A 229355-nucleotide genomic window follows, 5' to 3' on the forward strand; every position below is an offset into this window, starting at 1 on the left:
CACACGTCAGTACCAGCGCACCCGATGCGGCGGGCCAGGCGGTCGCCAGCCAGAAACAGGCCACCGCCAGGAATGCCAGGGCGCTACGCGCGCCGAAGACCATGGCCAGGGACAAGTCGCGATGGGGCGTCAAGGTGCGGGGTGGATCCGCCGCCTCCCTGCCCTCCTGCACCGCCGTCAAGGCGGCGCAGGCGGCCAGGGCGGTATCGAGCAACAAGGCGAACCGCGCCAGGCAGTAACTCTGCGCCGCGCTGATCTGCGGGTCGTGGGATGCATCCCATACCCGAGGGCGCAAGGCTTGCAGGGTCGCACTGTCGGCATCGAGGGCTTGCTGCACCTCGTTCATCCACGGCTGGAGCGCCACAGCTTCCTCAGGGTCAAGCTGCTTCCACTGCCGGCGCACCGAGCGCGAGATGCGCAGCAGCATCAGCAATTTCTGGCTCAAGCCGCTGATGGCCCGGGCTCGCTGTCGACCACGGCTGCCTTCGAACCAGGCATGTTCGCGCTGGGCGTCCACCGCGACGATCCTGCCCAGAATCTCCAGCAACCCTTTACGGGCCTGGGCATCGCCCGCCAGGGTCGCACGGGCTGCATGCATGCCACTCTGCCAGGCAGCCAGGGCCTGACCGGCCAGTTGCCGCTCGACCCGCAACGGCCAGAGCAAGGCACTGGCCGCCGTGGCACAGACAATGCCCAGGCTGATCTCGGTGCAGCGCGCCACCGCTTGGTCGAACACCCCCAGCGGATGGGAAATGGCCGGCAGGGCAATGATCGCCACCGTGTAGCCGGCCAATACGAATGAATACGACCAGGCACTGCGCAGCAGCGTCGAACAGGCCGTGCACAGGCCCAGCCAGAGCGCCAAGGCCAGCAGAAACAACCAGGGTGCCTGGGCAAACAGGCCCATGAACACCACCGACATGACGGTGCCCACCAACGTGCCGACCAATCGCGCCAACCCTTTCTGCACCACCATCCCGGACAGTGGCTGGGCGACGATGATCGCCGTCATCAGCGCCCACGACGGCTGCTCCAATCCCCAGCGCAACGCCAGCCATAACGCCAGCCCGGCGCCAAGCACGGTCTTGATGGCGAACTGCACAGCGAGGCGGTCGGGGGCGAACAAGGCCTGGAAGGTAATGGGCACGCGAAAAACTCTTTGGGGGACGCAATAACGATAGATGCAATAAAGGGTGATGGGCGGCGCAATTATTAGCTAGCTAACTATTCGAGTCCAGAGCTGTTTGGCAGGAAATAAAACAAAAACGCCTTGTGGCGAGGGAGCTTGCTCCCGCTGGGTTGCGCAGCGACCCGCGTTTTGGGGCTGCTGCGCAGCCCAGCGGGAGCAAGCTCCCTCGCCACGGGTAAATCTTCGCCCAAAAAAAAACGCCAGGCAGGCTGGCGTTTTTTTGTGTTGGCTGCGTGTTTAACTCTGGGCACGCGCCTGGTTACGCAGAGCCTTGACCTGGTCATGGTTGCGTTGCACGCCATGGTACTGACGCTCAACCAGGTCACGAATGCCCACCAGGTTGTGCTTGTTGATCTTCTCGATGGCCTCTTTGTAGGCCTTGAGGGCGTGATCTTCACCCCGCTCGGCTTCGTTGAGCACCGCTTCTTCGTCCTTGCCGGTGAACATGGATTTCACGTCTACCCAACGACGGTGCAGGTCACCGGCGACACTGGTGGACGTTTCCGGATCACCGCCCAACGAACGAACGGCGGCTTGCAACTCGGCTGCCGCGGTGGCGCAATCGGCGGAGCGCTGGACGAACAGCGTCTTGAGTTCTGGATGCTTGATGTCTTCAGCGCAGGTCTTGAACCCTTCCTGGCCATCCTTGCTGGTCTCGATCAGGTCGTTCAAGACGGAGATGGATTCTTTGTTGATGTCAGTCATTTTTCAGTTCCTTTGCTGGTGAATAAAAAACCTGCAAGGGATATTGCATCAGCCATGCCAGCCATCAATCTCAATAAAATAACTTAAAAATCAACCAGTTAATAAACAACCTGAAATCTGTATCCGCGCTATTTGCATGATCTGTCATTTGGCCTGCATGCAGAATGCCTGTATTTTCAAGGCAGGTTTGAATCAAGACGAATGCCATGAATCCGGAAAAGCTCGAGTTGCTCGTCACGCGTCAAATGCCCTTTGGTAAGTACAAGGGCCGAATCCTTGCCGACCTGCCGGGTCAATACCTGAACTGGTTCGCGCGCGAGGGTTTCCCCCACGGTGAACTCGGCGGTTTGCTGGCATTGATGCAGGAAATCGATCATAACGGTTTGTCCGACCTGCTGGACCCGCTGCGCGCCAAACATGGCCTGCCCAAACCTCGCCATTGACTGACTGAGACCCGCCATGCCCGAGAACACGCTGCGCGCCCATGATGAAGCCTTCTGGCGAACCTTTGTCGACCGCTACGACATCGATCCCAACGGGCCACTCAACCTGGAAAACGGCTACTTCGGACGCATGTCCCGCACCGTGGTGGAGGAATACCAGCGCAACATCGAGTTCATCAACCGCGGCAACTCGGTGTATGTGCGCCAGCAGTTCGACCAGGAACACGGCGAAGCCATTCGGCGACAGGTGGCCCGGCTGATCCACGCCTCTCCCCAGAGCGTGACGCTGGCCAACAGCGCGGTGGACGCCCTGCAAACCTTGATTCGCAACTACAACGGCCTCAAGCCGGGCGATCAAGTGCTGATCTGTGACGTGGAATATGCCTCGGTCAAAAGCGCCATGCGCTGGCTGGCTCGCCAACGTGGCGTGGAGGTGATCGAAATCGTCCACCAGCACCCCGCCAGTTTCGACAGCCTGGTGAGCACTTACCGCGAAGCGTTCATTCGCTACCCTCGCCTCAAGCTGATGGCGCTGACCTACGTCAACCACCTGACCGGGCTGGTGATGCCGGTCCAGGCCATTGCCGAGAACGCTCGGGAGTTTGCCGTCGATATCATCCTCGACGGTGCCCACGCCCTGGGCCAGATCGATTTCGACCTGAAGAAGCTCGGGATCGAATTTGCCGGGTTCAACCTGCAGAAGTGGATCGGCGGCCCCCTCTCCCAGGGTTTCCTGTACATCGCCCCGCAGCGGTTGGCCGACATCGACCCGGACATGGACGAAGACAACTACCCCGCCACCGACATCCGCTCGCGCACACCCCACAGCACGCCCAATATCCCGGCCTTGCTCACCCTGCCCCTGGTCTTCGAAGAACACCGCAGCCTGGGCGGCGCCTTGGCCAAAGGCCCACGCCTCTGCTACCTGCGCGACCTGTGGGTGAATGCCGTGCGCGATGTGCCGGGCATCGAGGTGATGACCCCGGATGACCGACGGCTCTATTGCGGTATCACGGCGATGCGCTTCACCAACCAGGCCGATCAACAGGCGATGGCCGCTCGATTGCTCGATGAGCATGGAATTTTCACCGTGGTGCGCCCTACCAGTGTCGGGCCATGCATCCGCATTACCCCAGGGTTGATTACCTTGGCGAGTGATATCGAGCGGTTGACCGAGGCACTGATCCATCTGAGCCGTACCTAGATCCCTGGCCAAAGGAAATCTGTGCCAGCATAAAAACCCAGGCAAAAAAAAACGGCGCGCCGACCAAGCGCACCGTAAAACCGTAGAACACCCAACGAGGTTCGGTAAAACAATCAGTCCAGCAGCGCCAAGGCCTCGGCGGTGCATTCCTGAATGCGGGCCCAGTCGCCGTTCTTGATCCACTCCGGATCAAGCATCCAGCTTCCGCCCACGCACATCACGTTTTTCAACGCCATGTAGCTCTTGATGTTGGCAGGGCTCACGCCGCCGGTCGGGCAGAACTTCACTTCGCCGAACGGGCCGCCCAAGGCCTTGATGGCCGCGACGCCACCGCTGACTTCGGCCGGGAACAGTTTGAAGCGGCGATAGCCCAGGCTGTAGCCTTCCATGATGCCCGAGGCATTGCTGATGCCCGGCAACAAGGGAATGGAGCTGTAGACGCTGGCTTCGAGCAGGTCACGGGTGATGCCCGGGGTGACGATGAACTGCGAACCGGCCGCCTCGGCGGCGTCCAGCATGTGGCGGTCGAGCACCGTGCCGGCGCCGGTCACCAGTTCCGGACGCTGCTCGCGCAGCACCTGGATGGCCTTGAGACCGTGTTGGGAACGCAACGTCACTTCCAGCGCCGTCAGGCCACCGGCGGCCAGGGCATCGGCCAGCGGCAGGATGTCCTGTTCACGGGCGATGGTGATCACCGGCAGGATCCGCGCCTTGGCGCAGAGGCTGTCGATCAGGGCAACTTTGTCCGCCATGGAAACGGTCGGGGATGGGTTTGTCATAGCGGCTGATCCTTGGTTCATGGGCACCAGTAAATCTCTAACGTAGGTTGCAAAAACGCACGGATCGGCATTTCGGCGACATCGTCACCTGCCACCGCAGCGTTCAGGGTGGTCAATTTCGACTGACCGGAAATCGACAGCACTTTGTGTTGCGCCGAAGCCAGCAAGGCGCGGCTCATGGTCAAGCGCTGGTGCGGCACGGTCGGTGCCAGCATCGGCCAGCAGCGGCGTGCGCCATTGGCGTCCAGGGCTTGGGCCAGGTTCGGACTGTCGGGGAACAGCGAGGCGGTGTGCCCGTCATCACCCATGCCCAATACCAGCACGTCGATGGGCGGCAGCTCGGCCAGCAAACGATCGGCCTGCTCGGCCGCCGCTTCCAGGTTGGCGCTGGCGCTGTAGAGGCTCAGGAACTGGGCCTTGGCCGCCGCACCTTGCAACAGGTAACGCTTGAGCAAGCCAGCGTTGCTGTCGGCGTGTTCAACCGGCACCCAGCGCTCATCGGCGAGGCTGACCACCACCTTGGACCAGTCCAGCGCCTGCTTGGCCAAGTGCTGGAAAAACGCCACCGGGCTGCGGCCACCGGACACCACCAGGGTCGCCGTGCCGCGGGCATCGATCGCATTGCGCAACTGCTCGGCCACGTTCAGCGCCAGGCCTTCGGCCAGCAGCACCGGGTTCTTGAATTCATGGGCGCTGACGCCCTGGGGCAGTTTCACTTCAGATATCGCCATACCATGACCTCCCATCCCGCGTGATCAGTGCAATGGAGCTCATCGGCCCCCAGGACCCCGCCGCATACGGCTTGGGCGCATCGCCGGATTTTTTCCACCCGGCAATCAACTGGTCACACCACGTCCACGCGGCTTCGATTTCATCTTTACGGACAAACAGGTTCTGATTGCCGTTCATGACTTCCAGCAACAACCGTTCGTAGGCATCGGGAATCCGTGCGCTGCGATAAGTGTCGGAGAAGTTGAGTTGCAGCGGACCACTGCGCAATTGCATGCCCTTGTCCAGGCCCTGCTCCTTGGTCATCACCCGCAAGGAAATCCCTTCGTCCGGTTGCAGGCGGATGATCAGCTTGTTGCTGATCTGCAAACGCTGCTCGGGCGCGAAGATGTAGTGGGACGGTTCCTTGAAGTGGATGACGATCTGCGACAGCTTCTGCGGCATGCGCTTGCCGGTACGCAGGTAAAACGGCACCCCGGCCCAACGCCAGTTGCGGATGTCGGCGCGCAGGGCGACGAACGTCTCGGTGTCGCTCTGGGTGTTGGAATTGGGTTCTTCGAGGTAGCCAGGCACCGACTTGCCCTCGCTGTGGCCGGCGATGTACTGGCCGCGCACCACCTGGGTGGTCAAGCCTTCCGGGCTGATCGGCGCGAGGGCCTTGAGTACCTTGACCTTCTCGTCACGGATGCTGTCGGCGGACAAGTCGGCCGGTGGGTCCATGGCGATCAGGCACAGCAGCTGCAGCAGGTGGTTCTGGATCATGTCCCGCAGTTGGCCGGCCTTGTCGAAATAGCCCCAGCGGCCTTCGATACCGACCTTCTCGGCCACGGTGATTTCCACGTGGGAAATGTAGTTCTGGTTCCACTGGGTTTCGAACAGGCTGTTGGCGAACCGCAGGGCGATCAGGTTCTGCACCGTCTCTTTGCCCAGGTAATGGTCGATGCGATAGGTACGGTTTTCCGGGAAAAACTGCGCCACGGCGTCGTTGACCTTGCGCGACGACTCCAGGTCCGAGCCAATGGGTTTCTCCAGCACCACCCGGGTGTTTTCGCTCAAGCCGACCTTCGCCAGGTTCTCGCAGATCGCCCCATACACCGCCGCCGGGGTGGCGAAATAGGCAATGACCTGCTGGGTCGAACCGGCCGCTTCGGCCAGGGCGACATAATCGTCGGCCTTGAGGAAATCCACGTGCAGGTAGGTCAAACGTGCCAAGAAGCGCTCGAGTACGGCTTCGTCCAGGTCTTTTTCGCCAACATAACGGCGCAGCTCGGCGGCGATGAATGCCAGGTGCTGCTGCTCACCGCCGGGCTCACGGGCCAGCGCGATGATCCGCGTGTCCTCGTGCAACAATTGGGCGCCATCGAGCTGGTACAGGGCAGGAAAGAGCTTGCGCAAGGCCAGATCGCCCAACGCGCCGAACAAGGCAAAGGTGCACGGTTCAACCGTAATCGAAGGCATGATGTTTGTTCTTTTATCAAGTTAAACTACAAATACCTTTTTTCAAGGTATCACTCAAGGAAAAATGTAGTAATAACCACAACATTTTTCGAAAATACCGATTCCGAGTGGTGGTCCGTCGGAGCCATCAGTAGGATAGGCCACCGCAAAGGGTCGTATCAAAGACCCGTCTTCCTAGGAATCTTGTATGGACCGCGTGCGAAACTTACTGGAACAGATCCAGAGTCGCCTTGAAGACCTGAACAAGGCCGAACGCAAGGTGGCCGAGATCATCCTGCTCAACCCGCAGCAGGCGACCCGCTTCAGCATCGCCGCCCTCGCCCAGGCGGCTTCGGTCAGCGAACCGACCGTCAACCGTTTCTGCCGCTCGTTCGGCGTCAGCGGTTATCCGGAACTCAAATTGCAATTGGCCCAGAGCCTGGCCAGCGGCGCCGCTTATGTCAGCCGCGCGGTAGAAGCCGATGACAACCCGGAAGCCTATACCCGCAAGATCTTTGGCAGTGCCATTGCCTCATTGGACAGCGCCTGCCAGGCCCTCGATCCCAATTTGATCAGTCGCGCCGTGGACCTGCTGATCCAGGCCCGGCAGATCCACTTCTTCGGCCTCGGCGCCTCCGCCCCGGTGGCCCTGGATGCCCAGCACAAGTTTTTCCGCTTCAACCTGGCAGTGACCGCTCACGCCGACGTCCTGATGCAGCGCATGATTGCGTCGGTGGCCCATACCGGCGAGCTGTTCGTGATCATTTCCTACACCGGTCGCACCCGCGAGCTGGTGGAAGTGGCGCGCATCGCCCGGGAAAACGGCGCGTCGGTGCTGGGCCTGACTGCCGAAGGCTCGCCGCTGGCCAAGGCCAGCACCCTGAGCCTGAACATCCCCCTGCCCGAAGACACTGACATCTATATGCCGATGACCTCGCGGATCATCCAACTCACCGTACTGGACGTGCTCGCCACCGGCATGACCCTGCGCCGGGGCGTGGACTTCCAGCCGCATCTGCGCAAGATCAAGGAAAGCCTGAATGCCAGCCGGTATCCGGTGGGGGATGAGTTCAACTGATTCGATCCAGAATCCTCGCTGCCGGGTAGTCCGTCTTCGCGAGCAAGCTCGCTCCCACATGGGGTTTGTGTGGGAGCGAGCTTGCTCGCGATGGGGCCAGCAGCCTCACCCACCATCCTGCCCCCTGCATCAAGCCCCCACCCACGCCTGCAAACTCAGGTGCGCCCGCTCCCCCGGCGCCAGGCACAGGCTATCGGTGCCGCCACTGGCCGCTTCGACACAGACGAACTCCGACACCTCATCCCAACTCACCCCCAGCAACGGCCGCGTGCCGGGATGCCAGACCACGGTGTCGGCACTGTCGCCGGTGTCGATGCACAATTCGCGCTGCCAGGCGTGATCCTTGAGCTGCAATTCACCCTCATGCTGGAACACCCGCTGGCAGCCGCCCTCGACCCGCAACTCGCCTTCCTGCTGGCAAACCGCACGGCTCAACTGGTCATAACCCTGGGCACCTTCGAGCCCAGACAGCGCTACCTCACCGACGTCACCAATACGCCAATAGGCGTGCAAGGCCTGGCTCAACTGGCACGGCAGGCTGTCCTGGTGCTCGGTGCTCAAGCGCAATTCCATGCGCTCGCCCAGGTCGGCGTGCAAGTCCACTTGCCAGTCGCACAATTGCAGTTGCCAGTGCAGATGCACACCGTCTTCATCACTGCGGCTGTCGAGCAGCTTCCAATCGATCAACCGCGCCCAGCCATGGGACGGCCAGGCGTTTTCGCTGGGATGACGGCCATACCACGGCCAGCACACCGGTACTCCGCCACGGATCGCACCGACGTGTGGCCATTTGGCCGCGCACCACAACCAGGGCTTCTGGCCTCGCGGCTGGAAGTGCAGCAACTGCGCGCCCTGGCGACTGAACACCGCCTGGCACAATGGGTGATCGATCACCAACACATCGCGTTGCCGATAGCGCTCCCACGCGAATACCGGGCGTTCGCGCAAGGATCTGAAAAAGCGTTGTAGCGGATGCTCATGCATGGGCCGCGGTCCTGGAAATCATTCAATACTCAACTGTGTACGACTCTTCTTTTTTGTGGCGAGGGAGCTTGCTGTGGGAGCAAGGCTTGCCCGCGACGAAGCTGACGCGGTTTGCCCTGGAACCGAGGCGCCTGTGTCGCGAGCAAGCTTTGCTCCCACAGCTCCCTCGCCACAGGCTCCCCATGCCCCCCAACGTGCTCCCCAAAAAAAAGCGGACAGCCTTGGCCGTCCGCAAATATGCGCACATAGAGAGGAGCTTATCGCAACAGCGTTAGAACACCGACTGAATTTTCAGGCCGGCCACCAGCGCGTTGTCGACTTCATCAACACCACCTGGGTGAGTGATGTACTGCAGGTTCGGACGCACGGTCAGCCAGTTGGTCACGTGGAAACCGTAGTTGACCTCGTAGTTGTACTCGGTGTCACGCAACGGCGCGAACAGCGGATTATCGTAGTCGCTGACCCCATTGGCGGCGTTGACCAGTTCAGAGTTTTTCTTCACATCTTCGTTGACATGGATCCGGGAGAAACCGATGCCGACATCGTCTTTTGGACGTGCATCGAACGGTCCCTTGTACACGAACATCAGCGACTGGTAGTTGTCGACGACGTTGGTTTCCTTGTCATGGAAGGTGGCGTTGGCCGCGATGTTCAGGCCGCGCGAAGCATCACCGTTGTGGGTAGTGAGTTGTTGTTGCGCGACGAACCAGTAGCCGTCCTTACTGCTGTGGCTGCGATAGGCGTTGCCGGTGGTCGCGGCGTCGTTGCCATTGTCGTCCTCACGGACGTCATCGGCCTTGGCCGTACTTTTGTAGTAACCGACACGGTACTCGCCCGGCAGGCTATTGATGTTGGGTGACCAGACCAGCTCGACGGGAATGAGGGTACCCTTGGTACCGCTGCCGCTGAGCTTGTAGCGGTTCTTGTTTTCCAGTTGCGAAGGGTTCTGGTTGTACGCACCGATTTGCACATAGAGCTCAGGCGTGAGGTTGTATTTGACGCGAATCGCCGCCTGCATGATCGGCCAGTTGTACCAGATGCCGGTCGCCCAGTTACCCGCTTGTGAACCGCAGAACGCCAGGTTCTGGAACTCGCACGGGAAGGTGTTGAAGTCTTCGCCCTCACCGAAGTAACCGGCTTTGACATCCAGTTTGCTGTCGAAGTATTTCTGTTTGATCCACAACTGGGTCAGACGAGTGGTTTGCCCACGACCCCAGACTTCCTGGGAAGAACTGAGGGTACCGGCACGTGGATCACCGATACGGTCGTTGGAGATGTTGCGACCGTCACGCCGGGTGAACTGGATCTTGGCTTCCGTATCGCCCCAGCCCGCCAGCTTCTCCAGATCGAGCGCGACGCCCAGGCCAAACTGCTGGGACCAGCGCGCGGTCTTGTCATCGTTGTAGCCGCCGTGGAGGTTGGCACCCATCTCCCCGACAAAGTCAGCCTTGATATCGATACCTTGCTCGATCAGCTTGGTCCGTTCACCGCCCCAATCGCCCGTCATCCACTCCGAGTCGGCGCTGAACGCGTCGGCTGCGTGTGCGCTACCGGCCAGCATCATCGCCGCAACGGCTGACAACTGGCAGATAAGCTGGGCGTTGTTTTTCTTTTTCATCCCTACATCCTCGTCTTTATTTATTGTTATTAACTGTTTTTATCTAACGCGGTTTACAACGATTGCGGCGAATGTCCCCATCCACCGCATACTCCTTTCCTGTGGGAGCAAACCTGTTCCCACACTTATTCTTCACCGCCCCTTGAACTGCGCTACGTTTGCAGTCCGGGCATCTGTTTGCGGCTGGCCGGCCACGCCCAGGCGTTCGCCGGACTGGGCATCGAACAGCAGCACTTTCGATGGATCGAATTGCAGCGTCAGGGTCTCCCCGACTTGCGGCGCCACGTCGGGTGCCAGGCGGCAGCAAACCTTGGTGTCGTTGAGGCTGACGAACACCAGGGTGTCCGGCCCGGTAGGCTCGGTGACCTGCACTTCGGCGCGAATGGTCGGCAAGCCATTGGGCTCGCTGCCCGCCAGCATGATCTGCTCCGGGCGCATGCCCAGGATCACTTCGCGGTCTTCCAGGCCCGCGTCCTGCATGCCCATCGGCAGTTCGCAACGGGCCTGGCCGCTGTCGAGCAGCGCCAGCAGGCGACCGTCCTTGCGTTGCAGGCGCAGCGGGATGAAGTTCATCGGCGGCGAACCGATGAAGCTCGCCACGAACAGGTTGGCCGGGTTGGTGTAGATGTCTTTCGGGGTGCCGAATTGCTGGATGATCCCGTCCTTCATCACCGCCACTTTGTCGCCCAGGGTCATGGCTTCGATCTGGTCGTGGGTCACGTAGACCGTGGTGGTCTTCAGGCGCTGGTGCATCAGTTTCATTTCAGTGCGCATCTCGACCCGCAGCTTGGCGTCGAGGTTGGACAGCGGTTCGTCGAACAGGTAGATCTTCGGCCGCCGCGCCAGCGCCCGGCCCATGGCCACGCGCTGTTGCTGGCCGCCGGAAAGCTGGCCGGGCTTGCGATTGAGCAGGTGCTCGATCTGCAGCAGCTTGGCCACGCGGTTGACTTCTTCGTCGATGGCCGACTGGTTCATCTTGCGGATTTTCAGGCCGAACTCGATGTTCTCGCGCACGCTCATGGTCGGGTACAGCGCGTAAGACTGGAACACCATGGCGATGTCACGATCCTTCGGGCTCATGCCGCTGACATCCTGGTCACCGATCATGATCGCGCCGCCGGTAATGGTCTCGAGGCCGGCGATGCAGTTCATCAGCGTCGACTTGCCGCAGCCCGAAGGTCCGACGAGGATCAGGAACTCACCGTCCTTGATCGACAACTCGATGTTCTTCAGGGTGTCCGGCAGGCCGGCACCATAGGTCTTGTTTACATTGCGAAGTTCAAGCGTTGCCATGATTACCCCTTGACTGCGCCGGCCGTCAGGCCGCGCACGAAATACTTGCCTGCGACCACATAGACCAGCAGGGTCGGCAGCCCGGCGATCATCGCCGCCGCCATGTCCACGTTGTATTCCTTGGCCCCGGTACTGGTGTTGACCAAGTTGTTCAGCGCCACTGTGATGGGCTGCGAATCACCGCTGGAGAACACCACGCCGAACAGGAAGTCGTTCCAGATCTGCGTGAACTGCCAGATCAGGCACACCATGATGATCGGGGTGGACATCGGCAGGATGATCCGCCGGAAGATGGTGAAGAAACCCGCACCGTCCAGTCGCGCCGCCTTCACCAGTGCATCGGGAATGCTCACGTAGTAGTTACGGAAGAACAGTGTGGTGAACGCCAGGCCGTAGACCACGTGCACGAACACCAGGCCCGTGGTGGTGCTGGCCAGGCCCATCTTGCCGAGGGTGAACGAGGCCGGCAGCAGGACCGTCTGGAACGGCAGGAAGCACCCGAACAGCAACAGGCCGAAGAACAACTGCGAACCGCGAAAGCGCCACATCGACAACACGTAGCCGTTCAAGGCACCGATGGCGGTAGAGATCAGCACCGCCGGGACGGTGATCTTGATCGAGTTCCAGAAGTAGCCGTCCACCGTGGCCCAGGCCTTGACCCAGCCGATGCCGCTGACCACGGTCGGCCAGCTCAGCAGGTTGCCGGTGCTGATGTCTTCCGGCGTCTTGAAGCTGGTCAGCAACATGACCACCAATGGCACCAGGTACAGCAGTACGGCGAGGATCAGCACCGCGTAGATCGCGATGCGACTCAGGCTGATGGAAGGTTTGGCAGCGAGACTAGTCATGACGCTTGGTCCTCAGCTCGGAGTACAGGTAAGGCACGATGATTGCGAGGATCGCACCGAGCATCAGGATTGCGCTGGCCGAACCCATGCCCATCTGGCCGCGACTGAAGGTGAAGGAATACATGAACATCGCTGGCAGGTCGGAGGAATAACCCGGGCCACCAGCCGTCATCGCCGCCACCAGGTCGAAGCTCTTGATCGCGATGTGCGCCAGGATCATCACGGCGCTGAAGAACACCGGGCGCAGGCTCGGCAGCACCACTTTCCAGTAGATGCGCGGCATGCTCGCACCATCGATCTGCGCGGCACGGATGATCGATTGATCGACACCCCGCAGGCCGGCCAGGAACATCGCCATGATGAAGCCCGAGGCCTGCCACACCGCCGCGATCACCAGGCAGTACACCACGCGGTCCGGGTCGATCAGCCAGTCCAGGCGGAAGCCTTCCCAACCCCAGTCACGCAACAATTTGTCCAGGCCCATGCCCGGGTTGAGCAGCCATTTCCAGGCCGTACCGGTGACGATCATCGAGAGCGCCATCGGGTACAGGTAAATGGTGCGGATGAAACCTTCGCGACGAATGCGCTGGTCGAGAAACACCGCCAGCAGCACGCCGATCACCAGGGTGATGCCGATGAACATGCCACCAAAGAGCACCAGGTTCTTGCTCGCCACCCACCAGCGGTCGTTGTCCATCAGCCGGGCGTATTGCGCCAGGCCGGCCCATTTGTAGTTCGGCAAGAACGTCGAGGTGGTGAACGACAGGACGAAGGTCCACAAGATATAGCCATAGAAGCCCACCAGAACGATGAACATGCTCGGCGCCAGCACCAGTTTCGGGAGCCAACGCTGTAATGCATCGAACGGCGAGGCCTTGCTGAACACAGCGACAGAACTCATGGGAAGATCCAAAACAAGGTTACAAGGGCATCCCTTTGTGGGAGCGAGCTTGTGTGGGAGCTGAGCGTGCTCGCGATGAAGGCGCCTCGGTCTTTCTAATGACCGCGTTATCGTTCATCGCGAGCAAGCTTTGCTCCCACAGACTCGCTCCCACAAGGGACCGAGGCGCAAATTACTTGGCAGACTGAACCGCTGCGCCCAGTTTCTTGGCGGCATCGGCCGGGTCGGCTTTCGGGTCGTTGATGTAGTTGGTCACCACATCGAAGAACGCACCCTGTACCGCCAGCGTGGTCGCCATGTTGTGCGCCATGCTCGGTTGCAGGCCGCCGGACTTGGCGTCCGTCAGGAAGTCCTTGGCCGCGGTCTGGGCGCAGGAATCGAAACCGTACTTGGCCATGTCGCCCAGCATGTCGTTGCGCACCGGGATCGAGCCTTTGTTGATGCTGAAGACTTTCTGGAAGTTCTCACCCAGCACGACCTTGGCGATATCCTGCTGGCCGGCCGCGGTGCCCGCGTCCTTCTGCTTGAACACCGCCAGGGAGTCGATGTTGTAGGTGAAGGCCTTGTCGGTGCCCGGGAAGGCCACGCACTCGTAGTCCTTGCCGGCGACTTTCTTCGCCGCGGTCCACTCGCTCTTGGCCCAGTCACCCATGATCTGCATGCCGGCCTTGCCGTTGATGACCTTGGCCGCTTCCAGGTTCCAGTCCTGGCCCTTGCCATCGGCGTCCATGTAGGTCGCGACTTTCTTCAGTTCGGTCAGTGCCTTGACCATTTCCGGACCGGTCAGGGCCTTGTTGTCCAGGTCGACCAGGGCCTTCTTGTAGCCATCTGCACCCATCACCGAGAGCACCACGGCTTCGAACACGGTGCTGTCCTGCCAAGGCTGGCCACCGTGGGCGAGCGGAATGAAGCCCGCAGCCTTGAGCTTGTCGCCGGCCGCGTAGAATTCTTCGAGGGTGGTTGGGTTCTTGGTGATACCGGCTTTCTTGAAGACTTCCGGGTTGATCCACAGCCAGTTGACGCGGTGGATGTTCACCGGCACGGCAACGTAGTCACCGTCGTACTTCACGGTATCGGAGACTTTCTTGTCGAGCAGGCTGTCCCACTTCTCGGCCTTGGCAACGTCCTTGAGGATGTCGGTGTCGAGCAGCCCGGTGGACGCCCATTCCTGGATGTCCGGGCCCTTGATCTGGGCGACACCCGGTGGGTTGCCGGCCACGGCACGGCTCTTGAGCACGGTCATGGCAGTGGAACCGCCACCACCGGCGACAGCGCCGTCCTTCCAGGTAAAGCCGTCTTTCTCTACCTGGGCCTTGAGCACATCGACCGCGGCTTTTTCACCACCCGACGTCCACCAGTGGACGACTTCCACGGAACCTTTGGATTCGGCGGCAAGGGTAGTGACAGGGAAGGCTGCGACGGGAAGCAGGGAAGCAAGAGAAATGACAGTAGCGAGGCGAGAAATCGCATTCATCTAGAATTACCTTTCTTGTTGTTATGCATGCAAGTCTGGTGCTTGCGCTGCATGGATTCTAATCAGAGGGAATCCCTTCGCAGGTAACGAAGGGACGTGCAAATGTCACGACATGGTTACACAGGCGCTGGGCTGGATAACCGCGCCAGGGCTGACGCCATGCTCGGTGCCAGGGGCAGGCGCGGGATCAGGACCGCCTGCCAGGCGTGATACAGGTCCGGCTTGCCCGGCCAGATATCGGCGCTGGGACGGTTTTGCGGATCGAGTTCGTGATGCCAACTGCCGTTGCAGCGATCGATGAAATGTTTGTCGCAGAATTCCCAGAAGCACCGGTACCAGGCTTCGTACTTCGCCTCGTCGGTGCGTTTGAGCAAGGCGCTGGCAGCCGCCGCCGCTTCGGCGTGGACCCAATGCAGGCGGTGACGAACCACGGCGCGGTTGTCCCAGTCCAGGGTGTAGACAATGCCCGGCGCGCCATCGACGTCCCAGCCATGGCGGCAGTTCTGGTCGAAGAGTTTTTGCGCGTCCTGGGCCAGCCACCCTGGGGTCAGCATGCCGATCTGGACCCGTGCGGCTTCAAGGTGCAGCAGCAGCCGCGCCCATTCGAAACCGTGGCCGGGGGTGGTGCCATAGGGGCGGAAACCATCGGCAGGATTGTCCTGGTTGTATTCGTGCAGCGGCTGCCAGTGACGGTCGAAATGCTCCACCACCAGGTAGTCGTTGGCGGCGGCATGGCCGTGGATCACCCGCTCGACGATACGCAGGGCACGAACCAGCCAACGAGGATCGTCGGTGGCATCGGCCAGGGCCAGGAAGGCTTCGGTGGCGTGCATGTTGCTGTTGGCGCCGCGATAGGCCTCTTCCTCGCTCCAGTCGCGGTTGAAGGATTCGCGCAACGCGCCCTCCTCCTCACACCAGAAATGCTCATCGATGATCCGCACCGCTTCGTCCAGCAACGCCGCAGCGCCAGGACGCTGGGCCACCACTGCGGAACTGGCCGCCAGGGCAACGAATGCATGCAGGTAGGCCGCCTTGCCAGCACCGTCTTCATCAGGCCGCGTCGTGGCGAACCAGCCACCGTGCTCGGCGTCGCGCAAACGGCCATTGAGTGCCTGGATGCCGTGGTCCACCAACTCGGCAAAACCCGGTAGGCCCTGGATGTGAGCCATGGCGAAGCTGTGGGTCATGCGCGCGGTGTTCATGGTTTCGGCCCGGGCATCGGCCGGCAGGCGCCCAAGCTCATCCAGGTTGCCAAAGCCGTCCGGCAGCTTCGAGGCCTTGGCGAACGCCAGCAGCCGCAAGCCTTCGGCGGCAAGCCATTGCTGGTGGGCAGGGGCATTCAGCCAACTGCTGAAGGCCGGTTGGAAGGTGTCCATCGGGGTACCTTTTTTGTTGTTTTGACGCAGGGAGTCTAAACAAGGGATGGCGGGTGGCAGGTAACGAAAGGGGCGAGTTATGTCACTGACTTGTGACATTTGATTGGGAGAGATGGGTTGGGACGACTGGCGTCATCGCGAGCTCGCTCCCACAGGGGTTTTGTGAACGCCGAAGATCCAGTGTGGGAGCGAGCTCGCTCGCGATGAACGATGACGCGGTCTGATCAATCCACACTGCGAGGCAACTGCAAGGTCACCCGCAACCCACCCTCACGCAGGTTTTGCAGGCTGACCTCCCCCCCATGGCTGTGGGCGATGTTGCGGGCGATGCCCAGGCCCAGGCCATAGCCCTGCTGTTGCCCGGCGAGGCGGAAGTGCGGTTCGAAGACTTGCTCCAGGCGCTGTTCCGGCACACCCGGTCCTTCGTCGTCGACGTGCAGGATGAACGCGGTTTCATCGTCATCGATGTGCAGGTGGGCGTTCTGTCCGTATTTCAAGGCATTGTCGATCAGGTTGCCGATGCAGCGCTTGAGGGCCAGCGGCTTGCCGGGATACGGCGCCAGCGCCCGACCATCCTGGGTCACCCGGCCGTTGCCGTTGGGCGCCAGGTAGGGTTCGACCAGGCAATCGAGCACATGGTTGAGGTCCACCGGCTCGATGTTTTCGTGGATGTCGGTGTCCTTGACGCATTGCAGCGCACCTTTGACCAGCAGCTCCAGCTCATCCAGGTCACGGCCGAACTTGGCTTGCAGGTTTTCGTCCTCCAGCAGCTCGACCCGCAGCCGCAATCGAGTGATCGGTGTGCGCAAGTCGTGGGAAATCGCGCTGAACAACTGGCTGCGCTCCGTCAGGTAACGGCTGATGCGTTCGCGCATGGCATTGAACGCTCGCCCCACTTCCACCACTTCGCTGCCACCGCCCTCGGCCACCGGTTCCACTTCGGCCCCCAGGGACATGTCGCGCGCGGCCCGGGCCAAACGCTTGAGGGGCCGGCTCTGCCAGTGCACCAGCAAACCGATGAACAGCAACAACAGGCTGCTGGTGAGCACGATGAAACCGACCTGTTGCTTGGGCAGGTCTTGTTCTTCGAGGCTGGTGTAGGGTTCGGGTAGCAACGAGGCGATGTACAGCCATTCCCCCGGCGCCATCTGGATCTGCGTGACCAGCACCGGCGGATTCACCGGTTCCAGCGTCAGGGCGTAGTGGGCCCACGAACGGGGCAGTTCATCGAGCTTGAGCCCGGCGTTGAAAATCCGCAGGTCGTCGGGGCTGACAAACGTCACCGAGATGTCGGCGTTAGTGCCCAAGGAGCGACGCAGCACTTCATCCACGGCTTTGAGCACCGCCTGCTTGCGCGGCGTCACCGGCAGCACGTCCATGCCCAGGGGCTTGTCGTTGAGGGTGACGACGAACCGCGTACCGCCCATGCTGCGCAGTTGGTCCAGCACCAATGGCCGGTACGCCACCGGCAGCGAACGCAAGTAACTGACGCTGGCGGTCATCGAATGGGCCAGGCTACGGGCGCTGGTGATCAGGCCTTCGAGCTGGGTGGCGCGCAGTTGCGAGACCCAGATCAGGCTGGACAGGGTCTGGGCGAACAACACCACCAGCAAGGTCAGCAGTAGCATGCGGCCCAGCAACGAGCGCGGTACCGGTACCCGCCGGGCGATTTTCCTGATCCAGTCAATGCCCATTGCTGGCAACCACACTGGCCGCCAGTTGATAACCGCTGCCACGCACCGTGCGAATCAGCCGCGGTGGTTTGTCGGTGTCACGCAGGCGCTGGCGCAGGCGACTGACCGCCATGTCGACGATCCGGTCCAGGGGCATCAGCTCACGACCACGGGTCGCATTGCCGATGGTGTCGCGGTCGAGGATTTCCTGGGGATGATCGAGAAACAGCTTGAGCAGGGCGAAGTCGGCGCCGGAGAGAATCACTTCTTCACCGTCGGTGTGGAACAGCCGATGGCTGACCATGTCCAGCCGCCATTCATCGAAGGCCAGCACTTCACCGCCGGAGCGCTCCTGGCCGAATTGCGCCCGGCGCAGCAGCGCCTTGATGCGCGCCTGCAACTCACGCGGGCTGAACGGCTTGCCCAGGTAATCATCGGCGCCCAGCTCAAGGCCGATGACCCGATCGGCCTCGTCGGAACTGGCGGTGAGCATGATGATCGGCACATGAGCCTGGCGTGGGTGCTGGCGAACCCAGCGGCAAAGGCTGAAGCCGTCTTCATCGGGCAGCATCACATCGAGGATCACCAGGTCGCTCGGCGCATCGTTAAACGCCTGGCGAAACCCGGCGCCGTCGGGCGTGGTCCGCACCTGGAACCCCGCACGGCTGAGGTAGGTGTCCAGCAGTTCGCGAATCTCCTGGTCGTCGTCGACCAACAAAATCGATTTGTTTACTGAACTCACGGGCCTCGTCCTTGTTGTTTGGATTGGGGCGATTATGCCTGATGGACAAGGCCTACAAACACACCACAAAAACTCTGTGGGAGCGAGCTTGCTCGCGATAGCGGTGCAACAGTCAACCTCAATGGCGACTGCCACTCCATCATCGCGAGCAAGCTCGCTCCCACAGGGGTGGGGTACCTATCGAACCTTAGGCGGCGGATTGCTCCAACGCCACGCCGGCGCCCATCAGGCCGGAGTATGGCGCGGTCACCAGCCAGACCGGAATGCCCTTGAAGTAATCGCTCATGCAACCCTTGTCGGCGAAGCAGCGGGCGAAACCGCTTTCGAGGAAGAAATCGGCAAAACGCGGGACCACGCCACCGACGATGTAGACGCCGCCGCGTCCGCCCAGGGTCAACACGTTGTTGCCGGCCACGCGCCCCAGCCAGCGGCAGAACTGCTCGAGCACTTCCAGGGCGATGGGGTCGCCGGCCAAGCCGGCCGCGGTGATGGATTCGGGGGTGTCGAGTACCGGCACATGGCCGTCCACTGCGCAAATGGCCCGGTACACCCGAGGCAAACCGCTGCCGCTCAAGGCGGTTTCGGCGCTGACGTGGCCGATCTCGTTGTAGATGTGCTGCCACAGCTGGGTTTCCCGCGGGCTGCTCATGGGCAGGTCGACATGGCCGCCCTCCCCCGGCAACGCGGCGAAACGGCCCTCACCCAGGTCCAGCAGCGTGCCGACGCCCAGCCCGGTGCCCGGCCCGATCACCACCGCCGGACGCATCGGCTCCGGGGTGCCTTCGCACACGACCCGGTACTCATCGGGACGCAAGCAGGTCATGCCCAAGGCCATGGCCGAGAAGTCGTTGACCAGCAACAGCTTCTCCACCTGCAGGGTCTTGCAGAACGCCAGATTGCTCAGGCGCCAGTGATTGTTGGTAAAGCGAAACTCATCGCCGCTCACGGGACCGGCCACCGACAGGCACACCGAACCGATGGCGCCCGGTTTCAGGCCCAGACCGCCCAGGTACACCTGGATGGCATCTTCCGGGCAGGCGTAATCCGCCGTTGCCAGCACCTGGATGTTTTCCAGGGTGTGGTCTTTCCACAGCGCGAAGCGTGCGTTGGTCCCACCGATGTCACCGACCAAAGCCAGTTTCAATTAAGCGTCTCCAGGGCAGAAGTGAAGGCGCTGGCGCCCTGCTCCGCCGAGCTGAAGGCCATGCGCATGAAACCGAACAGCTCGCGACCAGTGCCGATGTTGTTGCCCAACAGGCCCTTGGCCGGCGTGCGCGCGGCGAATTCCTCGGCGTCCACCTTCAATTCCAAGGTGCCTTTGACGCCATCGACACGGATGATATCGCCCTCCTGCACCCGGGCCAACGCACCACCGACATAAGCTTCGGGGCTGACATGAATGGCCGCCGGGATTTTCCCCGACGCGCCGGACATGCGCCCGTCGGTCACCAGCGCCACTTTGAAGCCACGGTCCTGCAACACACCCAGGAATGGCGTCATCTTGTGCAGCTCCGGCATGCCGTTGGAGCGCGGGCCCTGGAAGCGCATCACCGCGACAAAATCCTTTTCCAACAGGCCGGCCTTGAACGCGTCCGCCAGGTCCTGCTGGTCCTGGAAGACCATGGCCGGGGCTTCGACAATCTGGTTTTCCAGGGCCACGGCCGAGACCTTCATCACCCCACGACCCAGGTTGCCTTCCATCACGCGCAACCCACCTTCTGGCGAGAAGGCGCGGGCCACCGGACGCAGGATGTTTTCGTCGAGGCTTTCGATCGGGCCGTCGCGCCACACCAACTCGCCATCCTCCAGGAACGGTTCCTGGGTGTAGCGGCTCAGGCCGTGGCCGAGCACGGTGTTGACGTTTTCATGCAGCAAGCCGGCTTCCAGCAACTCACGGATCAGGAACGACATGCCGCCGGCCGCCTGGAAGTGGTTGATGTCGGCCTTGCCGTTCGGGTAGACGTGGCTCAGGGTCGGCACCACCTCGGAGAGGTCGGCCATGTCTTGCCAGGTCAACTGGATACCCGCTGCCATGGCGATGGCCGGCATGTGCAGGGTGTGGTTGGTGGAACCGCCGGTGGCGTGCAGCGCAACGATGGAATTGACCAGCGAGCGCTCGTCGACGATTTCGCCGATAGGCATGAAATTGCCACTTTGCTTGGTCATGCGCGTCACCTGGAACGCTGCTTCACGGGTCAGGGCATCGCGCAGCGGCGTGTTCGGGTTGACGAACGAGGCGCCCGGCAAGTGCAGGCCCATCACTTCCATCAACAACTGGTTGGTGTTGGCGGTGCCGTAGAAGGTACAGGTGCCGGGGCTGTGGTAGGACTTCATCTCCGATTCCAGCAGCTCTTCGCGGGTGGCCTTGCCTTCGGCGTAGCGCTGGCGCACGTCGGCTTTTTCCTTGTTGGAAATGCCCGAGACCATCGGCCCGCCTGGCACGAAGATCGTCGGCAAGTGACCGAAGCGCAGCGCGCCCATCATCAGGCCCGGGACGATCTTGTCGCAGATGCCGAGCATCAGTGCGCCGTCGAACATGTTGTGGGACAGCGCCACAGCCGTGGAGAGCGCGATCACTTCGCGGCTCGGCAGACTCAGTTCCATCCCCGCCTCGCCCTGGGTCACGCCGTCGCACATCGCCGGCGTGCCTCCGGCGAACTGGCCGACCGAGCCAATCTCGCGCAGGGCTTTCTTGATTTGTTCCGGGAAGGTTTCGTAGGGCTGGTGGGCCGAGAGCATGTCGTTATAGGACGACACGATGGCGATGTTGGCGGCGTTCATCATCCGCAGATGGTGTTTGTCTTCGGTGCCGCAACCGGCCACGCCGTGAGCGAAGTTGGCGCACTGCAGCTTGCCGCGCATCGGACCGTCGCTGGCAGCATCACGGATCAATGCAAGGTAAGCCTGACGCGTGGCGCGGCTGCGGGCGATAAGCCGTTCGGTGACCTCAAGAACGCGGGGATGCATGTGTAGAACTCCAGGCTAACGGGTGTGGCGACCTGATTGTCTATGCTGGTCAAAAGCCCGCTGCGCGCTGTGTGGAAGGCGAGGCGACAGACGGTTTTTGACCATTCGGACCAGTTGATTCAGGTCACTCGTTGTAGATAAAACAAAATATTGCCACTAAAAAGGCTTGTTTTCTATTTTTATGCGAATAATCTTGTAATTCCAACAACAAATCGACGGCGGCGCAGTTAATGACTCTTCGAATCGCAATCAATGGTTTTGGCCGCATCGGCCGCAACGTCCTTCGTGCACTGTATACCCAAGGCTATCGTCGCGACCTGCAGATCGTCGCCATCAACGACCTGGGTGACAGTGCAATCAATGCCCATCTGCTCAAGTTCGACACCGTGCATGGCACCTTCGACGCCGACGTCCAGCACGATCACGAAAGCCTGACGGTCAATGGCGACCGCATCTCGGTCAGCGCCATCCGCAACCCGGCCGAACTGCCTTGGGCGGCCGAGAAGATCGACGTCGTGTTCGAATGCACCGGTCTGTTCACCGACCGCGCCAAGGCCGCCGCCCACATCAGCGCCGGCGCCCGCAAGGTGATCATTTCGGCCCCGGCCAAGGGCGCCGATGCCACCGTCGTGTATGGCGTGAACCACGACATCCTGCGCCAGTCCCACCAGATCATCTCCAACGCTTCGTGCACCACCAACTGCCTGGCCCCGGTGGCCCAGGTGCTGCACCGCGAGCTGGGCATCGAAAGCGGCCTGATGACCACCATCCATGCCTACACCAACGACCAGAACCTGACCGACGTCTACCACAGCGACCCGTACCGTGCTCGCTCGGCCACGCAGAACATGATCCCGAGCAAGACCGGCGCCGCCGAAGCGGTGGGCCTGGTGCTGCCGGAACTGGCCGGCAAGCTGACCGGCATGGCGGTGCGCGTACCGGTGATCAACGTCTCGCTGGTGGACCTCACCGTGCAACTCAAGCGCGAAGCGTCGGCCGAGGAAGTCAACGAACTGCTGCGCCAGGCCAGCCAGCATTCGAAGATCCTCGGCTACAACACCCTGCCGCTGGTCTCCAGCGATTTCAACCACAACCCGCTGTCGTCGATCTTCGACGCCAACCACACCAAGGCCAGCGGCAAGCTGCTCAAGGTACTGGCCTGGTATGACAACGAATGGGGTTTCTCCAACCGCATGCTGGATAACTGCCTGGCGTTGTGTAACGCCGAGTAACTCATTGCCGGCCAATGTGGAGCGGGCCTGCAAGAGCAAACCTTGGGAGCAGGCCTGTGGGAGCAAAGCTTGCTCGCGATGACACCGTCGCATGCAGCACCTGTGCAGGCTTTGAGAACGCTATCGCGAGCAAGCTTTGCTCCCACAGGTGCGCTCCCCACATGGCTTGGCGTGATGAAATCAAGGCTTGACCCGCAACGTAGATGATAAGCATTATCATCCACTCGAACCGGATCGGGCCCTACCGTGAGTCAATCGCGCTTTCATCACGTCTTCCTCGCCCAGCGCACGCCGCTGCTGCGCACCCTCGAGCGCATGGTCAGCAACCCCAGTACCGCCGAAGACCTGCTTCAGGAAACCTACCTGCGTGTCACCCGTGCACTGGCCGAACGCACGGTCGAGCACCTCGAACCCTTTGTTTTCCAGACCGCCCGCAACCTGGCGCTGGACCATTTGCGTGCCCGGCGCATCCAGGCCCGGACCCTGCTGGATGACGTGCCGCTGGAAGTCGTCCAAAACGTCGTCGCCCCCCAGAGCAGCGCCGAGGACGCCGCCCATGCCCAGCAACTGCTCGAGCGCCTGAATGTCAGCCTGCAGGCCCTGAGCCCGCGACAACGGCAGATCTTCATCCTCAACCGCCTGCATGGCCACAGTTACCAGGAAATCGCCGAACGGCTGAGCGTGTCCTTGAGCACGGTGCAAAAGGAACTGAAACTGATCATGGCGATCTGTGTGGGTGTGGCTGAACGCAGTCTATAGTTTCACGTTGCGCACAGGCTTGCCTCCTACTGCCTGCGGCTTGTAGCTTGTGCTGGCCGCTAATACGAGAACCCACCGTGACGGACAACTCCCCTTCTCCTGCGCCGACGCCGGAAACCGCCCATGCCATGGAGCAGGCGCTGGACTGGCTGATCCTGCTGGACAGCCCCAGCGAGGAACAGACGCGGCAGTTCCAGGCCTGGCTGGCGGCCGATCCACGTCATGGCGAGGCCTTCGCCCGGGCCCAGGCGATCTGGAATGGCCCACAGGTGATGGCCAGTGCCCGTCGACTTGAAACCGCGCCCAAGGTCACCGCGCTGTCGCGCCTGCGTGCCCACTGGAAACCCCTGGCCACCGCCGCCGTGTTGTTTCTCGGCCTGTTCAACTTCAGCGACCTGCCCCTGCGCTTGCAGGCCGATCACCTGACCGTGGTCGGTGAGCGCCAGCGCCTGCAATTGGAAGACGGCTCCAAGGTCCTGCTCAACACCGACTCGGCGTTCTCCAGCACGTTCAACGAACAACGGTACGTGGCCCGCTTGTACAAGGGCGAGGCCTTCTTCGAAGTCCCGGGCAACCGTACCCTGCCGCTGGAAATCGACGCCGGCCCGGTCACCGCCAGCGTCAGCGATACCACGTTCGCCGTGCGTTACCTCGACGGCGTGGCCCAGGTCCAGGTGCAGCGCGGTGATGTGGATCTGCGGGCCAACCGCAACGACACCCATGTGCGGCTGTCGGCCGGGGAGAGCATCCGCATCGGCCCCAACGGCTTCGACCGTCCGGCCCGGCTCGATGCCAACACGGACCTGGCCTGGGTCCAGGGTCGGCTGGTGTTCGAGAACCGGCCGCTGAGCCAGGTACTGGCTGAGCTGCGCCGCTACTACCCCGGCTGGATCATCAACAGTAACGAACAGCTGGCCAATGTCGCGGTGACCGGCAATTACCGCCTCGATCAGCCGCTGGACGTGGTCCGCTCCCTGGCCCATATCACCTCGGCGCGGCTTCAGGAATTCCCAGCGCTGGTGATCTTGAACTAAATGAGAATTATTTTTACTCGATAGGCTCCGCTGGTTCGTCTCGTTATAGCCAATGCAATTGATTCGCATCCAGCGATGCGATCTGCACCTATAACAGATGCGACACGGAGCGCTATCGATGTCCTCTCGCCTTACTTGCCGGTTTCTTGCCCCCTCTTGCACGCTGTCATTGCTCACCGCCGCCATCCTGATGGCCGGCACCGCGCCGCTCGCCCTGGCTGCCACCGCCGTGCAGCCCCCTGCCCGCAACATGGGCGACTACACCTTCGCCATCGCCCGACAGCCACTGGTCTCGGCCTTGAATGCATTCACCGCGGTCACCGGCTGGCAAGTCGGCATGCCGGCGGAACTGGCCGAAGGCGTCGCCTCGCCAGGGGTGAACGGCTCGCTGCCGCCTGAAAAAGCCCTGGAGCGCCTGTTGGTGGGGACCCAGCTGGGCTATCGCAAGCTGGGCGACAACAGCATCGTGCTGGAAAAGCGCAGCAGCGGCAGCACGATGGAGCTGCAACAGGTGACCATCAGCGCCACCCGCCAGGAACAGGACATCACCAGCGTACCCAGCACGGTCACCGTCCACGACCGCCAGGAACTGGACCGCAACAACGTCAATACTCTCAAGGACCTGGTGCGCTATGAACCGGGCGTGTCGGTGGGCGGTGCGGGCCAGCGCGGCGGCATCAGCGGCTATAACATTCGCGGCATCGACGGCAACCGGATCCTGACCCAGGTCGACGGCGTGGAAGTACCCGGCGGTTTCTTCAACGGCCCCTACGCCAAGACCCAGCGCAATTACGTCGACCCGGAAATCATCAAGCGCGTGGAAATCCTCCGCGGTCCGGCCTCGGTGCTGTACGGCAGCAATGCCATTGGCGGTGCCGTCAGCTACTTCACCCTCGATCCGGACGACATCATCAAGCCCGGCCAGGACGTTGGCGCCCGCCTGAAGACCGGCTACAGCTCCGCCGACGAGAGCTGGCTCAAGTCCGCCACCGTCGCCGGCCGCAGCGGCCCATTCGATGGCCTGCTGCACTACAGCCAGCGCGACGGTCACGAAACCGAATCCTACGGCAGCCACAACGGCACCGGCCTGGACCGCACCGCCGCCAACCCGGAAGACGTGCGCGCCAACAACGTGCTGGCCAAGCTCGGCTGGAACTACAGCGATGACGCACGCCTTGGCCTGGTCTACGAGAAATACAAGGACGACCGCGACAGCGACCTGAAAAGCGCCTACGGCGGCCCCTACGCCAACGGCCAACCGGCGATCCCCGATTTTGTACTGCCTGGCGGCATGTACCAGTGGCGCACCGGCAACGACACCATCACCCGCGAGCGCTTCGGCCTGGAGCACAGCTTCGCCCTCGACAGCTTGCTGGCCGATCACATCAAGTGGAGCCTGAATCACCAGGTCGCCAAGACCGACCAGAGCACCGCCGAGTTCTATTTCCCGATCACCCGCCAGGTCCTGCGCACCCGGGATACCCTCTACGAAGAAAAGCAGTGGGTCTTCGATGCGCAACTGGACAAGGCCTTCAGCATCGCCGACACCGATCACGCGCTGACCTACGGCACCACGATCAAGCAACAGAAAGTCACCGGCTCGCGCAGCGGCAATGGCGTGTGCCTGGCGGTGGGTGTCGGTTGCTCTGCGGTGGGCGCCATCAGCACCCGGGACGTGCTGGCAAAAGCCAGTGACTTCCCGGACCCGACCATCAACAGCTACGCCCTGTTCGTCCAGGACCAGATCAGTTGGGACAAATGGACCTTCACGCCTGGCCTGCGCTACGACTACACCCAGCTCAAGCCGCACCTGACCGAGGAATTCCTCAACACCGTGGACCCCACCAGTGGTGGTGAGGTCAGCGACAAGAACAAGACCTGGCACCGCGTCTCGCCGAAATTCGGCGTGACCTATGCTCTGACCGACCAGTACACCTGGTACGGGCAGTACGCCGAGGGTTTCCGCACCCCGACCGCCAAGGCCCTGTATGGCCGTTTCGACAACCCTGGCGCTGGCTATAGCGTGGAGCCCAACGCCGACCTGGAAGCGGAAAAAAGCCAGGGCTACGAGACCGGCCTGCGCGGCCGCTTCGACTCCGGTTCGTTCGACGTGGCGGTGTTCTACAACAAGTACCGCGACTTCATCAACGAGGACGCCATCACCCCCGGTGCCGACCAGTTGACCTTCCAGAGCAACAACATCAAGCACGCCACCATCAAGGGTGCCGAAATCAAGGGACGCCTGGACCTGGACGTGCTGGGGGCGCCAAAGGGCCTGTACACCCAAGGTTCGGTGGCCTACGCCTACGGTCGCAACAACGACACCGGCGAGCCGCTCAACAGCGTCAACCCGCTCACCGGCGTGTTTGGCCTGGGCTACGACCAGGCGCAGTTCGGCACCTTGCTCAGCTGGACCCTGGTCAAGAAAAAGGACCGCGTCGACGACAGCAACTTCAACTCGCCCGATGGCGTGAGCAGCCAGTTCAAGACGCCAGGCTTCGGCATCCTCGACCTGACGGGTTTCTACAAGGTGACCCGCGACGTGACCGTCAGTGGCGGCCTCTACAACCTCACCGACAAGAAATACTGGCTGTGGGATGACGTGCGCGGCTACGACAGCGTCGGCGAAGCGGCCGTGCTGAGCCCCGCCAACCTCGATCGCCTGACCGCGCCCGGGCGTAACTTCGCGGTGAACCTGATCTGGGATATCTGACCCTATTTCCCAGGCAACACAAACACCTGTGGCGAGGAGAGTCATGTGGGAGCAAGGCTTGCCCGCGATGAAGGCGATGCGGTCTTTCAGAGATCGAGGCGCCTGTTTCGCGAGCAAGCTTTGCTCCCACAGCCCTCGCCACAGCGATCTAATTCAAAGGAATTGTTCATGACCACACAACGTCCCGCTTCACGTTCCCAACGCCTGAACCAGATCACCCACGAGCCTCACAGCAAGCTCGACGCCCTGGTCAAGGCTCACGCCCCGTTCGAAACCCCGGCCAGCTTCGCCCGTTTCGTCGTCGCCCAGTACCTGTTCCAGTCGGAACTGGTGGCGCTGTACAACGACGCCGAGCTGTCCGCCCTGATTCCCGACCTGCCGGCCCGTTGCCGGGCCGACGCAGCCAAGGCGGATCTCGCCGACCTGGACACCGAAGTCCCCGCGCCGTTGGCCGGTGCGGTGAACAAACCGACCCAGGCCGAAGCCCTGGGCTGGTTGTTCGTCTCCGAAGGTTCCAAGCTCGGCGCCGCGTTCCTGATCAAGCGTGCCGTGGGCCTGGGGCTGAGCGAAACCTTCGGCGCCCGGCACCTGGCGGAGCCTGCCGGCGGGCGCGCCGAAGGCTGGAAAACCTTCACCCGCACCCTCGACGGCCTGGCCTTCACCGAACAGCAGGAAGCCGAAGCGGATAAAGGCGCGCTGGATGCTTTCAACCGCTTTACCGTACTGCTGGAACAGGCTTATGCGGCCGAGCCGGCTTGATCTGTGGGAGCGAGCTTGCTCGCGATGGCGGACTTTCAGCCACCTTATTGGCCACCTGATACACCGCTATCGCGAGCAAGCTCGCTCCCACAAGGTAAAGTGCATGTCGGATAGAAGTACATGAGCCGCACGCCCTCCAAACTCACCCAACTGCTCTTCGCCCTGCTCGCCTACACCAGCCTGGCCATCGGCCTGGTCGCCCTCGTCGTGCCCGGCCTGCCGACCACCGAATTCATCCTGCTGGCCGCCTGGGCCGCGACCCGCAGTTCGCCGCGCCTGAGCGCCTGGCTGGAGAGCCATCGGTTGTTCGGGCCGATGCTGCACAACTGGCGCAATGGCAAGGTCATCCCGCGCCGGACCAAGGTGGGTGCCACCGTCAGCATGCTGCTGTGTGCCGGGCTGATGCTGGTGATGCTCGACCACGGCTGGCCGGTTTACCTGGCGCTCGCGGGTATGGGCCTGGGCAACCTGTGGATCTGGTCGCGGCCGGAACAGGCACAGGACACTTGTGGCGAGGGCGCTTGCTCCCGCTGGGCCGCAAAGCGGCCCCCAACGGATTTTTGATCTATGATCGCCCTCTCGTACTGGAGGGCTTTCGATGTCAGATCTGCTCACGTCCATGCAAACCGCACTCGGCTTGCCCACGACCCCAATCACCTTCAGCGGCGAAGGCGCCCTGCCCTCGGCCTTCGCCGTCACGGAGTTGGCCAGCGCCAGCATCGCCGTGGCGGGCCAGGCGACCGCCGCGCTCATCCACCAGCAAACCGGCCGCCTTCGGCCCGTCGAGGTCGACCGGCGCCTGGCGTCGTTCTGGTTCTCCACTTCCCTTCGCCCCATCGGCTGGAGCGTGCCGCCGATGTGGGACCCGGTGGCCGGTGACTACGCCTGCGCCGACGGCTGGATTCGCCTGCACACCAACGCACCGCATCATCGCCTGGCCGCGGAAAAAGTCCTCGGCACCTGCACCGACCGCGCCGACATGACGGCGAGGGTGGCCCGTTGGAACAAGGCCGAGCTGGAACAGGCCGTGGTCGACGCCGGCGGTTGCGCCGCCGAGATGCGCTCGTGGCAGTCCTGGCAGGCCCATCCCCAAGGCATGGCGGTGAATGCCGAACCGCTGGTGCATCTGAGTGAAACGACTGCAGAACAGCGCAAGCCCTGGCTCGGCTCCGTGACCCAGCCACTGGCGGGCCTCAAGGTGTTGGACTTGACCCGCGTGCTGGCCGGCCCCGTCGCCAGCCGCTTCCTCGCAGGCCTGGGGGCCGACGTGCTGCGCATCGACCCACCGACCTGGAACGAACCCGGCGTGGTCCCGGAAGTCACCCTGGGCAAACGCTGCGCCCGCCTCGACTTGCATCGGCCCGATGATCGCGCGGTGTTCGAGGCGCTGCTCAAGGACACCGACATCCTCCTGCATGGCTATCGCGCTGATGCTCTCGAACGCCTGGGTTATGGCGCCGAGCAACGCCAGCAAATCGCCCCGGGGCTGATCGATGTGAGTCTCAACGCCTATGGCTGGAGCGGCCCGTGGCAGCACCGCCGTGGCTTCGACAGCCTGGTGCAGATGAGCAGCGGCATTGCCGAAGCCGGCATGGGTTGGAAACATACTGACAAACCGACACCGCTGCCGGTGCAGGCACTGGACCACGGCACCGGCTACCTGATGGCGGCCAGTGCCCTGGTGTTGTTAACCCGGCGCCTGGAGAGGGGGCACGGCGGCTCGGCTCGCTTGTCACTGGCGCGCACGGCGAAGCTGTTGATCGAGCGTGGCCCAGGGGACCCGACCCCATTGCGCGCCGAGGACAAGGATGATCAGGGCCTGGTGGTCGAACAAACGCCATGGGGGCCAGCCCATCGCTTGCAGGTGCCGTTGAAAATCACCGGGACGCCGTTGCAATGGACCTTGCCAGCGGCAGAACTGGGCGCCCATCGCCCGCAGTGGTAAGGGGATTGATGTGGGAGCAAGGCTTGCCCGCGATGGAAGCGCCGCAGTCTCTCAGAAATCGAGGCGCCTGTTTCGCGAGCAAGCTTTGCTCCCACATAACCCTCTCGCCAAGGCGTCACCTCAACCTCCCGGTAAGCCTCACAACGCCAAAAACCCACTGTACAACCCATACGCCGCCAAGCCCGCCCCGGACATCACGCAGGCAAAGACGCCTTTTTCCACATGGGTGAACAAGGGTTGGCGCTGCTCGCGCTTGGCCTGGGCAAACAGGATCACCCCCGGCGCATACAACAGCGCCGACAGCAGCAGGTACTTCACGCCGCCGGCATACAGCAACCACACCGCATAGCACAGCGCAACGCCACCGATACACAGGTCCTTCATGCGCCGGGCCGAGGCTTGTCCATAGGTTTCGCCCCGTGCGCAAAGCAACACCGCATAGGCTGCCGACCACAGGTACGGCACCAGGATCATCGATGACGCGAGGTAGATCAGGCTGGTATAGGTGCCCGCGGAAAACAGGGTAATCAGCAAAAACAACTGGATCATGCCATTGGTCAGCCACAACGCGTTGACCGGCGCACGGTTGGCGTTTTCCTTGGTCAGGAACGCCGGCATCGTCTTGTCCCTGGCGGTGGCATAGAGAATTTCGGCGCACAACAGCGCCCAGGACAATAGCGCGCCCAACAACGACACCGCCAGGCCGAGGCTGATCAACAACGCGCCCCAAGGCCCGACGATATGCTCCAGGACACCGGCCAGGGAGGGGTTCTGCAGTTGCGCCAGTACAGGCTGGGTCATGATCCCCAGGGACAACACGTTCACCAGTACCAGCAGCGCCAGGACCCCGAGGAAGCCGATCACTGTCGCCCGCCCGACATCCGCGCGTTTTTCCGCCCGCGCCGAATAGACACTGGCGCCTTCGATGCCAATGAACACGAACACCGTGACCAGCATCATGTGGCGCACCTGGTCCATCACGCTGCCCAGGTCCGGGTTCATCTCGCCCCAGATGTCCCGGGTGAACACCTCGGCCTTGAACGCCACCGCGGCGATGACAATGAACATCACCAATGGCACCACTTTGGCGATGGTGGTCACCAGGTTGATGAACGCTGCTTCCTTGATGCCGCGCAGCACCAGGAAATGCACCGCCCACAGCAGCAACGATGCACAGGCGATGGCCACCGGCGTGTTGCCTTGGCCGAACACCGGGAAAAAATACCCCAGGGTGCTGAACAGCAATACGAAGTAGCCGACGTTGCCCATCCAGGCACTGATCCAGTAGCCCCACGCGGAAGAGAAACCCATGTAGTCGCCGAAACCGGCCTTGGCGTAGGCATAGACACCCGAGTCCAGTTCCGGCTTGCGATTGGCCAGGGTCTGGAACACGAAGGCCAGGGTCAGCATGCCGACGGCGGTAATGGCCCAACCGATCAGCACCGCTCCAACGTCGGCCCGGGCCGCCATGTTCTGCGGCAGGGAAAAGATCCCGCCACCGATCATCGACCCCACCACCAGCGCCACCAGCGCACCGAGTCGTAACTTTTCAATCGGCTGCGGCATCTTTCTCGCTCATTAAGTGAATAATGCGACATAACGTTTTTGAATAACGTCACGCGCGCAAAGTCCGAGGGATTATTAATCCGACCACTGTCCAGGACAGCAATAAGAAAGACCACGCCAGACGATTATTTCTGTCATGAAAACAACCTACAAAATAGTTGCGATCCAGAAAAAATCAACTAGCGTGAATAATCCTACGGGATGAAACCCGCCTCGCCACACCTTGCCGAAGCCTCTAAAACGGGCCTCCTGGCAACTTATGGACGTGAAGGAAAGCACTCAACTCCTTCATTAACAATGGAATGTTGTCATGCACTGATCCAGATCAGGTATTCAACTTTCAAACCGACTTATTCTGTCGACTCTCTTCTCCTGCATTGGAGTCTCACAAATGTCTGATACCCCCGGAAAACTTCGATTGGGTGCGTTAGTTGCCCTGGTTGTCGGCTCCATGATCGGCGGCGGGATATTTTCCCTGCCACAAAACATGGCCGCCAGCGCGGATGTCGGTGCGGTACTGATTGGCTGGGCCATTACCGCTGTCGGCATGCTGACCCTCGCTTTTGTCTTTCAGACCCTCGCCAATCGCAAGCCCGACCTGGATGGCGGCGTGTATGTCTACGCCAAGGCCGGGTTCGGCGACTACATGGGTTTCTCTTCCGCGTGGGGCTACTGGATCAGCGCCTGGCTGGGCAACGTCGGCTACTTCGTACTGCTGTTCAGCACCCTGGGCTACTTCTTCCCGATTTTCGGTGAAGGCAACACCGTTGCCGCGGTGATCGGCGCCTCGGTATTGCTGTGGGCGGTGCATTTCCTGGTGCTGCGCGGCATCAAGGAAGCGGCGTTCATCAACCTGGTGACCACCATTGCCAAGGTCGTGCCGTTGCTGCTGTTCGTGTTGATCGCAGTGTTCGCCTTCAGGCTCGACATCTTCACCGCCGACATCTGGGGCGTGAAAAACCCGGACCTGGGCAGCGTGATGAACCAGGTGCGCAAGATGATGCTGGTCACCGTGTGGGTGTTCATCGGCATCGAGGGCGCCAGCATCTTCTCCGCACGGGCCGAGAAACGCTCCGACGTCGGCAAGGCCACGGTCATCGGTTTCATCACCGTGCTGCTGTTCCTGGTGCTGGTCAACGTGCTGTCACTGGGCATCATGACCCAACCTGAACTGGCCAAGCTGCAGAACCCGTCCATGGCCGCCGTGCTGGAGCATGTCGTGGGCCACTGGGGCGCGGTGCTGATCAGCGTCGGCCTGATCATCTCGCTGCTTGGCGCCCTGCTGTCCTGGGTGCTGCTGTGCGCCGAAATCATGTTCGCCGCCGCCAAAGACCACACCATGCCCGAGTTCCTGCGCCGGGAGAACGCCAACCACGTACCGGCCAACGCCCTGTGGCTGACCAACGCGATGGTCCAGCTGTTTTTGGTCATCACGCTGTTCTCGGCCAGCACTTACCTGTCACTGATCTACCTCGCCACCTCGATGATCCTGGTGCCGTACCTGTGGTCGGCGGCCTACGCCGTGCTGCTGGCGGTGCGCGGCGAGACCTACGAAGGCTTCGCGGCCGAACGGCGCAAGGATCTGCTCATCGGCGCCATCGCCCTGATCTACGCGGTGTGGCTGCTGTATGCCGGCGGGATCAAGTACCTGCTGCTCTCCGCCCTGCTCTATGCCCCCGGCGCGATTCTGTTCGCCAAGGCCAAGCACGAGTTGGGCAAACCGGTTTTCACCTCTGTCGAGAAGCTGATTTTCGCCGCAGTGATCGCAGGCGCCCTGGTGGCCGCCTATGGGCTCTACGACGGCTTCCTGACCTTGTAGCTGGCTGATTGTTTTAACGGGAGGATTTGTAATGACCACGGAAAAAGTGAAGTACGGCGTTCATTCCGAAGCCGGTAAATTACGTAAAGTCATGGTGTGTTCCCCAGGCCTGGCCCATCAACGCTTGACCCCGAACAACTGCGACGAGCTGCTGTTCGACGACGTGATCTGGGTCAACCAGGCCAAACGCGACCATTTCGATTTCGTCACCAAGATGCGCGAGCGTGGCATCGACGTGCTGGAAATGCACAACCTGCTGACCGACATCGTCGCCATCCCCGAAGCCCTGGACTGGATCCTGCAGCGCAAGATCACCGCCAACTCGGTGGGCCTGGGCCTGGTGAATGAAGTCGGTTCCTGGTTGCGCAGCCTGGAGCCACGCCATATCGCCGAGTTCCTGATTGGCGGCGTCTCGGCCGACGACCTGCCGGACAGCTTCGGTGGCAAGACCATCCAGATGTTCCGCGACTTCCTCGGGCACTCCAGCTTCATCCTGCCGCCGCTGCCCAATACCCAGTTCACCCGCGACACCACCTGCTGGATCTACGGCGGCGTGACCTTGAACCCGATGTACTGGCCGGCGCGGCGCCAGGAAACCCTGCTCGCCAGCGCCATCTATAAATTCCACCCCGAGTTTACCCAGGCTGACTTCCAGATCTGGTACGGCGACCCGGACCAAGAGCATGGCAACGCCACCCTCGAAGGCGGCGACGTGATGCCCATTGGCAACGGCGTAGTGTTGATTGGCATGGGCGAGCGCTCGTCCCGCCAGGCCATCGGCCAACTGGCACTGAACCTGTTCAAGCACAAGGCCGTGGAGCGGGTCATCGTCGCCGGCCTGCCGAAGTCCCGCGCCGCCATGCACCTGGACACCGTCTTCAGTTTCTGCGACCGCGACCTGGTCACGGTTTTCCCGGAAGTGGTGAGCCAGATCGTCGCCTTCTCCCTGCGCCCTGACGAGAGCAAGCCCGGCGGCATCGATGTGCGCCGCGAAGAAGGCAGCTTCCTCGACACCGTGGCCGCTGCCCTCAAGCTGCCGGCCTTGCGCGTGGTGGAAACCGGCGGCAACAGCTTCGCCGCCGAGCGTGAACAATGGGACGACGGCAACAACGTGGTGGCCGTGGAGCCGGGCGTGGTGATCGGCTACGACCGCAACACCTACACCAATACCCTGCTGCGCAAGGCCGGGGTGGAAGTCATCACCATCAGCGCCAGCGAGCTGGGCCGTGGCCGCGGCGGTGGCCACTGCATGACCTGCCCGATCATCCGCGACCCGATCGACTACTGACCTTCGAGCCTGGGCCAGTGTTTATCGAACGCAGCCCAGGGGATAACCGAAACCCAAGGAGATCCATATCATGGCTTTCAACATGCGCAACCGCAGCCTGCTGAGCTTGATGCACCACACCAACCGCGAGCTGCACTACCTGCTGGACCTGTCCCGCGACCTCAAGCGTGCCAAGTACACCGGCACCGAACAACCGCACCTCAAGGGCAAGAACATCGCGCTGATCTTCGAGAAAACCTCGACCCGCACCCGCTGCGCCTTCGAAGTCGCGGCCCATGACCAGGGCGCCCACGTCACCTACATCGACCCGGTGTCGTCGCAGATCGGCCACAAGGAAAGCATGAAAGACACCGCCCGGGTCCTGGGGCGGATGTTCGACGCCATCGAGTACCGGGGCTTCGAACAGGAGATCGTCGAGGAGCTGGCCAAGTTCGCCGGCGTGCCGGTGTTCAACGGCCTGACCGCCGAATTCCACCCCACCCAGATGATCGCCGACACCCTGACCATGCGCGAGCACAGCGACAAGCCGTTGCATGACATCAGCTACGCCTACCTGGGCGATGCCCGCTACAACATGGGCAATTCGCTGCTGATGATCGGCGCCAAACTGGGCATGGACGTGCGCATCGGCGCACCGAAAGCCCTGTGGCCGCACCAGGACTTCATCGACCAGTGCCAGGCCTTCGCCGCCGAGAGCGGCGGGCGCATCACCATCACCGAGGATCCGAAGGCCGCCGTCAAGGGCGTGGACTTCATCCACACCGATATCTGGGTGTCCATGGGCGAACCGGTGGAAGCCTGGGATGAACGCATCGAGCAGTTGCTGCCTTACCAGGTCAACGCGCAAATGATGAAAGCCTCGGGCAACCCACGGGTGAAATTCATGCATTGCCTGCCGGCGTTCCACAACAGCGAAACCAAGGTCGGCAAGGACATCGCCGCCCGCTATCCGAACCTGGCCAATGGCGTGGAAGTGACCGAGGAGGTGTTCGAGTCCCCGGCCAACATCGCCTTCGAGCAGGCGGAGAATCGCATGCACACCATCAAGGCGATCCTGGTGTCGGCGCTGGCGGATATCTGAAACCAACGCAGTTCCCTTGTGGGAGCGAGCTTGCTCGCGATGGCGCAGGAACAGGCAACATTGATGTCGACTGACACACCGCTATCGCGAGCAAGCTCGCTCCCACCAAGGACCGCGTTGTTCGTCCATTTTTTAGAAGGACAGCACCATGCGCATCGTCGTTGCCCTGGGCGGTAACGCCCTCCTGCGTCGGGGTGAACCCCTGACCGCTGCCAACCAACGTAGCAACATCCGCACCGCGACCGAACAGATCGCCAAGATCCACCCCGGCAACCAACTGGTCATCGCCCACGGCAACGGCCCGCAGGTCGGCCTGCTGTCGTTGCAGGCGGCGGCCTACACCGCGGTCACGCCGTATCCGCTGGACGTGCTCGGCGCCGAAACCGAAGGCATGATCGGCTACATCATCGAACAGGAACTGGGCAATCTGCTGGACTTCGAAGTCCCCTTCGCCACGCTGCTGACCCAGGTCGAAGTGGATGGCAACGACCCGGCCTTCCAGAATCCCACCAAACCCATCGGCCCGGTCTACAGCAAAGCGGACGCGGAACGACTCGCTGCCGAAAAAGACTGGACCATCGCCCCGGACGGCGACAAGTTCCGCCGTGTGGTCGCCAGCCCACGGCCCAAGCGCATCTTTGAGATCCGCCCGATCAAATGGCTGCTGGAAAAAGGCAGCATCGTGATCTGCGCCGGCGGTGGTGGCATTCCGACGATGTACGACGCCGACGGCAAGCTGCAGGGCGTGGAAGCGGTGATCGACAAGGACCTGTGCTCGGCGCTGCTGGCCGAACAGCTGGAAAGCGATCTGCTGGTGATCGCCACCGACGTCAACGCCGCGTTCATCGACTTCGGCAAGCCGACCCAGAAAGCCATCGCCCAGGCCCACCCCGACGAAATGGAAAAGCTCGGCTTCGCCGCCGGCTCCATGGGGCCGAAGGTGCAGGCGGCCTGCGAGTTCGCGCGCAACACGGGCAAGGTCGCGGTGATCGGGTCGCTGTCGGACATCGATGCTATCGTCCAGGGCCAGGCCGGCACTCGCATCAGCACGGCCACAGCGGGTATCACTTATCGATAACAGGAAACTTGCAGGGTGGATCCGGGGTCTGCCCTACACCCACGCCCTTGAGGAGAGTCGTTTATGGCCATGTTCGAACCCGGTCACCTGCACATGGAGCGCCACGCGCTGACCAAGGAAGATTTCAGCTACAACCTGTGCATCGACTATAAGGTCGACCAGGACGGCAAGGAAGGCACGGGCATGTCATTCCGGGTGCATGGCACCGTCGAAGACAAATCACTGGACGAGACATTCTTCCTGGCCAAGGACCAGGCCTTCGATTTCGCCCGCTACGCCACGCGCATTGCGCGGAAATATGGCCTGCCCAAGACCGCCAGCATCGGCTCGATGCACGAGTACTACGACAAAATGTTCGAAGACGTGCGCAAGCAACTGGACGTCAAGCCGGGCGATCCGATGAAGCCGGAACACCTGGCATAACCCGGCTAAAAGACCACCCCAATCCCCTGTGGGAGCGAGCTTGCTCGCGATAGCGGTAGATCAGCCAACACACATAGTGACTGACCCACCCTCATCGCGAGCAAGCTCGCTCCCACAAGGGCTATCAGTGTTCTGAATAGTGGGTTAAACACACTCACTGTCTGGCTGGCAACCCGCGACGGCTGACCTATGCTGAAAGTAGTACCCCCGGGTATTCGTTCAGAGGTCACCGCCATGAACATCAAAACAAGAAGACGCCTCGCCATTTTCGTCACCTGCGCCGCCACGCTTGCGCTGTATGGCACTGCGGCCTACCGGGTCGAGCAGGCCAGGCAACTGCCCCGTGAATACGCCAGCTGCAACTTCGAACGCTGCATCCCCCACAGCGCAACCCTGAACGCCCTGCGCTGAGGCGTGGTCAGTCGTCCTGTTGATCGGTCTTGAGCCGGTCCCGGAACGCCTTGGGCGAGATGCCGACGCGCCGGCGGAACAGCCGGGTGAAGTTGGTCGGGTCGGAAAAACCGAGCAGTTCGGAAATCTCGTAGATGGTCATGCCGGTGTAGGTCAGCAGGCGCTTGGCTTCCAACAACTGGCGCTCGTGCATGATCTGCAACGCCGGTTGCCCCGCCAGTTCCCGGCAGGTGCCGTTGAGGTGCGACACGGAAATGCCCAGGCGATGGGCCAGGTCTTCGACCTTGACGTGCTCGCGATAGGTTTCTTCCACCAACTGAATGAACCCGTTGAGGTATTCCCGGGCCCGTTGCGGGCGCTGGGCCTGGGTGTGTCGCTGCATCACCTGGCGGCTGACCCAGACCATGATCACGCTGACCAGCGCATGCATCAGCATTTCCCGCGCCGGCTGATGCCCCATGTATTCATTCTGCAGGGCGCTGAACAGGCTGTTGAGGTACTCGGCATTCTCGAGGGCGGGGTAGCTTTCGGCCTGGGCCAGCACATTGACCGAATGCCCCAGTTGCGTTTGCAGGTGCGTGACCAGCGGCGCCGCCAGGGTCACCACGTAACCTTCCACATCCTCGGAAAAACGAAAGCCATGGACCGACAGCGGCGGCAGGATCTGCACGGCCGGCTCGGTGAGCTGCGTGCGCCGGCCTTCGATTTCCAGTTCCGCCTGGCCCTTGAAGACAAACAGCAACTGACACAGATCGGCATGCCGATGGGGTTTGATTTCCCAATGATGCTCGCGGCTGCGCTTGGAAATGGTTTCGCAGTGCAGCAGGTCCGGGGTCGGCCATTCCTGGCTCTCACCGTAGAGCTTGAACACCGGGATCGAAGGCAGGTCAGGTTTTTTCATAACGTGGATCCGGGCCTGGGGTTGCGGGCGATAATCGCACCAATTGGCAGAAAGTACAGGTATCGGCTCAGTTTTCCCCTTCAACTGACAGGTCCGCAAGCGAAAAATGTAGGCACTCGATTTCTAATAATCAACACCGACCCTGGTCGCGTGCTTCGTGCGAGTCATAAGAACAATGAAAACCCTCAAGACCCAAGTCGCTATTATCGGCGCCGGCCCCTCTGGCCTGCTGCTCGGCCAGTTGCTGCACAACGCCGGCATCGACACTGTCATCCTCGAACGCCAGACCCCGGACTATGTACTGGGCCGCATCCGCGCCGGGGTGCTGGAGCAAGGCATGGTCGAACTGCTGCGCCAGGCTGGCGTCGGCCAACGCATGGACGCCGAAGGCCTGCCCCATGACGGCTTTGAACTGGTGCTCAACGATCGGCGGGTGCACATCGACCTCAAGGGCCTGACTGGCGGTAAAAACGTCATGGTCTACGGCCAGACCGAAGTGACCCGTGACCTGATGGCCGCCCGCGAAGCCGCCGGCGCCCGCACGTTGTACCTGGCCAGCAACGCCCAGCCCCACGACATGCAAACCGAGCACCCTTTCGTGACCTTCGAGCATGAAGGGCAAACCTTGCGCCTGGACTGCGACTACATTGCCGGTTGCGACGGTTTCCACGGCGTGGCGCGACAGTCCATTCCGGCGGAAAAACTCAAGGTCTTCGAACGCGTCTACCCATTTGGCTGGCTCGGCGTGCTGGCCGACACCCCGCCGGTTCACGAAGAGTTGGTCTACGCTCGGCACGCCCGCGGCTTTGCCCTGTGCAGCATGCGCTCCAAGACCCGCACCCGTTACTACCTGCAAGTCCCTGCCGAGGAACAAGTGGCCGACTGGCCGGACGAGCGTTTCTGGCATGAACTGAAAAACCGCCTGCCCACCGACCTGGCCGAAGCCCTGGTGACCGGCCCGTCCATCGAGAAAAGCATCGCGCCGCTGCGCAGCTTCGTGGTCGAGCCGATGCAGTACGGGCGGATGTTCCTGGTGGGCGACGCGGCCCACATCGTCCCACCGACCGGGGCCAAGGGGCTGAACCTGGCCGCCAGCGATGTCAGTACGTTGTTCAACATCCTGCTCAAGGTCTATCGCGACGGCCGTGTGGACTTGCTGGAGCAGTATTCGGCCATCTGCCTGCGGCGCGTCTGGAAAGCCGAACGGTTCTCGTGGTGGATGACTTCGATGCTGCACCGCTTCGACGACGATGCCTTCAACCAGCGCATCAGCGAAGCCGAGCTCGAGTACTTCCTCGACTCCGAGGCCGGCCGAAAAACCATTGCGGAAAATTACGTCGGACTTCCTTACGAGGCTATCGAATAGCCGCCTACCGACTTAAACTGCGGGCTCCGTCCCATTCGCCTCTTCGGCGCAATGCCCGCAGGTTCTGCCGTGACTCAGCTCAATACACTCCAAGCCCCGAAACCGGCCATCCGCAGCGTGCTGGTGGCCCTGATGCTGGCGATTTTCCTGGGTGCGCTGGACCAGACCATCGTCGCCGTCTCGATGCCGGCCATTTCCGCACAATTTGCCGACGTCAGCCTGCTGGCCTGGGTGATTTCCGGCTACATGGTCGCCATGACCGTGGCGGTGCCCATCTACGGCAAGCTCGGTGACCTCTACGGACGCCGGCCGCTGATGCTGTTCGGCATGGGCCTGTTCACCCTGGCCTCGCTGTTCTGTGGCCTGGCGCAAAACATGGAGCAACTGGTGCTGGCGCGGATCGTCCAGGGCATCGGTGCCGGCGGGATGATTTCGGTGAGCCAGGCGATCATCGGCGACATCATCCCGCCCCGCGAACGGGGGCGCTACCAAGGGTATTTCAGCAGCATGTACGCGGTGGCCAGCGTGGCCGGGCCGGTGCTCGGTGGCTACATGACCGAATACTTGTCGTGGCGCTGGGTGTTCTGGATCAACCTGCCGCTGGGCCTCACGGCCTGGTGGGTGGCCCGACGCACCCTGGTGGGGCTGCCAGTACCGCAACGCACGCCGATCATCGATTACCTGGGCACCGTGTTGCTGATCATTGGCCTGACGGCGTTGCTGCTGGGGATCACCGAGGTCGGCCAGGGCCATGCCTGGCACAGCCGTGAAGTGCTGGGGTTGCTGGGTTGCGCGGGGATAGCCCTGGGGACGTTCGCCTGGTATGAGCGCCGGGCGCGGGAACCGTTGCTGCCGATGCACCTGTTCGCCAACCGCAGCGCGGTGCTGTGCTGGTGCACGGTGTTCTTCACCAGTTTCCAGGCGATTTCCCTGACGGTGCTGGTGCCGTTGCGCTTCCAGAGCGTGACCGGCGCCGGTGCCGACAGTGCGGCGTTGCACTTGTTGCCGCTGGCGATAGGGCTGCCGATCGGTGCGTATTTCGCAGGCCGCCGGACCTCGGTCACGGGGCGCTACAAACCGATGATCCTGAGCGGTGCCCTGCTCTTTCCCTTCGCCATCCTCGGCATGGCCTTCACTGCGCCTGACGCGTTCTGGCTCAGCAGCCTGTTCATGCTGCTCAGCGGCATCGCCTCCGGCATGCAGTTCCCCACCTCATTGGTGGGTTCGCAGAACTCGGTACAACAAGCGGATATCGGCGTCGCCACCAGCACCACCAACCTGTTCCGTTCCCTTGGCGGCGCAGTGGGCGTGGCGTTGATGTCGGCCTTGCTGCTGGCCTTGCTGCAGGATTCAAGCCTGGCCCAACTCGCCGGCGCGTCGCTGATCGGTGAAGGACATGCCGGCAACGTCTTGCTGGACGGCCTCAACGCCGCCCCGGGCGAAGCCCAGAACGCCTTGCGCCAGGCATTGCAGGCGACATTCCGGCATTTGCTGTTGATCAGCGCGGCGGTATCGCTGTTGGGGCTGGCGGCCGCGGTGGCGATGCCCAATCGCTTGCTGCGTGGGCGGGATGAAAAGGCTGGGTAACCTGTATCGGTGAAGAAGGATTGTGGGAGCAAAGCTTGCTCGCGAAACAGGCACCTCGGTTTTTTGAAAGACCGCATCGCCTTCATCGCGGGCAAGCCTTGCTCCCACACAAGCCTTGCTCGCACAAATGCTATCAAGCCGTCGCCGCGACACCCTGCGACATCACCTGCGCGCTCATCCCGTCCTTCATCCGCTTGGCATCGCGCACGAAGCAGCGTGACGCCAGGAACAGGAACACCATGGTCAACAGCAGCGCCACCGGGATCAGGTACATCGCATCGTGCAGGCCGATGGCCTTGAATGCTTCGGTCATCTGGTCGACACCCGCGCTGGCCATGGCCGTACGGGCGAAGTAGTCGGACAAGCCGCCCACCACCACCGGCCCCAGGCCGCCGCCGAGCAAATACAGCCCGGCAAAGTACAACGCCATCGCCGTGGCGCGCAGGCGTGGCTCCACCACGTCCTGGATCGCGGTGTAGACGCAGGTGTAAAAGTTATAGGCAAACAGCCAACCCACGCTGAACACCGCCACGAACACGCCGATTTCAATGCGTCCGGCATGCAGGGCCCACGCCGTGGTGACCGTCGAGATCGCCAGGCTGAACGCGGCAAACAGCAGGCGGCCGTTGGGCACGCGCTGGTGGATCTTGTCCGCGACCCAGCCGCCCAGGGTGAGCCCGAACAACCCCGTCACGCCCACCATGATCCCGGTGGCCACGGCCGCCTCGTGCAGCGGCATCAGGAAATAACGTTGCAGCATTGGCACCAGGAAGGAGTTGCAGGCATAGGTGGCGAAGTTGAAGCACAGCCCCGCCAGCACCAGCCACAGGAAGGTGGGAATCGCCAGCACCCGGCGAACCGGCTTGTCGATTTTTTCCTGGGAGACCTGCACGGTTTCCGCCGCGCCGCGCTTGGGCTCCTTGATGAAAAACATGAACACCGCCAGCACCAGCCCCGGCACCGCCGCGATGAAGAACGGCGCACGCCAGCTGTCGAACGCCTTGACCATCGCGCCAATGGTGAAGAACGCCAACAGCAGGCCCAGGGGCAGGCCGAGCATGAAGATGCCCATCGCCCGAGCCCGACGGTGCGCCGGGAACAGATCGCCGATCAGTGAGTTGGCGGCGGGTGCGTAGCTGGCCTCGCCGATACCGACGCCCATGCGCACCACCAGGAACGCCCAGAAACTGCCCACCAGGCCGTTCACCGCCGTCAGTCCGCTCCAGGCCGCCAGGCCCCAGCCCATCAACTTGCTGCGCGAACCGGTATCGGCCATGCGCCCCAGCGGCAAGCCGGCGATGGCATAAACGATGGTGAAAGCGGTGCCGATGATGCCGATCTGGAAGTCGCTGAGGCTCCACTCCATGCGGATCGGCTCGATGATGATCGCCGGGATGGTGCGGTCGAAGAAATTGAACAGGTTGGCCAGGAACAACAGGAACAGAATGCGCCAGGCATTCGCCGCTTGGGTCGAGTTCTGCATGGGTCCGTCTCTTTTATTGTTATGGGCCAACGGTCCGTGGCCTGGATATGCAATCTAGACAGCGGCACGGGAGCTGTCTCCAATCATTCGCAAGGCTGATACCCGCCCATGGGACGCGGTGTATTTCTTGATGCCGATCAAACTCCTGTAACAATTGCCATCATTTTGCCTTTTGCTGGTTAAAGATCGAAGTCCGGTGGCCGATTCAACGTGATCAGGAAAAGATTATCCCGAGCGCTGCTCAGGCCGTAGCCCTGACCGCTTGGACCGATTTTCGCGTTTACCCAGGCGCGAACTCCCATCCGCGAGCGTTCGATGATCGCATTCGTCGAGCCACCAGTTCAGGCACATGGCGCACAATGACCTCAAAAAAAACAGCCACTGCGGTATCCGATCTGACCTTGAGCCCGGCCGCCAACGGCCCGGAAGTCTCGAAGCCGTCGAGCCCCCCGCGCCCTCTGTCGACCCAGCAGTATCTGTATTTCACCGAAACCAACACCGACCGTATCCTCGATAACCTCGACGGCCTGCGTGACACCGTGTTCCCGCGCCCGCCGCACCTGGTGGACGACGAATACGACCGCGCCCAGCAGGAGTTCCCGTCGGTGTGCCTGATCGGCCTGGGTCGCTGCGGCTCCAACATCGCCCTGGACGTGGCCGAGCTGGTGTACAACGCCCGCAAGTTCTACCTCAACGAATTCAACGCCGAAGACAAAGGCTACAGCGACAAGGGCTACAGCCCCGCACAATGGATCCGCAACAACCTGCGCCTGGGCACCAGCAAGGCCAGCAAGCCGGTGTTCCTGGTAGAGCCGCTGGTGATGCTCGGCGACCTGGACAAGGACATCGCCGGGCGCATCCGTTTCTCGCGCAAGGGCGAAAAAAGCGGCTTCTTGCGCGACTACAGCAAAATGAAAATCATGGACCTGTCGGAAGTCCACGCCGGTGGTGCCGGTAACGCGCCGATCCTGGGCCAGTACCTGGCCAAGATCATCCTGAACAAGGACACCCAGCGCTTCTCCAGCCCCGACTGGAAAATGATCCACTCGTACCTGATCGACAGCTGCGGCATCAAGGCCAACCAGTCGCGCCTGTACTTCTCGATCTTCAGCGCCGGCGGCGGTACCGGCTCGGGCATGGCCTCGGAGTTCGGCCTGGCCCAGCAGTACTCGTACATGAACAAGACGTTCGACACCAAGCCGATGGACGAACACGACAGCAAGAGCGGCCACTCCTTCGTCTTCGAGCCGATCTTCACCAGCGGCATCTGCGTGCTGCCGAACATTTCCGACCACCGCAGCGAAATGTCCGAAGCCTTGCACATCAACGCCGGACGCCTGCTGTGCAAGTACCTGTCGGAAGAATGGGATTTCTCGTACAACTTCGCCAACGAAGACAGCAGCGAAGCCAGCGTGATGGGCCGTATCCGGCCGTGGAACGCGATGATGCTGATCTCCAACGACATCATGCGCTACGCCGAAGAAAGCGATGACGGCAACATCCAGAACATTGATGTCAATGCCATGGAGAAGCATGCCAACCAGTACATCTCCCAGCAGATCTTCAACATCCTGACGGCCCAGGCCGTCACCACCGACTACGACCAGAACTACTTCCGCCGTGCCGGCATCGACATCGGCGAAACCATTCGCCTGGACGCCAACGACCTGTTCATGAGCCTGGCCGGCCCGGTGGCAATCGCCTACGCCGAGTCTGTCGTCCCGGAAACCCCGGTGCCGAGCGGCGACAAGTTCAAGGTGTTCGAGAAAGAGCCGCCGCGCCTGAACATCGACGATCTGTTCTTCCGTTCCATCGACCTGCCGCACTTCAACAAAGTCACCCAGGCCATCGAAGGCATCAGCCTGTTGCCGATCGAATCCAAGCGCTACCGCGCCTCCCTGGAGCAATACAAGAATTCCGGCTACGACGCCGCGGCCCTGCATGACCTGCACTTCTTCAAGAACTGCTCGTCGGTGGTGTCCATCGTCTCCTTGCCCAAGGACTACAAGCTGTCCTACATGGACCTGAACCGGCTCAAGACCCACCTCAACAGCCTGTTCCCCAACACCACGCTCAAGCGTTACGCGCTGGTGATCGGCGCCTCGGCGAACCTGTCGCTGACCACCCTGATCGCCAAGAGCCCGTGCCTGTCGGATGATTTCCTGACCTTGATCGTCGCCTTCATCAAACGCTGCTTCGCCCGCACCCCGTACCGTTTCGACGAAACCCTGGACAACTCGATCCTGGACTTCATCATCAATGAAGACTTCGACGAAGCACGCATCGACGACCTGCTCAACGAATTCGAAAACCCGGCGAAGATCCTCGACACCAACTGGTACGCGATCAAGCCGATGTACGAGAAGAAGTACCGCGAGCTGATCAATGACAAGGACAAGTTCGTCTCGATCAACGACATCCGCCTGTCCCGCGACTGCGTGAAGAAATCCATCAAGTACCTGCGCGAGATCTACCGTCACCGCATTGGCAAGACCAAGGTTATTTCCCTCAATAACCATACTGGCAGGACTTACTGAGGCTGGTGCAGGGACCGCGTCGCCTCGATCGCGAGCAAGCTCGCTGCCACAAGGGTTTGTGTACACAGGCCCACTGTGGGAGCGAGCTTGCTCGCGATAGCGGTCCTGAATCCTGCACCTGAACAACATCCAGAAACAATTGAGCAGCCCAAAGGCTGCTCCATGAACTGTTCCCGTTACGTATACGTCACCCTGCCCTGTGGCGTTTCGCCACGGCAGGGTGCCATCACGCTACTCACCTACACACTTTTTCAAACGCAAAAACACGAACCAACTTGGTGCACCAATCAATTCGACGCCCTTTCCTGGATCATAATCCATGGCGAAACCACCACCGCCCAAAGCTGCGGATCGCGCTCCAGAAAATCCAGCGCCCGCGTTTCAGACAGCTTGGCGAGCTGGTCGGCGGCCAGCCAGGCGGCGACTTTGGTACCTTCGTCCTGGGCGACGGCCTCGGCGGCGGCGATCAAATCCAGTGCCGGATCGACCCACAATAGGGCACCCTTGGCAAAGAACGGCTCCAGCTCTTTCCAGGTGATGGATGCGGTTTCTCCAAGCAGCTTGGCATAGAGGGTGCTAGGTTCTTGATTCATGGGACCTGTCCGGAAAAGAAATCGGCGCGAATGATAACGTCGGTGGTCTGGCAGAAAAACCCGGTAGCAAATTGCGGTACCGATTGAAAAGCGCAGGAAAGCCAAGGATTGCCGAAACGACCGGACAACCCCCGCCGCTATTCTGTCTTTTTCTTTCAATTAAGCGACACCCCCAGGTTTTGCCCCCAAGCGCCAGCTTCCCTTGCCAACAATGGGCGCTCTACACTGTACCGGTACAGTTGCCGGGGGCATTTTCCGCGAGGGTATCCAAGATATCTGACCCGGTTCTGCTGCTACGGCGCCAGGACTATAAAAACTACAACAGCATGAGTGGAGCACTATGACTAAGGCTACTAAGCAGATTTCCAAACTGTTTGCCGCTATGGTTCTGGCCGGGGTTGCCAGCCATTCGTTTGCCGCCGACACCATCAAGATCGGCATCGCCGGCCCCAAGACCGGCCCTGTAGCCCAATACGGCGACATGCAGTTCAGTGGCGCGAAAATGGCCATCGAACAGATCAACGCCAAGGGCGGCGTCGACGGCAAGCAGCTCGTCGCCGTCGAGTACGATGACGCCTGTGATCCAAAACAAGCGGTCGCGGTCGCGAACAAAGTCGTCAACGACGGCGTCAAGTTCGTGGTCGGCCACCTGTGCTCCAGCTCCACCCAGCCAGCTTCCGACATCTACGAAGACGAAGGCGTGATCATGATCACCCCGGCGGCCACCAGCCCGGACATCACCGCTCGCGGCTACAAGATGATCTTCCGCACCATCGGCCTGGACAGCGCCCAAGGCCCTGCGGCCGGCAACTACATCGCCGACCACGTCAAGCCGAAGATCGTTGCGGTCCTGCACGACAAGCAGCAGTACGGTGAAGGCATCGCCAGCGCCGTGAAGAAAACCCTCGAAGGCAAAGGCGTGAAAGTGGCCGTCTTCGAAGGCGTGAACGCCGGCGACAAAGACTTCTCCTCGATGATCGCCAAGCTCAAGCAAGCCAACGTCGACTTCGTCTACTACGGCGGCTACCACCCGGAGCTGGGCCTGATCCTGCGTCAATCCCAGGAAAAAGGCTTGAAGGCCAAGTTCATGGGTCCGGAAGGCGTGGGTAACGACTCCATCTCGCAAATCGCCAAGGAATCCTCCGAAGGCCTGCTGGTGACCCTGCCGAAATCCTTCGACCAGGATCCGGCCAACGTTGCCCTGGCTGACGCGTTCAAGGCCAAGAAAGAAGACCCGAGCGGTCCGTTCGTGTTCCCGTCCTACTCCGCAGTGACCGTGATCGCTGACGCCATCAAGGCTGCCAAGAGTGAAGACGCAGGCAAAGTGGCTGAAGCCATCCACGCCGGCACCTTCAAGACCCCTACCGGTGACCTGAGCTTTGACGCCAAAGGCGACCTGAAGGACTTCAAGTTCGTGGTCTACGAGTGGCATTTCGGCAAACCTAAAACCGAAGCTTCGCCTCAGTAAGGCCTGGCCTGACTGACTGCCAATAAAGCCCACGGCGTGCCGTGGGCTTTGTTTTAAATGTATTGGGCCGCGCTGGCGTGATCCGCCAGCCTCCCCACCTGAAAATCTCAAAACCGTCATCAGCGGTTCGCTGGCAAACCTCGTGTTCGAAGTGGATGCAGATCCACGGGGCCCGGGCGGGAAAATGACTCCACCAGTGAAATGCGTATCAGGTTTTTAGGAGCGCTGTAATGCCTGACATCTATCACTTCTTCCAGCAGCTGGTTAACGGCCTGACCGTTGGCAGCACGTATGCCCTGATCGCCATCGGCTATACGATGGTCTACGGCATCATTGGAATGATCAACTTCGCCCACGGCGAGGTGTACATGATCGGCTCCTACGTGGCGTTCATCGCCATCGCCGGGCTGAGCATGATGGGACTCGACAGTGTCCCGCTGTTGATGACCGCGGCGTTTCTCGCGAGCATCGTCGTCACCAGCTCCTATGGCTACAGCATCGAACGGATCGCCTACCGCCCCCTGCGCGGCAGCAACCGTCTGATCCCGCTGATCTCCGCCATCGGCATGTCGATCTTCCTGCAGAACACGGTACTGCTTTCGCAAGACTCCAAGGACAAATCCATTCCCAACCTGATCCCGGGCAACTTTGCCATCGGGCCAGGCGGGGCACATGAAGTGCTGATTTCCTACATGCAAATCGTGGTGTTCGTGGTGACCCTGGTCGCCATGCTCGGCCTTACGCTGTTCATCTCCCGTTCCCGCCTCGGCCGCGCCTGCCGCGCCTGTGCCGAGGACATCAAGATGGCCAACCTGCTGGGCATCAACACCAACAACATCATCGCCCTGACCTTCGTCATCGGTGCGGCCCTGGCGGCCATCGCCGCGGTGCTGTTGAGCATGCAATACGGCGTGATCAACCCCAACGCCGGCTTCCTCGTGGGCCTGAAGGCCTTCACCGCCGCGGTACTGGGCGGCATCGGCAGCATCCCCGGGGCGATGCTCGGCGGGTTGGTGCTGGGCGTGGCGGAAGCCTTTGGCGCCGATATCTTCGGCGACCAGTACAAGGACGTCGTGGCGTTCGGCTTGTTGGTTCTGGTTCTGTTATTCCGGCCGACCGGCATCCTGGGCCGCCCGGAGGTTGAGAAAGTATGACTAGGCATCTCAAATCGGCGCTTTTCAGCGCCCTGCTGGTCTGGGCCGTGGCCTACCCGGTACTGGGTCTTAAACTGACCATCGTCGGCATCAACCTGGAAGTGCACGGCACCAGCCCGGCGATCCTGGCGACCATCGCCGTGTGCTCGCTGCTGATGTTCGTGCGCGTGCTGTTCAGCACACAGATCAGCGCGGCGTGGAAGTCTTCGCCCGGCCTGCCGGTGATCCCGGCCAAGGCCAGCCACTTCCTGACCCTGCCGAGCACCCAGCGCTGGATCGTGCTGGGCCTGATCGTCGTGGCCCTGGTGTGGCCGTTCTTCGGCTCTCGCGGCGCGGTGGACATCGCCACGCTGATCCTGATCTACGTGATGCTGGGCCTGGGCCTGAACATCGTCGTAGGCCTGGCCGGCCTGCTGGACCTGGGTTACGTCGGTTTCTACGCCGTCGGCGCCTACAGCTACGCGCTGCTGTCCCACTACTTCGGCCTGAGCTTCTGGATCTGCCTGCCCATCGCCGGGATGATGGCCGCCACCTTCGGTTTCCTGCTGGGTTTCCCGGTCCTGCGCTTGCGCGGCGACTACCTGGCGATCGTGACCCTGGGTTTTGGCGAGATCATCCGCCTGTTCCTGCGCAACCTGACCGACATCACCGGTGGCCCGAACGGCATCAGCAACATCGAGAAACCGACGTTCTTCGGCCTGACCTTCGAACGTAAAGCCGCCGAAGGCCTGCAGACCTTCCACGAGTACTTCGGCCTGGAATACAACTCGATCAACAAGGTGATCTTCCTCTACCTGGTTGCCCTGCTGCTGGCCCTGGCCGCGCTGTTCGTCATCAACCGCCTGCTGCGCATGCCGATCGGCCGCGCCTGGGAGGCACTGCGTGAAGACGAAATCGCCTGCCGTGCCCTGGGTCTCAACCCAACCGTGATCAAACTGTCGGCCTTTACCCTCGGCGCTGCGTTCGCCGGTTTTGCCGGCAGCTTCTTCGCCGCTCGCCAAGGCCTGGTGACGCCGGAATCCTTCACCTTCATCGAGTCGGCGATCATCCTCGCCATCGTGGTGCTGGGCGGGATGGGCTCGCAGTTGGGCGTGATCCTGGCGGCGATCGTGATGATCCTGCTGCCGGAAATGATGCGTGAATTCAGCGAATACCGCATGTTGATGTTCGGCGCCTTGATGGTGCTGATGATGATCTGGCGTCCTCAAGGTCTGCTGCCTATGCAACGCCCCCACATGGAGCTGCGCAAATGAGCCGCGAGATCCTGAAAGTCGAAAACTTGAGCATGCGCTTCGGCGGTTTGCTGGCGGTCAACGGCGTGGCCCTGACCGTGAAAGAGAAGCAAGTGGTTGCCCTGATCGGGCCGAACGGCGCGGGCAAGACCACCGTGTTCAACTGCCTGACCGGCTTCTACCAGCCCACCGGCGGCACCATCCTGCTGGACGGCGAGCCGATCCAGGGCCTGCCCGGCCACCACATCGCCCGCAAGGGTGTGGTGCGTACCTTCCAGAACGTGCGGCTGTTCAAGGACATGACGGCGGTCGAGAACCTGTTGATCGCCCAGCATCGTCATTTGAACACCAACTTCTTTGCCGGCCTGTTCAAGACCCCGGCGTTCCGCAAAAGCGAACGCGAGGCCATGGAGTACGCCGAGTACTGGCTGGACAAGGTCAACCTCACCGAGTTTGCCAACCGTACCGCCGGCACCCTGGCCTACGGTCAGCAACGGCGCCTGGAAATCGCCCGTTGCATGATGACCCGTCCGCGGATCCTCATGCTCGACGAACCGGCCGCCGGCCTGAACCCGAAGGAAACCGAAGACCTGAAGGCCCTGATCGGCGTGCTGCGTGAGGAGCACAACGTCACCGTGCTGCTGATCGAGCACGACATGAAGCTGGTCATGAGCATTTCCGACCACATCGTCGTGATCAACCAGGGCACGCCCCTGGCCGACGGTACGCCGGAACAGATCCGCGACAATCCTGAAGTGATCAAAGCCTACCTGGGGGAAGCGTAAATGCTGCAGTTCGAAAACGTTTCCACCTTCTACGGCAAGATCCAGGCCCTGCACAGCGTCAACGTCGAAGTCCGCCAGGGCGAAATCGTCACGCTGATCGGTGCCAACGGTGCCGGCAAATCCACCCTGCTGATGACGCTCTGCGGTTCGCCCCAGGCCCACAGCGGCAGCATCCGCTACATGGGTGAGGAACTGGTGGGCCAGGACTCGGCGAAGATCATGCGCAAGAGCATCGCCGTGGTACCTGAGGGCCGTCGGGTATTTGCCCGACTGACCGTGGAAGAAAACCTCGCCATGGGCGGATTTTTCACCGACAAGGGCGACTATCAGGAACAAATGGACAAGGTCCTGCACCTTTTCCCACGCCTGAAAGAACGCTTTACCCAGCGCGGCGGCACCATGTCCGGCGGTGAACAGCAAATGCTCGCCATCGGCCGTGCGCTGATGAGCAAACCCAAGCTGCTGCTGCTCGACGAGCCTTCCCTGGGCCTGGCACCGATCATCATCCAGCAGATCTTCGACATCATCGAGCAACTGCGCAAGGATGGCGTGACGGTGTTCCTGGTGGAGCAGAACGCCAACCAGGCGCTGAAAATCGCCGACCGGGCGTACGTGCTGGAGAACGGCCGGGTGGTGATGCAAGGCACCGGCGAAGCCCTGCTGACCGACCCGAAAGTGCGCGAGGCGTATCTGGGCGGTTGAGTCTGTCACAGTAAAAGAAACGGCCTTCGGGCCGTTTTTTTTTGCCCGGACCGCCCGCAATCCCCTGTGGCGAGGGAGCTTGCTCCCGCTGGGCTGCGCAGCGGCCCCAAGATTTTGCGGTTGCTGCGCAACCGAGCGGGAGCAAGCTCCCTCGCCACGGGTTTTGCAGTGCATAAAAAAATCGAGAGTCCGCTGTAACGCTTTCCCACCTCCCTTCTCTAGTTCAGCAGACCGGCGCTAACGCCGGTTCATTTCCCTGAAGACTGGAGAATCACCATGACTGCTTCGACCCGTACCCTGTCCGCCGCTGCCTTGGTCCTCGCCCTGGGTTCTGCCCTGAGCATGACAGCCGTCCCGACCGTTCACGCAGCCGACGACACCATGGAAAAATGCTTCGGCGTCGCCCTCAAAGGCAAGAACGACTGCGCTGCCGGCGCCGGCACCACCTGCGCCGGTACCGCAAAAATGGACTATCAGGCCAACGCCTGGAAATCGGTCCCGAAAGGCACTTGCACCACCATGGAAAGCAAAACCTCCCCCACCGGTTTCGGCCAGCTCGAAGCGTTCAAAGCCAAGTCCTGATCGCATCTGCCTGAGGCCTGCCACCATGTTGGATACCCTTTCTCTCGCCACCGATAGCCGGCTGCCGCCAAGGGCAGGGCTGGGGCTCAAGAGTGCGCATTTTCGTGAGGTACTCCAGACCCGACCGGACCTGGGTTTCTTCGAGGTGCACGCGGAAAACTACATGGTGGCCGGCGGGCCGCTTCATCACTTCCTGGGGCTGATACGCGAACAATATCCGCTGTCGTTGCACGGCGTCGGCCTGTCGATCGGTGGGGAGGGGCCGCTGGACGTTGCGCATTTGCAGCGCCTGGCCGCCTTGATCGAGCGCTATCAGCCCCAATCCTTTTCCGAACACCTGGCCTGGTCCAGCCACGGCCCGGTGTTCCTCAATGACTTGCTCCCCCTGGCTTATGACGAAGCAACCCTCGACCGGGTCTGCGAACACGTCGACCAGGTGCAGTCCAGCCTCAAGCGCACGCTGTTACTGGAAAACCCGGCCACCTACCTGGCCTTTGAAACCTCGACCTTCGACGAGCCACAGTTCATGAGCGAAGTGATCCGTCGCACCGGCTGCGGCCTGCTGCTGGATGTGAACAACGTCTACGTTTCGTGCATCAACCATTGCCGCGATCCATTGGCCTACCTCGACGCCCTGCCTCTGCATGCGACCGGCGAAATTCACCTGGCCGGCTTCGCCGAAGACTCCGACAGCCTCGGCGAGCGCCTGTTGATAGACGATCACGGAGCACCCGTCGACCACGCGGTCTGGCAACTGTATCTCCAGGCACTGGAGCGGACCGGGCCAGTCGCCACCTTGATCGAGCGCGACAACCACATCCCCGCATGGGAAGTGCTGCTGGCCGAAGCACGCCAGGCCGATCAACTGTTGAGCGCCGCCGGAGCCCGGCCATGAGCAACCAGCACGCATTTGCCGCCGCCCTGCTCGACCCGCGCAAAGCGTGTCCGCCGGGCCTGGTCAGCGCCAATGGGGCGGCCCCGGAAAGCCGTTTCGCGGTGTACCGCAACAACGTGCTCTGCTCATTGATCAACGCCCTCGCCGACAACTACCCGGTGGTGGTGCAACTGGTGGGCGAGGAATTCTTCCGGGCCATGGCCGGGGTCTATGTCCAATCGACGCCGCCGCGCAGCCCGGTGATGAACGACTACGGGGGCGACTTTGCCGAGTTCATCGAACACTTCGAGCCCGCCGCCAGCGTGCCTTACCTGACGGACGTCGCCCGGCTGGAGCGACTGCATGTGCAAGCCTGGCATGCCGCCGACGCCAAGCCCATGGCGCAAGAACGAATCGTGGCAGCGCTGTCATCCCCAACGCTGACGGGGCACCTGAAGATCGGGCTTCACCCGTCACTGCGGCTGCTGCAATCCCCCTACGCCGTGGTGACGATCTGGGCCGCCCATCAGCACCAGGCGCCCGTACCGTTCGAAACGTTTCCCGCGCAAAACGCCTTGGTGCTGCGCAACGGCCTGGAGGTGGAGGTGTTTGCGATCAGTCGCGCTGCCCATGGGTTCATCGCAGCCCTGCAACAAGGCTTTTCCCTGACGGCTGCCATCGAGGCCTCAATCGATCTTGACCTGGAACACACCCTGGCGGGGCTCATCCGCCACCAGGCCATCACCCATCTCCTAGCCGAACAGGTATCTCCATGAACGCCCTGATTGCCAGTTTCATTCAATGGCTGGAGAAAATCCCCCACAGCCTGATCGCCTTCGTCGCACGCTTCTCGATTGCCGCCGTGTTCTGGAAATCCGGCCAGACCAAAATCGAAGGACTGGCCATCGACCTGTTCGACGGCACCTTCCAGATCGGTCTGCCGCGACTGGCAGACTCGACCATTCCACTGTTCAAAAGCGAATACGCCCTGCCGCTGCTGTCGCCGGAACTGGCCGCGCACCTGGCGGCCACTGCCGAGCATGTCTTCCCGGTGATGATCCTGCTTGGCCTGGCGACACGCTTTTCAGCGCTGGCCTTGCTGGGGATGACCTTGACCATCCAGGTGTTCGTCTACCCGGACGCCTACCCGACCCATGGCACCTGGGCGGCGGTCTTGCTCTACCTGATGGCCCGTGGACCGGGAGTGTTGTCGATCGATCACCTGATAGCCAAGCGTTACGCCCACGGCTGAACACAGATCCCTTGTGGGGGCGAGCTTGCTCGCGATAGCGGTGGGTCAGCTTGCACAAATACCGGATGTACCACCGCCTTCGCGAGCAAGCTCGCTCCCACAAGGGATATCAAATGACCGGGTTATCGCTGTAGCCGATCCAACGCCTCGCCACTGCGCTTGAACCAGTCGATCAAATAGTCGGCCAGCACCTGGGTGCGCTTGGGCAGGCCACCCTGGTACGGGTGCACCAGGTACATCGGCATGCGCCGGGTCTGGTAGTCGCGCAGCAGCCAATGCAGGCGTCCATCCGCCAACGCTTCATGCAGCAGGTACGACGGCAGCCGGGCGATTCCGGCACCGGCCAGGGCGGCTTTTTTCAGCAGGCTGTAGTGATTGCTGGCGAACGGCCCCGACACTCGGACCCGCAACAGTTCGTGTTGTTGGTGGTAAAGCCATTCTTCCCGGCCGCTGTAGTGGCTGTTGAGCAAACAGCGGTGCTCGGCCAGGGCCTGGGGCGTCTCAGGCTCGCCGTAGTGTTCGAGGTAGGCCGGGCTGGCGCAGGTCATTTCGTGCCACGCCAACAATGGCCGGGCCACCAGCCGCTCATCGATGGCGGCGTCGGAGCGGATCGCCAGGTCGAAACCATCGCGGCTCAAGTCACGGTAACCGTTGTTGAGCTCCAGTTCGATCTGCACATTGGGGTACGTGCGAGCGAACTCCATCAGCAAGCCCTCGAAGAAGGTTTCACCCAACGAAACCGGAACCGTCATACGCACCGGTCCGGAAATGTCATCCTTCAACCGAGCCAATGCCTGACGCGCCCTTTCCACCTGCACCAGCAGCGCCTGGGCCTGAGGCAACAGCGCCGCCCCTGCCGCCGTGAGGCTCAAGCGCCGTGTGGTGCGTTGCAGCAACACCACCGAAAACCGGCTCTCCAACAGGCTGATGCGCTTGGACAACTGGCCCTTGCTGCACCCCAATTGCTGGGCCGCCAAGGTAAAACTGCCGGCCTCCATCAACACGGCGAACGCCGCCAGGTCATCCATTTCGCTCATTGGATTGTTTCCAAATGAAAACCAAAGGTTGCCTATTAGCACGATTATCAATGGAAAGAACCCCTCTAGACTGAAAACTCGTTCAACCCATTAAGGAACAGCTCATGAAAATCCTCTTGATCGGCGCCAACGGCACCATCGGTTCGGCCATTGATAAAGAACTGTCGCCCCGCCACGAAATCGTTCGGATCGGCCGCCACAGCGGTGAATTGCAGGTGGATATCAGCGACAGCGCCTCGATTCGCGCCCTGTTCGAGAAGACTGGCCGTTTTGACGCCCTGGTCTGCGCCGCCGGCAACGTCACCTTCGCGCCCCTGGCCGACATGACCGAAGACAGCTTTGCCTTGGGCTTGAAAGACAAGCTGATGGGCCAGGTCAACCTGCTGCTGATCGGTCGCGAATTCGCCAATGACGGCGCATCCTTCACCTTCACCACCGGCGTGCTCAGCCACGACCCGATCAAGAGCGGTGCTTCGGCGGCCCTGGTCAACGGCGCCCTGGACAGTTTCGTGCGCGCCGCGGCAATCGAGTTGCCACGGGGCCTGCGGGTCAACTCGGTGAGCCCGAACGTGCTGCTGGAAGCCATGGGCAAATACGCGCCTTATTTCCGTGGCTTCAAACCCGTCCCCGCAGTGGATGTGGCATTGGCCTACGCCAAGAGCGTCGAAGGCCTACAAACCGGTCAGACCTTTCACGTGGGCTAACACCCCTTGTGATGCAGGATCAGTCTGAGTAACGTGGCGGCACTTGTCTGGAGACCCAATGATGCGTGCCGCCCGCTCCCTGCTGTTTGTCGCCCTCCTGCCGCTGTTCACCGGCTGCCAATTGCTCGACACCCCACGTCAGAGCGCCTCCCACGCCGGCCAGACACGCCTGCAGGGCGAACTCACGGCGGCCGATGGCAAACTGGTGTTCCAGCCATGCCAGGAACAGCGCCGCTACATCGTCAACGACAGCGGTGGCACCAGCGTGCTGCAACAGGCCGCCAGCCTGGCCGATGACCAGGGCAAACTGTTTGCCGACGTACGTGGCCGTATCGTTTCCAGCGCAGCGGCCGGCACCGACAGTCAGTTGGACATTGAACAGCTGTATCGCCTGGAACGCTCGGGAACAGCTTGCGAAGACGTCGACTTCAAACGCGTGATCCTGCGCGCCGCGGGACACAGCCCGGAATGGACGCTCAAGGCCAGTGGCAAGGGCCTGGTGCTGGATCGCGAAGGCCAGCCGCCGCTGGCGGTGCCTTACGTCGAGGAGCAATTGGGCGATGGCCGCTTCAACCTGGGCACCGAGGCCAACGGCCAGAAAGTCGAGCTGTGGGTCACACCTGCGCGTTGTGTCGACAGTGTCAGCGACAGCGTGCAACACATGAGCGCCGAGTTGCGGGTCAACGGCCAGGTCCAACGCGGCTGCGCCTACTTCGGTGGCGCGCGCGACGACTGATTCACAGCTTTTGGCTTATAATCGCCGGTTCACGCCCTGGTGCAGTTGTGCATCCCGCGAACCGGACCCCGCCATGTTACGAATCACCGAACTCAAGCTGCCAATCGATCACCCCGAAGAAGACCTGCGCCCTGCCATCGTGCAGCGCCTGGGCATCGCCAGCGATGACCTGCTCGACTTCACCCTGTTCAAGCGCAGCTACGATGCGCGCAAGAAATCCTCCGAACTGTGCTTCATCTACACCATCGACCTGACGGTGCGTGATGAAGCCAGCCTGCTGCGCAAGTTCGCCGATGACCGTAACGTCAACGAGGCGCCGGATGTCAGCTACAAAGTGGTGGGCCAGGCACCGGCCGACTTGAGCGAGCGGCCGATCGTGGTCGGCTTCGGCCCGTGCGGGATTTTCGCCGCCCTGTTGCTGGCGCAGATGGGGTTCAAGCCGATCATCCTCGAACGTGGCCCGGAAGTGCGCCAGCGTACCAAGGACACCTGGGGCCTGTGGCGCAAAAGTGTGCTCAACCCCGAGTCCAATGTGCAGTTCGGTGAAGGCGGCGCAGGGACGTTTTCCGACGGCAAGCTCTACAGCCAGATCAAGGACCCGAAATTCCTTGGCCGCAAGGTCCTGCACGAATTCGTCAAGGCCGGGGCGCCGGAAGAAATCCTCTATGTCAGCAAGCCGCACATCGGCACGTTCCGCCTGACAGGCGTGGTGGAAACCATGCGTGAGCAGATTCGCGCCCTGGGCGGCGAAGTACGCTTCCAGCAGCGGGTCACCGATGTGCTGATCGAGGACGGCCAACTGGTCGGCGTCGAACTGGCCGGCGGTGAACGCATTCATTCGAAACACGTGATCCTGGCCCTCGGCCACAGCGCCCGGGACACGTTCCGTATGCTCCACAGCCGTGGCGTGTATATGGAAGCCAAGCCGTTCTCGGTGGGTTTCCGCATCGAACACCCGCAATCGCTGATCGACAGCGCGCGCCTGGGCAAGTACGCCGGCCATCCGAAACTCGGCGCCGCCGACTACAAACTGGTGCACCACGCCAAGAATGGCCGCTCGGTGTACAGCTTCTGCATGTGCCCGGGTGGCACCGTGGTAGCGGCGACGTCCGAGCCGAACCGCGTCGTCACCAACGGCATGAGCCAGTATTCGCGCAATGAGCGCAACGCCAACTCTGGCATCGTCGTCGGCATTACCCCGGAAGTGGATTATCCGGGTGGCCCGCTGGCCGGCATCGAGTTGCAGGAACGCCTGGAGTCCCACGCGTTCGTGCTCGGCGGCAGCAACTACGAGGCCCCGGCGCAACTGGTGGGCGATTTCATCGCCGGCAAGCCGTCTACGGCACTGGGCAGCGTCGAACCTTCCTACAAGCCTGGGGTGTCCCTGGGTGATCTGGCCCTGGCCTTGCCGGACTTCGCCATCGAAGCCATCCGCGAAGCCTTGCCGGCGTTCGAGAAACAGATTCGCGGCTACTCGCTGCACGACGCCGTGCTGACCGGCATCGAAACCCGCACCTCATCGCCCCTGCGCATCACCCGCGACGAATCGCTGCAGAGCCTGAACGTCAAGGGTCTGTTCCCGGCGGGTGAAGGCGCCGGTTATGCGGGCGGGATCCTGTCGGCGGGGGTGGACGGGATCCGGATTGCCGAGGCCGTGGCGCGGGACATTCTCGGTCTCGAAGCCTGACAGTTGGCCCTGTGGGAGCGAGCTTGCTCGCGATGGCGGCCTGGCATTCAACACAGATGTTGACTGATCCACCGCTATCGCGAGCAAGCTCGCTCCCACAGGGGATCAGGGTTTTCAAGATTCAGATATTGGCCCGCAACACACTCTCTGGCAGTGCCGCGCCCCGCTCCACACTCGCCGCTACGATGTCCATCAGCCCGCTCAACTCATAGCCTTGGGCCTTGAGCCATGCCGGGTCGTAATAGGTCGTGGCGTAGCGCTCGCCGCCGTCACACAAGATCGCCACGATCGACCCCGACTCCCCCGCATCCGCCATCTGCCGGGCCGCCATGAGCGCGCCGATCAGGTTGGTGCCGCTGGACCCACCGACCCGTCGTCCCAGACGCTCGGCCAGGTAATGCATGGCCGCCAGCGACAAGGCGTCCGGCACCTTGACCATCGCATCGATGACGTTCGGCAGGAACGACGCTTCGACTCGCGGCCGGCCGATACCCTCAATGCGTGAACCGCAATCCAGGCGCAGGCTGGCGTCGCCACTGCGGTAGTAATCGAAGAACACCGAACGCTCGGCGTCGGCACACAGCACGCGGGTGCCATGCTGGCGGTAACGGACATAGCGTCCCAGGGTGGCCGTGGTGCCGCCGGTGCCGGGGCTGGAAATCAACCACGTGGGCTCCGGATGCCGCTCGAAGCGCATCTGCTGGAAGATCGATTCGGCAATGTTGTTATTGGCCCGCCAGTCCGTGGCACGCTCGGCATAGGTGAATTGGTCGATGAAATGCCCGTCATGCTCGCGGGCCAGGCGCTCGGATTCGGCGTAGATCTGCGTAGGATCATCCACCAGGTGGCTCTGGCCGCCATAGAAAGCGATCTGTGCGATTTTTTCCCTGGAGGTGGTCGCCGGCATCACCGCAATGAACGGCAGGCCCAGCAACCTGGCGAAGTAAGCCTCGGAAATCGCCGTCGAGCCGCTGGAGGCCTCGATCACTGGCGCACCGGGCTTGAGCCAGCCGTTACACAACGCATAGAGAAACAGCGAGCGGGCCAACCGATGCTTGAGGCTGCCGGTGGGATGACTGGACTCATCCTTGAAGTACAACTCGATGCCCGGCAGACCAGGCAGCGGCAGCGGAATCAGGTGGGTATCGGCGCTGCGCTGGAAGTCTGCCTCGATGATGCGGATCGCTTCACGGGCCCACTGGCGGTGGTCGTTCATGGTGTGTTTGCTCACTGATCGTGTTCGGCGTGGGGAGATCACGCGGTCGTGCAGGCACGGCTTGAGTTCGGAAAAACCAGACGCCACCTTAGGAAAAAACCGACATCACGCACAGGTACAGCTAAGGTCCAATATGGTCCGTAACTGCCGACTGCGTGGCGCAGGCCTTGTAACGCCATATAACAAAAAAGAATATAACTTTTGTTTTAACAACTAACAGTACGGGTTAGGGTGTGCCATCTTTTTGATTCGATACATGGAGAGCGATCGTGGCTCTACGCAATTCTCTGACACGTTTTTTTCAACTGGAGGCTGCCAGCGGCCTGCTGCTGATCGCTGCCGCCGTACTGGCCCTGGTCATCAACAATTCACCGCTGTCCTGGTTGTATAACGGCCTGCTCGACACCCCGGTGGTCGCCCAGGTGGGCGCCCTGAAGATCGCCAAACCCCTGCTGCTGTGGATCAACGACGGCCTGATGGCGATGTTCTTCCTGCTTATCGGTCTCGAAGTCAAACGTGAAGTCCTCGACGGGCAACTATCAAAGCCATCGCAAATCGTCTTGCCGGGCGCGGCGGCGATTGGTGGCATGGTGGTGCCGGCGCTGATCTACTGGTTTCTCAACCGCGATAACCCGGCCGCCCTCGCCGGCTGGGCGATTCCGACGGCCACCGACATCGCCTTCGCCCTCGGCGTGCTGGCCTTGCTCGGCAAGCGGGTGCCGGTGTCGCTCAAACTGTTCCTGATGACCCTGGCGATCATCGATGACCTGGGCGCCATTATCATCATCGCCATCTTCTATTCCGGCGCCCTGTCGACCTTGTCGCTCATGCTGGCAGCCGCCTGCATCGCCGTGTTGGTGGCGATGAACCGGATGGGCGTGATCAAGCTCGGGCCCTACATGGTCGTGGGCCTGATCCTCTGGGTCTGCGTGCTCAAGAGCGGTGTCCATGCCACGCTGGCCGGGGTAACCCTGGCGTTCTGCATTCCGCTGCGCACGAAAAACGCCGAGACTTCGCCGCTGCTCTCCTTGGAACATGCCCTGCATCCCTGGGTGGCCTATGGCATTCTGCCGCTGTTCGCCTTCGCCAACGCCGGCCTGTCCCTGAGCGGCGTCACCGTCGAGAGCTTCACCCATGACGTGCCGATGGGCATCGCCATCGGCCTGTTGCTGGGCAAGACCGTCGGCGTCTTCGGCCTGACCTGGCTGGCTGTGAAAATCGGCATCGCCAGCCTACCCGCCGGCGCCAATTGGGGCCAGGTACTGGGCGTGGCGATCCTGTGCGGGATTGGTTTCACCATGAGCCTGTTCGTCGGCTCCCTGGCGTTCGAGCCGGGTGTGAGTGACTACGCTGGCATGGACCGGATGGGGATCCTCACGGGCTCTATCCTGGCGGCGTTGCTGGGTTATGCGGTGACGGCGGCGGCCAGTCGCAAGCGGGCTGCGTTGTCTTCCTGATACTTTCCAACACGACAGATCGCTACATCGTTTCGGTGTAGCAATCTGTCTTTAAGTCGAGTCGGGGCCTCGATATCCGTCCCTATCGGTATTTAGGAAAGTAGCAATTAATGAACAAGTAGAAGTAGGGTTGGTGTGTATATCCGTTTCTGCGGTAACGGCTGCTGACGGTTCCGCTCTTACAGCGGGTCACTTTTGGAAGAGCGCCAAAAGTAACCAAAAACGCTTTGCCCCACCACTCGGTGCCTCGCCTAGGCTCGGCATGCCCGAACGAAGGCATTGCTCCGTGGGCCGCCGCGAAGGGCCATCCATGGCCCAGCGCGGCTAACCCGGCATCCATGCCGGGTTGCCCACTACGCAATACCTTCGTTCAGCCAGCGTGGTTAATGGGGCGCCGAGATCAACATCTAAAGCAAAGCAAAGCAAGAGCAAGAGCAAGAGCAAGAGCAAGAGCAAGAGCAAGAGCAAGAGCAAGAGCAAGAGCAAGCATCTAAGTTGAATAGCAACTATCGCGAGCAGGCTCGCATCAAGTTCTCAGCGAGCACAAAACTTATATAAAACATAGAACCATTGTGGGAGCGAGCTTGCTCGCGATGACGACAGCAGGTCCAACATCTATGTAACTGAACTACCGCTATCGCGAGCAAGCTCGCTCCCACAGGAGAAACGCGGTCCCACCCCAACCAGGCCGGCTATAAGGCCGCCTCGCTTCGGCTTTTGATCTGGGGCGCCCCGTTAACCACGATGGCCGAACGCAGGCATTGCGCAGTGGGCACCTCGGCATGGATGCCGAGGTAGCCGCGCTGGGCCATGGATGGCCCTTCGCGGCGGCCCACGGAGCAATGCCGAAGTGAGGGCATGCCGAGCCTAGGCGAGGCACCGAGTGGTGGGGCAAAGCGTTTTGGTTACTTTTGCGCTTTTCAAAAGTGACCCGCTGTAAGAGCGGAACCCTAAGTAGCCGTTACCGCAGCAATGGATATACACACCAACTTAAGAGTCCCGCCCGTACACCAAGGTATTGATCGGCAAAGGATCTTACCCACTCCGGCTTAGTGCGATACGCGACTCGTACCACCCACAGTGGAAATACGAACCCGCTCACCCACACGGAACACCTCGTTTTCCTGAACCTGCTGCACATAGGCACGCATGCTGCCGTCATCTTCACGAACGGTAATTTCAACACCCTGGGTGCGGGTCAGGCCCTCTTCAGTGGCGGAACCAATCAGGCCACCCGCCACGGCGCCGATCACGGCAGCGACGATGCTGCCACGGCCACCACCGATGGCACTACCGCCTACACCACCGACAACAGCGCCGGCCGCACCGCCGATAGGGGTCTTGGTGCCTTCGATCTTGACCGGACGCAGGGATTCGATGGTCCCCATGCGAATCGTCTGCACGCGACGCGCTTCGTCACGGGAGTAGGAGTCACCGGTCAGGCTCGACTGACAGCCAGTGAGCAACATCGCCATCGTGGAAAAGGAAGCAACCAGCAAAACAGACTTACGCATAGCATCAACTCCAAAAGACAGGGATTCATTAAACTCCGCAGCTTGACGCCTGTCACGGCCTCGCCGGGATAAAATTGTTTTCATTCAGGTGGGATACAGGCGCGCCCGAAAAATTCACCAAACAGTAGCGTCAATTTCCGAAACCTGCGTCATCAACCCTGGAATTTTTCATGGATTATTTCATTATCGTCGCCACCACCGTGGCCGGTTTGTACTTCCACTGGTGGCTGTACGCGCGGATCAAACGCTGGGTGGATCGCGATCTGGCGCTTTCGCTGGCGGGGCCGGATGGGCAGAAGAAAACCTACATGCTGCAACAATTGGCCCGTGCCCAGGCACAAGGCATCAAGCGCCGAGACCTGCCGCAATGGCTCCAGACCGCCGCGGCAGCTTATCCCGATGCTAAGGCGCCAGACGCTCGCGAGTCCACTGCGCCCCTTGCAGGCGATAGTTGAGGCGATCATGCAGGCGGCTCGGACGGCCCTGCCAGAACTCGATGCGTTCGGGCAGCAGGCGATAACCGCCCCAATGCTCGGGACAGTGTGGCTGGCTGTCGCTGAAGCGCTGCTCGGTGGCCTTGAGCAGGTCTTCCAGTTCGTCGCGCCCGGCAATCACCCGGCTCTGGGGTGAAGCCCAGGCACCGAGCCGGCTGCCCAGCGGACGAACCTGGTAATAAGCGTCCGATTCTTGCGCCGTGACCTTGACCACTTTGCCTTCGATGCGTACCTGGCGTTCCAGGGCCGGCCAGAAAAACGTCATGGCCGCGAATGGATTCGCAGCCAGTTGCTGGCCCTTGGCGCTGTCGTAGTTGGTGAAGAACGTGAAGCCCTGGGCATCCAGGCCCTTGAGCAGCAGGATCCGGCAGTGCGGACGTCCCTGCGCATCCACCGTGGCCAGGGTCATGGCGTTGGCCTCCACCGGGGCCTGTTCGGTCTTCACCGCGTCGGCGAACCATTGGTGAAACAGGGCGAACGGCTCGGCCGGGGCTTGCGCCTCGGTCAAGCCTTCGCGGGTGTAGTCGCGGCGCATATCAGCCAGCGGTTGGGTCATGGCGCATTCCTTGTGTTAGCCCATCACTGCTTCGGGGTATCGGCGGCCGCGACTTTCTTGGTATCGGTAGCGGCTTTGGCCGGTTGAGGCTTCTTCGCTGGGGTAGCGGGCTTGGCCGCGACCTTCTTTGCAGGCGCCTTGGTCGCAGCTTTTTTGGCCGGTGCTTTCTTGGTCGAGGCTTTGGAGGTCGAGGCCACCGCTTTTTTAGCCGCAGGCGCAGGCGCCGCGGCAGTAGACTTCACATCCTGGGCCGCAACCATCGTCACTGGGGCCGGGGCCGGCATGTTGTACTTGCTCAGCAGCGCAACCATGGTGTTGGCCGGCGTGACCAGCAATTCCACACGACGGTTCAAGGCGCGGCCCTCAACGCTGTCGTTGGCCGCACGTGGCGCCACGGCGCCCATGCCGCGCAGCATCAGGCGATCACGTTGCAGGCCGCTGAGGCGGAAAATCGCCGCCACGGACTGGGCACGCTCCTGGCTGAGCTTGAGGTTGGCCGGTGCGGCGCCCGAGGTGTCGGCGTGACCAAGGATCAGCACGGCGGTCTTCGGGTCGGCTTCAAGGATCTTCGCCACGCGGGTGAACGGGCCGAGGGTCACGGGCAGCAGCATCGCCGGACGGTCCGGGTTGAAAGAGCCGTCCACGGGCGCGGTGACCACCAGCACATTATCGCGGCGCTCGAGTTCGAGCTTGCTGTCCTGGATCGCCGTGCGCAGCTTCGGCTCGTAGTCGTCGAGCCAGGCCTGGGTGACTTTCGGATCGGGCATCGGCACCGCCTTGGCGGTTTCCTGGTCCTTGCCGCCGAACGGCCACCACCACTTGCCGTTGCTCTCGGCTTCGGCCTTGGCAACAGCTGTCGGCGCCTTGGCCTCAGGCTTGGCTTGCGCGTCTGCCTTTGCTTCGACTTTTCTGGCAGCGTCTGCGGCGGTTTCCTCGGAAGAGAACGGCCACCACCAGTGGCTGGCGCCCTCGGCCTTGGCTTGCGGTGCGACGGCGGCAGGCTTCAGAGGCGCCGCTGGCGCCGTTTCCTTGGCCGCCACCTTGTCGGAAGAGCCGAACGGCCACCAGCCACTGCTGCCCTCGGCATCATTTTGTGGGTTTTGTGCGCAACCGGTGATAGCGAAGCACAGCGCCAGAGCGAGGGTTTTATTCGATGACATTGGATATCCACAAAATGATCTAAATGAAAAAACAAGGCCATGTTTTGGCCGCATAAACAGACGCTTCGAAACTGAAAAGGACACGAGGTTCCTGTGTCCATGGCCTTCAATGGCGTTTTATAGACAAGCGGCAAGCACCCGCGCAAGATTTTGCGCGCGCGGGTCCATCAACACGTAAGGCCCCAGCGTATTGGTCACGAAACCGAACGCTACGTCATGTTCGGGATCGGCAAACCCGATGGAGCCCCCGGCCCCTGGATGACCGAACGCCCGTGGGCCGAGGCCGTAGGTCGCGTTCGGCACATCCGGTTGGTCGAGCATGCAACCCAGGCCGAAACGGGTCTGGGTCAACAACGTCTTATCCTCGCCAAAGCTGTGCTGGCGAGTCAGTTCGTCGAGCATTTCACCTTCCAGCAGGCTGCCGTCCAGCAGCCCCGCATAGAACCCGGCCAGGCTACGGGCATTGCCGTGGCCGTTGGCCGCCGGTTGTTGCATGCGCCGCCATTCCGGCTTGTTGGTGCTGGTCATGATCGACGGTGGGTTGGTAAAGGCACGGGTGGTCATGGCCGTCGGCTCGCGCATCGTCACCTGCAGCAGGCGCTGGGCCGCCGCATCGCCGACGTTGCCTTTGCCACGGGCGATGTGGGCCACGCGATGGAACTCGTCGTCGGCCAGGCCAACGTGGAAATCCAGGCCCAACGGCTTGGCGACCCGGGCGACGATGGACTCCCCAGGGCCACGCCCATCGGCCCGGCGCAACAGCTCGCCCACCAGCCAGCCGTAAGTGATCGCGGCATAACCGTGGCCTTCGCCCGGCGTCCACCAAGGTGTTTCGGCAGCCAGGGCATCGACCATGGCTTGCCAGTCATAAAGCGCTTCGGGCGGCAGCAATTCATGCAGCGCCGGCAGCCCCGCCTGGTGGCAGAGCAGTTGACGCAGGGTGATGGATTGCTTGCCGGCCGCAGCAAACTCTGGCCAGTAGCGGGCTACCGGGGCGTCCAACTGCAACTTGCCTTCGGCCACCAGTTGCAGGGCGGTAACGGCGGTGAACGTCTTGGTGCAGGAAAACAGGTTGGCGATGGTGTCGCTGTGCCAGGCTTCATGGCCATCCTTGTCGGCGGTACCGGCCCACAGGTCGATCACCGTGCGGCCACCCACCTGGATGCACAACGCCGCGCCGCGCTCCTGGGGATCATCGAACAGCGCCGCGAACGCTTCACGCACCGCCTCGAACTGAAGTTCGTAATGGCCTTGAATTTGCACCCGTAACTCCCTTGAAACAAAGACTTTTCAGAGTGGCTGGCATTGTTTCAGGCATTAGGTCATTTGGGAACCGCTACAGGACGGCTGGCTAAGCATGCCCCTGTGGCAAGAAGAACCTGTGGGAGCAAGGCTTGCCCGCGACGAGGCCTGTGAGGTCTTTCTGAAACCCTGGTGCCTTCATCGCGGGCAAGCCTTGCTCCCACAAATACATTGCTTCACCGTGAAATCGCAGCAGCCTCAGGTAATCTCCCGCCGAAACGGCGGCAACGCATTGAGGATCGCCTTGCCATAGCGCTGGGTGACCAGCCGTCGGTCAAGCAAGGTGATGGTGCCGCGATCCTCTTCGGTACGTAGCAAGCGGCCACACGCCTGGACCAGCTTCAGCGAAGCGTCCGGCACGGAGATTTCCATGAACGGGTTGCCACCGCGGGCCTCGATCCACTCGGCCAACGCCGCCTCCACGGGGTCGTCAGGAACCGAGAACGGGATCTTGGCAATCACCACGTGCTCGCAATAGGCACCGGGCAAGTCCACGCCTTCGGCGAAGCTCGCCAGGCCGAACAGCACGCTGGAGTCCCCACCATCGACCCGTGCCTTGTGCTTGTTCAGTGTTTCCTGCTTCGACAGGTTGCCCTGGATGAACACCTGCTTGCGCCAGTCCCGGTCAAGGCCATCGAACACATCCTGCATCTGTTTGCGCGAGGAAAACAGCACCAGCGTGCCCCGTGAGCCTTCCACCAGTTCCGGCAGATCGCGGATGATCGCCGCGGTGTGAGCGGCGGCATCCCGTGGGTCGGCCTTGAGGTCGGGCACCCGCAGCACGCCGGCGTCTGCGTGATGGAAGGGGCTCGGGACCACGGCGGTCACGGCTTTCTTCGGCAAGCCGGCGCGCATGCGGAAGCGATCGAACGTGCCCAGGGCGGTCAGCGTGGCGGACGTCACCAGCGCGCCATAGGCCACGTTCCACAGGTTGCGCCGCAGCATTTCCGCCGCCAGGATCGGGCTGGCATTGACCTCGATGTCGAACAGCGAACCGCTTTCGGCCAGGGTCAGCCAGCGCGCCATCGGCGGGTTGTCTTCCGGGTCTTCGACGGTGAATGCCGTCCACAGCTCCCAGTTGCCCTGGGATCGGGACAACAGGCTACCGAACAGCGGGTACCACTCCTCGGCCTGGTTGCTGGCGATACCGATGTTGACCTCGCCGTCCATGCCTTCCTTGAGCAGGTCGGTCAGGCGCGTGAACAGGTCGGTCAGGCGCGCGAAACCTTTCTTGAGCTCGATGCCCATTTCGCGCATGTGTTCAGGAATCACTCCGCCAACGAAGCGATGGCGTGGCCGCTCGCGGCCCTCGACGTCTTCGCCGGGCTTGAAATCGGCCACTTGCTCACACGCAGTGAACATGAACTGCTGGTTCGTCTTGATTTCCCGAGCCAGCTCCGGCACCTGCTCGATGAACTTGCCCAGGTCACCCGGCAACGGATGCTGGGCCAGCAGCTTGGTGAGGTTCTTGGCGGTGGTTTCCAGCCAGTCGGCGGTGGAACGCAGCCGGGTGTAATGGGCGAAATGGCCGATGGCCTTGTCCGGCAGGTGATGGCCTTCGTCGAACACGTAGATCGTGTCGCGCGGGTCCGGCAGCACCGCACCGCCGCCCAGGGCCAGGTCGGCCAGGACCATGTCGTGGTTGGTGACGATGACGTCGACCTTGCCCATGCCTTCGCGAGCCTTGTAGAAGGCGCACTGGCCGAAGTTCGGGCAATGGCGGTTGGTGCACTGGCTATGGTCGGTCGTCAGGCGGGACCAGTCGGCGTCTTCCAGGGCCGTGGACCAGCTGTCGCGGTCGCCGTCCCATTTATTGCCGGCCAGCTTCTCGATCATGCTGGTGAACAGCTTCTGGCTGGCTTCATCCACCTCGATCTTGAAGCCTTCTTCTTCGAACAACTGGGCCGTGGCTGTCTGCGCGTGGCCTTCCTGGAGCAACATGTCGAGCTTGGACAGGCACATGTAGCGCCCGCGCCCCTTGGCCAGCGCGAACGTGAAGTTCAGCCCACTGTTGCGCATCAGGTCGGGCAGGTCCTTGTAGACGATCTGTTCCTGCAGGGCGATGGTGGCCGTGGCGATCACCAGGCGCTTGCCGGCGGCCTTGGCGGTGGGAATCGCCGCCAGGCTGTAGGCCACGGTCTTGCCAGTACCGGTGCCGGCCTCCACCGCCACCACGGCAGGCTCGCCGCTGCGCCGGCCTTCGTCGTCGGTGTCGATGTCACCCAGGACTTTTGCCACTTCGGCAATCATCAGGCGCTGGCCATATCGCGGCTTGAGGCTCTTGGCTTCGAGAAAACGCGAATAGGCGCCCTGGATCGTGGTTTTGAGTTCGGTGCTGATCATGAATGGTCGGGCGCTAAAAACGCTGGATAAATTTTCAGTGGTTCGGATCGGCGGCTATCATACCCCGCTAATGAATCCTGCGCAGAACGGAGTAACCCAATGACACCCTTTGCCCTTGTCTACACCCTGCATTTACTGGCGGCCCTGGTCTGGGTCGGCGGCATGTTCTTCGCCTGGATGATCCTGCGCCCCGCCGCAATGACGGCGCTTGAGGGCCCTGCCCGACTCACGTTGTGGGTAGAAGTGTTTCAGCGTTTTTTCGTCTGGGTCTGGGTCGCGGTCGTACTTTTGCCGATCAGCGGCGTAGGCCTGATCCATCTGCGCTTCGCCGGTTTCGAAACCGCGCCGCGTTATGTGCAGGTGATGATGGGGTTGTATGTGGTGATGACGGCGCTGTTTATCCGTATCCAGGGCTTGCAACTGCCCGCATTGCGTAACGCCGTGACGGCACAGGACTGGCCGACGGGTGCGGCGGTGCTGGGGAAGATCCGGCGGTTGGTGGGAATCAATCTGTTGATCGGGTTGCTGGTGGTGGCGATTGGCGCGGCGCGGCCGATGTTCTGAAAATCACATAAAACCCTGTGGGAGCGAGCTTGCTCGCGATGGCGGCACGTCGGGCAATACTTGATCGACTGACACAACGCCATCGCGAGCAAGCTCGCTCCCACAGGTTCAGATCAGATTTTTCGTCAGAACCGCTGCACCGTCACCGCCCCCGCCGCTCCGGCAGGCCCAGGCTGGCCATCGGCGCCAGGACGGCCGCTTTTACCGCCATCGGCGGTATAGACCAGGCACCCCTTGGCCTTGCCTCCCGCCCCGGGTTTGCCGCCGTGTCCCGCCGCGCCACCGGCACCGCCGTCCACCGTCACTTTGATCTGTTCGGCGGGATACTCACGAGGCACTTCGAGGCGCACCAGCGCACCGGCCGCACCCGGTTGCCCATCGCTGCCGTTACTGCCGTCGGCACCACGACCGGCCGAACCCCAAGTGCAACCCGGCGCCTGGCCATTGGCACCGTCAAGACCGACGAAACCCGGTGCACCGGTGCCGCCCCGGGCGTCCACCGACAACAACGGCGCATTCAACACCTTGAAACGCAGGTTGAGATCACGCCCCGGCCGCGCGGCCTTGGTATAGGTCCCCGGTGCACCGCGGGAAGTGATCTGGCTGCCCTCGGCCAATTCAGCCTGGGCCACTTTCATTTCCAGTACCTGCTGCGCCGGCACGATGGCGATCCGCGCTTCACGTCCCAGGTGCAACTGGTCGATGGTCAATTCAGTGACATTGGAAGGCACCAGCAGTGTGCCGTAATCGGCCACGTCCAGTCGTTCCAGGGTCAGGGTGCTGGTGGTGTTGGGCAGGCGCATCAACGAATGGCCTTCGACCTGGAGCACCTGGGCCGAAGCCCATGGGCATACGAGTGCGGCAAGCAGACACAATTTACGCATGGGAAGCCTCTGGCGCGGTCGGGAGGGTTTGCAGGTGGAAGATGCCGAACAGCAGCACTCTGAGGCGATCGCGGCCAGGCGCGGGGCGGCCACGGAAACTGGCCCGGAACACCAGCAGCTCCAGCAAATGGAGTACCAGCAAAAACCCGCCGGCGACATTGACCAGCAGATGCAGCGGATGGACGAACGGCACCACCAGATTGACCAGCACCACCAGCCAGAACAGCAGGGTCAGCAAGCGCCCCAGCCCCCAAAACACCTTCATACGCCCCCCTGATCGAGCATTATTCTTTGCCCGCACAGTAACGGCTTGCGCGCAGGATAAGCCAGGGGGTCCGGTAAATTTAATCTAACCCGGGCCCTGGCCCACCGGATCGCCCTCCCGACGACCCGGCAGCCCTGGGCCGCGCCTCAGCGCTGGATATGCAATTCAACCCGACGGTTCTGCGCCCGCCCTTCGTCGGTCTCATTGTCGGCCACCGGCTCGCTTTCACCCTTGCCTTCGCTGGTGAGTTTGCCGGGGGCCAGCCCCTGGGTCAGCAAATACTCCACGACGCTGCTGGCCCGACGTTCGGACAGCCCTTGGTTATAGGCATCAGTGCCGACACTGTCGGTGTGGCCCACCACGCGGATGCTGGCGACATTGGCATGGCTGAGTTTGCCCATCAGCCCATCGAGCTGGCTTCGAGCGTCTGCGGTGAGGTCGGATTTGTCGAAATCGAACAGCACCTTGCCCGCGTCGTTGAGGGTGATGACCTCGCTCGCCGGTGCTTGCGGTTCGACCGGTGGCGCACTGGCCGGGTATTGCGGCAGCGGGCAACCGTGATGTTCGACAGGGGTATTGGCCGGGGTATCGGGACAACGGTCGCGGCGGTCGAACACGCCGTCGTCGTCTTCATCGCCATCCTGGGCGTAGCAGATCAAGCCACCGCCCAGCAGCCCCAATGCAGCGCCGCCGGCGGCCCAACCACTGCTTTCAATGGCCCCCAACCCGCCGCCGACGAGGCCGCCGATCAGGCTACAGACTGGCCAGGTGCGTTGATTGAGGGGTGCGCTGCCGTCGCTGTGAGTGGCGCAGCCAGACAACAGACTGCTTGCCAGCAGTACCGGTAAGGCGGCCCTGATTAGAACGTTCATGGTGAAGGCTCCTGTGTCACCGGCCCATACCGGTCACACAGGAGTAAAGACCCGCATCCGCAACTCAACAAGCCGCGGATGACAAGGGTTTCAGCGGTTTATCTTGATTTCCGTACGGCGGTTCATCGCGCGGCCATCGGCGGTCTTGTTATCGGCCACCGGCTGGCTCTCGCCGGCACCGGACACCGAGACAAAACTGGCCTGCGGCACGCCGTTTTCAACCAGGTATTTCACCACCGAATTGGCCCGTCTCTCCGACAGTTTCTGGTTGTAGGCATCGCTGCCGACGCTGTCGGTGTGGCCGGTGACCCGCAGTTGCGCGGTGGACGTTTCCTGTTTCAGCCGGGTGGCGACCGTGCTCAGTACCTCTTTGTCGGCCGGAGTCAGCGTGGCTTTGTTGAATTCGAAGTGCACGTCGCGGATCACGATGGTTTCTTCCTTGACCACGACCGGCTCTTCGACCACCGGCGCCGGGGCGGGTGGCGGGCAACCGTCGGCATCGACCTGCACGCCCTTCGGTGTGCCCGGGCACTTGTCACGGCTGTCCGGCACACCATCGCCGTCTTCGTCGCCGTCGCCGTGCACCCAGCAATAAGCTGCCGCCATGCCGCCAACGTACAGTGCGCCGCCGCCAGCCCAGGAAGTGCTTTCTATGGCGCCTAATCCCGCACCGATCGCACCGCCGACGGCCGCACAGGTCGGCCAGTCGGTTTTCTGCAAACCTGCGCAACCAGTCAACACACTGGTTAGCAGAACCAGGGGTAACGCTGTCCGAACTATGCTCATCGGGTTTTCTCCTTGAGGGATCGGCTTGTCGCCGATTCAGGGGAGTAAAGACCCGTCTTGGTATCTGCGCCAGCCTGAGCAATCGCGGGTTTTCGCCCCGTGTTTGCGAAGTTTCCGCACGTTCAGAGACAAACCGCTCTAGGCCATGCTGTCCGGGCAGGCTATCGTGGTGGTTCTGACTGAGGAACTTCGATGACCGTTGCCATTTCTTCGCGTACCCCCCAGCAAGCCCTGGCGGCCGTGCTTGACCGTTACGCCCCGCAAAAACTGCTGCTGATCGGTGCCAGCGGCTTTCCCGCACTCGAAGCATTCCAGCAGGCCCATCCCGACACCGAAGTGGTCCACGCCGGCCCCGGCGCGCTGCCGGCGGACGTGGCGGCGCGACGTTTTGACCTGGCCCTGGCGCTCGATTGCCTGGAGCATTTGCCCAAGCGCGAGGGTCTGAACCTGTTGGGCGGCATCCGCAATCTCAACGCCAGCCGCATCGCCGTGCTGGCCGACCTCAACGCCTGTGGCTGGCAAGAGACGGACTTTTTTTCCCTGGCCCTGCAAGCCAGTGAGCGATTCCAGCGCGAAGATCAGGTGCTGACCCTGTTCACCTACGATCTGCTTGAATACAAACAGGTCCCCGACTGGCTCAACTCACGTTTTTGGGCCAACCCGGAAAACTTTGGAAAATACTGGTGGTAACCGTGAACACAAGCTCGCACTCGCCCATTTGCCCCTGCGGCAGTGGCAACTCACTGGAGGCCTGCTGCGGCCACTACCACGACGGTCATCCGGCGCCCTGCGCCGAAGCCTTGATGCGCTCGCGCTATAGCGCCTATGTGCTGGGCCTGGTGGACTATCTGGTCGCCACTACCCTGCCCGCCCAGCAGCAAGGCCTCGACCGCCAGTCCATCGGCGAGTGGAGCGCCAACAGCACCTGGTTGGGACTGGACGTGGAAAGCAGCGAAGTGTTCGGCGGTCAACCGGAGCACGCTTTCGTCACGTTCACGGCACGCTGGCACGACGGCCAGGGCGAGCACAGCCACCGTGAACAGTCCTCGTTCGTGCAGAACGACGGGCGCTGGTACTTCATCGACCCGACCGTGCCGGTCAAGACCGGACGCAACGACAGCTGTCCGTGCGGCAGCGGGCACAAATTCAAGAAGTGCTGCGCCGGCTACTTCAATCGCTGATTTTAGGAAACGTCCGACACTCGTCCATCGGCCCATAGGGCTAGACTGGGGATAAACCAGAGGCACGGACATGACCCCTCCATCATTCTTGCTGCGCATCACCTGCCTGCTGCTGTTCGTTGGGTTCGGCGGCTGTGCATCCTGGCGAGGTGAAGAAGCCCCGGAACCACAGGTGCATCTGGTCAAAGTCGAGGTGGTGCGGGCCCGGCTGGTGGAACAGAGGTTCACGCTGCACTTTCGCGTCGACAACCCCGGCGACAGCGACCTCACCGTTCGCGGCCTGACCTACCGCATCCACCTGGGCGACCTGTTGCTGACCGAAGGCGAGCACGAGCACTGGTTCACCGTGCGCCCCAAGCACAGCGCCTACTTCAAGGTGCCGGTGCGCACCAACCTGTGGCCACAGGTGCGGGAAGTGGTGAAGCTGCTGGAGAAACCCCGGGAACAGATCCCCTATCGCCTGGAAGGTGAGCTGGAAACCGGATTATTCATCGCCCACTACGTGCACCTTGAGCGCAATGGCGTGATAATCGCCGCCGATTTAATTGCGGAGTAACCCCGATGACCCAGCAACCCCACGTCCACGGCCCTGATTGCAACCACGATCACGACCATCATCACGACCATGACCACGGCCACGTCCACGGCCCGAACTGCGGCCACGCCCACCAGGAACCAGTGCGCAACGCCCTGAAGGATGTCGGTCGCAACGACCCTTGCCCATGTGGCAATGGCAAGAAATTCAAGAAGTGCCACGGGGCTTGAGGGGCTGGGCGAAAAAGCTTTTCGCCTGTTAGACCGTCATCGCGAGCAAGCTCGCTCCCACAGGGAAATTGCGCAGAACCCGCGTGGGAGCGAGCTTGCTCGCGATGAGGCCGGCGCTGTCAGCACCTATCTATCAGCCCGCCTGCAGAATCCGCTTCACACCGACCACCGTCGCATACTCACCGTGCAAGTTGCCCAGGGACATGGCATGCACTTCGGCTGCCGAACGGGCGTTGCCGAAGTAATCGTTCTTGTCGAAGGTGAAGCAGGCGTCCTCGGCCACCCAGGTATCGAATCCCAGGTTGCCGGCGGTACGCGCCGTGGACTCCACCGAGTTGTGCGTCGCCACACCGACGATCACCAGTTGCCTGATTCCGGCTTTGCGCAGGTCTTGCTCCAGGTGGGTGCCACTGAACGCATCCGGCACCTGCTTTTGCACCAACCATTCCCCTGCCTTCGGCTCGAACCGTGGCTGGACCTCCACCCCCGACTGCCCCGGCCAGAACACCGAGTCCGGTGAACGGGACAGGTGGTGGACGTGAATCACCGGGCGCGCCGTGTGTCGCCAGAAAGCCAGCAGTTCCAGCATGCGCAGCTCTGCCTCGGGATTGTTGCGAGGGCCGAGCCTGGGGTGAAGGATGCCTTTTTGTTGATCGATGAGGATCAGCGCCGCGTCGCTCTGTAGATCCATGCCGGTTTCTCTTGCTTGGTCTTTGTATGTTCCACACTTGAGCATCACCCCTTCCAACAGGCAAGCCTTCGAGCAAAAGCGATGACCCGGTCCCGGGCTTTCATCGCCAAATCAACAAATAACCCTCGCCCCCGCTTGCGCGCCCCCCGCCTGCTCACTAACGTAGCGCCTTTATTGGTGCCACCCCCCTCCCGCAGGAGCTTTGCCATGGCCTCGCCAGCCTCTATTTCCTTTATCCCCCGGCTCGGTGTTGCCGCCGCGGTGGCCAGTGTGCTCGGTTTGAGCGGATGCCAGACCTGGAATGCCCAGGACACGGTCCCGCCCACGTCCGGTGTGCAGCCGCTCAAGGGGCTGGCGCAGAACGTCTCGGTCCGCCGCAACGCCACGGGCATGCCGCTGATCGAAAGCAACAGCTTCCATGACGCCTTGTTCACCCTTGGCTACGTCCACGCCAGCGACCGTATCACCCAGATGGTGACCCTGCGCCTGCTCGCCCAAGGACGGTTGGCAGAGATGTCCGGCGCCGAACGGCTGGAGGTCGACCGCTACATGCGCGCCGTCAACCTGAAGAAAAACGCCGACGAGCTGTACAAGGCATCTTCGCCGCGGCTCAAGCGCTTCTTCGAAGTCTATGCCCGTGGCGTCAACGCCTACCTGTTCCGCTACCGCGACAAGTTGCCGTCGGACCTGGCCGCCACCGGTTACAAACCTGAATACTGGAAACCGGAAGATTCGGCGCTGATGTTCTGCCTGCTGAATTTCAGCCAGTCAGCCAACCTGCCGGAAGAAATCGCCAACCTGGTGCTGGCCCAGACCGTCACCACCGACAAACTCGCCTGGTTGAGCCCGTCCTATCCGGACGAGCAACTGCCTGTGGCCGAGGCCGACAAGCTCCAGGGCCTGCGCCTCAATGGCCAGATCCCGGGCCTGAACGAAATCAGCAAGGCCACCCACCAATTGGCCGGCCTGAACCTGTTGGGTGCTGCGTCTTCAAGCAACTGGGCCATCGCGCCACAACGCAGCCGCAGCGGCAAGAGCCTGCTGGCCAGCGACAGCCACGGGCCGCTGGGCATGCCCGGGCTGTGGAGCCCGGTACAGATCCGTGCGCCCAAGTACCAGGCGGCCGGGGTTTCCGTGGCGGGCATCCCGATGATCCTGGCCGGGTTCAACGGCAAAGTGGCCTGGAGCATGACCAGCGTACTGGGGGACAACCAGGACCTGTTCCTGGAAAAAATCCGCCGCCAGGGCAATGGTCTGTCCTACGAGGTCAACGGCAAATGGCAACCGGCGATCGTGCGCAACGAAACCTACTTCATCAAAGGCCAGCGGCCGATTCGTGAAGCGGTGTTCGAAACCCGCCACGGCCCGTTGCTCAACAGCGCCCAAGGCACCGCCATGGCCAACGGCTTTGGCCTGGCCTTGCAGACACCGAGCTTCAGCGACGACAAGACCCTGGACGCCTTCTTCGACCTGTCCCGGGCGCAAAACGTCGAGAAAGCGTCCGACGCCAGCCGGGAAATCCGCGCCATGGCCGTGAACCTGGTCTTTGCCGACGCCAGCCATATCGGCTGGCAAGTCACCGGTCGCTACCCGAACCGCCGTGAAGGCGAGGGTCTGTTGCCGTCGCCGGGCTGGGAAGGTCGCTACGATTGGGACGGTTACGCCGACCCGATGTTGCACCCCTACGATCAAGACCCGGCCCAAGGCTGGCTCGGCACGGCCAACCAACGGGTCATTCCCCATGGCTACGGCATGCAACTGTCCAATTCCTGGGCTTCGCCGGAGCGTGGCGAACGCATGGCCGAACTGGCCGGCGCAGGCAAGCACGACACCCGCAGCCTGACCGCCATGCAATACGACCAGAGCACGACGTTCGCGGCCAAGCTCAAGCAAGTCTTCGAAGCGCCGGGCATGAGCCAGCCGCTCAAACAGGCCATCGAGGCCCTGCCGGTGGCTGACCGGGCCAAGGCTCGCGAGGCCTATACCCGCTTGATGGCATTCGATGGCCGGCTCAGCCCGACCTCCGCCGACGCGGCGATCTATGAGCTGTTCCTGCAGGAAAGCATGAAGCAGATTTTCCTCGACGAGCTGGGCCCGGACAGCAGCCCGGCGTGGCAGGCACTGGTCGCCAACGGCCAATTGTCCTACTCGGCCCAGGCCGATCATCTGCTGGGGCGTGAAGACAGCCCGTTCTGGGACGATGTGCGCACCCCTCAGAAAGAAGACAAGGCCGTTATCCTCGCCCGCAGCCTGGCCGCCACCATCAACGCCGGTGACAGCCAGTTGGGCGGTGACCACAAGGCCTGGCAATGGGGCCAACTGCATCGCTACACCTGGAAGAACAGCAATGGCCAGATCGTACGTGGCCCGCTGCCGGCCGGTGGCGACGCCACCACGCTCAACACGGCAGCGTTCGCCTGGGGCCAGGATTTCAGCACCACCCTGGCGCCGGCCATGCGCTTTATCGTTGACTTCGGCCAGCCCGAACCGTTAATGATCCAGGACGGCGCCGGCCAGTCCGGCAACCCGGTCAGCCCGCACTATGCCAATGGCATCGATCCGTGGATCAAGGGGCAGTACCAGAGCCTGCCGTTGCAATCGCAAAACTTCGATCGGGCGTACGGCAAGACGCGGTTGACGTTGGTGCCTGGCAAGTAACTGCAGCCCGGGACTGGAGATAGTATTTGTGGCGAGGGAGCTTGCTCCCGCTGGGCTGCGAAGCAGCCCCCTGCATGTCTACAGCCAGACCGCATCAGCCGGTTTACGACTGCTGCGCAGCCGAGCGGGAGCAAGCTCCCTCGCCACGGGTTCAGTCCATCCCCCACTAAATCCGATAGAACTTCCCCCCTCACCCGCGCCTCTACCTGACAAGCCCATCGCTCCGGTGATTGCATGGATCTTGTCATTGCCCGCCCCGAAGGCTTGTACTGCCCGCCCGGGGATTTCTACATCGACCCGTGGCGGGCGGTGGAACGCTCGGTCATCACCCACGCCCACGGCGACCATGCCCGCAGCGGCAACCAACACTACCTGGCAGCGGCACCCGGCGAAGGCATCCTGCGGTCACGCCTGGGCCAGGACATCAACCTGCAAACCCTGCCCTACGGCGAACGCCTGTCGCACCATGGCGTAACCTTGAGCTTTCACCCCGCCGGCCATGTGCTGGGCTCGGCCCAGGTACGGCTGGAACATCAAGGCGAGGTCTGGGTGGCGTCGGGGGATTACAAAGTCGAGCCTGACGGCACCTGCACCCCGTTCGAACCGGTGAAATGCCATACCTTCATCACGGAATCCACCTTCGGCCTGCCGATCTACCGCTGGCAACCCCAAGTGCAGATTTTCGACGAGATCAACCAGTGGTGGCGCGGGAACATCGCCGTCGGCCGGGCCAGCGTGTTGTTCTGCTATTCCTTCGGCAAGGCCCAGCGCATTCTCCACGGCATCGATGAAAGCCTCGGCCCGATCCTGGCCCATGGCGCGGTGGAACCGCTGAACCGGGTCTACCGCGAGGCCGGGGTTCATCTCCCGCCAACGATCTATGTCGGCGATATCCAGAAGAACGACCCGATCATGGGCCAGGCGCTGGTCATCGCCCCGCCCTCTGCCGGAGGCAGCAGCTGGATGCGCCGCTTCGGCGACTACAGCGACGCCTTCGCCAGCGGCTGGATGCGCCTGCGCGGTACACGTCGGCGGCGCGGCGTGGACCGGGGTTTCGTGCTGTCCGACCACGCCGACTGGCCTGGCCTGCTCTGGGCCATCGAACAGACCGGCGCCGAACGGGTGATGGTCACCCACGGGTCAGTCGCCGTACTGGTGCGCCACTTGTGCGAGCAAGGCCTCGATGCCCAAGGGTTCACCACCGAATACGGCGACGACGACGAAGACCTCGCTACGGCCACCGACAGCGGTGAGGAGGCGCCATGAAAGCCTTCGCCGAGTTGTACGCCGAACTGGACGCCACCACCTCCAGCAATGCCAAGCTCACCGCCATGCAGGACTATTTCAGCAAAGCCCCGCCCCAGGATGCGGCGTGGGCCGTGTATTTCCTTTCCGGTGGGCGTCCACGGCAACTGGTGCCGGTAAAAATCCTGCGGGAGTTGGCGGTCCGGGTATCCGGGTTGTCGCTCTGGCTGTTCGAAGAAAGTTATCAGGCCGTGGGCGACCTGGCCGAAACCATTTCGCTGGTATTACCCGAATCGCCCCACAGCTCCGATGAAGGCCTGGCGCTGTGGATCGAAGAGAAACTGCTGCCGTTGCGCGGTGAGTCGCCCGACGTCCTGACAGAACGGCTTCCGGCGCTGTGGGCGCAGCTCGACCGGCCGAGCCTGATGCTTTGCATCAAACTCATCACCGGCAGTTTCCGGGTGGGCGTATCCAAACTGCTGGTGACCCGGGCCCTGGCGACCATGGCCGGGCTGGACAGCAAACGGGTGGCCCAACGTCTGGTGGGCTACACCGACCTGTCCCATCGTCCCACGGCCGCCAGCTACCTCAAGCTGATCGCGGCCGAGTCCGACGATGAACATGCCCAGCGCGGCGGCCAACCTTATCCGTTTTTCCTGGCCCATGCGTTGTCTGCGCCAGTGGAGCAATTCGACGCGCTGCTGGGGCCGGCCAGCGACTGGCAGGTGGAATGGAAATGGGACGGCATCCGCGCCCAGGTGATCAAGCGCGACGGCCATTTGTGGGTCTGGTCGCGAGGCGAGGACTTGGTCACTGAACGATTTCCGGAATTGCATTCACTGGCCCAGGCGTTGCCTGACGGCACGGTGATCGACGGTGAAATTGTGGTCTGGAAAGCCCCCCAGTCGGTCACCGAGGACGCCTTCGACCCGGACGCACCGTTGCAGCCGGCGGTGCAACCCTTCGCCCTGTTGCAGCAGCGCATCGGTCGCAAGACCCTGGGCAAGAAAATCCTCGACGACGCCCCCGTGGTGGTAATGGCCTACGACCTGTTGGAATGGCAGGGCGAGGATTGGCGCAGCCGCCCCCAGGCCGAGCGCCGCGAACAATTGGAAGCACTGATCGGCCGTATCCACAGCCCGGTGCTATTGCCCTCGCCGATCATAACCGGGCAGGACTGGCTCGACCTCGCCCGGCAGCGCGAAGCCTCTCGCAGCCTCGGTGTCGAGGGCATGATGCTCAAGGCCCGCGACGCGCTGTACGGCGTCGGTCGCACCAAGGACATGGGCGTGTGGTGGAAATGGAAGATCGACCCGTTCAGCGTCGACGCGGTGCTGATCTACGCCCAGCGCGGCCACGGCCGACGCGCCAGCCTCTACAGCGACTACACCTTCGCCGTGTGGGACAACCCGCCAGACACTCGCGAGCGCACCCTGGTGCCATTCGCCAAGGCCTATTCAGGGCTGACCGATGCAGAAATGCGCCAGGTCGACAGCATCGTGCGCAAGACCACCGTTGAGAAGTTCGGCCCGGTGAGCAGCGTCACCCCCACCCTGGTGTTCGAACTGGGCTTCGAAGGCATCGCCTTGTCCAAGCGCCACAAGAGTGGGATCGCCGTACGGTTTCCTCGGATGCTGCGCTGGCGCCAGGACAAGGGCGTCGATGAAGCCGACACATTGGCGACGCTGCAGGATATGTTGAAGTAGCACCTCGGTGGCGAACACTCTGTGGGAGCAAAGCTTGCTCGCGAAGCAGGCACCTCGTTTTCCGGTAGACCGCATCACCTTTGATCGCGGGCAAGCCTTGCTCCCACAAAGACCTATCATGCCCGCCCCATCCTGGGGCACCTTTTTGTTGTACGATCTTCCCCGCGCACCACCGCGTTCCACCATCTGCCGCATATGCTTTTAAAACACTTGTTCGGCACTATGGTTCGGAAATTGCTACCTTTATGCCGTCATACCGTTCAGACCTTCACCGGTAACAATCTTATGCGCCACAAGCGCTCAAATTGGTTTTAGGGACTCAATAATGAAAAAAGCACTGCTGACCCTTTCTGCACTGGCGTTGTGCATGGCCGCTGGCGTCGCCACAGCCAAGGAATACAAGGAACTGCGTTTTGGTGTCGACCCTTCCTACGCCCCGTTCGAGTCCAAGGCCGCCGACGGCAGCCTGGTCGGTTTCGACATCGACCTGGGCAATGCGATCTGTGCGGAGCTGAAGGTCAAATGCAAATGGGTCGAAAGCGATTTCGACGGCATGATCCCGGGCCTGAAGGCCAATAAATTCGACGGCGTGATCTCCTCCATGACCGTGACCCCGGCCCGGGAAAAAGTCATCGACTTCTCCAGCGAGCTGTTTTCCGGCCCAACGGCCTATGTCTTCAAGAAGGGCTCGGGCCTGAGCGAAGACGTTGCCTCGCTCAAAGGCAAGACCATCGGCTACGAGCAAGGCACCATCCAGGAAGCCTACGCCAAGGCCGTGCTGGACAAGGCCGGCGTCAAGACCCAGGCCTATCAGAACCAGGACCAGGTTTATGCTGACCTGACCTCCGGCCGCCTCGACGCAGCGATCCAGGACATGCTCCAGGCTGAGCTGGGTTTCCTGAAGTCGCCAAAAGGCGAAGGCTATGAAGTCAGCAAGCCGGTGGACAGCGAACTGCTGCCCGCCAAGACCGCCATCGGTATCAAGAAAGGTAACAGTGAGCTGAAGGCCCTTTTGGATAAAGGTATCAAAGCGTTACACGACGACGGCAAGTACGCCGAAATCCAGAAAAAACACTTTGGCGATCTGAATCTGTACAGCGGCAAATAATGCGCGGCGCCCATCCGGTCTCGGATGGGCGCTTTTTTCCTGCCAAAGGCCTCTTTCATGTTCGAACAACTCCTACAAAATCTGGGGCTCTCCGCCTTCAGCCTGCAGGGCTTCGGCCCGCTGCTGATGCAAGGCACCTGGATGACCATCAAGCTGTCGGCCCTGTCCTTGTTGTTGAGCGTCTTGCTCGGCCTGCTGGGCGCCAGTGCCAAGCTGTCCCGCGTCAAACTGCTGCGAATCCCTGCCCAGCTCTACACCACGCTGATCCGCGGCGTGCCAGACCTGGTGCTGATGCTGCTGATCTTCTACAGCCTGCAAACCTGGCTGACCTCGTTCACCGACTTCATGGAATGGGAATACATCGAGATCGACCCATTCGGCGCCGGGGTGATCACCCTGGGCTTCATCTATGGCGCGTACTTCACCGAAACCTTTCGCGGCGCGATCCTCGCGGTCCCCCGGGGCCAGGTCGAAGCCGCCACGGCCTATGGCCTCAAGCGTGGCCAACGGTTTCGCTTCGTGGTGTTCCCGCAAATGATGCGCTTTGCCCTGCCGGGTATCGGCAACAACTGGATGGTGATGCTCAAGGCCACCGCGCTGGTGTCGATCATCGGCCTCGCCGACCTGGTCAAGGCGGCCCAGGATGCGGGCAAGAGCACCTACCAGCTGTTCTACTTCCTGGTGCTGGCGGCATTGATCTATCTGCTGATCACCAGCGCGTCCAATTTCATCCTGCGCTGGCTTGAACGCCGCTACGCCGCCGGAGCCCGGGAGGCGGTGCGATGATCGAACTCCTGCAAGAATACTGGCGGCCGTTCCTGTACAGCGACGGCGTCAACATCACCGGCCTGGCCATGACCCTGTGGCTGCTCAGCGCCTCGCTGCTGATCGGCTTCGTGGTGTCGATCCCGCTGTCCATCGCCCGGGTTTCGCCCAAGTTCTACGTACGCTGGCCCGTGCAGTTCTACACCTACCTGTTCCGGGGCACGCCGCTCTACATCCAGTTGCTGATCTGCTATACCGGCATCTACAGCATCGCGGCGGTGCGCGCCCAGCCCATGCTCGACAGTTTCTTTCGCGACGCGATGAACTGCACGATCCTGGCCTTCGCCCTGAACACCTGCGCCTACACCACGGAAATTTTCGCCGGGGCGATTCGCAGCATGAACCATGGCGAAGTGGAAGCGGCCAAGGCCTACGGCCTGACTGGCTGGAAACTGTACGCCTACGTGATCATGCCGTCGGCGCTGCGTCGCTCGCTGCCGTACTACAGCAACGAAGTCATCTTGATGCTGCACTCGACGACCGTGGCGTTCACCGCTACCGTTCCAGACGTGCTGAAAGTCGCCCGGGATGCCAACTCGGCCACGTTCCTGACGTTCCAGTCGTTCGGGATCGCCGCGTTGATCTACCTGACCGTCACCTTTGCGCTGGTGGGCCTCTTCCGCCTCGCCGAACGCCGCTGGCTGGCCTTCCTCGGGCCGACCCACTAGGGCTTTTGTTCCAGGACACACACGCACATGCGCCACCAGATCCATGACCTGCTGGCCCCGGTACCGGGGACCGCACGCAAAATCCACAGCTTCCACTTCGGCCCGGAAAAAGCCGTCGGCAAAATCTATATCCAGTCGTCCCTGCACGCCGATGAACTGCCGGGCATGCTGGTCGCCTGGCACCTCAAGCAACGCCTGGCCGAGCTCGAGGCGTCGGGCCACCTGCGCCACGAGATCGTGCTGGTGCCGGTCGCCAACCCCATCGGCCTCGAACAAGTGCTGATGGACGTGCCCCTGGGGCGCTACGAAACCGAAAGCGGGCAGAACTTCAACCGCCGCTTCGTCGACCTGAGCGAAGAAATCGGCAATGAAATCGAAGAGCTGCTCACCGACGATCCGCAGCACAACCTGATGCTGATCCGCACCAGCCTGCGCGATGCCCTCGCCGGGCAGACCCCTGGCACGCAATTGCAATCCCTGCGCCTGGCCCTGCAACGGCTGGCCTGCGACGCTGACATGGTGCTGGACCTGCATTGCGACTTCGAAGCCGTGGCCCACCTCTACACCACGCCCGAAGCCTGGCCGCAGGTCGAGCCGCTGGCCCGCTACATCGGTGCCGAAGCCAGCCTGCTGGCGACCGATTCGGGCGGCCAGTCGTTCGACGAATGCTTCACCCTGCTCTGGTGGCAACTCAAGGAACGCTTCGGCGAACGCTTCGAGATTCCCCTGGGCAGCTTTTCCGTGACCGTGGAGTTGCGTGGCCAGGGTGACGTCAACCATGGCCTGGCGAGCCTCGACTGCCAGGCCTTGATCGAATACCTGATCCGCTTCGGCGCCATCGACGGCGAACCGATGCCCATGCCCGAACTGCCCTACCCGGCCACGCCGCTGGCCGCGGTCGAGCCGGTGGCGACGCCCGTGGGCGGGTTGCTGGTGTACAGCGCCCTGCCCGGCGAATACCTGGAGGCGGGGCAACTGATCGCGGAAGTCATCGACCCGGTCAACGACACCGTCACCCCCGTTCATTGCCGTAACGCCGGGCTGCTGTACGCCCGTTCGCTGCGCCGCATGGCCACCGCCGGCATGGTGATCGCCCATGTCGCCGGCACCGAAGCCTACCGCAGCGGCTACCTACTTTCGCCTTGAGGATGCATGCTCCATGTACAAACTGACCATCGAAGGCCTGCATAAAAGCTATGGCGAACATGAAGTGCTCAAGGGCGTTTCGCTCAAGGCCAAGACCGGCGACGTCATCAGCCTGATCGGCGCCAGCGGCTCGGGCAAAAGTACCTTTCTGCGCTGTATCAACTTCCTGGAACAACCCAATGACGGCGCCATGACCCTGGACGGCCAGCCGGTCCAGATGATCAAGGACCGCCACGGCATGCACGTGGCCGACGCCGACGAACTGCAACGCATCCGCACGCGCCTGGCCATGGTGTTCCAGCATTTCAACCTGTGGAGCCACATGACCGTGCTGGAAAACATCACCATGGCGCCGCGCCGGGTGTTGGGGGTGAGCAAGCAGGAAGCCGACGACCGTGCGCGTCGTTATCTCGACAAGGTCGGCCTGCCCGCACGGGTTGCCGAGCAGTACCCGGCATTTCTCTCCGGCGGCCAGCAACAGCGCGTGGCCATTGCCCGTGCGCTGGCGATGGAGCCGGAGGTGATGCTGTTCGACGAACCCACGTCGGCCCTGGACCCGGAGCTGGTGGGCGAAGTGCTGAAGGTGATCCAGGGCCTGGCCGAAGAGGGCCGGACCATGATCATGGTGACCCACGAAATGAGCTTCGCCCGTAAAGTCTCGAACCAGGTGCTGTTCCTGCACCAGGGCCTGGTGGAAGAAGAAGGCGCGCCGGAAGACGTACTGGGCAACCCCAAGAGCGAACGGCTCAAGCAGTTTCTCAGTGGCAACTTGAAATAAACTCCCTGGCAAGCCCCGTGGCGAGGGAGCTTGCTCCCGCTGGGGCGCGAAGCGGCCCCCTGCGGTGTGTCAGTCAGAACCAGGGGGCCGCTTCGCAGCCCAGCGGGAGCAAGCTCCCTCGCCACAAGAGCCTTCCAGCCAGACGATCCCCTTGGGCATAAAACCTTTCATATCCCGCCGTGGTCACTGAAGAAGGACTTCCAGGGCGCACGCGGCAGGCATGGCGACATCCAACAATTTCGCAAACCAGTGGTTCGGCGCCCGCGGCTGGAAGCCGTTTGCCTTTCAGAAGCAGGTATGGGCCGCGGTCAAGCGGGGGGAGTCCGGGCTGTTGCACGCCAGCACCGGTGCCGGCAAGACCTATGCCGTGTGGTTTGCCGCCCTCAACCGGTTCGCCCGCTCGGCACCGCCGCCGGACAAACCGCGCAAACGCAAGCCGCCGGCCGAACCGCTGACCGTCCTGTGGATCACGCCGATGCGCGCATTGGCGGCCGACACCGGCAAAGCCCTCGAAGCGCCCCTGGCAGACCTGCAAGTGCCCTGGAGCGTCGGTCTGCGCACGGGCGACACCAGCGCCAGCGAGCGCGCCCGCCAGGGCCGTCGCCTGCCCACCGCACTGATCACCACGCCCGAAAGCCTGACCCTGATGCTCGCCCGGGCCGATGCGCAAGCTGCCGTTTCGACCCTGCGCATGGTGGTCGTGGATGAATGGCACGAATTGCTCGGCAACAAACGTGGTGTGCAGTTACAACTGGCCCTGGCGCGCTTGCGGCACTGGCACCCCGGACTCATTGTCTGGGGCGTGTCCGCAACCCTCGGTAACCAAGCCCACGCCGAGCAGGTGTTGCTCCCGCAAGGCAACGGGATCAGTGTGCAGGGGGCCGACAGCAAGGCGCTGCAGGTCGACACGCTGCTGCCCCCGGCCCTCGAGCGTTTCCCGTGGGCTGGGCACATCGGCCTGAAGATGCTGCCCCAGGTCGTTGCTGAAATCGACGCCAGCCGCAGTTGCCTGGTCTTCACCAACACCCGGGCACAGTCGGAAATCTGGTATCAGGCGCTTCTTGAGGCGAGACCCGACTGGGCCGGGCTGATCGCCCTGCACCATAGCTCGCTGTCGCGTGACACCCGGGATTGGGTGGAGCAGGCCTTGAAGGATGGCCAGCTCAAAGCGGTGGTCTGCACCTCCAGCCTGGACCTGGGGGTGGACTTCCTGCCGGTGGAACGGGTGCTGCAGATCGGCTCGGCCAAAGGGGTGGCGCGGCTGATGCAACGGGCCGGGCGCTCTGGCCACGCACCCGGGCGGACCTCACGGGTGACGCTGGTGCCGACCCATAGCCTGGAGTTGATCGAGGCCGCCGCCGCGCAAGACGCCGTGGCCCAGCGGCGCATCGAACCTCGCGAATCGCCGCACAAGCCGCTGGATGTCCTGGTGCAGCACCTGGTGAGCATGGCCCTGGGCGGCGGCTTCGTTCCCGACGATTTGTTCGAGGAGGTGCGGGGTGCCTGGGCCTACCGCGACCTTAACCCGGCCGAATGGGCCTGGGCCCTGGCCTTTGTACGCCACGGCGGCCTGTCATTGACCGCCTACCCCGATTACCGACGGGTCGAACCGGACGAACACGGAGTCTGGCGCGTCCCCGACGCCCGCCTGGCCCGGCGTCACCGCATGAGCATCGGTACCATCGTCAGCGATGCCAGCCTGCAATTGAAGTTCTGGAGCAAGGGCGGCGGTGGCAAGACCCTGGGCAGCGTCGAGGAAGGCTTCATCGCCCGCCTGCGACCCGGCGACGGTTTCCTATTCGCCGGGCGACTGCTGGAATTGGTCCGGGTCGAAGACATGACCGCCTATGTGCGACGCAGCCAGGCCAAGAAGGCCGCTGTGCCACGCTGGAACGGCGGGCGCATGCCGCTTTCCAGCGAACTGGCGGCCGCCGTCGTGGCCCGTTTGAGCGAAGCCGCCGCGGGCCGCTTCGAAGGCCCGGAGATGCAAGCCGTGCAGCCCCTGCTGTTGACCCAGCAACGCTGGTCCGGTTTGCCCACGCAGCACACCTTGCTGGCCGAAGCCCTCAAGTCCCGGGAAGGCTGGCATCTGTTCCTGTACCCGTTTGCCGGGCGCCAGGTGCATCTGGGCCTGGCCAGCCTGCTGGCCTGGCGCGTCAGTCGGCAACAGCCGCTGACGTTTTCCATCGCGGTCAATGACTACGGCCTGGAACTGCTCAGCGCCACGGCAGTGGATTGGTCGCACTGCCTGACCCCGAGCCTGCTGAGCGTCGATCACCTGCTGGCCGACGTGCTGGCGAGCCTGAATGCCGGGGAACTGGCCCTGCGGCGCTTTCGTGAAATCGCCCGAATCGCCGGGCTGGTGTTCGCCGGCTACCCCGGTGCGCCGAAAAGCACCCGGCAAGTCCAGGCCTCCAGCGGATTGTTCTTCCAGGTGTTCAAACAATACGACGCCGACAATCTGTTGCTGGCCCAGGCCGGGGAGGAAGTCTTGCGTGACGAATTGGATATCCGTCGACTGGAGCAGACCTTGCAACGCCTCAATACCCTGAAGCTGGACCTGCACATGATCAAACGCCCCACCCCACTCGGGTTCCCGCTGCTGGTGGAGCGGTTCCGGGAAAGCATGAGCTCGGAAAAACTCGCCGACCGCATCCGGCGGATGGTCAGTGAGCTGGAAAAGACTGCCGATCGGGGTGACGCCTGATGCCAGCGCCGTATCCCGTCAGCCTGGCCGGCGAAGCACTCTGGTTGCTTGCGGAAAAAGCCTTGTATTGGCCCGCCCAGGAAACCTTGATGGTGGCCGACGTTCATTTCGGCAAGGCCGCCGCTTATCGCCGCCTCGGGCAACCGGTGCCCCACGGCACCACCGCCAGCAACATCGCGGTGCTGGATGCATTACTCGCCAGCCTGGCGTGTCGACAGTTGATCTTTCTCGGAGATTTTCTCCACGGCCCCGGTTCTCACGCGCCCGGCACCTTGAAGGCACTTTCCGATTGGCGTGAGCGACATCCGCACCTGGCCATGACGCTGATTCGTGGCAACCACGACAAACGCGCCGGCGACCCACCTCCAGCGCTGAACATTCGCGTCGTACCGGAGCCGTTGCTACTGGGCCCTTTCGCCGTGCAACACGAGCCTACCCCCCATCCCAGCCGCCATGTGCTGGCCGGCCACGTGCACCCGGTCTACCACCTGAGCGGCAAGGGCCGGCAACGCCTGCGCCTGGCTTGCTTCCGGCTGGGCAGCGAGATCAGCCTGCTGCCGGCCTTTGGCGCGTTCACGGGCGGTTATCGAGTCGAGCAAGACAGCGACTGCAGGATTTTTGTCATCGGCGATAACGAAATATGGCCCGTCAACTGAAGCGCTCTGCGCTACCGCTGGCGGGCCATCGCCTCATCAGGCAACAGGCGCAGGAGGCGGCTCGTCCGGCAGGGTGGGTTCGCCGGGTTCGGTAGGCTGTTCGTTGGGCGTATCGGGATCGGGCTGGCCGGGGATGCCGCCTGCCGCCTCGGCAGGATGGGCCAGCAATGACCAGGCCATGACGCCGATCTGATTGGGCTCAAGCCTTGCCAGTTCGGCACTGATTCGCGGATCGATCTTCATAGAGCAACTCCTGAGCGAAGGCCCGCTGCGCTGACGCAAAAAACGGGCAGTACACGCAATAGAGTGTCTGCCCGCTCAGGAATTCCAAACAGCTCGTCAGATTCAGGTACGCGGCAGCGTCACGCCGCGCTGGCCCTGGTATTTACCGCCACGATCCTTGTAGGAGACTTCGCATTCTTCATCGGATTCAAGGAACAGCATCTGCGCCACACCCTCATTGGCGTAGATTTTCGCCGGCAGGGTCGTGGTGTTGGAGAATTCCAGGGTCACGTGGCCTTCCCACTCGGGTTCCAGCGGTGTGACGTTGACGATGATCCCGCAACGGGCGTAGGTGCTCTTGCCCAGGCAGATGGTCAGCACGTTGCGCGGAATGCGGAAGTATTCGACGGTGCGGGCCAGGGCGAAGGAATTCGGCGGAATGATGCAAACGTCGCTCTTGACGTCGACGAAGCTCTTCTCGTCGAAGTTCTTCGGGTCGACGGTGGCAGAATTGATGTTGGTGAACACCTTGAATTCGTCGGCGCAGCGCACGTCGTAGCCGTAGCTGGAGACACCGAAGGAGATCAGCCGGTCGGCGCCTTCGCCACGCATCTGGCGCTCGACGAAGGGCTCGATCATGCCGTGCTCTTGCGCCATGCGGCGAATCCACTTGTCCGATTTGATGCTCATGGCGGTTTCCTGAAATAGCGAGGTGGAAAAAATACGTCCGGCATCTTACCGGGGCACGGGGCCGGGTTCAAAGCGTGGCACGCAAATCTCGCCGATCCACCTTGATTTCCGGGTCCTGCCGGCCATCGCCCGCGCCGTCAGTCACCAAATAAGAGAAACCTTCGCAAAGACCATTGGCACATTCTGGAAAAAGGGTTAAGGTGGCGCCACTGTGTTGCTTGTGTCACTGAGAATCTCTACACGATATGTTGAATTTCGATCCAACCATCTACAAGAATTTTTCCTGCTCTTTGCACTCAGTCTCGGCCAGGGTTCTTCCTGAGTCGCAGTTATCTTTGTTCAAGGAGTTACACCATGTCTAATCGCCAAACCGGTACCGTTAAGTGGTTCAACGATGAAAAAGGCTTCGGCTTCATCACTCCACAATCCGGTGACGACCTGTTCGTTCACTTCAAAGCTATCCAATCCGACGGCTTCAAAAGCCTGAAAGAAGGCCAACAGGTTTCTTTCATCGCTACCCGCGGTCAGAAAGGCATGCAAGCTGAAGAAGTTCAAGTTATCTAACTTGCACTTGCTTTAGTAAAAGGCCCCGCCCTCAAAAGCGGGGCTTTTTTGTGCCTGTCAGTTTTTCCCTGCGCACAAAAAAACTGTGGGAGCGAGCTTGCTCGCGATAACGGTGGATCAGCAACATCAACGTTGGCTGACAGACCGCTATCGCGAGCAAGCTCGCTCCCACAGGTGTGTGGGCGAGCCCGAATTACCAGGTCACGCCAAACCCGGCCGTGTACCGCGTCTTGCTCAAGTCGCTGTCTTCGGTACCCTCGATGACATCTTTCTCAGCCTTGAGATTGAGCGACGCCCAGTCAGTGACCTTGTAGCGCAGCCCCACTTCAGCGTCGTAGGCGTAATCCGCCACGTCGGACAGGGGTTTTCCCACTTCGCCGTTGGTGAAGAACTCGACGCGCTTGCCGATCAGGTAGCGGTTGTAGTCCCACTTCATGGCCACGGAATAGAAGTTGTCCTTGCCGCCGTCGCGGTACTCGTAATCGGTGCGGTTGAGCAGCGAGCCCAGGGAGAACGCACCCAGCTCGTCGTCCCAGAACTGGTAGCCCGGGCCGGTACCCACCACGCGCTGGCGGGCCAGGTCTTCGACTTTGTCACGCTTGTAGTTCAGGCGACCTTGCCAGAACCATTTATCCGTCAGGAACCGGTCGAGGGAATACTCCAGCCTCCAGTTGTCGGCGGAAACCACGTCATCCTGGAATTCACGGTTGTATTCGCCTTCGGCGGTGTGCCGCCATCTGCCATGGCGCGCCGAAGTCTTGAAGTCGATGTCGTAATCATCGGTATCGTTTTCCGCTCGCTGATAATCCAGCGCGGCATCGATATTGCCTTTCCACACCAGATCCTCGACCACCGGCTTGGGCTTGAGGATCTGCTGGATACTGGCCAGTTCCACGGTCTTGGGCGCGTCACCGTTGGCCAGGGTGACCTTGCCGTCCTCGGCCGCCTGCAACGCCTTGGCTTTTTCGCCCGTATAGGCATCCTGCTTGACCAGCAATTGCTGGTCGCTTTCGAGGGTCTTGACCTGCTTCCAGTCAATGGGAACCGCGCCGGCGTAATCAGTCTGGATCAGCAACTTGCCGCCATCGAAAACGGTGATTTTACCGGTCAGCTTGTCACCGTTCTTCAACCAGACGGTATCGGCAAGCAAGGGCATGGAGGCGCTGGTAACAGCTAGGCACAACAGGGTTCTAGACAACATAAGCGATAATGGGCTCAAGTTTTCAGTGAAAAGGCGGCATTATCCCCCAGGATGACACCTCAGCAACGACTGACCTGCATATAGATGATGAGTTCATTTCTCAACCAGCCTTGTAGGAATTAATCTACGGACGGACATCCCATCCAGGAACCCTTTACGTGACTGACACACCCGCGGATACCGAGAACGCCGCCCAAATCCGCCGCACGACCCTTTACCTGACCCTGGCCCAGGTGCCGGCGGGCAAAGTCGTCACCTATGGCCAACTCGCCGAAATGGCCGGCCTGGGGCGCGCGGCGCGCTGGGTCGGGCGAACTCTCAGCCAGTTGCCAAACGACACCAAGCTGCCCTGGCATCGGGTATTGGGTGCCGGTGGTCGGATCAGCCTGCCGGCGGGCAGTGCCTCAGGGGATGAACAGCGCGCACGCCTGCGCCTGGAAGGCATCAGTGTCCTGAACAATCGTGTTGATATTCAGCGCCATGGCTGGCGCCCGGTAGAGCACAGCGGTTAGAGTGCGCGCTTTGTTTTCGCAATTTTTGAGGCAGACTCCAGCCCATGCCCCGTAAAACCTGGCGCGCCGCCCTCGCCGCCTATGCCAGTCCCTCAACGCTCGTGCTGTTGCTGCTTGGCTTCGCCGCCGGCTTGCCATACATGCTGGTGTTTTCCACGCTTTCGGTCTGGTTGCGCGAAGCCGGCGTGGCCCGCGAAACCATCGGCTACGCGAGCCTGATCGGCCTGGCGTACGCCTTTAAATGGGTCTGGTCGCCACTGCTCGACCAATGGCGCCTGCCACTGCTGGGCAAACTGGGGCGCCGCCGCTCATGGCTGGTGCTCTCCCAGGCCTTGGTAATCCTCGGCCTGATCGGCATGGGTTTCTGTGATCCACAAAAACACCTGTCATGGTTGATCGCCATCGCCGTGATCGTGGCCTTCGCCTCCGCGACGCAGGACATCGCCGTCGACGCCTATCGCCTGGAGATCGCCGACGACACCCGCCAGGCCGCCCTCGCCGCCAGCTACATGTCCGGTTACCGCATCGCTGCGCTACTGGCCACCGCCGGCGCCCTGTTCTTCGCCGAAGGCTTTGGCTCCACCGGTTTCAGCTACAAACACTCGGCCTGGGCCGGCACTTACCTGTTGTTCGGCGTATTGATGGTTCCAGCGCTACTCACCTCACTGTTCATGCGTGAGCCGCCGGTGCCGCTGCGCACCCAATTGCAGGCCGGGCGCTACACGTTCGTTCATCAGTTGGCGTCGGTATTCGTGCTGATCGTGCTGCTGGTCTCCGTCCCGGCGATGTTCACCCAGCTGTTCAACACCGACTTCGCCAGCGTGCTGTTCGAAGGCGTCAGCCTGCTCGACCTGCTGCTCGAAGACCGCGCCTTCCTGCGGGCCATCCTCTATACCATCCTGACCGCCCTGTGCCTGTCGGCCATGGGCCGGCGCGGACTGGCGCCGGTGCTGACGCCGATCAACGACTTCATCCTGCGTTATCGCTGGCAGGCCCTGCTGCTGCTCGGGCTGATCGCAACCTATCGGATGTCCGACACGGTCATGGGCGTCATGGCCAACGTGTTCTACATCGACCAAGGGTTCACCAAGGACCAGATCGCCAGCGTCAGCAAGATTTTCGGGCTGATCATGACCCTCGTCGGCGCCGGCATGGGCGGCCTGCTGATCGTCCGTTTCGGCATCCTGCCCATCCTGTTCATCGGCGGGGTCGCCTCGGCCGCCACCAACATCCTCTTCCTGATGCTGACCGACATGGGCGCCAACCTGAAGATGTTGATTGTCACCATCTCCCTGGACAACTTCAGCTCCGGCCTGGCCACTTCGGCGTTCGTCGCCTACCTGTCGAGCCTGACCAACCTGAAATTCTCCGCCACCCAATACGCCCTGCTCAGCTCGATCATGCTGTTGCTGCCGCGCTTGATCGGTGGTTATTCAGGGGTGATGGTGGAGAAGTTCGGCTACCACAATTTCTTCCTGATCACCGCACTGCTGGGCGTGCCCACCCTGCTGCTGATCGCCTTGCATTGGTTCCAGGAGAACCGTCGCCAGGATTCGACACCCACCGAGGAACCGGCGCCCACCCGGCCCGCGGAAGAGTCGTAGGAAACTTCAGCAAACGCCGGGGAAACGGCGTTCGCACCTGGCGACCGGCCACGCGCCTGTACGCCAGGGCATCTCGCCCGTACAATGCTCCGTCACTTCTCGTCATCAGCAACCGACAACGGTCAACCATGCGCACCAGTCAATATTTGCTCGCCACACAGAAAGAAACGCCTTCCGACGCCGTCGTGATCAGCCATCAGCTGATGCTGCGTGCCGGCATGATCCGCAAGCTCGCTTCTGGCCTGTACACCTGGCTGCCGATGGGCCTGCGAGTCATGCGCAAGGTGGAAGCCATCGTTCGTGAAGAGATGGACGCCGCTGGCGCCCTGGAAGTATTGATGCCGGGCACCCAACCAGCCGAGCTGTGGCAGGAATCGGGGCGCTGGGAAGAATACGGTCCTGAACTGCTGCGCATCAAAGACCGTCACGGTCGCGACTTCTGTGCAGGCCCGACCCACGAAGAAGTGATCACCGACCTGATGCGCAACGAGCTGAGCAGCTACAAGCAGTTGCCGATCAACCTGTATCAGATCCAGACCAAGTTCCGTGACGAGATCCGTCCACGCTTCGGCCTGATGCGCGGTCGCGAATTCATCATGAAGGACGCCTACTCGTTCCATGCCGACCTGGCTTCGCTGCAGGTCACCTATGACCGCATGCACCAGGCGTATTGCAACGTGTTCACCCGCCTGGGCCTGAAATTCCGTCCGGTCGAAGCCGACAACGGCTCCATCGGCGGCGCCGGTTCCCACGAGTTCCACGTACTGGCCGAGTCCGGCGAAGACGACATCGTCTTCAGCAACGGCTCCGACTACGCCGCGAACATCGAGAAGGCCGAAGCCGTCCCTCGGGAAACGTCCCGCGCCGCGCCGACCGAAGAGCTGCGCCTGGTGGACACGCCGAACGCCAAGACCATTGCCCAGTTGGTGGAAGGCTACAACCTGCCGATCGAGCGGACCATCAAGACCCTGATCGTGCGGGCGGAAGAAGCCGGCAAGCTGATTGCCCTGATCGTCCGTGGCGACCACGAACTGAATGAAATCAAGGCTGCCAACCAGCCAGGCGTCGCCAGCCCGCTGGTCATGGCCACCGAAGCCGACCTGCGCGACGCCATTGGCGCCGGTGCCGGTTCCCTCGGCCCGTTGAACCTGCCACTGCCGATCATCATCGACCGTTCGGTAGCATTGATGAGCGACTTCGCCATCGGCGCCAACATCGACGACAAACACTACTTCGGCGTGAACTGGGAACGCGACCTGCCGGTTCCAACCGTCGCGGACCTGCGCAACGTCGTGGCCGGCGACCCGAGCCCCGATGGCAAGGGCACCCTGGAAATCAAGCGGGGCATCGAAGTCGGGCACATCTTCCAGCTGGGTAACAAGTACAGCAAGGCGATGAAGTGCGAAGTGCTGGGCGAGAACGGCAAGCCGGTCACCCTGGAAATGGGTTGCTACGGCATCGGTGTTTCCCGCGTGGTGGCAGCCGCCATCGAGCAGAACAACGACGACAAAGGCATCATCTGGAGCGACACGCTGGCGCCGTTCCAGGTGGCCCTGGTGCCGCTGCGCTATGAAACCGACCTGGTGCGTGAAGCCACCGACAAGCTCTACGCCGAACTGACGGCCGCCGGCTTCGAAGTGCTGCTGGACGACCGCGACAAGAAAACCAGCCCCGGCATCAAGTTCGCGGACATGGAACTGATCGGCATCCCCCACCGGATCGTCGTCAGTGACCGTGGCCTGGCCGAAGGCAACCTGGAATACAAGAGCCGCACCGAGGCCGAGCCGCAAGCGCTGCCGGTCGCCGACGTGCTGTCGTTCCTCCAGGCCCGTATCCGCCGCTGACACCAGATAGAGACGTCATGTTCAAGCGAAACACCTTAGGCCTCGGTGGCGCCGCCCTGTGCGGCGCCCTGCTGGTCAGCGGCTGTGCCAACCAAATGTCACAACGCAGCGAGCACGAAGAGCGGGTCGAGCGCAAATTGCTCGACCACAGCCTGCAAATCGACGTGGGCGAACCCAAGGTGCTCGACCTGCCGCAGCGTCGGGTGCGCATCAATGAGCAGAAGACCTTCGAAGTCACCGAGTTCGAGGTTACCCGCCATTACGATCGCTACACACCGTACCAACCCTGGCGGGAGATCTACGAGATTCCCCTGGGCGCGGTGGCCGTCGTGGCTGGCATCGGCGCGAACGTGGTCAATGTGTTCGCCCTCGGCAACCTGCCGGACACGGCGACCCGTGACTGGATCAGCTACGGTTTCGCCGGGCTCAACCCGTTCATGAACGTCCCCTCCCACGGCCGTGCCCAGCAGAACCTGGCGGGCATCGACGAAGTCCAGCGCGACAAGCGCACGGAACACTCGAGCCTGCCCTGGAGCGAACGCCCGGTGGAGGTCAAGGCCGCCCGGCAGACCTTCGAGCTGAGCACTGACCGTAATGGCGTGCTGCGCTTGAACCTGCTGGAAAGCCCGTTCGCCGAGCAGGACCTGAGCCAGTTCGGCAAATTGCAGATCAGCGTGACGGATGCCCAGGACGAAGTGCACACCGACTCATCCCTGAGCATCAGCAGTACCTTGCGCAGCAAACTGGTGGAAGCTCATGCGCTGATCTACGACGACCTGGAAGACGACGAGGTGAGCCAGTGGGTTCATCGGGTCAAGCGCCTGTCGGAGCTGGGACTTGAAGAAGAGGCCAGCGAACTGGAACAGAGCCTGATCGAACTGACGCGCAACGATCCGGAGTTGCAGACCGAGTTCATGAAAGCCCTGACCAAGGATGGCGGGCGGTTGGTGGCGGATCCTGGCACTAACTGAAATATCCCCTGTGGCAAGGGGATTGTGTGAGGGCAAGACCTGTGGGAGCAAGGCTTGCCCGCGATGACGGTCTCAAGGACGCTATCGCGAGCAAGCTTTGCTCCCACAGGATTCCCTTGCCACAAGGACCGCGCCAAACAGGGCACTCATCGTCAGTCTCACCGCTCGAACAACTCCAACTGCTCGAACCCTCCCCGCAAATCTTCCAGCCGCACCCCGATTCCCAATAACCGCACCGGCTTCCCGCCCCGGTTGAACGCCTGGGTCAGCAGCAACTGATAACTGCCCAGGTCCCGCCCTGCCCCGGCCTGTTCCAGTGTGGTCTGGGTGAAGTCGTGGAACTTCACTTTGACGAACGGCTTGCCCGGTCGATAACTGCTGTCGATCCGCGCCATGCGCCCTTTGAGGGTTTCCATCAGTTCCGGCAGTTTGTCGAGACAACTCACCAGGTCGGGCAAGTCGACATCGTAGGTATTTTCGACGCTGATGGACTGCCGTCGGCTGTCGTTGTGCACCAGACGCTCATCGATCCCACGGGCCAGGCTCCAGAGCCGCTCACCGAAACTGCCGAATTCGCGCACCAGCGCCAGCTTGTCCCACTCACGCAACTGCAGGCAATCGACGATACCGAGCCGGTTCAGCTTCTCGGCGGTGACCTTGCCTACACCGTGGAGCTTGCTGACCGGCAGGGCCGAGACAAAGTCCTCAACCTGATCCGGGGTGATGACGAACAATCCGTTGGGCTTTTTCCAGTCACTGGCGATCTTGGCCAGGAATTTGTTCGGCGCGACGCCGGCGGACACGGTGATGTGCAACTGGTTGGAAACGCGTCGGCGAATATCCTGGGCGATGCGGGTGGCGCTGCCGCCAAAATGGGCACTGGCAGAGACGTCGAGGTAGGCCTCGTCCAGGGACAGCGGCTCGATCAGGTCGGTGTAATCACTGAAAATCGTATGAATTTCCTTCGACGCTTCCCGATAAGCCTCCATTCGTGGCTTGACGATGGTGAGGTCCGGACAGAGCTTCAAGGCGTGGCCGGAAGACATGGCCGAGCGCACGCCGTAGGCCCGCGCTTCGTAGTTGCAGGTGGCAATCACCCCCCGCCGATCCGCCGAGCCCCCCACCGCCATGGGCTTGCCGGCCAGCCGCGGATCATCGCGCATCTCGATAGCGGCATAGAAACAGTCACAGTCGACATGGATGATTTTACGTTGCGTCATAGAAGAACAGGGCGTGGGACGAATCGGGCCCCCAGTATCGCACCAGCACCTGTATATAGCACCAGTAGTTTGAAAGATCCTTCGTCGAGCTCAGAAAACCCCTACACAAATTTACTTCTTCAATCGCAACGCTCCCTCCAATAGAGCTTCAGCCCTTGCCAGGCCTGCGTCACAGCGCTGTCACAATGCCCACACGCAAGGCTAAGCGCTTGAAGCGGAACAGGTTTTTGTGACACCAGGGTTGACAGCGGCTCGATCCTCTGTAGAATGCCGCCACACAGACGCGGGATGGAGCAGTCTGGTAGCTCGTCGGGCTCATAACCCGAAGGTCGTCGGTTCAAATCCGGCTCCCGCAACCAAACATCAAAAAAGGCTACTCGAAAGAGTGGCCTTTTTTGTGCGTGCTCGTTTTTTGACCACACGATCAGAGACTCGCCGCCTGCGACACCCTACGCACTGCAAGTTGTAGGACAATTTCCCTTTGATTCCGCGCATTTAGGAGGGCAAGGGACGGATTGGCCGTTTATTTGACCCTGGCGTCTTTTATCGGTTGACACTCGGGCGTTCGCCTGTAGAATGCCGCCACACAGACGCGGGATGGAGCAGTCTGGTAGCTCGTCGGGCTCATAACCCGAAGGTCGTCGGTTCAAATCCGGCTCCCGCAACCAAATATCAAGAAAGGCTGCTCGAAAGAGTGGCCTTTTTTGTGTCTGGCGAAAAAAGCTCTACATACAAAGATTTTGTAATTATTTTCCTTCGCGGGGATTGGTAACTTGGCTGGATACCCCCATCCTGTCGCGCATAGCTCAAGAGGTGATTGATGCGCGCCCACTCGTCTGACCCGCAAGACTCCGTTACTGCGACACAACCGATCAAAGCCGAGCGACTGCGCTGGCTGGATCGGATCAGCCAGTACCGCCAGCCCATTGGCCTCGCGGTCACGCTGCTGCTGTTTGCGATTGCATTGATTGCCTGCCGCCATCTGCTGAGCGAGCTCGATCTATACGCTCTGCACGACTCGATTCTTGAAGTGCCCCGGCCCGCCCTGCTTGGTGCGATCGCCGCCACAGTCGCCGGCTTCATCATTCTTTTGGGCTATGAATGGTCCGCCAGCCGTTACGCAGGTGTGACGCTGCCGCCACAAACCATGGTCCTGGGCGGGTTCACCGCGTTCGCCATCGGTAATGCCATTGGCCTGTCGCTGCTGTCGGGCGGTTCGGTTCGCTACCGCCTGTATGCGCGCCATGGCCTGGGGGCATCGGATGTCGCCCACATGACGCTGTTCGCCAGCCTGTCCCTGGGCTGCGCGTTGCCGCCGTTGGCGGCCCTGGCGACACTCAGCAACCTGCCCGCCGCGTCTGCCGCGCTGCACTTGCCTGCCGCTTTGCTGGGGGCCATTTCCGTGGCGGTGCTGCTGCTCACCAGCGTACTGGCCATCGGCATTTACCGCCGACGCCTGCCGGAACAGCCGCATCGGGACAGCCTTCTGGTAAAGGCCGGCCGTCGCACGCTGCGCCTGCCGGGCCGACGCCTGACCTTCCTGCAGCTGGTGATCACCGCGCTGGATGTCGCCGCGGCCGCCACCGTGTTGTATCTGTTGCTGCCCGAGGCGCCGCCGTTCGGCGCTTTCCTGCTGGTGTACCTGCTGGCTCTGGCTGCCGGCGTACTCAGCCATGTACCGGGCGGGGTCGGGGTATTCGAGGCGATTCTGCTGGCCGCATTTGCCGACAAACTCGGCGCCGCACCGCTGGCCGCCGCGCTGTTGCTGTATCGCTTGATCTACGTGTTGCTGCCGATGCTGGTGGCCTGCGTGTTGCTGTTGATCAACGAGGCGCAACGGCTGTTCCAGACGCGCCAGAGCCTGCGGGCGGCATCGGGTTTCGCCGCGCCGATCCTGGCGGTGCTGGTGTTTCTCTCCGGCGTGGTGCTGCTGTTTTCCGGCGTGACACCGGAAATCGACACCCGCTTGGAGCACATTGGCTTCCTGATCCCCCATCGGCTGGTGGACGCTTCGCACTTCGGCGCCAGCCTGGTGGGCGTGTTGTGCCTGTTGCTCGCCCAGGGCCTGCGCCGTCGCCTGTCGGCCGCCTGGATGCTGACCACGGTTCTGCTCCTGGTGGGTGCCCTGCTCTCGCTGCTCAAGGGCTTCGACTGGGAAGAGGCCACGCTGCTGACCCTGACGGCCGCCCTGCTGGCGGTATTCCGGCGCTCCTTTTATCGTCCGAGCCGCCTGACTGAACTGCCGTTTTCCCCGCTGTTCCTGATCGCCAGCCTCTGCGTGCTCGGCGCGTCGATCTGGCTGCTGCTGTTTGCCTATCAGGACGTGCCCTACAGCCACCAACTGTGGTGGCAGTTCACCCTCGATGCCGACGCCCCTCGCGGCCTGCGCTCGCTACTGGGTGCCGCGGTGCTGCTGGTGGTGGTGTCCCTGACCTGGCTGCTGCGCACCGCGCGCCCGGTGATCCATCTGCCGACAGCAGAGGAACTGGAGCGGGCCAAGACGATTCTCATGACCTCCTCGCAACCCGACGGCGGCCTGGCCCTGACCGGTGACAAGGCGCTGCTGTTCCACCCCAACGACGAGGCGTTCCTGATGTATGCCCGCCGTGGTCGCAGCCTGGTGGCGCTGTATGACCCGATCGGGCCGACCCAGCAACGGGCCGAAATGATCTGGCAGTTCCGCGACCTGTGCGACATCTACCATGCCCGTCCCGTGTTCTATCAGGTGCGCGCCGAAAACCTGCCGTACTACATGGACATCGGCCTGACGGCCATCAAGCTGGGCGAGGAAGCACGGGTCGACCTCAAGCGTTTCGATCTCGAAGCCAAGGGCAAAGAGATGAAGGACTTGCGCTACACCTGGAACCGCGGCACCCGTGACGGCCTGTCGCTGGAGATCCACGAACCGGGCCAGGCGCCGATGGATGAGCTCAAGGTCATTTCCGATGCCTGGCTGACTGGCAAGAACGTGCGGGAAAAAGGTTTCTCCCTGGGGCGTTTCAGCGATGACTACCTCAAGCATTTCCGCATCGCGGTGATTCGTTTCGAGGGCCGGCCGGTGGCGTTCGCCAACCTGTTGGAAACCCACAGCCACGAACTGGCCAGCCTCGACCTGATGCGCGCCCACCCCGAGGCGCCGAAACTGACCATGGAGTTCATGATGGTCGGCCTCATCCAGCATTATAAAAACCATGACTACGCCCGCTTCAGCCTCGGTATGGTCCCGCTGTCGGGCCTGCAACCGCGGCGCGGCGCACCACTGACCCAGCGCCTGGGCTCAATGGTGTTCCGCCGTGGCGAGCAGCTCTATAACTTCCAGGGGCTGCGCCGCTTCAAAGACAAATTCCAGCCAAACTGGGAACCTCGTTACATGGCCGTGCCCGCCGGACTCGATCCGCTGGTGGCGCTGGCCGATACTGCCGCCCTGATTGCGGGCGGCCTGACTGGACTGGTGAAACGCTGATGATGCAACGCTCCTGGCGATACGTAGTGGCCGCCCTGCTGGTGCTGGCGGTGATTCTCGGTGGCGGTTACTGGTACTGGAACCGCCCGGCCCCGCAACCGACCCTGGAACAACTGGCGCCCGCCGATGGCGCAGCGCTGACCCGGGTCACCCCCGGTACCAAGGCACGCGCCCGGGTGCTGGTGGCAGTCAATGAAGACCAGAAGCTCAACGACACGCAATTGACGACCCTCAGCCGCAGTGGCTCGGCGCAGATCGTCCAGGTGATCCTGCCCAAGGACTGCATGTTGCAAGGCCGTGCCCTGCAGGCCGGCCTGAGAGAGCTCCAGGGCCCGGCCACGCTGGTCAGCGGCATCGGCCCTGGCGCCGTGCTGGCCTGGCGTTGGCTGGCTGAACAGAAGGACGACAAGGCCAAGGCCGTTTCAGTGGACCTGGCCCTGGAAAAACCCGGCTGCACCCACCTGCTGCCTAAAAAGGCAGCCCACGGCCATTGGCTGGTGGCTTGGAACGATAACCCTGACGACACCAGCGCCGGTTTCGTACGCGACCAATCGAATGCCGAGACCAGCATCAGCGACTACGACATCAACCTGCCGCAAGTGCTGAACAACGAACTGCGCAAGATCCTGGTGGGCACCGACAAGGCCAAGGGCGGCCTGAGCATCCCGGTCGTGGAAGTCCCGGCCAGCCAGACACGGGACACCGTCACCCTGTTTCTCTCCGGAGATGGCGGCTGGCGCGACCTGGACCGCGACGTGGCCGATGAAATGGCCAAGATCGGCTACCCGGTGGTCGGCATCGACACCCTGCGCTACTACTGGCAACACAAGAGCCCGGAGCAGAGCGCGGCGGACCTGACCGAGCTGATGCAGCACTACCGGCAGATCTGGGGCACCAAGCGCTTCATCCTGACCGGCTACTCCTTCGGCGCCGACGTGTTGCCGGCCATCTACAATCGCCTGCCGGCCACCGAGCAACAACGAGTCGATGCGATCATCCTGCTGGCCTTCGCCCGCACTGGCAGCTTCGAGATCGAAGTCGAAGGCTGGCTCGGCAACGCCGGCACCGAAGCCGCCACTGGCCCGGAAATGGCCAAGCTGCCAGCCGAGAAAGTGGTGTGCATCTACGGCGGTGAAGAAGCCGACGAAAGCGGCTGCACCGACAAGACCGCCGTTGGCGAAGCCATCAAGCTGCCTGGCGGCCATCACTTCGACGAAAACTACCCGGCCCTGGCCAAGCGCCTGATCGATGAGATCAACGAGCGGCAGAACAAGGTTGCCGAACAGTAAGTCGGTACACGCCTGACAAAAAGCCCCGGCAGCCTCAAGGTTGCCGGGGCTTTTTTGTGCTCGACCGCCCCCCACTGTGGGAGCTAATACTGTTCATTCAAGAGAAATGATGGACCTGTGGCGAGGGAGCTTGCTCCCGCTCGGCTGCGAAGCAGTCGTAAACCGACCGGTGCGGTGTGTCTGATTCTCCGCATTTGGCAGGTTTTGGGGCCGCTTCGCAGCCCAGCGGGAGCAAGCTCCCTCGCCACGGGCTTGTCGATTGCCTTAAGTGAACAGCATTACCCTGTGGGAGCGAGCTTGCTCGCGATGGCGGTGGCATGTTCAACATCTTTACAAACTGACACTCCGCTATCGCGAGCAAGCTCGCTCCCACAGGGGCTTCATCCTGGCATCAGCTTGTGTGTCGCCCACAAAAAAGCCCCCGCCGCCGCAAGGCAACGAGGGCTTTTGTTTTCCTGATGCTACATCTCGACCTGCGTCCCCAGTTCAATCACCCGGTTCAACGGCAGATTGAAGAAACGAAGGTTGCCGTTGGCATTTTTCAACATGAAGGCGAACAGTATTTCGCGCCAGCGGGCCATGCCCTCAAGCTTGGAGGCGATGACGGTCTCGCGACTGAGGAAGTAAGTGGTGCGCATCGGACTGAAGTCCAGGTCATCGAGATGACAGAGCTTGAGCGCCTGCGGAACGTCCGGCTCGTCGGTGAAACCGAAGTGCAGGATCACCCGGAAGAACCCTTCGCCATAGGCATCGACCTCGAAGCGCCGCTGCGGTGGCACCCGGGGAATGTCTTCGTACACCACGGTCAGCAGCACCACCTGCTCATGCAGCACCTGGTTGTGCAATAAATTGTGCAACAGCGCGTGAGGCACAGCGTCCGAACGCGCGGTCAGGAACACGGCGGTGCCCTGGACCCGGTGCGGCGGCTGCACACGGATGCTGCTGATGAAGATCGGCAGCGGCAGCGCCCCTTCATCCAGGCGCTCCACCAGCAATTGCTTGCCGCGTTTCCAGGTGGTCATCAGCACGAACAAGGCAATACCGGCGATGACCGGGAATGCACCGCCCTGGATGATTTTCGGCACGTTGGCGGCGAAGTACAGGCCGTCCACCAAAAGAAAACCGATTAGCAACGGAACAGCCAACAGCGGCGGCCACTTCCACAACAGCAGTATCACGGCGGACACCAGGATCGTGGTCATCAGCATCGTACCGGTCACGGCCACGCCGTAGGCCGAAGCCAGCGCGCCGGAAGATTCGAACCCCAGCACCAGCAGCACTACACCCACCATCAACGACCAGTTCACCGCACCGATGTAGATCTGGCCCTGCTCGGCGCTGGAGGTGTGCTGGATGTACATGCGCGGGATGTAACCGAGCTGGATCGCCTGGCGCGTCAGGGAGAACGCGCCGGAAATCACCGCTTGCGAGGCGATCACCGTGGCCAGGGTCGACAGGCCCACCAGCGGGAGCAGCGCCCAGCTCGGCGCCAGCAGATAAAACGGGTTGCGCGCCGCTTCCGGGTCGCCCAGCAACAACGCGCCCTGGCCGAAGTAATTAAGCACCAGCGCCGGCAATACCAGGATGAACCAGGCACGGGCAATCGGTTTGCGGCCGAAGTGCCCCATGTCGGCGTACAGCGCTTCGGCGCCGGTCAACGCCAACACCACGGCACCGAGGATCGCCACGCCCATGCCCGGATGAACGATAAAAAAACGCCCGGCCCAGGCCGGGTTCACCGCCTGCAACACTTCTGGATGTTGAGCGATGCCGTACACACCCAGGGCGCCAAGCACCAGGAACCAGGTGACCATGATCGGGCCAAACAGGGTGCCGATCCGTGCAGTGCCGTGGCGCTGGATCAGGAACAGCCCCACCAGCACCACCAGCGACAAGGGCACCACCCAGTGATCGATGCCTTCGAACGCCAGGCCAAGGCCTTCAATGGCCGAGAGCACGGAGATCGCGGGCGTGATCATGCTGTCGCCGTAGAACAGCGCCGCGCCGATCAAGCCGCAGATCACCAGGAAGGTCCGCAGTCGCGCCCTTCCCGCCGCGGCTCGCCGCGCCAGGGCGGTGAGCGCCATGATCCCGCCCTCGCCCTGGTTGTCGGCGCGCAGCACGAACATCATGTACTTGATCGACACGACCCAGATCAGCGACCAGAAAATCAGCGACAGGATCCCCAGCACCCCATCGTGATTGACAGGCACGCCATAGGCACCGGAAAACACTTCCTTGAGGGTGTACAACGGGCTCGTACCGATGTCGCCATAAACCACTCCGACCGCCGCGACCAGCATGCTCAGCGGCTTAGCTGCCGAATGCTCGGCACCTGCCACCTGACTACTTGCATGACCCATCCAACACTCCCGTTTCCCAGACCTGGCTTCTTGAACGAAGCGCTATGTTTTGTTGCGGCAGCATGCGCTGTTTTACGTATTGTTACAGACGTTTTATTGACTGTAGCAATCGCCAGAACGCAAAGGCGCGAAGCATAGCGCAGCACTCGTCGCATTTCCCGGTATAAAGCTGGTCAAGTGCGTCGACCCTGGATAGAATTGCGCACTTTTTGATCAGAGGCGCGCCAGGCGCCCTGTCTCGGCAAGAGACGATCCCCCCTACACCGAGGTTAGACATGTCCACCACTACCGCGCCAGCCAATCCGAAGGTTGGCTTCGTATCCCTGGGTTGCCCGAAGGCTCTGGTCGACTCCGAGCGCATCCTGACCCAGCTGCGCATGGAAGGCTATGACGTCGTGTCCACGTACCAGGACGCCGACGTGGTCGTGGTCAACACCTGCGGCTTCATCGATTCGGCCAAGGCCGAGTCCCTGGAAGTGATCGGCGAAGCCATCAAGGAAAACGGCAAGGTCATCGTCACTGGCTGCATGGGTGTGGAAGAAGGCAACATCCGCAACGTGCACCCAAGCGTGCTGTCCGTGACCGGGCCGCAGCAGTACGAGCAGGTGGTCAACGCCGTGCATGACGTGGTGCCACCGCGCCAGGACCACAACCCGCTGATCGACCTGGTGCCGCCACAAGGCATCAAGCTGACCCCGCGCCACTACGCCTACCTGAAGATTTCCGAAGGCTGCAACCACAGCTGCAGTTTCTGCATCATCCCATCGATGCGCGGCAAGCTGGTGAGCCGTCCGGTGGGCGATGTGCTCGACGAGGCCCAGCGCCTGGTCAAGGCCGGCGTCAAGGAACTGCTGGTGATCTCCCAGGACACCAGCGCCTATGGCGTCGACGTGAAATACCGCACCGGCTTCTGGAATGGCGCGCCGGTGAAAACCCGCATGACCGAACTGTGCGAAGCCCTCAGCACTCTTGGCGTCTGGGTCCGCCTGCATTACGTTTACCCGTACCCGCATGTCGACGAACTGATCCCGCTGATGGCGGCCGGCAAGATCCTGCCGTACCTGGACATCCCGTTCCAGCACGCCAGCCCGAAAGTCCTCAAGGCCATGAAGCGCCCGGCTTTCGAAGACAAGACCCTGGCCCGCATCAAGAACTGGCGCGAAATCTGCCCGGACCTGATCATCCGCTCGACCTTCATCGTCGGCTTCCCCGGCGAAACCGAAGAAGACTTCCAGTACCTCTTGGACTGGCTGACCGAAGCCCAGCTCGACCGCGTTGGCTGCTTCCAGTATTCCCCTGTGGAAGGCGCACCGGCCAACGACCTGGACCTGGACGTGGTGCCGGACGACGTCAAGCAGGACCGTTGGGAACGCTTCATGGCGCACCAGCAGGCCATCAGCTCGGCGCGCCTGCAAATGCGCATCGGCCGTGAAATCGAAGTGCTGGTGGATGAAGTGGACGAGCAAGGCGCTGTGGGCCGCTGCTTCTTCGACGCGCCGGAAATCGACGGCAACGTCTTCATCGACAACGGCAGCAACCTCAAGCCAGGGGACAAGGTCTGGTGCAAGGTGACCGACGCCGATGAATATGACTTGTGGGCTGAGCAGATCGGTTGATCTGCCGCGCTTTACAGGCTGCTGCAATACCTGTGGGAGCCGAGCTCGCTCGCGATAGCGGTGCATCAATCAGCATGAATGTTGGCTGACACGACGCTATCGCGAGCAAGCTCGGCTCCCACAAGTCTTTCATCGCCGAAAAATTGAAAAGCCTCGCCATCCTCACAGGATGCGGGGCTTTTTTACGGCTATCGTATGGAGAAACCCAGCACATCCAGCACAAGGAACAGGCGGACATGCGCCAGCATTCGGTCATCCATACACCGAAACCGAGCGATTACCAGGAACTGACCCAGGTTTGGGAAGCCTCGGTGCGGGCCACCCATGAGTTTCTGCCAGACAGCTACATCGAACTGCTGAAAAACCTGGTGCTCACCCGCTACCTGGATGCGGTGATGCTCATTTGCACCCGGGACGCGCGCCAGCGGATCACCGGTTTCGCCGGTGTCGCGGCTGGCAAGGTCGAGATGCTCTTCATCGACCCGCAACACCGTGGCCAGGGCCTGGGCAAGCTGTTGCTGCGCTATGCCATGGAACAGCTGAACGCCGATCAACTGGACGTCAACGAACAGAACCCGCAAGCCTTGGGCTTTTACCTCAAGCAAGGCTTCGAAGTGGTCGGGCGCTCGGCAAAAGATGGCATGAACCAGCCCTACCCACTGCTGCACATGCGCTACAAGCAGCCCGACCTGAAGGCCGGACGCGGCTAAAAGCTGCATGAGGCAAATGGACCCGCGATTAACCGGCCCCAGGCAGGTACAATGCCCACCCTCTTTTTGTTACGGCCCCCGTCATGACTGACCCGATTCGTCTCTCCAAACGCCTCATCGAACTCGTCGGCTGTTCCCGTCGCGAGGCTGAGCTGTTCATCGAGGGCGGCTGGGTCACCGTGGATGGCGAAGTGATCGACGAGCCGCAGTTCAAGGTAACGACCCAGAAGGTCGAACTCGACGCCGAGGCCAAGGCCACCGCGCCAGAGCCGGTGACACTCCTGCTGAACGTCCCGGCCGGCATGGACGTAGACACCGCGATGGCCTCCCTTGGCCCGCAGACCCTGAGCGAAGAACATCGCTTCGGCAAGCGGCCGCTCAAGGGCCATTTCCTGCGCCTGACCGCCAGTGCCGACCTGCAAGCCAACGCGAGCGGGCTGCTGGTGTTCACCCAGGATTGGAAGATCTTGCGCAAGCTCACTGCCGACGCCGCCAAGATCGAGCAGGAATACGTGGTGGAAGTCGAAGGCGACATGGTCGCCCATGGCCTCAATCGCCTGAACCATGGCTTGACCTACAAGGGCAAGGAGCTGCCGGCAGTCAAGGCCAGCTGGCAGAACGAGAACCGCCTGCGCTTTGCCATGAAAAACCCGCAGCCCGGCGTGATCGCTCTGTTCTGCCAGGCGGTCGGGCTCAAGGTCGTCGCCATTCGCCGCATCCGCATCGGCGGCGTGTCCATCGGCAAGGTGCCGCTGGGCCAGTGGCGCTACCTGTCTGCCAAAGAGAAATTCTAATTTTTTCCGGCGCCGCACCGAACGCAGGCGCCCACTGCCGATTGATCAGGACTGCATACATGATTCACAACGACGTACTGCGCAGCGTGCGCTACATGCTCGACATCAGCGACAAGAAAGTCATCGAGATCATCAAGCTGGGCGGCCTGGACGTCTCCCTGGCGGACCTGGCGGGCTACCTCAAGAAAGACGAGGAAGAAGGCTTTGTGTTCTGCCCTGACGAGGTCATGGCGCATTTTCTCGATGGGCTGGTGATCTTCAAGCGTGGCAAGGACGAAAGCCGTCCGCCGCAGCCGATCGAAGTGCCAGTGACCAACAACATCATCCTCAAGAAACTGCGGGTGGCCTTCGAGCTGAAGGAAGACGACATGCACGCCATCCTCAAGGCCGCCGAGTTCCCGGTGTCCAAGCCGGAACTGAGCGCGCTGTTCCGCAAGTTCGGCCACACCAACTACCGCCCGTGCGGCGACCAATTGCTGCGCAACTTCCTCAAGGGCCTGACGCTGCGCGTTCGCGGCTGACTTTGAAGGACCGCTGAATCCTGCGGGCTTTTGTGGCGAGGGAGCTTGCTCCCGCTGGACGCGCAGCGTCCCCTCGCGGTGTGTCAGACAACACCGGGGGGCTGCTTCGCAGCCCAGCGGGAGCAAGCTCCCTCGCCACAGAGGACCGTGTCGATTTCAGCTCTCGCGTTATCATGCCCTCTCCATCTCGCCTCGATCCCAACCCATGACCTACAGCGTCTCTCCCATCGGCTTCGTCCGCTCCTGCTTCAAGGAGAAGTTCGCCATCCCCCGCCAACCGCAACTGGCTCCGGCCGCACGCGGTGTGCTGGAGCTGGTGGCGCCGTTCGACCAGGGCGAGGCGGTGCAAGGCCTGGAGCAGGTCAGCCATGTCTGGCTGCTGTTCCTGTTCCACCAGGCGCTGGAGGACAAGCCACGCTTGAAAGTGCGACCGCCACGCCTGGGCGGCAACAAGTCCATGGGCGTGTTCGCCACCCGCGCCACCCATCGCCCCAACGGCATTGGCCAGTCGGTGGTGAAGCTGGAACGGGTCGAAACCGGGCGCCTGTGGCTCTCGGGTATCGATTTGCTGGACGGCACGCCGGTGCTCGACATCAAGCCCTACGTGCCCTACGCCGATATCATCCCCTCGGCCTCCAACCGCATCGCCAGCGCCGCGCCTGAGTTGATTGCGGTGCAATGGGCGGACACCGCCCTGGTTCAAGCACACGAGCACGCCACGCGCCTGGAAGAGCCGTTGGTGGAGCTGATCGAACAATGCCTGGCCCAAGACCCGCGCCCGGCGTACCAGATGCCCACAGCCGAACGGGAATACGGTGCGCAGTTCTGGGATGTGGACGTTCGCTGGCATTACCCGCAACCGGGAGTGATCCGGGTATTGGAAGTCGTTCCTGCCGGTAGATAAAACCCGGGAACGAAAAAGCCCGCGCGGCCTTTATCAGGCGGCGCGGGCTTTCTTATGCTGTGTCAGTTGGACCGAGTCGCTGCCATCGCGAGCGAGCTCGCTCCCACACTGGGTCTGTTGTGAACAGAGAATCTGTGTTCAATGAACATCCCTTGTGGGAGCGAGCTTGCTCGCGATGGCGATCTATCAGTCGCCACAACAGCTTACTTCTCTACAAACGCCCGCTCGATCAGGTAGTCACCCGGCTCGCGCATACGCGGCGAAACGGTCAGGCCGAAGCTGTTAAGCACTTCACTGGTCTCGTCGAGCATGCTCGGGCTGCCGCACAGCATGGCGCGGTCGTCCTGGGGGTTGATCGGTGGCAGGCCGATGTCGCGGAACAGCTTGCCACTGCGCATCAGGTCGGTCAGGCGGCCTTCGTTCTCGAACGGCTCGCGCGTCACAGTCGGGTAGTAGATCAGCTTGTCACGCAGGGCTTCGCCGAAGAACTCGTTCTGCGGCAAGTGCTCGGTGATGAATTCGCGGTAAGCGACTTCATTGACGTAACGCACGCCGTGGCACAGGATCACTTTTTCGAAACGCTCATAGGTTTCCGGATCCTGGATGACGCTCATGAACGGCGCCAGGCCGGTGCCGGTGCTGAGCAGGTACAAATGCTTGCCAGGCTTGAGATCGTCCAGCACCAGGGTGCCGGTGGGTTTCTTGCTGATGATGATCTCGTCGCCTTCCTTCAGGTGCTGCAGCTGGGAAGTCAGCGGACCATCGGGCACCTTGATGCTGAAGAATTCGAGATGCTCTTCCCAGTTTGGGCTGGCAATCGAGTAAGCGCGCATAAGCGGGCGGCCGTTGGGCTGTTGCAGGCCGATCATCACGAACTGACCGTTCTCGAAGCGCAGGCCCGGATCGCGGGTGCACTTGAAGCTGAACAGAGTGTCGTTCCAGTGATGAACACTGAGGACACGCTCGTGGTTCATGTTGCTCATGTACGGGGACTCCTGGGAATGATGCCTGCGCCGATAATCTGCGCAATTGCATCGCATTCTAATGGCGGCGACAATATCTGTTAAATGGATTATTAAGATAAGGGTTATCGGTTATATCGATATGCGATTTACTCTACGTCAACTTCAAGTCTTCGTCGCCGTCGCCCAGCAAGAAAGCGTGTCTCGCGCTGCGGGCCAGCTCAACCTGTCGCAGTCGGCGGCCAGCACCTCCATCACCGAACTGGAGCGGCAATCGAGCTGCCAGCTGTTCGACCGTGCCGGCAAACGCCTGAGCCTCAATGCCCTGGGCAAACAGCTGCTGCCCCAGGCAGTGGCGCTGCTGGACCAGGCCAAGGAGATCGAAGACCTGCTCAATGGCAAGTCCGGTTTCGGCTCACTGGCGGTCGGCGCGACGCTGACCATCGGCAATTACCTGGCGACCTTGTTGATCGGCGGGTTCATGCAGCGCCATCCGGAAAGCCAGGTGAAGCTGCATGTGCAGAACACTGCCAATATCGTGCACCAGGTTGCCCACTATGAAATTGATCTGGGTCTAATCGAAGGCGACTGCAGCCATCCGGACATCGAAGTGCAAAGCTGGGTGGAGGACGAACTGGTGGTGTTCTGCGCCCCTCAACACCCGCTGGCCAAGCGCGGCCAGGCGACCATGGAGGAATTGACCCGTGAAGCCTGGATTCTGCGGGAACAGGGTTCGGGCACACGACTGACTTTCGACCAGGCCATGCGCCACCACCGCAGCGCGTTGAACATCCGCCTGGAGCTGGAACACACCGAAGCGATCAAGCGCGCCGTTGAATCCGGCCTGGGCATTGGCTGCATCTCACGCCTGGCCCTGCGCGACGCCTTCCGCCGCGGCAGCCTCGTCGCGGTGGAAACACCGGATATGGACCTGGCGCGGCAGTTCTATTTCATCTGGCACAAACAGAAGTACCAGACCTCAGCCATGCGCGAATTTCTCGAATTGTGCCGGGCGTTCACCGCCGGGGCCCAGCGCAGCGACGAAATCGTGCTACCGGCCATTGCCTGAACCGTTACAGCAGGATCAGGCCCCACACCAACGCGATCATCGTCAGGGCGACGAACTGGGCAGCGCTGCCCATGTCCTTGGCGTTTTTCGACAATGGGTGCAGCTCCAGGGAGATGCGGTCGATGGCCGCCTCCACCGCCGAGTTGAGCAATTCCACGATCAATGCCAGCAGGCACACGGCAATCAGCAGCGCCTGTTCGACACGGCTGACGTTCAGGAAGAACGACAACGGAATCAATACGACGTTGAGCAACACCAACTGACGGAAAGCCGCTTCGCCGACAAAAGCCGCGCGCAGCCCGTCCAAGGAATAGCCGGAGGCGTTGAGGATGCGTTTCAGGCCGGTCTGGCCTTTAAAAGGTGACATAGAGTGAGCAACTGATCGAAAAGGAGTGGAGAAACTAATTCAAACCCGGTCAAAAAAGCGTGAACCCGAACACTAAGCCGGCGGCGAAATTGACTCAAGTTGTTGCAGCAGCAGGGCCGCCTGGGTCCGGGTGCGTACGTTCAGTTTACGGAAGATCGCCGTGACGTGGGCCTTGATAGTGGCCTCCGACACGTTCAGTTCATAGGCAATCTGCTTGTTCAGCAGGCCTTCGCAGACCATGGTCAACACTCGAAACTGCTGCGGCGTGAGGCTGGCCAGGCCCGCGCTGGCGGCCTTGGCCTCTTCGGACACGCTCACGGCTTCAAACGCCTGGGGTGGCCAGCTGACATCGCCGTCCAGGACCGCCTTCACGGCCTTTTGAATCATTTCAAGGGAGCTGGACTTGGGGATGAAACCACTGGCGCCGAACTCCCGGGCCTTGACCATCACTGACGCTTCTTCCTGGGCCGAGACCATGACCACGGGGATCTGCGGGTATTGGCCCCGCAACAGCACCAGCCCTGAAAAACCATAGGCACCGGGCATGTTCAGATCCAGCAGCACCAGGTCCCAATCGGACTTCGCCGTCAACTGGACCTCCAGTTCGGCGATACTGGCCACCTCCGTCAATCGGACATCCGGGCCAAGGCCCAGGGTCACCGCCTGATGCAACGCGCTGCGAAAGAGCGGGTGGTCATCGGCAATCAGGATTTCGTATGTGGCCATTTTTCAAATGATCCTGTTTTTAATGGCAGGCCCGATGCATTCGCGCCTCGCCAAGACAACTCAAGACACCGCCCTGCGGCGGCATCCACAGGGGCACGTGCAACGCCAAACATGACGTTTCAAATACGGTCGGCGCCCTGGTCGGCGCCAAGCATGCCCAGCGAAGCCGGGGTGGTCAAGCAGCACGGCCGCCCCTGAGTCCAGTATGGGCCACTATTGAGCCAATACTGTGTGCGGCGTACGAATGAAGGGTTGCAACTCGGCATGGGCCGGGGTCGACACGTTGACCTCCTGCTGGCCCTTGGCGCCCAGGTAATGCTGGCTGAACACATCGAAATAGGCCTCCAGGGCCGACGCGGCGTCGCTGTCCCCCGCCAGCTCCAGACACAACGCCGCCACTTCCGCAGTGCACAGGTGCTCGCTACGGGTCGAACGACGCAAACGGTAGCGCGACAGTTTGTCGGGCAGCAGGCTCAGGATCGGCAGCCGGTCGAAATACGGGCTCTTACGGAAAATCTTCCGCGCCTCCGTCCAGGTCGCGTCCAGCAGAATGAACAACGGGCGCCTGGACTGATCGAGGTCCACCGTGTGGGTGACCCGCGATGGCTCGACGTATTCACCCGGAAACACCAGGTATGGCTGCCATTGCGGATCGTTCAGCAACGCCAGCAACTGCTCATCGACCTCGGTGCGCGACCAGATGAACGCATGGTTGTCACGCACCACATCGGCGATCAGCCAACCGGTGTTGCTCGGCTTGAACACTTCCTTGTTGGTCATGATCAGGCAGACCCCGGAACGGGTTTCGACGCTCGGACGCCAGGCGCACAGGCAATGGCTCTCGATCACCCGACAGGCGCTGCAACGGGGGGCGCGCCAGCCTCGGGCCTGGATCGGCCTGATCCCTTCATCGATGCGCTGGTCGCGCAGGCGGGCTACGGCGTTAGGGGCGTGATTCATCGTGGGCGACGCCGACAGACAGGAAAACTCGACACGAACAACACTCGGCAGGGCAATAAAGGCCGGCAGTCTACCAGAGCGCACGAGCCTGTACCGTCCACCCGGGCTCCCCTATAATCCCCGGCCACTGAACGCACAGTCATGTGATCGGTCGAACCACCAGTCACTGAACCAGGAGAGTTTCATGCTGCGCCTTATCGTCCCTACCGTTGCCGTTCTGCTGGCGACGTCCTTCAGCGCTCAGGCTGCCTCGCTGAAAGAACTCGAACTGAACAAGATGCTGCAGAACGTTGCCAAGGAAAGTAGCGTCGGTACGCCGCGGGCGATCAACGAAGACATTCTCGACCAGGGGTATACCGTCGAAGGCACCGAGCTGATCAACCACCTCAGCGTGCAAAGCAGCCATGCCCAGAAAATGCGCGCAGACCCCAAGGCCGTGTATTTCCAGCTGGGCTCCACGGTGTGCACCAATCCGGGCTTCCGCAAGTTGATGGCCAAGGGCGCGACAATGCGCTACGAATTCACCGAGGTTAAGACCAACCGCCCGGTCGCGACCGAGCGCTTCCAGGAATCGGATTGCCCGAAACCCGCCAAGACGAAGAAGTAATCAACCCGAGCTTGCGCGCCGCTGCTCATCGTCGGCGCGCAATTCCGCTACCAGCGCCTGCAGGTAGCGCGAGCGCCATGCCCGCCCTCCCAGTCGACGACAGCATTCCTCCTCAAGACTCACCCGATTGGCCTGTGCCGATTCCAACAGCATCAAGTACAACTGCCTGTCGAGCTCCAGAGTCACCCTGGTCATCTCTCCCGCCTCCATGCCCGTCCGCTTCAATCCATCACCTAGCACCAGCCCTGAGCGCCAAATTGCATTGGCACGCTTGTTATCAGTAAATCAGAGCGGCACACACCCGGCCGGCAATCTGACGAGCGGTGCGATATTGCGGTGCACTTATCCAGCGGTTGCCAACGGTCACTTTTGAGCGCCATGATCAGGACAGCAAAGATCGGCTAGATTCAGAAGTATTCTGAGTATTTGCATCGGGCAGAAAGAGGCTGCCCGGCCAACACCTTGGCGTGCTTGTTTTCATCAAAAGGGAAAAACAGAACCCGCTGGATGGCTTGGTCGCCGTGCTGCAGACCGCGTCAAGCCAGGTCAACCTCCAGGCCGCTGCCTGGGCTGACGACGACACACGAGGTGTCGTGGCCCTGATGAATCTCTCATCCGGGCCAGGGTTTTGTTAAGAAGGAGAAGTTGAATGCCTTATAAACCGAATGACCTGCTCAGTCGTCATTTTGAGAACCACGGCCACGACCTCACCCGCAAGGTCGAAGAACAACTCAACCTGGTGTCTCCCAACAGCCCCAACCTCCCCATTTACCGAGACATGATCCTGACTGTGCTGCGCATGGCCCAGGAAGATCACAACCGCTGGAATGCCAAGATCACGTTGCAGACCCTGAGGGAATTGGAACACGCCTTCCGTACGCTCGAACAATTCAAGGGCCGGCGCAAGGTCACGGTTTTCGGCTCGGCCCGAACGCCTATCGAACATCCGCTGTACGGCCTGGCCCGAGAGTTGGGCGCTTCGCTGGCCCGCTCGGACATGATGGTCATCACCGGTGCCGGCGGTGGCATCATGGCCGCTGCCCATGAAGGCGCGGGACGTGACCATAGCCTGGGGTTCAATATCACCCTGCCTTTCGAACAGCACGCAAACCCGACCGTCGAAGGCACGTCGAACCTGCTGCCGTTCCACTTCTTCTTCACCCGCAAGCTGTTTTTCGTCAAGGAGGCCGATGCGCTGGTGCTCTGCCCTGGCGGTTTCGGCACGCTGGATGAGGCGCTGGAAGTCCTGACGCTGGTCCAGACCGGTAAAAGCCCACTGGTACCGGTGGTCCTGCTGGATGTTCCCGGGGGCAGGTTCTGGCAAAGCGCCCTGGACTTTATCCGCGAGCAGCTGGAAGAGAATCGCTACATCCTGCCCACCGACATGAAGCTCATGCGCCTGGTGTACAACGCCGAAGAGGCCGTGGAGGAGATCAATCAGTTCTACCGCAACTTCCACTCCAGTCGCTGGCTCAAGCATCAGTTCGTGATCCGCATGAATCACAAGCTAAGCGAACAGGCACTGCAGCAGATGCAGGTAGATTTCGCCGACCTGTGCCTGAACGACTGTTTTCATCAACATGACTACAGCGGTGAAGAGCACGACGAGGCCCGGTTCAGTCACCTGACACGCCTGACGTTTACCTTCAACGCCCGCAATCATGGTCGTTTGAGGGAGTTGGTGGACTACATCAACCTGCCGGAAAACTGGGCCCAACCCACCCCACAGACCCATCCCCTTACCTGGGAGCCGATCAAGGTAACCTGAGCCCATAAAAAAACGGCCCGCTATCGAAATAGCGGGCCGTTTTTATTTAATCATCCATGCCGCGACCGCTGAACAAGCGGTTGATCATTTCCATGGAGTAGCCTCGGTACGCCAGGAAACGCCCTTGCTTGGCTCGCTCTCGTGCATCGATGGGCAAATGTCCGGAGAACTTGCGACGCCAGGTGTCCGTCAGTTGCTCCTGCCAATCGATACCGCTTTCGCGCAAGGCGAGTTCGATATCCGGGCGTTGCAAACCGCGCTGGCCCAGCTCCTCACGAATGCGCAAAGGACCGTAGCCGGAGCGGGCGCGATAAGCGACGAAGCTTTCCAGGTAACGGGATTCCGACAGCAGGCCCTCTTCAGTCAAACGGTCGAGGGCCGTGTCGATCAATTCATCGGGCGCGCCGCGCTGACGCAGTTTACGCGTCAGCTCGACCCGACCGTGCTCGCGCCTGGCGAGCAGGTCCATCGCGGTTCGCCGCACCGCGACGAGGGTATCGAGTACGGCGGTCATCGGATCGATCAGATGTCAGCGTCAGCCAGATCGTCAGCAGTCTCGCGATTAGCCACGGACTTGACGTCTGCAACCGGGCTCAACAGCTTGTCACGCAATTGCTTCTCGAGGGCAGCGGCAACTTCCGGGTTATCCGCCAGGAACTTGGCCGAGTTGGCCTTGCCCTGACCGATCTTGGTGCCGTTGTAGGCATACCAGGCGCCCGACTTCTCGACGAAACCATGCAACACACCCAGGTCGATCATCTCGCCATTGAGGTAGATGCCCTTGCCGTAAAGAATCTGGAACTCGGCCTGACGGAACGGCGAAGCCACCTTGTTCTTCACGACCTTGACGCGGGTTTCGCTGCCGACAACCTCATCACCTTCTTTCACCGCGCCAGTACGGCGGATGTCGAGGCGAACCGAGGCGTAGAACTTCAGTGCGTTACCACCGGTGGTGGTTTCCGGGCTGCCGAACATCACACCGATCTTCATACGGATCTGGTTGATGAAGATCACCAGGCAGTTGGCGTTCTTGATGTTACCGGTGATCTTGCGCAGGGCCTGGGACATCAGACGAGCCTGGAGGCCCACGTGCATGTCGCCCATTTCACCTTCGATTTCAGCCTTTGGCACCAGTGCCGCCACGGAGTCGACGATGATCACGTCGACCGCGTTGGAACGCACCAGCATGTCGGTGATTTCCAGGGCCTGCTCGCCGGTGTCCGGCTGGGAAACCAGCAGGTCGTCGACATTGACGCCCAGTTTGCCGGCGTATTCCGGGTCCAGGGCGTGTTCGGCGTCGACGAAGGCGCAGGTCGCGCCGGCTTTTTGGGCCTGGGCGATCACGGACAGGGTCAGTGTGGTTTTACCGGAAGACTCAGGACCGTAGATTTCAACGATTCGGCCTTTTGGCAGACCGCCGATGCCAAGCGCAATGTCCAGGCCCAGGGAGCCGGTGGAGATGGAAGGAATAGCCTGACGGTCCTGATCGCCCATACGCATTACGGCACCCTTGCCGAATTGACGTTCGATCTGACCCAAGGCCGCAGCCAAGGCTTTCTTCTTGTTGTCGTCCATTAAAGTCCTCACGTAATCAATAAGGCCTGACGGCCAACACCTGTATAAGTAGCCAGTATTATTCCACAGCGATTGAGGATCGCCTACCCCTGATTTGAGATTTCTACAGCGGCATGTTGCAGCAGCCCCTCTAGCGCGGCCCTCACCGTTTGTCGGCGGACCTCGTCGCGGTTGCCTGCAAAGAAGCGCTGCTCGCTGATCAGCGTCTGGCCGACGGCCCAGGCGAGCCATACGGTGCCCACCGGCTTGCTCGGCGAGCCCCCATCCGGCCCGGCCACCCCGCTGACCGCCACGGCAAAACGCGCCAGGCTTTTGCGCTGGGCGCCTTGTGCCATGGCCTCGACCACCTCGCGGCTGACCGCCCCGACCTTCTCGAACAACTGGGCCGGCACCTCCAGTTGCTGGCTTTTCTGGCGATTGGAATAGGTGACATAACCGGCCTCGAACCAGGCGGAACTCCCCGGAATCCGGGTAATCGCCTCGGCAATCCCGCCGCCCGTACAGGACTCGGCCGTGGTGACGTGGGCATTGAGCAACTGCAGGCGTCTGCCCAATTCAGCGGCCAGTTCGGTAATGTCGTCCATGGTGCTCTCCTGATTCCCCACGATTGAGGCCTACCGTACACGAGCAGTCGACGCTTGCAAGGCTCGCCGGATTACCGACCCAGCGCTCTGATATAGGCCTGACAGGCCTGCAAGGCAATCAGTCCGCGATCACCGGCGTCGGTGATGGCGATAATTCGTTGAGCATGCGCCGGGTCAAGTCGGGCGCGTGGGGCGCCATGATCCAGGCCGCCGGCGCCGGTGGCGGCAGGCACTGCACAACCGGCGGCAACATCGTTGGCGTCGAGGAGGACTGACAGCCGGACATCGGCAGTAGCAAGGCGATCGCGCAGGCGATCCTGGTCACGTTGGGCATCGCTCAAGGCTCGGTAATGGGTTTGTTCGCTGGTGGAGAGTTGTTGCTCAAGGGCGAGGCGTTTGTCCCGCTCGGCCTTTTGCTGCATCGCGGCCGCCTGGCTTATCTGACTCAACGTCGCAGTCTGGGCTTGTGCCAATTGCGCCAATTGTTGGCCATAACGCCAATCCTGGAGTCGCCACGCGAGCATTGCCGGACCACCCGCCAACACTGTCAGTAAAACGACAATGCCAAGGGTACGAGCAGAAAAAGGCATCAGGCCGAAGACTGGCATAACACCGCCCTCGCCCGCGCCCAGAGTTGCAGGCGCGCCTCCAAGCCATTCAAACCACCGTTGATACGGCGGGTGATGGTGTTGAATTGATCGCGGTCGGCCAGTTCGTTCAAGCCGTTCTGCTCCCAGAACCACGCCGCGGATTCAGCGGCCCATTGCGGTTGCTCCAGCAACTGCGGCAACGTCAGCAGACGCGCGTCGCCAAACAGGCCCTGACTGCAACGAAGGTAATTGTCGCGGCCGGTAATCTGGATCAGTCCTCGGCCACGATATTTCTGGCCGTCACCGTCGGCCTGGGGTGAGTTGCCCAGGCGAACGGCCAGGGTTCCGGTATCGTACTTGCTCAGATATTGCTCACTGCCCAGCTCGCGGACATAACGCAATTGCCCCGACTCATGACCGACCTGGGCCAGGAACGCGGCCATGCGTTTGGGTGTGTCGATACGATAGCGGGACATCGCGGTGTTTAGCGCGGAAATAAAAACGCCCGCTTGGGCGCGGGCGTCGGGCATGATGTTGATGAGTTGCTGCTGCGTAAGATCCATGTTCAGGTCATCGCAAGTGCATGATCAAAGATGTCCGGCCAGCCAGGACGGCGCAACCGGACGATGTTCAGTGGCTGGAAAGTGCTCATCCTGTGGCCAATCCCTCATAGCCCGGCGATAAGCCTGAAGCTGCGTGTACTGTGTTTGGTCCAGCGTCGTACCGCCACCGTCATCCATTTCGTCGCGATCTCTCGCTATGAGGCGGTCGGTTGCTGTGAGCAATGCATCACGCCAATTCTTTTCACTGGTCGCTCGTACCGTGAGCTCATTAACGGACATATCCGAGAGCACCGGACGACCTTTGGCGTCCGACTCGATACATTTGTTCAGAAAGGGTGCGGCAAATAACGCTCTATATTCTTCATCGGTGATCTTGATCGCGTCTTCAGGAAGATTGTTAGCGTGATCGATAGAGTTGTAAAACCCGCCCGTGGATTGAGCGTAATAAATCAACATATTCATCTCCCCCTCAATAACCTATCGCTCGCCATAATCCAGTCCAATTTGAATAGGCGCCATTGTAGTCCCGCCCATAAAGCCTGAATTGGCTCAGCGAGCCTGTGGAGACTCCAAAAGACGCACAAGTGGGGCCTCCATCGGTCACTACAATGTTTCTGACGGCATTAGGGAAGGACATTGGAAACGTTACGATAACGCCGTTGGCATCCGCTCCGCTGGAAGAAATGCCCCACTGCTCGATAACATATCCCGTCGGACTCGTTGCATCAGGCGTGCGCTTCCAGCCATTGGGTTGCAATGACGAAATGGACATGGCCGAATACTTCAAGGCAACAGTACCGCCAATAAGACGCCATTGGTTAGTGAGTTTAATGAACTCCGCCGTTTCGCCCAGACCAATAGTGATTGCCCCCTGCGCACCATTCGACGCGCATAGCACATCAATAGCGGATGCCGTTGAAACGGTGACCATGCCGGTTCCCGCATTGACAATCGTCACTGTGGCGCCCTGTATAATTTCGGCGGTAGCCGGCAGTCTGGCGGTAACCGGTGTGTTACTGGCGAAACTGGCAACTCCGCCAACATCCGATACTGTCAATGTCGCACCGGTGTTGTAGACATCGAACCCACCATATTGCACCCCTCGGCGGAGTACGTATTCAGTCGTTGCGACGGCCCGGCTGTTATCGAATAGCGGCGCGGTGAGAAACAACCCGCTCCCCCGCAAGGCTGTAAGCAATTGGTTGGAGAGGGCTTCCGACGGCGCTATCCCGGCGGCTTGAATGACATTGAGTAATTCCTGCGTCACACCGTTGCCCCAACTGGCGGGGATCAAGGACCCCGGCTTACCCGCCAAGGGATCTTCGTCCACAAACCTGCCGTTCGACAGACCCGCACTAGGCACACTTTTTGGGTAATCCAAATTTTCGCTCCTGATTAGCCAGCGACCAAAATGAAGGCGATAAAAAACCTCACCTGTTGTTCATTCGGCGGTGGCACGGGAAATTGAGAATTTTCTGGCGATTGCTTAAGCAGCAGGCTCAGGCATGACAGGCCAGTCGATATCGGTTGGAAAACCGACCTGATGCTGGATGCGATTCAATTCAACGCTGTAGAGTTTCCACTCCATCAACATCAGCTGTTCCTGGTCAGTGGCGTCGCCAATGTCTTCGGCGTACTGAAAGAGGGCAACTTTCTGAACAGCCTCCAGCAACAGTTTTTCGCGTTTTGCCAAGGCTTCTCGCTTGAGGTCAGCCAGTTGTAGCGGCTCGTCAAATACCCGAATGTTATCCCCCCAGACATCGAGATTATCCGGGCGAGACTCGACGGTGTGCATACCCGGCAAATTGCTTAATTCGGTAGGCCAGGGATATTGATTTTGAATCGCCTCATAGCGAGCAACGCCTAAATCAAGTACAACTTCCCAACCTTCTATATCCATCGCCCGCATTCGCTGGACCTCAGAGAAATAACGGTCGCTACCGGCTAGTGGATCGGCATAGGCTCGAAGTCGTAGTGCTTCGACTCCCTCGCGGGTTAACGGAGGAAGTGAGGGGGCATCGATCCAGACTGGACGCCCATTTTCAAACCCCAGTTGCTTGCCTTCGGGTGGTGGTTTCCTAGCATAGGTGTTTAGCTCTTTCTCAGTCAAAAGAATGGCATCCGTAGGCCAGTCTTCAATCAGATAAGTCCCATCAGACTTCCAAGCAGCAGGAATGAAACCGTTGACTGAACTCGAATAGTACATAGCGACTCCTTAATTCCCGATGGCAAAAAAGCCATAAAGTCCAAATGTTCCCGACGAAACAAACCGACCCGAAGAATTGGACAGCGCGGTAGGATCAGTGGAAATAGTGAATACCGGTATCCCATTAGTTTGGTCAAACGCAATTGCCTGGCGTACCGCATTAGGAAACGCAATTGGCCAGTTCACCGTATGAGTAGCCGCTGTTGACGTGGCCTCTCCCCACTGAACTATAAGCCCCCCTGGCACGTCTGGGATGCGAACATAATCATTAACAGCAAAAGCTCTTCTCGGAAACCATGCGGTCAGGAGAGCCATCACCCCTGAAGGGTTGGACATAACCGTTGTAAGTAAACCTGCCAATTGCTCGGCTGAGGTACCGAATCTGGCAAGACCGACACTGGTGGTAGTGGCCTTTGTTCCCCCCCCGTACAACTCAACAATACCCACTTATCCAAAGTCGCTGACCAAACGACACTGCACATGCCATTCGCAACAATCTCACCAGCCTGAAGAGCAGACAAGGCGAGGCCAACAATAGGTTTGGCAGATAAATCGTTAGGTGAAAATGTACTGGCGCCTGTGTTGGCGGTTTTCGCCTTGAAGCGCAAAACCATTCCATCAACCAGTGTGGACAAAGCAGGCAGGTAGGCGACGGTGTAGATATTCGCGGCGCCGTTATCCTGTGCGTGATTCTCACTACCGGCCTGATTGATACGTCGGATGGCTTGGATGAGTTGCGTGGAATCCGCCTCATTCGGGTTGAGTCCTGCTTCGTCGATAACATTCAATACTTCGTCTGTAACCGAATTCCCCCATCGTGCAGGGATCAACGAACCTGGCGTCCCCATCAAAGGATTTTCGTCGACAAACTTCCCATTCACCAGCCCTGCGCTGGGAACGCTCTTTGGATAATCCATATTTGTTTCTCTATATCGAAAGGAAGAAAGAAATCACGCGAAGAGGTGGAGTTCACGAATGGCCACAAGCACCTCATCAGCGACTTGGCGCGCAAGATCCGCCTTGCCTTTGGCCATGTGCGCGCGAATCTGCGCCTTGGCCTTGAGGCGCAGTTCGCGAAGCGCCAGCAGGTTCGCTTCAAACTCAGCGGCCTTGGCGAGAATCTGATCCGCCGCCTGCCTGGCTGTACGGCCTTTGACGACCCACGCAGAAACGGCCAACGGAACGGCTTTTTTCGGATAACCCTGATCCTTGAAGGCCTGCGCTTCGAGGGCGGCTTGTTGGTATTCCAGGGCCCGCAACGGATCTCCGGCCAACGTGCGACGGGCGCTGTCGGCAGCGGTATCGACCTTGACGCACAGGCGTTCGACTTCCTGGCGCAACTGCTCGGCGGCATTCTCTTCGGTTAGTACCCAAGTACCGTCCTCCCAGATATGGGCGGACGAAGGTGCAGGCGGGCGAAGTCCATCTTCGTACTGGTGCAGTTCTTGAATGACTTTCATCGGATCAGCTCCCAGGACAGGTGAACATTGATTGCATTGGTAAAGTTGACGGCGATACCCACGCTGTAATCCGTCAATGCCTGGTGCCCCTTGATTCCCATGCTCAATAGCAATTCGTCGCTATCGGCATTGGTTGCGCCGAGTGTGTGCTCGGCCTGGTACGACTGCCAAAGCGAACGCAGCTGTGTATGGTCAAAACTGGCCGTGACCGTGGAGACGCTCACGTCATTGACGACGTTACTGGAGAACAGCACGCACATGGACGGACTGGCGGGGTTTGTCCACCCCCCGGGATTGTTGCCGGGTGTTGTCGCGACGGGAGACAGATAGCTGTAGTTGCCCCCAATCCACCCGGCCTGAACGAACGCCAGCGAAGTCACGGCACTCGGAGAGGGTGTCGGATTCCCCGCCACAAGCCGCGCCGCACGCGCATGCGGATCCAGCGGCAGATACACCACTCCAGTGCCATTCACCGTTTGCGTCCAGGTCAATTGAGCACGGTTGTAAATCGTGCGAATCGTTGGCAAGGAACCTGGCGCCCCGGTCATGACCCAGGCCAGGCACATGTCCAGGGGCGTGGACGCAAAGCCGCCGCCGGACGCTCCGTTGACCGTACCCTTCAAGGACTCCGGCGAAAGGTCATACAGGCTTCCACGCTGCATATAGAACGTCAGCACACCGCCGATGACCTGTGCGCGTAGAAAATAACTGGCGCTGGGCAATAAATCGGCGCTGCTCCAAGCCGCCGTCACGTAGGTACGTGATCGACCCAACCGTCCACTCACCACCTCTTGTCCGACGCTGATGTACACACCCGCCGGAATCGAGACACGGCCGCCGCTGGTTGACAGTGCCGTTGGCGTTATCGCCAGGCGGGCGTCCGCTGTTGCAATCGTCGGCAGCGGCAAGGCGGTGATCGGAAGCGCGAGGTCCTGGTTCCAGCCCTTGGCGGTAACCGACTGAATCGCCTCGAGCAGCTGATCGTTCTGGGTTTCATCTGGCGTCAGATCACCCGCTTTGATGACATTCACGATTTCCTGTGTCACCCCGTTCCCCCAAGCCGCCGGAATCAACGACCCCGGCGTCCCGGTCAGCGGGTTTTCATCCACGAACTTCCCACTCACCAGCCCGGCGCTGGGCACACTTTTCGGATAATCCATCGTCTACTCCCTAGTCATAATTGATGTGAACCTTGGTATGCGCCGGTGCACTGCGGTGAATCAGGCATTCCAGGGCCGAGCCCGGATTGACGCCAAAACGCTCCCCCCAATAGCTCGCACCAAAACGCCGCCCCAGCAGCAGCCGGCCACCGGTATTGAGGGTCCACATGAATTGCGCCTGCCAGGTGCCAAAATGCGCTTCGCCGAACCGGGCGCGGCCCATGCGCGGCGCCTTCAGTTCAGTGATGGTGGCGTTGGGGTAACCCTGGCTCTTGGCGATTTCCACGTAATAGGCAATGGCTTGGCTGCCCACCGCCAACAACCGTCGGCGCACCGCCAGACGGCGATCGTCATACAACGGCGTGGCCCCGAGGCACGGATCCGGCAGGTTCATCACCCGCTCCCAGTCCGGTACCAGCTCACTCACGCCTGCCGGGTCCATCTCGTTGAGCAGGTCGGCGGCACGGGCGTCGAGGCGTGCCAGTTCCTGGGCGATGCCTTGCAGCACGTCGTCCAGTTCCGGCACGCGCTCCGGATCCCATGCCGGGCCGCTGGGCAGCAGGCTGCGCAGCTGGGCCTGGTACTGTTCGGCGGTTCTTATTCCTGCCATGTGCAACCTCCGAACGTCAGCAACTGGTTGCTGGCGGCGACGACATCGGCGACTGGCGCACTGAGTTTGTGGTCGGTTTCGCCGGTGGCGCTGCTGATGGCTTCAGCGATATGACTCCACAACAGGGTTTCGCCGAGGCCGGCTTCACGATTGTGCAAGTCGCGCAATTGGGCCTCGATGGCCGCCCGCACGGCGCTGGTGTCCGGCGTGATGCGCAGCCTGTAGTTGACCGGAACCTGCGTCGGCGCCAGCACGTGCAGCTCGGCGGTCACCGGGCGCAAGGGCTCGATGTAGGCCCGCACTTCTTCCAATTGCTCGGCGTTGGGGATCGGTTGCGGGTCGTCGTCCCGCATCACGAACAGGCCGACGGTGCCTGGCCCCAGGTAGCTACCCCGGCACCACGCACGGGTGATGCCGGGGCACTCCAGGGCCCAGGTTTCATAGTCCTGGGCCGAACCGCCGTGGGGAATCACGCGATAGGAACGGATCACCCTGGCGCGCAGGGACTCAAGGCTTTCCCTGGCAACACCGCCGGTCAGCCCCGGCGCCAGCACGGTGAAGCGATTGTCGATGCCCAGAAGCGGCTGCACCGGTGTCAGCACCAGGCCGGCGTCGGCATTGCCCAGGCTACCGGCTTCCAGCGCCGCGACGGTGGCGGTGTTCAGGCCATTGCTGGTGGTGCGGGCGGTGATCACTTTGTAAGTGCGGCCATCGGTCGATTGCAGCAGCGTATCGACATCCAGCACGGCACCTGCCGTAGCGCTGAAGCTGACATTGCCGCTGGCCACTTGGGCCGCTTTGCGCGCCTGGTTCAGGCGCAGGGCAGCGATGCGTTCCAGGGTGGACTCATCGGCTTTGTCCGGCAGGATCTGCTCGGCGATCCAGTCCAGGTAGCCATACAGGCCGTAGGCGGCGCCGCCAAGAGTGCGGGCCAGCACTTGGGCATCGGACTGGCGCAGCGAATCGCTGGCCAGGTCGCTTTGGGCGCGTTTGATCAGCACCGGCAGCGAAGGGGTTTCAAACGGCATAGGTCACCTGCCAACTGTTATCGGGGTTGATGTCCAGGCGCTCGCCGTCGGCCAGGGTCAGGACCGTGCGCAGGTTCAAGCGCTGGGCGTCGAGGCGTTCGCTGATGATGTCGATGGCGCTGCAGTGGCCGTCATCGATCAGCCATTGCAAGGCTTCGCGGGCATAGAATTCGGCGTCGAGCTGGGTCTGGCGGGTCAGCTTGACCCGGCGCAACAGCCACAGCCGCGAGCCGATGCGGTCGTCGGCAACGGTGGGAAAGGTGTCGCCCCACCAGCCGAAACGTTCGTCATCATCGACGGCATCGTCGTCAGCGGCGCGGCGCCAGGTGAACAGGCTGATCAGCACCGAGCGGGTCAGCGCGGCGTGCAGGTCCTGGCTGATGAACATCATTGACCTCCCGCCGGCGCACCGGTCTGGCCGCTGCCGGCCTGTACGCCGCCATGCACATGTTTGATCTGGCTGATGCCGCCGGCGATCTGGTCGCCTTGGGAGACGATCTTGCCGGTGTGGTTGATGACCGGGCTGTCGATGTTCACCGCGCTACTGGCGCGGATGTTCAGGGTTGCAGTCTCGATGTCGATGACACGACCGCGCTTGAAGTGGAGCTTGTCGCCTTCGTCGGTGTAGAGCGCCACTTCGCCGGGGGCCAGGGCCTGGAGACGGAAGCGGCGATCGGCGACCACCAGGACCACGGCATGGGAGCGATCGCCCCCCAGGAACGTGGCAATGCCCTCGGCACCGGCCAGCGGGTTGCTGGTGAAGCCGTAGGGTTCGAAGTGCTCCATATCGTCGTTCACTTCGCCGGCGGTGAGGCGCATTTGCAGCGACTGCAGCTTGGTGGCCGAATGGGCGAGCACGACAGTGCCGCGCGCCAGGAGGCGGGTCAGTAGGCTCATTGAGGTTTCCTTGAGAATCGGGGACTTGAACGCGGTGTTTGGATCAACATCTCTGTTGGCTGCACTGCCGCCATCGCGAGCAGGCTCGCTCCCACAAGGGATCTGTGGTGGGCGGACACTTTGGGGGCGCTCTCGAAACACTGTGGGAGCGAGCTTGCTCGCGATAGCGGCAGCACATCCGACATCCATGCAAGCTGACCCACCGCCATCGCGAGCAAGCTCGCTCCCACAGGGGATCTGTGGTGGGCCGGGGCTCAGGGTTTTGGCGGCACCGGGTTGGCGTCGAAGGTATGCGGCGGCGCGACTTGCAGGGTGGTGACGGAGCCTTGTGCCGAGAGCGAGTACGTCACTTTGGAAATCAACATGTCACCGTCGAACCCCAGCACCGGGTCGATCACCCGTACCAAAGTGTTGTGCCGCCACAAGTCACCATTGGCCTGGCGCCAGCCTTGCACACGGTAGGTGGTGGTCAGGGCCTTGCCGGTGCGGATGGCGCTTTCCCAATCGGCCCGTTGCTGGGCCAGTTCGAAGGTCAATTGCGCACTCTCGCTGATCACCGTCACCCGCTTGCGCTTGAAGCCCAGATCGGTGGCGGTGCCAGAGACTTCGCTCACCGCCGCCCCGCTCTGTTGATCATTGCCCTTGTGCTGGCCGATGACCCGGTATTCGGAGAACACCTGGCTGTAGTCCATCGGTGCGTTGCCCGACAGAATGTTCTTGCCCAGCTCCAATACATCACTGGCCCGCCCACCGCTGCCGGGTTTGGCCAGCAACACACGTCCTTGTGCGTCGTCGGTGGAGAACACTCGGAACAACGTCAGCAAACGGTCGATGGATTGAAAGACCGTTTCCCCCGGCACGATGCTGTGTTCGCTCAACCGCGCGGTTTCAGGGATCTCGCTGACGACCCCCACGCCGTATTGCGATGCCAGGGCCTGGACGATGCTCAGCAGCGTTTGCCCGCGCCATTGGGTCGGGCGGTTGATCGCGGCGCAGTCCACCAGGTCCTGGGTCTTGGAGCCACCTTCGATGCTCAGGCTGATCTGTCGACCGTCATAGCTGACCGGTGCCTTGAACACATAACCGCTGAGGACCAGATCGGCACCAATGCGCACCTGGCATTCATCGCCCGGACGGATCGGCACGGCTTGGGTCTGCCCCGGCCATTGCCAAGTGATGTCGAGTTTGAAGGTGCGAAACTGGCGCTCCAGGTCCGCACTGATTTCCACGCTTTTCCAGCCGCCGTAATCCAACCCGCCGACAGTAAGCGAGACAGCGTTGTCGAGCTCGTTCATGGCTTATTCCCCCGAGACTTTCAGGTCATTGGGCGGCAGGAAACCAGGATGGGCGACGCCGTTACGCTGGGTCACCTCCGTCACCCGGGTGGCATCGGCGAATTGCTGATACGCCACCACCAGCGCCGGCAGGCTTTGCTTGAACGACAGGTTGATCAGCCTGACACCCGAAGACGCCACCGCCGTCAGGTGCGCGGCCATTTGCTGGCGCAGGTTGTTCATCGCCTGGTAGTGCTCCGGATCAGCCTTGAGGGAGGCCTGCCAGATGACATCGTTGAGGGCATCGCGCAGAGCCAGCACATCGTCGGCCACCGGCACGTCCCGGCGCTGGACCGGTTGCACGGCCTGTTGCGCCACCGATGGCGTGGCGCCCAACTTGACCGCAGGCGCTGCTACCGGCATCGCCGCAATCCATTGCGCGGCCTGCACCAGCAGGGTGTCCTGCACCAGGTCGGCCACAGCCTGGGCCGCCGCCGTGGTGTCCTTGCCCGTCGTGAGTTTGGGCGCGTCGGCCTTGCCAATGGCCTCCACCTGTTGCGACACGCTGGCAATCACGCCGCGATAGCCGTCACGGGCAAAGTCCTTCAGTTCCCGAATATCGCCCAGCAACCCCTTGAACTCGGCCACCACCTCCTTGGGCAACGCTTTCACCGCCTTGACCAGATCGCTGAGTTGCCGATAGGTCTCGATCAACGGCTTGAGCTCCTGCTCGATCACGCCGTAGATCTCCTTGAGGCTGTTGCGCAGGTCAGCGATGCCGATCCGTGCGGCCTTGATCAAGGTCATGGCGTCTTCGAAGCGCCGCACCGCCGAACCGAGGAAGCTGTCGGCCGAGACCAGCAGCAGTTTCTGGCTGTTGATCGTCGCCGAAGGGAATTGCAGCGGCTGGTCGGGGTAGAACTTCAGGGCGAACGTCACCAACCCGCCGTCCTGACGGGTCTGGGTCATGTCGCACTCGCCGACCTTGACCTGCAGGCGCCCCAGCCACGGGTGCACCAGTTCACCGCTGCCCTGCTCCAAGGCCTTGAGCAGCTTGTCGCGCTGCTCCAGGCAATCGGGGCCGACGATGAACGCCGTCAGCTCATGAATCTTCGCCTGCTGGCCGAGCCCCTCGAAAAACGGCTGGTCACGCTGGGGATATTCATGCAGCTGGCCTTTGTGGCCGACCGGGGTTTTCGCCTGGTCGACCCAGAACCCGACGCCACGAAACGACGCCGGCAACAAACGATCACGCCAGCTCATTGGAGCCTCCTGTGGACAGTGAGCGATAGCCGATGCGCGAACTCACCGCCAGGGCCGGTTGATTGGTCTGGGGCGGATCGGCGCGCAACCCGGCCGGCGCATTTTCGAAGCGCACGGTCAGGCCGCCTTCGAGTTGCGTGCGGTTATTGGCGGCGCTTTGTTGCACCAGGGCGCTGGAGGTTTGTGGCAACGTACCCGGCGCCAGCGAGGTCTTCGCCGGACCGTTGGCGGAGGCTGGCGCCAGGCTGGACGACAGGCCCGGAGGCTGCTCGCTGGCCGCGCCAAAAAACGCCGGCGCCAGCTCACCTTTGCCTTCGGCGTTGGTGGCGCGCTGCGCCTCGGTCAAACCCTCGACCTTAGCGGTGAACGAGGTGATCATCTCGCCGAAGCCGCCGTTGAAAAATGCCTTGATCGGCGCGATCACCGCCTGCAACTCGTTCCACCACTGGCTGAACCACTCGCCCACCGGCCCCCACTGCTTGACGAGACCCTCGATGGGTGACCAGTCGAACAGGCCGCTGAACACCGCCAGCATGATTGACACCTGGTTGCGCACGCCCTCCCAGATCCCGGCGAAGACTTCACCGATCGTGCCCCAGTTGGCCATGATCAGCCCCAACGGCGTCCAGTCGAACAGGCCTTTCAAGGCGTCCATCACCGGCACAGTCAAGGCCCTGAGCAGGTCCCAGATCGCCGCGAACAACCCGGTCAGGGGCGCCCAATTGGCAACGATCAAGCCTAGGGGGGACCAGGCGAACAGCGTCTGCATGAAACCGATGACCGGCGCTGCCGCCGCCACGATCACATTCCAGAGGGCGCCAAAAAAGCTGCTGATCGGCCCCCAGTTGCTGATCACCTGCCCCATCGGGGTAAAGGCGAACATCGTCTTGAAGAACTCGACCATCGGCAGGACGATCGGCGCAAGCCTCTGCCAGAGTCCGGCGAAGAACGCTGAAATCGGCGTCCAGTGGGCGATGATCATCCCTGCCGCCAAGGCGATGCCCATGGCAATCAAACCGATGGGGTTCATCTTCAAGGCCAGGTTCACCACTTCGAACGCCTGGCTCGCGCCGCTGACCGCCATCTGAATCGCGTTGAACGCCACGACACCATTCGCCAGGCCCTGTACCAGTTGCGGGTTGTCCTGCAGCACCTGGGCCACGCCGCTGACCATGGGCTGCAAACTCACCGCCACCGCGTTGACCGCAGGTCCCAAGGCCGAGCCGAACTGCACCGACACGTTACTGATGGAAGTCTTCAATCCATCCAGGTTCTGTGCCGCCATACGGGGCGCTTCAGGGGCCTGGACGGCGCTGGCCGCCGCGCTCGCGGCGCCCGCCTCGTCCTTGAAGGCCAGCGCCGACTTGAGCCCGTCCATAAAGGGCTGGGCCAGGCCGCCGCTGGGCAGCAGACCGGAAATATCCAGGCTGCCCAGGCCCGTGGCGTCGAGGTTCTGCTTGAAACTCGCGACCTTCGCACGAAGGCCGGCGAGCTTGGGTGACAGCTCGTCGATGCCTGTCAGCAGCACCGCCTTTCTCTCTACCTTTTGTGTGTCTGCCATCACTGCACCTGCTGCATCGCATTGATCCGTTGCGCGTGCTCCAAGGATTCGCGGAGCACATCCAGTGGCCTGGCCATCATCTGTTCGGGGTCAACCTTCCAGAACCAGGCCAGGTCATAGGCGGCGGCGATCAGGTCGCCGATGGCTGCGACGCCGCACTCATGAAAAAACTCGCGACGGCCCAGCTCAGGGCGTTGAGGTCAGCCAGGTCCAACTGGTTGACCGACGACGGCGGGATACCGGCGCACACCGCGATGTATTTGGCCGCGACGTCCATGTCCAGGCTCACCTCCTCGCTCTTGTCGATCTTGTAGGGCAGCGCCTTGATCGCCCGGACCTCTTGCACCGTCGGACGGCGCAGGGTCAGTTCGCTCAGGGGCTCGCCGTGGGCCTCGATGGCCACGCGCAGCGTCACGACATCAGTCATTGCCAGGTCCCCTTGATGCCTTCGAATTTCAGCTCGATGGTGGCGTCGTCGCCCTTCGACACCGGCTCTTCCACCAGGTAGGCGCCAGCCAGCACGTAGACCTTGCCGTTGTTGAATTCGCAAGTGACGGTCATATCAGTGCCGGCGACCAGCTGCTTGAGCGGGAAGTCCGCGGTGTGCAGGGCCGTCACCTTGAAGGACGGGGCGATGTCGGTTTCCTTGTAGAAACCCGGTACGACGGTTTCGCGTTTGGTGAACATCAGTGGCGCTTCGCAGCCGCCATTGATGGTCAGTTGAGCGCCGTCCACTTTGACGTAGCAGGTGCCCGCAATCAGTTGACCCATGGTGTTTCTCCCTTCAAATAAAAAGCCCACGCAAGGTGGGCTGAATGCATGCGACTGAGTGCTACCGTCAGGCGGCGGCGTCGTATTGCAGGCGGAATTGGTTGAGCAGCGCGAACACCCGCAGGCCGTTGATGTAGTCCGGTGGGAACAGCACATTGACCCGGCTCGGGTCCTGGCTGTCACGCTCGACAACCAGGTGTTCGGCGAACAGCTCGGCGTTTTCCACGTGGCCTTCCAGTTCGAGCTTGGCGTATTGCGCGATCAGTTCGCCGCGGATGGTGCTCGGGGTCACGATAGGCTGGCCGGCGCCGAAACGGGTGCCGTCGGAGGCCAGTTTGTGGCGACCGTACTTGCTGGTGATCACGCTTTGCAGGCGGCGGACGATGAACGCCGACTGGTGCATGGTTTCGCTGTCCAGGTAGGAGTTGTCAGCCTGGCCGAAGGCATTCTTCTGATACGTGGTGATGGAACGCTGGATGCGTACGTAGCCACCTTCGTAATACGCCGTCGCGATGCCGTAGTTGAGCAGCGACTGGCGCTCGGTCAGGGTGAAACGCTCGCTGGCCGGTGCCGGGTCCAAGCCTGGCAGGCTGCCGCTCTGGGTCGGACGGCTGGCGTCGGCGGAGATGAACACCGCCGTGCGAGCCGCCAAGGCAGCGGCCTGGACCCAGAACGGTTGCGGCACGCCCAGCTCCAGCGCCTGGAGGGTCATGTGCTGGTCGTTGCGCGCCTGTCCGGCGGCGACCAGGGTGCCAATGGTGCCGCGCTTGGCGCTGTAGACATGGCCGAACAACTGCTTGGCCCAGGACCAGCGGCCGGTGTTGTCGTCCATGACCGCTTGCCAGGTGTTGAGGCTCGCCACGTCGGACCAGGGCATAGCGATGAATTCGAAAGGCTCGTCGCCCAGGGCCGCGACGGCAGCGGTCTGGTCCGGCACGCCGGCACCACCGGTCATCGCGGTGATGGCGGTGGTCAGTCCCGCCGGGGTGTCTTCGCCATTGCTCTTGCCCAGGCGATTGAACTGCAGGCTGATGTCGTTGCCACTGTCGCCGGTCCATTTGGCGCTGAGGGTCACGACGCCTTCGGCGGCCGCAGCGGTCACCGGCAGGTCGGCGGCGGCGTTGATTTTCAAGGCCAGCGCAGTGGCGGCCTGGGCCGCCGTGGCACCGTTGACGATGGCGGCCTGGACGCGCACACCGCCGACGTACAGGTTGAGCACACCGCTTTCAGTCGCGGTGCCGGTGAAGGTCAGCACGCCCTTGGCGATGGCGCCTTCGACATGGTGCAGCGGCAGGCACCAGATTTCGCCGAGCGGGTCGGTCTTGCGCCAGGTTTCGTACATCGAGGCTAGCATCGAGCCTTGCCCGCCGATGTTCTTGGCAAGCGCGACGCTGGACACCAGCACCAGTTTGCCGACATCGGCCGGGGCGACATTGTCGTTGACCTGGGCGACGATCAACCGGCGCATGGCCGATGACGCGCTATTGGCGGCCGAGTTGTCCATTTCGGCGTAGAACAGCGGAACACGAATGTCCGCGGGAATGTTGCTGAATCCGATCGCCATTATTTGGCTCCCTGTGGTTTGGCCGCTTTCACGGCTTTGGTAGTGATATCGCCATCGGCCAGACGTCGACGCCACCAGGCGTTGTCCGGCACTTCACGGCCCTCGAGGGGCAACAGATCGCCCGCTTCCGGGTCCGGTACGGCACGGCCCGGGGCCGGCAGCACGGTGATGCGTTTGCTCATGGGGTTACGTCTCCAGAGAAAGTCAGTTCCACGCGCCCGTCGGGGCCGGGACGTTTCAGGTTGGGGTCCGCCGGGTCGATGGCATCGACCCGCACGGTGGCCCCGGTAAAGGACGACAAGCCGTCCAGTTCACGCTCGTGCCAGCTTTCGGCAGGCTGGCTCGCCAGATTGCGGCCCAGCTGGAACTCGGCGAAAAAGCGCAGCCGGTACGACACCCGGCTGCTGTTGGTGGAAACCAGTTCGCTGCCGTCATATTCGACGCCGGTGTACTCAGCGCCCGGCTTGAACCCCACCAGCGCACGCCACAGTTCGGCCCGCAGGTCGTGCAACAGATCCAGCGCTTTTGTCGCGTCAGTGGCGTCGAGCACCAGCACGGCATCGAAGCGATCACGCACCGCTTGCAGCGTGACGTTCTGAGCTGCGTTCTTGCTGGCGATGTCGGCGGTGGGCAATACATAGGCGCAGGGGGTTTGCAGCGGGGTCTCGGCTTGCAGCGTGGCGAGGTCAAAACCTGCGGCCACACGCTGGGCAAGCGTCGGACATTGCTCACGCAATTGCGTGAGGATCGGTGTGATCTTCATGGGGAGACTCCAGTATCTGAAGGTGCGAGCCTCCCCTGTGGGAGCGGGCTTGCTCGCGAAAGCGGTGGGGCAGGCAGCATTGATGTCGGATGTGCTGTCGTCTTCGCGAGCAAGCTCGCTCCCACAGGGGGACTCGGTTGGGCGCAGGGGGTATGTGCAACGCTGAACAAAACTGTGGGAGCTAGCTCGCGATGGCGGCGTGTCAGTCAGTGCAAATGTTGAATGTCGGGGCGCTATCGCGAGCAAGCTCGCTCCCACAGGGGGATCAGGCCTTGGCATCCAGGCAGGTTGCATCAATCAAGCAGCGATAGCTTTTTTCCCGGTCGCCACTGGCGGTGACCTTGTCGATCGACCAGCGACCGCGCATGAAATCCGGCCAGGAGGGATCCAGCAGGACGATGCCCTCGGCAGACAGCCCCGGGTTACCCGGGCACTCGATCGTCACCTTGAGCGCTTCGCGCAGCATCCGACGTACCTCGCCTTCACCGGCGGCGCGGGCATCGTCGGCGCTCTGGAAGCGCTGGCGCAGGGTCTTGAACGGCGCGATGCCGCTCTCCTCGACCTGCAGCTTGCCCGCTGCCGCATCCCACCAACGGGTCTTGCAGCCTTGGTACTTGGCCCGGGCGCCTTCATCCAGCTTGGCCGAAATGAAGGCGTGGTCGCCTGGGCGGTTGTTGGTCGTCACCGACAGTTTCATGTCGGGCAAAACTTTGCCCGACAACGACTTCGCCTGGCCGCGCCGGGCCAGCACATACAGTTCGTTGACCGGCTTGGCGACGGCGTCATACCGGTGGGCCAGACGCGTGAGGAAACCCATGTCGGTTTCATTGCACTGGTCGATGTGCTCGATCTTGATCAGCGACAGGTCCGGCGCCACTCGCGGGGAAAACCCGTGCCTGGAGGTCAACTGACGAAACAGCGCCCCCAGGGTCGTCGGGCCATGGCTGACGGATCGGCGTTGCTTGAACCCGGTCTGGTCCGCCGCGCTGAACGGCGCTGCCATGGCCACCAGCACGAGTTGCAGGGGAAACAGGAGCGGCGTGCGCCGGGTGATGACGAACTCGCCTTTGTCCACCAAACCCGACTCCAGATAGCCGACCCGCAGGCCAATCTTGCCGCCCAGGCTGGGCAACCCTTCGAGCCCGTCCAGGCTGATGGTGAGGGTCAATTGATCGGACTCGATACCCGCCGCGTCGACATGCACCCACTTGAGCAGGCGTTCGTTGAGCAGCGCGGCGTTCGCACCATAAATTTCCACCGCAGGCGTGAAACCCAATGACATGTCGCCTCCTTAATCCCAGGCCGAAACCGGTGGGGTTGCCACGGGCTTGAGGTCCACTTCCGGCAAGACAACCCATACGCCCGCCGGCAATACCGGGCCCCATTCAGCCAACCCCGGATTGAGCAACCAGAGCGCCTCCTCGACGATATCGTCACAACGCTCCAGCTCGCGGTACAGCAGCAGATTCACCGAATCACCGGCGATACTTCGAACCCTACGCATTGGCGAACTCCATCAATTCAACCACCCAGCCGACCACCATCGCCGTGCCGTCATCGATGATTTCGGTCTGGGTTTCCGTGACCTTGTTGATCTGCCACAGGCCCCAGTTGCGGCCGATGCCATCGACCAACGGCAGGGGGATGCGCTGCGCCTGCAATGCGCGCAGCTCATCGAGACGATCCATGGCGGTCGCGTACATCGACTTGCCCGTGATCGTCAGCCCTTGCAGCCCCTGGCCGATCTGGCTGGACTTGGGTTTGCTGGTGAGAATGTCGATGCTTTTCCAGCCACCCTCCGACGTGTGTACCAGCTGGTGGTACGCAAACTTTCTCGACAGCCCAAAGATGAAACTGCCGAGTGCCATTTGTTGACGCATCACGTACCTCCGTCGGTCAGGGCGGCATCACTGCGCATGGCCAGTGAGCTGGGCATGGTCGTCAAGCCGAATTGGCCCGAGAGCTGCTGCACGACCAGGTTGGCCAACTGACTGGCACTGGCCTGGTCTTGGCCGTTGATGTAGATGTTCGCGGTCATGGTGTTCTGCTGTGTGGTTGTCTGGGTGCTGGCCAGGTCTTTGCTGACCTGGTCTGGAGCAGCGAGCCTGTCGGCGGGGGCGACGAGTTTTTCACCCAGGGACGCGCCTGCATCACTCCCCAACCAGCCGCCCAGCAGTCCGCCAACCAGCCCCCCAATGGCAGTGCCGATCACCGGAACGACACTGCCCAAAGCGGCACCGGCCGCAGACCCCGCAGCCGCGCCTGCCCAGCCGCCACCCGCGGCTCCCAGGCCTGCGCCCATCATCCGTTTGTCGCCGGTCAGCACACCCTCGGCCACATCAGCGACGGCACCGACCACTTTCAATGGGCCGGGCGCCTTGCGCGTCATCGAGCGTAATGAGGCCGTTGGCCCGAGTGAAAAACGCCCTGCGGTCCCCCGCGAGCCTCGCGTACTGACGCGTATCTTCGGTCCTCTCGTGGATTCGGGACGCTGGCTGGCATTGCTTGTATCCAGCTTGTCCCCAGGAGGATTTTTCCTGAAATCCTCGGAGATCACCTCGCCCAGTCGGCCGGGAAGGTGCGGAGCGGCCTTGCCCAACACCCGCTTGGCCACCTGATTGGACATCTCATCCGCTACGGCTTTGAGCAGCGCCCCCACCAGCGGTTTGATCGCCGCCCCCAGCAGCACGATGGCCGCGGTGGCTTTAGGGGAGGACTCAGCCAACTCACTCATGCCATCGGTCAACGAACCCAGCCACTGAAACGAATTATCCGCCACAGGCATCAGGGCGTTTCCCGTGGCCATCGACAAACGCTCGTTGCGGGCGTTGAGGATGTTCAACTGGCCTTGCCGAGTGTTCGACAGCGCCAACGCGTCCTGCCGCACCGAGCCGTCGTTGCCCAATTGCGACGTGGCGTATTGGCCTGGGTCTTTCACCTGCAAGAAGGCGGCGTTCACATCGGGCAGCTTCTGCGCCATGCGCAGCACCGCCTCATCGCCATTGCCGAATAGCGTGGCGGCAAGAGTCGAGCGATTTTCGGCCGGTTGCGCGTTCAAGGCCGCCAGCACCGTCATCACCGTGCCAGGCGCGGTGTCCTTGTCACGCAAACCGCTCGCCACCGCCTTGGGCTCCAGGCCCAGCTGTTTCCAGGCCATTTGCTCGGTGGCAGAGGTCTGGTCAGCCTTGCCCAGGGCCGTCGTGAAACCATCCAGCGCCACGCCGGCTTCAGCTTGTTGGGTACCGGTATTGAGCAACGCCGCCGTCAACGCTGCGGCTTGTGCAGGGGCCAGGCCTGCCGTCGTCGCCGCTGCACCGTCACGCTGCAAGACCGCACCAATCTCAGCCGGTTTCGCACCATTGGGTAGCTTGCCCAACTGGTTGGCGGCATCCGCCAGGTCAAAGGCTTCGGCGCCGTTGAGCTTCATGGAGATGCGCCAGTCGGCCAGCATTTCGGCGGCCTTCATGGCCGGCATCTCGAACGCCGTCGCAGTGACGCCAGCATCCGAGGCAAAACGTGACAGCGCCAACTGTCGGTCAGAGGCATCGAGCACATCGCTACCGATGCCCTTCCCCGCCGCCAGGCTTTGCATCCTCACCACTTCAACCGCCGTGGTGCCCCTGGCCGCCACCAACGGTGCGGTGGCGATCTGCTGGGTTGACTCAGCCACCTGTTGAATCTGGCGCGGCCCGAATTGGGTGGCCTTTTTCAGATCGGCCATGGCCGAATCCATCGCGATTGCGGGCTTGAGCAGCGCCGGTGGTTCGATACCGCCACTCGGCTTGCCCTTTGGCTCACTGGCCGACTCGCCCTTGGCGTCGGCGCCCATCGTTTGGGAGAACAATCGTTGCGCCGACAGCTTCACGGTCAGCGACTCGATTGCCGTGGTCAGCAGGCCGAGCTTGAGCCCGAGTGTTTCCAGCGCCAGATCGAGGCTCGCCAGTTGGTCCCTGGCGAACGCGCCTTGCGCCGACACGCCACTGGTGAGGCTGGTATTACCGAACGCCAACCCACTCTCGTTGAAGGCTGCGTATTTGAGCGAATATCTATCGTCCGCCATTCCGCTCTACTCCTGTTTCACGCCAAGGCGAGCGATCGCGATGTCGTAGCGGCGCAAGGCCTTGCCGGCGTCCCACTCCAGGATTTCCGCCTCACTTACCGAGTAAATGAGCGGCACCACATCGAGGATCACTTCGATGTCGCGCGCCGAAAGAAGTCCGCCGGCTTGTTTAAAAAATCGTCGATGCGCACCTGCAACTGGGTCCAGTCGGGCACGGTCAGCCGATCGAGATCGGGAATCATCAGGCCAGTGCAATGGGCGGTGATGAACTCCGCGCGTTCCTTGGCCGTCTTCAGTTTCTTCATCGCCTTGGTGGCCCGCAGCACCGGCATTTCCAGGGTCAGCGAAGTCATGCTGCGGCCCGCGACGTCGAGCGGTTGCAGCAGCTGTACCTGGTCAGGGTCGGCGGGTGCGCCGGCCACCTGTTCCAGGAAGTGGAACGTCGGACGGGTGGACATTTCATGCACGTACTGCGCAATGCTCACGTAGTCCGGGCGCTTGAGCTGGTCGAGTTCCTTGACCGACAGCCCGGTGGCCAGTTTGGCCAACTCGAAAAACTGATCGTCTTCGTCATCGCCGGCGCGGGCCAGGGCGTCTTTTTGCGCGGCGTAGTACAGCGGCTTGAGGGGGAGTTGCTCGATCTGCGTTTCGTCGTCACCGGCGATCGGCGACAGCAAGACGTGAACGGGAGGCGTCCAGGACATGGAATCGGTTCCTTGATAAATCAGAGGACAACCTGTGGGAGTGAGCTTGCTCGCGATGACGTCGGATCAGTCAGCATCGATGTTGGCTGACACACCGCTATCGCGAGCAAGCTCGCTCCCACAGGGATTGGGTTCAACTGACGGGCGTTCGTTTACGGCAACAACACCGCACGGCGAGCATCGCCGAGGATGTCGACGCCGTTGAGCACGAACTTCTGGGTGCGCACGTCGATGTCGATCACCGGGACGCCGTTTTCCAGGCGGTTGTAGGTGCGGCAGGACAGATCAAGGATGGTCTTGGGCTTCTCGTTCATTTTCAGCGTCGTTTCCTCAAGGGACTTCAACTTGCCGCCCACCGTGTGGTAGGTGAACCAGGTGTTGCCGTCCTGATCCTGGCCGGCTTCACGCACATTCAGCAGAATGTCGTCGCCCACACTCACGCCCAGCGCCAGCATGACTTCCGGACCGAGGCCTTGCAGCGTCAGCTTGGCCGTCAGCGCTTTGCCGGCCTTGGCCATCTCCTCGCCAATGAAACGGCCGCCACGCATCTCTTCCATCTCGAATTCGATCTTCGGCGGGGTGAACTCTTCCACGGTCGCCGACAACGGCAGGCCCTGCAGGGTGGCCGCGATGGCCTGTCTTACGCGGTTGGTAAACATTAGAGAACGTCCTCCAGGAACTGCTCGATGATTTCATCGCGGGCATTGAGTTGATAAATCATGTGTTCGTTCGGCGCGTAGCGGCCGTAGTCGATGACCACGTACCAGGTGCCGTTCTTGTACTTCTCGACGCTGTTCAATTCCGGGTGCAGGTACACGCTGCCGCCCGGGATGGTTTCGTCGGCGACCAGGGTTTGCAGCCAGTCGTTGATGCGCTTGACTTCCTGGTCCATGAACGACTTGGTCAGGTTCTTCGCCATGGCTTTCTGGCCGGCTTTCACCAGCTTGCGGCTGATGGCATCTTCCAGGCCGACGTAGCTGATGAACTTGCCGGTGATGGAACGGTTGCCCAGCAGCGAGAAGCCGCCGAGGATGGTCCGGGCGTAGTAGCTGACGCCGTAGCGGTTGAGCAGATCGCCTTCGGTGGAGGTGTCGAGGATGTTGTATTCGACGGTGCGGGAAACGTCTTCGGCGTAGGTGACCTGGTTGCCCGGGCTCTCCCATTGCTTGACCTTGGCGAGGGCGGCGATGGCCAGGCTCGACGGGGCCAGGAAGACGTTTTTCTTCGCGGCCTTGGAATACACCGCCGGCATGTTGTGCACCACCAGGCAACGGTCGAAACCAAGGTCCGCGCCGCCCAGTTCCTGGCTGTAGGTCACCTGGTCGGCGACCGCGACGTCCTTGCCATCGAGCACCACACGGGCCTTGATGCGCTTGCCGAACGAGGCGAACTCGCTGGCGACGGCCTTGGTGCCGGTGAAGCCTGGCGCGCCGATGATGGTCAGGTCTTCAGCGACCCCACTCAACGCGGCCAAGCCCAACTTGCGCCCGGTCTGCGCCTCGATACCGCCGATCACGTTGTTCTGCGTGTCGGCCAGCGTGGCGCCCTCTTCGACAATGACCACGTACACCGGCACCTTGACCACTTTGAGGATCTGGTAGACGGCGTGGAACAACGTCCCCGCTTCGGCACCGGTCGGGTCCAACTGGGCCTGGGTGGTGAAGCTGTTGATGCGGAACGGGGTGTTTTTCGGAATCAGCGGGTTGGCATTCGGCGCGGTGCCGACCAGCCCGATGACGTTGTCACCCAGGCCACCCATGGCCTCGGGAGATTCAGTGGCATTGACGGTAATGCCGTTGTGCTCGAAGTTCAAAACCTCAGCCATGGTTATTCAGCCTTCTTGGTGGCGGCCTTTTTGGCCGGGGTGGATGCAGAGACCGGTTCACCAGCCTCGGTTTTTTTCAGCTCCAGGCGACCGGCGCTGCGCAAGGCATTGGCCTCGACGTCGAGCAGGTCGAGTTCCTGGCCGGCGGTCGACCAGTGACCACCGCCGATGGGGAATGGGAGGAGCACGGTGTAGGTTTGGCGTGGTGCCATTTAGGTTTCTCCAGATATGAAAAAGCCCCTTGAGGAAGGGGCTGTCGGATGTTGTCAGTTGTTTTGGCGGAAAAGAAAACGCCCCGTAGTTACGGGGCGGTTACTGGGATTGCTCGGCTAGCCAAGACGGTGCGAGCGGACGATGCTCCTTCAGCGGGAACTCCCCGGCCTCAGGCCAATTACGTAGAATCCGGCGATACGCTTGCAGCTCAGCGTATTGCTCAACCGAAAGCGTGGTTTCGGTCCCATCTTCCAGCTCATCTCGATGACGCGTTACCATCCCATCAGTAAGTGAAAGCTGCCTATTCCGCCATGCACGCTCAACGAGCGATAGCTCTGCTAGCGTCGGCAATGACGGGTCTTGCAATTGTGGAAAACCATCAGGCCCCCTGCCGATGATCTTCCCCCCCTGTCGCGGCTCAAAGAGCGCCGCATGATCCTCATCAGATATCTCAATGCCCCCGTTATCAATTAGCTCGAAGGCAAATCGACCGTCTTCTTCAATCCATTTTGCGTACATAGTCGCCTCAGTAGCCGATGGCTAGCCAGTTGTAACCACCCACAGTGACAGCAGAGTTATTGCCAGCCACATTAGTGATGTAGCCCGTAAAACCTGTACGGGTCGGTATCCCGGATTGACAAACGGATGGATTCGTCGCGGAAGTAGCCCCGGAATAGATCGCCCCTACGTACATACAGGCTGTAGGGAATGCGACAGGAAACGTTACCGGCACTGTTCCTGTCGCGACATCCGTTGAAGCGTGTCCGATTTTGAATATCCAGCCGCTTGGTAATACCTGATTGGCGGTATTTCCAAAAATTGCGGCAAATGCATTGGAGAACTTCAACGCAGCGGTACCGCCGACCAATCGCCACTCGCCGGTTAGTCTGGTCAATATCGCAAAATCACCCTGTCCCAAAACAAGTGCTATTGCGCTTCCGCTCGAATTAGTAATCTGCTCGCCATTCGAAGCCAGCAGCGTGACAGCACCTGCCCCGCCACTCAGAACCATGATCATGGCTCCTGGCCCTACTGGCGCGGTGGGCGGCAAAGTAACGTTGATCGCCGTCGACGCTGACGCAGTAACGATGCCGCCAGCGCTTGAATTCCCCAGAACGGTGTTGGCGCTGACCGAGGTGAGGCTCGACCACTCGACCCCCATTCTCTTCACAAACTCAGTAGTTGCCAGCAACTTACTGCTATCGAATTGCGCCGGGGTGTCACCAAACACCTTGGAAAACTGCAACTGTGCAGATCCTTCCGCCCACCAGGCAGTCACACCATTACTGCTCAACACCAAGGTGGTACCCGGCTGCAATGCAATACTGTTGGGCTGATTGAAGTTCCCGGCGTTGATTAGATCAGCCCCCACACAGGCCACGGTGACAATGCCGCCGCCAATGTTCCGGAAGTGGATCGAACCACCCGATGGTAGGGCGTTGGCCGTCGGCAAGGTAAGCGTGAACGTCCCGATCACCGAAACTAGAGTGCCGACCGCTGCTGCTGTCAATGTGGTGGCCGACGTCAAGCTGGTAAAGCCGCGATAGTTACCGCTGGCACGCATAACGTATTCAGTCGTCGCGATCGACTTCGTGTTGTCGAATAGCGGCGGCGTATTTGCCGTCGGATTAACCAGCACCGGCGAATTGAGCGGCGCAAATCCTTGAGTGATGTTCTGAAACGTCAACGCCGTAGTGCCCAGTACAATCGTACCGTCGGTAATCAACTGCCAGATCGTGTTGGCAAGCGTCGCGCCCTCCTCCACCGAGACAATCAACCCCGAAGTCACGTCGACGCTCGCATCGGCATCCTTTGCCCGAACCCAAGCGCCGTTCGCAACCACGTAGATACCGTTGTCTTTCGCCAAGGTCTGGGACTTGACCAGGACCCGATTCCCGGCGATCACCGCAACACCATCGATGGCTTGCGCGCCACTCAAGGCAATGTTGGCCGTTGTCGCCACCCGCACCGACTGCTTCCTGTCGAGTTTGGCGAGTTCGTCGGCCACATAGCCGGCCACCCAGGCCCGCGTCGCCTTGACCACCGTGTCGTCGATCAGCAACGTCACCAGCTCGGCATTGCTGGTCTCGAAAATCGACCGAATGTAGAACTCTTTGCCCGAACCAGACGTCGCCAACACCGGTTTGAACGACTCCGGATATTTGACAATCGCATAGAGGATGCCGGTATCGGTCCAGAGCCCGGCCTCACGCACATACCAGCCGCCCACATCGGACGGGATGGTGACCTCGGCCAGCAACCAGCTCGGGTTGTTTTCATCCTGGAACAGCGCATTGAGCGGCCCACGCCAGACTTCGCGCTTGAGTGCCGTCGCCGTCGCGGCCGGGTTGTATTCCGCGCCGCCGCCGTCACCAACGGAAATCTGCGACAGCTTGATGGGTGTGCCCGCCGCCTTGCAGGCGGTTTCGTAGGCGATCCCCGCATCGGTGAGCAGGGTGTAGTAGTCGGCCATTTAGGACCCCTGTGGATAAATAGTGGAGGTTTCGACGCTGTAGAGCCCGGCGGCCATGAAGGCCTGGCCCGAGGCTTCAAGCCCTTCGATGACAACCGGATAAACCGTGGTCAGTTCGCCGCACAGCGTCGCGGCACCGATGACATGCCTGCCGAAGGCCCTCAAACCGACAGACACCGTCAAGGTGTCGCGCTCGCTCTTGGCACCGGCCAGGCGACGGTCGAGACGGGCATCGATAGCTTCGCTGTAGGGCTGCTCGGTAAACGCCCTGACGGAAAAACTGTAGGGCGGGCCCGGTGGCGTTTGCTCATACCAGGCGCGCACTTCAGGCATCAGCTGCAAACCCTTGGCGGCATTTTCCAGCGCCTTTCGCGTCCCGGCCTGCCGGGCGGTGGGCCAGGCGAGTTCAACGGTCAGGCGCTTTTCAACTGCGGGCGCCGCGGAACTCCATTCACTGACGCCGCGGTCTGCTGCGAGATATGGCAGGAACGCCAAGGGCGTGGCCGCCGGGTTCATCAGCTCGGGAAACGGCGGATCGATGCGTTCGAGCAGCCGGGCGAAACCGAGATCCAGCGCCCGTTCCAGTGGCGAACTGTTGATCGGCAGCAGGCTCAGGCGTGGTGTGTCGTCACTCATAACGTGTCCACCTCGACCTCGACGCCTGTGCAATACGGGGCTTGAAAAGCCGTCGTCACGATCGGCTGGAGCGGTTCGAGAATCTGGAGCTGAACCGCGCCGGCACTGTGCAGCGTGTAGTCGATCCAGCTCGGGTCCACTCGACCTTCCAATCGATGACACGCCTCAGCGTATTCCCGCAATTGCTGTTCGGCGGCAACCTGGGTCAAGCCCGAATCCGGGCCGGCATTGATCTTCGCCACGACGCGGATTTTGTAGGGTTTGATCTGCGCGCCCTGGACAATAACGAGGTCCGTTTCCGGTCGCACATCAGGCCGAGCGAAATGCTGGCGAACACCGTCGAGCAGCGTTTCGGATGGCGTCCCATCACCCTCACGGGACAACACCGTGACCGTGACCTGGCCCGGCGCCGTCCGGCGTGCGTTACCGTCCTTGACCTGCGCCGCACGACCGTCCGGGTCGAAGGTGTAGGTGACTGTCACCACACCGGCCGAGGCGCTTTCCACCTTCACGACGGGCCGCTCCCCCAAGGTAAAAATCTCCCGCCGATACTGCATGCGCGAGCCGGCTGCCGGGGCGTGGGGCGCCAGGTAATAACGCAACCGAGCGTCATCGTCGCTCTCGTAGACCGGGGGGATGGGCGGGAAGGCCGCCGGGTCGCCCGGGTCTAGCAACTGCCGCTCCAAGCCCATGTCCGCAAGGCGGGCATCGAGGTTGGTTCCGGTGGCCCACCACGCCAGCATCTGCTTGATGCGAGCGTTGTATTTGCGTTCGTGGGTTTGCAGCCGGACACAGAACGCCTCCAGGGCCAGGGTCAGCAGTTCGCTTTCGTTTTCGAGGCTGTCCACCAGCTTCGCCGCGCTGGCGGGAGAGCGTGCGGCGACGTACTCGACCACGAAGGTCTTGAACTCCGCGAGCAAATCCTCGAACGCGTCGACGGTGACGATGGCCGGTTCAGCCAACTGGTTCTGGCCGGGTATCAACATGCTCATGTCACCACCTCGAAAGTCTGTTTGCGGTTTTTCCAGGTGCCAGCGAAACGCAGCAGCAATCCGGCACCCTGCCGGCTGGCGACAATGACCTGCGGCTCGAAATCATCGATGCCGTTGTCCGGGTTGTAGAACGCTTGGGCCGCGTGGCTCTGGGCGAGGATCAGCAGGTCGTCGCCGAGGTTCTGCCCCAGCAACTGCGTGAGTGCACAGCCATACAACGGACGCTTCTGGCGAGTGCCCAACGGCGTGGTCAATGCACGGGTGGCGCGCTGCACGAACTGCAGCCAGTCGTCGACCGTGGCGCCGGTATTTCGATCGATTCCAATCATGAGGAAATCTCTTATGCGGTACTGATGACGCGCCCCTGGTGATCCACCACCGGGCCGCTCAGGTGCACACCGGAAGCGTCGAGCCGAATGCCGACGGCGCCGACTTGCAATTCGATGGCCTCGGCTGTCATCGCCAACCGCGACGGGCCGATGCTCAGTTGGAGGGCTTCACGGGAACCGCTGAACGCCGCCGGGCCGTTTTGCCAGTGCAGGACATGGCTGGCGTGGTCGTAGCCGTTTTCCGTACCGTCCTGATAGAGACGACGCGTCAGCGAGGCCTGGGTCGAGACGGGCGGGAACTGACCGCCGTTGAGGCCGAACAACGCCACCGCCTGCCCACCGCTCTCGCCGCCGCCATGGTTCAGTAACAGGCATTGCTCGCCCACGGACGGAATCCGCGACTCGCTCTGGGCGCCGGCGCTCGGATTGAAAAAGCGGATCGCCGGTGTCAGCAACCCACCATGGCTGACCTTGCAGGTGTTGCTGGCCGCATCGACTTCCTGGCAAACGCCGATGCGGCAGAAACTCTCCGCACGTCGATGCAGGTCTTCCAGCTCGGTTTCCATCTGTGCCAGACGCTCGATGATCGGCCCCAGATGCATCCGTAACAGCCCATCGAACATGGCTCAGCCCTCGAGTGCGGTGTATTGATCCGGGTCGTCGATGTTCGACACTTCCCAGGTACGGGCAAATTTCGGGATGCCCAACGGGTCCTCCAGCAGCGTCGGGCCGAGGTACAGGGTTTGGTTGAAGGAAAGGGTCCAGGCGCTGTACGCCCGTGCTTCGTGGATGAACGTGGAGGCGAGGCCATCGATTTCCGTGGGCAGATCGCATTGATCACCCGACAGGCCCCAGCGGTTATCCACGACCAGGTGTTTCAATTCACCGGCCAGATCGCAGGCCTCCCAGCCTGGAACGGCCATGACCACTTGCAGGGAAACCGTCAGGACATGGGCGATACGCCCGTCATTGGCGCGGTTGCCTGACGCATCGCGTTCAATGGCAATCAGCACCCAGGGTTGGTCGTCGGTGCCATCGAACTCCTGAGGGCTACCGACTTTCAAGGTGGGATAAGTGATGCGCAGCGTCTGGGCAATGGCGGCGAACAGCTGCGACGGTTTTTCGATAAGGGCAGGCATTGATCGCCTCCTTTTGTATGGATCAGCTCTGTCGATTCACTGCTGGTCGGGCGGCAGGTCCCGCGGTGGCACTTCGCATACGCCAATCCGCTTGGCGACCCAGCGCTCGTAAAGACCGATCGCCACATCGGCACCGGCCATGGCGGTCAGGCAACCCAGGGCGCAGGCGCTCCAGATCGACATGCCGAGGGCATACAACAGCATGGTTGCCGAAACCCCGCAGACCACGCAGGCACCAGAGCGCAGCACCACGCGGCGCAGCAACGGCCAGCCACGGGCGCCCTCCTTGTCAGCGCGCCACATCTCGCCGGACACCCCGCCCACCAGGGCGAGCACGATGACCAGCCAGATCGGCATGTCCAGCAACGCTTGTTGCTCGTTTGTCATGTCTCGTTTCCTGGGGAGTAAGGGTTTGAAGTTAAGGGGCCCAATCGCGCTTATCGAGTGATGAGCATGTCGATGCTGGTCGCGTCGCAGGAGTTGTTGGCCTTCCGGTCGATGACCAGATAAAGCGAAGACGTCGGCGTAACCGCTACGCTACTCAACATAAACGTAGTGCTGCCGCCGTTTGCCAGGCTTCCGGACTGGAGCACGGTGTCGCCCAAGTTGAGCGACCAGCCAATCCCATCCCCGCAGGCGTTATGCAGGTCGTTGACCCGCCCCAGTACGTTGATGTTGCCGGTGACAGGACTGGCCCAGCGGAAGATGCTCTGGCTGTTGGTGCCGGGATGTGTGGCTACATCGCCCTGCTTGAATACGAAACTGGTGCCTGAACCCGTGAAGGTGAAATTTGCGTTGGGAATGGAAATCCAGGCTCCCGTAGCATCGTCCCGCCAGCAGGTGGTTGGCTGGCCATTGCATGTCCCCGCCTTGAACGTAGGAAAGAGCGTGTAGTTAGCCGAGACATTCACCCCCGATTTGTTTTGCATGAGTGACCATGGCGAACCGGCCGGTGCGGCTTCGATCATCAGGTACATGTCCCGGGCCAAGTTCCACGACATGGCCGTATCAGCCCAAGTGTTCAGGGATACGAAGGACGACAGAAACGCAGTCGCCAGTAGGATTCTTTTGAGTAATTTAATTTTTCTTACCTCGATGGATGTCATTGAGTACGGAGTGCAGGGTCTATTCCGCACGCTGTTCGCTCGCCGGCGTTCACTCGAGGCTCAACGGCCTTCACATGATTCAACGTCCCACACCGGGAACATTTGATCTGGAGTTCGGTGTTCTCGCCCACGCGGGCCAGAAGTCGTTTGCAGTGACCGCATCTGAAATCCTTCAGCATTGAAAGCCCTCCATTGGCGGTGGTGATGTGTTTGAACGCACCTCACGATGCAGGCATTCCAAAAAGCCCGGTTGCCCAGGCTTTTCAGTAATGCGCTTGATCTTTCGGCGCGACTGGCGCGGTACGGATCCATTCAAATTGTTCCTCCGGCCGCGGTCCCTGCCCGCCGGATAACTGCTTCTGGTGCTTTACGCTGCACACCCGGGTCAGTTGCCAACCCTCTGAACCGTTAAGGCCGGTTCATCGCTGCCTGTTGGTGGAACTAAAGAGCTTCGTTGCCAGCCACTTTGTCGAGCGGCTTGGACACAGAATATGCATGGATGCATATACAGTCAATGCGTGAATGCATTTATTTATGCATTAAGAATGCGTAAACGCATGGAACCCTTGCAAACACGGGGTTGAAGGTTTTCGGGAGACGAAAAAAAACCCGCACGGCGGCGGGTTTTATCTGACAGCGGAGGGGTTAACGGGCGTACATGCCCCACCAGAAGACGTGACCGAGGATGACGATTTGCTCGTCCTGCATTTCCTGGAACGTGTAGTCCTCATCCGGATGTTCGTCGCGATTGAAGCTGCGCAGGCGGATGCCGGTGGGCAGGCGATAAAGCTGCTTCACCCGCAGTTGGCCGTTGTGATTGATGGCGTAGAGGTCACCGTCGACGATGTCGCCGATCCCGCATTTGCCTGCGTTCACCCCGACCGTGGCACCGTCGCGCAGCACCGGCAACATGCTGTTGCCGCGCACCGTCACGCACTTGGCCTGGTCGAACTGCACGCCGTTATGGCGCAGGCTGCGCTTGCCGAAGCGCAGGCTGGAGCGCTCGCTTTCCTCGATGACGAATCTTCCTGATCCAGCAGCCAATTCAACCTCGCGCAGAAAAGGGACCGACACTTCGTCTTCTTCGACGGGTGTTTCGTCGTCCCACAGGCTTATGTCCTTGAGTTCGGAATGCGGCTCATCGCGGCGAACATTGCCGGCGGGCACAACGTCTGCGCGCCCGCGCAACTGGTCGGTGCTCACGGCAAAATATTCGGCGATCTTCGAGATGTGTTTATCCGAAGGATCGACGATCTTGCCGCTGAGGATCCGCGAGAGGGTGGACTGAGGCACGCCGGTACGCCGGTGAAGCTCCGTGGGGGAGATCCCGTGCTGATCGAGCAATGCTCTTAATACGGTAGAAACGTTGCGTTTTTGCATAACGCGCATAGTGCTTGTTCTTTTCGCAGAAGACAAATGCTGTTTTGCATAAATAGGCAATGCAGGCCTTTTGAATTCATTGTGGCGAGGGAGCTTGCTCCCGCTTGGGTGCGAAGCGCCCACAAAAAGGGTCTGCTGCGCAGCCCAGCGGGAGCAAGCTCCCTCGCCACGGAATCGCCCTACCCTCCCTTAGGAAAAGGCTCCGCCCCCGTCCTTCAAATGTGCGACACCAGGCTACATCGCCTTGCGCCTCTGCCTACAACTGCGCCAGAATCCGCCGGCTTGTCCACCTTGGATCCCATCGGTACTTTGGTCTCGTCACTGCCCATCAGTGATCGGGTTTAGTCGCTCGGTATTCCAAGGTGCTCATTGCTCCATTCAGTCAGGTACTTCTATTCCTGCACTTGATGGTAGCTGTGCGCAGGGCGCCTTCGGGCGCGCCGGTTTCTTGGATCCCCGGTCGACTAACCTGCGTACAGCTGCCGCCCCTCGTTTAGTCGCGAGTGAGTGGTGGCTCAACTTCAAGGATCCATAGAATGCCGAAGAACACTCCAAATCCCCCAGACGATCACGTCTCCCGCAACACCAAGAAACTCGATGACGCGGCCACCCGCGCCCTGGACTATTACCTCAAGCCGAAAGCCGACAAAGAAACCTGCGACACACCCGATACCCTTTTCATCATCGCCCCCGACATCGACGCCGAATGCCTGCTCGCCAACCTCAGCGAAACCCTGGCCTCGGCCAATGCGATGGTCAGTGATCTGGCGTTCGACCTGGAGGGCTCACGACGACATATCGCGTTGGGGGTCCAGCAGATGATTGAGCTGGGCCAATTGCTGGCGAATCGGGCGTTGGATGTGGTTGAAGTGAGGTAGGCCTTTTAAGAGAAACCCGAGTAATCACTGTGGGAGCGAGCTTGCTCGCGATAGCGGTAGTCCAGTTAAAACCCAGTTGTATTGGCAGCCATCATCGCGAGCAAGCTCGCTCCCACAGTTGGATCGGGGTACAACCGGAGAACCAGGTCGGCTATCAGGCCGCCTTCGCGAGCAAGCCCGCTCCCACAGGGGAAACGCGGTCCCACCAAGAATCAGGTCGGCTGTCAGGCCGCCTTCGCGAGCAAGCCCACTCCCACAGGGGAGACGCGGTCCCACCAAGAACCAGGTCGGCTATCAGGCCGCCTCGCGGTGGACGTTGATCTCGGCGCCCCATTAACCACGCTGGCTGAACGAAGGTATTGCGCAGTGGGCAACCCGGCATGGATGCCGGGTTAGCCGCGCTGGGCCATGGATGGCCCTTCGCAGCGGCCCACGGAGCAATGCCTTCGTTCAGGCATGCCGAGCCTAGGCGAGGCACCGAGTGGTGGGGCAAAAGCGCTTTGCTTACTTTCGCGCTCTTCGAAAGTGAGCCGCCGTAAGGGCGGAACCCTAAGTGGCCGTTGCCGCAGCAACGGATATACACACAATCCCAAACGCTGGGTAGCACCAGACCGCCCATGTTAACCTTGCGCCCATCGCGGAAAAGCCGGGCCAATGCCCCTCCTTTTGCCCCACACCTTTCAACGAGCTTCCCTGACACCCATGAATACAGCCGTGAACGACCTGTCCTCCCACACGCCCATGATGCAGCAATACTGGCGCCTGAAGAACCAGCACCCCGACCAGCTGATGTTCTACCGCATGGGCGACTTCTACGAGATCTTCTACGAGGACGCGAAGAAGGCCGCCAAGCTGTTGGACATCACCCTGACGGCGCGTGGGCAATCGGCGGGGATGGCGATTCCGATGTGTGGGATTCCTTACCACGCGGCGGAAGGTTACCTGGCGAAGCTGGTCAAGCTCGGCGAATCCGTTGTGATCTGCGAGCAAGTCGGCGACCCGGCCACCAGCAAGGGCCCCGTGGAACGCCAAGTCGTGCGGATCATCACCCCGGGTACGGTCAGTGACGAGGCCTTGCTGGATGAACGCCGGGACAACCTGATCGCCGCGGTGCTGGGGGATGAACGCCTGTTCGGCCTGGCGGTGCTGGACATCACCAGCGGCAATTTCTCGGTGCTGGAAATCAAGGGCTGGGAAAACCTGCTGGCGGAGCTGGAGCGGGTCAATCCGGTGGAGCTGTTGATCCCGGACGACTGGCCCAAAGACCTGCCGGCAGAAAAACGCCGTGGCGTGCGTCGTCGGGCGCCGTGGGATTTCGAGCGTGATTCGGCGCTGAAAAGTCTCTGCCAGCAGTTTTCCACCCAGGACCTCAAGGGTTTCGGTTGCGAGAACCTGACCCTGGCCATCGGCGCGGCCGGTTGCCTGCTGGCCTACGCCAAGGAAACCCAGCGCACCGCCCTGCCCCACTTGCGCAGCCTGCGTCACGAACGCCTGGATGACACCGTGGTGCTGGACGGTGCGAGCCGCCGCAACCTGGAACTGGACACCAACCTGGCCGGCGGGCGCGACAACACGTTGCAATCGGTGGTCGATCGCTGCCAGACCGCCATGGGTAGCCGCCTGCTGACCCGCTGGTTGAATCGGCCGCTGCGGGACCTGACTGTGCTGCTGGCGCGTCAATCCTCCATTACCTGCCTGCTGGATCGCTATCGCTTCGAGCAGTTGCAACCGCAGCTCAAGGAAATCGGTGACATCGAGCGAATCCTCGCCCGTATCGGCCTGCGCAACGCCCGTCCCCGTGACCTGGCGCGCCTGCGCGATGCCCTCGGCGCCTTGCCCGAGCTGCAAGTGGCGATGACCGACCTCGAAGCGCCGCACCTGCAACAACTGGCGCGCACCACCAGCACCTACCCGGAACTGGCCGCGCTGCTGGAAAAAGCCATTATCGACAACCCACCGGCGGTGATCCGCGACGGTGGCGTGCTGAAAACCGGCTACGACGCCGAACTCGACGAGTTGCAAGCGCTGAGCGAAAACGCCGGTCAGTTCCTGATCGACCTCGAAGCCCGGGAAAAAGCCCGCACCGGCCTGGCTAACCTCAAGGTCGGCTACAACCGCATCCACGGCTACTTCATCGAGCTGCCGAGCAAGCAGGCCGAGCAAGCCCCCGCCGATTATGTTCGCCGCCAGACCCTCAAGGGCGCCGAGCGTTTCATCACCCCGGAACTCAAGGCGTTCGAAGACAAGGCGCTGTCCGCCAAGAGCCGCGCCCTGGCCCGGGAAAAGATGCTCTACGAAGCATTGCTCGAGGACCTGATCAGCCAATTGCCCCCCTTGCAGGACACCGCCGGCGCCTTGGCGGAACTGGACGTGCTGAGCAACCTGGCCGAACGTGCGCTGAACCTGGACCTGAATTGCCCGCGCTTCGTCAGCGAGCCGTGCATGCGCATCAGCCAGGGTCGTCACCCGGTGGTCGAGCAGGTCCTGACCACGCCGTTCGTGGCCAACGACCTGAGCCTGGACGACAACACCCGCATGCTGGTGATCACCGGTCCGAACATGGGCGGTAAATCGACCTACATGCGCCAGACCGCGTTGATCGTGCTGCTGGCCCACATCGGCAGTTTCGTCCCGGCGGCCAGTTGCGAATTGTCCCTGGTGGACCGGATTTTCACCCGGATCGGTTCCAGCGACGACCTGGCCGGTGGGCGTTCGACCTTCATGGTAGAGATGAGCGAAACCGCGAATATCCTGCACAACGCCACCGAACGCAGCCTGGTGCTGATGGACGAAGTCGGACGTGGCACCAGTACCTTTGACGGCTTGTCCCTGGCCTGGGCAGCAGCCGAACGCCTCGCGCACCTGCGGGCCTACACGTTGTTCGCCACTCACTACTTCGAACTCACCGTATTGCCGGAAAGCCAGCCGCTGGTGGCCAACGTGCACCTCAACGCCACCGAGCACAACGAGCGTATCGTGTTCCTGCACCATGTGCTGCCCGGCCCGGCCAGCCAGAGCTACGGCCTGGCAGTGGCGCAATTGGCCGGCGTGCCGAGCGAAGTGATCAGTCGGGCCCGTGAGCACCTGAGCCGCCTGGAAACCACCAGCCTGCCCCACGAAGCGCCACGCCTGACCAAGGGCAAACCGGCCGCACCGCAGCAAAGCGATCTGTTCGCCAGCCTGCCACATCCGGTGCTCGACGAGCTGGCCAAACTCGATCTGGACGACCTGAGCCCACGCCGGGCGCTCGATTTACTCTATACATTGAAGACACGGATCTAACGCACAGGCTTTCAAGCTGTTAGAATCTCGCGCGGTTTGGGATGCTGCGGGCTTTTAGCCTGGTTCGCAGACTATCGCTCCCAAACCTTGCGAGCCCACCGTGAAGGGTCTTCGCTGCCGCCGCCTGAGGAGAGAATTAGAAATGACCTTCGTCGTCACCGACAACTGCATCAAGTGCAAGTACACCGATTGTGTAGAAGTCTGTCCGGTGGACTGCTTCTACGAAGGCCCGAACTTCCTGGTCATTCACCCGGACGAGTGCATCGACTGCGCCCTGTGTGAACCGGAATGCCCGGCGAACGCCATCTTTTCGGAAGACGAAGTGCCGGCCGGCATGGAGAACTTCATCGAGCTGAACGCCGAACTGGCGGACATCTGGCCGAACATCACCGAGAAGAAAGACGCTCTGCCCGACGCCGAAGAGTGGGATGGCAAGACTGGCAAGATCGCAGACCTGGAACGCTGATTACCCATCGTTCGATGAAAAGGCCCCTTGCGGGCCTTTTTGCTTTTCCGGATTCAAGAAATCGCAGGCAAAAAAAAGGGGCGGTTTGACCCGCCCACATTTTTTCCCTAATCCCTTTAATCCTATTCATCGTCCTGATGAATCGCGTCCTGCGATGTCCTTCCTTCCCATCATCCTTGACGGGTGTGTCTGTCCGTCGACACAGGACTGATATTAGTATTTTCCCAGGCGAGTGCAACGCGGCTGATACAGGTGGCTTGTTCTGTCACGCCACATTCACAAAATAAAAGTCCTTATAAATCATATAAGTACAGAAAAATCACGACGCTTATAGCTGTCTGTCCCGCCAACGAGAAACCGATCGCTTACGCAACACTAGGCAAAGGCTTACAAGTCGAACCTACAAATAGAGCGGCCCTGGAAAAACATCCCTTCGGAAACGGAAAAGCCCCGAACCAGTCGGGGCTTTTCTTGCTGCGCTGCACTCGGGTTATTGAAACAGCGACTCACTCGACAGGCCATTCTTCTCCAGGATCTCCCGGAGACGCTTGAGGCCTTCCACCTGGATCTGCCTGACCCGTTCACGGGTCAAACCAATCTCCAGGCCTACATCTTCAAGGGTGCTGCTTTCATGCCCCCGCAAGCCGAAGCGGCGGATCACCACTTCCCGTTGCTTGTCGGTCAGCTCCGAAAGCCACTGGTCGATGCTCTGGGACAGGTCATCGTCCTGCAACAGCTCGCATGGATCGGTAGGTCGATCATCGGTGAGGGTGTCCAGCAAGGTTTTATCCGAGTCCGGCCCCAGGGAAACGTCCACCGAGGAGACCCGCTCGTTGAGCCCAAGCATGCGCTTGACCTCACCCACCGGTTTTTCCAGCAGGTTGGCGATTTCCTCGGGTGACGGTTCATGGTCGAGTTTCTGGGTCAACTCGCGGGCGGCCCGCAGGTAGACGTTCAGTTCCTTGACCACATGAATCGGCAACCGGATCGTCCGGGTCTGATTCATGATCGCCCGTTCGATGGTCTGGCGGATCCACCAGGTCGCGTAGGTCGAGAAGCGGAAGCCGCGCTCGGGGTCGAATTTCTCGACGGCGCGAATCAGGCCCAGGTTGCCCTCTTCGATCAGGTCCAGCAGCGAAAGCCCACGATTGACGTAGCGTCGGGCGATTTTCACCACCAGGCGCAAGTTGCTTTCAATCATGCGTTTTCGACCGGCCGGGTCGCCACTTTGCGACAGCCGCGCAAAATGAACTTCTTCCTCGGGGGAGAGCAGTGGCGAGAAACCGATTTCATTGAGGTACAACTGGGTGGCGTCGAGCGCCCGCGTGTAATCGATGTACTTATGTTGTTTAAGTGAAGCGGAGTGTCTGGATTTGGCACGAACGGAAGGTGGAGTCGCCCCTTCATCATTCGACATCGAATCCATAGCGATGCCGGTCTCCATAAGGAGAACCTCATCGTCGATGTCAAACTCCGGCACTTCTTTACTGAGAGCCATTGTTATAGTCCTTTGGTGAGTTCGACCTCAAGCTCAAGCGACGCCTTTATCCTTGGCAACGCTGGAGCCTGTTCCCTCTACGTGACGGAACAGGCTGACAATCAAATCAACGACGTGGCAGGAATTGCAGCGGATCGACTGGTTTACCTTGTCGGCGAATCTCAAAGTGCAGTTTCACCCGGTCCGTTCCCGTTGATCCCATTTCGGCAATTGTCTGTCCGACCTTGACCTGCTGCCCCTCCCGAACCAACAGCCTGCGGTTGTGACCGTAGGCACTGACGTAGGTATCGCTGTGTTTGATGATCACGAGTTCGCCGTAGCCCCTCAAACCACTCCCGGCGTACACAACCGTGCCATCAGACGCGGCTAAAACAGGCTGTCCCAAATCCCCGGCGATATCAATTCCTTTATTCAAACTACCGTTTGAAGAGAATTTTCCAATGAGAACGCCATTAGAAGGCCATCCCCAGCCAGTCGGGGCGGGACCCGCAGGAGGCATCGGAGCAGGGGCTGGTTTGCTCGCGACGGACGGTATTACCGCTGTCCCAGACCCCGCCGGCCGGCGAATGACCGTGGTTTTGCTCGACGACGAAGCCGTCGAACCGGACTGTGTCACCACTGCGGTAGGCGTTGAACCGCTACGGCCATCGAAGCGAATCGTCTGACCGGGGTGAATCGTATAAGGCGCAGGAATGTTGTTGCGTGCCGCGAGGGCCTTGTAGTCCCAGCCGTAGCGAAAAGCGATGGAAAACAGCGTATCGCCGCGACGGACTACATATTGGCCGGTCGTTACCGTAGGACGTTGAGGTGTTGCGCTGTTGCGATCGACAACCCGGACATTGCTCGACGGCGTACTGGAACAACCGACCAGCAAAGTGCTCAAGACAAGGCCAGTCACCAGGCGCTGAAAGCTCGTGATACCCATACGCTGCGCAATGACTGTGAGACTCACCCGCCGCTCCCTTTGTGGTGGCTGAAAAATTGGAGGCTGCCTGTCCAGGCAGCGTTCATACAAATATAGCTGGCAACCACTGCGCCTCTATTAATGAAGCGCAACGCGCCGCCGCACACGTTTGCTCGACGCCATTGGGCTCTGTTCAGCGAATCGGTGCCGCTGTAAGACACAGGCGTGGCCACGGAATTCAGCGCCTGTTTATAAATGCTCAGGCCAACGGTCCATTGAGCAACGGCACGAATCGCACCGCTCCCAGGACGTGTCGCGAAAAACCATGTTCTTCGCGCACGATCAGCATCAGTTGCTGGACTTCACCGGCGCCCACGGGAATGACCAGCCGTCCACCAGGGGCGAGCTGATCCAGCAGGGCCTGGGGCACGTCGGTGGCCACCGCGGTCACGATGATGCCGTTGTAGGGCGCCAAGGCCGGCCACCCTTCCCAGCCATCGCCCCAACGAAACACCACGTTGCGCAGGTTCAGCTCCACCAGGCGTTCCTTGGCGCGATCCTGCAGCACCTTGATCCGCTCGACGGAAAACACCCGCTCGACCAGCTGCGACAACACCGCCGTCTGGTAACCCGAACCGGTACCGATCTCCAGCACCTTGTCCAGCGGCCCGGCCTCCAGCAGCAACTCGCTCATGCGGGCCACCATGTACGGCTGGGAAATGGTCTGGTTGTGGCCGATGGGCAACGCCGTGTCTTCGTAGGCGCGATGGGCCAGGGCTTCATCGACGAACAGATGGCGCGGTGTGCGGCGAATCACCTCCAACACCTGGGCGTTGGACAGGCCTTCTTCGTAGAGACGCTGGATCAGTCGTTCACGGGTGCGTTGGGAGGTCATGCCAATCCCGCGGCGCATCATATCGTCTTGCTCACGAGCCATCAGCGCAGCCCCTCCAGCCAGCCATCGAGGTTTCGAAAGGCGTCATTGAAGGTGCGGTCCAACTGCAACGGCGTGATCGAGACATAACCTTGCATCACTGCATGGAAATCGGTGCCCGGCCCGCCGTCCTCGGCATCCCCGGCGGCGGCGATCCAGTAGCCGGCCTTGCCGCGTGGGTCGACCACGTGCGTGGGCCTGGCAGCGCGGGCGCGGTGGCCCAGGCGCGTGAGCTGGATGCCACGGATATGATCGAGCGGCAGATTCGGGATATTCACGTTCAACACCGTACGTGGCGGCAGGTCCAGCGCACCATGGGCTTCGACCAATTTACGGGCGAAGTAGGCGGCGGTCGGCAAGTTGTCGACCTGGCGTGAAACAAAGGAAAAGGCGAACGACGTGTTTCCCAGGAAGCGACCTTCCAGGGCAGCGGCGACTGTCCCGGAATAAAGCACGTCATCCCCCAGGTTGGCGCCCAGGTTGATGCCCGACACCACCATGTCCGGTGCTCGTTCCAGCAACCCGTTGATACCCAGGTGCACGCAATCGGTCGGGGTCCCGTTGAGGCTGATGAAACCGTTATCCAGATAGCAGGGGTGCAACGGACGGTCGAGCGTCAGCGAGCTGCTGGCGCCGCTTTTGTCCTGGTCCGGAGCGATGACCACGCACTCGGCAAAATCCGCCAGCGCAGCATAAAGCGCGGCAAGACCGGGTGCTGTCACCCCGTCGTCGTTAGAAATCAGAATACGCATGGGCTGTCCGTCTGCCCCACCGGCACCAGATCGACGAGTTCGCGCACCAAGACAGTGGCGAAACATCCGGCCGGCAGGACGAATTCCAATTGCAGAATGTCAGGCTGGGGATAATGCCACGACAGCCCGCCAATGGGCAGTCGCAGGATGCGACGTTCGTGACTCATTCCCGCGTTTATCAACCAGTCCCGCAGATCGGCCTCGCCCTCGGCGATGGCCTGTTCCAACTCAAAGGTCGCACCGGCGGCAGGCGATGGTCCCTCGCCCCACTGCGGCCCGGTCGGATGCAGATCGAGGATCGCCAGGCGTGGATCGCTGCATTCAGCCTCACCGGCCGGGAAAAAACTGCGGCTGTCAGTGAAGGCCAGCAAGTCGCCGACCTGCGCTTGTTGCCAGGTGCCATCGGCGACCCGCGCCGCCAGCACCCGGTTGAACAGGAAACTGCGGGCGGTGGACAACAGTCGCGAGCGTACATTGCGCTGTTCCGGCAAGGCCTTGCGCGCCGCCCAGGCACGGGCGTCGGCGACATTACCGCCGTCATGGCCGAAGCGCTGGGCGCCGAAATAATTGGGGATACCCTGGCGCATGATCTGTTGCAGCCGCGCCTCGATGGCGGCCACGTCCCCCTTGAACTGGGTCAGGCGCAGGGTGAAGCCATTGGCCGAGTGCGCGCCGCGTTGCAGCTTGCGCCTGTGACGTGCGGTCTTGAGGATCTTCAGCGTGTCGTTCTGCGCCGCCGACAGGTCGGGATCGGCCTTGCCCGGCAGTTGGACGCTGAACCACTGGCGGGTCAGGGCCTGGCGATCCTTGAGCCCGGCGTAGCTGACGGTGCGCAACGGCACGCCGGCGGCCTTGGCGATGCGCCGGGCGGCCTCTTCAGTGTTCAGGCCGCGCTTTTCCACCCAGATCCACAAATGCTCGCCATCGCCCGTCAACGGGATATCGAGCACTTCGTCGACCTGGAAATCTTCAGCGGTGGCCTTGAGGACCGCGCTGCCCAGCGATGGGCCATAGGCACGCGGCCCCAACAGTTCCAGTTCGGTCATGGGCGCAGCAACAAGGCAACGGAATGGACGGCAATGCCTTCTTCGCGCCCGACGAAACCAAGCTTCTCGGTGGTGGTGGCTTTCACGTTCACTTGGTCCAACTCAACTTGAAGATCCTCGGCGATCAACTGGCGCATCGCTTCGATGTGCGGAGCCATTTTGGGGGCCTGGGCAACGATGGTGTTATCGACATTGCCGACTTTCCAGCCCTTGGCATGGATCAGCGAGACCACATGGCGCAGCAGCACGCGGCTGTCGGCGCCTTTGAATTGCGGGTCGGTGTCGGGGAAGTGCTTGCCGATGTCACCCAGCGCCGCGGCGCCGAGCAAGGCATCGCTCAAGGCATGCAGCAGGACATCACCGTCAGAATGCGCGAGCAGCCCGAAGCCGTGTGCGATCCGCACGCCGCCCAGAGTAATGAAGTCGCCTTCAGCGAAACGGTGAACATCGTAGCCGTGGCCAATACGCATAAAAAAACGCCCCGATTTTTGTCAGGGCGTGATTCTACCTGCATTAGGCGTTTAGAGCGCGCGCATGATGCTGCAAGTGGTCGTCAATGAAGCTGGCGATGAAGAAGTAGCTGTGGTCGTAGCCCGGTTGCAGGCGCAACTCCAACGGATGGCCGGCGGACTTGGCCGCCTGTTGCAAGGCTTCGGGCTTGAGCTGGTTGGCCAGGAAATCATCGCGATCGCCCTGGTCCACCAGCAATGGCAGCTTCTCCTGCGCCTCGGCAATCAATGCACAGGCATCCCATTCCCGCCATTTCGAGCGGTCTTCTCCCAAGTAACGGGAGAACGCCTTCTGGCCCCAAGGGCAATCCATTGGATTGTTGATCGGCGAAAAAGCCGACACCGAACGGTAAAGCCCCGGGTTGCGCAAGGCGCAGACCAGCGCACCGTGGCCGCCCATGGAGTGGCCGCTGATGCCGCGTTTGTCCGAAGCCGGGAAATGCGCTTCGACCAGCGCCGGCAATTCCTGCACCACGTAGTCATGCATCCGATAGTGCCGCGCCCACGGATCCTGCGTGGCGTTCAGATAAAAGCCCGCCCCCAGGCCGAAGTCCCAGGCATTGTCCGGATCGCCCGGCACGTCGGCACCACGAGGACTGGTGTCCGGCGCGACGATGATCAGGCCCAGCTCGGCAGCCATGCGCTGGGCGCCGGCCTTTTGCATGAAGTTCTCGTCGGTGCAGGTCAGCCCGGACAACCAATACAGCACCGGCAACTTGCCGCCCTGCTCGGCTTGCGGTGGCAGGTACACGGCAAACACCATGTCACAACCCAGCACGTCGGAACGGTGCCGGTAGCGCTTGTGCCAGCCGCCGAAGCTTTTCTGACAGGAAATGTTTTCCAGACTCATGACCGACCTCAGAAATGGATAACGGTGCGGATGCTCTTGCCTTCATGCATCAGGTCGAACGCCTTGTTGATATCTTCCAGGCCCATGGTGTGGGTGATGAAGGTATCCAGCGGGATCTCGCCCTTCTCGGCCATTTCCACGTAGCTTGGCAATTCGCTGCGCCCGCGCACGCCGCCAAAGGCCGAACCGCGCCAGACGCGCCCGGTCACCAACTGGAATGGACGGGTAGCGATTTCCTGGCCGGCGCCGGCCACGCCGATGATCACCGACTCGCCCCAGCCCTTGTGGCAGCATTCCAGCGCGGCGCGCATCAACTGGACATTGCCGATGCACTCGAAGGAAAAGTCCACGCCGCCGTCAGTCATGTCGACGATGACTTCCTGGATCGGACGGTCGAAGTCTTTCGGGTTGACGCAATCGGTAGCGCCCAGTTGCTTGGCGATTTCGAACTTGGCTGGGTTGATGTCGATGGCGATGATCCGCGCGGCCTTGGCCTTCACGGCGCCGATCACGGCCGACAGGCCGATGCCGCCCAGGCCGAAGATCGCCACGGTGTCACCCGGCTTGACCTTGGCGGTGTTGAGCACCGCGCCGATGCCAGTGGTGACGCCGCAACCCAGCAGGCAGACTTTTTCCAGCGGCGCTTCTTTTGGAATCTTCGCCACGGAAATTTCCGGCAGCACGGTGTACTCGGAGAACGTCGACGTGCCCATGTAGTGGAAAATCGTCTCGCCCTTGTAGGAAAAACGCGAAGTGCCATCCGGCATCAGGCCTTTGCCCTGGGTGGCGCGAATCGCCTGGCAGAGGTTGGTCTTGCCCGACTTACAGAATTTGCACTGGCCGCACTCCGGCGTGTACAGCGGGATCACATGATCACCCACCGCCACCGAAGTCACGCCTTCGCCGATGGCTTCGACAATGGCACCGCCTTCATGACCCAGGATCGACGGGAAGATCCCTTCCGGGTCGGCGCCCGACAGGGTATAGGCGTCGGTGTGGCAGACACCGGAAGCCACCACGCGCAACAGCACCTCGCCCGCCTTGGGCATGGCGACGTCGACTTCAACGATTTCCAGGGGTTTCTTGGCCTCGAAGGCAACGGCAGCGCGCGACTTGATCATCCGGGTTCTCCAGCAAATAAATACAGGACCGGGAGTGTAATCCTCCGCCGGACAATGAATAATCCAGCCAAAAGCAAAACATTATTGCTGTACAGGGATAATCCTCCATGTCCGATAACCGCTGGGAAGGCATCGACGAATTCGTGGCCGTGGCCGAATGCAGCCAATTCACCGCCGCGGCCGAGCGTCTCGGGGTTTCGTCCTCCCATATCAGTCGACAAATCGTACGGCTCGAAGAGCGTCTACAGACACGCTTGCTCTACCGCAGCACCCGCCGGGTGACCCTGACCGAAGCCGGACAAACTTTTTTGCAGCATTGCCAGCGCCTGCAGGATGGACGCGAAGAAGCACTGCGAGCCGTCGGCGACCTGACCAGTGAACCCAAGGGCATGCTCCGCATGACCTGTGCCGTGGCCTATGGCGAACGGTTTATCGTGCCACTGGTGACGCGGTTCATGGGGCTCTACCCACAGTTGCGGGTCGACGTCGAGCTGAGCAATCGCCCGCTGGACCTGGTGCATGAGAGCCTGGACCTGGCGATTCGCCTGGGGCGCTTGCAGGACTCCCGCCTGGTCGCCACGCGCCTGGCGCCCCGGCGCATGTACGTGTGCGCCTCACCCTCTTACCTGGAACGCTATGGCCGGCCCCACAGCGTGTCGGAACTGAGCCGCCACAATTGCCTGATCGGCAGCTCCGACATCTGGCAACTGGAGCAGAACGGGCGGGAATTTTCCCAACGGGTGCAGGGAAACTGGCGCTGCAACAGTGGGCAAGCGGTGCTCGATGCGGCGTTGCAAGGGGTGGGGTTGTGTCAGTTGCCGGATTATTACGTGCTGGAGCATCTGCACAGTGGTGCGTTGATCTCGCTGTTGGAAGCCCATCAGCCGCCGAATACGGCGGTGTGGGCGTTGTATCCACAGCAGCGGCATCTGTCGCCGAAGGTGCGCAAGTTGGTGGAGTATTTGAAGGAGGGGTTGGCGCAGCGGCCGGAGTATCGGGGATGACAGTGAATTTTATGTTGCCTGAACGATTGCTATCGCGAGCAAGCTCGCTCCCACAGGGGTTTATCGTCGAATGATGGGCACCGGTCCCCATTGTGGGAGCGAGCTTGCTCGCGATGGCGCCGGCCCAGATGCTGAAGATCTAACGAGGGGACAGGTCCCGCTCAATGCCGATTCGCCCAACGCTGGCGCAACCACTCCAGGTCTTCCGGCCGGGTGACCTTGATGTTATCCGAACGCCCCTCGATCAGCCGAGGCGCCTGCCCTGCCCATTCCATGGCGGATGCTTCGTCGGTAATCACCGCATCCGCCACCAGGCTGTTGGCCAGGGCTCGGTGCAAGGCACCGAGGCGGAACATCTGCGGCGTGTAGGCTTGCCAGATCACGCTGCGATCAACGGTTTCCAGCACGCGGCCATGCTTGTCGACGCGCTTGAGAGTGTCGCGCGCCGGAACGGCCAGCAGGCCGCCGACCGGGTCGTTCGCCAACTCGCTGAGCAGTGTGTCCAGGTCGGCCCGAGCCAGGTTGGGCCGGGCAGCGTCGTGCACCAGCACCCAATCGTGGTCGTCGGCGCCCTGCCCGTGCAGATGCAGCAAGGCATTGAGCACCGAATCCGAACGTTGCTCGCCACCGTCGACACGCTGGATACGTGTGTCGCTGGCGCAGGCCAGGGTCGGCCAGTAAGGATCATCGTGTGCAAGGCTGACCACCACACCCTTGACGGTGGGATGGTCGAGGAAACAGCCGAGGCTGTGTTCGAGAATTGTGCGTCCGCCCAGTTGCAGGTATTGCTTGGGACGGTCGGCGGCCATCCGGGCGCCAACGCCCGCGGCAGGAATCACGGCCCAGAAGGCCGGCAAACGCATACTCATTGGGCCAACTGGTAGAGGGTTTCGCCCTCCTTGACCATGCCCAGTTCATGTCGAGCCCGCTCTTCGACGGTCTCCATGCCTTTTTTCAACTCTGTCACTTCGGCGTCCATCACCCGATTACGCTCCAGCAGCGCCTCGTTTTCGGCGTGTTGGTCGGCAATTTGCTGAGTCAGGTCGGCCACTTGCGCCAAGCTGCCATTGCCCACCCACAGGCGGTACTGCAGGCCGGCCAGCAACAGGAGCAAGACAAGAAACAACCAATTGGGACTGCGCATCGAATATCAGGTATCCAGTGAAAAAAGACCGCCATGCCAAACTTTGAAGCGTCTGATAGCACGAAGCCTGGAAGAACCAGGCTTGTGCTTGATAAGGCATCAGATTAGAGGCAAAACCGCCACCATGGGCGACTTTGCGACCAAACCCGCTGTCTTTTTACCATTTACCGCTTAGCCGCGAAACTCGGCGCGACCGTTGTACTTGGCCTTGCCATTCAATTGCTCTTCGATACGCAGCAGTTGGTTGTACTTGGAAACGCGGTCGGAACGGCACAGCGAACCGGTCTTGATCTGGCCTGCCGCAGTGCCCACGGCCAGGTCGGCAATGGTCGAGTCTTCGGTTTCGCCGGAGCGGTGGGAGATCACGGCGGTATAGCCGGCGGCCTTGGCCATCTGGATGGCTTCCAGGGTTTCGGTCAGGGTGCCGATCTGGTTGAACTTGATCAGGATCGAGTTGGCGATCTTCTTGTCGATGCCTTCTTTCAGGATCTTGGTGTTGGTCACGAACAGGTCGTCACCCACCAGTTGGGTCTTCTCGCCGATCTTGTCGGTGAGGACTTTCCAGCCAGCCCAGTCGGACTCGTCCAGACCGTCTTCGATGGAGATGATCGGATAACGTTCGGTCAGGCCCTTGAGGTAGTCGGCGAAACCTTCGGCGGTGAACACCTGGCCTTCGCCGGACAGGTTGTACTTGCCGTCTTCGAAGAACTCGCTGGCGGCGCAGTCCAGGGCCAGGGTCACGTCGGTACCCAGCTTGTAGCCAGCGTTGGCCACGGCTTCGGAGATCACTTTCAACGCGTCTTCGTTGGACGCCAGGTTCGGTGCGAAACCGCCTTCGTCGCCAACGGCAGTGCTCAGGCCACGGGCCTTCAGCACGGCCTTGAGGTGGTGGAAAATCTCGGTGCCCATGCGCAGGCCTTCGGAGAAGGTCTTGGCGCCAACCGGCTGCACCATGAATTCCTGGATGTCGACGTTGTTATCGGCGTGCTCGCCGCCGTTGATGATGTTCATCATCGGCACCGGCATCGAGTAGACACCCGGGGTACCGTTGAGGTTGGCGATGTGCGCGTACAGCGGCAGGTCCTGATCCTGGGCAGCGGCCTTGGCAGCGGCCAGGGACACGGCGAGGATCGCGTTGGCGCCCAGGGTGGCTTTGTTCTCGGTACCGTCGAGCTCGATCATCGCATGATCGAGGGCTTTCTGGTCGGCAGGGTCCTTGCCCAGCAACAGTTCACGGATCGGACCGTTGATGTTGGCGACGGCTTTGAGCACGCCCTTGCCCAGGTAACGGCTCTTGTCGCCATCACGCAGCTCCAGCGCTTCGCGCGAGCCAGTGGAAGCACCGGACGGCGCGCAAGCGCTGCCGATGATACCGTTGTCGAGAAGCACGTCCGCTTCAACAGTGGGGTTGCCGCGGGAGTCGAGAACTTCACGACCTTTGATGTCGACGATTTTTGCCATTGTTGTAAACACTCCAAAGTTGACTAGAACGTTGCAGAAAACTTGCTCGCGCTCAGCTGCTAAGCAGCCAAGCGCCTGGATGGGAGCGCTTCGCGCTCCAGCGGGAGCAAGCTCCCTCGCCACAAAGAGCAAGGCTTGCCGACGATGAGCCCTGAAGGACACCATCGCAGGCCATGCTCCCACAAGAGCAGTGCGGCCAGCAGGCCAGAGCGATAATCGAGCGGTACTTTACCGGAGAAAACCGCGTTACGCGGTTTCTATCGTCGGAAAACCCTTGACCAGCTCATCCAATGCCTTGAGCTGAGACAGGAAAGGTTCCAGCTTGTTCAAGCGCAAGGCACAAGGGCCGTCGCACTTGGCGTTGTCCGGATCGGGATGGGCTTCGAGGAACAGGCCGGCCAGGGACTGGCTTATGCCCGCCTTGGCCAGATCGGTGACCTGGGCGCGACGACCGCCAGCGGAGTCGGAACGACCACCGGGCATCTGCAAGGCGTGAGTCACGTCGAAGAACACCGGGTACTCGAACTGCTTCATGATGCCGAAGCCGAGCATGTCCACTACGAGGTTGTTATAGCCGAAGCTCGAGCCACGCTCGCAGAGGATCAACTGGTCATTGCCGGCCTCTTCGCACTTGCTCAGGATGTGCTTCATTTCCTGGGGCGCGAGGAACTGGGCTTTCTTGATGTTGATCACCGCACCGGTCTTGGCCATCGCCACCACCAGGTCGGTCTGGCGCGACAGGAAGGCCGGCAACTGGATGATGTCGCAGACCTCGGCGACGACCGCGGCCTGGGCAGGCTCGTGGACGTCGGTGATGATCGGCACGCCAAAGGCTTGCTTGATGTCCTGGAAGATCCGCATGCCTTCTTCCAGGCCCGGGCCACGGTAGGACGTCACGGACGAGCGGTTGGCCTTGTCGAAGCTGGCCTTGAACACGTAAGGGATACCCAGTTTCTGGGTCACCTTCACGTATTCCTCGCAGACCTGCATCGCCATGTCGCGGCTTTCCAGCACGTTCATGCCGCCGAACAGCACCATGGGCTTGTCATTGGCAATTTCGATGTCGCCGACGCGGATGATCTTCTGGGCCATCGTCTTATGCCTTTTTCTGGTGTTGAGCCAAAGCGGCCTTCACGAAACCGCTGAACAGCGGATGACCGTCCCGTGGCGTCGAGGTGAACTCAGGGTGGAACTGGCAGGCGACGAACCACGGATGGTCCGGGGACTCGACCACTTCCACCAGCGCGCCATCACCGGAACGACCGGAGATCTTCAGGCCGGCCTCGATCAGTTGCGGCAGCAGGTTGTTGTTCACTTCGTAGCGATGACGGTGACGCTCGACGATCACATCCTTGGCGTAGCAATCGTGCACCTTGGAGCCGGCTTCGAGCAGGCATTCCTGAGCGCCCAGACGCATGGTGCCGCCCAGGTCCGAGCTTTCGGTGCGCACTTCCACAGCGCCGGTGGCATCTTCCCACTCGGTGATCAGGCCCACGACCGGATGGCCGCTGGCGCGATCGAACTCGGTGGAGTTGGCGTCTTTCCAGCCCAGCACGTTACGGGCGAACTCGATGACCGCCACTTGCATGCCCAGGCAGATCCCCAGGTAAGGCACCTTGTTTTCGCGAGCGTATTGCACGGCGGTGATCTTGCCTTCCACGCCCCGCAGGCCGAAACCGCCCGGCACGAGGATCGCATCGGCGCCTTCGAGCAGGCCGGTGCCCTGGTTCTCGATGTCTTCGGAATCGATGTAGCGCAGGTTGACCTTGGTGCGGTTGCTGATACCGGCGTGACTCATCGCCTCGATCAGCGACTTGTAGGCGTCCAGCAACTCCATGTACTTGCCGACCATGGCGATGGTGACTTCGTGCTCCGGGTTGAGCTTGGCATCGACCACGGCGTCCCATTCGGACAGGTCGGCACCGGCGCACTGCAGGCCGAAGCGCTCGACGACGAAATCGTCCAGGCCCTGGGAGTGCAGGATGCCCGGGATCTTGTAGATGGTGTCGGCGTCTTCCAGGCCGATGACCGCGCGCTCTTCAACGTTGGTGAACTGGGCGATCTTGCGACGCGACGAGATGTCGATCGGGTGATCGGAGCGGCAGATCAGCACGTCCGGCTGCAGGCCGATGGAACGCAGTTCCTTGACCGAGTGCTGGGTCGGCTTGGTCTTGGTTTCGCCAGCAGTGGCGATGTACGGGACCAGGGTCAGGTGCATCAGCATCGCGCGCTTGGCGCCGATTTCGAAACGCAGCTGGCGGATGGCTTCGAGGAACGGCTGGGACTCGATATCGCCCACGGTCCCGCCGATTTCGACCATCGCCACGTCGGCGTCGCCGGCACCCTTGATGATGCGGCGCTTGATTTCGTCGGTGATGTGCGGGATGACCTGGATGGTCGCGCCCAGGTAGTCACCACGACGCTCCTTGCGCAGCACGTGCTCGTAGACACGGCCGGTGGTGAAGTTGTTGTTCTGGGTCATGGTCGTGCGGATGAACCGCTCGTAGTGGCCCAGGTCCAGGTCGGTCTCGGCGCCGTCGTGGGTGACGAACACTTCACCGTGCTGGAACGGGCTCATGGTGCCCGGGTCGACGTTGATGTACGGGTCCAGCTTGAGCATGGTGACCTTAAGTCCCCGCGCCTCCAGGATGGCCGCCAATGAAGCCGAGGCAATGCCTTTCCCCAATGAAGAAACAACACCGCCCGTGACGAATATGTAGCGCGTCATGAAAAACCCTAGAAGTCTGCGTTAAAGCGGTCCGAGCCGCCGGGGAAAGCGAAGGAAGGCCGAAGCCCCCGATCACCTGCATTAATCACAGTGCACCTTTCAAAAAAACCGCCGCGTTGGGACAGACCGGAAGTGAAATCACCGGTACGTTGCTCGCTACACATTTTTTGGAATCGCCCAGCAAAGACTGCTTGGTAATCGGCAACTCCTGCAATTCAGGCGAATCCACAGAAGTTGTATCAAGAAGGGAGCGTAGTCTACCGGAAAGCCCCTTTCAGCTCAAACCCAGATCTTGGTTTCCTGGCGTCCAGATCAATTGCCAACTGCCATCAGCGGGTGTGTCGAGCCCGGCCAGGTTGGCCACCGCCAGCAATTGCTCGCCTTGATAGAGCAGCGGCAATCGGCCGCGAACGAACGCCGGCACGCCCTTTTCATTGAGCAAACGCTTGAGATCACGATGACCACGACTCGCTAACGCCAGCACCTCGCCGCCTTGACGATAGCGCACGCTAACCCGCCCCGCAGGCGGCTGGCCGATAAGCACCACCTGACCGTTGCCCGGCAAGGGCAGCGGCAGCGCCGGATCTGCCCAGTCGACGGGGCCTGGCAGCGAACATAGCCAGTGGTCGGATAACCACCAGACCCGCCCGGCGGCCCGGTGCAGCTCGCCGCCGGCCAGGCGCCAGATGGGCCGGGCATCGTCCGCGGCATCGCGCAACGAGTCCCAGCCCACCCAGTGATCGCTGTCGGGCAGCAGGGTCAGGGGTGCCAGCCAGTGGCTCAACGCGTTGCGCTGACGGGCCGGCGACAACGCCCGCAACGGCGCCAGCACCAGCGATGGCAGCCCAAGCCAGTCGAACGCATCTGGCGTCACGACCTGGGCCAAGTCGATCCGCGCCAAGTCGTCCAGCAAGCCTTGGCCTTCACCCATGTGTGCAGCACTTCGGGCCAGGGTCGCCGAGGCTTGCGGCCAGTGTGCGGCCAGCACTGGAAAAACCCGCTGGCGCAGGTAGTTGCGCGCGTACCGGTGATCATCGTTGGACGGGTCGTCGATCCAGCTCAAGCCCTGTTGCGTCGCATAGGCTTGCAGCTCGGCACGGGACACCTCGAGCAACGGCCGCAGCAGATGCCCCAGACCCAAAGGTCGCTGCCGTGGCATCGCCGCCAAACCCCTCACCCCTGCCCCCCGCAGCAGGCGAAACAACAAGGTTTCGGCCTGGTCATCACGATGCTGGGCGGTGAGCAGCACTTCATTGCCATGGAGGGCCGCCACGAACGCGCCATAACGCGCCTCCCGGGCAGCACGCTCGATACTGGCGCCAGGGCGCACTTGTACATTCACCACGTCCAGCGGTACGCCAAGAGCCGCACAGACCGAACGGCAATGATCCGGCCACGCCTCGGCCACTGCCTGAAGGCCGTGATGCACATGGATAGCACTCAACGCGGGCAGGACGTGGTGTTGCGAAAGGGTCGCGAGCAGGTGCAACAGGACGGTGGAGTCGAGGCCGCCGGAGAAGGCGATGCGCCAGGTGGCGGCGTTGCGCCAGGGGGATAGCTGTGTGAGGAGCCGGGTGGGCAGGTCGATCCTGGGCTGATTCATAGAAACTGGCCTCACACAAATCAAATGTGGGAGCGAGCTTGCTCGCGATTGGCGGTGTATCAGTCAACTTATCTGTTGAATGTTAAACCGTTATCGCGAGCAAGCTCGCTCCCACACAGGGGTACAGCGCTTGGATCAGAGACCGTAGCTCATCAACCGCTCGTAGCGACGGGCCAGCAGCGCGTCGTTGTCGAACTTCTTGAGCATCGACAGCTGGGAACTCAGCTCGGCGCGGATCAGTGCCGCCGCCGCAGCCGGGTCGCGGTGGGCGCCGCCCACGGGCTCGTTGATCACTTTGTCGACGATGCCGAGGCCTTTGAGACGCTCGGCGGTAATGCCCATGGCCTCGGCGGCATCCGGCGCCTTCTCGGCAGTTTTCCACAGGATCGAGGCGCAGCCTTCCGGCGAGATCACCGCATAAGTGGAATATTGCAGCATGTTCAACTGGTCGCAGACACCGATGGCCAACGCACCGCCGGAACCACCCTCGCCAATCACGGTGGCGATGATCGGGGTTTTCAGGCGTGCCATGACGCGCAGGTTCCAGGCAATCGCTTCGCTCTGGTTGCGCTCTTCGGCGTCGATGCCCGGGTAGGCGCCCGGGGTGTCGATGAAGGTCAGGATCGGCATCTTGAAGCGCTCGGCCATCTCCATCAGGCGGCACGCCTTGCGGTAGCCTTCCGGACGCGGCATGCCGAAGTTGCGGCGCACCTTCTCGCGGACTTCGCGGCCTTTCTGGTGACCGATCACCATCACTGGCTGCTCGTCCAGACGGGCAACGCCGCCGACGATCGCGGCGTCGTCGGAGAAGTGACGGTCGCCATGCAGCTCATCGAACTCGGTAAAGATGTGGTCGATGTAGTCCAGGGTGTAGGGACGACGCGGGTGACGTGCCAGGCGAGCGATCTGCCAGCTGGTGAGCTTGCCGAAGATGTCTTCGGTCAGCGTGCGGCTTTTGTCCTGCAGACGAGAGATTTCATCGCCGATATTCAGCGAATTGTCATTACCGACCAAGCGCAACTCTTCGATCTTGGCTTGCAGGTCGGCGATCGGCTGTTCGAAATCTAGAAAATTCGGGTTCATAGGCGTCCGTCTTGGGTCGACGTCCAAGAGAGCTTGGGCCGGCCGGTTGTCTATTCGCGCCTACCTTAAGGGAGAGGCGCGTTCAGGTCGAGATTAAAAATTCAGGTCGAGATCAGGGGCATTCCGGTTTCAACAGTGGCCCCTGGCCGTCAACGGTATTGGAGGAAGACGTTGTCTTTGCCGAACTGGTCACGCAAGGCTTGAATCAACGCATCCGCCGGATCGATCCGCCAGCCTTCGCCGAACTGCAGCACGGCCTTGGCATCGGGGCGTACGTACTCCATGGTGATCGGACAGGCACCGCGATGGCGCTTGAACAATTCGCCCAACCAGCGTAGCTGATCGCCCTTGAGGTCCTGGGTCTGCAACTTCAGGCGCAGGCTCTCGGCCAGGTTGGTACGGGCATCTTCCATGCTCATCACCCGCTTGACCCGCAACCGCAGGCCACCGGAGAAGTCATCGTTGCTGACCTCGCCTTCCACCACCACCATCGCGTCGGTCTGCAACAGCGACTGCGCCGAATGGAACGCATCGGCGAAAAGTGACGCCTCGATGCGCCCGGAGCGGTCGTCGAGGGTGATGAAGCCCATCTTGTCGCCCTTTTTGTTTTTCATCACCCGCAGGGCGATGATCATGCCGGCGACCGTCTGGGTGTCGCGCGCCGGCTTGAGGTCAATGATGCGCTGGCGGGCGAAGCGGCGGATCTCGCCTTCGTATTCGTCGATCGGGTGACCGGTGAGGTACAGGCCCAGGGTGTCTTTTTCACCCTTGAGGCGTTCCTTGAGGGTCAGTTCCTTGGCCTTGCGATGGTTGCCGTAGACATCGGCGTCCTCCTCGACGAACAGCCCGCCAAACAGGTCGGCGTGGCCGCTGTCGTGGGTACGGGCGGTCTGTTCGGCGGCCTTGATCGCCTCCTCCATCGCCGCCAGCAACACCGCGCGGTTGCGGTCGATGTTGGCCTGGTAGGCCTTGGGCTCATCCTGGAAGTAAGGCCCGAGCCGGTCCAGGGCGCCACTGCGGATCAAACCGTCAAGGGTGCGCTTGTTGATGCGCTTGAGGTCAACCCGCGCGCAGAAATCGAACAGGTCCTTGAACGGCCCGTCCTGGCGCGCTTCGGTGATGGCTTCCACCGGCCCCTCGCCCACGCCCTTGATCGCGCCGAGGCCATAGATGATGCGGCCTTCGTCGTTCACCGTGAACTTGAACTCCGAAGCGTTCACGTCCGGTGCGTCGAGGCGCAGCTTCATGGTCCGCACTTCTTCGATCAAGGTCACGACCTTGTCGGTGTTGTGCATATCCGCCGACAGTACCGCAGCCATGAATGGCGCCGGGTAATGGGCCTTCAACCATGCCGTCTGGTACGACACCAGGCCATAGGCGGCGGAGTGGGATTTGTTGAAGCCGTAGCCGGCGAATTTTTCCACCAGGTCGAAGATGTTGCCCGCCAGGTCCGCATCGATGCCGTTGTTCGCGCAACCTTCGATGAAACCACCGCGCTGCTTGGCCATTTCCTCGGGCTTTTTCTTACCCATGGCTCGACGCAGCATGTCCGCGCCGCCGAGGGTGTAGCCGGCCATCACCTGGGCAATCTGCATCACCTGTTCCTGGTACAGGATGATGCCGTAGGTCGGGGCCAGCACCGGTTTGAGGCCGTCGTACTGATAATCCGGGTGCGGGTACGCCAGCTCGGCGCGACCGTGCTTACGGTTGATGAAGTCATCCACCATGCCCGATTGCAGGGGCCCCGGACGGAACAGGGCCACCAGTGCGATCAGGTCTTCCAGGCAGTCGGGCTTGAGCTTCTTGATCAGCTCCTTCATGCCCCGGGATTCAAGCTGGAACACCGCCGTGGTTTCAGCTTTTTGCAACAGGCTGTAGGTCGGCTTGTCGTCCAGCGGGATGAAGGCAATGTCCAGCGGCTCTTCGCCGACCTTGGCCCGGTCGCGGTTGATGGTTTTCAACGCCCAGTCGATGATCGTCAGGGTCCGCAGGCCGAGGAAGTCGAACTTCACCAGGCCCGCCGCCTCGACGTCGTCCTTGTCGAACTGGGTTACCAGGCCGTCGCCTTCTTCATCGCAATAGATCGGCGAGAAGTCCGTCAGCTTGGTCGGCGCGATGACCACGCCCCCGGCGTGCTTGCCGACGTTACGCACCACGCCTTCGAGCTTGCGGGCCATCTCCCAGATTTCCGCGGCCTCTTCGTCGACCTTGATGAAGTCCCTCAGGATTTCTTCCTGCTCATAGGCCTTCTCCAGGGTCATGCCGACTTCGAAGGGAATCATCTTCGACAGGCGATCCGCCAGACCGTAGGACTTGCCCTGCACCCGCGCCACGTCACGCACCACCGCCTTGGCGGCCATGGAACCGAAGGTGATGATCTGGCTTACCGCGTTGCGGCCATATTTCTCGGCCACGTAGTCGATGACCCGGTCGCGGCCGTCCATGCAGAAGTCGACGTCGAAGTCGGGCATGGATACCCGTTCCGGGTTGAGGAAACGTTCGAACAGCAGGTCATATTCCAGTGGGTCGAGGTCGGTGATCTTCTGCACGTAGGCCACCAGCGACCCGGCACCCGATCCACGGCCAGGGCCCACCGGCACGCCGTTGCTCTTGGCCCACTGGATGAAGTCCATCACGATCAGGAAGTAACCGGGAAAACCCATCTGGATGATGATATCCAGCTCGAAATTCAACCGATCGACATAGACCTGGCGCTTGGCTTCGTAATCTTCGGTGGTGTCCTTGGGCAACAGGACACGGAGGCGTTCGTCGAGGCCGTCGAAGGAGACTTTGCGGAAATATTCGTCGATGGTCATGCCATCGGGAATCGGGAAGTTGGGCAGGAAGTGCTTGCCCAGCTTCACTTCGATGTTGCAGCGCTTGGCGATCTCGACGGTGTTTTCCAGCGCCTCGGGCAAGTCGCTGAACAACTCGGCCATTTCCTCGGCGCTCTTGAGGTATTGCTGGTCGCTGTAGTTCTTCGACCGACGCGGGTCGTCGAGGGCGCGGCCCTCACCGATGCAGACCCGTGTTTCGTGGGCTTCGAAATCTTCCCGCTTGATGAACCGCACGTCGTTGGTCGCCACCAGCGGCGCGCCGATCCTGTCCGCCAGGGCCACGGCGGCATGCAGGTGCTCTTCGTCATTGGGACGGTTGGTGCGTTGCACCTCGATGTAGAAGCGGTCCGGGAACACCGCCATCCAGTCACGGGCCAGGGTCTCGGCTTCGTCGGGATTGCCACTGAGCAGGGCCAGGCCGATTTCACCTTCCTTGGCTGCCGACAGCATGATCAGCCCTTCGCTGGCCTCGGCCACCCACTCGCGCTCGATGATGATCGAGCCGTTGCGCTGGCCATCGATAAAACCGCGGGAGATCAGCTCGGTGAGGTTGCGATACCCCACGGCGTTCATCGCCAACAGGCTGATACGGCTCAGCGGCGCGTCCGGGTCCTTGTTCGACAACCACAGGTCGGCGCCACAGATCGGCTTGATCCCGGCGCCCATGGCGGCCTTGTAGAACTTGACCAGCGAGCACATGTTGTTCTGGTCGGTAACCGCCACGGCAGGCATGTTCATGCCCACCAGGGTCTTGACCAGGGGCTTGATCCGCACCAGACCGTCGACCAGGGAGTATTCAGTGTGCAGGCGTAGATGAACGAATGAAGCCGGCATAGTGATCCTGCGTTAAGTCATGAAAACAACAAGGCCCGGATTGTACCGGGCCTTGGGTAAAACATCAGCCTGCAACCCATACCGCTCTTTGAAGCGATTGAATCCGTGGCGAGGGAGCTTGCTCCCGCTGGGCTGCGCAGCTGCCCCCTTCTTATGGGCGCTTCGCACCCAAGCGGGAGCAAGCTCCCTCGCCACAATGAGTCAGGCGAATCTCTCGCTTTCGATCAAGCCATCACGGGCTTCATAAGCCAGCCGCACCGGGGCGAACGAGCGCCGGTGGATCGGCGTCGGCCCCAGGCGCGCCAGGGCTTCCAGATGAACGGGGGTCGGGTAGCCCTTGTGGCTGCCGATGCCGTAGCCTGGGTAGATCAATTCGAAAGCCGCCATTTCCCGGTCACGACTGACCTTCGCCAGGATCGAGGCCGCCGCGATGGCCGGCACCTTGCCGTCGCCCTGGATGACCGCTTCGGCGCGCATCGACAGTTTCGGGCAGCGATTGCCATCGATCATCGCCAGCTTCGGCGTGATGTGCAGGCCCTGCACCGCACGCTGCATGGCGAGCATGGTGGCGTGGAGGATATTGAGTTCATCGATCTCTTCGACTTCGGCCCGGGCGATGCACCAGCTCAGGGCTTTCTCGCAGATTTCGTCGTAGAGTTTTTCGCGACGGGCTTCGGTGAGCTTCTTCGAATCATTGAGCCCCAGGATCGGCCGGTTCGGGTCGAGAATCACCGCCGCCGTCACCACCGCGCCGCACAATGGGCCGCGCCCCACTTCATCGACACCGGCCACCAGTTCTTCCACTTCGGCAACCAGGTTGAAGTCCAGGCCCATCTGTAGCTTTACGTTGCTCATGGTTTTGCGCCAATCAGGGTCAGTACCGCGTCAGCCGCCTGGTTGGAGGCATCGCGACGCAGGGTACGGTGAATTTCGTCAAAGCCGCGAGTCTGTTCCTCGCCGCCGTCGATCAAGGGCGAGAGCGTGCTGGCCAGCGCCTCGGCGGTCGCATCGTCCTGCAGCAGCTCCGGCACCAACAGGCGTTGGGCCAGCAGGTTCGGCAAGGACACGTAGGGGCTCTTGACCATGCGCTTGAGAATCCAGAACGTCAGCGGCGCCAGGCGATAAGCGACCACCATCGGGCGTTTGTACAACAACGCCTCAAGGGTAGCAGTGCCGGAGGCAATCAACACCGCATCACAGGCCGCCAACGCGTCGTGGGAACGGCCGTCGAGCAACGTCACCGGCAAATCGCGACCGACCAGCAGGGCTTCCAGCTGGACGCGACGCTGCGGGCTGGCACACGGCAGGACAAAACGCACACCAGGGCGCAGCGCCAGAAGGCGTTCGGCGGCGTCGAAAAAAAGGCCACCCAGGCGACTCACTTCGCCGCCCCGGCTGCCGGGCATCAAGGCCACCAGCGGCCCGTCGGGCAAGCCCAACGCCTGGCGGGCGGCCTCGCGGTCGGCTTCCAGGGGAATGGTATCGGCCAGGGTGTGCCCGACAAACCGCACCGGCACGCCCTTCTCTTCGTAGAACCTGGCCTCGAACGGCAGCAGCGTCAGCATCAGGTCGCAGCCTTCGCGGATCTTCAGCACCCGCTTCTGCCGCCAGGCCCAGACCGACGGGCTGACGTAGTGCACGGTCTTGATCCCGGCCTGACGCAATTTGAGTTCGATAGTGAGGGTGAAATCCGGCGCATCGATGCCGATGAACACATCCGGTTTTTCTTCGATCAGGGTCTGGATCAGTTTCTTGCGCCGTGCCAGCAGCTCGCGCAAGCGACCGAGCACTTCCACCAGCCCCATCACTGACAGGCGTTCCATCGGAAAATAGGAGGTCAGGCCTTCGGCCTGCATCAACGGCCCACCGACCCCGATGAACTCAACCGCGGGGTGCTGCGCCTTGAGCGCTCGCATCAGACCCGCGCCCAGAATGTCACCGGAAGCCTCTCCCGCCACCAGTGCAACGCGCACGTTAGCCATGGTCAGCGAGTGATGCCGCGGGTCGAAGACTGGATGGAGTCGCGGAAGATCGCGACTTCCGGGTATTGCGCCGACGCCTCGGCCAGTTCGGCGAGCGCCTGTTCGACGGTCAGGCCCTGGCGGTACACCACCTTGTAGGCGCGACGCAGGGCTGTAATCGCCTCTTCGCTGAAACCACGACGGCGCATGCCTTCGAAGTTCATGCTGCGGGCTTCGGCCGGGTTGCCGAACACCGTGACATAGGCCGGGACGTCCTTGCCGATGGCGGTGCCCATGCCAGAGAAGCTGTGGGCGCCGATATGGCAATACTGGTGCACCAGGGTGAACCCGGACAGGATGGCCCAATCGTCCACGTGTACATGGCCGGCCAACGCGGTGTTGTTGACCAGGATGCAGTGGTTGCCAATCACGCTGTCATGGCCGATGTGTGCGTAAGCCATGATCAGGTTGTGGTCGCCCAGGGTCGTTTCGGAACGATCCTGGACGGTGCCACGGTGAATCGTCACGCCTTCGCGGATCACGTTGTGATCGCCGATGACCAGACGGGTTTCTTCACCTTTGTACTTGAGATCGGGCGTGTCCTCGCCTACCGAAGAAAACTGGTAGATGCGGTTGTGCCGACCAATCCGGGTCGGCCCCTTGAGAATTACGTGGGGACCGATCACCGTACCCTCGCCGATTTCCACACCTGCGCCGACAATCGACCACGGGCCGACCTCGACATCGGCGGCCAGGACGGCCGTCGGATCGATGATTGCGCGAGGGTCAATCAAACTCATAGTTTGCGTTCCGCACAGATGATTTCAGCGGAGCAGACTGGCTTGCCGTCGACCGAAGCCTGGCATTCGAATTTCCAGATCTGGCGCTTGCAACTGATGAACTTGGCTTCGAGGATCAACTGGTCGCCCGGGGTGACCGGCTGGCGAAAGCGCAGCTTGTCGGAACCGACGAAGTAATAGAGCGTGCCGTCGGCAGGCTTGACGTCGAGCATTTTGAAACCAAGGATCCCGGCAGCCTGGGCCATCGCCTCGATGATCAGGACGCCCGGCATGATTGGATGCGCGGGGAAGTGACCATTGAAGAACGGCTCGTTGATGCTGACATTCTTATAGGCGCGAATGCGCTTGCCTTCAACGTCCAGGTCCACCACCCGATCCACCAGCAGGAACGGGTAACGGTGAGGCAGGTATTCGCGAATCTCGTTGATGTCCATCATTTCGGGGGGAAGCCTATGTAAAGATTGGGAGCGCACGAGTGACGCGCACTCCGCTAGCAAATCAAGATGCCCTAACGGCTGTGCACACTTGATATGGAAATGGTATCAGCCATCTGATGAAGCATTGCCGCCAGGGGTCACGTCCCCTACACGCTTTTCCACCTGCTTGAGGCGCCGCGCGATGTCGTCGAGCTGGCGGATACGCGCCGCGCTCTTGCGCCATTCGGCTGCCGGTTGCATGGCTGTGCCGGAAGAATAGGCACCCGGCTCGGTAATCGAGTGGGTCACCATGGTCATCCCGGTCAGGAACACGTTGTCACAGATGTCGATATGGCCCACCAGGCCCACGCCACCGGCGAGCATGCAGTGCTTGCCGATCTTGGTGCTGCCGGAGATGCCCACGCAGGCGGCCATGGCGGTGTGGTCACCGACCTGGACGTTGTGGGCGATCTGGATCTGGTTGTCGAGCTTGACGCCATTGCCGATGACCGTGTCGGCCAGGGCCCCGCGGTCGATCGCGGTGTTGACGCCGATTTCCACGTCATCGCCAATGGTGACGCCACCGATCTGGGCGATCTTCTGCCAGATGCCTTTCTCGTTGGCAAAACCGAACCCTTCGCCACCCAGCACGGCGCCGGACTGGATCACCACCCGCTTGCCGATGCGCACATCGTGGTACAGGGTGACCCGTGGGGCCAGCCAGCCACCTTCGCCGATCTCGCTGCGTGCGCCAATGACGCAATGGGCACCCAGCGTGACGCCCGCACCAATGCGGGCCGCACTTTCGATGACCACGAACGGACCGACGCTGGCCGTGGGATCGACCACGGCATCCGCCGCGATCACCGCGCTGGGATGAATACCAGCAGCCGACTTGGGCTTGGGATCGAACAGATGGGAAATTCGCGCATACGCCAGGTACGGATCGGGCACGATCAGGGCGTCGCCGGCAAACCCTTCGGCATCGGCAGCCTTGAGCAACAGCGCGGCGGCCCGGCTATCGGCCAGATACTTGCGATACTGAGGATTTGCCAGGAAGCTCAACTGAGCTGGGCCAGCCTCTTGCAAAGTGGCTAGCCCAGTAATTGCCTTCTCCGGGTCGCCACGCAGGGTGGCGCCGAGGAACTCGGCCAACTGGCCAAGCTTGATGGTCGCTGTCATGGATTACTTCAGCTGATTCATGCGCTCGATAACCTGGCGCGTGATGTCGTATTGAGGCTTGACATCGATCACTGCGCCACGCTCGAACACCAGGTCAAAACCACCTTTCTTGATGACTTCTTCCACGGCGCTGTCGAGCTTCGGCTTGAGTTGCTTGAGCATTTCGCGGTCGGCAACGGCTTTCGCTTCGTTCAGCTCCTTGGACTGGAACTGGAAGTCACGGGCCTTTTGCTTGAATTCAAGCTCCAGACGCTCGCGCTCGCCCTGGGCCATCTTGTCGCCACCGGCGACCAGACGATCCTGGATGCCCTTGGCGCTGCTTTCCAGGCCTTTGAGCTTGGTCAGTTGCGGGCCGAATTTTTTCTCCGCATCCACGGCGTACTTCTTCGCCGCGTCGGATTCCAGCAGGGCCATCTGATAATTCAGCACGGCAATCTTCATGTCGGCAAAAGCCGGACCGGCGACCAGTACGGTCGCCAGGAGAACCAATTGAGTCAACTTACGCACGATGCACTCCTACAAAATCCATTGTCGTTGTCATGGGTCAGACGCTTAGAACGTCTGGCCGAGGGAGAATTGGAACACTTGGGTTTCAGCGTCATCCGGCTTCTTGATCGGCATCGCCAGCGCGAAACTCAAAGGACCCAGCGCGGTGACCCAAGTCACGCCCACACCGACGGAACTGGCCAGGTTGCTCAGGCTGATGTCGTTGCACTTTGTGTCGGACTTGGTGCCGTTGGCGTTGGTGGTGTCACTGCAACTTGAATCGAAAACGTTACCCACGTCCCAGAATACCGAGGTACGCAGGGAGCGTTGATCCTTGACGAACGGCATTGGGAACAGCACCTCAAGGCCACCCTGGATAAGGACATTGCCACCGAACGGCAGTGGATCCTGGTCCGGGTCTCTAATGGTGCCCGGGTTATTGCCCTGACTCGGCGTACTGCGCGGGCCCAGGGTACTGTCCTTGAAGCCACGTACCGAGTTGAAACCACCGGCGTAGTAATTCTCGTAGAACGGCAGGCCATCGGTCGAGCCGTAGCCGTCACCATAGCCCAGCTCGGTGTGCAGGCGCATGGTGTAGTTGTCAGACAGCGGCTGGAACAACTGGCCACGGTAGTCGAGCTTGAAGAACGACAGGTCACTGCCAGGGGTGGTGGTTTCGAACACCAGGCTCTGGGAATGGCCACGGGTCGCCAGCACGCCCTTGTTCAGGGTCGACTCGGACCAGCCGGCGGACGCCTTGAAGTTCAGGTAGCTGTCGCCTTCCTTGTTAACGAAGTCGAAGATCTCGTCGACGGTGTAGCGACCGGTGTTGATCTTGTCCTGCTGGGCGGTGAGGCCGAAGGTCAGGCGCGAGGTCTCGCTGATCGGGTAGCCGATGTTGGCGCCGACACCGTAGCTGTCCACCGCATAGCTGGAGATGTCAGAGTCCAGCTCGTCGTAGTCGGTGGTGCGGTAGAAGGCGTTGTAGCCCAGGCTCACGCCGTCAGCGGTCCAGTAGGGGTCCACGAAACCGAAGTTATAGCGGGTCTGGTATTCGCTACGGGTCAAGCCGATGCTGACCTTGTTACCGGTACCCAGGAAGTTGTTCTGGGTGATCGAGCCACCGAGGATCAGGCCGGCGCTCTGGGCAAAACCGACGCTGGCGGTGATCGAGCCGGAAGCCTGCTCTTCGACGCTGTAGTTCACATCGACCTGGTCATCGACGCCCGGCACGGCCGGTGTCTCGACGTTGACTTCCTTGAAGAAGCCCAGGCGCTCCAGGCGGGTCTTGGACTGGTCGATCAGGTAGGTCGACGCCCAGCCACCTTCCATCTGGCGCATTTCACGGCGCAGCACTTCGTCCTCGGACTTGGTGTTGCCACGGAAGTTGATGCGGTTGACGTAGGCACGCTTGCCCGGGTCCACGGCGAACGTGATGTCGACGGTGTGGTCTTCATCGTGCGGCTGCGGCACGCCGTTGACGTTGGCGAAGGTGTAGCCCTCGTTACCCAGGCGGCGGGTGATCAGCTCGGAGGTGGTGGTCATCAGCTTGCGCGAGAACACCTGACCCTTCTGTACCAGCAGCAGCGACTTGACCTGGTCCTCGGGAACCTTCAGGTCACCGCTGAGCTTGACGTCGCGAACGGTGTACTTCTCGCCTTCGTTGACGTTGACGGTGATGTAGACGTGCTTCTTGTCCGGGGTGATGGACACCTGGGTCGAAGCGATGTCCATGTTGATGTAGCCACGGTCCAGGTAGTAGGAACGCAGGCGCTCCAGGTCACCGGAGAGCTTTTCACGGGCGTACTTGTCGTCGTTCTTGAAGAACGACAGCCAGTTGGTGGTCTTGAGTTCGAACAGGTCGATCAGGTCTTCATCCGGGAACACCGTGTTGCCCACCACGTTGATATGCTGGATGGCCGCCACGGTGCCTTCGTTGATGTTGACCTTCAGGCCGACGCGGTTGCGCGGTTGCGGCACCACTTCGGTGTCGACGGTGGCCGAGTAGCGGCCCTGGGCAACGTACTGGCGCTGCAGCTCGTTACGCACGCCCTCGAGGGTGGCACGCTGGAAGATCTCGCCTTCGGCCAGGCCGGACTGCTTGAGGCCCTTCATCAGGTCTTCGGTGGAGATCGCCTTGTTGCCTTCGATCTCGATACTGGCGACCGACGGGCGCTCGACTACCGTGATGACCAGGACATTGCCGTCACGGCCCAGCTGGATATCTTGAAAGAAGCCGGTCTTGAACAGCGCACGCGTGGATTCCACCAGGCGCCGATCATCCGCCTGCTCGCCGACGTTCAACGGCAAGGCACCAAAGACGCTACCCGCGGAGACCCGCTGGAGGCCATTGACGCGAATATCAGAGATAGTGAAGGACTCGGCGTGAACTTCGGCGATCATCAATACGGTGAGAACCGCAGTTAGCAGCAGACGTTTCATGAAGTCCTTTCTTATTCCAACTGGCAATAAACAAACTGCCGCAAAATGCGGCAGATTCGCAATTCAGCGAAGCGTTACAGACGACCCAGATCGTTGACGAGGGCAAGCAACATGACCCCGACCACCAAGCTGATACCGATCTGTATCCCCCAACCTTGCACCCGATCCGACAAGGGACGACCACGCGCCCACTCGATCAGATAAAACAGCAGATGCCCCCCATCCAGTACCGGAATGGGCAGCAAATTCAGAACCCCCAGGCTAATGCTCAGATAAGCAAGGAAATTCAGGAAATCAGCGACGCCCGACTGGGCAGAAGCGCCCGCCACTTTAGCAATGGTTATCGGTCCACTCAAGTTTTTTACCGAGAGCTCGCCGAACAACATTTTCTTGAGCGAGTCCAGCGTCAGGATGCTCATGGTCCAGGTACGACGCGCACCCTCGCCAATCGCCGCCACTGGGCCGAAACTGACCTCGCGGATCATTTCCGGCGGCCAGTCGACCGCCTTGACGCCCGCGCCCAGGTAACCGGTCGGCGCCTTGCTCTCGCCACGGGCGGCCAGGGTTACCGGGACATCGATTGGAGCACCGTCGCGCTCGATGCGCAGCACAATTTTGGTGTCAGGACGTACACGAACCGAATCGACCACCTGCTGCCAGTCGCTGACCGGTTGGCCGTCGAGGGCCAGCAACCGATCGCCGGCCTTCAGACCAGCCGTCTGGGCCGGGCCTTTCGGATCGAGTTCGGCGAGGATCGGCGGCAAGGCCGGACGCCATGGCCGAATCCCCAGTGAACGGATCGGATCCGGCTCGTCCGCACCCTTGAGCCAGTTGTCCAAGATGAGCTCGCGAGGCGAATCCACCGTGGAGCCCTGCTCGCGCACCATCAATTGCAACGAACCGCTCTCACCCAGGCGACGGACCAGCTGCAGATTGACCGCCGCCCAGCCCGATGTCGGCTCGCCATCGATGGCGACGATTTCCTGCCCGGCACCCAGCCCGGCACGGGCGGCAACGCTACCGGCCTCTACCCCACCGATGACCGGGCGCACCTGTTCGCTGCCCAGCATGGCCAGGCCCCAGAAAAACACCATGGCCAGCAGGAAGTTGGCAATCGGCCCCGCCGCGACGATGGCAATACGCTGACGGACGGTCTTGCGATTGAAGGATTGATCGAGCTGGTCGGCCGGGACTTCACCCTCGCGCTCGTCGAGCATCTTGACGTAGCCACCCAACGGGATGGCCGCCACGACGAATTCGGTGCCTTTCTTGTCGTGCCAGCGCAGCAATGGCATGCCGAAGCCCACGGAAAAACGCAGGACCTTGACGCCACAGCGACGCGCAACCCAGAAATGACCGAATTCGTGAAAAGTGACCAACACCCCCAATGCAACCAGGGTGCCGACAATCATATAGAGCGCGCTCATCTGTTTTCTCCGCAATCCTGTCCAGGGCAACCCTGGCTAACGTATCGCAGCTTCAACGCCCGTGGCGCTGCAGCCATTGGCCCGCCAACTCACGAGCCCTGGCATCCGCCGTAAATACTGTATCGAGGTCATCGACCGAAACCACGGCCTCGAGATTCAAGACTTCCTCGATGATACTCGCGATCTCGAGGTAACGGACACGTCCATCGAGAAACGCGGCAACGGCCACTTCATTGGCAGCGTTCAACATGGCCGGCGCACTGTTGCCCGCCTCGGCCGCCTGGCGCGCCAGGCGCAGGCAGGGGAAGCGCTGCTCATCGGGCGCCTGGAAATCCAGGCGAGCGATAGCGAACAGGTCCAGCGGCGCAACGCCCGAGTCGATACGCTCCGGCCAGGCCAGGGCATTGGCGATCGGGGTGCGCATGTCCGGGTTACCCAACTGGGCCAGCACGGACCCGTCGACGTAGTCCACCAGGGAGTGAATCACGCTCTGGGGGTGAATGACCACCTCGACCTGCGACGGCTTGGCATCAAACAGCCAGCAGGCCTCGATCAGTTCCAGGCCCTTGTTCATCATGCTGGCCGAATCCACGGAAATCTTGCGCCCCATGGACCAGTTCGGATGGGCACAGGCCTGTTCGGGTGAAACATGCACCAATTCTTCCAGCGGCGTCTGCCGGAACGGACCACCGGAGGCTGTCAGCAAAATCCGCCGGACACCTACCGCGCCGAGACCACGGGAAAAATCCCGCGGCATGCATTGAAAAATCGCATTGTGCTCGCTGTCGATCGGCAACAACACCGAGCCGCTCTTGCGTACAGCCTGCATGAACAGCGCGCCGGACATCACCAGCGCCTCTTTATTGGCCAGCAGGATCTTCTTGCCGGCCTCCACCGCCGCGAGGGTCGGACGCAGGCCCGCCGCACCGACGATCGCCGCCATCACGGCATCGACTTCAGGGTCGGCAGCCACTTGGCAAAGGCCTTCCTCCCCTACCAGCACACGGGTTTGCAGGCCGGCTGCGCGCAAATCGTCCTGCAACGCCCGCGCCACGCCAACCTCAGGCACCACGGCAAACCGCGGGGTGTGGCGAATGCACAACGCCAGCAATTCGCTCAAACGCGTGAAGCCACTGAGGGCGAACACCTGGTAGCGCTCCGGATGCCGGCCAATGACGTCAAGCGTACTGAGGCCAATCGAACCGGTCGCGCCAAGGACAGTGATCTGCTGGGGGCGACTCACGATGCCGCCATCCACAACAGCACGGCAAAGATCGGGATCGCGGCAGTCAGGCTGTCGATGCGATCCAGCACACCCCCGTGACCGGGCAACAGGTTACTGCTGTCCTTGATCCCGGACTGACGCTTGAACATGCTTTCGGTCAGGTCACCGACCACCGACACGAATACGATCAGGGCGGCGCCAATAAGGCCTATGAACAGTTGCGCGACCGTCCAGTCCCGCACGAAACCGACCACCGTGGTGATCACCAGGCTCAAGACCAGGCCACCATAGACCCCTTCCCAGCTCTTGCCTGGGCTGACTTGCGGCGCGAGCTTGCGCTTGCCGAAGGCCCGACCGGAGAAGTAGGCGCCAACGTCGGCCCCCCAGACCAGTACCATCACGGCCATGATCTGCCAGTTGCCCAACGGGCCTTGCTTGATCCAGATCAGCCCCTGCCAGGCCGGCAGCAGGATCAACAGGCCGATCACCAGCTTGGTCGCCGTATTGGCCCAATGATGCGTGGTCCGTGGATAGGTCAGGACCAGGAAGGTCGCCGTCGCCCACCACAGCACCGCGGCACCCAGCACCCATGGCGCGAGGCCGGGCACCACGTACATGATGAACAGCATGGCCGCCACGGCCACCGCATAGGTCACGCGCGCCGACTGCGCAGGGAAACCCGCCAGCCGCGCCCACTCCCACGCGCCCAAGGTCACGACCAGCCCGATGAACAGCGCAAAGCTGCCACCGTCGAGCAGGAAGAAACCACCCAGGGCGATAGGCAACAGGATCAAGGCAGTGATGATTCGTTGTTTAAGCATTAAACCCGGGCTCCAGCTTCGATCTGCTCGCTCGTTTTACCGAAGCGACGCTGACGGGAAGCGAAATCGGCCAGTGCGGTACGCATGGCTTCGTGTTTGAAGTCCGGCCAGAACAGGTCGGAGAAGTACAACTCGGCATAAGCCAACTGCCAGAGCAGGAAGTTGCTGATGCGATGCTCGCCACCGGTACGGATGCACAGGTCCGGCAATGGCAGGTCACCGGTCGCCAGGCAGGTCTGCAACAGTTCAGGAGTGATGTCTTCCGGGCGCAAGTGCCCGGCCTGGACTTCCCGCGCCAACCGCTGGGCAGCCTGGGCAATGTCCCACTGGCCACCGTAGTTGGCGGCGATCTGCAGGACGAACCGATTTGTGCCCGCCGTCGCAGCCTCGGCTTCGCGCATCGCAGCCTGCAATTCAGGATGGAAGCGCGAGCGATCACCGATGATGCGCAAGCTGATCTTGTTGTCGTTGAGGCGCTTGGCCTCACGACGCAGGGCCTTGAGGAACAAGTCCATCAAGGCACTGACTTCATCGGCCGGCCGCTGCCAGTTCTCGCTGGAGAAGGCGAACAGGGTCAGCACCTCGACCCCCGCCTCGGCGCACACCTCGATGACCGCACGAACCGCATCGACCCCCGCCTTGTGCCCGGCGACGCCAGGCATAAAGCGTTTCTTGGCCCAGCGGTTGTTGCCGTCCATGATGATCGCCACGTGGCGCGGAACCGCGAACGGCACGGCCTGCTTGGTCTTTTCCATGAAAACGAGACCCTTATACGGCCATCAGGTCTTTTTCTTTCTCGTCCGTGGCCTTGGTGATCTGGGCCTCGGATTCTTTGGTCAGCTTATCGATATCAGCGATGGCACGACGCTCTTCGTCTTCACTGATTTCCTTATCCTTGACCAACTTCTTCAGCTCACCCAACGCGTCACGACGGATATTGCGCACAGCAACACGCGCATCTTCCGCTGCGCTACGGGCTTGTTTGGTGAAGCCTTTGCGCGTTTCCTCGGTGAGGGCCGGCATCGGGATCAGCAGCAGCTCCCCCAAGTTAGTTGGGTTGAGGTTCAGACCGGCACTCTGGATCGCCTTGTCTACAGCAGCGAGCATGTTGCGCTCGAAAGCCACGACCTGCAGGGTGCGCGAGTCTTTCACGGTGACGTTGGCAACGCTGCTCAGCGGTGTGTCAGTGCCGTAGTAAGGCACCATGACGCTGCCGAGGATACTGGGGTGAGCCTTGCCGGTACGAATCTGGCCGAATGCGTGGTTCAGAGAGTCCAGGGATTTCTGCATGCGCTCTTGAGCGTCTTTTTTGATTTCATTGATCATTGTTGAACTTCCTCGATCAGTGTTCCTTCGGCGCCGCCATGGACGATATTCAACAGGGCACCGGGCTTGTTCATGTTAAAGACGCGCAGCGGCATCTTGTGGTCGCGGCACAGGCAGATAGCCGTCAGGTCCATGACACCCAGCTTGCGATCCAGCACTTCATCGTAGGTCAGATGATCGAACTTCTCGGCATGCGGGTCTTTGAACGGGTCAGCGGTATAGACGCCATCGACCTTGGTCGCCTTGAGCACGACATCGGCATCGATCTCGATCGCGCGCAGGCAGGCGGCCGAATCCGTGGTGAAGAACGGATTACCGGTACCGGCGGCAAAAATCACCACTTCCTTGGCGTTGAGGTGGCGCATGGCTTTGCGACGATCGTAGTGATCGGTCACGCCAACCATGGAAATGGCCGACATCACGATGGCCGAGATATTGGCACGCTCCAACGCATCGCGCATAGCCAGGGCGTTCATCACAGTGGCCAGCATGCCCATGTGGTCGCCCGTGACCCGATCCATGCCGGCCGCGCTCAGCGCCGCGCCACGGAACAGGTTGCCGCCGCCGATGACCAGGCCGACCTGAACGCCGATCCCGACCAACTGGCCAACTTCCAGGGCCATGCGATCCAGCACTTTCGGATCGATCCCGAACTCTTCCGAGCCCATCAGGGCCTCGCCGCTAAGCTTGAGTAGAATGCGTTTATAGCGAGCCTGATAACCACTGCCCTGCTGAGCCATTGCGAATCTCTCCTGCGGCGTATGTGTTCAAAAAATTCTTTGCAGGCTGTTTGCAGCCTGCGCTCACTCTAGCCTTTGCACGAAAAGTGCCTGCGCGACGATCATACTGCGTTGAAAACTGGCTCGGAATGCTCATTTACAACCAGTAAACTCCGCTTCCTCGCCAGTTTTCGCCTTGTCTGATCGCCGCTCGGCGACTTTTCGTACAAAGCCAAGCTTGACGCTGACACAGCGCCATCGGAACACGGCTTTGTAAGCCAGTTCCGACAGGAAACCAATAAAAATCGGCATCCCCATCCGAAAAGAGGCTGCGCGCGTTAAGCGGGCAGCCTCTTCAGGGCGACAGTTGTAAAAACCGTCTTATTGCTTGCTGGCAGCAGCTACCTGGGCAGCAACTTCAGCAGCGAAGTCATCAACCGGCTTCTCGATGCCTTCGCCTACTTTGAAGTAGGTGAACGAAACGATTTCAGCACCGGCTTTCTTCGCCAGGTCGCCAACCTTGATTTCCGGGTTCTTGACGAAAGCCTGCTCAACCAGGCTGGCTTCGGCCAGGAACTTGGAGATACGGCCGCTGACCATTTTTTCTGCGATTTCAGCAGGCTTGCCTTTCAGCTTCTCTTCGTTCAGCTGCAGGAAAACGCCCTTCTCGCGCTCGATCGCTTCAGCCGAAACGTCCGAAGGCAGCAGGAACTCAGGGTTGGTAGCTGCCACGTGCATGGCGATGTCTTTCGCCAGCTCGGTGTCGCCACCCTTCAGGACAACCGCAACACCGATCTTGTTGCCGTGCAGGTAGGTACCGACCACGTCACCTTCAACGCGAACCAGGCGGCGGATGTTGACGTTTTCGCCGGTCTTGCCGACCAGGACCAGGCGCGCTTCTTCCTGGGACTCGATCAGCGGAGCTGCGTCGGTCAGTTTGTCAGCGAAGGCTTTCTCGACGCTGGCAGCGACGAATGCCTTGAAGTCATCCTGCAGAGCCAGGAAGTCGGTCTGGGAGTTGACTTCCAGCAGAACGGCAGCCTTGCCGTCGTCCTTGATGGCGATGGCGCCTTCAGCGGCCACGTTGCCGGCTTTCTTGGCAGCCTTGATGGCGCCCGAAGCACGCATGTCATCAATGGCTTTCTCGATGTCGCCGCCAGCCTTGGTCAAGGCTTTCTTGCAATCCATCATGCCTTCGCCGGTACGCTCGCGCAGTTCTTTGACCAACGCTGCAGTAATCTCTGCCATTTCAAAATCCTCTTGGATAGGTTTTCAACCATTCCACCCGATCGAACGGGCGATCAATTCTTCCTGGAAAACCATTGCTTATAGGCCGCGGCAGGTTACAAACAGGTCACTGCGCTGGCGGCAAATGGTTTTCGAGGTGGCAAAAAGGGGGCCAAGCCCCCTTTTTGCTTACTGAGTCAACGCCAGGGGCGTCAATTACTCAGCGGCTGCTGCCGGAGCTTCTTCAGCGAAGACTTCGGTGCCGCCATTCACGTTGTTGCGACCACGGATCACAGCGTCAGCCATCGAACCCATGTACAGCTGGATGGCGCGGATGGCGTCATCGTTGCCTGGGATGATGTAGTCAACGCCTTCCGGGCTGCTGTTGGTATCGACAACGCCGATGACCGGGATACCCAGCTTGTTGGCTTCGGTGATCGCGATGCGCTCGTGATCAACGTCGATCACGAACAGTGCGTCAGGCAGACCGCCCATGTCCTTGATACCGCCCAGGGAGCGGTCCAGCTTCTCAAGATCGCGAGTGCGCATCAGCGCTTCTTTCTTGGTCAGCTTGGCGAAAGTACCGTCTTCGGACTGGACTTCAAGGTCACGCAGACGCTTGATGGAAGCGCGAATGGTCTTGAAGTTGGTCAGCATGCCGCCCAACCAGCGGTGATCCACGTACGGCGAACCGCAACGTGCTGCTTCTTCAGCAACGATCTTGCCAGCGGAACGCTTGGTGCCGACGAACAGAATCTTGTTTTTGCCCTGGGCCAGGCGCTCTACGAAGGTCAGTGCTTCGTTGAACATCGGCAGGGTTTTTTCAAGGTTGATGATGTGAATCTTGTTACGCGCGCCGAAAATGTACTTGCCCATTTTCGGGTTCCAGTAACGGGTCTGGTGACCGAAGTGCACACCGGCCTTCAGCATATCGCGCATGTTGACTTGGGACATGATAGTTCCTTGATAAGTCGGGTTTGGCCTCCACGTATCCCAATGACCAACCAGCGGCTATATAAGCCGAGGCACCCAGGTCATCGTGTCGACACGTGTGTGGATTTAAGCTTACGGGGTCATCCCCGGAAAGCGGCGCATTTTATACCACAGCAAGGGCGAAAACGGAACATGGATTCTGAAATCCTCTGTGGCGAGGGGATTGTGGGAGCAAGGCTTGCCCTAATGTCGTTCAGCTAAGCCGCAAACCTGTGGGAGCAAAGCTTGCTCGCGATTGGGGCAGGTCAGTCTACAACGGTGTCGACCGGTCTACCGCTATCGCGAGCAAGCTTTGCTCCCACTCGCCCTCGCCACAGAGTTCCAGGCCGGGAGCGCTTTGCCCCGATGGTCTGTTAGAATCGCGTTTTCAGGGCCGCGCTGGTCATCATCCGCCGCCCATTTCGTTTTGAACAGCGCCGTCGGGCGCAGAGAGAGCCTGTATGACCGTTACCCTCAAGACACCCGAGGACATCGCCAAAATGCGTGTCGCCGGCAAACTCGCCGCCGAAGTGCTGGAGATGATCGCCGACTACGTCAAGCCGGGCGTGACCACCGAAGAGCTGGACCGCATCTGCCACGACTACATCGTCAACGAGCAGAAGGCCATCCCGGCGCCGCTCAACTATAAAGGCTTCCCGAAGTCGATCTGTACCTCGATCAACCACGTGGTCTGCCACGGCATCCCCAACGAAAAACCGTTGAAGGATGGCGACACCCTGAACATCGACGTCACCGTCATCAAGGACGGCTATCACGGCGACACCAGCCGCATGTTCCATGTCGGCAACGTGCCGGAGTGGGCCCAGCGCCTGTCCAAGGTCACCCAGGAATGCATGTACATGGCCATCGAACTGGTGAAGCCGGGCTGCCGCCTGGGGGACATCGGCGAAGTGATCCAGAAGCACGCCCAGAAGAACGGCTTCTCGGTGGTGCGCGAGTTCTGCGGCCACGGCATCGGCAAGGTGTTCCACGAAGAACCGCAGATCCTGCACTACGGCCGTGCCGGCACCGGCATGGAACTGCAGGCGGGCATGACCTTCACCATCGAGCCGATGATCAACCAGGGCCGCGCCGACACCAAGGTGCTGGGCGACGGCTGGACCGCCATCACCAAGGACCGCAAGCTGTCGGCCCAGTGGGAACACACCCTGCTGGTCACCGAGACGGGCTATGAAATCTTCACCCTGCGTAGCGATGACACCATCGCGCGCGTTTCCGCCTGATCCGAACCCAGCCTATAGATCCGATAGATATAGATAGAAAGGAAAGCCATTCAATGCCGCAGGTGGATCCCGAACTCTTCGACCGCGGCCAGTTCCAGGCTGAACTGGCCCTGAAGGCAAGCCCCATCTCGGCGTTCAAGAAGGCAATCCGCCAGGCCCACGAAGTGCTCGACCAGCGCTTTCGCAATGGCCGGGACATTCGCCGGCTGATCGAGGACCGCGCCTGGTTCGTCGATAACATCCTGCAAAAGGCCTGGGAGCAGTTCGATTGGAGCGAAGACGCCGACATCGCCCTGGTGGCGGTGGGCGGCTATGGGCGCGGGGAGCTGCACCCCTACTCCGACATCGACCTGCTGATCCTGCTGGACAGCGCCGACCATGAGGTTTTCCGCGATTCCATCGAGCGTTTCCTGACGCTGCTGTGGGACATCGGCCTGGAGGTCGGCCAGAGCGTGCGCTCGGTGCAGGAATGCGCCGAGGAGGCCCGTGCCGACCTGACGGTAATCACCAACCTGATGGAAAGCCGCACCATCGCCGGCCCCGAGCGCCTGCGCCAGCGCATGCTGGATGTCACCAGCACAGAGCACATGTGGCCCAGCAAGGATTTTTTCCTGGCCAAGCACGCCGAGCAGAAGGCCCGCCACCACAAGTACAACGACACCGAATACAACCTGGAACCCAACGTCAAGGGCTCGCCCGGCGGGCTGCGGGACATCCAGACGATCCTGTGGGTCGCCCGTCGCCAGTACGGCACGCTGAACCTGCGCGCCCTGGCCGGCGAAGGTTTCCTGGTGGAAAGCGAAAACGCCTTGCTGGCCTCGTCCCAGGAATTCCTGTGGAAGGTCCGCTACGCCCTGCACATGCTCGCCGGGCGCTCCGAAGACCGCCTGCTGTTCGATCACCAACGCTCCATCGCCGGTCTGTTGGGTTTCGAGGGGCAGGATGCCAAGCAGTCCATCGAAAACTTCATGCAGCAGTACTACCGCGTGGTGATGAGCATCGCCCAGCTCAGCGAACTGATCATCCAGCACTTCGAGGAAGTCATCCTCGCACCCGAAGACGAGGAGCCGCCGCAGCCGATCAACTCACGCTTCCAACTGCACGACGGCTACATCGAAGCGCGCAACGCCAATGTGTTCCGCCGCACGCCCTTCGCCATGCTCGAGATCTTCGTGCTCATGGCCCAGCAGCCGGAAATCAAGGGCGTACGCGCCGACACCATCCGCCTGCTGCGGGAAAACCGTCATCTGATCGATGAAGATTTCCGTCACGACATCCGCAACACCAGCCTCTTCATCGAGTTGTTCAAGTGCAAGATCGGCGTGCACCGCAACCTGCGCCGGATGAACCGCTACGGGATTCTCGGGCGTTATTTGCCGGAGTTCGGCTTCATCGTCGGACAGATGCAGCACGACCTGTTCCACATCTATACGGTCGATGCCCACACGCTGAACCTGATCAAGCATCTGCGTAAGCTGCAGTACACCCAGGTGTCGGAGAAATTCCCGCTGGCCAGCAAGCTCATGGGCAAGCTGCCCAAGCCCGAGCTGATCTACATGGCCGGGCTGTACCACGACATCGGCAAGGGCCGCCAGGGCGACCACTCCGAGATTGGCGCGGTGGATGCCGAGGCGTTCTGCCAGCGCCATCAACTGCCGCTGTGGGACAGCCGGCTGATCGTCTGGCTGGTGCAGAACCACCTGGTGATGTCCACCACCGCCCAGCGCAAGGACTTGTCCGACCCGCAGGTGATCCACGACTTCGCCCAGATCGTCGGCGATGAAACGCGCCTGGATTACCTCTACGTGCTGACCGTGGCCGACATCAACGCCACCAACCCGAGCCTGTGGAACTCCTGGCGCGCCAGCCTGTTGCGCCAGCTCTACACCGAGACCAAGCGGGCCTTGCGCCGCGGCCTGGAAAACCCGGTGGACCGCGAAGAACAGATCCGCCGCACCCAAAGCGCGGCCCTGGACATCCTGGTACGCGGCGGCACCGATCCGGACGATGTCGAGCAGCTCTGGTCGCAATTGGGCGATGACTATTTCCTGCGCCACACCGCCGGCGACGTGGCCTGGCACAGCGACGCGATCCTGCAGCAACCGGCCGATGGCGGGCCGCTGGTGCTGATCAAGGAAACCACCCAGCGCGAGTTCGAGGGCGGCACGCAGATCTTCATCTATGCCCCGGACCAGCACGACTTCTTCGCCGTGACCGTGGCGGCGATGGACCAGCTCAACCTCAACATCCATGACGCCCGGGTCATCACCTCCAGCAGCCAGTTCACCCTCGACACCTACATCGTGCTCGACACCGACGGCGACTCGATTGGCGACAACCCGGCGCGGGTCAAGCAGATTCGCGACGGCCTCACCGAAGCCCTGCGCAACCCGGCGGACTACCCGACCATCATCCAGCGCCGGGTGCCGCGACAACTCAAGCATTTTGCGTTTGCGCCACAGGTGACGATCCACAACGACGCCCAGCGCCAGGTCACCGTGCTGGAACTCAGCGCCCCGGACCGCCCGGGCCTGCTGGCGCGGATCGGCCATATTTTCCTGGAGTTCGACCTGTCGCTGCAAAATGCCAAGATCGCCACCCTCGGCGAACGGGTAGAAGACGTGTTTTTCATCACCGACGCTCACAACCAGCCGCTGTCCGATCCGCAACTGTGCAGCCGCCTGCAGGAGGCCATCGTCCGGCACCTGAGCGTCAACCAGGAACCCGATGCTCACCTGACACGCATCAGCATCTGAACGAACAATCCCCCTCTGTGGGAGCGAGCTTGCTCGCGATAGCGGCGGAACATCCAGCATTGATGCTGCCTGACTCACCGCCATCGCGAGCAAGCTCGCTCCCACAAGGACCGCGCCCACATTGACGAGGCCCTCGATGAACAACGCTTTGAACCAGTTGCAGCCCTACCCCTTCGAAAAGCTCCGCGCCCTGCTTGGCAGCGTCACGCCCAACCCGGACAAACGTCCCATCGCGTTGTCCATCGGCGAACCCAAGCATCGCTCGCCCAGCTTCGTGGCTGAAGCCCTGGCCAGCAATCTGGAAAAAATGGCCGTGTACCCGACCACCCTCGGCATCCCGGAACTGCGTGAAGCCATCACCGGCTGGTGCGAGCGTCGCTTCAACGTGCCGACCGGCTGGCTGGACCCGGCGCGCCATGTGTTGCCAGTCAATGGCACTCGTGAAGCCTTGTTCGCCTTCACCCAGACCGTGGTCAACCGGGGCGACGACGCCCTGGTGGTCAGCCCGAACCCGTTCTACCAGATCTACGAAGGCGCGGCGTTCCTGGCCGGGGCCAAGCCGCACTACCTGCCGTGCCTGGACGCGAACGGCTTCAACCCGGATTTCGACGCCGTCTCGCCGGACATCTGGAAACGCTGCCAGATCCTGTTCCTGTGCTCCCCGGGCAACCCGACCGGCGCGTTGATCCCGGTGGACGTGCTGAAAAAACTCATCGCCTTGGCCGATGAGCATGACTTCGTGATCGCGGCGGACGAGTGCTACAGCGAACTGTACTTCGACGAACAGACCCCGCCGCCAGGGCTGCTCAGCGCCTGCGTCGAACTGGGTCGCAAGGATTTCAAGCGCTGCGTGGTGTTCCACAGCCTGTCCAAACGCTCCAACCTGCCTGGCCTGCGCTCCGGTTTCGTCGCTGGCGACGCGGACATCCTCAAGGGTTTCCTGCTGTACCGCACCTATCACGGCTGCGCGATGCCGGTTCAGACCCAACTGGCGAGCATCGCCGCGTGGAACGACGAAGTGCACGTACGGGCCAACCGCGCGCTGTACCGGGAGAAGTTCGACGCCGTGCTGGAAATCCTCAGCCCGGTGCTGGACGTGCAACGCCCCGACGGCAGCTTCTACCTGTGGCCGAACGTGGCCGGCGATGATGCAGCGTTCTGCCGTGACCTGTTCGAACAGGAACACGTGACCGTGGTGCCGGGCTCCTACCTGTCCCGCGATGTGGATGGCGTCAACCCGGGCGCCGGGCGCGTGCGCATGGCCCTGGTTGCGCCATTGGCCGAATGCGTGGAAGCGGCGGAGCGGATCCGCGCGTTTATCCAGCGTCGGGGTTGATGGCTGTATCGGACTGAAGTGGACCGCTGTTGTGGCGAGGGAGCTTGCTCCCGCTGGGCTGCGCAGCGGCCCCAAAGCGGTCAACTCAATTTATCTGAAATACTGGGTTGTCAGGTTTTGGGGGCGCTTCGCACCCCAGCGGGAGCAAGCTCCCTCGCCACAATTAGCTTTGCGCAATCTATTTACCCAACCCCAAATTCGCCTCCGCCAGATCCAACTCCCCCAGCACTTCACGCAGCACATCATCCCCGATCTGGTGATGACGGCTGAGGCGATACAACTCCAGCCGCTGCGCCCGAAAAGCCTTCAAGCGCAGCCGGCGTTCCAGCAGGTCCATTTCGAACGCCAGCGCCTGGGCTTCGGCGGAGTCGTTGAACACGTCGAGCTGATGACGATACTCGGACATCAACCGCGCCTTGACCTCGGTCGCCAGCGCCGCTTGGGCCGCATCCGACGTACTGCCCGCCTCGGGCGGTTCTTCCACCTCCAGCGCATGGATCGCCGCTTCAGCGGTTTTGCGCCAGGCTTCGCGAACTTCGTTGCGACGTTTGTCGTCGGGGCTTTTCTCGATGCCCCGCAGCAACAACGGCAAGGCGATACAAGCGGCGATCAACGACAGCAGAATCACCCCGGCGGCGATGAAGATCAGCAGGTCCCGCTCGGGAAACGCCTCGCCCGCGCTCAGTAGCAATGGCACCGACAGCACGCCCGCCAGCGTCACCGCCCCTCTCACCCCGCCGAAGGTCAGCAACCAACAGGAGCGCGCTGTCGGCACCAACGTCAACTCGCCCTGGCCACGCCAGCGTCGCAACAGCCCGGACAGGCGCCAGATGCTTTGCACCCAGACAAACCGCAGCACCAACAACACCAGGAAAATCGCCAGCACATCCAGGCAACGGTAGAACAACGTCGGCCAGAGCGTGGTTTCGAGGCGGGTCACCGCCTTGATGATGTCCGGCAGTTGCAAGCCCAGCAGCAGGAAGATCAAGCCGTTGAAGGCGAATTCCAACAGCGACCAGACACTGCGATTGAGCAGCCGCGTGCCGGTCTGGCGCGGCAGCAGGTCGAGCCAGCTCTGCATCATCCCCGCCGCCACCGCCGAGAGAATGCCCGAGGCGCCCAAGCGCTCAGCCAACACATAGGCGGCAAACGGCAGCAGCAACATGAACACCACATGGGTGGCCGGGTCGTCCCAACCCCGGGCAATCATCCACGCCCGCAGCCGGCCCAGCAGCCAACTCAGGGCCACACCGACCAGCAGGCCACCCACCGCCACCAACACAAACGTCAGGCTCGCGTTGGCCAGGGAAAACACCCCGGTGATGGCCGCCGCCAGGGCGAACTTGAACGTCACCAGACCCGACGCATCGTTCATCAGCGCCTCGCCCTGGAGCATGTGCATCAACGGCGCAGGCAGACGGTCGCGGGCAATCGCCGACACCGCCACCGCGTCGGTCGGCGACAGCACCGCCGCCAGGGCGAAGGCCACCGGCAACGGGATACTCGGCAAGAGCCAATGAATGAAGTAGCCGGCGCCCACCACCGTGAACAACACCAGCCCCACCGCCAGGGTCAGGATCGGCCCGCGCAAGCGCCACAGCTCGCGCTTGGGCATGCGCCAGCCGTCGGAGAACAGCAGCGGTGGCAGGAAGAGAAACAGGAACAGCTCAGGATCGAGGGCCACGTGCAGGCCCAGGGACGGCCAGGCCAGCACGGCACCGGCGCCGATCTGTACCAGGGGCAGCGGCAGCGGGATCAACCGTCCGATCAGGCGCGACACGCCTACCAGCATCAACAGGATCAGGACGGTATAAGCGCTTTGCATAACGGCTTTCCACTGGCAGCGACACACATCCGGCAACAGCTTGCCGTTGAAGTGCCATATTAACCGCCTAGGATTAACTTGGCCGTTACACCTATGTCGCAGCAGCTCTATTAGTGAGCAAGCTGTGGGAGCAAAGCTTGCTCGCGATGAAAACACCTCGGTCTGGCAGAAGACCGCGTCATCGTTCATCGCGGGCAAGCCTCGCTCCCACAACCGTCCGGTCATGGCATAATCCTTCACCTTTTATTTCCAGCACCTGCAAAGGGGGCAGTTCCTTGACCGATTCAAGCAAAACGTTGCACCTTTTCGGCATCAAAGCCTGTGACACGATGAAAAAGGCGCGCACCTGGCTCGATGATCACGCTGTGCACTACGACTTTCACGACTACAAGACCGCCGGCATCGACCGTGAACACCTGACCCAATGGTGCAACGAGCATGGCTGGCAAGTGGTGTTGAACCGTGCCGGTACGACCTTTCGCAAACTCGACGACGAACGCAAAGCCGATCTCGACCAGACGAAAGCCATCGAACTGATGCTCGCCCAACCCTCGATGATCAAGCGCCCGGTGCTCGATCTCGGTGACCGAACCCTGATTGGCTTCAAGCCAGATATTTATGCGGCAGAGATCAAGTAAGCCTGCCCAGTCCATTTTGTAGAGGTAATTTCATGTCCACTACCCTGTTCAGCCTGGCCTTCGGCGTCGGCACTCAAAACCGTCAAGGCGCCTGGCTGGAAGTGTTCTACGCACAGCCGCTGCTCAACCCGTCAGCCGACGTCGTCAAAGCCATCGCGCCGATCCTCGGCTACAGCGAAGGCAACCAGGCCATCACCTTCACCACCGCCCAGGCCTCGCAACTGGCTGAAGCCCTCAAGGGCGTCGATGCCGCACAAGCTGCCCTGCTGACCCGCCTGGCTGAAAGCCACAAGCCCCTGGTCGCCACCCTGCTGGCCGAAGATGCCCAACTGAGCTCCACCCCTGAGGCCTACCTCAAGCTGCACCTGCTGTCCCATCGCCTGGTCAAGCCCCACGGTCTGAACCTGGCCGGCATTTTCCCGCTGCTGCCGAACGTGGCCTGGACCAGCCAGGGCGCGATCGACCTGGCCGAACTGGCCGAGCACCAGCTCGAAGCCCGCCTGCGTGGCGAACTGCTGGAAGTGTTCTCGGTGGACAAGTTCCCGAAAATGACCGACTACGTGGTCCCGGCCGGCGTGCGCATCGCCGACGCCGCGCGGATCCGCCTGGGCGCCTACGTGGGCGAAGGCACCACGGTCATGCACGAAGGTTTCGTCAACTTCAACGCCGGCACCGAAGGCCCGGGCATGATCGAAGGCCGTGTCTCGGCGGGCGTGTTCGTCGGCAAGGGTTCGGACCTGGGCGGCGGTTGCTCCACCATGGGCACCCTGTCGGGCGGCGGCAACATCGTGATCAAGGTCGGCGAAGGCTGCCTGATCGGCGCCAACGCCGGCATCGGCATCCCGCTGGGCGACCGCAACACCGTGGAGTCGGGCCTGTACGTGACCGCCGGCACCAAGGTCGCCCTGCTGGACGAAAACAACCAATTGGTGAAAGTGGTCAAGGCCCGCGACCTGGCCGGCCAGCCCGACCTGTTGTTCCGTCGCAATTCCGAGACCGGCGCAGTGGAATGCAAGACGCATAAGTCGGCCATCGAGCTGAACGAAGCACTGCACGCCCACAACTAAGCTTCACACCACCACCTGTGGGGGCGGGCCTTTGTGGGAGCCGAGCTTGCTCGCGATGAACGATGACGCGGTCTTGCAGTTAAACCGTGTCGCGACCATCGCGAGCAAGCTCGGCTCCCACACAAAAAAAGCCCCGCTCCCACAGGGTCCGGCGTCATTCCAGCAGGGCCCGAAAGCATGTTGATCCAATCCCCCTGGCGTGCCGATTTCCCGGCCATCGCCGCCCTGCAACGGCAAGGCCAGACCTACCTGGACAGCGCCGCCACCACGCAAAAACCCCAAGCCCTATTGGATGCCCTGACGCATTACTACGCCAACGGCGCGGCCAACGTGCACCGGGCGCAACATTTGCCGGGCGCCCATGCCACCCAGGCGTTCGAGGACAGCCGCCTCAAGGCCTCGCAATGGCTCAATGCCGGAAACTGCGGGCAAGTGGTCTTCACCCACGGCGCCACTTCGGCGCTGAATCTGCTGGCCTACGGGCTGGAACATTTATTCAACCCGGGCGATGAGATCGTCATCAGCGCCCTGGAACACCACGCCAACCTGCTGCCGTGGCAGCAGTTGGCCGAGCGTCGTTCGTTGACCCTGGTGGTGTTGCCACTGGATGCCGACGGGGTGATCGACCCTGGCGCCGCCGCCGAACTGATCGGCCCCCGTACGCGTTTGCTGGCGGTGAGCCAGTTATCCAATGTGCTGGGGGCTTGGCAACCCGTGCCGGCGCTGCTGGCGCTGGCCAAGGCCCACAGCGCGCTGACGGTGATCGACGGCGCCCAAGGCGTGGTCCATGGCCGCCACGACGTGGAAGCGCTGGGCTGCGACTTTTACGTGTTTTCCAGCCACAAACTCTATGGCCCCGACGGGCTGGGCGTGCTGTTCGGCCGTACCGAAGCCCTCGGCAAGCTGCGCCATTGGCAGTTCGGCGGCGAAATGGTGCAACAGGCCGATTACCACAGCGCCACCTTCCGTCCGGCGCCGCTGGGCTTCGAAGCCGGCACGCCGCCGATTGCCAGTGTGATCGGGTTGGGCGCGACCCTGGACTACCTGTCCGCCCTCGATCCGCAAGCGGTCATCGACCATGAGGCGGCACTGCACGACTACCTGCGCCATGGCCTGCAGGCCCGCAACGGCATTCGCCTGCTGGGCAACCCGCGCCTGGCCCTGGTCAGTTTCGTGGTCGAAGGCATCCACAACGCCGACCTGGCGCACCTGCTGACCGAGCAAGGCATTGCCGTGCGCGCCGGGCATCACTGCGCGATGCCGCTGTTCAAGCATTTGCAGCTGTCCGGGGCGATCCGCGTGTCGTTGGCGTTGTACAACGATTCCGCCGACATCGAACGGTTCTTCGAAGCCCTCGACCAAGCCTTGGAGATGTTGCGATGAACCTGCCAGCCGATGCCGCCACGGCGCTGCAGATCTTCCGGGACGCGTCAGGCTGGGAGCAACGGGCCCGGCTACTGATGCAATGGGGCGAGCGTCTGCCGCCCCTGAGCGACGCGGACAAGTGCGAGGCCAACCTCGTCCACGGCTGTGAAAGCCAGGTGTGGTTGGTGGGTCGCTTGCACGACGGGCACTGGCAGTTTTCCGCCAGCAGCGATGCGCGGTTGATCCGCGGGTTGGTGGCGTTGCTGCTGGCGCGGGTCAACGGGCTGTCCGCCGAGGCATTGCAGCAGGTGGATCTGCCGGATTGGTTCAACCAACTGGGATTGTCGCGGCAACTGTCGCCGTCGCGCAGCAATGGCTTGAATGCGGTGTTGCAGCGGATGTTTGAGTTGACTCAGTAACCGCCATCGCGAGCAAGCTCGCTCCCACAGGGGATTTGGTGTACGCAAATACTGCATTCAGCCCGATCCCATGTGGGAGCGAGCTTGCTCGCGATGAGGCCATCAGCCCCCCTCAAACCTGAGGCTTGGCCCTGTCAGCCGGTCGTCGCACACCCGCCACGATCTTATCCACAGCCTTGGTCGCCGCGACCATGCCAAACGTCGCCGTGACCATCATCACCGCACCAAACCCACCGGCGCAGTCGAGCTTGACGCCGTCGCCGACAAAACTCTTCTGCAAGCAAATGCTGCCGTCCGGCTTCGGATAGCGCAGTTGCTCGGTGGAGAATACGCAGGGCACGCTGTAGTGGCGGGTCACGGTGCGGGAGAAACCGTAGTCGCGGCGCAAGGTGGAGCGCACCTTGGAGGCCAGTGGATCGTTGAACGTACGGTTGAGGTCGCAAATCTGGATCAGCGTCGGGTCGATCTGCCCGCCCGCGCCGCCGGTGGTGATGATCTGGATCTTGCGGCGCTTGCACCAGGCGATCAGCGCAGCCTTGGCGTTGACGCTGTCGATGCAGTCGATCACGCAGTCGATGTTCGGCGTGATGTACTCGGCCATGGTGTCGCGGGTGACGAAGTCCGCCACCGCGTGCACCGTGCAGTCGGGGTTGATCCCCCGCAGCCGCTCGGCCATCACTTCGACCTTGGGTTTGCCGACGGTGCTGTCCAGGGCGTGCAACTGGCGGTTGGCGTTGCTGACACAGACATCGTCCAGGTCGAACAGCGAGATCTCGCCCACGCCGCAACGGGCGATGGCTTCCGCCGCCCAGGAACCGACACCACCGACGCCGACGATCGCCACATGGGCCGCCCGCAGGCGTTCCAGGCCCTCAATGCCATACAAACGGGCGATGCCGGCAAACCGTGGATCTTCTGTACTCATGACCATTACCCCAAAAACCGGCGCGCATTATAGGGCTTTGTCTCGGCAATTTAAGCAAAACCTCTGTGGGAGCGAGCTTGCTCGCGATGGCGTCAGTCCAGTCAGTAAAGTATCGACTGATCCACCGCCATCGCGAGCAAGCTCGCTCCCACAGGTTTTGTGTTCCACCTGTCCCGCACCAGGGGCCCATGGTGGTCGTTTTGCTATAAGATAACCGCCATTTTACGAGCCTTGGCCAAATACAATCCACGGCCGAACTCAGGACCTGTGGGAGCGGGCTTGCTCGCGAAGGCGTCATCACTGACGCTAAAAGCTTCGCGAGCAAGCCCGCTCCCACAGAGATCCGTGTCTCCTTTCCATGTTTCCGGAGTTTTCCATGACGGCCCACGCCGACCTCTCGCCGACCCTGCAACTCGCCTGCGACCTGATCCGCCGTCCGTCCGTGACGCCCGTGGATGCCGATTGCCAGAAACTGATGATGCAGCGCCTGGGCAACGCGGGCTTCACGCTCGAGCCGATGCGCATCGAGGATGTGGATAACTTCTGGGCCAGCCATGGCAAGCATGACGGCCCGGTGCTGTGTTTCGCCGGGCACACCGATGTGGTGCCGACCGGTCCGGTAAAGGCCTGGCAGCTCGACCCGTTCGATGCGGTCATCGACGAACAGGGCATGCTCTGCGGCCGTGGCGCGGCAGACATGAAAGGCAGCCTGGCGGCGATGGTCGTGGCGGCCGAACGGTTCGTCGCCGACTACCCGGACCACAAGGGCTCGCTGACCTTCCTGATCACCAGCGATGAAGAAGGCCCGGCCCACCACGGCACCAAAGCCGTGGTCGAACGCCTCAAGGCCCGCCAGGAACGACTGGACTGGTGCATCGTCGGCGAGCCGTCGAGCACCACCTTGGTGGGCGATGTGGTCAAGAACGGCCGGCGCGGCTCCCTCGGCGCAAAACTGACCGTGCGCGGCAAGCAAGGCCACGTGGCTTATCCACACCTGGCGAAGAACCCGATCCACCTGGCCGCGCCCGCCTTGGCCGAATTGGCCGCCGAGCATTGGGACCACGGCAACGACTTCTTCCCGCCGACCAGTTTCCAGATCTCCAATCTCAATTCCGGCACCGGCGCGACCAACGTGATCCCCGGAGACCTGGAAGCGGTCTTCAACTTCCGCTTCTCCACCGAGTCCACCGTCGAAGGCCTGCAACAGCGCGTCGCCGCCATCCTCGACAAGCATCAACTGGACTGGCACATCGACTGGGCCTTGTCCGGCCTGCCGTTCCTCACCGAACCGGGCGCACTGCTCGATGCGGTGTCGTCGAGCATCCGGGATGTCACCGGGCGCGAGACCCAGGCGTCCACCAGCGGCGGCACGTCCGACGGTCGCTTCATCGCCACCATGGGCACGCAAGTCGTGGAACTCGGGCCGGTCAACGCGACCATCCACCAGGTCAACGAGCGCGTGCTGGCCGCCGATCTCGACGTGCTGACCGAGATCTACTACAAGACGCTGATCAAGTTGCTCGCCTGATGCTCGCCTGCCCGATCTGCAGTGAACCGCTGAACGCGGTGGACAACGGCGTGGTGTGCCCCGCCGGTCACCGCTTCGACCGCGCGCGGCAGGGTTACCTGAACCTGCTGCCGGTGCAGCACAAGAACAGCCGCGACCCCGGTGACAACCAGGCGATGGTCGAAGCCCGCCGCGACTTTCTCAACGCCGGGCACTACGCCCCGGTCGCCCGGCGCCTGGCGGAACTGGCCGCCGAGCGCACACCCGGGCGCTGGCTGGACATCGGCTGCGGCGAGGGTTACTACACCGCACAGATCGCCGAGGCGTTGCCCCAGGCCGATGGCTATGCCCTGGACATTTCCCGCGAGGCGGTCAAGCGCGCCTGCAAACGCAACCCGCAACTGACCTGGTTGATCGCCAGCATGGCCCGAGTGCCGTTGGCGGACGGTTGCTGCCAGTTCCTGGCCAGCGTGTTCAGCCCGCTGGACTGGCAAGAGGCCAAGCGCCTGCTCAGCCCCGGCGGCGGCCTGATGAAGGTCGGCCCCACCGCCGGCCACCTGATGGAGTTGCGCGAGCGCCTGTACGACGAAGTACGCGCCTACACCGACGACAAGCACCTGGCCCTGGTGCCGTCGGGCATGGTGCTGGATCACAGCGAAACCCTCGAATTCAAGCTGACCCTCGACAATGGCCAGGATCGCGCCAACCTGCTGGCCATGACGCCCCACGGTTGGCGCGCCAGCGCCGAACGCCGCGCCAGCGTGATCGAGCAGGCCGAGCCATTCGAGGTCACGGTGTCGATGCGCTACGATTATTTCGTTCTTCAATAACCTTTTTGATTCCGGGCCCCGGGCAACCGTTCGGGGCCAGTTAAATCCGCGAATGGATTTTTCAAGACCGCAGCGAGGACATCCATGCGCCAACCCGATATCGAGATTTACCTCAAAGACGCCGACGTCGACCACAAGGCCATCGCCGCCTGGCTCGGCCAGGCCCTGGGCCCGTGCAGTGACTGGGTACAGAAAGGCCAGACCTACAAGTGCAAGGCCGGCAGCATCCCAGTGACCTGGCTGCCCAAGGCCGTGGGCAAATGGAACAGCCTGTACCTGGAAAGCGACCAGACCCCGTGGGAAGACGACATCGCCTGCGCCCGCGCCGCCTTCGCCGCACTGAACGTCGAAGTGCGCTGCGCGCCTGGGTCATGGGTGGAGGAAGAAGGGGAAGAATCGGCGGACCGCTGGATTCGCATCAGCGCCGATGGGGAAGAAGAGATTACCTGGAAGACGGCGTGACACCCGTCTCAGGCCCGGCCTAGACCCAATGCGTGGGAGCACTGTGGGAGCAAAGCTTGCTCGCGATGGCTGAGGTACATTCAACATTGATGCAAGCTGACCTGCCACTATCGCGAGCAAGCTTTGCTCCCACAGGGGATCTACTATGGCTTCAAGTGGGTTTACAACCCCACCACATCCTCAGCCTGCAAGCCCTTCTGCCCTTCCACGACCGCGTACTCGACCTGCTGGCCTTCGGTCAGGGAACGGTGGCCTTCACCGCGGATGGCGCGGTAATGCACGAACACATCCGCCCCGCCTTCGCGTTGGATGAAGCCGTACCCCTTGGCGTCGTTGAACCACTTCACACTGCCGGTTTCCCGTGCTGCCATGATGCTCACTCCCATTTTTATCTTATAAGTCGACTTTTCGATGGAAAGCCGTACGAACTTTCACCACCGTCTGGCCGTCCATGGGAGGCCGGGGCGGTAACCTGCCGAGTATATGACACACGGAAAAACTCTCAACTGACTTTACTTCGGCGCTTTTTTGCCGATTTTCGATGAATCCGGCACACTAGCGGGCCCGAGCAGCCGCTCGGTTTTATCCACTCATGCAGAAGCCGTATGACCCGCTCCCCGTTCCGCCGTCTTGTGTTTGGCACCCTGCGCCGACTGTTGTACCTCTGGGTTCGCTCCGAGACCATCAACCAGTCGTCCTTTACCCTCAACCTCGACCGCAGTCGTCCGGTGTTCTACGTCCTGCAAGACCCTTCGCTCACCGACCTGGCGGTGCTCGACACCGAATGCACCAAGGCCGGCCTGCCCCGTCCGGTGCTGCCGGTCTCGGTGGGTAACCTGCTGGAGCCAGCGGCGTTTTTCTACCTGACGCCGGCGCCGGACTGGATCGGGCGCCAGGACAAGCGCGGTGCGCCGCCTACCTTGACCCGATTGGTCGACGCCCTGACCCACAATGCCGCCGAAGACGCGCAAATCATCCCGGTCAGCGTGTTCTGGGGCCAGTCGCCCGACAGCGAATCCAGCCCCTGGAAGCTGTTGTTCGCCGACAGCTGGGCCGTCACCGGGCGCTTGCGCCGCCTGTTGAGCATCATGATCCTGGGGCGCAAGACCCGCGTGCAATTCTCCGCACCGATCCACCTGCGCGAACTGATCGAACACGACAAGGGCCACGAACGCACCGTGCGCATGGCCCAGCGGATCCTGCGGGTGCACTTTCGCAACTTGAAAGCGGCGGTCATCGGCCCCGACATCTCCCACCGACGCAACCTGGTCAAGGGCCTGTTGAACCAGCCGCTGGTCAAGCAGGCGATCGCCGAGGAAGCCGAACGGGAAAAGATCTCCCCGGAAAAAGCCAAGGCCCAGGCCCTGCGCTACGGCAACGAGATCGCCTCGGACTACACCTACACCGCGATCCGTTTCCTGGAGGTGGTGCTGAGCTGGTTCTGGAACAAGATCTACGATGGCATCAAGGTCAACCACATCGAAGGCGTGCAGAACGTCGCCCAGGGCCACGAAGTCATCTATGTGCCGTGCCACCGCAGCCACATCGACTACCTGCTGCTGTCGTACCTGCTGTTTCGCAACGGCCTGACGCCACCGCACATCGCCGCCGGCATCAACCTCAACATGCCGGTCATCGGTGGCCTGCTGCGCCGAGGCGGGGCGTTCTTCATGCGCCGCACCTTCAAGGGCAACCCGCTCTACACCGCGGTGTTCAACGAATACCTGCACACGCTGTTCACCAAGGGTTTCCCGGTGGAGTACTTCGTCGAGGGCGGTCGCTCGCGCACCGGGCGCATGCTGCAACCCAAGACCGGCATGCTCGCCATCACCCTGCGCAGCTTCCTGCGCTCGTCGCGCATGCCCATCGTGTTCGTGCCGGTCTACATCGGTTATGAGCGGGTGCTGGAAGGCCGCACCTACCTGGGCGAACTGCGCGGGGCCAGCAAGAAGAAAGAATCGATCTTCGACATCTTCAAGGTCATCGGCGCCCTCAAGCAGCGCTTCGGCCAGGTGGCGGTGAACTTCGGCGAACCGATCAAGCTGGCGGAATTTCTCGACGGCGAACAACCCGGTTGGCGCCAACAGGAACTGGGCCCGCAATTCAAACCGGCCTGGCTCAACGCAACCACCCATCGCCTCGGCGAGCGCGTGGCCCGGCACCTGAACGAAGCCGCGGCCATCAACCCGGTCAACCTTGTCGCCCTGGCACTGCTGTCCACCAGCCGCCTGGCCCTGGACGACCGCGCCATGGCGCGAGTGCTTGACCTGTACCTGGCGTTGCTGCGCAAAGTCCCGTACTCGCCCCACACCACCCTGCCCGAAGGCGATGGCCAAGCGCTGATCGAACACGTGAAGGGCATGGACCTGCTGTCGGAACAGAGCGATGCCTTGGGCAAGATTCTGTACCTGGACGAGCAGAACGCGGTGCTGATGACCTATTACCGCAACAACGTGCTGCACATCTTCGCCCTGCCGGCGTTGCTGGCAAGCTTCTTCCAGAGCAGCTCGCGCATGAGCCGCGAGCAGATCCTGCGCTACACCCATGCGCTGTACCCGTACCTGCAATCGGAGTTGTTCATTCGCTGGTCGCTGGCAGAGCTGGACGGCGTGGTCGACCAATGGCTCGACGCGTTTGTCGAACAGGGCCTGCTGCGTTTCGAAAACGACCTGTACCTGCGTCCGGCGCCGAGTTCACGGCACTTCGTGCTGCTGACCCTGCTGTCCAAAAGCATTGCCCAGACCTTGCAGCGCTTCTACATGACCGTCTCGCTGCTGCTCAACAGCGGTCAGAACAGCGTCAGTGCCGAAGAACTGGAGGATCTCTGCACCGTCATGGCCCAGCGCCTGTCGATCCTCCATGGCCTGAACGCACCGGAATTCTTCGACAAGAGCCTGTTCCGCCACTTCATCCAGACGATGCTGGACCTGGATGTGCTGCGCCGCGACGAGGCCGGCAAACTCAGCTACCACGAATTGCTGGGCGAACTGGCCGAAGGCGCGGCCAAGCGGGTGCTGCCGGCGGAGATTCGCCTGTCGATTCGCCAGGTGGCGTTGCATCGCAGTGAAGATGCGGCGGAGATCGCCGTCAGCCCCGACCTTTGACATTTGCCGATCACTCACCCTGAACATGGAACGGTTCTGGTGAGTGTTTCGGTCAATCGGCAGGCGTACTCCGACGCTGCGCAGCGGCCAAGGCGACGTCAAACGAAGAAAAGACCTACAGAGAACTTTGGAGCAGGCCTCTAGGATGAGCCCACGTCAATGTCGACGTATTGAAAAGGAATTCAACATGAACATCATCACCCTCACCCTGCAACTGCCCGCAGGCTACGAACTCCCGGAAACCGGCCGTGCCGAAATCAGTGTTCGAAATGCCGACGGCGTGCAGATCAGCACCAGTGGCGGCCAGGGCTCCAACATGGCGCCAAGGGAGCCGCTCCAGCAGCCGTGGCAATATCGCTTCCAGATCAATTCCGAGAGGGCGTCCGTCGGCGATAAGCTCTCGGTCAAGGTGCAAATGTACCAAGGTGATACCGCTCTTTTCCTTGATACCGAACAGGCCTTCACCTGGGATGGCGGCGATCAACACGTTGACATCCCCCTGAGCCTGGCGCCAGCATCGCTGGCTGAAACTGTTCAAGCGCCCGTGTTCGGTTCCTGAGCCGCGACGTTACGCAGGGATGCTTGGACGCAAATCCGCTAAATGCTCGTTGACGCCCATGTGTGGCTGGCGTCAACGAGCCAGGTGCTTCCCCATGAAAAAACTCGCTCTGCTCGCATCCATGGCCTTGCTGGCCGCTTGCCAATCGACAACACCACCCGCCGCGTCCCTCGACGGCGAAGTCTTCTATCTGCAACGCATCGCCCTGCCGCCCAACGCTACCTTGAGCGTTAGCCTGCAGGACGTTTCCCTGGCCGACGCTCCTGCGGTGGTGCTCGATGAACAGAGCGGCCCGATCAAAGGCCAGGTCCCGCTGCCGTTCCACCTCAGTTATGATCCCGCACAGGTCAAGCCCGGCCATCGTTATGCCGTGAGCGCCCGCATCGAAGTGGATGGCCAGTTGATGTTCATCACCACCGAACAACACGCCGTGCAACTCGATGGCAAGGATCCGCAGCCGTTGAAGATCCGCGTCAACGCCGCACGCTGATTGCTTTTTCCAACTTTTTTCAAGGACGCCATCATGCTCCGCTCTACCCTCCGTTTCACCGGCCTGTGCGCGGGCCTGTTGATCTGCGCCAATGCCATGGCCCTGTCCCTGGGCGACCTGTCGCAACAAGATGCCACGGGCGGCCTCAAGGACGCCTTGACCCAAGGCGCGCAGGTGGCGGTCAAGCAACTGGGCACACCCGGCGGCTTCAGCAACAACCCGGATGTGAAAATCGAACTGCCAGGCAAGCTGGGCAAAGTCGCCAGCAAGATGAAGGCCTTCGGCATGGGTGAACAGGTCGATCAACTGGAAACCAGCATGAACCAGGCTGCCGAGGCCGCCGTGGTCCAGGCCCAGCCGATCCTGGTCAATGCCGTGAAGAACATGAGCGTGAGCGATGCCAAGGGCATCTTGAGCGGCGGCAACGACTCGGCCACGCAATACCTGAACAAGAGCAGCCGCGAGCAGATCCGCGCCAAGTTCCTGCCCATCGTCAAGCAAGCCACCGACAAGGTCGGCCTGGCCCAGAAATACAATGCTTTCGCCGGCCAGGCCGCGACGTTCGGCGTGCTGGACGCCAAAAGCGCCAACATCGAGAACTACGTGACCGAACAGGCGCTGGATGGGTTGTTCGAAATGATCGGCAAGCAGGAAGCCACCATTCGCCAGAACCCGGCGGCGGCGGCGACCAGTTTGGCCAAGAAAGTCTTCGGCACCCTCTGAGCCCCACCCCAAAACCATTGTGGGAGCGAGCTTGCTCGCGATAGCGGTATCAGCTTCAACATCTTTGTTGGCTGTTGCACCGCTATCGCGAGCAAGCTCGCTCCCACATTGGATCTGCGCTGGTCGCTGGATCGGTTCAGGTTTTCTTGACCCTGAACCACGCCGCATACAACGCCGGCAGGAACAACAGCGTCAACGCCGTGGCCACGATCAAGCCGCCCATGATCGCCACCGCCATCGGCCCGAAGAACAGGCTGCGTGACAGTGGGATCATCGCCAGCACTGCGGCCAGTGCGGTGAGCACAATCGGGCGGAAGCGGCGCACCGTGGCTTCGATGATCGCCTGCCAGGGCGCCAGGCCAGCCTTGATGTCCTGTTCGATCTGGTCCACCAGGATCACCGAGTTACGCATGATCATCCCCGACAGTGCGATAGTGCCGAGCATGGCGACGAAGCCGAACGGCTGGCGGAACACCAACAGGAACAGCGTGACGCCGATCAACCCCAGGGGTGCGGTGAGAAACACCATGGCCGTGCGGGAAAAACTGCGCAGTTGCAGCATCAGCAACGTCAGCACCACCACGATGAACAACGGCACGCCGGCATTCACGGATTTCTGGCCGCGGGCCGAATCCTCCACCGTACCGCCCACCTCCAACAGGTAACCGTCCGGCAGTTCGGCACGAATCGGCTCCAGGGTCGGGAAGATCTGCTGGACCAGGGTCGCCGGTTGTTCCTTGCCGTAGATATCAGCCCGCACGGTTACGCTCGGCAGGCGGTTGCGGTGCCAGATCACGCCCTCTTCGAAACCGTACTCCAGGGTTGCGATCTGCGACAGGGCCACGCTCTGGCCGTTGTCGGTTGGCACCGCCAGGCTCGGCAGCAACGACAGCTCGGTGCGTTCATGCACCGTACCGCGCAGCAGGATTTCGATCAGTTCGTTGTCTTCCCGGTACTGGCTGACGCTGGAGCCGGTGAGGGAGCTGCGCAGGAAACTCGCCAGGTCGGTGGTGCTGACACCCAGGGCCCGGGCGCGGTCCTGGTCGACGTTCAGGTACACCACCTTGCTCGGTTCTTCCCAATCCAGGTGCACATTGACCACGTAGGGGTTTTCGCGGACTTTCGTCGCCACTTTCCGCGCCAGGGCCCGGACTTCTTCGATGTGCTCACCCGTGACGCGGAACTGCACCGGATAGCCGACCGGCGGGCCGTTTTCCAGGCGCGTGACCCGCGAGCGCAGGGTCGGGAATTGTTCGTTCAGGGTGGTGATCAACCAACTGCGCAACGGCTCGCGGTCTTCGATGGTCTTGGCCAGCACCACGAACTGGGCAAAGCTGGAAGCCGGCAGTTGTTGATCCAGCGGTAGATAGAAACGCGGTGAACCGGTACCGACGTAGGCCACATAGTTGTCGATGCCTGCATGGTCCTTGAGCAGCGCTTCCAGGCGCTTGACCTGCTCGGCGGTATTGCTCAGGGAAGCGCCTTCCTGGAGCTTCAAGTCGACCATCAGCTCCAGCCGCCCCGATGCCGGGAAGAACTGTTGCGGCACGAACCGGAACAACACCACCGAGCCGACGAACAACAGCACGGTCAGCAGGATGACGGTTTTGCGCCGACGCACGCACCATTCCACCATCCGCCGGACACGCTGATAAAACGGCGTGCCATAAGGGTCGGTCTGGCCGTCAGTCGTGCCGTGTTTGGCCGCATGAATTTTCGCCAGGTCTGGCAGGAGCTTTTCCCCCAGGTACGGCACGAACACCACGGCGGCCACCCAGGACGCCAGCAACGCCAGGGTCACCACCTGGAAAATCGAACGGGTGTATTCGCCAGTGCCCGATTGCGCGGTGGCGATCGGCAGGAAGCCCGCCGCCGTGATCAACGTACCGGTGAGCATCGGGAATGCGGTGCTGGTCCAGGCGAAGCTGGCGGCCTTGATCCGGTCGAAGCCCTGCTCCATCTTGATCGCCATCATCTCCACCGCAATGATCGCGTCGTCCACCAGCAGCCCCAGGGCCAATACCAGCGCGCCGAGGGAAATCTTGTGCAGGCCGATCCCCAGGTAATACATGGCGGCGAACGTCATCGCCAGCACCAGCGGGATCGCCAGGGCCACCACCATCCCGGTGCGCAACCCCAGGGAGAAGAAGCTCACCAGCAACACAATCGTCAGCGCTTCCACCAGCACTTGGACGAACTCACCGACCCCGGTCTTCACCGCCGCCGGCTGGTCCGAAACCTTGCGCAATTGCATGCCGGCCGGCAGGGTGTTCTGGATACGGGCAAAGTCGGCTTCAAGGGCCTTGCCCAGAATCAGGATATCCCCGCCTTCCTTCATCGCCACGGCCAGGCCGATGGCGTCCTCGCCCATGAAGCGCATGCGTGGCGCGGGCGGGTCGTTGAAACCACGGCGCACGTCCGCCAGGTCGCTGATGCGGAACGTACGATCGCCGACCCGGATCGGGAAGTTGCGGATCTCTTCCACCGTCTGGAAATTCCCCGAAACCCGCAGTTGCAAGCGCTCGCTGCCAGTTTCGAAGAAACCGGCAGTGGAAACCGTGTTCTGCTCTTCAAGGGCCTGCTGGACCGCGGCCAAGGGCAGGCCGAGGGTCGCCAGCTTCACGTTCGACAATTCGATCCAGATCTTCTCGTCCTGCAAGCCGAGCAGCTCGACCTTGCCCACGTCCTTGACCCGCTGCAGCTGGAGCTGGATGCGATCGGCGTAGTCCTTGAGCACGGCGTAGTCGAAGCCGTCGCCGGTCAGTGCGTAGATATTGCCGAAGGTGGTCCCGAACTCGTCGTTGAAGAACGGCCCCTGGATACCCGGCGGCAAGGTGTGGCGGATATCGCCGACCTTCTTGCGCAACTGGTACCACAGCTCGGGAATCTGTGCCGAATGCAGGGAGTCGCGGGCCATGAAGGTCACCTGGGATTCCCCGGGTCGGGAGAACGAGACGATTTTCTCGTAGTCACCGGTTTCCATCAGTTTCTTTTCGATGCGCTCAGTGACTTGCCGCGAAACTTCCTCGGCCGTGGCGCCTGGCCAGTTGGTGCGGATCACCATGGCCTTGAAGGTGAACGGCGGGTCTTCGCTCTGACCGAGCTTGGTGTAGGAAAGCGCGCCGACGATGGCCAGCAACAACATCAGGAACAGTACGATCTGGCGGTTACGCAGCGCCCATTCGGAAAGATTGAAACCCATCGCGGATTACTCCTTGGCCGTCAGGTTGACCACGCGGTTGGAGCGATCCACTGGCCGCACCTGCTGGCCGTCGAGGAGCACATGCACGCCAGCAGCCACCACCCAGTCATCGGGACTGAGGCCTTCCAGCACCGGCACCGTCTTTTCGCCGAAGGCACCGACCCGCACCGGGACTTTTTTCAAGGTGTTGTTGGTGTTGACCACCCAGACATACGTCGCGCCGTTTTCAGCCGTCAGGGCCGACAAAGGCACCGACAGCGGCACCTTGTCGGCGGTCTGGATAAACACCCGCGCGCTCTGGCCCAGCTCGGCCGGAACGCTGCCGGCGGTGAAGGCCACGCGGGCGGCGAAGGTACGGGACTTGGGGTCCGCGGCGGGTGACAGTTCGCGAATACGCCCGCTGAAACGCTGGTCGGGCTGGCTCCACAGTTCGACCGAGACCGGCTGGCCGATCTTGAACCGGCCAAACCCCTGTTCCGGCAGACTGATCAGCACCTCACGCTCACCGTCGGTGGCCAGGGTGAAGACGGTTTGCCCGGCCGAGACCACCTGCCCGACTTCCACCGAACGCCGGGCCACCACGCCATCCTGGGGCGCACGCAACACCGAATAGCTGGCCTGGTTGTTGGCGACATCGAACTCGGCCTTGATCTGCTTGAGCCGTGCGGTGCCGGAACGATAAAGGTTTTCGGCGTTGTCGTACTGGGAGCGGCTGACCATCTGCCGCTCCATCAAGGTTTTATAGCGGTCACGCTCGGCACGGACCAGGTTCAGGTTGGCCTCGGCGGCGGCGACCTGGGCACGGGTCGCTTCCAGTTGCAGGCGCACATCTTCGGGATCGAGCTCGGCCAACGGTTGATTGGCCTTGACCCGCTGCCCCTCTTCCACCAGTCGCCGGCTCACCTTGCCGCCAATGCGAAAGGCCAGGTCGGGCTCGAAACGCGCCCGCACTTCGCCAGGGTAACTGTCCATCGCCTGGGCCGACGGCTCGGGTTTGACCACCATGGCGGGGCGCACGGCGACGGGCACCGGCTCGTCATGACCGCACGCAGACAATAAAAAAACCAGGGCGACTGGCACGGCGAGGGGCAGGGCATAGCGGAACATGACGAGTGACCTTTCGCTAATGGTGCTTGGAATAATTATACTGGCGAGTATGTTATTAATAGCAAACTCACCAGTCCAGTATTAAAGCGAAGAAATGTCGAACAATCCGTCACCCTCCAGCGGCCCTGGTCGCCCCAAGGACCTGGCCAAGCGCCAGGCCATTCTCGACGCGGCGAAACGCCTGTTCCTGAGCATGGGTTATGCCAATACCAGCATGGACGCCGTGGCCACCGAGGCCGGGGTTTCTAAACTGACGGTCTATAGCCATTTCAACGACAAGGAGACGCTGTTTTCCGCTGCCGTGATGGCCAAATGCGAAGAGCAGGTGCCACCGCTGTTTTATGAATGGCCCGACGGCGTTCCGATCGAACGGGTGTTGTTGAACATCGCCCGCGGGTTCAACCAATTGATCAACAGCGACGAATCCCTGAACCTGCATCGACTGATCATGGCCCTGGGCAGCCAGGACCCGAACTTGTCGACGATTTTCTACGAAGCAGGCCCACAGCGGATGCTCTCAGGCATGGAGCGGCTGCTGACCAAGGTCAACCAGAGCGGTGCCTTGAGCATCGATAAACCGCGCAATGCCGCCGAGCATTTCTTCTGCCTGATCAAGGGCGCGGCGAATTTCCGGTTGTTGTCTGGCTGCGGCGAACCCCAGGAACCGGAAGCGGCCGAGGCTCATGTGCAGGAAGTGGTGGGGTTGTTCATGCGGGCTTATCGGCCGTAGCTCGACCGGTAGCTTTTCGCGGGCTGGAAGGGCCTCATCGCGAGCAAGCTCGCTCCCACAGGGTTTGATGTGCACCACAGTTCCAATGTGGGAGCGAGCTTGCTCGCGATGCAGGCGACCCGGCCTCAGGGCTTGAGCGCTTTCTTCGGGTAGATGTCGTAGCGACTGGATTTGCCATCGAGCCCATGGCTCGGCTTCGGCCCTTCGATGCACGGGGCTTTGCGCGGGCGCTTGACCACCACCCGGTGCGTCGCCAGGGCCAGGGCCGCGGCGAGCAGCGCCGGGGCGTCCGGGTCATCGCCCACCAGGGGGCGGAACAGGCGCATTTCCTTCTTCACCAGGGCGGTTTTCTCACGATGAGGGAACATCGGGTCGAGGTAGATCACCTGGGGCGGTTCGCCTTCCCAGTTGCGCATCACCTCGATGGAATTGCCCTTGAGCAAACGCATGCGCGCCACGATCGGCGCCACCTCGAAGTCCTCCGCCCCACGGGCCAGGCCATCCTCCAGCAAGGCACCAATCAGCGGCTGGCGCTCGATCAGGCTCATGTCGCAGCCCAGGCTGGCCAGCACAAACGCATCCTTGCCCAACCCGGCCGTGGCATCCAGCACCCGCGGACGCACGCCCTGGGCGATGCCGACCGCCTTGGCGATCATCTGGCCGCTGCCGCCGCCGTACAAGCGCCGATGGGCCGCACCGCCTTCGACGAAGTCCACGCGCACCGGCCCGGGTGCATCCGGGCCCAACTGCTGCAATTGCAACCCCTGCTCACCGACCTGCAAGGCAAACTCGCCATCGTCCCCTTGCAAAGGCAGGCCAAGCCGCTCGGCCCAGTGTTCGGCCTGCGGTTGGAAGGCCGGGGCCAGGGCCTCGACATGGATGCGACAGGCCGCGGGTTGTTCATTCATGGAAACATGCTCAAAAAATTAAGGATCGGCAAAAACGGCCGATAACAACGGTGAACGGCATTTTGCCAGAGCTGAGCGTCGACCGAGAAAAATGTCAGACATTCAATCCACATCGATAGGCGTTATCTCCCCTTACGGCGATTACAGCCTGCGTAACACCCAAGCGCTGAGCGGCGTCAGTCACCTGTGGCAGGACTTTTTTGCCCGGGCCCTGGCCGATCAACTGGGTGATAACGCACCGGCGCCTGGCAGCTACCAGCCAGTGCCCCTCGATGAGGCTGTTGAACCGACCCTCGGCGCCGAGCTGCTGGCGCACATCGTCAGCCAGCGCACCTGTGAAGTGACCGACACGCCGGTCAAGCCGCCTGAACCGCTGTTCCTGCCCATCGCCGAATTCGAACTCGACCTGCTGGACAAGCCCTTCCCGCCCTTCCCGCCGGAAGAAATCGCCGCCCAGCAAAAACAGCAGACCTTCGAAAGCAACTGGGTTCGCCCACTCGTCCTCGCCGCCGGCCAACCGCTGCCAGAACCAGGCCCGGCGCCACAACCGCGCCCATTGCACCTGCCGATCGCCGAGTTCGAACTCGACCTGCTGGACAAACCGTTCCCACCTTTCCCGGAAGAAGAACGGGTGGCGCAACAGAAACAACTGGACTTCGACACCCGCTGGGCGCGTCCGATCGTGCTGCAGAACCTGCGCATCGCCGCCTGAATCAGCGACAGATCCACCATGGCCCCACGTCCAGATGAAAATGGTTGCGGTGCGCCGCGTTGTAATCCGGACTCAACACCACACTGAACATATCGCAGGCGCCGTCCCGTGCCTGACGCAGAAAGCGCGCATCGGCATTGTCCTTGGGCCAGTCCCTGAGCACGCTGATCGTGCGCCCATCGGCCAGGCGAAACCCGGCGATATCCAACGCACTGGCGGTGGCGTGCTGGCTACGCGCACCGCTCTCACGACCGTACATGTTGCGGCAGGCGAAACTGCCGAGGTGATCGACCCGCGTCACTCTCTGCCCGTAGGCCGCCACTGCCGCCGGCTGCAACCCATGGCGCTCGAACAGCGCGAACGCCACCGCCAGCGGGCAACTGGCGAGGAAACTGCTGCTCAGCGCCACCTCACCGCCCTGCACCCTCAACACGTTGGTCAACGGGCACGACGTATTGGCGCCGCTGTCGGCCTGGCGCGCGGTGCGCAGCCCCGAGGTGGCGAGGGCCTGGTCACACAACTGCGGATCATTGCGCAGGGCCATGAGTTTGAAGCGGGTCAGCAGGTTGGGCGCGAGATTGACGTCCAAGGGCGCCCAGGGATTCCATTGGGGCGGCAGCGCCACCCAGCCACGCCATACCGCCAGCACGGCAAAGCCAACGAGCAGTGCTACGATCGCAAGAGCTTTCAAAAACCGCACGACAATGCCTCGGGCATCAACCCTTGAATAATTGGTTGGCCTGCTTGAACGGCATCGAGCGGCGCGTGAAGGTGAACGTGCCCTGCTCCTGGATTTCCTCGGCGGCGCGGAAGAACTCGCCATACGCGGCCAGGGCCAGCGCCGACCCGACGCTGATGCGCTTGACGCCCAACTCGCTCAACTGCGCGACGGTCAGGTCCAGCGCCCCGGACATCAGTACATTCACCGGTTTCGGTGCCACGGCCTGCACCACTGCGAGCACTTGCCCGGCGCTGCTCAGCCCCGGGGCGTACAGCACGTCGGCCCCCGCCTCCGCGAAAGCCTTCAAGCGGCGAATGGTGTCGTCCAGATCCAGATTGCCGTGCAGGAAGTTTTCCGCCCGGGCCGTCAGCAGGAAGGGATACGGCAAGCTGCGCACGGCCTCGGCGGCGGCCTTGACCCGCGCCACGGCGTGGTCGAAGCAATAGATCGGACTGTCTTCACGCCCCGTGGCATCCTCGATCGAACCACCCACCGCACCGGCCTGCGCCGCACGGAGCAGGTTACGCGCGCAATCCTCGGGGGCATCGGCAAAACCGTTCTCCAGGTCGACGGCCACCGGCAGGTCAGTGGCCGCCACAATCGCCCGTACGTTAGCCAACGTGTCCTCCAGACCCAGCGCGCCGTCGGGTCGGCCCAAGGAAAAGGCATGACCGGCACTGGTGGTGGCCAAGGCTTCAAAGCCGAGGCTGGCCAGCATCTTGGCCGAGCCGGCATCCCACGGGTTGGGAATGACAAAGGCCCCTTCGCGTTCGTGCAAGGCCTTGAACGCCTGGGCTCGACGAGTTTGCGCATCCATGTAGTTCGCTCCTGAGCAGAGAGGAAGTGGGCCTCAGAGCAAACCCAGTTGCTCGGCGGCGGGCTCTCTGTATAGCGCAGGCAGGGCCGGCAAGCCAGGCAATCGACTCATCAAACGTTCGTGAAAGCGTTGCGCGAGCCGGGCCGCCAGCCGGTTGTCGGCAGTGTGCAGGAAGATGTAAGGCGTGCGCCCCTCTTCGATCCAGTCGGCGATTTTCTCCACCCAGGGCGTCAGGAACGGCTCGTTGGCTTCCAGCACCGGATGGCCGATGAAGCGCACTTGCGGGCATTGCGTGAACGCCGCCGGCCGGGGTGGCACGCGGGGCTTTTTCGATTGCGCGTGAAGCACCGCGGGATCAAGGGAGGTGCAACTGAACAAGGCCCGGGGATCGAGGCAGATGCGTTCGACGCCGCGATCGAGCAACAGCCGATTGAGGCGCCGCTCGGCGTCGCCCTTGGCAAAGAACTCATCGTGACGGACTTCCACGGCCAAAGGGCGCTGCAAGGCGTCGATGAACCCTGCCAGTTCCGCTAACCGGTTCGGGGTGAAGGCCTTGGACAGTTGCAGCCAGTACGGCGCGACGCGCTCGCCCAGGGGGCTGAGCAATTGCAGGAAGGTTTCAGTGGCCGTCAGGCGCTCGCGCAAATCGCCATTGTGGCTGATGTCACCGGGAAACTTGGCGGTGAAACGAAAGTGCTCGGGCATGATGTCGGCCCAGCGCTGGACCGTGGCCGCAGACGGGCTGGCATAGAAGGTCGTATTGCCTTCCACGGCATTGAACACTTGGGAATAGAGATTGAGGAAGTCGGTGCTTTTGGCGTCCTGGGGATAAAGGTAATCGCGCCAGGCGTTTTCGCTCCAGGACGGACAGCCCAGGTAGTAAGGCAAGACCATCAGATGTAGAGATCGAGTCCCAGCACTTCCATATCCCAATCGACGAAACCGGCGGTGCTCAGGTAGCTCGCCAGGGCCGTGGCGACACTGCGGCTCATCGCACGGTGATAAATCATGTCTTGCTGACGGGCAGGAAGATTGCTCAGGCGTTGCGCGGAAGCTTTGGCGGCGCGAGCGGCCAGTTGCTCCTCGGACGGAAACTCCAGGTCGCCTTCGATATCATCGAAGTTTTCCGGCTCAGTGGCTTTACCCGCACGAGGCCGACGCTTGATGGGGTAGGACTGGGATGGAAAGCCGTCTATACGCATAACAGAATGCTCGGTATCAATGATGGCAATTTAGCGGCACTTTTGCAGCCGCGCAAATGCGCAAGTGATAACTAGAACACATAAAGTCAAAAAGGTTTAAAAACGGGCCGAAAAAGTGACGACTGGCAATATTGAGTGTGACTTCTGGAGGCGCAAATGACTTTGTGGCGAGGGAGCTTGCTCCCGCTGGGCTGCAAAGCAGCCCCAATACCAGGACCAGAATGGTGCGAATGAGACTTTAGGGCCGCTTCGCGCCCCAGCGGGAGCAAGCTCCCTCGCCACAACGGTGTTCGCTTGAATACCCGTCGCTGTCGAGTTACCGCTCGGACTTGGGCGTTGCCACCTTGTCCCTCAGGTACACCGGTTGCGCATCATCGGCGGGAATGGCTTCTCCCCGTGCCCAGGCGAAACGGGCCAGGGCCAGCAAGTCTTCGGCGTGAGGCAGCAGGGTGGCGTCCTGGCCGGTCAGGCTGACGGCGATGCGCTCGCCGTAACCCCAACCGGTGCCGGCGCCGAACCACTCACCGTCGGCCCCGCTTGGCAACGCCGCAGCCTCGGGTGGCAATACCGCCTCAGAACCCACCAGGCGCATCTCGCCGTCGGTTTCGCAGTAGCAGCCCCAGTACACCTCGTCCATACGCGCATCGATGGCCGCCGCCACCTGGCGGGCACCGTGCTCACGCATCGCCCGCTGGGCCAGCACCGCCAGGTTCGAGACCGGCAACACCGGCCGCTCCAGGGCAAAGGCCAGCCCCTGCACTACACCGATGGCAATGCGCACGCCAGTAAAAGCCCCTGGCCCGCGCCCGAAGGCAATCGCGTCCACCGCCTGCAAGCTCGTTCCGGCGTCGCTCAACAGTCGCTGGATCATCGGCAACAATTTCTGCGCATGCAGGCGCGGGATCACCTCGTAATGGCTCGTGACCTTGCCGTCGTGCAGCAAGGCAACGGAGCAAGCTTCGGTCGCGGTGTCCAGGGCCAGCAAGGTGCTCATCGATGTGTCCGTAAATCAGGTGGGAAAAAAGTGCGCCAGTATAAACAACTACGGCCCGCAAGCGGGCCGTAGTTGATGCAGCTGATCAGACTTTTCAGCTCAAGGCTGCAAGCACCTTGGCCGTGATCGCTTCAACCGAACCGACACCTTCGATGTGGCTGTACTTCGGCTTGCCATTGGCAGCCGACAGTTTCTGGTAGAAATCCACCAGCGGCTTGGTCTGGGAATGGTAGACCGACAGGCGATGACGCACGGTTTCTTCGGTGTCGTCCTTGCGCTGCACCAGGTCTTCACCCGTCACATCGTCCTTGCCTTCGGTTTTCGGCGGATTGTAGACGGTGTGGTAAACGCGACCGGAAGGCTCATGAACGCGTCGACCGGCAATGCGCTGGACGATTTCCTCGTCTTCGACGGCAATTTCAACCACCGCATCCAGCTCGACACCAGCCGTCACCAGGGCTTCAGCCTGGGGAATGGTGCGCGGGAAGCCATCGAACAGGAAGCCATTGGCGCAGTCGGATTGAGCGATGCGATCCTTGACCAGGGCGATGATCAGGTCATCCGACACCAGGCCGCCGGCATCCATGATGCTCTTGGCTTGAACGCCCAGTGGAGTGCCCGCCTTGACCGCGGCGCGCAGCATGTCGCCAGTGGAGATTTGCGGGATACCGAATTTTTCGGTGATGAACTTTGCCTGAGTACCTTTACCGGCCCCGGGAGCTCCCAGCAGAATGACGCGCATCGATGTGCTCCTCAATTTTTTTATGTAAAACGCTCGGATTCGCCTCGTGGGGCCAATCTTCGAAAAACAGGATCGTGACCGCCCAAACGGCCAAAGGCTGATCAAGATACACAGCAGGCCCGACCCACACAAGCCGCCGAAAGTCGGAGTAACCCGCGCCCGATACGACCTTCGGAGGGGGTGGCGAGCGTCGCAACCGAACAACAAACTGTCGCCTGCTCGACCTGCGCCCTCCCCTGGCGGACAGCGCCCGGGAACGCCGGACGAGCCGTTTCGGTGCGCTGCCTGATGTTAGCCGGTATTGCGCAAACCGGCGGCAATTCCCGCCACAGACACCAGCAACGCCTGTTCCACGGGGCTGCCCTGGGCCACATCCTGCTGCCGCGAGCGCGCCAACAGCTCGGCCTGCAACAGGTGCAACGGGTCGAGGTAGGTGTTGCGCAGGCGAATGAATTCCAGCGTGGCTGGGCTATGTGCCAGTAGCTGCGACTGACCGGTCAATCCAAGGACCACCGAGCAAGCCTGCGACAATAGGTCGCGTAAATGCGCACCCAAAGGCAGCAGCCCAGGTTCCACCAAACGCTCGTCGTAAGAGCGCGCGATATCGGCGTCGGCCTTGGCCAGCACCATCTCCAGCATATCGATGCGGGTCCGGAAGAATGGCCATTGCTCGCGCATCTGCCCCAGCAACTCACCTTCGCCGCGCTCCAGGGCCTTGCTCAGCGCGGTTTCCCAGCCGAGCCAGGCCGGCAGCATCAGGCGGGTCTGGGTCCAGCCGAAGATCCACGGGATCGCCCGCAGGCTTTCGATGCCGCCGGCCCGACGCTTGGCCGGACGGCTGCCCAGGGGCAGGCGCCCGAGTTCCTGCTCGGGGGTGGACTGGCGGAAGTACTCGACGAATTGTGGGTTCTCCCGCACCACGGCGCGGTAGGCACTCACGCCGTCGGCCGCCAGTTCGTCCATCAAGTTCCGCCACTGCGGCGTGGGTGGCGGCGGTGGCAGCAACGTCGCTTCAAGCACCGCGGCGAGGTAAAGATTGAGGTTCTGTTCGGCGATGTCCGGTAGGCCGAATTTGAAACGAATCATTTCGCCTTGTTCGGTGGTGCGGAAACGCCCGGCCACCGAACCGGGTGGCTGGGACAGGATCGCCGCGTGCGCCGGACCGCCACCACGGCCCACGGTGCCGCCACGCCCGTGGAACAACAGCAGTTCGACTTGCTGCTCGCGGCAGATGTCCACCAGCCGCTCCTGGGCCCGATACTGTGCCCAGGCCGCCGCCGTGGTTCCGGCATCCTTGGCCGAGTCGGAATAGCCGATCATCACTTCCTGGGGGCCTTGCAGTCGTGAGCGATAGCCGGGCAGCAACAACAACCGCTCGATCACCGGCCCGGCGTTGTCCAGGTCGGCCAGGGTTTCGAACAGCGGCACCACGCGCATCGGCCGCAACACGCCGGCGTCCTTCAACAACAACTGCACGGCGAGGACATCGGAAGCCGCACCAGCCATGGAGATCACATAGGAACCCAGGGACGCCGCCGGCGCCGCCGCCACTTCACGGCACGTCGCCAACACTTCCGCGGTGTCGGCCGAGGGCTTGAAATGGGCCGGCAACAGCGGGCGCCGGTTGTTCAGCTCCTCGAGCAGGAAGCTGATGCGCTGCTCCTCGTTCCAATCCTCATAGCGGCCCAGGCCCAAGTAGTCGGTTATTTCCGTCATGGCAGCGCTATGACGCGTCGAGTCCTGGCGCACATCGAGGCGCACCAGGAACAAGCCGAAGGTCACCGCCCGGCGCAGGCAATCGAGCAACGGCCCGTCGGCAATCACGCCCATGCCGCACTCGTGCAGGGAGTGGTAGCACAGCTCCAAGGGGTCCAACAGTTCGCGGTTGTGCTGCAACACCTCGGCGCTGGGTGGCGTGGCGGCACTCAAGGAGGCGTGGGCCCAGTTGCGGGTGGCGCGCAGGCGTTCACGCAGTTGCTTGAGCACGGCGCGATACGGTTCGGCGCTGTCGCCGGCCTGGGCACGCAAGGCCTCACTGGCGTTTTGCATGGACAGCTCGGCCGCCAGTTGGTCGACGTCACGCAGGTACAGGTCCGCCGCCATCCACCGCGCCAGCAACAGCACCTCGCGGGTCACGGCGGCAGTGACATTCGGGTTGCCGTCACGGTCGCCGCCCATCCACGAGGCAAAACGGATCGGCGCGGCCTCCAGCGGCAGACGCAAGCCGGTGGCGGCATGCAGGGCCTGATCGGCCTTGCGCAGGTAATTGGGGATGGCCTGCCACAGCGAATGCTCGATCACCGCGAACCCCCACTTGGCTTCGTCCACCGGGGTCGGCCGGGTGCGGCGGATCTCTTCGGTGTGCCAGGCTTCGGCGATCAAGCGTTGCAGCCGTTCGTGAATCTGCGCGCGCTCGGCGCTGGTCAGGTCGCGGTGATCCTGGCCGGCCAATTGCGCGGCGATGGCGTCGTATTTCTGGATCAGCGTACGGCGAGCCACTTCCGTGGGGTGGGCCGTGAGGACCAGTTCGATCTCCAGGCGCCCCAACTGCCGGGCCAGGGCCTCGGCGCCATGGCCCTCGGCCCGCAACCGGGCGAGCAGCTCGGGCAGGACCCGTGCCTCGAAGGGCGCCGGTTGCGACTCGTCGCGACGGTGGATCAGTTGGTACTGTTCGGCAATGTTGGCGAGGTTGAGAAACTGGTTGAACGCTCGCGCCACCGGCAGCAATTCGTCCTCGCTCAGTTGGTTGAGGCTGGCGCTGAGTTCGGCGTCCACGGAGCCGCGTCGGTCAGCCTTGGCCCCCTTGCGGATCTGCTCGATCTTGTCGAGAAACGTGTCCCCGTACTGTTCGCGGATGGTATTGCCCAGCAGTTCGCCGAGCAGGTGGACATCCTCGCGCAAGCGGGCATCGATATCGGTCATCAGCATTTCTCCAGCAAAAAAGTCCGGACAGCTCTTGGCTTAGAAGAGTGCCGATGCCCGTCGCTTATGACAAGCGACGAAGGGACTTTAAACCTTGTCCAACAAAGCTAGTCTCATGAGTAAGCCACACAACGGCTTGTCACTCACCGCGCCTGCCACGAGCAGGCTGATTGAGGTCATCATGAAAATTCGTGAGCTTGCCCAGCATTGGGAAGAAAACGCCAAGGGTCGCCTGACCCAGACCGGCTACACGATCCATCTGGACGTGGAAGCCGCCGCGCGCCTGGCAGCGATCTGCGATATGTACCCCAAGCGCCAGCCCGAGGAGCTGCTGGGCGAGCTGATCGGGGCAGCGCTGGAAGAGCTGGAAGCCAGCTTCCCCTATATCAAGGGTTCGCAAGTCGTGGCCACCGACGAAGAAGGTGACCCGCTGTACGAAGATGTGGGCCCGACCCCGCGATTCCTCGCGTTGTCCCGTCGGCATCTGCACGAACTTTCCTCGCAGAACGACAAATCCAAACACTGATTTCCCTACAGCCCAAATCTTGTAGGAGCTGCCGAAGGCTGCGAGCTTTTGATCTTTCGCTTGAGACTCAAGCGGCAGGGGAAAGATCGCAGCCTTGCTTCGCTCGGCAGCGCCTACGCGCGCGCCCTCCCCAAAAACGCATGTCTCCCTACGCCGGGAATACCGCTGCGCGCCTTGAAAGTTCAGCTTTTCTGTCACTGACCGATCAGTCAGTAATTCTTTTGGCGAATGGCCATCCTCGCTGAACTTTTGAAAAACGCCTCGGGTCACACCGAGTAACCATACTGGAACGGTTGTTTAAATAAACGCGCCTTGGCGCCAACGCCAAACCAGACGTCACGGTTTCGGTCCCAGCATGGATTTGTCGTTTTCTCAGGAGTTTTCCAATGGAGTTGAAGCCTATGAATACCTGCACTGCCAAACCCTCATCCACTGGCCTGCGCGGCTTGAAGTTGGCTGCCCTGGCGATCGGTAGCAGCTTCATTCTCGCCGGTTGCGCCGGTAATCCACCGTCCGAGCAGTACGCGGTGACCCAATCGGCGGTCAACAGCGCGGTCAGCGCCGGCGGCACCGAATTCGCCGCTGTGGAAATGAAATCGGCCCAGGACAAACTGAAGCAAGCCGAAATCGCCATGCATGACAAGAAGTACGACGAAGCCAAGCGACTGGCCGAACAGGCCGAGTGGGATGCCCGCGTCGCCGAGCGCAAGGCCCAGGCCGCCAAGGCCGAACAAGCACTCAAGGATTCTCAGAAAGGGGTTCAGGAACTGCGTCAGGAAGGCATGAACAAGGTTCAGTAAACCGTTCACGCCACGACGTACTTCTCATTGATAAAAGGACGACAGACTATGATGCACAAACACTTGATGATGCCCGCCCTGCTCGCTGCCTGCGTAGCCCTGGCCGCTTGCTCCCATGACCCGAACGCGAACCTGGAACAGGCTCGGACCAACTACAACGGCCTGCAGGCCGACCCGGCGGCGACTAAAGTGGCGGCCCTGGAGACCAAAGACGCGGCAGACTTCCTGGCCAAGGCCGACAAGGCCTACCTGGACAAGGAAGACGAGGCCAAGGTCGACCAGTTGGCCTACCTGACCAACCAGCGCGTCGAAGTGGCCAAGCAGACCATCGCCCTGCGCAACGCCGAAGCCGAGCTGAAAAACGCCGGCGACGAACGTGCCCGTGCGCTGCTCGACGCTCGCAATGCGCAGATCAAGCAACTGCAGGACAGCCTGAACGCCAAGCAGACCGAACGCGGTACGCTGGTGACCTTCGGCGACGTACTGTTTGCTACCAACAAGTCCGACCTGCGCTCCAGCGGCCTGGTCAATGTGAACAAACTGGCCCAGTTCCTCCAGGAAAACCCGGACCGCAAGGTGATCATCGAGGGCTACACCGACAGCACCGGTTCGGACTCCTACAACCAGTCGCTGTCGGAACGCCGCGCGGGCTCCGTGCGCACCGAGCTGGTGAAGATGGGCGTCGACCCAGCCCGTATCGTGACCCAGGGTTACGGCAAGGAATTCCCGGTGGCCGACAACACCAGCGTCTCGGGCCGCGCCATGAACCGTCGCGTGGAAGTGACCATCTCCAACGACAACCAGCCAGTGGCCCCGCGCTCGACCATGAGCGCCAACTGATCGGCTGAATGCAACAAAAAAGCCCCGCCTGACTTCAATCAGGCGGGGCTTTTTAATGAGTTGAGCCGGTCGTATCCCCCTGTGGGAGATTCTATGGTTGAGGGGAAGCCCTCAAGCCGCTTTGGGTTGGTATTCGCTTTGCTCTTTCAGCAGAGCGAATACGATCCGAGCAAGCTTGCGAGCCAGCATTACCAACGCCTGAGTGGTCGTGAAACCACGAGCTCTTTGCTTTTCATAGAAGCTTCTCCAGGCAGATGTGCGGCTAGCCGACATGGCGGCATTGTGTAACAGCCGACGAACTTCCGGGTCGCCTCGTTTACTCAAGCTGCGGCGCCCGTCTTTTTGTCCTGATTTCGACACTCGCAAGTCCATCCCCAAGAAGGCAATGAAAGCGTCTGCGTTTCTGAAATCCCCTCGCTGAAATGCCGTAAGCAAGCGGGCTCCGGTCAGAAAGCCAATGCCCTCAACCTTCAAGCAACGGTTCAGCTGACCCAGCAAACCAGCATCCCTCAGATGATCCTTGATCGTTTTCTCGATCAATGTCTCAAGCCTCTGCATGGCTGCAATTTGTTCGGCGAAAGCGGTCTTCAGCAGCGGCTCGTTAGCCCAGCTTTGTACCAGGGCCACTCGAGCCTGAACCAAGGCTGCGCGACGGCGGAAAAGGCTCAGGAGCTGGCGATACAGCGCAGATGGCGGGGTCCAGGGGTGAAGCTCATGCCCTTCGTTTTTCAGGTAACGAGCCAGCAGCTTGGCGTCCAGCGCGTCAGTTTTGGCGCGGATTTTTACGCCTTCGCGGTAATGATGCAGTTCATAACCGCCCACCATGTAGATCTCGCAGCCGGCCTCATAGGCCAGATCAGCGAATTCCAGGTGATAGATATTGGTCGACTCAATGGCTACAGCGACGGGCCCCGGCAATGCTTTCAACCACCTTTTGATGGCCGCTTTGTCGTTGGGAATCGCTGTCAGTACATCAAGTTTGGCGTGATAGATCACCAGTTCGTTCTTGGCGACATCCACGCCCACCATCGGCTTTGTGACAGAAACCGGCATTGCCACTGAAAATTCTCCGGGCTAAGGTTTGAACACTTGAAGGGTTCACCCAGAGGCGCAGGCTTGTTCCTATCGTCGGTTTAGGCCAGATGCATTCTTTATCGGCGCTTGGGTGAAAGGAGGAGGGGCGAAATCTCCCACGGTCTGTACTGCGGCTAACAGTCAGAATCGAGCCTTGTCCCTCCTCCTCCCTTCAAGTCCTACCATACAAGCGAGCTTGCTCGCGATGGCGGCAGGCCAGTCGACATAGGTGCTGACTGATCCACCGCTATCGCGAGCAAGCTCGCTCCCACAGGGATCACCGACATTCAGGGCATTACGGCTGAAGCTTCTGCGGCGTCTCCTGGCCCATGCAGCGCACCGCGCGCTTCTTCTCGTTGATCAGCACACCGGTCAGGCCTTTCTGCTCGGTGTCGAACAACACCAGTACACCGTCGATGCATTGGGCGACCTGAGGGGCCGGTTCCAGGGACACTTTGTAGTCCTCTCCCGGCACGGTCTTGAGCATGGTGAACTGGTTGAGCAGCAATGCGTCCTCGGGCTTGGCGAAGTGCAGGTAGCCGTAGTACCACAGCACAGCAACGGTGCCGAGGATGCTGCAGATACCGGTGATGATCAGGGGGATGGCGTTACGTTCTTCGCTCATTGCGGGTTCTCTGGTGATTCAACGGGGGATTTCGGGTAGTTCGGGACTTCGCCCAGGCGGCGCAGGCCGTCGAAGTGCTGGGGGTCGTCGAGGTAGCGCAGCATCACGGTGCGCCAGGTCGGGTCGGCGAATGTCTGCACATGGCCGCCGCGGGTCAATTGCAGGACCCGCGGTGGCGGCGCAGCTTGATACAGGCGGATGCCGTTGGAAAGAGGCACGATGGGATCGTCCAGGCTGTGGTAGATCAATTTCGGCACGCCATTCAATTGCGCCACGGAACTGATCGCGCTGTCACCGTCCGGCACCAGCCACGACAACGGCACCTGGAGCGGCCAGGTCAGCCACGATGTGCTCAGGGCAAACCGCCCGACGTCGCGGTAACTGGCGGGCACGCCATCGAGCACCAGGGCCTTGAGCTGCCGTTGCCGCTGGGGATGTTCCACCAGGTAATGCACCGCCAGCGCACCGCCCAGGCTCTGGCCGAGCAGCACCAGCGGCTTGCCCTGAACCTCGGGCGACTGGTCGAGCCATTGGAACGCGGCGTCGATGTCCTGGTAAATCGCCGGCAGGCTCGGCTCGCCTTCGGACACGCCGTACCCCCGGTAATCGACCATCAACACCTGGTAACCCTGCTCCGGCAACCACCAGCTCCCGCCCAGGTGCCAGGCCAGGTTGCCGCCGTTGCCGTGCAAATGCAGCACCGTGCCCTTGACCTCCACGCCTGGCTTGACGGGCAGCCACCAGCCTCGGAGCTTGAGGCCGTCAGCGGTGGTCAGGGTGACGTCGCGGTACTCGAGCTTGGCCCGCTCGGGGGTAAACGGCAGGCCGTGCTCGGGGTAGAACAGCAGTGAGCTGCAACCGCTCAGGGCCAGCAACAGGCACATGATGCCGAGGGTTCGCATCCGGTGAAACCTCGCAAGATCAGGGTTGAAACATAACCCCCTTGTGGGAGCGAGCTTGCTCGCGATAGCGGTATGTCAGTCACGGCTGTGTTGACTGTCCTGATGCTATCGCGAGCAAGCTCGCTCCCACAGGGGGTAGGTATTGTGTTCAAAGGATATTGGAATAATCCGCTTCGATCCGGTCCAGGCTCAGGTGGTTCAGGAAGTTGGAGAAACACATCCAGGCCGACAGGGCGTTCATGTCGCGGAACTGCTCGGGCAGGTACTTGGGCGGCACCACCAGGCCTTCGTCCACCAACTGGCGCAACGTGCGCATGTCCTCAAGAGTGGTCTTGCCGCAGAACAGCAGCGGCACCTGCTCCAGCTTGCCTTTGCGCACGGCCAGCTGAATGTAGTTGTAAACCATGATGAAGCCCTTGAGGTAGGACAAGTCTTTGGTGAATGGCAGCCCGGTCGGCACCGAGCCACGGAACACCCGGCTGGCGTTACCGTAGCTTTCGGCCATTTCAAAACCCTGCTCGCGGAAGAACTCGAAGACCTGCAGGAAATCGGCGCCTTCCTCCACCATGTGAATGGCCCGGGTGCGGTTGGTCAGCTTGCGCAGGCGACTGGGGTAGGAGGCGAAAGTGATGATTTCCATCAGGATCGCCAGGCCTTCCTGGGTCACCGTGGACGAGGGCGGGCCCTTGGACAGGAAGGTGCAGATCGGCTGGTTCAGGCCGTTGAGGGTGGTGCCGACGTGCACCAGCCCTTCATGGACCTCCAGCGCCCGCACATCGCGTTCGTTGAACATCGCATCGGTGCGGATCTTGATGTAGTCCGCGCCCGCCGCCGCGTCGGCCACGATGCCATCGGACTCGAACACCCGGATGGTTTCCTCGGCTTCGCCGAACACCCGGTTGAGACGGTGTTGCAACAGGCTGACGGCTTCCTTGGCGCTGAGGACTTTCGGCTCGTCCTTGAGGTCGCCACGGCCATCGATGTTGTTCAGGTAATCGGAAAGCATCAGGCCCAGGTCGGCCAAGGTCGGGTCGCCGGCGTGGAAGGCATCGGAGGCGGCGCCATAGAGCTCCTGGGAGATCAGCCCGAAATCCTCGGTGCCACGGGCTTCGAGCATGCGCACCACCATGCGGTATTCCTTGCACATGCGGCGCATGATCTGGCCAACCGGGTTGAACTGCCCCAGTTGTCGGGTAATGTCGCGCTCGATGTTCTGGAACTCCAGCTTCACCTTGCTGGAATCGAAGGACAGTGGCCGGTTGAGGTAATAGTCGCGATCCACCGCGGGCATTTCCTTGCCCTTGGCCTTGAGAAATCCTTTACGGATGCTCTCGTCCCACTTCACCGCATCGAGGATGCGAATCGGCGTTTGCGCCAGCACAATGCGATCGGACAAGGTGCGTATCGTCTGCTGGTAATCGTCCACCCGGAACTCCTGTGAAAAAACGTCCGCTTGTAGCAATTATTGGGATTTGGCCAGTCGCTGGTAACGCACGGCTTCCGAGAACACATCGGAATTGGCCGGGTCGTCGAGGTAGCTGAAAACCTTGTTCATGTCGCTGTCCACCAACACGCCTTCGCCCTCCTCGCTCTGGTTCGGCTGGCCGCTGAGGAGCTTCTGGCCGATGGCCTGGTTGATCTGCTCCAGGTCCAGGTTGTAGACCACCAGTTCCTGTTTATCGGTCAATTCGAAACCGGCAATCAGGAAATGGCCGCCATAGCGGGCCGGCACCTTGGCCGACAGGTACCAGCGGCTGCCGTGACGGGAGACGGTCAGGGGAATGGCTTCGCGCTCATGGGGCCTGGCCCTGAAGTAGCTGACGGCCTGGTAGTGGTGCTTGCCGACCTGCGTCAGTTCCAGGTTCAACGGTTCACCCCAGGCATTGGTGCTGGTCCAGTGGCCGAGCAGGCCCGCGGGCGCGGCCTCGCTGTCAGGCAACGGCGCCTTGAACGACACCAGGCAGCCACTGAGCAGCAGCAACGACACGGCCAGTACAACGGCACGCCAGGCTTTCATTTGAACTCCCTATGGCAGGTGGCGCCTTGCCTTTGTGGCGAGGGAGCTTGCTCCCGCTGGGCTGCGCAGCGGCCCCCTTTTTTGGTGAGCGCTGCGCGCTCAAGCGGGAGCAAGCTCCCTCGCCACAAGAGCTGTGGTGAACCCGTCGGGATTACACCGACGCCAGTACCAGGTGCATGTAGCGGGTCAGGATGCCGAGCATATCTTCATCGGCGACCGGCTCGGCGCCATTGAGCAAGCCCTGATATTCCATCCGTCCGATAATCGCCGTCAACACTTTGGCATCCTGTTGCGGCTCGCGGGAGCCTAATACCTGGAAAAACTGACACGTGCCGTGCAACAAAATCTGCTGGTGGGAACGCACCAACTCCGCCAGGCGCGGGTTGAGCAGGGCTTCCTGGCGAAAGGCCTGCTCGGCCATCAGGTATTCACGACGACTGTCCAGCTGATGCCGCACGTAGTCAGCGGTCATCCGGGCAATGTCGTCCGCCAGTTGCGAGCGCGATTGGGCGCTGCCGTCACCATAGGCGACCATTTCCCGCAGCAGGCCTTCGTTGTTGGCCCACAGCTTGCCCATGAACGCCGCGCTACGTTCCACGTACTGAGCGAAGGTGTCGGTGAGCAGGTCATCGATGTCCTTGAAATAATACGTGGTGGCCGACAGCGGCACGCCCGCTTCAGCGGCCACCGCGCGGTGACGCACCGCACGCACGCCATCGCGCACGACAATGCGCATGGCCGCATCGAGAATCTCCTGGCGACGCTGCTCACTGCCCTGTCGGCTGGCCTTGCGGCCCTGGTACTGAACACTTTCAGCGACAGCCGTGGCGACGCCCGCTGCACCTTCTGAAGCCATTGCACGATTCACGACAGGTCTTCCTCGCTCTTTGAAAAACTAACCAATTGATACGTTTGTACCAGACAGGCAATAAAAAGCCGCCCTTCCAGGCGGCTTTTTAGTTGAAGCACTTACGCTTGAGGCCGCATGTGCGGGAAGAGAATCACATCCCGGATCGACGGTGAGTTGGTCAACAACATCACCAGGCGATCGATGCCGATGCCTTCGCCGGCGGTCGGCGGCATGCCGTACTCCAGGGCACGCACGAAGTCGGCATCGTAGTGCATGGCTTCGTCGTCGCCGGCGTCCTTGTCGGCCACCTGGGCCATGAAACGCTCGGCCTGGTCTTCGGCATCGTTGAGCTCGGAATAGGCGTTGGCGATTTCACGCCCACCGATGAACAGTTCGAAACGGTCGGTCACGCTTGGGTTCTCGTCGTTGCGACGGGCCAGCGGCGACACTTCGAACGGGTACTGGGTGATGAAGTGCGGCTGTTCCAGCTTGTGCTCGACCAGTTCTTCGAAAATCATCACTTGCAGCTTGCCCAGGCCTTCGAAGCCAAGCACCTTGGCGCCAGCCTTCTTGGCGATGGCGCGGGCCTTGTCGATGTCCTGCAGGTCGGCGGCGGTGATCTCAGGGTTGTACTTGAGGATCGAGTCGAACACCGACAGGCGCACGAACGGCTCGCCGAAGTGGAACACCTTGTCGCCGTACGGCACGTCGGTAGTCCCGAGAACAAGCTGCGCCAGCTCGCGGAACAGTTCTTCGGTCAGGTCCATGTTGTCTTCGTAGTCGGCGTAGGCCTGGTAGAACTCGAGCATGGTGAACTCGGGGTTGTGCCGGGTCGAAACACCTTCGTTACGGAAGTTGCGGTTGATCTCGAAGACTTTCTCGAAGCCACCGACCACCAGCCGCTTGAGGTACAGCTCCGGCGCGATGCGCAGGAACATTTCCATGTCCAGGGCATTGTGGTGGGTTTCGAACGGCTTGGCCGCCGCACCGCCAGGGATGGTCTGCAGCATCGGCGTCTCGACTTCCAG

At 61.7% G+C, this 229355-nt stretch carries 223 protein-coding genes and 2 tRNA genes (2 of these 225 only partly in view); 88 read left to right on the plus strand and 137 right to left on the minus strand.

The genetic code is table 11. From position 1 onward, the window contains the following. Positions 1-1147 carry the 5' portion of an FUSC family protein gene (locus AO356_RS05140; protein WP_060738859.1) on the minus strand. The gene continues 854 nt to the left of window position 1, outside the view, so 1147 of the gene's 2001 nt are visible here — the first part of the coding sequence; the start codon lies at positions 1145-1147; the stop codon falls past the left edge of the window. 279 nt (positions 1148-1426) lie between these two features. Continuing rightward, the gene (locus AO356_RS05145) at positions 1427-1894 is read right to left on the minus strand and encodes a ferritin-like domain-containing protein (RefSeq protein ID WP_060738860.1); all 468 of its coding nucleotides are present in this window, start codon (positions 1892-1894) and stop codon (positions 1427-1429) included. Positions 1895-2100: 206 nt separating this feature from the next. Here AO356_RS05145 and AO356_RS05150 point away from each other — a divergent pair, with 206 nt between their 5' ends. Further along, the gene (locus AO356_RS05150; RefSeq protein ID WP_060738861.1) at positions 2101-2337 is read left to right on the plus strand and encodes a DUF3820 family protein; all 237 of its coding nucleotides are present in this window, start codon (positions 2101-2103) and stop codon (positions 2335-2337) included. Between the two features lie 16 nt (positions 2338-2353). Next, complete coding sequence (locus AO356_RS05155) at positions 2354-3541, plus strand: aminotransferase class V-fold PLP-dependent enzyme (protein ID WP_060738862.1); 1188 nt, start codon at positions 2354-2356, stop codon at positions 3539-3541. 113 nt (positions 3542-3654) lie between these two features. Here the strand turns inward: AO356_RS05155 and AO356_RS05160 are convergent, their stop codons facing one another. Genes AO356_RS05160 through zwf form a run of 3 tightly spaced genes read right to left on the minus strand, consistent with a single transcriptional unit; the run spans position 3655 to position 6507 of the window. Further along, positions 3655-4320, minus strand: coding sequence for a bifunctional 4-hydroxy-2-oxoglutarate aldolase/2-dehydro-3-deoxy-phosphogluconate aldolase (locus AO356_RS05160; protein WP_060738863.1), 666 nt, complete (start codon positions 4318-4320; stop codon positions 3655-3657). A gap of 17 nt (positions 4321-4337) precedes the next feature. Next, on the minus strand, positions 4338-5051 hold the full coding sequence (pgl, locus tag AO356_RS05165) for a 6-phosphogluconolactonase (RefSeq protein WP_060738864.1): 714 nt from the start codon (positions 5049-5051) through the stop codon (positions 4338-4340). Beyond that, positions 5038-6507: a glucose-6-phosphate dehydrogenase gene (gene zwf / locus AO356_RS05170; protein ID WP_060738865.1), complete on the minus strand. Its 1470-nt coding sequence runs from the start codon at positions 6505-6507 to the stop codon at positions 5038-5040. Before zwf ends, pgl begins: the two co-directional genes overlap by 14 nt. 196 nt (positions 6508-6703) lie before the next feature. Between zwf and AO356_RS05175 the strand changes: the two genes are divergently transcribed. Beyond that, positions 6704-7564: a MurR/RpiR family transcriptional regulator gene (locus tag AO356_RS05175; RefSeq protein ID WP_170842276.1), complete on the plus strand. Its 861-nt coding sequence runs from the start codon at positions 6704-6706 to the stop codon at positions 7562-7564. A gap of 129 nt (positions 7565-7693) precedes the next feature. Here the strand turns inward: AO356_RS05175 and AO356_RS05180 are convergent, their stop codons facing one another. The 11 genes from AO356_RS05180 to edd form a co-directional block, all read right to left on the minus strand. After that, the gene (locus tag AO356_RS05180) at positions 7694-8548 is read right to left on the minus strand and encodes a D-hexose-6-phosphate mutarotase (protein WP_060738866.1); all 855 of its coding nucleotides are present in this window, start codon (positions 8546-8548) and stop codon (positions 7694-7696) included. Between the two features lie 271 nt (positions 8549-8819). Next, positions 8820-10166: a carbohydrate porin gene (locus AO356_RS05185; protein WP_060738867.1), complete on the minus strand. Its 1347-nt coding sequence runs from the start codon at positions 10164-10166 to the stop codon at positions 8820-8822. Between the two features lie 132 nt (positions 10167-10298). After that, positions 10299-11459 carry an ABC transporter ATP-binding protein gene (locus AO356_RS05190; protein WP_060738868.1) on the minus strand — a complete coding sequence of 387 codons (1161 nt, stop codon included), beginning with the start codon at positions 11457-11459 and terminating at the stop codon, positions 10299-10301. Between the two features lie 2 nt (positions 11460-11461). Beyond that, positions 11462-12307: a carbohydrate ABC transporter permease gene (locus AO356_RS05195; protein ID WP_003198539.1), complete on the minus strand. Its 846-nt coding sequence runs from the start codon at positions 12305-12307 to the stop codon at positions 11462-11464. Continuing rightward, positions 12300-13208 (minus strand): carbohydrate ABC transporter permease, encoded by a 909-nt coding sequence (locus AO356_RS05200; RefSeq protein ID WP_060738869.1) that lies wholly within the window; start codon positions 13206-13208, stop codon positions 12300-12302. Before AO356_RS05200 ends, AO356_RS05195 begins: the two co-directional genes overlap by 8 nt. Positions 13209-13380: 172 nt before the next feature. Beyond that, complete coding sequence (locus tag AO356_RS05205) at positions 13381-14682, minus strand: ABC transporter substrate-binding protein (RefSeq protein ID WP_060738870.1); 1302 nt, start codon at positions 14680-14682, stop codon at positions 13381-13383. Positions 14683-14798: 116 nt separating this feature from the next. Continuing rightward, positions 14799-16058, minus strand: coding sequence for an AGE family epimerase/isomerase (locus tag AO356_RS05210; RefSeq protein ID WP_060738871.1), 1260 nt, complete (start codon positions 16056-16058; stop codon positions 14799-14801). 224 nt (positions 16059-16282) lie between these two features. Beyond that, positions 16283-17752, minus strand: coding sequence for an ATP-binding protein (locus AO356_RS05215; RefSeq protein ID WP_060738872.1), 1470 nt, complete (start codon positions 17750-17752; stop codon positions 16283-16285). After that, positions 17742-18473, minus strand: a complete 732-nt coding sequence (locus tag AO356_RS05220) for a response regulator (protein ID WP_060738873.1) — start codon at positions 18471-18473, stop codon at positions 17742-17744. The genes AO356_RS05215 and AO356_RS05220 overlap by 11 nt, the downstream gene beginning before the upstream one ends. Before the next feature lie 187 nt (positions 18474-18660). Further along, positions 18661-19617, minus strand: coding sequence for a glucokinase (locus AO356_RS05225; protein WP_060738874.1), 957 nt, complete (start codon positions 19615-19617; stop codon positions 18661-18663). Further along, complete coding sequence (gene edd, locus AO356_RS05230; protein ID WP_060738875.1) at positions 19614-21440, minus strand: phosphogluconate dehydratase; 1827 nt, start codon at positions 21438-21440, stop codon at positions 19614-19616. Before edd ends, AO356_RS05225 begins: the two co-directional genes overlap by 4 nt. A 230-nt stretch (positions 21441-21670) precedes the next feature. Between edd and gap the strand changes: the two genes are divergently transcribed. From gap to AO356_RS05265, 7 genes are all read left to right on the plus strand, one after another. Further along, positions 21671-22672, plus strand: coding sequence for a type I glyceraldehyde-3-phosphate dehydrogenase (gene gap, locus AO356_RS05235; protein ID WP_047228368.1), 1002 nt, complete (start codon positions 21671-21673; stop codon positions 22670-22672). Between the two features lie 246 nt (positions 22673-22918). Beyond that, the gene (locus tag AO356_RS05240) at positions 22919-23431 is read left to right on the plus strand and encodes an RNA polymerase sigma factor (RefSeq protein WP_060738876.1); all 513 of its coding nucleotides are present in this window, start codon (positions 22919-22921) and stop codon (positions 23429-23431) included. Between the two features lie 128 nt (positions 23432-23559). Further along, positions 23560-24465 carry a FecR family protein gene (locus AO356_RS05245; protein WP_081015319.1) on the plus strand — a complete coding sequence of 302 codons (906 nt, stop codon included), beginning with the start codon at positions 23560-23562 and terminating at the stop codon, positions 24463-24465. Between the two features lie 118 nt (positions 24466-24583). Beyond that, on the plus strand, positions 24584-27178 hold the full coding sequence (locus tag AO356_RS05250; RefSeq protein ID WP_060738878.1) for a TonB-dependent receptor: 2595 nt from the start codon (positions 24584-24586) through the stop codon (positions 27176-27178). Positions 27179-27346: 168 nt separating this feature from the next. Then, entirely contained in the window at positions 27347-27937 is a 591-nt protein-coding gene (locus AO356_RS05255) for a biliverdin-producing heme oxygenase (protein WP_060738879.1), read from the plus strand. Between the two features lie 120 nt (positions 27938-28057). Next, positions 28058-28501, plus strand: coding sequence for a YbaN family protein (locus AO356_RS05260; protein ID WP_060738880.1), 444 nt, complete (start codon positions 28058-28060; stop codon positions 28499-28501). A gap of 34 nt (positions 28502-28535) precedes the next feature. Continuing rightward, on the plus strand, positions 28536-29882 hold the full coding sequence (locus tag AO356_RS05265; RefSeq protein ID WP_060738881.1) for a CoA transferase: 1347 nt from the start codon (positions 28536-28538) through the stop codon (positions 29880-29882). 138 nt (positions 29883-30020) lie between these two features. Here AO356_RS05265 and arcD (AO356_RS05270) read toward each other — a convergent pair whose 3' ends face one another. Next, on the minus strand, positions 30021-31448 hold the full coding sequence (gene arcD, locus AO356_RS05270; RefSeq protein ID WP_060738882.1) for an arginine-ornithine antiporter: 1428 nt from the start codon (positions 31446-31448) through the stop codon (positions 30021-30023). Positions 31449-31839: 391 nt separating this feature from the next. Between arcD (AO356_RS05270) and arcD (AO356_RS05275) the strand changes: the two genes are divergently transcribed. From arcD (AO356_RS05275) to AO356_RS32800, 6 genes are all read left to right on the plus strand, one after another. Beyond that, positions 31840-33267, plus strand: coding sequence for an arginine-ornithine antiporter (gene arcD / locus AO356_RS05275; protein WP_060738883.1), 1428 nt, complete (start codon positions 31840-31842; stop codon positions 33265-33267). A 31-nt stretch (positions 33268-33298) separates the two neighbouring features. Further along, a complete protein-coding gene (arcA, locus tag AO356_RS05280; protein ID WP_060738884.1) occupies positions 33299-34555 on the plus strand; it encodes an arginine deiminase in 1257 nt (418 codons plus the stop codon). Between the two features lie 70 nt (positions 34556-34625). Next, positions 34626-35636, plus strand: coding sequence for an ornithine carbamoyltransferase (locus AO356_RS05285; RefSeq protein WP_060738885.1), 1011 nt, complete (start codon positions 34626-34628; stop codon positions 35634-35636). Positions 35637-35784: 148 nt separating this feature from the next. Then, positions 35785-36714, plus strand: a complete 930-nt coding sequence (gene arcC, locus AO356_RS05290) for a carbamate kinase (protein ID WP_060738886.1) — start codon at positions 35785-35787, stop codon at positions 36712-36714. A 63-nt stretch (positions 36715-36777) separates the two neighbouring features. Continuing rightward, entirely contained in the window at positions 36778-37137 is a 360-nt protein-coding gene (locus tag AO356_RS05295) for a DUF5064 family protein (RefSeq protein WP_060738887.1), read from the plus strand. Between the two features lie 234 nt (positions 37138-37371). Continuing rightward, positions 37372-37548: a hypothetical protein gene (locus AO356_RS32800; protein WP_162843733.1), complete on the plus strand. Its 177-nt coding sequence runs from the start codon at positions 37372-37374 to the stop codon at positions 37546-37548. Between the two features lie 7 nt (positions 37549-37555). Here AO356_RS32800 and AO356_RS05300 read toward each other — a convergent pair whose 3' ends face one another. After that, entirely contained in the window at positions 37556-38449 is an 894-nt protein-coding gene (locus AO356_RS05300) for a helix-turn-helix domain-containing protein (RefSeq protein WP_060738888.1), read from the minus strand. A gap of 175 nt (positions 38450-38624) precedes the next feature. Here AO356_RS05300 and pobA point away from each other — a divergent pair, with 175 nt between their 5' ends. Together pobA and AO356_RS05310 are read left to right on the plus strand one after the other, a co-directional pair. Next, complete coding sequence (gene pobA, locus AO356_RS05305) at positions 38625-39815, plus strand: 4-hydroxybenzoate 3-monooxygenase (RefSeq protein WP_060738889.1); 1191 nt, start codon at positions 38625-38627, stop codon at positions 39813-39815. Positions 39816-39866: 51 nt separating this feature from the next. Continuing rightward, positions 39867-41402 (plus strand): MDR family MFS transporter, encoded by a 1536-nt coding sequence (locus AO356_RS05310; RefSeq protein WP_219739289.1) that lies wholly within the window; start codon positions 39867-39869, stop codon positions 41400-41402. Between the two features lie 133 nt (positions 41403-41535). On the opposite strand, the gene AO356_RS05315 is transcribed toward AO356_RS05310, so the two are convergent. Next, a complete protein-coding gene (locus tag AO356_RS05315; protein WP_060738891.1) occupies positions 41536-42885 on the minus strand; it encodes a spinster family MFS transporter in 1350 nt (449 codons plus the stop codon). A gap of 359 nt (positions 42886-43244) precedes the next feature. On the opposite strand from AO356_RS05315, the gene AO356_RS05320 reads away from it, so the two are divergent. Continuing rightward, positions 43245-45422: a hypothetical protein gene (locus AO356_RS05320; RefSeq protein WP_060738892.1), complete on the plus strand. Its 2178-nt coding sequence runs from the start codon at positions 43245-43247 to the stop codon at positions 45420-45422. Between the two features lie 287 nt (positions 45423-45709). Here AO356_RS05320 and AO356_RS05325 read toward each other — a convergent pair whose 3' ends face one another. Beyond that, positions 45710-46015 carry a DUF2288 domain-containing protein gene (locus AO356_RS05325; protein ID WP_053119051.1) on the minus strand — a complete coding sequence of 102 codons (306 nt, stop codon included), beginning with the start codon at positions 46013-46015 and terminating at the stop codon, positions 45710-45712. Between the two features lie 340 nt (positions 46016-46355). Here AO356_RS05325 and AO356_RS05330 point away from each other — a divergent pair, with 340 nt between their 5' ends. The 9 genes from AO356_RS05330 to AO356_RS05370 all read left to right on the plus strand — a co-directional run bounded on the left by AO356_RS05330 (position 46356) and on the right by AO356_RS05370 (position 54064). Then, complete coding sequence (locus AO356_RS05330; RefSeq protein ID WP_060738893.1) at positions 46356-47483, plus strand: branched-chain amino acid ABC transporter substrate-binding protein; 1128 nt, start codon at positions 46356-46358, stop codon at positions 47481-47483. 230 nt (positions 47484-47713) lie between these two features. Beyond that, positions 47714-48637, plus strand: coding sequence for a high-affinity branched-chain amino acid ABC transporter permease LivH (gene livH, locus AO356_RS05335; protein ID WP_060738894.1), 924 nt, complete (start codon positions 47714-47716; stop codon positions 48635-48637). Then, a complete protein-coding gene (locus tag AO356_RS05340) occupies positions 48634-49890 on the plus strand; it encodes a high-affinity branched-chain amino acid ABC transporter permease LivM (RefSeq protein ID WP_060738895.1) in 1257 nt (418 codons plus the stop codon). The genes livH and AO356_RS05340 overlap by 4 nt, the downstream gene beginning before the upstream one ends. Continuing rightward, positions 49887-50654 carry a high-affinity branched-chain amino acid ABC transporter ATP-binding protein LivG gene (gene livG / locus AO356_RS05345; protein WP_060738896.1) on the plus strand — a complete coding sequence of 256 codons (768 nt, stop codon included), beginning with the start codon at positions 49887-49889 and terminating at the stop codon, positions 50652-50654. The genes AO356_RS05340 and livG overlap by 4 nt, the downstream gene beginning before the upstream one ends. Then, entirely contained in the window at positions 50655-51356 is a 702-nt protein-coding gene (locus AO356_RS05350) for an ABC transporter ATP-binding protein (protein ID WP_060738897.1), read from the plus strand. A gap of 276 nt (positions 51357-51632) precedes the next feature. Continuing rightward, entirely contained in the window at positions 51633-51938 is a 306-nt protein-coding gene (locus AO356_RS05355; protein ID WP_060738898.1) for a DUF2282 domain-containing protein, read from the plus strand. A 25-nt stretch (positions 51939-51963) separates the two neighbouring features. Beyond that, positions 51964-52833, plus strand: a complete 870-nt coding sequence (locus AO356_RS05360; RefSeq protein WP_060738899.1) for a DUF692 domain-containing protein — start codon at positions 51964-51966, stop codon at positions 52831-52833. After that, the gene (locus AO356_RS05365) at positions 52830-53588 is read left to right on the plus strand and encodes a DNA-binding domain-containing protein (protein ID WP_060738900.1); all 759 of its coding nucleotides are present in this window, start codon (positions 52830-52832) and stop codon (positions 53586-53588) included. The genes AO356_RS05360 and AO356_RS05365 overlap by 4 nt, the downstream gene beginning before the upstream one ends. After that, complete coding sequence (locus tag AO356_RS05370) at positions 53585-54064, plus strand: DoxX family protein (protein ID WP_060738901.1); 480 nt, start codon at positions 53585-53587, stop codon at positions 54062-54064. The genes AO356_RS05365 and AO356_RS05370 overlap by 4 nt, the downstream gene beginning before the upstream one ends. A gap of 122 nt (positions 54065-54186) precedes the next feature. Here the strand turns inward: AO356_RS05370 and AO356_RS05375 are convergent, their stop codons facing one another. Beyond that, positions 54187-55101, minus strand: a complete 915-nt coding sequence (locus AO356_RS05375) for a LysR family transcriptional regulator (RefSeq protein ID WP_060738902.1) — start codon at positions 55099-55101, stop codon at positions 54187-54189. Between the two features lie 104 nt (positions 55102-55205). Here AO356_RS05375 and AO356_RS05380 point away from each other — a divergent pair, with 104 nt between their 5' ends. The 3 genes from AO356_RS05380 (at position 55206) to AO356_RS05390 (ending at position 58228) form a co-directional block, all read left to right on the plus strand. Then, positions 55206-55805: a short chain dehydrogenase gene (locus tag AO356_RS05380; protein ID WP_060738903.1), complete on the plus strand. Its 600-nt coding sequence runs from the start codon at positions 55206-55208 to the stop codon at positions 55803-55805. A 61-nt stretch (positions 55806-55866) separates the two neighbouring features. After that, complete coding sequence (locus AO356_RS05385; RefSeq protein WP_060743073.1) at positions 55867-56541, plus strand: COG3650 family protein; 675 nt, start codon at positions 55867-55869, stop codon at positions 56539-56541. Positions 56542-56614: 73 nt separating this feature from the next. Further along, the gene (locus AO356_RS05390) at positions 56615-58228 is read left to right on the plus strand and encodes an NAD(P)/FAD-dependent oxidoreductase (RefSeq protein WP_060738904.1); all 1614 of its coding nucleotides are present in this window, start codon (positions 56615-56617) and stop codon (positions 58226-58228) included. Positions 58229-58349: 121 nt separating this feature from the next. Here the strand turns inward: AO356_RS05390 and AO356_RS05395 are convergent, their stop codons facing one another. After that, entirely contained in the window at positions 58350-59444 is a 1095-nt protein-coding gene (locus AO356_RS05395; RefSeq protein WP_060738905.1) for a PLP-dependent cysteine synthase family protein, read from the minus strand. Positions 59445-59713: 269 nt separating this feature from the next. Between AO356_RS05395 and nhaA the strand changes: the two genes are divergently transcribed. Further along, complete coding sequence (gene nhaA, locus AO356_RS05400; RefSeq protein WP_060738906.1) at positions 59714-60901, plus strand: Na+/H+ antiporter NhaA; 1188 nt, start codon at positions 59714-59716, stop codon at positions 60899-60901. A gap of 1049 nt (positions 60902-61950) precedes the next feature. On the opposite strand, the gene AO356_RS05410 is transcribed toward nhaA, so the two are convergent. Next, positions 61951-62415, minus strand: coding sequence for a glycine zipper 2TM domain-containing protein (locus tag AO356_RS05410; RefSeq protein WP_024776354.1), 465 nt, complete (start codon positions 62413-62415; stop codon positions 61951-61953). A 170-nt stretch (positions 62416-62585) separates the two neighbouring features. Between AO356_RS05410 and AO356_RS05415 the strand changes: the two genes are divergently transcribed. Next, positions 62586-62870, plus strand: a complete 285-nt coding sequence (locus AO356_RS05415; RefSeq protein ID WP_060738908.1) for a hypothetical protein — start codon at positions 62586-62588, stop codon at positions 62868-62870. Here the strand turns inward: AO356_RS05415 and pdxH are convergent. The 4 genes from pdxH to dinG form a co-directional block, all read right to left on the minus strand. After that, on the minus strand, positions 62818-63465 hold the full coding sequence (gene pdxH / locus AO356_RS05420; protein WP_060738909.1) for a pyridoxamine 5'-phosphate oxidase: 648 nt from the start codon (positions 63463-63465) through the stop codon (positions 62818-62820). The two genes, AO356_RS05415 and pdxH, sit on opposite strands and share 53 nt — an antisense overlap. A gap of 23 nt (positions 63466-63488) precedes the next feature. After that, a complete protein-coding gene (locus tag AO356_RS05425) occupies positions 63489-64625 on the minus strand; it encodes an OmpA family protein (protein WP_060738910.1) in 1137 nt (378 codons plus the stop codon). Positions 64626-64742: 117 nt separating this feature from the next. After that, a complete protein-coding gene (locus AO356_RS05430; protein WP_060738911.1) occupies positions 64743-65888 on the minus strand; it encodes a serine hydrolase domain-containing protein in 1146 nt (381 codons plus the stop codon). A gap of 237 nt (positions 65889-66125) precedes the next feature. After that, on the minus strand, positions 66126-68270 hold the full coding sequence (gene dinG / locus AO356_RS05435) for an ATP-dependent DNA helicase DinG (protein WP_060738912.1): 2145 nt from the start codon (positions 68268-68270) through the stop codon (positions 66126-66128). A gap of 99 nt (positions 68271-68369) precedes the next feature. On the opposite strand from dinG, the gene AO356_RS05440 reads away from it, so the two are divergent. After that, positions 68370-68834 (plus strand): CopD family protein, encoded by a 465-nt coding sequence (locus tag AO356_RS05440; RefSeq protein ID WP_060738913.1) that lies wholly within the window; start codon positions 68370-68372, stop codon positions 68832-68834. A gap of 125 nt (positions 68835-68959) precedes the next feature. Here AO356_RS05440 and AO356_RS05445 read toward each other — a convergent pair whose 3' ends face one another. The 4 genes from AO356_RS05445 to AO356_RS05460 all read right to left on the minus strand — a co-directional run bounded on the left by AO356_RS05445 (position 68960) and on the right by AO356_RS05460 (position 71641). Next, on the minus strand, positions 68960-69718 hold the full coding sequence (locus tag AO356_RS05445; RefSeq protein ID WP_060738914.1) for a hypothetical protein: 759 nt from the start codon (positions 69716-69718) through the stop codon (positions 68960-68962). Further along, on the minus strand, positions 69711-69983 hold the full coding sequence (locus tag AO356_RS05450; protein WP_060738915.1) for a DUF1145 domain-containing protein: 273 nt from the start codon (positions 69981-69983) through the stop codon (positions 69711-69713). The genes AO356_RS05445 and AO356_RS05450 overlap by 8 nt, the downstream gene beginning before the upstream one ends. Before the next feature lie 146 nt (positions 69984-70129). After that, on the minus strand, positions 70130-70855 hold the full coding sequence (locus AO356_RS05455; RefSeq protein ID WP_060738916.1) for an OmpA family protein: 726 nt from the start codon (positions 70853-70855) through the stop codon (positions 70130-70132). A 90-nt stretch (positions 70856-70945) separates the two neighbouring features. Beyond that, the gene (locus tag AO356_RS05460; RefSeq protein ID WP_060738917.1) at positions 70946-71641 is read right to left on the minus strand and encodes an OmpA family protein; all 696 of its coding nucleotides are present in this window, start codon (positions 71639-71641) and stop codon (positions 70946-70948) included. Positions 71642-71833: 192 nt separating this feature from the next. Between AO356_RS05460 and AO356_RS05465 the strand changes: the two genes are divergently transcribed. The 4 genes from AO356_RS05465 to AO356_RS05480 all read left to right on the plus strand — a co-directional run bounded on the left by AO356_RS05465 (position 71834) and on the right by AO356_RS05480 (position 73587). Beyond that, positions 71834-72331, plus strand: coding sequence for a DUF6231 family protein (locus AO356_RS05465; RefSeq protein ID WP_060738918.1), 498 nt, complete (start codon positions 71834-71836; stop codon positions 72329-72331). A gap of 2 nt (positions 72332-72333) precedes the next feature. After that, on the plus strand, positions 72334-72822 hold the full coding sequence (locus AO356_RS05470) for a YchJ family protein (protein WP_060738919.1): 489 nt from the start codon (positions 72334-72336) through the stop codon (positions 72820-72822). A 70-nt stretch (positions 72823-72892) separates the two neighbouring features. Continuing rightward, positions 72893-73378 (plus strand): LEA type 2 family protein, encoded by a 486-nt coding sequence (locus tag AO356_RS05475; protein WP_060738920.1) that lies wholly within the window; start codon positions 72893-72895, stop codon positions 73376-73378. A 5-nt stretch (positions 73379-73383) separates the two neighbouring features. Next, the gene (locus AO356_RS05480; protein WP_003198420.1) at positions 73384-73587 is read left to right on the plus strand and encodes an SEC-C metal-binding domain-containing protein; all 204 of its coding nucleotides are present in this window, start codon (positions 73384-73386) and stop codon (positions 73585-73587) included. A gap of 133 nt (positions 73588-73720) precedes the next feature. Here AO356_RS05480 and AO356_RS05485 read toward each other — a convergent pair whose 3' ends face one another. Next, positions 73721-74278 (minus strand): cysteine hydrolase family protein, encoded by a 558-nt coding sequence (locus tag AO356_RS05485; protein WP_060738921.1) that lies wholly within the window; start codon positions 74276-74278, stop codon positions 73721-73723. 207 nt (positions 74279-74485) lie between these two features. On the opposite strand from AO356_RS05485, the gene AO356_RS05490 reads away from it, so the two are divergent. The 10 genes from AO356_RS05490 (at position 74486) to pdeM (ending at position 87775) form a co-directional block, all read left to right on the plus strand. Further along, positions 74486-76936, plus strand: coding sequence for a penicillin acylase family protein (locus AO356_RS05490; protein ID WP_060738922.1), 2451 nt, complete (start codon positions 74486-74488; stop codon positions 76934-76936). 234 nt (positions 76937-77170) lie between these two features. Beyond that, the gene (locus AO356_RS05495) at positions 77171-78202 is read left to right on the plus strand and encodes a ligase-associated DNA damage response exonuclease (protein WP_060738923.1); all 1032 of its coding nucleotides are present in this window, start codon (positions 77171-77173) and stop codon (positions 78200-78202) included. Further along, on the plus strand, positions 78199-79887 hold the full coding sequence (locus tag AO356_RS05500; protein ID WP_060738924.1) for an ATP-dependent DNA ligase: 1689 nt from the start codon (positions 78199-78201) through the stop codon (positions 79885-79887). Before AO356_RS05495 ends, AO356_RS05500 begins: the two co-directional genes overlap by 4 nt. Positions 79888-80212: 325 nt before the next feature. Continuing rightward, entirely contained in the window at positions 80213-80995 is a 783-nt protein-coding gene (locus tag AO356_RS05505) for a transporter substrate-binding domain-containing protein (RefSeq protein ID WP_060738925.1), read from the plus strand. Positions 80996-81052: 57 nt separating this feature from the next. After that, positions 81053-81781, plus strand: a complete 729-nt coding sequence (locus AO356_RS05510; RefSeq protein WP_060743074.1) for an ABC transporter permease — start codon at positions 81053-81055, stop codon at positions 81779-81781. Continuing rightward, positions 81778-82488, plus strand: a complete 711-nt coding sequence (locus tag AO356_RS05515; protein WP_060738926.1) for an ABC transporter permease — start codon at positions 81778-81780, stop codon at positions 82486-82488. The genes AO356_RS05510 and AO356_RS05515 overlap by 4 nt, the downstream gene beginning before the upstream one ends. A 27-nt stretch (positions 82489-82515) precedes the next feature. Next, positions 82516-83634, plus strand: a complete 1119-nt coding sequence (locus AO356_RS05520) for a succinylglutamate desuccinylase/aspartoacylase family protein (RefSeq protein ID WP_060738927.1) — start codon at positions 82516-82518, stop codon at positions 83632-83634. 13 nt (positions 83635-83647) lie between these two features. Continuing rightward, positions 83648-84412 carry an ABC transporter ATP-binding protein gene (locus AO356_RS05525; protein ID WP_060738928.1) on the plus strand — a complete coding sequence of 255 codons (765 nt, stop codon included), beginning with the start codon at positions 83648-83650 and terminating at the stop codon, positions 84410-84412. A 220-nt stretch (positions 84413-84632) separates the two neighbouring features. Further along, the gene (locus tag AO356_RS05530; RefSeq protein WP_060738929.1) at positions 84633-87119 is read left to right on the plus strand and encodes a ligase-associated DNA damage response DEXH box helicase; all 2487 of its coding nucleotides are present in this window, start codon (positions 84633-84635) and stop codon (positions 87117-87119) included. Continuing rightward, positions 87119-87775 (plus strand): ligase-associated DNA damage response endonuclease PdeM, encoded by a 657-nt coding sequence (gene pdeM / locus AO356_RS05535; protein ID WP_060738930.1) that lies wholly within the window; start codon positions 87119-87121, stop codon positions 87773-87775. The genes AO356_RS05530 and pdeM overlap by 1 nt, the downstream gene beginning before the upstream one ends. Before the next feature lie 36 nt (positions 87776-87811). Here pdeM and AO356_RS05540 read toward each other — a convergent pair whose 3' ends face one another. Next, complete coding sequence (locus AO356_RS05540) at positions 87812-88018, minus strand: hypothetical protein (RefSeq protein ID WP_041022879.1); 207 nt, start codon at positions 88016-88018, stop codon at positions 87812-87814. A gap of 102 nt (positions 88019-88120) precedes the next feature. Further along, positions 88121-88687, minus strand: a complete 567-nt coding sequence (dcd, locus tag AO356_RS05545) for a dCTP deaminase (protein WP_003184751.1) — start codon at positions 88685-88687, stop codon at positions 88121-88123. A gap of 354 nt (positions 88688-89041) precedes the next feature. On the opposite strand from dcd, the gene AO356_RS05550 reads away from it, so the two are divergent. Continuing rightward, positions 89042-89251 (plus strand): cold-shock protein, encoded by a 210-nt coding sequence (locus AO356_RS05550; RefSeq protein ID WP_002554837.1) that lies wholly within the window; start codon positions 89042-89044, stop codon positions 89249-89251. Between the two features lie 193 nt (positions 89252-89444). Here AO356_RS05550 and AO356_RS05555 read toward each other — a convergent pair whose 3' ends face one another. After that, complete coding sequence (locus AO356_RS05555) at positions 89445-90452, minus strand: DUF481 domain-containing protein (protein ID WP_060738931.1); 1008 nt, start codon at positions 90450-90452, stop codon at positions 89445-89447. Between the two features lie 158 nt (positions 90453-90610). On the opposite strand from AO356_RS05555, the gene AO356_RS05560 reads away from it, so the two are divergent. The 4 genes from AO356_RS05560 (at position 90611) to AO356_RS05575 (ending at position 95383) form a co-directional block, all read left to right on the plus strand. After that, a complete protein-coding gene (locus AO356_RS05560; protein WP_060738932.1) occupies positions 90611-90964 on the plus strand; it encodes an MGMT family protein in 354 nt (117 codons plus the stop codon). Positions 90965-91008: 44 nt separating this feature from the next. Continuing rightward, positions 91009-92568, plus strand: coding sequence for an AmpG family muropeptide MFS transporter (locus AO356_RS05565; protein WP_060738933.1), 1560 nt, complete (start codon positions 91009-91011; stop codon positions 92566-92568). Positions 92569-92696: 128 nt separating this feature from the next. Further along, on the plus strand, positions 92697-94412 hold the full coding sequence (locus AO356_RS05570; protein ID WP_060738934.1) for a proline--tRNA ligase: 1716 nt from the start codon (positions 92697-92699) through the stop codon (positions 94410-94412). Positions 94413-94429: 17 nt separating this feature from the next. Beyond that, a complete protein-coding gene (locus tag AO356_RS05575) occupies positions 94430-95383 on the plus strand; it encodes a hypothetical protein (RefSeq protein ID WP_060738935.1) in 954 nt (317 codons plus the stop codon). Between the two features lie 158 nt (positions 95384-95541). Here the strand turns inward: AO356_RS05575 and dinB are convergent, their stop codons facing one another. Continuing rightward, on the minus strand, positions 95542-96603 hold the full coding sequence (dinB, locus tag AO356_RS05580; RefSeq protein WP_060738936.1) for a DNA polymerase IV: 1062 nt from the start codon (positions 96601-96603) through the stop codon (positions 95542-95544). Between the two features lie 282 nt (positions 96604-96885). Here dinB and AO356_RS05585 point away from each other — a divergent pair. The 4 genes from AO356_RS05585 to AO356_RS05600 all read left to right on the plus strand — a co-directional run bounded on the left by AO356_RS05585 (position 96886) and on the right by AO356_RS05600 (position 101355). After that, a tRNA-Met gene (locus AO356_RS05585) sits at positions 96886-96962 on the plus strand. A 232-nt stretch (positions 96963-97194) separates the two neighbouring features. Further along, positions 97195-97271: transfer RNA gene (locus tag AO356_RS05590), tRNA-Met, on the plus strand. A 152-nt stretch (positions 97272-97423) separates the two neighbouring features. Further along, the gene (gene mprF / locus AO356_RS05595) at positions 97424-100066 is read left to right on the plus strand and encodes a bifunctional lysylphosphatidylglycerol flippase/synthetase MprF (protein ID WP_060738937.1); all 2643 of its coding nucleotides are present in this window, start codon (positions 97424-97426) and stop codon (positions 100064-100066) included. Further along, positions 100066-101355, plus strand: coding sequence for a virulence factor family protein (locus AO356_RS05600; protein WP_060738938.1), 1290 nt, complete (start codon positions 100066-100068; stop codon positions 101353-101355). The genes mprF and AO356_RS05600 overlap by 1 nt, the downstream gene beginning before the upstream one ends. A 461-nt stretch (positions 101356-101816) precedes the next feature. Here the strand turns inward: AO356_RS05600 and AO356_RS05605 are convergent, their stop codons facing one another. Continuing rightward, positions 101817-103718, minus strand: a complete 1902-nt coding sequence (locus AO356_RS05605) for a potassium transporter Kup (protein WP_060738939.1) — start codon at positions 103716-103718, stop codon at positions 101817-101819. 275 nt (positions 103719-103993) lie between these two features. Here AO356_RS05605 and rimO point away from each other — a divergent pair, with 275 nt between their 5' ends. From rimO to tsaA, 5 genes are all read left to right on the plus strand, one after another. Further along, on the plus strand, positions 103994-105334 hold the full coding sequence (rimO, locus tag AO356_RS05610) for a 30S ribosomal protein S12 methylthiotransferase RimO (RefSeq protein WP_003198379.1): 1341 nt from the start codon (positions 103994-103996) through the stop codon (positions 105332-105334). Between the two features lie 236 nt (positions 105335-105570). Next, the gene (locus AO356_RS05615; protein ID WP_060738940.1) at positions 105571-106044 is read left to right on the plus strand and encodes a GNAT family N-acetyltransferase; all 474 of its coding nucleotides are present in this window, start codon (positions 105571-105573) and stop codon (positions 106042-106044) included. An 83-nt stretch (positions 106045-106127) separates the two neighbouring features. Further along, complete coding sequence (locus AO356_RS05620; RefSeq protein WP_060738941.1) at positions 106128-106838, plus strand: rRNA pseudouridine synthase; 711 nt, start codon at positions 106128-106130, stop codon at positions 106836-106838. A gap of 59 nt (positions 106839-106897) precedes the next feature. Beyond that, complete coding sequence (locus AO356_RS05625; protein ID WP_053182473.1) at positions 106898-107359, plus strand: DUF1456 family protein; 462 nt, start codon at positions 106898-106900, stop codon at positions 107357-107359. A gap of 205 nt (positions 107360-107564) precedes the next feature. Next, on the plus strand, positions 107565-108263 hold the full coding sequence (gene tsaA, locus AO356_RS05630; RefSeq protein ID WP_060738942.1) for a tRNA (N6-threonylcarbamoyladenosine(37)-N6)-methyltransferase TrmO: 699 nt from the start codon (positions 107565-107567) through the stop codon (positions 108261-108263). 203 nt (positions 108264-108466) lie between these two features. Here the strand turns inward: tsaA and fpr are convergent, their stop codons facing one another. Then, positions 108467-109246, minus strand: a complete 780-nt coding sequence (gene fpr, locus AO356_RS05635; protein ID WP_003184787.1) for a ferredoxin-NADP reductase — start codon at positions 109244-109246, stop codon at positions 108467-108469. Positions 109247-109367: 121 nt separating this feature from the next. On the opposite strand from fpr, the gene AO356_RS05640 reads away from it, so the two are divergent. Beyond that, entirely contained in the window at positions 109368-110294 is a 927-nt protein-coding gene (locus tag AO356_RS05640) for a LysR family transcriptional regulator (protein ID WP_060738943.1), read from the plus strand. 4 nt (positions 110295-110298) lie between these two features. Here the strand turns inward: AO356_RS05640 and AO356_RS05645 are convergent, their stop codons facing one another. The 3 genes from AO356_RS05645 to AO356_RS05655 form a co-directional block, all read right to left on the minus strand. Beyond that, positions 110299-110661 (minus strand): diacylglycerol kinase, encoded by a 363-nt coding sequence (locus tag AO356_RS05645; RefSeq protein WP_053118952.1) that lies wholly within the window; start codon positions 110659-110661, stop codon positions 110299-110301. A gap of 72 nt (positions 110662-110733) precedes the next feature. Then, the gene (erdR, locus tag AO356_RS05650) at positions 110734-111387 is read right to left on the minus strand and encodes a response regulator transcription factor ErdR (RefSeq protein WP_060738944.1); all 654 of its coding nucleotides are present in this window, start codon (positions 111385-111387) and stop codon (positions 110734-110736) included. Positions 111388-111600: 213 nt separating this feature from the next. Beyond that, on the minus strand, positions 111601-112347 hold the full coding sequence (locus tag AO356_RS05655) for a tRNA-uridine aminocarboxypropyltransferase (protein WP_060738945.1): 747 nt from the start codon (positions 112345-112347) through the stop codon (positions 111601-111603). A 184-nt stretch (positions 112348-112531) separates the two neighbouring features. Here AO356_RS05655 and AO356_RS05660 point away from each other — a divergent pair, with 184 nt between their 5' ends. Then, a complete protein-coding gene (locus AO356_RS05660) occupies positions 112532-112954 on the plus strand; it encodes a quorum-sensing-regulated virulence factor family protein (protein WP_003198359.1) in 423 nt (140 codons plus the stop codon). Here the strand turns inward: AO356_RS05660 and AO356_RS05665 are convergent, their stop codons facing one another. Beyond that, the gene (locus AO356_RS05665) at positions 112955-113149 is read right to left on the minus strand and encodes a hypothetical protein (protein ID WP_003198357.1); all 195 of its coding nucleotides are present in this window, start codon (positions 113147-113149) and stop codon (positions 112955-112957) included. A gap of 454 nt (positions 113150-113603) precedes the next feature. Here AO356_RS05665 and AO356_RS05670 point away from each other — a divergent pair, with 454 nt between their 5' ends. After that, positions 113604-114722, plus strand: a complete 1119-nt coding sequence (locus AO356_RS05670) for a TIGR00730 family Rossman fold protein (protein ID WP_060738946.1) — start codon at positions 113604-113606, stop codon at positions 114720-114722. A 46-nt stretch (positions 114723-114768) separates the two neighbouring features. Here AO356_RS05670 and recX read toward each other — a convergent pair whose 3' ends face one another. The 44 genes from recX to AO356_RS05875 form a co-directional block, all read right to left on the minus strand. Beyond that, a complete protein-coding gene (gene recX / locus AO356_RS05675) occupies positions 114769-115236 on the minus strand; it encodes a recombination regulator RecX (protein ID WP_053118941.1) in 468 nt (155 codons plus the stop codon). An 8-nt stretch (positions 115237-115244) separates the two neighbouring features. Beyond that, positions 115245-116297, minus strand: coding sequence for a recombinase RecA (gene recA, locus AO356_RS05680; protein ID WP_003198351.1), 1053 nt, complete (start codon positions 116295-116297; stop codon positions 115245-115247). Between the two features lie 83 nt (positions 116298-116380). Beyond that, positions 116381-116881 (minus strand): CinA family protein, encoded by a 501-nt coding sequence (locus AO356_RS05685; RefSeq protein ID WP_060738947.1) that lies wholly within the window; start codon positions 116879-116881, stop codon positions 116381-116383. A 71-nt stretch (positions 116882-116952) separates the two neighbouring features. After that, on the minus strand, positions 116953-117489 hold the full coding sequence (locus AO356_RS05690) for a lysis system i-spanin subunit Rz (protein ID WP_060738948.1): 537 nt from the start codon (positions 117487-117489) through the stop codon (positions 116953-116955). After that, positions 117471-118034 carry a glycoside hydrolase family 19 protein gene (locus AO356_RS05695; protein ID WP_060738949.1) on the minus strand — a complete coding sequence of 188 codons (564 nt, stop codon included), beginning with the start codon at positions 118032-118034 and terminating at the stop codon, positions 117471-117473. Before AO356_RS05695 ends, AO356_RS05690 begins: the two co-directional genes overlap by 19 nt. Positions 118035-118058: 24 nt before the next feature. Continuing rightward, complete coding sequence (locus AO356_RS05700; RefSeq protein WP_177431706.1) at positions 118059-118496, minus strand: phage tail assembly chaperone; 438 nt, start codon at positions 118494-118496, stop codon at positions 118059-118061. A gap of 7 nt (positions 118497-118503) precedes the next feature. Continuing rightward, complete coding sequence (locus tag AO356_RS05705; protein ID WP_060738950.1) at positions 118504-119415, minus strand: gp53-like domain-containing protein; 912 nt, start codon at positions 119413-119415, stop codon at positions 118504-118506. 105 nt (positions 119416-119520) lie between these two features. Beyond that, on the minus strand, positions 119521-120240 hold the full coding sequence (locus AO356_RS32980) for a tail fiber assembly protein (RefSeq protein WP_060738951.1): 720 nt from the start codon (positions 120238-120240) through the stop codon (positions 119521-119523). Positions 120241-120249: 9 nt separating this feature from the next. After that, positions 120250-120576 carry a gp53-like domain-containing protein gene (locus AO356_RS33310; protein ID WP_420480616.1) on the minus strand — a complete coding sequence of 109 codons (327 nt, stop codon included), beginning with the start codon at positions 120574-120576 and terminating at the stop codon, positions 120250-120252. Further along, positions 120555-121157 (minus strand): hypothetical protein, encoded by a 603-nt coding sequence (locus tag AO356_RS32985; protein ID WP_060738952.1) that lies wholly within the window; start codon positions 121155-121157, stop codon positions 120555-120557. Before AO356_RS32985 ends, AO356_RS33310 begins: the two co-directional genes overlap by 22 nt. A gap of 33 nt (positions 121158-121190) precedes the next feature. Continuing rightward, positions 121191-121700, minus strand: a complete 510-nt coding sequence (locus tag AO356_RS05720; RefSeq protein WP_060738953.1) for a hypothetical protein — start codon at positions 121698-121700, stop codon at positions 121191-121193. Beyond that, entirely contained in the window at positions 121697-122860 is a 1164-nt protein-coding gene (locus AO356_RS05725; RefSeq protein ID WP_060738954.1) for a hypothetical protein, read from the minus strand. Before AO356_RS05725 ends, AO356_RS05720 begins: the two co-directional genes overlap by 4 nt. Before the next feature lie 10 nt (positions 122861-122870). Next, positions 122871-123470: a YmfQ family protein gene (locus AO356_RS05730; protein WP_060738955.1), complete on the minus strand. Its 600-nt coding sequence runs from the start codon at positions 123468-123470 to the stop codon at positions 122871-122873. After that, positions 123458-124498 (minus strand): baseplate J/gp47 family protein, encoded by a 1041-nt coding sequence (locus tag AO356_RS05735; RefSeq protein WP_060738956.1) that lies wholly within the window; start codon positions 124496-124498, stop codon positions 123458-123460. The genes AO356_RS05730 and AO356_RS05735 overlap by 13 nt, the downstream gene beginning before the upstream one ends. Further along, positions 124488-124886: a phage GP46 family protein gene (locus AO356_RS05740; RefSeq protein ID WP_060738957.1), complete on the minus strand. Its 399-nt coding sequence runs from the start codon at positions 124884-124886 to the stop codon at positions 124488-124490. Before AO356_RS05740 ends, AO356_RS05735 begins: the two co-directional genes overlap by 11 nt. After that, positions 124886-125395, minus strand: a complete 510-nt coding sequence (locus AO356_RS05745; protein WP_060738958.1) for a phage baseplate assembly protein V — start codon at positions 125393-125395, stop codon at positions 124886-124888. The genes AO356_RS05740 and AO356_RS05745 overlap by 1 nt, the downstream gene beginning before the upstream one ends. 254 nt (positions 125396-125649) lie before the next feature. Further along, on the minus strand, positions 125650-126690 hold the full coding sequence (locus AO356_RS05750) for a phage baseplate assembly protein (protein ID WP_060738959.1): 1041 nt from the start codon (positions 126688-126690) through the stop codon (positions 125650-125652). 3 nt (positions 126691-126693) lie between these two features. After that, positions 126694-127932: a DNA circularization protein gene (locus AO356_RS05755; protein WP_060738960.1), complete on the minus strand. Its 1239-nt coding sequence runs from the start codon at positions 127930-127932 to the stop codon at positions 126694-126696. Continuing rightward, positions 127919-129493 carry a hypothetical protein gene (locus AO356_RS05760; RefSeq protein WP_060738961.1) on the minus strand — a complete coding sequence of 525 codons (1575 nt, stop codon included), beginning with the start codon at positions 129491-129493 and terminating at the stop codon, positions 127919-127921. Before AO356_RS05760 ends, AO356_RS05755 begins: the two co-directional genes overlap by 14 nt. Positions 129494-129623: 130 nt before the next feature. Continuing rightward, complete coding sequence (locus AO356_RS05765; RefSeq protein ID WP_045155211.1) at positions 129624-129920, minus strand: phage tail assembly protein; 297 nt, start codon at positions 129918-129920, stop codon at positions 129624-129626. Continuing rightward, a complete protein-coding gene (locus tag AO356_RS05770) occupies positions 129917-130264 on the minus strand; it encodes a phage tail tube protein (RefSeq protein ID WP_003198314.1) in 348 nt (115 codons plus the stop codon). The genes AO356_RS05765 and AO356_RS05770 overlap by 4 nt, the downstream gene beginning before the upstream one ends. A gap of 67 nt (positions 130265-130331) precedes the next feature. Continuing rightward, positions 130332-131828, minus strand: coding sequence for a phage tail sheath subtilisin-like domain-containing protein (locus tag AO356_RS05775; protein ID WP_060738962.1), 1497 nt, complete (start codon positions 131826-131828; stop codon positions 130332-130334). Beyond that, positions 131828-132010: a DUF2635 domain-containing protein gene (locus AO356_RS05780; RefSeq protein ID WP_003198311.1), complete on the minus strand. Its 183-nt coding sequence runs from the start codon at positions 132008-132010 to the stop codon at positions 131828-131830. Before AO356_RS05780 ends, AO356_RS05775 begins: the two co-directional genes overlap by 1 nt. Then, complete coding sequence (locus AO356_RS05785; RefSeq protein ID WP_060738963.1) at positions 132007-132591, minus strand: phage tail terminator protein; 585 nt, start codon at positions 132589-132591, stop codon at positions 132007-132009. The genes AO356_RS05780 and AO356_RS05785 overlap by 4 nt, the downstream gene beginning before the upstream one ends. Positions 132592-132856: 265 nt before the next feature. Further along, entirely contained in the window at positions 132857-133873 is a 1017-nt protein-coding gene (locus AO356_RS05790) for a contractile injection system protein, VgrG/Pvc8 family (RefSeq protein ID WP_060738964.1), read from the minus strand. 9 nt (positions 133874-133882) lie between these two features. Beyond that, positions 133883-134095 (minus strand): tail protein X, encoded by a 213-nt coding sequence (locus AO356_RS05795; RefSeq protein WP_058542798.1) that lies wholly within the window; start codon positions 134093-134095, stop codon positions 133883-133885. Next, positions 134088-134471: a phage tail protein gene (locus tag AO356_RS05800; protein WP_060738965.1), complete on the minus strand. Its 384-nt coding sequence runs from the start codon at positions 134469-134471 to the stop codon at positions 134088-134090. Before AO356_RS05800 ends, AO356_RS05795 begins: the two co-directional genes overlap by 8 nt. Then, complete coding sequence (locus tag AO356_RS05805) at positions 134471-136651, minus strand: phage tail tape measure protein (protein ID WP_060738966.1); 2181 nt, start codon at positions 136649-136651, stop codon at positions 134471-134473. The genes AO356_RS05800 and AO356_RS05805 overlap by 1 nt, the downstream gene beginning before the upstream one ends. 6 nt (positions 136652-136657) lie before the next feature. Continuing rightward, positions 136658-136783, minus strand: coding sequence for a hypothetical protein (locus AO356_RS33195; protein ID WP_256573040.1), 126 nt, complete (start codon positions 136781-136783; stop codon positions 136658-136660). Next, positions 136780-137355: a phage tail assembly protein gene (locus AO356_RS05810; RefSeq protein WP_060738967.1), complete on the minus strand. Its 576-nt coding sequence runs from the start codon at positions 137353-137355 to the stop codon at positions 136780-136782. The genes AO356_RS33195 and AO356_RS05810 overlap by 4 nt, the downstream gene beginning before the upstream one ends. A 152-nt stretch (positions 137356-137507) precedes the next feature. Then, positions 137508-138014, minus strand: a complete 507-nt coding sequence (locus AO356_RS05815) for a phage major tail tube protein (RefSeq protein WP_060738968.1) — start codon at positions 138012-138014, stop codon at positions 137508-137510. Further along, complete coding sequence (locus tag AO356_RS05820) at positions 138014-139180, minus strand: hypothetical protein (protein ID WP_060738969.1); 1167 nt, start codon at positions 139178-139180, stop codon at positions 138014-138016. Before AO356_RS05820 ends, AO356_RS05815 begins: the two co-directional genes overlap by 1 nt. A 2-nt stretch (positions 139181-139182) precedes the next feature. After that, a complete protein-coding gene (locus tag AO356_RS05825) occupies positions 139183-139392 on the minus strand; it encodes a hypothetical protein (protein ID WP_060738970.1) in 210 nt (69 codons plus the stop codon). Positions 139393-139492: 100 nt separating this feature from the next. Further along, on the minus strand, positions 139493-139912 hold the full coding sequence (locus AO356_RS05830) for a phage tail assembly chaperone (RefSeq protein WP_060738971.1): 420 nt from the start codon (positions 139910-139912) through the stop codon (positions 139493-139495). A 7-nt stretch (positions 139913-139919) separates the two neighbouring features. Next, a complete protein-coding gene (locus AO356_RS05835; RefSeq protein ID WP_060738972.1) occupies positions 139920-141866 on the minus strand; it encodes a phage tail protein in 1947 nt (648 codons plus the stop codon). Further along, positions 141867-142502, minus strand: a complete 636-nt coding sequence (locus AO356_RS05840; RefSeq protein ID WP_060738973.1) for a phage tail protein I — start codon at positions 142500-142502, stop codon at positions 141867-141869. It abuts the gene before it with no gap. Then, positions 142499-143494, minus strand: a complete 996-nt coding sequence (locus tag AO356_RS05845) for a baseplate J/gp47 family protein (protein ID WP_060738974.1) — start codon at positions 143492-143494, stop codon at positions 142499-142501. Before AO356_RS05845 ends, AO356_RS05840 begins: the two co-directional genes overlap by 4 nt. Continuing rightward, positions 143491-143823, minus strand: coding sequence for a hypothetical protein (locus tag AO356_RS05850; RefSeq protein WP_018607976.1), 333 nt, complete (start codon positions 143821-143823; stop codon positions 143491-143493). Before AO356_RS05850 ends, AO356_RS05845 begins: the two co-directional genes overlap by 4 nt. Positions 143824-143834: 11 nt before the next feature. Continuing rightward, entirely contained in the window at positions 143835-144446 is a 612-nt protein-coding gene (locus AO356_RS05855) for a phage baseplate assembly protein V (protein WP_060738975.1), read from the minus strand. Positions 144447-144449: 3 nt separating this feature from the next. Next, positions 144450-144962, minus strand: coding sequence for a hypothetical protein (locus tag AO356_RS05860; RefSeq protein WP_060738976.1), 513 nt, complete (start codon positions 144960-144962; stop codon positions 144450-144452). 36 nt (positions 144963-144998) lie between these two features. Further along, positions 144999-145349, minus strand: a complete 351-nt coding sequence (locus AO356_RS05865; protein ID WP_060738977.1) for a phage holin family protein — start codon at positions 145347-145349, stop codon at positions 144999-145001. 50 nt (positions 145350-145399) lie between these two features. Then, entirely contained in the window at positions 145400-145939 is a 540-nt protein-coding gene (locus AO356_RS05870) for a hypothetical protein (RefSeq protein ID WP_237140803.1), read from the minus strand. Between the two features lie 125 nt (positions 145940-146064). After that, positions 146065-146247: a Com family DNA-binding transcriptional regulator gene (locus AO356_RS30670; RefSeq protein ID WP_081015322.1), complete on the minus strand. Its 183-nt coding sequence runs from the start codon at positions 146245-146247 to the stop codon at positions 146065-146067. Between the two features lie 466 nt (positions 146248-146713). After that, positions 146714-147448 carry a LexA family transcriptional regulator gene (locus tag AO356_RS05875; protein ID WP_039594456.1) on the minus strand — a complete coding sequence of 245 codons (735 nt, stop codon included), beginning with the start codon at positions 147446-147448 and terminating at the stop codon, positions 146714-146716. Positions 147449-147984: 536 nt separating this feature from the next. Between AO356_RS05875 and AO356_RS05880 the strand changes: the two genes are divergently transcribed. The 3 genes from AO356_RS05880 (at position 147985) to fdxA (ending at position 152074) form a co-directional block, all read left to right on the plus strand. Next, entirely contained in the window at positions 147985-148326 is a 342-nt protein-coding gene (locus tag AO356_RS05880) for a DUF6124 family protein (RefSeq protein WP_060738978.1), read from the plus strand. A gap of 714 nt (positions 148327-149040) precedes the next feature. After that, positions 149041-151608 (plus strand): DNA mismatch repair protein MutS, encoded by a 2568-nt coding sequence (gene mutS, locus AO356_RS05885; protein WP_203225777.1) that lies wholly within the window; start codon positions 149041-149043, stop codon positions 151606-151608. A 142-nt stretch (positions 151609-151750) separates the two neighbouring features. Then, positions 151751-152074: a ferredoxin FdxA gene (gene fdxA, locus AO356_RS05890; RefSeq protein WP_030139464.1), complete on the plus strand. Its 324-nt coding sequence runs from the start codon at positions 151751-151753 to the stop codon at positions 152072-152074. A 490-nt stretch (positions 152075-152564) separates the two neighbouring features. Here fdxA and rpoS read toward each other — a convergent pair whose 3' ends face one another. From rpoS to AO356_RS05930, 8 genes are all read right to left on the minus strand, one after another. Continuing rightward, entirely contained in the window at positions 152565-153572 is a 1008-nt protein-coding gene (gene rpoS / locus AO356_RS05895; protein ID WP_047227588.1) for an RNA polymerase sigma factor RpoS, read from the minus strand. A 106-nt stretch (positions 153573-153678) separates the two neighbouring features. Continuing rightward, positions 153679-154524, minus strand: a complete 846-nt coding sequence (locus tag AO356_RS05900) for a peptidoglycan DD-metalloendopeptidase family protein (RefSeq protein WP_060738980.1) — start codon at positions 154522-154524, stop codon at positions 153679-153681. A 211-nt stretch (positions 154525-154735) separates the two neighbouring features. Then, positions 154736-155371: a protein-L-isoaspartate(D-aspartate) O-methyltransferase gene (locus AO356_RS05905; protein ID WP_161796107.1), complete on the minus strand. Its 636-nt coding sequence runs from the start codon at positions 155369-155371 to the stop codon at positions 154736-154738. Positions 155372-155412: 41 nt separating this feature from the next. After that, positions 155413-156162: a 5'/3'-nucleotidase SurE gene (gene surE / locus AO356_RS05910; protein WP_060738982.1), complete on the minus strand. Its 750-nt coding sequence runs from the start codon at positions 156160-156162 to the stop codon at positions 155413-155415. Further along, positions 156150-157208: a tRNA pseudouridine(13) synthase TruD gene (truD, locus tag AO356_RS05915; protein WP_060738983.1), complete on the minus strand. Its 1059-nt coding sequence runs from the start codon at positions 157206-157208 to the stop codon at positions 156150-156152. The genes surE and truD overlap by 13 nt, the downstream gene beginning before the upstream one ends. Continuing rightward, positions 157205-157678 carry a 2-C-methyl-D-erythritol 2,4-cyclodiphosphate synthase gene (ispF, locus tag AO356_RS05920; RefSeq protein WP_003184863.1) on the minus strand — a complete coding sequence of 158 codons (474 nt, stop codon included), beginning with the start codon at positions 157676-157678 and terminating at the stop codon, positions 157205-157207. Before ispF ends, truD begins: the two co-directional genes overlap by 4 nt. Before the next feature lie 43 nt (positions 157679-157721). Further along, positions 157722-158567, minus strand: coding sequence for an S-formylglutathione hydrolase (gene fghA / locus AO356_RS05925; protein ID WP_060738984.1), 846 nt, complete (start codon positions 158565-158567; stop codon positions 157722-157724). A gap of 8 nt (positions 158568-158575) precedes the next feature. Then, positions 158576-159688, minus strand: coding sequence for an S-(hydroxymethyl)glutathione dehydrogenase/class III alcohol dehydrogenase (locus tag AO356_RS05930; RefSeq protein WP_060738985.1), 1113 nt, complete (start codon positions 159686-159688; stop codon positions 158576-158578). 107 nt (positions 159689-159795) lie between these two features. Here AO356_RS05930 and AO356_RS05935 point away from each other — a divergent pair, with 107 nt between their 5' ends. Beyond that, positions 159796-160692: a LysR substrate-binding domain-containing protein gene (locus AO356_RS05935; protein WP_060738986.1), complete on the plus strand. Its 897-nt coding sequence runs from the start codon at positions 159796-159798 to the stop codon at positions 160690-160692. Positions 160693-160853: 161 nt separating this feature from the next. Here AO356_RS05935 and ispD read toward each other — a convergent pair whose 3' ends face one another. From ispD to rpsB, 23 genes are all read right to left on the minus strand, one after another. Next, entirely contained in the window at positions 160854-161561 is a 708-nt protein-coding gene (gene ispD, locus AO356_RS05940; protein ID WP_060738987.1) for a 2-C-methyl-D-erythritol 4-phosphate cytidylyltransferase, read from the minus strand. Continuing rightward, positions 161558-161836 (minus strand): cell division protein FtsB, encoded by a 279-nt coding sequence (gene ftsB / locus AO356_RS05945; RefSeq protein ID WP_003184873.1) that lies wholly within the window; start codon positions 161834-161836, stop codon positions 161558-161560. The genes ispD and ftsB overlap by 4 nt, the downstream gene beginning before the upstream one ends. 171 nt (positions 161837-162007) lie before the next feature. Beyond that, complete coding sequence (gene eno / locus AO356_RS05950) at positions 162008-163297, minus strand: phosphopyruvate hydratase (RefSeq protein ID WP_060738988.1); 1290 nt, start codon at positions 163295-163297, stop codon at positions 162008-162010. A gap of 246 nt (positions 163298-163543) precedes the next feature. After that, entirely contained in the window at positions 163544-164389 is an 846-nt protein-coding gene (gene kdsA / locus AO356_RS05955; RefSeq protein ID WP_060738989.1) for a 3-deoxy-8-phosphooctulonate synthase, read from the minus strand. Positions 164390-164393: 4 nt separating this feature from the next. Then, positions 164394-166025, minus strand: coding sequence for a CTP synthase (locus AO356_RS05960; RefSeq protein WP_003184880.1), 1632 nt, complete (start codon positions 166023-166025; stop codon positions 164394-164396). A 274-nt stretch (positions 166026-166299) separates the two neighbouring features. After that, complete coding sequence (tilS, locus tag AO356_RS05965) at positions 166300-167628, minus strand: tRNA lysidine(34) synthetase TilS (RefSeq protein ID WP_060738990.1); 1329 nt, start codon at positions 167626-167628, stop codon at positions 166300-166302. Between the two features lie 135 nt (positions 167629-167763). Further along, the gene (locus tag AO356_RS05970) at positions 167764-168711 is read right to left on the minus strand and encodes an acetyl-CoA carboxylase carboxyltransferase subunit alpha (protein WP_060738991.1); all 948 of its coding nucleotides are present in this window, start codon (positions 168709-168711) and stop codon (positions 167764-167766) included. Positions 168712-168860: 149 nt separating this feature from the next. After that, positions 168861-172382 carry a DNA polymerase III subunit alpha gene (gene dnaE, locus AO356_RS05975; protein ID WP_060738992.1) on the minus strand — a complete coding sequence of 1174 codons (3522 nt, stop codon included), beginning with the start codon at positions 172380-172382 and terminating at the stop codon, positions 168861-168863. Between the two features lie 201 nt (positions 172383-172583). After that, positions 172584-173237 carry a ribonuclease HII gene (rnhB, locus tag AO356_RS05980; RefSeq protein WP_060738993.1) on the minus strand — a complete coding sequence of 218 codons (654 nt, stop codon included), beginning with the start codon at positions 173235-173237 and terminating at the stop codon, positions 172584-172586. Continuing rightward, positions 173234-174364 carry a lipid-A-disaccharide synthase gene (gene lpxB / locus AO356_RS05985; RefSeq protein WP_060738994.1) on the minus strand — a complete coding sequence of 377 codons (1131 nt, stop codon included), beginning with the start codon at positions 174362-174364 and terminating at the stop codon, positions 173234-173236. Before lpxB ends, rnhB begins: the two co-directional genes overlap by 4 nt. A gap of 2 nt (positions 174365-174366) precedes the next feature. Next, entirely contained in the window at positions 174367-175143 is a 777-nt protein-coding gene (lpxA, locus tag AO356_RS05990) for an acyl-ACP--UDP-N-acetylglucosamine O-acyltransferase (RefSeq protein WP_053118863.1), read from the minus strand. Next, positions 175140-175580, minus strand: a complete 441-nt coding sequence (fabZ, locus tag AO356_RS05995; protein ID WP_003184897.1) for a 3-hydroxyacyl-ACP dehydratase FabZ — start codon at positions 175578-175580, stop codon at positions 175140-175142. Before fabZ ends, lpxA begins: the two co-directional genes overlap by 4 nt. 105 nt (positions 175581-175685) lie before the next feature. After that, a complete protein-coding gene (lpxD, locus tag AO356_RS06000; protein WP_060738995.1) occupies positions 175686-176741 on the minus strand; it encodes a UDP-3-O-(3-hydroxymyristoyl)glucosamine N-acyltransferase in 1056 nt (351 codons plus the stop codon). Between the two features lie 3 nt (positions 176742-176744). Next, on the minus strand, positions 176745-177248 hold the full coding sequence (locus AO356_RS06005; protein ID WP_003184901.1) for an OmpH family outer membrane protein: 504 nt from the start codon (positions 177246-177248) through the stop codon (positions 176745-176747). Between the two features lie 45 nt (positions 177249-177293). Beyond that, positions 177294-179669: an outer membrane protein assembly factor BamA gene (gene bamA / locus AO356_RS06010; protein ID WP_060738996.1), complete on the minus strand. Its 2376-nt coding sequence runs from the start codon at positions 179667-179669 to the stop codon at positions 177294-177296. A gap of 74 nt (positions 179670-179743) precedes the next feature. After that, on the minus strand, positions 179744-181096 hold the full coding sequence (gene rseP / locus AO356_RS06015) for an RIP metalloprotease RseP (protein WP_060738997.1): 1353 nt from the start codon (positions 181094-181096) through the stop codon (positions 179744-179746). A 52-nt stretch (positions 181097-181148) separates the two neighbouring features. Next, on the minus strand, positions 181149-182339 hold the full coding sequence (gene ispC / locus AO356_RS06020) for a 1-deoxy-D-xylulose-5-phosphate reductoisomerase (RefSeq protein ID WP_060738998.1): 1191 nt from the start codon (positions 182337-182339) through the stop codon (positions 181149-181151). Beyond that, positions 182336-183142 carry a phosphatidate cytidylyltransferase gene (locus tag AO356_RS06025; RefSeq protein WP_060738999.1) on the minus strand — a complete coding sequence of 269 codons (807 nt, stop codon included), beginning with the start codon at positions 183140-183142 and terminating at the stop codon, positions 182336-182338. Before AO356_RS06025 ends, ispC begins: the two co-directional genes overlap by 4 nt. After that, positions 183142-183897: a polyprenyl diphosphate synthase gene (uppS, locus tag AO356_RS06030; RefSeq protein ID WP_060739000.1), complete on the minus strand. Its 756-nt coding sequence runs from the start codon at positions 183895-183897 to the stop codon at positions 183142-183144. The genes AO356_RS06025 and uppS overlap by 1 nt, the downstream gene beginning before the upstream one ends. A 13-nt stretch (positions 183898-183910) precedes the next feature. Then, a complete protein-coding gene (gene frr / locus AO356_RS06035; RefSeq protein WP_060739001.1) occupies positions 183911-184468 on the minus strand; it encodes a ribosome recycling factor in 558 nt (185 codons plus the stop codon). After that, on the minus strand, positions 184465-185208 hold the full coding sequence (gene pyrH, locus AO356_RS06040) for a UMP kinase (protein WP_024779012.1): 744 nt from the start codon (positions 185206-185208) through the stop codon (positions 184465-184467). The genes frr and pyrH overlap by 4 nt, the downstream gene beginning before the upstream one ends. A gap of 360 nt (positions 185209-185568) precedes the next feature. After that, positions 185569-186435, minus strand: coding sequence for a translation elongation factor Ts (gene tsf, locus AO356_RS06045; RefSeq protein ID WP_060739002.1), 867 nt, complete (start codon positions 186433-186435; stop codon positions 185569-185571). Positions 186436-186630: 195 nt separating this feature from the next. Beyond that, entirely contained in the window at positions 186631-187368 is a 738-nt protein-coding gene (gene rpsB, locus AO356_RS06050; RefSeq protein ID WP_003198231.1) for a 30S ribosomal protein S2, read from the minus strand. 479 nt (positions 187369-187847) lie between these two features. Between rpsB and map the strand changes: the two genes are divergently transcribed. The 3 genes from map to dapC all read left to right on the plus strand — a co-directional run bounded on the left by map (position 187848) and on the right by dapC (position 192722). Next, entirely contained in the window at positions 187848-188630 is a 783-nt protein-coding gene (gene map / locus AO356_RS06055) for a type I methionyl aminopeptidase (RefSeq protein ID WP_053118843.1), read from the plus strand. A gap of 53 nt (positions 188631-188683) precedes the next feature. Then, positions 188684-191386, plus strand: a complete 2703-nt coding sequence (locus AO356_RS06060; RefSeq protein ID WP_060739003.1) for a [protein-PII] uridylyltransferase — start codon at positions 188684-188686, stop codon at positions 191384-191386. Positions 191387-191522: 136 nt separating this feature from the next. Next, entirely contained in the window at positions 191523-192722 is a 1200-nt protein-coding gene (gene dapC / locus AO356_RS06065; RefSeq protein ID WP_060739004.1) for a succinyldiaminopimelate transaminase, read from the plus strand. Between the two features lie 178 nt (positions 192723-192900). On the opposite strand, the gene AO356_RS06070 is transcribed toward dapC, so the two are convergent. Continuing rightward, positions 192901-194547 (minus strand): Na+/H+ antiporter, encoded by a 1647-nt coding sequence (locus AO356_RS06070; protein WP_060739005.1) that lies wholly within the window; start codon positions 194545-194547, stop codon positions 192901-192903. 329 nt (positions 194548-194876) lie between these two features. Here AO356_RS06070 and AO356_RS06075 point away from each other — a divergent pair, with 329 nt between their 5' ends. The 4 genes from AO356_RS06075 to AO356_RS06090 all read left to right on the plus strand — a co-directional run bounded on the left by AO356_RS06075 (position 194877) and on the right by AO356_RS06090 (position 198036). Continuing rightward, the gene (locus AO356_RS06075) at positions 194877-195185 is read left to right on the plus strand and encodes an arsenate reductase (RefSeq protein ID WP_231987753.1); all 309 of its coding nucleotides are present in this window, start codon (positions 194877-194879) and stop codon (positions 195183-195185) included. Between the two features lie 32 nt (positions 195186-195217). Next, entirely contained in the window at positions 195218-196252 is a 1035-nt protein-coding gene (gene dapD / locus AO356_RS06080) for a 2,3,4,5-tetrahydropyridine-2,6-dicarboxylate N-succinyltransferase (RefSeq protein ID WP_060739006.1), read from the plus strand. A gap of 177 nt (positions 196253-196429) precedes the next feature. Further along, on the plus strand, positions 196430-197635 hold the full coding sequence (locus AO356_RS06085) for an aminotransferase class V-fold PLP-dependent enzyme (RefSeq protein ID WP_060739007.1): 1206 nt from the start codon (positions 196430-196432) through the stop codon (positions 197633-197635). Next, positions 197632-198036 (plus strand): SufE family protein, encoded by a 405-nt coding sequence (locus tag AO356_RS06090; RefSeq protein WP_060739008.1) that lies wholly within the window; start codon positions 197632-197634, stop codon positions 198034-198036. Before AO356_RS06085 ends, AO356_RS06090 begins: the two co-directional genes overlap by 4 nt. A 112-nt stretch (positions 198037-198148) precedes the next feature. Here AO356_RS06090 and tcdA read toward each other — a convergent pair whose 3' ends face one another. Next, positions 198149-198967, minus strand: coding sequence for a tRNA cyclic N6-threonylcarbamoyladenosine(37) synthase TcdA (tcdA, locus tag AO356_RS06095; RefSeq protein WP_060739009.1), 819 nt, complete (start codon positions 198965-198967; stop codon positions 198149-198151). 370 nt (positions 198968-199337) lie between these two features. Here tcdA and dapE point away from each other — a divergent pair, with 370 nt between their 5' ends. From dapE to AO356_RS06110, 3 genes are all read left to right on the plus strand, one after another. Further along, positions 199338-200489: a succinyl-diaminopimelate desuccinylase gene (dapE, locus tag AO356_RS06100; protein ID WP_060739010.1), complete on the plus strand. Its 1152-nt coding sequence runs from the start codon at positions 199338-199340 to the stop codon at positions 200487-200489. Then, positions 200489-201298: a putative RNA methyltransferase gene (locus AO356_RS06105; RefSeq protein ID WP_060739011.1), complete on the plus strand. Its 810-nt coding sequence runs from the start codon at positions 200489-200491 to the stop codon at positions 201296-201298. Before dapE ends, AO356_RS06105 begins: the two co-directional genes overlap by 1 nt. 84 nt (positions 201299-201382) lie before the next feature. Continuing rightward, positions 201383-201760: a hypothetical protein gene (locus AO356_RS06110; protein WP_053182357.1), complete on the plus strand. Its 378-nt coding sequence runs from the start codon at positions 201383-201385 to the stop codon at positions 201758-201760. A gap of 161 nt (positions 201761-201921) precedes the next feature. On the opposite strand, the gene AO356_RS06115 is transcribed toward AO356_RS06110, so the two are convergent. After that, positions 201922-202131: a cold shock domain-containing protein gene (locus tag AO356_RS06115; protein WP_003198198.1), complete on the minus strand. Its 210-nt coding sequence runs from the start codon at positions 202129-202131 to the stop codon at positions 201922-201924. Positions 202132-202365: 234 nt separating this feature from the next. Here AO356_RS06115 and plsB point away from each other — a divergent pair, with 234 nt between their 5' ends. The 4 genes from plsB (at position 202366) to AO356_RS06135 (ending at position 206636) form a co-directional block, all read left to right on the plus strand. Continuing rightward, complete coding sequence (gene plsB / locus AO356_RS06120; protein WP_060739012.1) at positions 202366-204864, plus strand: glycerol-3-phosphate 1-O-acyltransferase PlsB; 2499 nt, start codon at positions 202366-202368, stop codon at positions 204862-204864. Positions 204865-205051: 187 nt separating this feature from the next. Beyond that, positions 205052-205423, plus strand: a complete 372-nt coding sequence (locus AO356_RS06125; protein ID WP_060739013.1) for a hypothetical protein — start codon at positions 205052-205054, stop codon at positions 205421-205423. Positions 205424-205517: 94 nt separating this feature from the next. Next, a complete protein-coding gene (locus AO356_RS06130; protein WP_060739014.1) occupies positions 205518-205913 on the plus strand; it encodes a YbaY family lipoprotein in 396 nt (131 codons plus the stop codon). A gap of 33 nt (positions 205914-205946) precedes the next feature. Continuing rightward, on the plus strand, positions 205947-206636 hold the full coding sequence (locus AO356_RS06135; protein WP_053118806.1) for a DUF4197 domain-containing protein: 690 nt from the start codon (positions 205947-205949) through the stop codon (positions 206634-206636). A gap of 136 nt (positions 206637-206772) precedes the next feature. Here AO356_RS06135 and AO356_RS06140 read toward each other — a convergent pair whose 3' ends face one another. After that, complete coding sequence (locus AO356_RS06140; protein WP_060739015.1) at positions 206773-209838, minus strand: efflux RND transporter permease subunit; 3066 nt, start codon at positions 209836-209838, stop codon at positions 206773-206775. A gap of 6 nt (positions 209839-209844) precedes the next feature. Next, a complete protein-coding gene (locus tag AO356_RS06145; RefSeq protein ID WP_060739016.1) occupies positions 209845-210945 on the minus strand; it encodes an efflux RND transporter periplasmic adaptor subunit in 1101 nt (366 codons plus the stop codon). 94 nt (positions 210946-211039) lie between these two features. On the opposite strand from AO356_RS06145, the gene AO356_RS06150 reads away from it, so the two are divergent. Then, the gene (locus AO356_RS06150; protein WP_060739017.1) at positions 211040-211675 is read left to right on the plus strand and encodes a TetR/AcrR family transcriptional regulator; all 636 of its coding nucleotides are present in this window, start codon (positions 211040-211042) and stop codon (positions 211673-211675) included. Positions 211676-211800: 125 nt separating this feature from the next. On the opposite strand, the gene AO356_RS06155 is transcribed toward AO356_RS06150, so the two are convergent. Beyond that, positions 211801-212583 carry a class I SAM-dependent methyltransferase gene (locus AO356_RS06155; protein WP_060739018.1) on the minus strand — a complete coding sequence of 261 codons (783 nt, stop codon included), beginning with the start codon at positions 212581-212583 and terminating at the stop codon, positions 211801-211803. A gap of 91 nt (positions 212584-212674) precedes the next feature. Between AO356_RS06155 and AO356_RS06160 the strand changes: the two genes are divergently transcribed. Continuing rightward, positions 212675-213295 (plus strand): hypothetical protein, encoded by a 621-nt coding sequence (locus AO356_RS06160; protein ID WP_060739019.1) that lies wholly within the window; start codon positions 212675-212677, stop codon positions 213293-213295. Between the two features lies 1 nt (position 213296). Here AO356_RS06160 and AO356_RS06165 read toward each other — a convergent pair whose 3' ends face one another. From AO356_RS06165 to ppc, 7 genes are all read right to left on the minus strand, one after another. Continuing rightward, positions 213297-213995 carry an extensin family protein gene (locus AO356_RS06165; RefSeq protein ID WP_060739020.1) on the minus strand — a complete coding sequence of 233 codons (699 nt, stop codon included), beginning with the start codon at positions 213993-213995 and terminating at the stop codon, positions 213297-213299. 16 nt (positions 213996-214011) lie between these two features. Next, positions 214012-214833: an isocitrate lyase/PEP mutase family protein gene (locus AO356_RS06170; protein WP_060739021.1), complete on the minus strand. Its 822-nt coding sequence runs from the start codon at positions 214831-214833 to the stop codon at positions 214012-214014. Positions 214834-214866: 33 nt separating this feature from the next. Continuing rightward, the gene (locus AO356_RS06175; RefSeq protein ID WP_060739022.1) at positions 214867-215727 is read right to left on the minus strand and encodes a DUF72 domain-containing protein; all 861 of its coding nucleotides are present in this window, start codon (positions 215725-215727) and stop codon (positions 214867-214869) included. After that, positions 215727-216035 carry a hypothetical protein gene (locus AO356_RS06180; RefSeq protein WP_060739023.1) on the minus strand — a complete coding sequence of 103 codons (309 nt, stop codon included), beginning with the start codon at positions 216033-216035 and terminating at the stop codon, positions 215727-215729. Before AO356_RS06180 ends, AO356_RS06175 begins: the two co-directional genes overlap by 1 nt. A 316-nt stretch (positions 216036-216351) precedes the next feature. Further along, positions 216352-217029, minus strand: coding sequence for a tRNA (adenosine(37)-N6)-threonylcarbamoyltransferase complex dimerization subunit type 1 TsaB (tsaB, locus tag AO356_RS06185; RefSeq protein WP_060739024.1), 678 nt, complete (start codon positions 217027-217029; stop codon positions 216352-216354). A gap of 94 nt (positions 217030-217123) precedes the next feature. Next, the gene (gene adk, locus AO356_RS06190) at positions 217124-217771 is read right to left on the minus strand and encodes an adenylate kinase (RefSeq protein WP_060739025.1); all 648 of its coding nucleotides are present in this window, start codon (positions 217769-217771) and stop codon (positions 217124-217126) included. A 291-nt stretch (positions 217772-218062) separates the two neighbouring features. Then, positions 218063-220693: a phosphoenolpyruvate carboxylase gene (gene ppc / locus AO356_RS06195; protein ID WP_060739026.1), complete on the minus strand. Its 2631-nt coding sequence runs from the start codon at positions 220691-220693 to the stop codon at positions 218063-218065. A gap of 181 nt (positions 220694-220874) precedes the next feature. Between ppc and AO356_RS06200 the strand changes: the two genes are divergently transcribed. From AO356_RS06200 to AO356_RS06210, 3 genes are all read left to right on the plus strand, one after another. Then, positions 220875-221219: a hypothetical protein gene (locus tag AO356_RS06200; RefSeq protein ID WP_003198166.1), complete on the plus strand. Its 345-nt coding sequence runs from the start codon at positions 220875-220877 to the stop codon at positions 221217-221219. Between the two features lie 386 nt (positions 221220-221605). Further along, positions 221606-222019, plus strand: coding sequence for a DUF4398 domain-containing protein (locus AO356_RS06205; protein WP_003198164.1), 414 nt, complete (start codon positions 221606-221608; stop codon positions 222017-222019). 51 nt (positions 222020-222070) lie between these two features. Further along, positions 222071-222859, plus strand: coding sequence for an OmpA family protein (locus tag AO356_RS06210; RefSeq protein ID WP_060743077.1), 789 nt, complete (start codon positions 222071-222073; stop codon positions 222857-222859). Between the two features lie 111 nt (positions 222860-222970). Here AO356_RS06210 and AO356_RS06215 read toward each other — a convergent pair whose 3' ends face one another. The 7 genes from AO356_RS06215 to lysS form a co-directional block, all read right to left on the minus strand. After that, complete coding sequence (locus tag AO356_RS06215) at positions 222971-223912, minus strand: IS110 family transposase (protein ID WP_060739027.1); 942 nt, start codon at positions 223910-223912, stop codon at positions 222971-222973. A gap of 316 nt (positions 223913-224228) precedes the next feature. Next, positions 224229-224558: a hypothetical protein gene (locus tag AO356_RS06220; protein ID WP_030139524.1), complete on the minus strand. Its 330-nt coding sequence runs from the start codon at positions 224556-224558 to the stop codon at positions 224229-224231. Continuing rightward, positions 224555-225460: an alpha/beta hydrolase gene (locus tag AO356_RS06225; protein ID WP_060739028.1), complete on the minus strand. Its 906-nt coding sequence runs from the start codon at positions 225458-225460 to the stop codon at positions 224555-224557. Before AO356_RS06225 ends, AO356_RS06220 begins: the two co-directional genes overlap by 4 nt. Before the next feature lie 148 nt (positions 225461-225608). Next, complete coding sequence (locus AO356_RS06230) at positions 225609-226886, minus strand: flavohemoglobin expression-modulating QEGLA motif protein (RefSeq protein ID WP_014336757.1); 1278 nt, start codon at positions 226884-226886, stop codon at positions 225609-225611. 36 nt (positions 226887-226922) lie between these two features. Continuing rightward, positions 226923-227477, minus strand: a complete 555-nt coding sequence (locus tag AO356_RS06235) for a hypothetical protein (RefSeq protein ID WP_060739029.1) — start codon at positions 227475-227477, stop codon at positions 226923-226925. Positions 227478-227628: 151 nt separating this feature from the next. Further along, positions 227629-228345, minus strand: coding sequence for a TetR/AcrR family transcriptional regulator (locus AO356_RS06240; RefSeq protein WP_053118752.1), 717 nt, complete (start codon positions 228343-228345; stop codon positions 227629-227631). A gap of 101 nt (positions 228346-228446) precedes the next feature. Then, positions 228447-229355, minus strand: partial view of a lysine--tRNA ligase gene (gene lysS, locus AO356_RS06245; RefSeq protein ID WP_060739030.1) — the 3' portion only. Its footprint extends 594 nt past the window's final position; the window shows 909 of its 1503 coding nt (coding positions 595-1503); its start codon lies off the right edge, out of view; it ends in the stop codon at positions 228447-228449.

The sequence above is a fragment of the Pseudomonas fluorescens genome (assembly GCF_001307275.1).
GTDB classification, from domain to species: Bacteria; Pseudomonadota; Gammaproteobacteria; order Pseudomonadales; family Pseudomonadaceae; genus Aquipseudomonas; species Aquipseudomonas fluorescens_AA.

Excerpts from the sequence above, each read along its gene's own strand:
- AO356_RS05145 (WP_060738860.1), bottom strand. The coding sequence starts at position 1,894 with ATGACTGACATCAACAAAGAATCCATCTCCGTCTTGAACGACCTGATC.
- AO356_RS05150 (WP_060738861.1), top strand. The coding sequence starts at position 2,101 with ATGAATCCGGAAAAGCTCGAGTTGCTCGTCACGCGTCAAATGCCCTTT.
- AO356_RS05155 (WP_060738862.1), top strand. The coding sequence starts at position 2,354 with ATGCCCGAGAACACGCTGCGCGCCCATGATGAAGCCTTCTGGCGAACC.
- AO356_RS05160 (WP_060738863.1), bottom strand. The coding sequence starts at position 4,320 with ATGACAAACCCATCCCCGACCGTTTCCATGGCGGACAAAGTTGCCCTG.
- pgl (WP_060738864.1), bottom strand. The coding sequence starts at position 5,051 with ATGGCGATATCTGAAGTGAAACTGCCCCAGGGCGTCAGCGCCCATGAA.
- zwf (WP_060738865.1), bottom strand. The coding sequence starts at position 6,507 with ATGCCTTCGATTACGGTTGAACCGTGCACCTTTGCCTTGTTCGGCGCG.
- AO356_RS05180 (WP_060738866.1), bottom strand. The coding sequence starts at position 8,548 with ATGCATGAGCATCCGCTACAACGCTTTTTCAGATCCTTGCGCGAACGC.
- AO356_RS05185 (WP_060738867.1), bottom strand. The coding sequence starts at position 10,166 with ATGAAAAAGAAAAACAACGCCCAGCTTATCTGCCAGTTGTCAGCCGTT.
- AO356_RS05190 (WP_060738868.1), bottom strand. The coding sequence starts at position 11,459 with ATGGCAACGCTTGAACTTCGCAATGTAAACAAGACCTATGGTGCCGGC.
- AO356_RS05195 (WP_003198539.1), bottom strand. The coding sequence starts at position 12,307 with ATGACTAGTCTCGCTGCCAAACCTTCCATCAGCCTGAGTCGCATCGCG.
- AO356_RS05200 (WP_060738869.1), bottom strand. The coding sequence starts at position 13,208 with ATGAGTTCTGTCGCTGTGTTCAGCAAGGCCTCGCCGTTCGATGCATTA.
- AO356_RS05205 (WP_060738870.1), bottom strand. The coding sequence starts at position 14,682 with ATGAATGCGATTTCTCGCCTCGCTACTGTCATTTCTCTTGCTTCCCTG.
- AO356_RS05210 (WP_060738871.1), bottom strand. The coding sequence starts at position 16,058 with ATGGACACCTTCCAACCGGCCTTCAGCAGTTGGCTGAATGCCCCTGCC.
- AO356_RS05215 (WP_060738872.1), bottom strand. The coding sequence starts at position 17,752 with ATGGGCATTGACTGGATCAGGAAAATCGCCCGGCGGGTACCGGTACCG.
- edd (WP_060738875.1), bottom strand. The coding sequence starts at position 21,440 with ATGCATCCCCGCGTTCTTGAGGTCACCGAACGGCTTATCGCCCGCAGC.
- gap (WP_047228368.1), top strand. The coding sequence starts at position 21,671 with ATGACTCTTCGAATCGCAATCAATGGTTTTGGCCGCATCGGCCGCAAC.
- AO356_RS05245 (WP_081015319.1), top strand. The coding sequence starts at position 23,560 with ATGGAGCAGGCGCTGGACTGGCTGATCCTGCTGGACAGCCCCAGCGAG.
- AO356_RS05250 (WP_060738878.1), top strand. The coding sequence starts at position 24,584 with ATGTCCTCTCGCCTTACTTGCCGGTTTCTTGCCCCCTCTTGCACGCTG.
- AO356_RS05255 (WP_060738879.1), top strand. The coding sequence starts at position 27,347 with ATGACCACACAACGTCCCGCTTCACGTTCCCAACGCCTGAACCAGATC.
- AO356_RS05260 (WP_060738880.1), top strand. The coding sequence starts at position 28,058 with ATGAGCCGCACGCCCTCCAAACTCACCCAACTGCTCTTCGCCCTGCTC.
- AO356_RS05265 (WP_060738881.1), top strand. The coding sequence starts at position 28,536 with ATGTCAGATCTGCTCACGTCCATGCAAACCGCACTCGGCTTGCCCACG.
- arcD (WP_060738882.1), bottom strand. The coding sequence starts at position 31,448 with ATGCCGCAGCCGATTGAAAAGTTACGACTCGGTGCGCTGGTGGCGCTG.
- arcD (WP_060738883.1), top strand. The coding sequence starts at position 31,840 with ATGTCTGATACCCCCGGAAAACTTCGATTGGGTGCGTTAGTTGCCCTG.
- arcA (WP_060738884.1), top strand. The coding sequence starts at position 33,299 with ATGACCACGGAAAAAGTGAAGTACGGCGTTCATTCCGAAGCCGGTAAA.
- AO356_RS05285 (WP_060738885.1), top strand. The coding sequence starts at position 34,626 with ATGGCTTTCAACATGCGCAACCGCAGCCTGCTGAGCTTGATGCACCAC.
- arcC (WP_060738886.1), top strand. The coding sequence starts at position 35,785 with ATGCGCATCGTCGTTGCCCTGGGCGGTAACGCCCTCCTGCGTCGGGGT.
- AO356_RS05295 (WP_060738887.1), top strand. The coding sequence starts at position 36,778 with ATGGCCATGTTCGAACCCGGTCACCTGCACATGGAGCGCCACGCGCTG.
- AO356_RS32800 (WP_162843733.1), top strand. The coding sequence starts at position 37,372 with ATGAACATCAAAACAAGAAGACGCCTCGCCATTTTCGTCACCTGCGCC.
- AO356_RS05300 (WP_060738888.1), bottom strand. The coding sequence starts at position 38,449 with ATGAAAAAACCTGACCTGCCTTCGATCCCGGTGTTCAAGCTCTACGGT.
- pobA (WP_060738889.1), top strand. The coding sequence starts at position 38,625 with ATGAAAACCCTCAAGACCCAAGTCGCTATTATCGGCGCCGGCCCCTCT.
- AO356_RS05310 (WP_219739289.1), top strand. The coding sequence starts at position 39,867 with ATGCCCGCAGGTTCTGCCGTGACTCAGCTCAATACACTCCAAGCCCCG.
- AO356_RS05315 (WP_060738891.1), bottom strand. The coding sequence starts at position 42,885 with ATGCAGAACTCGACCCAAGCGGCGAATGCCTGGCGCATTCTGTTCCTG.
- AO356_RS05320 (WP_060738892.1), top strand. The coding sequence starts at position 43,245 with ATGACCTCAAAAAAAACAGCCACTGCGGTATCCGATCTGACCTTGAGC.
- AO356_RS05325 (WP_053119051.1), bottom strand. The coding sequence starts at position 46,015 with ATGAATCAAGAACCTAGCACCCTCTATGCCAAGCTGCTTGGAGAAACC.
- AO356_RS05330 (WP_060738893.1), top strand. The coding sequence starts at position 46,356 with ATGACTAAGGCTACTAAGCAGATTTCCAAACTGTTTGCCGCTATGGTT.
- livH (WP_060738894.1), top strand. The coding sequence starts at position 47,714 with ATGCCTGACATCTATCACTTCTTCCAGCAGCTGGTTAACGGCCTGACC.
- AO356_RS05340 (WP_060738895.1), top strand. The coding sequence starts at position 48,634 with ATGACTAGGCATCTCAAATCGGCGCTTTTCAGCGCCCTGCTGGTCTGG.
- livG (WP_060738896.1), top strand. The coding sequence starts at position 49,887 with ATGAGCCGCGAGATCCTGAAAGTCGAAAACTTGAGCATGCGCTTCGGC.
- AO356_RS05350 (WP_060738897.1), top strand. The coding sequence starts at position 50,655 with ATGCTGCAGTTCGAAAACGTTTCCACCTTCTACGGCAAGATCCAGGCC.
- AO356_RS05355 (WP_060738898.1), top strand. The coding sequence starts at position 51,633 with ATGACTGCTTCGACCCGTACCCTGTCCGCCGCTGCCTTGGTCCTCGCC.
- AO356_RS05360 (WP_060738899.1), top strand. The coding sequence starts at position 51,964 with ATGTTGGATACCCTTTCTCTCGCCACCGATAGCCGGCTGCCGCCAAGG.
- AO356_RS05365 (WP_060738900.1), top strand. The coding sequence starts at position 52,830 with ATGAGCAACCAGCACGCATTTGCCGCCGCCCTGCTCGACCCGCGCAAA.
- AO356_RS05370 (WP_060738901.1), top strand. The coding sequence starts at position 53,585 with ATGAACGCCCTGATTGCCAGTTTCATTCAATGGCTGGAGAAAATCCCC.
- AO356_RS05375 (WP_060738902.1), bottom strand. The coding sequence starts at position 55,101 with ATGAGCGAAATGGATGACCTGGCGGCGTTCGCCGTGTTGATGGAGGCC.
- AO356_RS05380 (WP_060738903.1), top strand. The coding sequence starts at position 55,206 with ATGAAAATCCTCTTGATCGGCGCCAACGGCACCATCGGTTCGGCCATT.
- AO356_RS05385 (WP_060743073.1), top strand. The coding sequence starts at position 55,867 with ATGCGTGCCGCCCGCTCCCTGCTGTTTGTCGCCCTCCTGCCGCTGTTC.
- AO356_RS05390 (WP_060738904.1), top strand. The coding sequence starts at position 56,615 with ATGTTACGAATCACCGAACTCAAGCTGCCAATCGATCACCCCGAAGAA.
- AO356_RS05395 (WP_060738905.1), bottom strand. The coding sequence starts at position 59,444 with ATGAACGACCACCGCCAGTGGGCCCGTGAAGCGATCCGCATCATCGAG.
- AO356_RS05410 (WP_024776354.1), bottom strand. The coding sequence starts at position 62,415 with ATGCGTAAGTCTGTTTTGCTGGTTGCTTCCTTTTCCACGATGGCGATG.
- AO356_RS05415 (WP_060738908.1), top strand. The coding sequence starts at position 62,586 with ATGGATTATTTCATTATCGTCGCCACCACCGTGGCCGGTTTGTACTTC.
- pdxH (WP_060738909.1), bottom strand. The coding sequence starts at position 63,465 with ATGACCCAACCGCTGGCTGATATGCGCCGCGACTACACCCGCGAAGGC.
- AO356_RS05425 (WP_060738910.1), bottom strand. The coding sequence starts at position 64,625 with ATGTCATCGAATAAAACCCTCGCTCTGGCGCTGTGCTTCGCTATCACC.
- dinG (WP_060738912.1), bottom strand. The coding sequence starts at position 68,270 with ATGATCAGCACCGAACTCAAAACCACGATCCAGGGCGCCTATTCGCGT.
- AO356_RS05440 (WP_060738913.1), top strand. The coding sequence starts at position 68,370 with ATGACACCCTTTGCCCTTGTCTACACCCTGCATTTACTGGCGGCCCTG.
- AO356_RS05445 (WP_060738914.1), bottom strand. The coding sequence starts at position 69,718 with ATGCGTAAATTGTGTCTGCTTGCCGCACTCGTATGCCCATGGGCTTCG.
- AO356_RS05450 (WP_060738915.1), bottom strand. The coding sequence starts at position 69,983 with ATGAAGGTGTTTTGGGGGCTGGGGCGCTTGCTGACCCTGCTGTTCTGG.
- AO356_RS05455 (WP_060738916.1), bottom strand. The coding sequence starts at position 70,855 with ATGAACGTTCTAATCAGGGCCGCCTTACCGGTACTGCTGGCAAGCAGT.
- AO356_RS05460 (WP_060738917.1), bottom strand. The coding sequence starts at position 71,641 with ATGAGCATAGTTCGGACAGCGTTACCCCTGGTTCTGCTAACCAGTGTG.
- AO356_RS05465 (WP_060738918.1), top strand. The coding sequence starts at position 71,834 with ATGACCGTTGCCATTTCTTCGCGTACCCCCCAGCAAGCCCTGGCGGCC.
- AO356_RS05475 (WP_060738920.1), top strand. The coding sequence starts at position 72,893 with ATGACCCCTCCATCATTCTTGCTGCGCATCACCTGCCTGCTGCTGTTC.
- AO356_RS05480 (WP_003198420.1), top strand. The coding sequence starts at position 73,384 with ATGACCCAGCAACCCCACGTCCACGGCCCTGATTGCAACCACGATCAC.
- AO356_RS05485 (WP_060738921.1), bottom strand. The coding sequence starts at position 74,278 with ATGGATCTACAGAGCGACGCGGCGCTGATCCTCATCGATCAACAAAAA.
- AO356_RS05490 (WP_060738922.1), top strand. The coding sequence starts at position 74,486 with ATGGCCTCGCCAGCCTCTATTTCCTTTATCCCCCGGCTCGGTGTTGCC.
- AO356_RS05495 (WP_060738923.1), top strand. The coding sequence starts at position 77,171 with ATGGATCTTGTCATTGCCCGCCCCGAAGGCTTGTACTGCCCGCCCGGG.
- AO356_RS05500 (WP_060738924.1), top strand. The coding sequence starts at position 78,199 with ATGAAAGCCTTCGCCGAGTTGTACGCCGAACTGGACGCCACCACCTCC.
- AO356_RS05505 (WP_060738925.1), top strand. The coding sequence starts at position 80,213 with ATGAAAAAAGCACTGCTGACCCTTTCTGCACTGGCGTTGTGCATGGCC.
- AO356_RS05510 (WP_060743074.1), top strand. The coding sequence starts at position 81,053 with ATGTTCGAACAACTCCTACAAAATCTGGGGCTCTCCGCCTTCAGCCTG.
- AO356_RS05515 (WP_060738926.1), top strand. The coding sequence starts at position 81,778 with ATGATCGAACTCCTGCAAGAATACTGGCGGCCGTTCCTGTACAGCGAC.
- AO356_RS05520 (WP_060738927.1), top strand. The coding sequence starts at position 82,516 with ATGCGCCACCAGATCCATGACCTGCTGGCCCCGGTACCGGGGACCGCA.
- AO356_RS05525 (WP_060738928.1), top strand. The coding sequence starts at position 83,648 with ATGTACAAACTGACCATCGAAGGCCTGCATAAAAGCTATGGCGAACAT.
- AO356_RS05530 (WP_060738929.1), top strand. The coding sequence starts at position 84,633 with ATGGCGACATCCAACAATTTCGCAAACCAGTGGTTCGGCGCCCGCGGC.
- pdeM (WP_060738930.1), top strand. The coding sequence starts at position 87,119 with ATGCCAGCGCCGTATCCCGTCAGCCTGGCCGGCGAAGCACTCTGGTTG.
- AO356_RS05540 (WP_041022879.1), bottom strand. The coding sequence starts at position 88,018 with ATGAAGATCGATCCGCGAATCAGTGCCGAACTGGCAAGGCTTGAGCCC.
- dcd (WP_003184751.1), bottom strand. The coding sequence starts at position 88,687 with ATGAGCATCAAATCGGACAAGTGGATTCGCCGCATGGCGCAAGAGCAC.
- AO356_RS05550 (WP_002554837.1), top strand. The coding sequence starts at position 89,042 with ATGTCTAATCGCCAAACCGGTACCGTTAAGTGGTTCAACGATGAAAAA.
- AO356_RS05555 (WP_060738931.1), bottom strand. The coding sequence starts at position 90,452 with ATGTTGTCTAGAACCCTGTTGTGCCTAGCTGTTACCAGCGCCTCCATG.
- AO356_RS05565 (WP_060738933.1), top strand. The coding sequence starts at position 91,009 with ATGCCCCGTAAAACCTGGCGCGCCGCCCTCGCCGCCTATGCCAGTCCC.
- AO356_RS05570 (WP_060738934.1), top strand. The coding sequence starts at position 92,697 with ATGCGCACCAGTCAATATTTGCTCGCCACACAGAAAGAAACGCCTTCC.
- AO356_RS05575 (WP_060738935.1), top strand. The coding sequence starts at position 94,430 with ATGTTCAAGCGAAACACCTTAGGCCTCGGTGGCGCCGCCCTGTGCGGC.
- dinB (WP_060738936.1), bottom strand. The coding sequence starts at position 96,603 with ATGACGCAACGTAAAATCATCCATGTCGACTGTGACTGTTTCTATGCC.
- mprF (WP_060738937.1), top strand. The coding sequence starts at position 97,424 with ATGCGCGCCCACTCGTCTGACCCGCAAGACTCCGTTACTGCGACACAA.
- AO356_RS05600 (WP_060738938.1), top strand. The coding sequence starts at position 100,066 with ATGATGCAACGCTCCTGGCGATACGTAGTGGCCGCCCTGCTGGTGCTG.
- AO356_RS05605 (WP_060738939.1), bottom strand. The coding sequence starts at position 103,718 with ATGGGTCATGCAAGTAGTCAGGTGGCAGGTGCCGAGCATTCGGCAGCT.
- rimO (WP_003198379.1), top strand. The coding sequence starts at position 103,994 with ATGTCCACCACTACCGCGCCAGCCAATCCGAAGGTTGGCTTCGTATCC.
- AO356_RS05615 (WP_060738940.1), top strand. The coding sequence starts at position 105,571 with ATGCGCCAGCATTCGGTCATCCATACACCGAAACCGAGCGATTACCAG.
- AO356_RS05620 (WP_060738941.1), top strand. The coding sequence starts at position 106,128 with ATGACTGACCCGATTCGTCTCTCCAAACGCCTCATCGAACTCGTCGGC.
- AO356_RS05625 (WP_053182473.1), top strand. The coding sequence starts at position 106,898 with ATGATTCACAACGACGTACTGCGCAGCGTGCGCTACATGCTCGACATC.
- tsaA (WP_060738942.1), top strand. The coding sequence starts at position 107,565 with ATGACCTACAGCGTCTCTCCCATCGGCTTCGTCCGCTCCTGCTTCAAG.
- fpr (WP_003184787.1), bottom strand. The coding sequence starts at position 109,246 with ATGAGCAACATGAACCACGAGCGTGTCCTCAGTGTTCATCACTGGAAC.
- AO356_RS05640 (WP_060738943.1), top strand. The coding sequence starts at position 109,368 with ATGCGATTTACTCTACGTCAACTTCAAGTCTTCGTCGCCGTCGCCCAG.
- AO356_RS05645 (WP_053118952.1), bottom strand. The coding sequence starts at position 110,661 with ATGTCACCTTTTAAAGGCCAGACCGGCCTGAAACGCATCCTCAACGCC.
- erdR (WP_060738944.1), bottom strand. The coding sequence starts at position 111,387 with ATGGCCACATACGAAATCCTGATTGCCGATGACCACCCGCTCTTTCGC.
- AO356_RS05655 (WP_060738945.1), bottom strand. The coding sequence starts at position 112,347 with ATGAATCACGCCCCTAACGCCGTAGCCCGCCTGCGCGACCAGCGCATC.
- AO356_RS05660 (WP_003198359.1), top strand. The coding sequence starts at position 112,532 with ATGCTGCGCCTTATCGTCCCTACCGTTGCCGTTCTGCTGGCGACGTCC.
- AO356_RS05665 (WP_003198357.1), bottom strand. The coding sequence starts at position 113,149 with ATGACCAGGGTGACTCTGGAGCTCGACAGGCAGTTGTACTTGATGCTG.
- AO356_RS05670 (WP_060738946.1), top strand. The coding sequence starts at position 113,604 with ATGCCTTATAAACCGAATGACCTGCTCAGTCGTCATTTTGAGAACCAC.
- recX (WP_053118941.1), bottom strand. The coding sequence starts at position 115,236 with ATGACCGCCGTACTCGATACCCTCGTCGCGGTGCGGCGAACCGCGATG.
- recA (WP_003198351.1), bottom strand. The coding sequence starts at position 116,297 with ATGGACGACAACAAGAAGAAAGCCTTGGCTGCGGCCTTGGGTCAGATC.
- AO356_RS05685 (WP_060738947.1), bottom strand. The coding sequence starts at position 116,881 with ATGGACGACATTACCGAACTGGCCGCTGAATTGGGCAGACGCCTGCAG.
- AO356_RS05690 (WP_060738948.1), bottom strand. The coding sequence starts at position 117,489 with ATGCCAGTCTTCGGCCTGATGCCTTTTTCTGCTCGTACCCTTGGCATT.
- AO356_RS05695 (WP_060738949.1), bottom strand. The coding sequence starts at position 118,034 with ATGGATCTTACGCAGCAGCAACTCATCAACATCATGCCCGACGCCCGC.
- AO356_RS05700 (WP_177431706.1), bottom strand. The coding sequence starts at position 118,496 with ATGAATATGTTGATTTATTACGCTCAATCCACGGGCGGGTTTTACAAC.
- AO356_RS32980 (WP_060738951.1), bottom strand. The coding sequence starts at position 120,240 with ATGTACTATTCGAGTTCAGTCAACGGTTTCATTCCTGCTGCTTGGAAG.
- AO356_RS33310 (WP_420480616.1), bottom strand. The coding sequence starts at position 120,576 with ATGTCCAACCCTTCAGGGGTGATGGCTCTCCTGACCGCATGGTTTCCG.
- AO356_RS32985 (WP_060738952.1), bottom strand. The coding sequence starts at position 121,157 with ATGGATTATCCAAAGAGCGTTCCCAGCGCAGGGCTGGTGAATGGGAAG.
- AO356_RS05720 (WP_060738953.1), bottom strand. The coding sequence starts at position 121,700 with ATGAAAGTCATTCAAGAACTGCACCAGTACGAAGATGGACTTCGCCCG.
- AO356_RS05725 (WP_060738954.1), bottom strand. The coding sequence starts at position 122,860 with ATGGATTATCCGAAAAGTGTGCCCAGCGCCGGGCTGGTGAGTGGGAAG.
- AO356_RS05730 (WP_060738955.1), bottom strand. The coding sequence starts at position 123,470 with ATGGCAGGAATAAGAACCGCCGAACAGTACCAGGCCCAGCTGCGCAGC.
- AO356_RS05735 (WP_060738956.1), bottom strand. The coding sequence starts at position 124,498 with ATGCCGTTTGAAACCCCTTCGCTGCCGGTGCTGATCAAACGCGCCCAA.
- AO356_RS05740 (WP_060738957.1), bottom strand. The coding sequence starts at position 124,886 with ATGTTCATCAGCCAGGACCTGCACGCCGCGCTGACCCGCTCGGTGCTG.
- AO356_RS05745 (WP_060738958.1), bottom strand. The coding sequence starts at position 125,395 with ATGAGCCTACTGACCCGCCTCCTGGCGCGCGGCACTGTCGTGCTCGCC.
- AO356_RS05750 (WP_060738959.1), bottom strand. The coding sequence starts at position 126,690 with ATGAACGAGCTCGACAACGCTGTCTCGCTTACTGTCGGCGGGTTGGAT.
- AO356_RS05755 (WP_060738960.1), bottom strand. The coding sequence starts at position 127,932 with ATGAGCTGGCGTGATCGTTTGTTGCCGGCGTCGTTTCGTGGCGTCGGG.
- AO356_RS05760 (WP_060738961.1), bottom strand. The coding sequence starts at position 129,493 with ATGGCAGACACACAAAAGGTAGAGAGAAAGGCGGTGCTGCTGACAGGC.
- AO356_RS05765 (WP_045155211.1), bottom strand. The coding sequence starts at position 129,920 with ATGACTGATGTCGTGACGCTGCGCGTGGCCATCGAGGCCCACGGCGAG.
- AO356_RS05770 (WP_003198314.1), bottom strand. The coding sequence starts at position 130,264 with ATGGGTCAACTGATTGCGGGCACCTGCTACGTCAAAGTGGACGGCGCT.
- AO356_RS05775 (WP_060738962.1), bottom strand. The coding sequence starts at position 131,828 with ATGGCGATCGGATTCAGCAACATTCCCGCGGACATTCGTGTTCCGCTG.
- AO356_RS05780 (WP_003198311.1), bottom strand. The coding sequence starts at position 132,010 with ATGAGCAAACGCATCACCGTGCTGCCGGCCCCGGGCCGTGCCGTACCG.
- AO356_RS05785 (WP_060738963.1), bottom strand. The coding sequence starts at position 132,591 with ATGAAGATCACACCGATCCTCACGCAATTGCGTGAGCAATGTCCGACG.
- AO356_RS05790 (WP_060738964.1), bottom strand. The coding sequence starts at position 133,873 with ATGTCATTGGGTTTCACGCCTGCGGTGGAAATTTATGGTGCGAACGCC.
- AO356_RS05795 (WP_058542798.1), bottom strand. The coding sequence starts at position 134,095 with ATGCGTAGGGTTCGAAGTATCGCCGGTGATTCGGTGAATCTGCTGCTG.
- AO356_RS05800 (WP_060738965.1), bottom strand. The coding sequence starts at position 134,471 with ATGCGTCAACAAATGGCACTCGGCAGTTTCATCTTTGGGCTGTCGAGA.
- AO356_RS05805 (WP_060738966.1), bottom strand. The coding sequence starts at position 136,651 with ATGGCGGACGATAGATATTCGCTCAAATACGCAGCCTTCAACGAGAGT.
- AO356_RS05810 (WP_060738967.1), bottom strand. The coding sequence starts at position 137,355 with ATGTCCTGGACGCCTCCCGTTCACGTCTTGCTGTCGCCGATCGCCGGT.
- AO356_RS05815 (WP_060738968.1), bottom strand. The coding sequence starts at position 138,014 with ATGTTTACCAACCGCGTAAGACAGGCCATCGCGGCCACCCTGCAGGGC.
- AO356_RS05820 (WP_060738969.1), bottom strand. The coding sequence starts at position 139,180 with ATGGCTGAGGTTTTGAACTTCGAGCACAACGGCATTACCGTCAATGCC.
- AO356_RS05825 (WP_060738970.1), bottom strand. The coding sequence starts at position 139,392 with ATGGCACCACGCCAAACCTACACCGTGCTCCTCCCATTCCCCATCGGC.
- AO356_RS05830 (WP_060738971.1), bottom strand. The coding sequence starts at position 139,912 with ATGTACGCAAAATGGATTGAAGAAGACGGTCGATTTGCCTTCGAGCTA.
- AO356_RS05835 (WP_060738972.1), bottom strand. The coding sequence starts at position 141,866 with ATGGCCGACTACTACACCCTGCTCACCGATGCGGGGATCGCCTACGAA.
- AO356_RS05840 (WP_060738973.1), bottom strand. The coding sequence starts at position 142,502 with ATGAGTGACGACACACCACGCCTGAGCCTGCTGCCGATCAACAGTTCG.
- AO356_RS05845 (WP_060738974.1), bottom strand. The coding sequence starts at position 143,494 with ATGAGCATGTTGATACCCGGCCAGAACCAGTTGGCTGAACCGGCCATC.
- AO356_RS05850 (WP_018607976.1), bottom strand. The coding sequence starts at position 143,823 with ATGATTGGAATCGATCGAAATACCGGCGCCACGGTCGACGACTGGCTG.
- AO356_RS05855 (WP_060738975.1), bottom strand. The coding sequence starts at position 144,446 with ATGTTCGATGGGCTGTTACGGATGCATCTGGGGCCGATCATCGAGCGT.
- AO356_RS05860 (WP_060738976.1), bottom strand. The coding sequence starts at position 144,962 with ATGCCTGCCCTTATCGAAAAACCGTCGCAGCTGTTCGCCGCCATTGCC.
- AO356_RS05865 (WP_060738977.1), bottom strand. The coding sequence starts at position 145,349 with ATGACAAACGAGCAACAAGCGTTGCTGGACATGCCGATCTGGCTGGTC.
- AO356_RS05870 (WP_237140803.1), bottom strand. The coding sequence starts at position 145,939 with ATGTACCTGATGATCGAAGCCGCACCGGCCGGTTCGCCATGGTCACTC.
- AO356_RS30670 (WP_081015322.1), bottom strand. The coding sequence starts at position 146,247 with ATGCTGAAGGATTTCAGATGCGGTCACTGCAAACGACTTCTGGCCCGC.
- AO356_RS05875 (WP_039594456.1), bottom strand. The coding sequence starts at position 147,448 with ATGCAAAAACGCAACGTTTCTACCGTATTAAGAGCATTGCTCGATCAG.
- AO356_RS05880 (WP_060738978.1), top strand. The coding sequence starts at position 147,985 with ATGCCGAAGAACACTCCAAATCCCCCAGACGATCACGTCTCCCGCAAC.
- fdxA (WP_030139464.1), top strand. The coding sequence starts at position 151,751 with ATGACCTTCGTCGTCACCGACAACTGCATCAAGTGCAAGTACACCGAT.
- rpoS (WP_047227588.1), bottom strand. The coding sequence starts at position 153,572 with ATGGCTCTCAGTAAAGAAGTGCCGGAGTTTGACATCGACGATGAGGTT.
- AO356_RS05905 (WP_161796107.1), bottom strand. The coding sequence starts at position 155,371 with ATGACCTCCCAACGCACCCGTGAACGACTGATCCAGCGTCTCTACGAA.
- surE (WP_060738982.1), bottom strand. The coding sequence starts at position 156,162 with ATGCGTATTCTGATTTCTAACGACGACGGGGTGACAGCACCCGGTCTT.
- truD (WP_060738983.1), bottom strand. The coding sequence starts at position 157,208 with ATGACCGAACTGGAACTGTTGGGGCCGCGTGCCTATGGCCCATCGCTG.
- ispF (WP_003184863.1), bottom strand. The coding sequence starts at position 157,678 with ATGCGTATTGGCCACGGCTACGATGTTCACCGTTTCGCTGAAGGCGAC.
- fghA (WP_060738984.1), bottom strand. The coding sequence starts at position 158,567 with ATGAGTCTGGAAAACATTTCCTGTCAGAAAAGCTTCGGCGGCTGGCAC.
- AO356_RS05930 (WP_060738985.1), bottom strand. The coding sequence starts at position 159,688 with ATGATCAAGTCGCGCGCTGCCGTTGCCTTCGAGGCCAAGAAACCCCTG.
- AO356_RS05935 (WP_060738986.1), top strand. The coding sequence starts at position 159,796 with ATGTCCGATAACCGCTGGGAAGGCATCGACGAATTCGTGGCCGTGGCC.
- ispD (WP_060738987.1), bottom strand. The coding sequence starts at position 161,561 with ATGAGTATGCGTTTGCCGGCCTTCTGGGCCGTGATTCCTGCCGCGGGC.
- ftsB (WP_003184873.1), bottom strand. The coding sequence starts at position 161,836 with ATGCGCAGTCCCAATTGGTTGTTTCTTGTCTTGCTCCTGTTGCTGGCC.
- eno (WP_060738988.1), bottom strand. The coding sequence starts at position 163,297 with ATGGCAAAAATCGTCGACATCAAAGGTCGTGAAGTTCTCGACTCCCGC.
- kdsA (WP_060738989.1), bottom strand. The coding sequence starts at position 164,389 with ATGGCCCAGAAGATCATCCGCGTCGGCGACATCGAAATTGCCAATGAC.
- AO356_RS05960 (WP_003184880.1), bottom strand. The coding sequence starts at position 166,025 with ATGACGCGCTACATATTCGTCACGGGCGGTGTTGTTTCTTCATTGGGG.
- tilS (WP_060738990.1), bottom strand. The coding sequence starts at position 167,628 with ATGAATCAGCCCAGGATCGACCTGCCCACCCGGCTCCTCACACAGCTA.
- AO356_RS05970 (WP_060738991.1), bottom strand. The coding sequence starts at position 168,711 with ATGAACCCGAATTTTCTAGATTTCGAACAGCCGATCGCCGACCTGCAA.
- dnaE (WP_060738992.1), bottom strand. The coding sequence starts at position 172,382 with ATGCCGGCTTCATTCGTTCATCTACGCCTGCACACTGAATACTCCCTG.
- rnhB (WP_060738993.1), bottom strand. The coding sequence starts at position 173,237 with ATGAGCAACGTAAAGCTACAGATGGGCCTGGACTTCAACCTGGTTGCC.
- lpxB (WP_060738994.1), bottom strand. The coding sequence starts at position 174,364 with ATGGCTAACGTGCGCGTTGCACTGGTGGCGGGAGAGGCTTCCGGTGAC.
- lpxA (WP_053118863.1), bottom strand. The coding sequence starts at position 175,143 with ATGAGTTTGATTGACCCTCGCGCAATCATCGATCCGACGGCCGTCCTG.
- fabZ (WP_003184897.1), bottom strand. The coding sequence starts at position 175,580 with ATGATGGACATCAACGAGATTCGCGAATACCTGCCTCACCGTTACCCG.
- lpxD (WP_060738995.1), bottom strand. The coding sequence starts at position 176,741 with ATGACAGCGACCATCAAGCTTGGCCAGTTGGCCGAGTTCCTCGGCGCC.
- bamA (WP_060738996.1), bottom strand. The coding sequence starts at position 179,669 with ATGAAACGTCTGCTGCTAACTGCGGTTCTCACCGTATTGATGATCGCC.
- rseP (WP_060738997.1), bottom strand. The coding sequence starts at position 181,096 with ATGAGCGCGCTCTATATGATTGTCGGCACCCTGGTTGCATTGGGGGTG.
- AO356_RS06025 (WP_060738999.1), bottom strand. The coding sequence starts at position 183,142 with ATGCTTAAACAACGAATCATCACTGCCTTGATCCTGTTGCCTATCGCC.
- uppS (WP_060739000.1), bottom strand. The coding sequence starts at position 183,897 with ATGGAAAAGACCAAGCAGGCCGTGCCGTTCGCGGTTCCGCGCCACGTG.
- frr (WP_060739001.1), bottom strand. The coding sequence starts at position 184,468 with ATGATCAATGAAATCAAAAAAGACGCTCAAGAGCGCATGCAGAAATCC.
- pyrH (WP_024779012.1), bottom strand. The coding sequence starts at position 185,208 with ATGGCTCAGCAGGGCAGTGGTTATCAGGCTCGCTATAAACGCATTCTA.
- tsf (WP_060739002.1), bottom strand. The coding sequence starts at position 186,435 with ATGGCAGAGATTACTGCAGCGTTGGTCAAAGAACTGCGCGAGCGTACC.
- rpsB (WP_003198231.1), bottom strand. The coding sequence starts at position 187,368 with ATGTCCCAAGTCAACATGCGCGATATGCTGAAGGCCGGTGTGCACTTC.
- map (WP_053118843.1), top strand. The coding sequence starts at position 187,848 with ATGACCGTTACCCTCAAGACACCCGAGGACATCGCCAAAATGCGTGTC.
- AO356_RS06060 (WP_060739003.1), top strand. The coding sequence starts at position 188,684 with ATGCCGCAGGTGGATCCCGAACTCTTCGACCGCGGCCAGTTCCAGGCT.
- dapC (WP_060739004.1), top strand. The coding sequence starts at position 191,523 with ATGAACAACGCTTTGAACCAGTTGCAGCCCTACCCCTTCGAAAAGCTC.
- AO356_RS06070 (WP_060739005.1), bottom strand. The coding sequence starts at position 194,547 with ATGCAAAGCGCTTATACCGTCCTGATCCTGTTGATGCTGGTAGGCGTG.
- AO356_RS06075 (WP_231987753.1), top strand. The coding sequence starts at position 194,877 with ATGAAAAAGGCGCGCACCTGGCTCGATGATCACGCTGTGCACTACGAC.
- dapD (WP_060739006.1), top strand. The coding sequence starts at position 195,218 with ATGTCCACTACCCTGTTCAGCCTGGCCTTCGGCGTCGGCACTCAAAAC.
- AO356_RS06085 (WP_060739007.1), top strand. The coding sequence starts at position 196,430 with ATGTTGATCCAATCCCCCTGGCGTGCCGATTTCCCGGCCATCGCCGCC.
- AO356_RS06090 (WP_060739008.1), top strand. The coding sequence starts at position 197,632 with ATGAACCTGCCAGCCGATGCCGCCACGGCGCTGCAGATCTTCCGGGAC.
- tcdA (WP_060739009.1), bottom strand. The coding sequence starts at position 198,967 with ATGGTCATGAGTACAGAAGATCCACGGTTTGCCGGCATCGCCCGTTTG.
- dapE (WP_060739010.1), top strand. The coding sequence starts at position 199,338 with ATGACGGCCCACGCCGACCTCTCGCCGACCCTGCAACTCGCCTGCGAC.
- AO356_RS06105 (WP_060739011.1), top strand. The coding sequence starts at position 200,489 with ATGCTCGCCTGCCCGATCTGCAGTGAACCGCTGAACGCGGTGGACAAC.
- AO356_RS06110 (WP_053182357.1), top strand. The coding sequence starts at position 201,383 with ATGCGCCAACCCGATATCGAGATTTACCTCAAAGACGCCGACGTCGAC.
- AO356_RS06115 (WP_003198198.1), bottom strand. The coding sequence starts at position 202,131 with ATGGCAGCACGGGAAACCGGCAGTGTGAAGTGGTTCAACGACGCCAAG.
- plsB (WP_060739012.1), top strand. The coding sequence starts at position 202,366 with ATGACCCGCTCCCCGTTCCGCCGTCTTGTGTTTGGCACCCTGCGCCGA.
- AO356_RS06125 (WP_060739013.1), top strand. The coding sequence starts at position 205,052 with ATGAACATCATCACCCTCACCCTGCAACTGCCCGCAGGCTACGAACTC.
- AO356_RS06130 (WP_060739014.1), top strand. The coding sequence starts at position 205,518 with ATGAAAAAACTCGCTCTGCTCGCATCCATGGCCTTGCTGGCCGCTTGC.
- AO356_RS06135 (WP_053118806.1), top strand. The coding sequence starts at position 205,947 with ATGCTCCGCTCTACCCTCCGTTTCACCGGCCTGTGCGCGGGCCTGTTG.
- AO356_RS06140 (WP_060739015.1), bottom strand. The coding sequence starts at position 209,838 with ATGGGTTTCAATCTTTCCGAATGGGCGCTGCGTAACCGCCAGATCGTA.
- AO356_RS06145 (WP_060739016.1), bottom strand. The coding sequence starts at position 210,945 with ATGTTCCGCTATGCCCTGCCCCTCGCCGTGCCAGTCGCCCTGGTTTTT.
- AO356_RS06150 (WP_060739017.1), top strand. The coding sequence starts at position 211,040 with ATGTCGAACAATCCGTCACCCTCCAGCGGCCCTGGTCGCCCCAAGGAC.
- AO356_RS06155 (WP_060739018.1), bottom strand. The coding sequence starts at position 212,583 with ATGAATGAACAACCCGCGGCCTGTCGCATCCATGTCGAGGCCCTGGCC.
- AO356_RS06160 (WP_060739019.1), top strand. The coding sequence starts at position 212,675 with ATGTCAGACATTCAATCCACATCGATAGGCGTTATCTCCCCTTACGGC.
- AO356_RS06170 (WP_060739021.1), bottom strand. The coding sequence starts at position 214,833 with ATGGATGCGCAAACTCGTCGAGCCCAGGCGTTCAAGGCCTTGCACGAA.
- AO356_RS06175 (WP_060739022.1), bottom strand. The coding sequence starts at position 215,727 with ATGGTCTTGCCTTACTACCTGGGCTGTCCGTCCTGGAGCGAAAACGCC.
- AO356_RS06180 (WP_060739023.1), bottom strand. The coding sequence starts at position 216,035 with ATGCGTATAGACGGCTTTCCATCCCAGTCCTACCCCATCAAGCGTCGG.
- tsaB (WP_060739024.1), bottom strand. The coding sequence starts at position 217,029 with ATGAGCACCTTGCTGGCCCTGGACACCGCGACCGAAGCTTGCTCCGTT.
- adk (WP_060739025.1), bottom strand. The coding sequence starts at position 217,771 with ATGCGCGTCATTCTGCTGGGAGCTCCCGGGGCCGGTAAAGGTACTCAG.
- ppc (WP_060739026.1), bottom strand. The coding sequence starts at position 220,693 with ATGACCGATATCGATGCCCGCTTGCGCGAGGATGTCCACCTGCTCGGC.
- AO356_RS06200 (WP_003198166.1), top strand. The coding sequence starts at position 220,875 with ATGAAAATTCGTGAGCTTGCCCAGCATTGGGAAGAAAACGCCAAGGGT.
- AO356_RS06205 (WP_003198164.1), top strand. The coding sequence starts at position 221,606 with ATGGAGTTGAAGCCTATGAATACCTGCACTGCCAAACCCTCATCCACT.
- AO356_RS06210 (WP_060743077.1), top strand. The coding sequence starts at position 222,071 with ATGCACAAACACTTGATGATGCCCGCCCTGCTCGCTGCCTGCGTAGCC.
- AO356_RS06215 (WP_060739027.1), bottom strand. The coding sequence starts at position 223,912 with ATGCCGGTTTCTGTCACAAAGCCGATGGTGGGCGTGGATGTCGCCAAG.
- AO356_RS06220 (WP_030139524.1), bottom strand. The coding sequence starts at position 224,558 with ATGAGCGAAGAACGTAACGCCATCCCCCTGATCATCACCGGTATCTGC.
- AO356_RS06225 (WP_060739028.1), bottom strand. The coding sequence starts at position 225,460 with ATGCGAACCCTCGGCATCATGTGCCTGTTGCTGGCCCTGAGCGGTTGC.
- AO356_RS06235 (WP_060739029.1), bottom strand. The coding sequence starts at position 227,477 with ATGAAAGCCTGGCGTGCCGTTGTACTGGCCGTGTCGTTGCTGCTGCTC.